This is a genomic window from Sinorhizobium sp. FG01 (assembly GCF_002531875.1).
GTDB lineage: Bacteria > Pseudomonadota > Alphaproteobacteria > Rhizobiales > Rhizobiaceae > Sinorhizobium > Sinorhizobium fredii_C.
Map to the genome: position 1 here is coordinate 339,470 of NZ_NWTB01000004.1, position 214,749 is coordinate 554,218.

Annotated in this window: 198 protein-coding genes, 2 other RNA genes, 3 pseudogenes and 2 riboswitches (1 of these 205 running past the window's edge); of the genes and pseudogenes, 111 read left to right on the forward strand and 92 right to left on the reverse strand. The window is 63.2% G+C overall.

The window, feature by feature from the left end:
- A protein-coding gene (gene nuoG, locus CO656_RS07095; RefSeq protein WP_097525278.1) for an NADH-quinone oxidoreductase subunit NuoG crosses the window boundary here: on the forward strand, positions 1–2,235 show its 3' portion. It extends 336 nt beyond the left edge of the window; only the last 2,235 of its 2,571 coding nucleotides appear in the window; its start codon lies beyond the left edge, outside the window; its stop codon occupies positions 2,233–2,235.
- 31 nt (positions 2,236–2,266) lie between these two features.
- Here the strand turns inward: nuoG and CO656_RS07100 are convergent, their stop codons facing one another.
- From CO656_RS07100 to nuoH, 3 genes are read right to left on the reverse strand one after another with little or no spacing between them, the layout of a single operon-like run.
- The gene (locus tag CO656_RS07100; protein WP_037415170.1) at positions 2,267–2,707 is read right to left on the reverse strand and encodes a CBS domain-containing protein; all 441 of its coding nucleotides are present in this window, start codon (positions 2,705–2,707) and stop codon (positions 2,267–2,269) included.
- Positions 2,708–2,752: 45 nt separating this feature from the next.
- Entirely contained in the window at positions 2,753–3,319 is a 567-nt protein-coding gene (locus tag CO656_RS07105) for an NADH-quinone oxidoreductase subunit I (RefSeq protein WP_097525279.1), read from the reverse strand.
- A 32-nt stretch (positions 3,320–3,351) separates the two neighbouring features.
- Positions 3,352–4,338, reverse strand: a complete 987-nt coding sequence (gene nuoH, locus CO656_RS07110; RefSeq protein WP_037415175.1) for an NADH-quinone oxidoreductase subunit NuoH — start codon at positions 4,336–4,338, stop codon at positions 3,352–3,354.
- A gap of 338 nt (positions 4,339–4,676) precedes the next feature.
- On the opposite strand from nuoH, the gene CO656_RS07115 reads away from it, so the two are divergent.
- The 6 genes from CO656_RS07115 to CO656_RS07140 all read left to right on the forward strand — a co-directional run bounded on the left by CO656_RS07115 (position 4,677) and on the right by CO656_RS07140 (position 9,156).
- The gene (locus CO656_RS07115; RefSeq protein ID WP_037387172.1) at positions 4,677–4,883 is read left to right on the forward strand and encodes a CsbD family protein; all 207 of its coding nucleotides are present in this window, start codon (positions 4,677–4,679) and stop codon (positions 4,881–4,883) included.
- A 136-nt stretch (positions 4,884–5,019) separates the two neighbouring features.
- Positions 5,020–5,460, forward strand: coding sequence for a helix-turn-helix domain-containing protein (locus CO656_RS07120; protein ID WP_234819727.1), 441 nt, complete (start codon positions 5,020–5,022; stop codon positions 5,458–5,460).
- A 7-nt stretch (positions 5,461–5,467) separates the two neighbouring features.
- Positions 5,468–7,288, forward strand: coding sequence for an adenylate cyclase (locus CO656_RS07125; protein ID WP_176536492.1), 1,821 nt, complete (start codon positions 5,468–5,470; stop codon positions 7,286–7,288).
- Positions 7,289–7,308: 20 nt separating this feature from the next.
- Positions 7,309–7,539, forward strand: a complete 231-nt coding sequence (locus CO656_RS07130) for a hypothetical protein (protein WP_097525280.1) — start codon at positions 7,309–7,311, stop codon at positions 7,537–7,539.
- Positions 7,540–7,543: 4 nt separating this feature from the next.
- Complete coding sequence (locus tag CO656_RS07135) at positions 7,544–8,734, forward strand: YcaO-like family protein (RefSeq protein ID WP_234819728.1); 1,191 nt, start codon at positions 7,544–7,546, stop codon at positions 8,732–8,734.
- A 188-nt stretch (positions 8,735–8,922) separates the two neighbouring features.
- A complete protein-coding gene (locus tag CO656_RS07140) occupies positions 8,923–9,156 on the forward strand; it encodes a hypothetical protein (protein ID WP_037415184.1) in 234 nt (77 codons plus the stop codon).
- A gap of 116 nt (positions 9,157–9,272) precedes the next feature.
- Here the strand turns inward: CO656_RS07140 and CO656_RS07145 are convergent, their stop codons facing one another.
- Positions 9,273–10,067, reverse strand: coding sequence for a DUF1194 domain-containing protein (locus tag CO656_RS07145; protein WP_037415187.1), 795 nt, complete (start codon positions 10,065–10,067; stop codon positions 9,273–9,275).
- Between the two features lie 265 nt (positions 10,068–10,332).
- Between CO656_RS07145 and CO656_RS07150 the strand changes: the two genes are divergently transcribed.
- On the forward strand, positions 10,333–11,637 hold the full coding sequence (locus CO656_RS07150) for a glucoamylase family protein (RefSeq protein WP_245428514.1): 1,305 nt from the start codon (positions 10,333–10,335) through the stop codon (positions 11,635–11,637).
- An 11-nt stretch (positions 11,638–11,648) separates the two neighbouring features.
- Complete coding sequence (locus CO656_RS07155; protein WP_234819729.1) at positions 11,649–12,485, forward strand: ferric iron reductase; 837 nt, start codon at positions 11,649–11,651, stop codon at positions 12,483–12,485.
- 70 nt (positions 12,486–12,555) lie between these two features.
- On the opposite strand, the gene CO656_RS07160 is transcribed toward CO656_RS07155, so the two are convergent.
- The gene (locus CO656_RS07160; RefSeq protein WP_037415192.1) at positions 12,556–13,341 is read right to left on the reverse strand and encodes a CbtA family protein; all 786 of its coding nucleotides are present in this window, start codon (positions 13,339–13,341) and stop codon (positions 12,556–12,558) included.
- Positions 13,342–13,518: 177 nt separating this feature from the next.
- Positions 13,519–13,695, reverse strand: coding sequence for a CbtB-domain containing protein (locus CO656_RS07165; RefSeq protein WP_014329031.1), 177 nt, complete (start codon positions 13,693–13,695; stop codon positions 13,519–13,521).
- Between the two features lie 39 nt (positions 13,696–13,734).
- Positions 13,735–14,012: riboswitch (cobalamin riboswitch) on the reverse strand.
- Positions 14,013–14,190: 178 nt separating this feature from the next.
- Between CO656_RS07165 and CO656_RS07170 the strand changes: the two genes are divergently transcribed.
- Both CO656_RS07170 and CO656_RS07175 read left to right on the forward strand, forming a co-directional pair.
- Complete coding sequence (locus CO656_RS07170) at positions 14,191–14,670, forward strand: anthrone oxygenase family protein (RefSeq protein ID WP_097525282.1); 480 nt, start codon at positions 14,191–14,193, stop codon at positions 14,668–14,670.
- Positions 14,671–14,708: 38 nt separating this feature from the next.
- Positions 14,709–15,058, forward strand: a pseudogene (locus CO656_RS07175) (glyoxalase superfamily protein).
- 26 nt (positions 15,059–15,084) lie between these two features.
- On the opposite strand, the gene CO656_RS07180 reads toward CO656_RS07175, so the two are convergent.
- A complete protein-coding gene (locus tag CO656_RS07180) occupies positions 15,085–16,368 on the reverse strand; it encodes a cystathionine gamma-synthase family protein (protein ID WP_037415202.1) in 1,284 nt (427 codons plus the stop codon).
- A 127-nt stretch (positions 16,369–16,495) separates the two neighbouring features.
- On the opposite strand from CO656_RS07180, the gene CO656_RS07185 reads away from it, so the two are divergent.
- Both CO656_RS07185 and CO656_RS07190 read left to right on the forward strand, forming a co-directional pair.
- Positions 16,496–16,954, forward strand: a complete 459-nt coding sequence (locus CO656_RS07185) for an Lrp/AsnC family transcriptional regulator (RefSeq protein WP_097525283.1) — start codon at positions 16,496–16,498, stop codon at positions 16,952–16,954.
- Positions 16,955–17,080: 126 nt separating this feature from the next.
- Positions 17,081–18,772 (forward strand): alpha/beta-hydrolase family protein, encoded by a 1,692-nt coding sequence (locus CO656_RS07190; protein ID WP_097525284.1) that lies wholly within the window; start codon positions 17,081–17,083, stop codon positions 18,770–18,772.
- A 6-nt stretch (positions 18,773–18,778) separates the two neighbouring features.
- Here CO656_RS07190 and CO656_RS07195 read toward each other — a convergent pair whose 3' ends face one another.
- Positions 18,779–19,639: a LysR family transcriptional regulator gene (locus CO656_RS07195; protein ID WP_037415210.1), complete on the reverse strand. Its 861-nt coding sequence runs from the start codon at positions 19,637–19,639 to the stop codon at positions 18,779–18,781.
- A gap of 126 nt (positions 19,640–19,765) precedes the next feature.
- Here CO656_RS07195 and CO656_RS07200 point away from each other — a divergent pair, with 126 nt between their 5' ends.
- The 3 genes from CO656_RS07200 (at position 19,766) to CO656_RS07210 (ending at position 26,386) form a co-directional block, all read left to right on the forward strand.
- Positions 19,766–22,213, forward strand: coding sequence for an FAD-dependent oxidoreductase (locus tag CO656_RS07200; protein WP_097525285.1), 2,448 nt, complete (start codon positions 19,766–19,768; stop codon positions 22,211–22,213).
- Positions 22,210–24,657 carry an FAD-dependent oxidoreductase gene (locus tag CO656_RS07205; RefSeq protein ID WP_097525286.1) on the forward strand — a complete coding sequence of 816 codons (2,448 nt, stop codon included), beginning with the start codon at positions 22,210–22,212 and terminating at the stop codon, positions 24,655–24,657. The genes CO656_RS07200 and CO656_RS07205 overlap by 4 nt, the downstream gene beginning before the upstream one ends.
- Positions 24,658–24,841: 184 nt before the next feature.
- The gene (locus CO656_RS07210; protein WP_176536493.1) at positions 24,842–26,386 is read left to right on the forward strand and encodes a trimethylamine methyltransferase family protein; all 1,545 of its coding nucleotides are present in this window, start codon (positions 24,842–24,844) and stop codon (positions 26,384–26,386) included.
- A gap of 7 nt (positions 26,387–26,393) precedes the next feature.
- Here CO656_RS07210 and CO656_RS07215 read toward each other — a convergent pair whose 3' ends face one another.
- Positions 26,394–26,837 carry an Lrp/AsnC family transcriptional regulator gene (locus CO656_RS07215; protein WP_234819730.1) on the reverse strand — a complete coding sequence of 148 codons (444 nt, stop codon included), beginning with the start codon at positions 26,835–26,837 and terminating at the stop codon, positions 26,394–26,396.
- A gap of 113 nt (positions 26,838–26,950) precedes the next feature.
- Here CO656_RS07215 and CO656_RS07220 point away from each other — a divergent pair, with 113 nt between their 5' ends.
- A complete protein-coding gene (locus CO656_RS07220) occupies positions 26,951–27,535 on the forward strand; it encodes a cysteine hydrolase family protein (protein WP_097525288.1) in 585 nt (194 codons plus the stop codon).
- Here CO656_RS07220 and CO656_RS07225 read toward each other — a convergent pair whose 3' ends face one another.
- From CO656_RS07225 to CO656_RS07255, 8 genes are all read right to left on the reverse strand, one after another.
- Positions 27,536–28,054 carry a hypothetical protein gene (locus tag CO656_RS07225; RefSeq protein ID WP_097525289.1) on the reverse strand — a complete coding sequence of 173 codons (519 nt, stop codon included), beginning with the start codon at positions 28,052–28,054 and terminating at the stop codon, positions 27,536–27,538. It abuts the gene before it with no gap.
- Between the two features lie 175 nt (positions 28,055–28,229).
- Positions 28,230–28,382, reverse strand: coding sequence for a hypothetical protein (locus CO656_RS30175; protein WP_157213155.1), 153 nt, complete (start codon positions 28,380–28,382; stop codon positions 28,230–28,232).
- 356 nt (positions 28,383–28,738) lie between these two features.
- Positions 28,739–30,166, reverse strand: coding sequence for a gamma-aminobutyraldehyde dehydrogenase (locus CO656_RS07230; RefSeq protein ID WP_097525290.1), 1,428 nt, complete (start codon positions 30,164–30,166; stop codon positions 28,739–28,741).
- Between the two features lie 25 nt (positions 30,167–30,191).
- Positions 30,192–31,007: an ABC transporter permease gene (locus tag CO656_RS07235; protein WP_097525291.1), complete on the reverse strand. Its 816-nt coding sequence runs from the start codon at positions 31,005–31,007 to the stop codon at positions 30,192–30,194.
- Positions 30,997–31,947, reverse strand: a complete 951-nt coding sequence (locus CO656_RS07240) for an ABC transporter permease (RefSeq protein WP_037415239.1) — start codon at positions 31,945–31,947, stop codon at positions 30,997–30,999. Before CO656_RS07240 ends, CO656_RS07235 begins: the two co-directional genes overlap by 11 nt.
- Positions 31,944–32,942, reverse strand: coding sequence for an ABC transporter ATP-binding protein (locus CO656_RS07245; protein ID WP_037415242.1), 999 nt, complete (start codon positions 32,940–32,942; stop codon positions 31,944–31,946). The genes CO656_RS07240 and CO656_RS07245 overlap by 4 nt, the downstream gene beginning before the upstream one ends.
- A gap of 201 nt (positions 32,943–33,143) precedes the next feature.
- A complete protein-coding gene (locus CO656_RS07250) occupies positions 33,144–34,304 on the reverse strand; it encodes an ABC transporter substrate-binding protein (protein WP_097525292.1) in 1,161 nt (386 codons plus the stop codon).
- A gap of 121 nt (positions 34,305–34,425) precedes the next feature.
- Positions 34,426–35,334, reverse strand: a complete 909-nt coding sequence (locus tag CO656_RS07255; protein ID WP_037415247.1) for a LysR family transcriptional regulator — start codon at positions 35,332–35,334, stop codon at positions 34,426–34,428.
- 120 nt (positions 35,335–35,454) lie between these two features.
- On the opposite strand from CO656_RS07255, the gene CO656_RS07260 reads away from it, so the two are divergent.
- Together CO656_RS07260 and CO656_RS07265 are read left to right on the forward strand one after the other, a co-directional pair.
- The gene (locus tag CO656_RS07260; protein ID WP_097525293.1) at positions 35,455–36,390 is read left to right on the forward strand and encodes an alpha/beta hydrolase; all 936 of its coding nucleotides are present in this window, start codon (positions 35,455–35,457) and stop codon (positions 36,388–36,390) included.
- Positions 36,387–36,800, forward strand: a complete 414-nt coding sequence (locus tag CO656_RS07265) for an ACT domain-containing protein (protein ID WP_097525294.1) — start codon at positions 36,387–36,389, stop codon at positions 36,798–36,800. Before CO656_RS07260 ends, CO656_RS07265 begins: the two co-directional genes overlap by 4 nt.
- 175 nt (positions 36,801–36,975) lie before the next feature.
- Here the strand turns inward: CO656_RS07265 and CO656_RS07270 are convergent, their stop codons facing one another.
- The 10 genes from CO656_RS07270 to CO656_RS07320 form a co-directional block, all read right to left on the reverse strand.
- Entirely contained in the window at positions 36,976–38,973 is a 1,998-nt protein-coding gene (locus tag CO656_RS07270) for a CocE/NonD family hydrolase (protein ID WP_097525295.1), read from the reverse strand.
- A gap of 86 nt (positions 38,974–39,059) precedes the next feature.
- Positions 39,060–40,691: an ABC transporter ATP-binding protein gene (locus CO656_RS07275; RefSeq protein WP_097525296.1), complete on the reverse strand. Its 1,632-nt coding sequence runs from the start codon at positions 40,689–40,691 to the stop codon at positions 39,060–39,062.
- Positions 40,684–41,511 carry an ABC transporter permease gene (locus CO656_RS07280; RefSeq protein ID WP_097525297.1) on the reverse strand — a complete coding sequence of 276 codons (828 nt, stop codon included), beginning with the start codon at positions 41,509–41,511 and terminating at the stop codon, positions 40,684–40,686. The genes CO656_RS07275 and CO656_RS07280 overlap by 8 nt, the downstream gene beginning before the upstream one ends.
- Complete coding sequence (locus CO656_RS07285) at positions 41,508–42,620, reverse strand: ABC transporter permease (RefSeq protein ID WP_037415259.1); 1,113 nt, start codon at positions 42,618–42,620, stop codon at positions 41,508–41,510. The genes CO656_RS07280 and CO656_RS07285 overlap by 4 nt, the downstream gene beginning before the upstream one ends.
- A 2-nt stretch (positions 42,621–42,622) precedes the next feature.
- Positions 42,623–44,212, reverse strand: coding sequence for an ABC transporter substrate-binding protein (locus tag CO656_RS07290; protein WP_037415261.1), 1,590 nt, complete (start codon positions 44,210–44,212; stop codon positions 42,623–42,625).
- 211 nt (positions 44,213–44,423) lie between these two features.
- Positions 44,424–45,206 carry a carnitinyl-CoA dehydratase gene (locus CO656_RS07295; protein ID WP_097525298.1) on the reverse strand — a complete coding sequence of 261 codons (783 nt, stop codon included), beginning with the start codon at positions 45,204–45,206 and terminating at the stop codon, positions 44,424–44,426.
- 5 nt (positions 45,207–45,211) lie between these two features.
- Positions 45,212–47,275 carry an acetate--CoA ligase family protein gene (locus tag CO656_RS07300; RefSeq protein WP_097525299.1) on the reverse strand — a complete coding sequence of 688 codons (2,064 nt, stop codon included), beginning with the start codon at positions 47,273–47,275 and terminating at the stop codon, positions 45,212–45,214.
- A 279-nt stretch (positions 47,276–47,554) separates the two neighbouring features.
- Positions 47,555–48,715 (reverse strand): acyl-CoA dehydrogenase family protein, encoded by a 1,161-nt coding sequence (locus CO656_RS07310; RefSeq protein ID WP_097525300.1) that lies wholly within the window; start codon positions 48,713–48,715, stop codon positions 47,555–47,557.
- A 243-nt stretch (positions 48,716–48,958) separates the two neighbouring features.
- The gene (locus CO656_RS07315; RefSeq protein ID WP_097525301.1) at positions 48,959–50,449 is read right to left on the reverse strand and encodes a carnitine 3-dehydrogenase; all 1,491 of its coding nucleotides are present in this window, start codon (positions 50,447–50,449) and stop codon (positions 48,959–48,961) included.
- A 233-nt stretch (positions 50,450–50,682) separates the two neighbouring features.
- Positions 50,683–51,585 carry a 3-keto-5-aminohexanoate cleavage protein gene (locus CO656_RS07320; RefSeq protein WP_097525302.1) on the reverse strand — a complete coding sequence of 301 codons (903 nt, stop codon included), beginning with the start codon at positions 51,583–51,585 and terminating at the stop codon, positions 50,683–50,685.
- Between the two features lie 109 nt (positions 51,586–51,694).
- On the opposite strand from CO656_RS07320, the gene CO656_RS07325 reads away from it, so the two are divergent.
- Both CO656_RS07325 and CO656_RS07330 read left to right on the forward strand, forming a co-directional pair.
- Positions 51,695–52,666 (forward strand): GlxA family transcriptional regulator, encoded by a 972-nt coding sequence (locus CO656_RS07325; RefSeq protein ID WP_037415280.1) that lies wholly within the window; start codon positions 51,695–51,697, stop codon positions 52,664–52,666.
- Between the two features lie 128 nt (positions 52,667–52,794).
- Positions 52,795–53,121, forward strand: a complete 327-nt coding sequence (locus CO656_RS07330) for a TfoX/Sxy family protein (protein WP_097525303.1) — start codon at positions 52,795–52,797, stop codon at positions 53,119–53,121.
- Between the two features lie 50 nt (positions 53,122–53,171).
- Here CO656_RS07330 and CO656_RS07335 read toward each other — a convergent pair whose 3' ends face one another.
- The 5 genes from CO656_RS07335 to CO656_RS07355 all read right to left on the reverse strand — a co-directional run bounded on the left by CO656_RS07335 (position 53,172) and on the right by CO656_RS07355 (position 58,059).
- Positions 53,172–53,933: an SDR family oxidoreductase gene (locus CO656_RS07335; RefSeq protein ID WP_097525304.1), complete on the reverse strand. Its 762-nt coding sequence runs from the start codon at positions 53,931–53,933 to the stop codon at positions 53,172–53,174.
- Between the two features lie 4 nt (positions 53,934–53,937).
- Positions 53,938–54,756 carry an ABC transporter permease gene (locus CO656_RS07340; RefSeq protein ID WP_037415291.1) on the reverse strand — a complete coding sequence of 273 codons (819 nt, stop codon included), beginning with the start codon at positions 54,754–54,756 and terminating at the stop codon, positions 53,938–53,940.
- Positions 54,756–55,622: an ABC transporter permease gene (locus CO656_RS07345; RefSeq protein ID WP_095678045.1), complete on the reverse strand. Its 867-nt coding sequence runs from the start codon at positions 55,620–55,622 to the stop codon at positions 54,756–54,758. The genes CO656_RS07340 and CO656_RS07345 overlap by 1 nt, the downstream gene beginning before the upstream one ends.
- Positions 55,623–55,769: 147 nt before the next feature.
- Positions 55,770–56,930 carry a spermidine/putrescine ABC transporter substrate-binding protein gene (locus tag CO656_RS07350; protein ID WP_097525305.1) on the reverse strand — a complete coding sequence of 387 codons (1,161 nt, stop codon included), beginning with the start codon at positions 56,928–56,930 and terminating at the stop codon, positions 55,770–55,772.
- A 52-nt stretch (positions 56,931–56,982) separates the two neighbouring features.
- Positions 56,983–58,059: an ABC transporter ATP-binding protein gene (locus CO656_RS07355; RefSeq protein WP_097525306.1), complete on the reverse strand. Its 1,077-nt coding sequence runs from the start codon at positions 58,057–58,059 to the stop codon at positions 56,983–56,985.
- 202 nt (positions 58,060–58,261) lie between these two features.
- On the opposite strand from CO656_RS07355, the gene CO656_RS07360 reads away from it, so the two are divergent.
- Entirely contained in the window at positions 58,262–59,065 is an 804-nt protein-coding gene (locus tag CO656_RS07360; protein ID WP_037415312.1) for a LuxR C-terminal-related transcriptional regulator, read from the forward strand.
- Positions 59,066–59,151: 86 nt separating this feature from the next.
- Here CO656_RS07360 and CO656_RS07365 read toward each other — a convergent pair whose 3' ends face one another.
- The 6 genes from CO656_RS07365 to CO656_RS07390 all read right to left on the reverse strand — a co-directional run bounded on the left by CO656_RS07365 (position 59,152) and on the right by CO656_RS07390 (position 65,069).
- Complete coding sequence (locus CO656_RS07365) at positions 59,152–59,625, reverse strand: 6,7-dimethyl-8-ribityllumazine synthase (protein WP_097525307.1); 474 nt, start codon at positions 59,623–59,625, stop codon at positions 59,152–59,154.
- A gap of 88 nt (positions 59,626–59,713) precedes the next feature.
- A riboswitch (FMN riboswitch) is annotated at positions 59,714–59,977 on the reverse strand.
- Between the two features lie 116 nt (positions 59,978–60,093).
- The gene (locus tag CO656_RS07370; protein WP_037415318.1) at positions 60,094–61,155 is read right to left on the reverse strand and encodes an ABC transporter ATP-binding protein; all 1,062 of its coding nucleotides are present in this window, start codon (positions 61,153–61,155) and stop codon (positions 60,094–60,096) included.
- 4 nt (positions 61,156–61,159) lie between these two features.
- On the reverse strand, positions 61,160–61,948 hold the full coding sequence (locus tag CO656_RS07375) for an ABC transporter permease (protein WP_037415320.1): 789 nt from the start codon (positions 61,946–61,948) through the stop codon (positions 61,160–61,162).
- Positions 61,945–62,826, reverse strand: coding sequence for an ABC transporter permease subunit (locus tag CO656_RS07380; protein ID WP_037415323.1), 882 nt, complete (start codon positions 62,824–62,826; stop codon positions 61,945–61,947). Before CO656_RS07380 ends, CO656_RS07375 begins: the two co-directional genes overlap by 4 nt.
- Before the next feature lie 70 nt (positions 62,827–62,896).
- A complete protein-coding gene (locus CO656_RS07385; protein WP_037415326.1) occupies positions 62,897–64,000 on the reverse strand; it encodes an ABC transporter substrate-binding protein in 1,104 nt (367 codons plus the stop codon).
- A gap of 190 nt (positions 64,001–64,190) precedes the next feature.
- Entirely contained in the window at positions 64,191–65,069 is an 879-nt protein-coding gene (locus CO656_RS07390) for a MurR/RpiR family transcriptional regulator (RefSeq protein ID WP_097525308.1), read from the reverse strand.
- A 170-nt stretch (positions 65,070–65,239) separates the two neighbouring features.
- On the opposite strand from CO656_RS07390, the gene CO656_RS07395 reads away from it, so the two are divergent.
- The 6 genes from CO656_RS07395 (at position 65,240) to CO656_RS07420 (ending at position 72,770) form a co-directional block, all read left to right on the forward strand.
- Positions 65,240–66,013 (forward strand): N-formylglutamate amidohydrolase, encoded by a 774-nt coding sequence (locus tag CO656_RS07395; protein ID WP_037415330.1) that lies wholly within the window; start codon positions 65,240–65,242, stop codon positions 66,011–66,013.
- A gap of 106 nt (positions 66,014–66,119) precedes the next feature.
- The gene (locus tag CO656_RS07400; protein WP_037415333.1) at positions 66,120–67,667 is read left to right on the forward strand and encodes an amino acid permease; all 1,548 of its coding nucleotides are present in this window, start codon (positions 66,120–66,122) and stop codon (positions 67,665–67,667) included.
- Between the two features lie 94 nt (positions 67,668–67,761).
- Positions 67,762–69,126 carry a glutamine synthetase family protein gene (locus CO656_RS07405; protein ID WP_037415336.1) on the forward strand — a complete coding sequence of 455 codons (1,365 nt, stop codon included), beginning with the start codon at positions 67,762–67,764 and terminating at the stop codon, positions 69,124–69,126.
- Positions 69,127–69,324: 198 nt separating this feature from the next.
- Positions 69,325–70,710 carry an aldehyde dehydrogenase family protein gene (locus CO656_RS07410; RefSeq protein ID WP_097525309.1) on the forward strand — a complete coding sequence of 462 codons (1,386 nt, stop codon included), beginning with the start codon at positions 69,325–69,327 and terminating at the stop codon, positions 70,708–70,710.
- Positions 70,707–71,852 (forward strand): iron-containing alcohol dehydrogenase, encoded by a 1,146-nt coding sequence (locus CO656_RS07415; protein ID WP_097525310.1) that lies wholly within the window; start codon positions 70,707–70,709, stop codon positions 71,850–71,852. Before CO656_RS07410 ends, CO656_RS07415 begins: the two co-directional genes overlap by 4 nt.
- Before the next feature lie 201 nt (positions 71,853–72,053).
- Positions 72,054–72,770, forward strand: a complete 717-nt coding sequence (locus tag CO656_RS07420) for a ParA family protein (protein WP_097525311.1) — start codon at positions 72,054–72,056, stop codon at positions 72,768–72,770.
- A 173-nt stretch (positions 72,771–72,943) separates the two neighbouring features.
- Here the strand turns inward: CO656_RS07420 and CO656_RS07425 are convergent, their stop codons facing one another.
- Together CO656_RS07425 and CO656_RS07430 are read right to left on the reverse strand one after the other, a co-directional pair.
- Complete coding sequence (locus tag CO656_RS07425) at positions 72,944–74,233, reverse strand: FAD-binding oxidoreductase (protein ID WP_097525312.1); 1,290 nt, start codon at positions 74,231–74,233, stop codon at positions 72,944–72,946.
- Positions 74,234–74,409: 176 nt separating this feature from the next.
- The gene (locus CO656_RS07430) at positions 74,410–75,855 is read right to left on the reverse strand and encodes a L,D-transpeptidase family protein (RefSeq protein ID WP_097525313.1); all 1,446 of its coding nucleotides are present in this window, start codon (positions 75,853–75,855) and stop codon (positions 74,410–74,412) included.
- Between the two features lie 249 nt (positions 75,856–76,104).
- Here CO656_RS07430 and CO656_RS07435 point away from each other — a divergent pair, with 249 nt between their 5' ends.
- The 3 genes from CO656_RS07435 (at position 76,105) to CO656_RS07445 (ending at position 77,832) form a co-directional block, all read left to right on the forward strand.
- A complete protein-coding gene (locus tag CO656_RS07435; RefSeq protein WP_097525314.1) occupies positions 76,105–76,947 on the forward strand; it encodes a DUF4432 family protein in 843 nt (280 codons plus the stop codon).
- A gap of 72 nt (positions 76,948–77,019) precedes the next feature.
- Entirely contained in the window at positions 77,020–77,358 is a 339-nt protein-coding gene (locus tag CO656_RS07440; RefSeq protein WP_037415359.1) for a TIGR01244 family sulfur transferase, read from the forward strand.
- 267 nt (positions 77,359–77,625) lie between these two features.
- Entirely contained in the window at positions 77,626–77,832 is a 207-nt protein-coding gene (locus CO656_RS07445; protein ID WP_097525315.1) for a hypothetical protein, read from the forward strand.
- Between the two features lie 63 nt (positions 77,833–77,895).
- Here CO656_RS07445 and CO656_RS07450 read toward each other — a convergent pair whose 3' ends face one another.
- Positions 77,896–79,542 carry a thiamine pyrophosphate-binding protein gene (locus tag CO656_RS07450; protein WP_097525316.1) on the reverse strand — a complete coding sequence of 549 codons (1,647 nt, stop codon included), beginning with the start codon at positions 79,540–79,542 and terminating at the stop codon, positions 77,896–77,898.
- A 58-nt stretch (positions 79,543–79,600) separates the two neighbouring features.
- Positions 79,601–80,554, reverse strand: coding sequence for an alpha/beta hydrolase (locus tag CO656_RS07455; protein ID WP_037415370.1), 954 nt, complete (start codon positions 80,552–80,554; stop codon positions 79,601–79,603).
- A 233-nt stretch (positions 80,555–80,787) separates the two neighbouring features.
- On the opposite strand from CO656_RS07455, the gene CO656_RS07460 reads away from it, so the two are divergent.
- The 4 genes from CO656_RS07460 (at position 80,788) to metF (ending at position 85,577) form a co-directional block, all read left to right on the forward strand.
- Entirely contained in the window at positions 80,788–81,561 is a 774-nt protein-coding gene (locus CO656_RS07460; protein WP_037415372.1) for a ribonuclease, read from the forward strand.
- A 119-nt stretch (positions 81,562–81,680) separates the two neighbouring features.
- Positions 81,681–83,330, forward strand: a complete 1,650-nt coding sequence (ettA, locus tag CO656_RS07465) for an energy-dependent translational throttle protein EttA (RefSeq protein WP_097525317.1) — start codon at positions 81,681–81,683, stop codon at positions 83,328–83,330.
- A gap of 292 nt (positions 83,331–83,622) precedes the next feature.
- The gene (locus CO656_RS07470; protein WP_097525318.1) at positions 83,623–84,642 is read left to right on the forward strand and encodes a metalloregulator ArsR/SmtB family transcription factor; all 1,020 of its coding nucleotides are present in this window, start codon (positions 83,623–83,625) and stop codon (positions 84,640–84,642) included.
- 2 nt (positions 84,643–84,644) lie between these two features.
- A complete protein-coding gene (metF, locus tag CO656_RS07475; protein WP_037415385.1) occupies positions 84,645–85,577 on the forward strand; it encodes a methylenetetrahydrofolate reductase [NAD(P)H] in 933 nt (310 codons plus the stop codon).
- A 601-nt stretch (positions 85,578–86,178) separates the two neighbouring features.
- Here the strand turns inward: metF and CO656_RS07480 are convergent.
- The 5 genes from CO656_RS07480 to CO656_RS07500 form a co-directional block, all read right to left on the reverse strand.
- Complete coding sequence (locus CO656_RS07480; protein ID WP_097525319.1) at positions 86,179–87,117, reverse strand: DMT family transporter; 939 nt, start codon at positions 87,115–87,117, stop codon at positions 86,179–86,181.
- Positions 87,118–87,260: 143 nt separating this feature from the next.
- Positions 87,261–88,475: a lytic murein transglycosylase gene (locus tag CO656_RS07485; protein ID WP_097525405.1), complete on the reverse strand. Its 1,215-nt coding sequence runs from the start codon at positions 88,473–88,475 to the stop codon at positions 87,261–87,263.
- A 145-nt stretch (positions 88,476–88,620) separates the two neighbouring features.
- The gene (locus CO656_RS07490; RefSeq protein WP_037415391.1) at positions 88,621–89,400 is read right to left on the reverse strand and encodes a glycoside hydrolase family 25 protein; all 780 of its coding nucleotides are present in this window, start codon (positions 89,398–89,400) and stop codon (positions 88,621–88,623) included.
- A gap of 153 nt (positions 89,401–89,553) precedes the next feature.
- Positions 89,554–90,231 carry a class I SAM-dependent methyltransferase gene (locus CO656_RS07495; RefSeq protein WP_097525320.1) on the reverse strand — a complete coding sequence of 226 codons (678 nt, stop codon included), beginning with the start codon at positions 90,229–90,231 and terminating at the stop codon, positions 89,554–89,556.
- Positions 90,228–91,478 carry a DUF3419 family protein gene (locus tag CO656_RS07500; RefSeq protein ID WP_097525321.1) on the reverse strand — a complete coding sequence of 417 codons (1,251 nt, stop codon included), beginning with the start codon at positions 91,476–91,478 and terminating at the stop codon, positions 90,228–90,230. Before CO656_RS07500 ends, CO656_RS07495 begins: the two co-directional genes overlap by 4 nt.
- Before the next feature lie 209 nt (positions 91,479–91,687).
- Between CO656_RS07500 and CO656_RS07505 the strand changes: the two genes are divergently transcribed.
- Positions 91,688–93,052: a serine hydrolase gene (locus CO656_RS07505; RefSeq protein WP_097525322.1), complete on the forward strand. Its 1,365-nt coding sequence runs from the start codon at positions 91,688–91,690 to the stop codon at positions 93,050–93,052.
- 51 nt (positions 93,053–93,103) lie between these two features.
- On the opposite strand, the gene CO656_RS07510 is transcribed toward CO656_RS07505, so the two are convergent.
- From CO656_RS07510 to CO656_RS07520, 3 genes are all read right to left on the reverse strand, one after another.
- Positions 93,104–94,123: a lytic transglycosylase domain-containing protein gene (locus tag CO656_RS07510; protein ID WP_097525323.1), complete on the reverse strand. Its 1,020-nt coding sequence runs from the start codon at positions 94,121–94,123 to the stop codon at positions 93,104–93,106.
- A 115-nt stretch (positions 94,124–94,238) separates the two neighbouring features.
- Complete coding sequence (locus CO656_RS07515; RefSeq protein WP_097525324.1) at positions 94,239–94,874, reverse strand: LysE family translocator; 636 nt, start codon at positions 94,872–94,874, stop codon at positions 94,239–94,241.
- Between the two features lie 101 nt (positions 94,875–94,975).
- Positions 94,976–96,190 (reverse strand): pyrophosphate--fructose-6-phosphate 1-phosphotransferase, encoded by a 1,215-nt coding sequence (locus CO656_RS07520; protein WP_097525325.1) that lies wholly within the window; start codon positions 96,188–96,190, stop codon positions 94,976–94,978.
- Positions 96,191–96,508: 318 nt separating this feature from the next.
- On the opposite strand from CO656_RS07520, the gene CO656_RS07525 reads away from it, so the two are divergent.
- The 25 genes from CO656_RS07525 to ligA all read left to right on the forward strand — a co-directional run bounded on the left by CO656_RS07525 (position 96,509) and on the right by ligA (position 126,899).
- On the forward strand, positions 96,509–97,216 hold the full coding sequence (locus CO656_RS07525) for a DnaJ family molecular chaperone (protein ID WP_037415427.1): 708 nt from the start codon (positions 96,509–96,511) through the stop codon (positions 97,214–97,216).
- Positions 97,213–97,977 carry an N-acetylmuramoyl-L-alanine amidase gene (locus tag CO656_RS07530; RefSeq protein ID WP_097525326.1) on the forward strand — a complete coding sequence of 255 codons (765 nt, stop codon included), beginning with the start codon at positions 97,213–97,215 and terminating at the stop codon, positions 97,975–97,977. The genes CO656_RS07525 and CO656_RS07530 overlap by 4 nt, the downstream gene beginning before the upstream one ends.
- Positions 97,978–98,203: 226 nt before the next feature.
- The gene (locus CO656_RS07535) at positions 98,204–98,737 is read left to right on the forward strand and encodes a lytic transglycosylase domain-containing protein (RefSeq protein ID WP_037415434.1); all 534 of its coding nucleotides are present in this window, start codon (positions 98,204–98,206) and stop codon (positions 98,735–98,737) included.
- 177 nt (positions 98,738–98,914) lie between these two features.
- Positions 98,915–100,102, forward strand: a complete 1,188-nt coding sequence (locus CO656_RS07540) for an FAD-binding oxidoreductase (RefSeq protein ID WP_097525327.1) — start codon at positions 98,915–98,917, stop codon at positions 100,100–100,102.
- A gap of 74 nt (positions 100,103–100,176) precedes the next feature.
- Positions 100,177–100,574: RNase P RNA component class A (rnpB, locus tag CO656_RS07545), an RNA gene on the forward strand.
- A gap of 384 nt (positions 100,575–100,958) precedes the next feature.
- Entirely contained in the window at positions 100,959–101,399 is a 441-nt protein-coding gene (gene mraZ / locus CO656_RS07550) for a division/cell wall cluster transcriptional repressor MraZ (protein WP_037415440.1), read from the forward strand.
- Between the two features lie 14 nt (positions 101,400–101,413).
- Positions 101,414–102,439 carry a 16S rRNA (cytosine(1402)-N(4))-methyltransferase RsmH gene (rsmH, locus tag CO656_RS07555; protein WP_097525328.1) on the forward strand — a complete coding sequence of 342 codons (1,026 nt, stop codon included), beginning with the start codon at positions 101,414–101,416 and terminating at the stop codon, positions 102,437–102,439.
- Between the two features lie 6 nt (positions 102,440–102,445).
- A complete protein-coding gene (locus CO656_RS07560; RefSeq protein ID WP_037415446.1) occupies positions 102,446–102,847 on the forward strand; it encodes a hypothetical protein in 402 nt (133 codons plus the stop codon).
- Positions 102,847–104,595 (forward strand): penicillin-binding protein 2, encoded by a 1,749-nt coding sequence (locus tag CO656_RS07565; RefSeq protein ID WP_097525329.1) that lies wholly within the window; start codon positions 102,847–102,849, stop codon positions 104,593–104,595. The genes CO656_RS07560 and CO656_RS07565 overlap by 1 nt, the downstream gene beginning before the upstream one ends.
- A 64-nt stretch (positions 104,596–104,659) precedes the next feature.
- Positions 104,660–106,117 carry a UDP-N-acetylmuramoyl-L-alanyl-D-glutamate--2,6-diaminopimelate ligase gene (locus CO656_RS07570; protein WP_097525406.1) on the forward strand — a complete coding sequence of 486 codons (1,458 nt, stop codon included), beginning with the start codon at positions 104,660–104,662 and terminating at the stop codon, positions 106,115–106,117.
- A 1-nt stretch (position 106,118) separates the two neighbouring features.
- Positions 106,119–107,552 carry a UDP-N-acetylmuramoylalanyl-D-glutamyl-2,6-diaminopimelate--D-alanyl-D-alanine ligase gene (locus tag CO656_RS07575; RefSeq protein WP_037415452.1) on the forward strand — a complete coding sequence of 478 codons (1,434 nt, stop codon included), beginning with the start codon at positions 106,119–106,121 and terminating at the stop codon, positions 107,550–107,552.
- 139 nt (positions 107,553–107,691) lie between these two features.
- Positions 107,692–108,792 carry a phospho-N-acetylmuramoyl-pentapeptide-transferase gene (gene mraY, locus CO656_RS07580; RefSeq protein WP_037415455.1) on the forward strand — a complete coding sequence of 367 codons (1,101 nt, stop codon included), beginning with the start codon at positions 107,692–107,694 and terminating at the stop codon, positions 108,790–108,792.
- 5 nt (positions 108,793–108,797) lie between these two features.
- Positions 108,798–110,189, forward strand: a complete 1,392-nt coding sequence (gene murD / locus CO656_RS07585; protein WP_097525330.1) for a UDP-N-acetylmuramoyl-L-alanine--D-glutamate ligase — start codon at positions 108,798–108,800, stop codon at positions 110,187–110,189.
- A gap of 75 nt (positions 110,190–110,264) precedes the next feature.
- Positions 110,265–111,419 (forward strand): putative lipid II flippase FtsW, encoded by a 1,155-nt coding sequence (gene ftsW, locus CO656_RS07590; protein ID WP_037415461.1) that lies wholly within the window; start codon positions 110,265–110,267, stop codon positions 111,417–111,419.
- A 3-nt stretch (positions 111,420–111,422) separates the two neighbouring features.
- Positions 111,423–112,544 carry an undecaprenyldiphospho-muramoylpentapeptide beta-N-acetylglucosaminyltransferase gene (gene murG / locus CO656_RS07595; RefSeq protein ID WP_097525331.1) on the forward strand — a complete coding sequence of 374 codons (1,122 nt, stop codon included), beginning with the start codon at positions 111,423–111,425 and terminating at the stop codon, positions 112,542–112,544.
- On the forward strand, positions 112,541–113,950 hold the full coding sequence (gene murC, locus CO656_RS07600) for a UDP-N-acetylmuramate--L-alanine ligase (protein WP_097525332.1): 1,410 nt from the start codon (positions 112,541–112,543) through the stop codon (positions 113,948–113,950). The genes murG and murC overlap by 4 nt, the downstream gene beginning before the upstream one ends.
- A 3-nt stretch (positions 113,951–113,953) precedes the next feature.
- Positions 113,954–114,928, forward strand: a complete 975-nt coding sequence (murB, locus tag CO656_RS07605; RefSeq protein WP_097525333.1) for a UDP-N-acetylmuramate dehydrogenase — start codon at positions 113,954–113,956, stop codon at positions 114,926–114,928.
- Between the two features lie 332 nt (positions 114,929–115,260).
- Positions 115,261–116,187, forward strand: coding sequence for a D-alanine--D-alanine ligase (locus CO656_RS07615; protein ID WP_097525334.1), 927 nt, complete (start codon positions 115,261–115,263; stop codon positions 116,185–116,187).
- On the forward strand, positions 116,175–117,104 hold the full coding sequence (gene ftsQ, locus CO656_RS07620) for a cell division protein FtsQ (protein WP_037415489.1): 930 nt from the start codon (positions 116,175–116,177) through the stop codon (positions 117,102–117,104). Before CO656_RS07615 ends, ftsQ begins: the two co-directional genes overlap by 13 nt.
- The gene (ftsA, locus tag CO656_RS07625; protein WP_097525335.1) at positions 117,101–118,429 is read left to right on the forward strand and encodes a cell division protein FtsA; all 1,329 of its coding nucleotides are present in this window, start codon (positions 117,101–117,103) and stop codon (positions 118,427–118,429) included. The genes ftsQ and ftsA overlap by 4 nt, the downstream gene beginning before the upstream one ends.
- Before the next feature lie 100 nt (positions 118,430–118,529).
- A complete protein-coding gene (ftsZ, locus tag CO656_RS07630) occupies positions 118,530–120,308 on the forward strand; it encodes a cell division protein FtsZ (protein ID WP_097525336.1) in 1,779 nt (592 codons plus the stop codon).
- Positions 120,309–120,644: 336 nt separating this feature from the next.
- The gene (lpxC, locus tag CO656_RS07635; RefSeq protein ID WP_097525337.1) at positions 120,645–121,598 is read left to right on the forward strand and encodes a UDP-3-O-acyl-N-acetylglucosamine deacetylase; all 954 of its coding nucleotides are present in this window, start codon (positions 120,645–120,647) and stop codon (positions 121,596–121,598) included.
- Between the two features lie 337 nt (positions 121,599–121,935).
- On the forward strand, positions 121,936–122,802 hold the full coding sequence (locus CO656_RS07640) for an outer membrane protein assembly factor BamD (RefSeq protein ID WP_037415497.1): 867 nt from the start codon (positions 121,936–121,938) through the stop codon (positions 122,800–122,802).
- Between the two features lie 34 nt (positions 122,803–122,836).
- Complete coding sequence (gene recN / locus CO656_RS07645; protein ID WP_097525338.1) at positions 122,837–124,510, forward strand: DNA repair protein RecN; 1,674 nt, start codon at positions 122,837–122,839, stop codon at positions 124,508–124,510.
- A 235-nt stretch (positions 124,511–124,745) separates the two neighbouring features.
- A complete protein-coding gene (ligA, locus tag CO656_RS07650; protein WP_097525339.1) occupies positions 124,746–126,899 on the forward strand; it encodes an NAD-dependent DNA ligase LigA in 2,154 nt (717 codons plus the stop codon).
- A gap of 102 nt (positions 126,900–127,001) precedes the next feature.
- Here the strand turns inward: ligA and CO656_RS07655 are convergent, their stop codons facing one another.
- Entirely contained in the window at positions 127,002–127,406 is a 405-nt protein-coding gene (locus CO656_RS07655) for a VOC family protein (RefSeq protein ID WP_037386935.1), read from the reverse strand.
- 286 nt (positions 127,407–127,692) lie between these two features.
- Here CO656_RS07655 and panC point away from each other — a divergent pair, with 286 nt between their 5' ends.
- From panC to CO656_RS07680, 5 genes are all read left to right on the forward strand, one after another.
- Positions 127,693–128,568 carry a pantoate--beta-alanine ligase gene (gene panC / locus CO656_RS07660; protein WP_037415506.1) on the forward strand — a complete coding sequence of 292 codons (876 nt, stop codon included), beginning with the start codon at positions 127,693–127,695 and terminating at the stop codon, positions 128,566–128,568.
- A 1-nt stretch (position 128,569) separates the two neighbouring features.
- Positions 128,570–129,391: a 3-methyl-2-oxobutanoate hydroxymethyltransferase gene (panB, locus tag CO656_RS07665; protein ID WP_037415510.1), complete on the forward strand. Its 822-nt coding sequence runs from the start codon at positions 128,570–128,572 to the stop codon at positions 129,389–129,391.
- Between the two features lie 329 nt (positions 129,392–129,720).
- Complete coding sequence (locus tag CO656_RS07670) at positions 129,721–130,437, forward strand: AzlC family ABC transporter permease (protein WP_097525340.1); 717 nt, start codon at positions 129,721–129,723, stop codon at positions 130,435–130,437.
- Between the two features lie 3 nt (positions 130,438–130,440).
- Positions 130,441–130,749, forward strand: coding sequence for an AzlD family protein (locus CO656_RS07675; RefSeq protein WP_037415515.1), 309 nt, complete (start codon positions 130,441–130,443; stop codon positions 130,747–130,749).
- Between the two features lie 118 nt (positions 130,750–130,867).
- Positions 130,868–131,107 carry a hypothetical protein gene (locus CO656_RS07680; protein WP_037415517.1) on the forward strand — a complete coding sequence of 80 codons (240 nt, stop codon included), beginning with the start codon at positions 130,868–130,870 and terminating at the stop codon, positions 131,105–131,107.
- A gap of 236 nt (positions 131,108–131,343) precedes the next feature.
- On the opposite strand, the gene CO656_RS07685 is transcribed toward CO656_RS07680, so the two are convergent.
- The 4 genes from CO656_RS07685 to CO656_RS30180 all read right to left on the reverse strand — a co-directional run bounded on the left by CO656_RS07685 (position 131,344) and on the right by CO656_RS30180 (position 135,597).
- On the reverse strand, positions 131,344–133,179 hold the full coding sequence (locus CO656_RS07685) for an aminopeptidase P family protein (RefSeq protein WP_097525341.1): 1,836 nt from the start codon (positions 133,177–133,179) through the stop codon (positions 131,344–131,346).
- A 507-nt stretch (positions 133,180–133,686) separates the two neighbouring features.
- A complete protein-coding gene (locus tag CO656_RS07690) occupies positions 133,687–134,562 on the reverse strand; it encodes a 50S ribosomal protein L11 methyltransferase (protein ID WP_037415522.1) in 876 nt (291 codons plus the stop codon).
- 129 nt (positions 134,563–134,691) lie between these two features.
- Positions 134,692–135,291, reverse strand: a complete 600-nt coding sequence (locus tag CO656_RS07695) for an SCO family protein (protein WP_097525407.1) — start codon at positions 135,289–135,291, stop codon at positions 134,692–134,694.
- 147 nt (positions 135,292–135,438) lie between these two features.
- The gene (locus CO656_RS30180; protein ID WP_097525342.1) at positions 135,439–135,597 is read right to left on the reverse strand and encodes a hypothetical protein; all 159 of its coding nucleotides are present in this window, start codon (positions 135,595–135,597) and stop codon (positions 135,439–135,441) included.
- A 246-nt stretch (positions 135,598–135,843) separates the two neighbouring features.
- Between CO656_RS30180 and CO656_RS07705 the strand changes: the two genes are divergently transcribed.
- The 4 genes from CO656_RS07705 (at position 135,844) to CO656_RS07720 (ending at position 139,604) form a co-directional block, all read left to right on the forward strand.
- Positions 135,844–137,919: a methyl-accepting chemotaxis protein gene (locus tag CO656_RS07705; protein ID WP_097525343.1), complete on the forward strand. Its 2,076-nt coding sequence runs from the start codon at positions 135,844–135,846 to the stop codon at positions 137,917–137,919.
- Positions 137,920–137,921: 2 nt separating this feature from the next.
- Positions 137,922–138,386, forward strand: a complete 465-nt coding sequence (locus CO656_RS07710) for a chemotaxis protein CheW (protein WP_037415530.1) — start codon at positions 137,922–137,924, stop codon at positions 138,384–138,386.
- 246 nt (positions 138,387–138,632) lie between these two features.
- Positions 138,633–139,007: a hypothetical protein gene (locus CO656_RS07715; protein ID WP_097525344.1), complete on the forward strand. Its 375-nt coding sequence runs from the start codon at positions 138,633–138,635 to the stop codon at positions 139,005–139,007.
- Positions 139,008–139,301: 294 nt separating this feature from the next.
- On the forward strand, positions 139,302–139,604 hold the full coding sequence (locus CO656_RS07720) for a hypothetical protein (RefSeq protein ID WP_037415569.1): 303 nt from the start codon (positions 139,302–139,304) through the stop codon (positions 139,602–139,604).
- Between the two features lie 67 nt (positions 139,605–139,671).
- Here CO656_RS07720 and CO656_RS07725 read toward each other — a convergent pair whose 3' ends face one another.
- Together CO656_RS07725 and CO656_RS07730 are read right to left on the reverse strand one after the other, a co-directional pair.
- On the reverse strand, positions 139,672–140,169 hold the full coding sequence (locus CO656_RS07725; RefSeq protein ID WP_097525345.1) for a CreA family protein: 498 nt from the start codon (positions 140,167–140,169) through the stop codon (positions 139,672–139,674).
- A 78-nt stretch (positions 140,170–140,247) separates the two neighbouring features.
- Positions 140,248–141,486, reverse strand: a complete 1,239-nt coding sequence (locus CO656_RS07730) for a GGDEF domain-containing protein (protein WP_179864721.1) — start codon at positions 141,484–141,486, stop codon at positions 140,248–140,250.
- A 282-nt stretch (positions 141,487–141,768) separates the two neighbouring features.
- Between CO656_RS07730 and CO656_RS07735 the strand changes: the two genes are divergently transcribed.
- The gene (locus CO656_RS07735) at positions 141,769–142,461 is read left to right on the forward strand and encodes a phosphoribosyltransferase family protein (protein WP_097525347.1); all 693 of its coding nucleotides are present in this window, start codon (positions 141,769–141,771) and stop codon (positions 142,459–142,461) included.
- Positions 142,462–142,548: 87 nt separating this feature from the next.
- Positions 142,549–143,010, forward strand: coding sequence for a GNAT family N-acetyltransferase (locus CO656_RS07740; RefSeq protein ID WP_037415551.1), 462 nt, complete (start codon positions 142,549–142,551; stop codon positions 143,008–143,010).
- Between the two features lie 9 nt (positions 143,011–143,019).
- Here the strand turns inward: CO656_RS07740 and CO656_RS07745 are convergent, their stop codons facing one another.
- From CO656_RS07745 to CO656_RS07755, 3 genes are all read right to left on the reverse strand, one after another.
- Complete coding sequence (locus tag CO656_RS07745) at positions 143,020–145,593, reverse strand: UvrD-helicase domain-containing protein (protein WP_097525348.1); 2,574 nt, start codon at positions 145,591–145,593, stop codon at positions 143,020–143,022.
- 127 nt (positions 145,594–145,720) lie between these two features.
- Complete coding sequence (locus CO656_RS07750) at positions 145,721–146,131, reverse strand: carboxymuconolactone decarboxylase family protein (RefSeq protein ID WP_037415560.1); 411 nt, start codon at positions 146,129–146,131, stop codon at positions 145,721–145,723.
- Positions 146,132–146,150: 19 nt separating this feature from the next.
- Positions 146,151–146,972 (reverse strand): cyclase family protein, encoded by an 822-nt coding sequence (locus CO656_RS07755; RefSeq protein WP_097525349.1) that lies wholly within the window; start codon positions 146,970–146,972, stop codon positions 146,151–146,153.
- A gap of 257 nt (positions 146,973–147,229) precedes the next feature.
- On the opposite strand from CO656_RS07755, the gene CO656_RS07760 reads away from it, so the two are divergent.
- Entirely contained in the window at positions 147,230–148,420 is a 1,191-nt protein-coding gene (locus tag CO656_RS07760; RefSeq protein WP_097525350.1) for an efflux RND transporter periplasmic adaptor subunit, read from the forward strand.
- Positions 148,417–151,545, forward strand: a complete 3,129-nt coding sequence (locus CO656_RS07765) for an efflux RND transporter permease subunit (RefSeq protein ID WP_097525351.1) — start codon at positions 148,417–148,419, stop codon at positions 151,543–151,545. The genes CO656_RS07760 and CO656_RS07765 overlap by 4 nt, the downstream gene beginning before the upstream one ends.
- Before the next feature lie 122 nt (positions 151,546–151,667).
- Here the strand turns inward: CO656_RS07765 and CO656_RS07770 are convergent, their stop codons facing one another.
- The 8 genes from CO656_RS07770 to CO656_RS07805 form a co-directional block, all read right to left on the reverse strand.
- Positions 151,668–152,372 (reverse strand): GntR family transcriptional regulator, encoded by a 705-nt coding sequence (locus tag CO656_RS07770; protein ID WP_037415590.1) that lies wholly within the window; start codon positions 152,370–152,372, stop codon positions 151,668–151,670.
- Positions 152,373–152,622: 250 nt separating this feature from the next.
- Positions 152,623–153,372: an aspartate/glutamate racemase family protein gene (locus tag CO656_RS07775; protein WP_097525352.1), complete on the reverse strand. Its 750-nt coding sequence runs from the start codon at positions 153,370–153,372 to the stop codon at positions 152,623–152,625.
- Between the two features lie 11 nt (positions 153,373–153,383).
- Positions 153,384–154,106 (reverse strand): ABC transporter ATP-binding protein, encoded by a 723-nt coding sequence (locus CO656_RS07780; protein ID WP_037415597.1) that lies wholly within the window; start codon positions 154,104–154,106, stop codon positions 153,384–153,386.
- A 3-nt stretch (positions 154,107–154,109) separates the two neighbouring features.
- Positions 154,110–154,889: an ABC transporter ATP-binding protein gene (locus CO656_RS07785; RefSeq protein ID WP_037415600.1), complete on the reverse strand. Its 780-nt coding sequence runs from the start codon at positions 154,887–154,889 to the stop codon at positions 154,110–154,112.
- Between the two features lie 2 nt (positions 154,890–154,891).
- Positions 154,892–155,878, reverse strand: coding sequence for a branched-chain amino acid ABC transporter permease (locus CO656_RS07790; protein ID WP_097525353.1), 987 nt, complete (start codon positions 155,876–155,878; stop codon positions 154,892–154,894).
- Between the two features lie 4 nt (positions 155,879–155,882).
- Entirely contained in the window at positions 155,883–156,749 is an 867-nt protein-coding gene (locus CO656_RS07795; RefSeq protein WP_037415602.1) for a branched-chain amino acid ABC transporter permease, read from the reverse strand.
- Positions 156,750–156,845: 96 nt separating this feature from the next.
- Positions 156,846–158,045 (reverse strand): ABC transporter substrate-binding protein, encoded by a 1,200-nt coding sequence (locus CO656_RS07800; RefSeq protein WP_097525354.1) that lies wholly within the window; start codon positions 158,043–158,045, stop codon positions 156,846–156,848.
- A gap of 231 nt (positions 158,046–158,276) precedes the next feature.
- Positions 158,277–158,711, reverse strand: coding sequence for a DUF1772 domain-containing protein (locus CO656_RS07805; RefSeq protein WP_097525355.1), 435 nt, complete (start codon positions 158,709–158,711; stop codon positions 158,277–158,279).
- Between the two features lie 476 nt (positions 158,712–159,187).
- Between CO656_RS07805 and CO656_RS07810 the strand changes: the two genes are divergently transcribed.
- The gene (locus CO656_RS07810) at positions 159,188–160,594 is read left to right on the forward strand and encodes an FAD-linked oxidase C-terminal domain-containing protein (RefSeq protein ID WP_097525356.1); all 1,407 of its coding nucleotides are present in this window, start codon (positions 159,188–159,190) and stop codon (positions 160,592–160,594) included.
- A gap of 64 nt (positions 160,595–160,658) precedes the next feature.
- On the forward strand, positions 160,659–164,402 hold the full coding sequence (locus CO656_RS07815; protein ID WP_037415614.1) for an AsmA-like C-terminal region-containing protein: 3,744 nt from the start codon (positions 160,659–160,661) through the stop codon (positions 164,400–164,402).
- Between the two features lie 32 nt (positions 164,403–164,434).
- Here the strand turns inward: CO656_RS07815 and CO656_RS07820 are convergent, their stop codons facing one another.
- The 4 genes from CO656_RS07820 to ssrA all read right to left on the reverse strand — a co-directional run bounded on the left by CO656_RS07820 (position 164,435) and on the right by ssrA (position 166,062).
- Positions 164,435–164,665, reverse strand: a complete 231-nt coding sequence (locus tag CO656_RS07820; RefSeq protein ID WP_097525357.1) for a ribbon-helix-helix domain-containing protein — start codon at positions 164,663–164,665, stop codon at positions 164,435–164,437.
- Positions 164,666–164,758: 93 nt separating this feature from the next.
- Positions 164,759–164,980: a DUF4169 family protein gene (locus CO656_RS07825; RefSeq protein WP_037415619.1), complete on the reverse strand. Its 222-nt coding sequence runs from the start codon at positions 164,978–164,980 to the stop codon at positions 164,759–164,761.
- Positions 164,981–164,995: 15 nt separating this feature from the next.
- Positions 164,996–165,505 carry an SspB family protein gene (locus CO656_RS07830; RefSeq protein ID WP_037415622.1) on the reverse strand — a complete coding sequence of 170 codons (510 nt, stop codon included), beginning with the start codon at positions 165,503–165,505 and terminating at the stop codon, positions 164,996–164,998.
- Between the two features lie 200 nt (positions 165,506–165,705).
- Positions 165,706–166,062: a transfer-messenger RNA gene (gene ssrA, locus CO656_RS07835) on the reverse strand.
- Between the two features lie 148 nt (positions 166,063–166,210).
- On the opposite strand from ssrA, the pseudogene CO656_RS07840 reads away from it, so the two are divergent.
- The 4 genes and pseudogenes from CO656_RS07840 (at position 166,211) to CO656_RS07855 (ending at position 167,502) form a co-directional block, all read left to right on the forward strand.
- A pseudogene (locus CO656_RS07840) lies at positions 166,211–166,512 on the forward strand (DUF2853 family protein).
- A 243-nt stretch (positions 166,513–166,755) separates the two neighbouring features.
- Positions 166,756–166,962: a hypothetical protein gene (locus tag CO656_RS07845; protein WP_097525358.1), complete on the forward strand. Its 207-nt coding sequence runs from the start codon at positions 166,756–166,758 to the stop codon at positions 166,960–166,962.
- Positions 166,963–166,981: 19 nt separating this feature from the next.
- On the forward strand, positions 166,982–167,224 hold the full coding sequence (locus CO656_RS07850; protein ID WP_037415629.1) for a hypothetical protein: 243 nt from the start codon (positions 166,982–166,984) through the stop codon (positions 167,222–167,224).
- Between the two features lie 59 nt (positions 167,225–167,283).
- Entirely contained in the window at positions 167,284–167,502 is a 219-nt protein-coding gene (locus tag CO656_RS07855; protein ID WP_037415662.1) for a hypothetical protein, read from the forward strand.
- Positions 167,503–167,514: 12 nt separating this feature from the next.
- Here the strand turns inward: CO656_RS07855 and CO656_RS07860 are convergent, their stop codons facing one another.
- Positions 167,515–167,937: a gamma-glutamylcyclotransferase family protein gene (locus tag CO656_RS07860; RefSeq protein ID WP_179864722.1), complete on the reverse strand. Its 423-nt coding sequence runs from the start codon at positions 167,935–167,937 to the stop codon at positions 167,515–167,517.
- 191 nt (positions 167,938–168,128) lie between these two features.
- On the opposite strand from CO656_RS07860, the gene CO656_RS07865 reads away from it, so the two are divergent.
- The 8 genes from CO656_RS07865 to CO656_RS07900 all read left to right on the forward strand — a co-directional run bounded on the left by CO656_RS07865 (position 168,129) and on the right by CO656_RS07900 (position 174,655).
- On the forward strand, positions 168,129–168,923 hold the full coding sequence (locus CO656_RS07865; protein ID WP_037415665.1) for a thymidylate synthase: 795 nt from the start codon (positions 168,129–168,131) through the stop codon (positions 168,921–168,923).
- Positions 168,924–168,999: 76 nt separating this feature from the next.
- Positions 169,000–169,605: a glutathione S-transferase gene (locus CO656_RS07870; RefSeq protein ID WP_037415642.1), complete on the forward strand. Its 606-nt coding sequence runs from the start codon at positions 169,000–169,002 to the stop codon at positions 169,603–169,605.
- Positions 169,598–170,137, forward strand: a complete 540-nt coding sequence (locus tag CO656_RS07875) for a dihydrofolate reductase (RefSeq protein ID WP_097525360.1) — start codon at positions 169,598–169,600, stop codon at positions 170,135–170,137. The genes CO656_RS07870 and CO656_RS07875 overlap by 8 nt, the downstream gene beginning before the upstream one ends.
- A gap of 203 nt (positions 170,138–170,340) precedes the next feature.
- The gene (gene hflK / locus CO656_RS07880) at positions 170,341–171,423 is read left to right on the forward strand and encodes an FtsH protease activity modulator HflK (RefSeq protein WP_037415648.1); all 1,083 of its coding nucleotides are present in this window, start codon (positions 170,341–170,343) and stop codon (positions 171,421–171,423) included.
- Positions 171,420–172,352 carry a protease modulator HflC gene (locus CO656_RS07885; protein WP_037415651.1) on the forward strand — a complete coding sequence of 311 codons (933 nt, stop codon included), beginning with the start codon at positions 171,420–171,422 and terminating at the stop codon, positions 172,350–172,352. Before hflK ends, CO656_RS07885 begins: the two co-directional genes overlap by 4 nt.
- A gap of 7 nt (positions 172,353–172,359) precedes the next feature.
- Positions 172,360–172,545, forward strand: coding sequence for a DUF2065 domain-containing protein (locus tag CO656_RS07890; RefSeq protein WP_012708553.1), 186 nt, complete (start codon positions 172,360–172,362; stop codon positions 172,543–172,545).
- A gap of 6 nt (positions 172,546–172,551) precedes the next feature.
- The gene (locus tag CO656_RS07895; RefSeq protein WP_037415654.1) at positions 172,552–172,938 is read left to right on the forward strand and encodes an ACT domain-containing protein; all 387 of its coding nucleotides are present in this window, start codon (positions 172,552–172,554) and stop codon (positions 172,936–172,938) included.
- 208 nt (positions 172,939–173,146) lie between these two features.
- Entirely contained in the window at positions 173,147–174,655 is a 1,509-nt protein-coding gene (locus CO656_RS07900; protein ID WP_037415667.1) for a Do family serine endopeptidase, read from the forward strand.
- A 41-nt stretch (positions 174,656–174,696) separates the two neighbouring features.
- On the opposite strand, the gene CO656_RS07905 is transcribed toward CO656_RS07900, so the two are convergent.
- Together CO656_RS07905 and serB are read right to left on the reverse strand one after the other, a co-directional pair.
- Positions 174,697–175,269 carry a GNAT family N-acetyltransferase gene (locus tag CO656_RS07905; protein WP_097525361.1) on the reverse strand — a complete coding sequence of 191 codons (573 nt, stop codon included), beginning with the start codon at positions 175,267–175,269 and terminating at the stop codon, positions 174,697–174,699.
- On the reverse strand, positions 175,266–176,153 hold the full coding sequence (gene serB / locus CO656_RS07910) for a phosphoserine phosphatase SerB (RefSeq protein ID WP_097525362.1): 888 nt from the start codon (positions 176,151–176,153) through the stop codon (positions 175,266–175,268). The genes CO656_RS07905 and serB overlap by 4 nt, the downstream gene beginning before the upstream one ends.
- Between serB and miaA the strand changes: the two genes are divergently transcribed.
- On the forward strand, positions 176,152–177,063 hold the full coding sequence (miaA, locus tag CO656_RS07915; protein WP_097525363.1) for a tRNA (adenosine(37)-N6)-dimethylallyltransferase MiaA: 912 nt from the start codon (positions 176,152–176,154) through the stop codon (positions 177,061–177,063). The genes serB and miaA overlap by 2 nt on opposite strands.
- 11 nt (positions 177,064–177,074) lie before the next feature.
- Here miaA and CO656_RS31385 read toward each other — a convergent pair whose 3' ends face one another.
- Complete coding sequence (locus tag CO656_RS31385; RefSeq protein ID WP_179864729.1) at positions 177,075–177,506, reverse strand: nuclear transport factor 2 family protein; 432 nt, start codon at positions 177,504–177,506, stop codon at positions 177,075–177,077.
- 454 nt (positions 177,507–177,960) lie between these two features.
- Positions 177,961–179,931, reverse strand: coding sequence for an ATP-binding protein (locus tag CO656_RS07925; RefSeq protein WP_172900186.1), 1,971 nt, complete (start codon positions 179,929–179,931; stop codon positions 177,961–177,963).
- 267 nt (positions 179,932–180,198) lie between these two features.
- Between CO656_RS07925 and CO656_RS31225 the strand changes: the two genes are divergently transcribed.
- From CO656_RS31225 to ilvN, 3 genes are all read left to right on the forward strand, one after another.
- A complete protein-coding gene (locus CO656_RS31225; protein ID WP_097525365.1) occupies positions 180,199–181,539 on the forward strand; it encodes an Ig-like domain-containing protein in 1,341 nt (446 codons plus the stop codon).
- A 242-nt stretch (positions 181,540–181,781) separates the two neighbouring features.
- Entirely contained in the window at positions 181,782–183,560 is a 1,779-nt protein-coding gene (locus tag CO656_RS07935) for an acetolactate synthase 3 large subunit (RefSeq protein ID WP_097525366.1), read from the forward strand.
- Positions 183,561–183,583: 23 nt separating this feature from the next.
- On the forward strand, positions 183,584–184,156 hold the full coding sequence (ilvN, locus tag CO656_RS07940) for an acetolactate synthase small subunit (protein WP_012708543.1): 573 nt from the start codon (positions 183,584–183,586) through the stop codon (positions 184,154–184,156).
- Between the two features lie 211 nt (positions 184,157–184,367).
- Here ilvN and CO656_RS07945 read toward each other — a convergent pair whose 3' ends face one another.
- On the reverse strand, positions 184,368–185,213 hold the full coding sequence (locus CO656_RS07945) for an aldo/keto reductase (protein WP_097525367.1): 846 nt from the start codon (positions 185,211–185,213) through the stop codon (positions 184,368–184,370).
- Between the two features lie 478 nt (positions 185,214–185,691).
- On the opposite strand from CO656_RS07945, the gene CO656_RS07950 reads away from it, so the two are divergent.
- The 4 genes from CO656_RS07950 (at position 185,692) to CO656_RS07965 (ending at position 188,029) form a co-directional block, all read left to right on the forward strand.
- A complete protein-coding gene (locus tag CO656_RS07950) occupies positions 185,692–186,285 on the forward strand; it encodes a LysE family translocator (protein WP_097525368.1) in 594 nt (197 codons plus the stop codon).
- A 79-nt stretch (positions 186,286–186,364) separates the two neighbouring features.
- Positions 186,365–187,009, forward strand: a complete 645-nt coding sequence (nthA, locus tag CO656_RS07955; RefSeq protein ID WP_097525369.1) for a nitrile hydratase subunit alpha — start codon at positions 186,365–186,367, stop codon at positions 187,007–187,009.
- Entirely contained in the window at positions 187,006–187,665 is a 660-nt protein-coding gene (gene nthB, locus CO656_RS07960) for a nitrile hydratase subunit beta (RefSeq protein ID WP_097525370.1), read from the forward strand. The genes nthA and nthB overlap by 4 nt, the downstream gene beginning before the upstream one ends.
- Positions 187,652–188,029 carry a nitrile hydratase accessory protein gene (locus CO656_RS07965; RefSeq protein ID WP_097525371.1) on the forward strand — a complete coding sequence of 126 codons (378 nt, stop codon included), beginning with the start codon at positions 187,652–187,654 and terminating at the stop codon, positions 188,027–188,029. The genes nthB and CO656_RS07965 overlap by 14 nt, the downstream gene beginning before the upstream one ends.
- A 9-nt stretch (positions 188,030–188,038) precedes the next feature.
- Here CO656_RS07965 and CO656_RS07970 read toward each other — a convergent pair whose 3' ends face one another.
- From CO656_RS07970 to CO656_RS07985, 4 genes are all read right to left on the reverse strand, one after another.
- Positions 188,039–188,851, reverse strand: coding sequence for an anti-sigma factor (locus tag CO656_RS07970; protein ID WP_037415713.1), 813 nt, complete (start codon positions 188,849–188,851; stop codon positions 188,039–188,041).
- Positions 188,848–189,396, reverse strand: a complete 549-nt coding sequence (locus CO656_RS07975; protein WP_037386789.1) for an RNA polymerase sigma factor — start codon at positions 189,394–189,396, stop codon at positions 188,848–188,850. Before CO656_RS07975 ends, CO656_RS07970 begins: the two co-directional genes overlap by 4 nt.
- The gene (locus CO656_RS07980; RefSeq protein ID WP_097525372.1) at positions 189,380–189,754 is read right to left on the reverse strand and encodes a hypothetical protein; all 375 of its coding nucleotides are present in this window, start codon (positions 189,752–189,754) and stop codon (positions 189,380–189,382) included. The genes CO656_RS07975 and CO656_RS07980 overlap by 17 nt, the downstream gene beginning before the upstream one ends.
- A gap of 140 nt (positions 189,755–189,894) precedes the next feature.
- The gene (locus CO656_RS07985) at positions 189,895–190,983 is read right to left on the reverse strand and encodes an AbrB family transcriptional regulator (protein ID WP_097525373.1); all 1,089 of its coding nucleotides are present in this window, start codon (positions 190,981–190,983) and stop codon (positions 189,895–189,897) included.
- A 145-nt stretch (positions 190,984–191,128) separates the two neighbouring features.
- Between CO656_RS07985 and CO656_RS31230 the strand changes: the two genes are divergently transcribed.
- The 8 genes from CO656_RS31230 (at position 191,129) to CO656_RS08020 (ending at position 200,357) form a co-directional block, all read left to right on the forward strand.
- Positions 191,129–191,260, forward strand: a complete 132-nt coding sequence (locus CO656_RS31230; RefSeq protein WP_272938890.1) for a hypothetical protein — start codon at positions 191,129–191,131, stop codon at positions 191,258–191,260.
- 11 nt (positions 191,261–191,271) lie between these two features.
- On the forward strand, positions 191,272–192,399 hold the full coding sequence (locus CO656_RS07990; RefSeq protein ID WP_097525374.1) for an ATP-dependent RecD-like DNA helicase: 1,128 nt from the start codon (positions 191,272–191,274) through the stop codon (positions 192,397–192,399).
- A 36-nt stretch (positions 192,400–192,435) separates the two neighbouring features.
- Entirely contained in the window at positions 192,436–193,068 is a 633-nt protein-coding gene (locus CO656_RS07995; RefSeq protein WP_097525375.1) for a LysE family translocator, read from the forward strand.
- A 279-nt stretch (positions 193,069–193,347) separates the two neighbouring features.
- Positions 193,348–196,422, forward strand: coding sequence for an AAA family ATPase (locus CO656_RS08000; RefSeq protein WP_097525376.1), 3,075 nt, complete (start codon positions 193,348–193,350; stop codon positions 196,420–196,422).
- Positions 196,406–197,617: a YcaO-like family protein gene (locus CO656_RS08005; RefSeq protein ID WP_234819731.1), complete on the forward strand. Its 1,212-nt coding sequence runs from the start codon at positions 196,406–196,408 to the stop codon at positions 197,615–197,617. Before CO656_RS08000 ends, CO656_RS08005 begins: the two co-directional genes overlap by 17 nt.
- 4 nt (positions 197,618–197,621) lie before the next feature.
- Positions 197,622–198,428 (forward strand): TfuA-like protein, encoded by an 807-nt coding sequence (locus tag CO656_RS08010; RefSeq protein ID WP_097525377.1) that lies wholly within the window; start codon positions 197,622–197,624, stop codon positions 198,426–198,428.
- A gap of 36 nt (positions 198,429–198,464) precedes the next feature.
- Entirely contained in the window at positions 198,465–199,649 is a 1,185-nt protein-coding gene (locus CO656_RS08015) for a hypothetical protein (protein ID WP_097525378.1), read from the forward strand.
- Positions 199,650–199,670: 21 nt separating this feature from the next.
- The gene (locus CO656_RS08020; protein ID WP_037415736.1) at positions 199,671–200,357 is read left to right on the forward strand and encodes a hypothetical protein; all 687 of its coding nucleotides are present in this window, start codon (positions 199,671–199,673) and stop codon (positions 200,355–200,357) included.
- Positions 200,358–200,412: 55 nt separating this feature from the next.
- Here CO656_RS08020 and CO656_RS08025 read toward each other — a convergent pair whose 3' ends face one another.
- The 5 genes from CO656_RS08025 to CO656_RS08045 all read right to left on the reverse strand — a co-directional run bounded on the left by CO656_RS08025 (position 200,413) and on the right by CO656_RS08045 (position 204,549).
- The gene (locus CO656_RS08025; RefSeq protein WP_037415758.1) at positions 200,413–200,766 is read right to left on the reverse strand and encodes an EF-hand domain-containing protein; all 354 of its coding nucleotides are present in this window, start codon (positions 200,764–200,766) and stop codon (positions 200,413–200,415) included.
- A 114-nt stretch (positions 200,767–200,880) separates the two neighbouring features.
- Entirely contained in the window at positions 200,881–201,126 is a 246-nt protein-coding gene (locus CO656_RS08030; protein ID WP_037415739.1) for a glycine zipper 2TM domain-containing protein, read from the reverse strand.
- Positions 201,127–201,401: 275 nt separating this feature from the next.
- A complete protein-coding gene (locus CO656_RS08035; RefSeq protein ID WP_097525379.1) occupies positions 201,402–202,076 on the reverse strand; it encodes a MerR family transcriptional regulator in 675 nt (224 codons plus the stop codon).
- 339 nt (positions 202,077–202,415) lie between these two features.
- Complete coding sequence (locus CO656_RS08040; RefSeq protein WP_097525380.1) at positions 202,416–203,519, reverse strand: hypothetical protein; 1,104 nt, start codon at positions 203,517–203,519, stop codon at positions 202,416–202,418.
- Positions 203,520–203,832: 313 nt separating this feature from the next.
- Complete coding sequence (locus CO656_RS08045) at positions 203,833–204,549, reverse strand: DUF899 family protein (RefSeq protein WP_097525381.1); 717 nt, start codon at positions 204,547–204,549, stop codon at positions 203,833–203,835.
- 183 nt (positions 204,550–204,732) lie between these two features.
- On the opposite strand from CO656_RS08045, the gene CO656_RS08050 reads away from it, so the two are divergent.
- The 3 genes from CO656_RS08050 to CO656_RS08060 all read left to right on the forward strand — a co-directional run bounded on the left by CO656_RS08050 (position 204,733) and on the right by CO656_RS08060 (position 207,623).
- Positions 204,733–205,485 carry a pyridoxine 5'-phosphate synthase gene (locus tag CO656_RS08050; protein WP_095677970.1) on the forward strand — a complete coding sequence of 251 codons (753 nt, stop codon included), beginning with the start codon at positions 204,733–204,735 and terminating at the stop codon, positions 205,483–205,485.
- Between the two features lie 121 nt (positions 205,486–205,606).
- On the forward strand, positions 205,607–207,004 hold the full coding sequence (locus CO656_RS08055; protein ID WP_179864725.1) for a PLP-dependent aminotransferase family protein: 1,398 nt from the start codon (positions 205,607–205,609) through the stop codon (positions 207,002–207,004).
- Between the two features lie 193 nt (positions 207,005–207,197).
- On the forward strand, positions 207,198–207,623 hold the full coding sequence (locus CO656_RS08060) for a DUF983 domain-containing protein (protein ID WP_097525409.1): 426 nt from the start codon (positions 207,198–207,200) through the stop codon (positions 207,621–207,623).
- Between the two features lie 4 nt (positions 207,624–207,627).
- Here the strand turns inward: CO656_RS08060 and CO656_RS08065 are convergent, their stop codons facing one another.
- Positions 207,628–208,239: a 2-hydroxychromene-2-carboxylate isomerase gene (locus CO656_RS08065; protein ID WP_097525383.1), complete on the reverse strand. Its 612-nt coding sequence runs from the start codon at positions 208,237–208,239 to the stop codon at positions 207,628–207,630.
- A 150-nt stretch (positions 208,240–208,389) separates the two neighbouring features.
- Positions 208,390–209,277 carry an SDR family oxidoreductase gene (locus tag CO656_RS08070; protein ID WP_097525384.1) on the reverse strand — a complete coding sequence of 296 codons (888 nt, stop codon included), beginning with the start codon at positions 209,275–209,277 and terminating at the stop codon, positions 208,390–208,392.
- A 144-nt stretch (positions 209,278–209,421) separates the two neighbouring features.
- On the opposite strand from CO656_RS08070, the gene CO656_RS08075 reads away from it, so the two are divergent.
- Positions 209,422–209,826, forward strand: coding sequence for a helix-turn-helix domain-containing protein (locus tag CO656_RS08075; RefSeq protein WP_037415781.1), 405 nt, complete (start codon positions 209,422–209,424; stop codon positions 209,824–209,826).
- A gap of 13 nt (positions 209,827–209,839) precedes the next feature.
- On the opposite strand, the gene CO656_RS08080 is transcribed toward CO656_RS08075, so the two are convergent.
- Complete coding sequence (locus CO656_RS08080) at positions 209,840–210,559, reverse strand: aspartate/glutamate racemase family protein (RefSeq protein WP_097525385.1); 720 nt, start codon at positions 210,557–210,559, stop codon at positions 209,840–209,842.
- Positions 210,560–210,780: 221 nt separating this feature from the next.
- On the opposite strand from CO656_RS08080, the gene CO656_RS08085 reads away from it, so the two are divergent.
- From CO656_RS08085 to CO656_RS08095, 3 genes are all read left to right on the forward strand, one after another.
- Entirely contained in the window at positions 210,781–211,245 is a 465-nt protein-coding gene (locus CO656_RS08085; RefSeq protein ID WP_014765064.1) for an Lrp/AsnC family transcriptional regulator, read from the forward strand.
- Positions 211,246–211,321: 76 nt separating this feature from the next.
- Positions 211,322–212,590: an NAD(P)/FAD-dependent oxidoreductase gene (locus CO656_RS08090; RefSeq protein ID WP_097525386.1), complete on the forward strand. Its 1,269-nt coding sequence runs from the start codon at positions 211,322–211,324 to the stop codon at positions 212,588–212,590.
- A 63-nt stretch (positions 212,591–212,653) separates the two neighbouring features.
- Positions 212,654–213,556 (forward strand): aminoglycoside phosphotransferase family protein, encoded by a 903-nt coding sequence (locus CO656_RS08095; RefSeq protein ID WP_097525387.1) that lies wholly within the window; start codon positions 212,654–212,656, stop codon positions 213,554–213,556.
- Between the two features lie 5 nt (positions 213,557–213,561).
- On the opposite strand, the gene CO656_RS08100 is transcribed toward CO656_RS08095, so the two are convergent.
- Positions 213,562–214,272, reverse strand: coding sequence for a thermonuclease family protein (locus CO656_RS08100; protein WP_037415798.1), 711 nt, complete (start codon positions 214,270–214,272; stop codon positions 213,562–213,564).
- Positions 214,273–214,488: 216 nt separating this feature from the next.
- Positions 214,489–214,749 (reverse strand): annotated as a pseudogene (locus CO656_RS29635) (hypothetical protein); the annotation flags it as partial.

Consider the following 214,749-nt stretch of genomic DNA (forward strand, 5'->3'; position numbering starts at 1 on the left):
GTGATGGACTACGGGCCCCGCAGAAGCGAGTTCCGCGATCCCAAGCGCGTCTTTCACTCCCGGGACATTCGCCTCAGCCCGGTGATCATCATGAACGTCAACCGCTGCATCCAGTGCCAGCGCTGCGTGCGGATCTGCGAGGAAGTGGTTGGCGCGGTCGCCCTGGGCACCGTCGAAAAAGGCATGGATACTGCCGTCACCGGCTTTGAGGGCAGCCTCGCGAGTTGCGACCAGTGCGGCAATTGCGTCGAAGTCTGTCCGGTCGGCGCGCTGATGAGCTTCCCCTACCGCTACAAGGCGCGCCCGTGGGACCTGGCCGAGACCGATACGGTCTGCCCGCATTGCGGTACGGGCTGCCAGCTCACCGTTGGCGCGAGAAAGGGCGAGTTTATGCGGGTCCGCTCGAAGGAAGAGCACGGGGTGAACCGCGAAACGCTCTGCGTGCGGGGACGTTTCGGCCTTGACTTCGTCGAGAGCCGAGACCGGATCAGGCGACCGATGATCCGTCGTGATGGCGCCCTGGTGCCGGTTTCATGGAGTGAGGCCGGTGACTACCTGCGCCTACGCCTGTCGGCCGTCGAGAACAAGGCAGCGGGCGGGCTCGCCTCTGCGCGCCTGCCCAATGAGGTGCTCTACCAGTTCCAGAAGCTGATGCGGACGGTATTCCGGACCAACAACATCGACTGCTCGGCGCGCTGGTCCGCCCCCTTCGATGCGCTCGGCCCGCTGCTGGCAAGCTTCTACACGCGTGCCTCCCTGCACGAAGTGATCGGCAAGGACTGTGTGCTGGTGATCGGCGGCAACGTAACGGAGGAAAACCCGGTTACCGAATACCTGCTGCGCGATGCGGCGAGGCGGCGGCAGGCCGGATTGCTCATGCTCTCGGCGCGGCCCTCCCGTCTCGACGCCGATGCCCGGGCGGTGCTTCGCGTGCCGCCGGGCGGAGAAGCGGCGAGCCTTGCGGCAGTGGTGGCAGGACTCCTGCCGAGCGAGGCCTTTGCGGACATCGGCGCCACGACGGTCGGTGAAGGGCCGGACCGTTTTGTTGCCGCTCTCAAGGAAGTCCGCAGCGTCAGCGTGCTTGTCAGCGTCGGCCTCCTCAGATCATCCGAAGCGCGCGCGACGCTGCAGCAAGTCAACAACCTGCTGCAGGCTCTCCGCCTGCTCGGTAAGGACGTGGCGATGCAGTTTCTCTTCGACAGGGCCAATCAGCTGGGCGCCTGGGACATGGGGGTTCTGCCGGAGAGTCTGCCGGGACTTTCGGCCATCGACGACGATGTTGCGCGTGCAGCTCTCGGGCGGGCCTGGGGCGCCGAGATTCCGTCTGCACCGAGCGCGAGTTTCGACGCCATGCTGGAACTCTGCGATATCGGGCGAATGGGTGCGCTCTATATCGTCGGAAGCGATCCCGTGATGACCTATCCCGATCGAAGGATCGCGCAGATGGCGCTTGGCGCCGCCGATTTTTTGATCGTGCAGGACGCGTTTCTCACGGATACGGCCGGCGTTGCCGATGTGGTGCTGCCCGCTGCAAGTTATGGAGAGGAAGCGGGCACTTTTACCAACAACGAGGGCCGGATCCAGAAGCTGCGCAAGTTCCGCGAACCCGCCTTCGACGCCCGGGGCAATCTGGAGATATTCGACTTCGTCGCGCAGCTCTGTGATCATGCGCTGCAGCCATCGTCGCAAGGCGAGATTTTCGACGAGATTGCCCGGCTTGTCCCAGCCTATCACGGATTGACGCAGGACGGGCTTGGTTCCGATGGCGCGTTCACAAGTGCGATTCCGACGCCACCGTCAGGCGTGTTCTTCGCGGCGCCGCCGAGACCGAAGGTCGACGACGGGCTGATGCTGATGACTGGCGATTGCCTGTTCCACAATGGATACCATTCCGAGCGCTCGGAGATCCTGAATACGGTCGCGGATGACCCCTATGTCGAGTTGAGCGAGCAGGATGCCGTGCGACTCGGCCTTTCGGATGGCGATCAGGTCGTCGTGCGATCCGCCCGGGGCGAATTGACCGCGAAGCTCAAGGTCAACAGGCGCTTTCCGCGCGGCCTCGTCTTTGTTCCCGAGAACTACCGGGCCCTGCGCCTCAACAGTCTGATGCAGCGGGGTGAGTATCCTTGTCCGGTGGAGGTTCAAAGGGCGCCTGCGCCATTCGAGATCGGTCCCCATTCCGAACCCGCGATGAGCGCTGGGGATCTCGGCCAAGGCATTGCCGGCTCGCCCTGACCCCGTTTCTCACCCGCAGTCAATGATCTCTTTAGTGATAGTGGGTTCCGCTAATATAGTCGTACAGATCCTGCTCGGTGCGCTGCGCTTCGTCGAGCCTGTGCTTGACCACGTCGCCGATGCTGACCACGCCGACGACGTCGTCTCCCTCCATGACCAGCACGTGGCGGGTGCGCCGCTGCGTCATGATCGCCATTACAAAGGGCAGCAGATCCTCAGTCGAACAGATCGCCACGCTGCGGTTCATGATGTCGGCGACAGGCATCATGGTCGCCTCGCCGCCGTACTCGGCCATGGCATTGCAGCAATCTCGTTCCGAGAGCGTTCCGAGGAACTCCCCCGGCGACTGACTGACGACCACGAAGCCGATATTGTTATCGCGAAACAGCCGCAGGACTTCCACCATAGGTTGATCAGGGGTGACCGCGATCACTCCGACGCCTTTGTTTTTCACGATTTCGCCGACAAACATCTGAGCCTCCTTTCCAAGCACGTCGGTTTGGCAACGAGCGCGCTTTCACCGTCTCCGGATATTTCGCCACCAGTTGTAGCCCTGCGGCTCGTTCGTCTCGACCAGCACGTCTTTTTCCGTGTTCAGGCGCGCGGCGACCACGCCGCCGCCGGTCGCCGCCTTGCCGGGCTTGGCGAGCAGGTCGTCGCGTCCGATCACCAAATCGCGCGAGGAAAAACTCGAGAATTCATACTGTTGGCCGAGCGCGATTGCATCCGCCGGGCAGGCGTCCTCGCACAGGCCGCAGAACAGGCAGCGGGCAGTGTCGATCTCGAACTTGATCGGGCGCCGGTTGCCCTTCTCATCTTCGTAAGGAACGACCTCGATGCAGTAGCAGGGACAGATCCGCGCGCAGAGCTCGCAGGCCACGCACTTGATCTCGCCCTCTTCGTCACGCTTCAGGAAATGGTGGCCGCGATAACGCGAATAGGGCAGCCATTTCTCCTTATCCGGATACTGCATGGTCACGGTCTTGGAGAACATGTAGCCGAAGGTCAGCCCCAGACCCTTCGCCAGGTCGGCAAAGAACGTCCAGCCGATCCATGTTCCGATCATGTCCTGTGCGCGCGACATCGCCGCCCCGCTATGGAGCCGCCAGGGCCCCTCTAAGAGAAAGCAATCCCAGTAATAATTATGTTCGCCATCGACAAAGGAAGCAAGACTTTCCATCCGATCGCCATCAGCTGGTCGTAGCGGTAGCGGGGGAAAGTAAAGCGGAACCACATGAACAGATAGACGAAGAAAGCGACCTTGAGCGCGAACCAGAGGAGCGGCGGCAACGGGATCAGCACGCCGTTCCAGCCGCCGAAGAACAGGATCACCGTCAGGACCGACACCAAAAGCATGATGACGTATTCGCTGACCATGAAGAAGGCGAAACGGATGCCGCTATATTCGGTATGAAAGCCCGCCCCGAGATCGCCTTCCGCTTCCGCCAGGTCGAAGGGGATACGCTGAGCTTCAGCGAGCCCGGCGACGAAGAAGACGAAGAAGCCGATCGGCTGGTAAACGATGTTCCAGACATCGGCCTGGGCCCGCACGATTTCGAGCAGGCTCATGGATTGCGCCAGCATGACGACGCCGATCACCGCAAAGCCCATCGGGATTTCGTAGCTGATCATCTGCGCGCAGGTCCTGAGGCTGCCGAGGACCGCGTATTTGCTGTTCGCCGCCCAGCCGCCGATGATGACGCCATAGACCTCAAGGCCGATCACCGCGAAGACGAAGAGCAGCGCCACGTTCATGTTGGATACGTAGAGGGTGATTTCGTTGCCGAGCACCGAAACGCTCTCCCCGAAGGGGATCGCGACGAACACGACAAAGGGCGGGGCGAGCGCCAGGATCGGCGCCAGCTTGAACAGGAAGCGGTCGGCCTCGGTGGGGATGTGGTCTTCCTTGGTGAGGAGCTTGATGCCGTCCGCCACCGGCTGCAGCAGTCCGTGCCAGCCCACGCGCATCGGCCCCATTCGCTGCTGGATGTGCCCGGCAATCTTCCGCTCTACCCAGGTCAGTGGCAGGGGCAACAGCAAGAGGATCGCAATCAGCAGCGCGACCTTGAAGACGATCAAGCCAAGGGCAACGACAAGCTCCATGATCCGCAGCTACTTATCCAACAGTTGAAACACGCGACCGGACTTTCCCCTTGACTATACACTAGCCTCGCGTCGTCTGTCTCTGAGCTGGTGGGTGTACTGGCTCTTCGATGGGAGTAATGCGGAGGTCGACCCAACGACATGACGCCGGGGCCGAGGCGGCTGCCCACCCGGAGGAGGCCCGGGACTGGATGGGCGACTTCGACTTGGACCTCCGTACTTGTCCGGTAAATGCATGGAAATGCGGATTCGTTCCGCCTTCCTCCAAGCGGAAATGAACCATTGCCGCCGTCATGAGTTTTCCTGACAGGACTGTCACAAGCCAGGAGGAAAACGGCATGGATTGGAATCGAGTCGAAGGTAACTGGAAACAGGTGAAGGGCAAGATCAAGGAGCAGTGGGGCAAATTGACCGACGATGATCTTGACCAGATCAACGGCAACATGGATCAGCTGGAGGGCAAGATTCAGGAGCGGTACGGCATCGAAAAGGACCGTGTGCATCGGGATCTCGATGATTGGTACAATCGACAAACCTGGAACTGACCCCCAAAACTAGCCCCGCTTCGTGCGGGGTTTTCTTTGCGTCGGAGGAGGCACGTTCCGGTGCTGCACTGCGGTGAGGGCGTGCAGTGCATCCAAAACGCAAACGAGAACCTTGTGCATCACGCGAAGCCCCGAGTTGCATCGCTTCCGCTTTTCAAGCATCCTTGAAAATAAGCAGCTCAGCCAGCTCGCGCGGAGGCGAAAAGTGCCCGATCAGGCCAATGCAGTTGACGCTTTCGTCGGCCAACGTATCCGAATGCGCCGCGAGGGATTGAGAATGGACGAGAAGAATTTCGGCGCGGCGCTCGGTGTGTCGGTAGCGCAAGTCCGAAGCTACGAACAGGGGACAGGCCGCGTGTGCGCGACCCAGTTGCTGACGATGGCGGACGTTCTGCAGGTGCATTTTTCTTTTTTCTTCGAGGATGCGCTGGGGGCGACGGATGGCGGGGTGCCGAAGACGGTTGGAGGGAAGGACGTGAGCACATCGATGGTTTTCCGATCGCGGATCGTCAGGCGGTGGCGTATTATCCGGCCCGGTCTCTGGGGCGGCAGGACCTTGGTTCTATCGGTCGGTTGAGGTGGTCTTGACGGGGGCTGGCTATCACCTCAGGACCTTCGGCGAATTGCGGCTGAGCGATGCGGCCGGCGGCGCTGTCGCGTGTCCCGAGCGCGGCCTGTTGATCCTCGCCTATCTCTCGGCGTCCGGGCAAAAAGTCGCGACCCGCGACAAGCTCGCGACCATGGTCTGGCCGGACAGGGAAAAAAGCGTCGCGTTCAAGAACCTGCGCTCGACCTTGTGGCGCATGCAACACCTGGTGACGCCCGCCGGTGCGGTTCTGTCTGCCACGGAGACGGAGGTGGCGTTGGGGCCGATCTCCTGCGATGTCTCCGGCTTCGAGGAGTTAGACGGCTCCGAAGAGAGCTTCCGCAACGGCCTTTCGCTCTGGCGCGATACGTTCCTGTCTTCGGCGGATCTGCCGCCCGGACGCTACGCGGACTGGGCGATGGAAAAGCGACGCAGCTTCACGGAGGTACTGCGGAGCGCACTCATCGATGTGGAACGACGGTCCGCGGACCGGCCGACGTTGCGCGCCGCCTGTGCGCATCTGCTGGAGCTCGACCCCTCGGATGGAGCCGTTCGCGAGATCCTCCAGCGCGTAAGCCACGGTCAGTTTCTAAGTATCAGAACTCCGAGCGCAGCAACTTTGCAGCAAGCCGAATTCTCTGAATGGGGGACGCAAGCGGGTGGGTCGGAAACCGTGCGCTTGCCGCGTGTCGCGCTGCTTCCGCCGGCCGCCTTCGGTAGCGATCCGATGCTTCATGCGGTCAGCGTGGCGGTGATCGAGGACATAACGATCGGGCTCTGTTCGCTGAGGTCGATGACGGTCGTCGCACCCTATACCGCCGAGCGCATCCGAGAAGCGGCGGACAAGGCGGCGTTTCTCGAGCGGCACGGCGTCACCTACGCGCTCGATTGCCGCATGTCGGACCAGGGGCTCTTCACGCAGCTCATTTTCCTGCCCACCGACCAGATCGTCTGGGCCGATCGCTTTCCAATCTCGCCCGCGGGCCTCGTCAAGCAGCGGCAGGATATCGCTTACCATGTTGCCCGGGCGGTGACAGAGCAGGTGGAGACGAGACAGGCAGACCACTTCGATTTCGTGACGCATCCGGAGGCTTACTATGCCTATCTCGGGGGATTGCGACATCTTTCCGGACTCGGCCTCCCAGATGTTCGCAGGGCGCGCCGCGATTTCCGCGAGGCATTGAAGTATAGGCAGGACTTTGCACCGGCGCTGAGCGGCATTGCCCGAACCTACGTCAATGAATGGCTTCTAACCGCCCGCGGCGACAATGAGCTCCTTTCGACAGCGGAGCGCCATGTGAAGGACGCCATTGCGAGCAACGATCATCTCCCTGCGGCTCACCGCGAAGCAGGGGTCGTAAAACTCTACCAAGGCGATCTGGACGAAAGCCTTGATTCCCTCGACCGGGCAGAGCAGTTGAGCCCGCACTATGCCGACGTTCTTTACAGCCACGCGGATACGCTGGTCCACGTCGCGCGTCCGGCCGAAGCTCTTGACAAGCTCGGTAAGGCGCTGGCGCTCAATCCACTAGCACCGGATGCCTATCTGTGGAGTGCCGCGGGTGCCAGCTATTTCCTAGGACAGTACGAGGACTGCATCGGTTTCGTTCAAAGGATGAAGGACAAGACGCCGGCTGACAGAATCGTCGCTGCAAGTTGGGCGATGCTTGGCGACCGAAAGAAGGCGCGGCAGCACAGGATGCGGGCTTTGAAGGCAAACCCGTCTTTCGACTTGGACAAATGGTTGGCCGTCGTTCCGATGAAGGAGCAATGGCAGAAAGATCTTTATCGAGAAGGGCTGAAGAAGGCGGGTTTTTAACAGGGGCTTAAGGGGGAAATATGGCCAAAGTCGTTGTGATCGGGATTCCGGGGGAGTCGGGCCTTTGGGTGGCAGATCTTGGAAACCGAACAGTCACGCCGCTTAACTCGGTGACGGGCGATCTAGCGGTCGTGAACGGGTTCCGAAAGCCGGGCGCCGTCATCGCCAAGAATGTCGATCTCGCGGTCGCCGTATCGTCAGTCGATGATGTCTTTGCGGGCCACTTTGACGGCGACCGAACCGGATATTGACCGTTTGGCGAACCCTGGGGATGGCTATTCCGACAGGGTATGCACGCCGGACGAAACTTTTCATCGCGTTCGACCCTGTCTCGCCGCCTTCGGCGTGACGAGGGTCGCCCGGCACACGGGGCTCGACAAGATCGGGATCCCGGTCTGGTGCGCCTATACGCCGAACTCGCAGTCGATCGTCGTCGCGCAGGGCAAGGGGCGGACGGATGCGGAGGCGCGTGCATCCGCGGTCATGGAGGCGCTTGAGCGGGCAGTCGCCGGCGAGCCGGACGTCGAGGTGGTCGTGGAGACGCCCGACAATCTGCGTGCCTCCGGCCGGGCGTACGATAGCCTCGGCGCGCTGATCGCGGCGGGGTGGGACGATATCCCCCCGGACGAGGCGATCGAATGGGCCGGCGGCACCGATCTGATCTCCGGCCACGAGGTCCTCGTCCCGCTCGAAGCGGTGCTTCTCGATCGCACGAGGCCTTCGCGTTTCTGGATGTCGTCGGATGGGCTGGCATCGGGCAACACCATGCCGGAGGCAATCCTGCATGGCTTGCTCGAGCGGGTCGAGCGTGACGCGCATGTCTTGTGGCGCGTCTCCGGCGAGGAGGCCCGCCACCGGGCATGCGTGGCCCCGGAGGATCTTGACGACCCGGCCCTCGACGCGCTCATCGGCCGCATCGAGGCGGCGGAGCTCGAGTTGCGGCTTTTCGACATCACCAGCGACACCGGCATTCCGTGCTTGCTGGCGCTGCTCGGCCCGCGCGGCACGGCGACTGCCGGAAATCTCCGCTTCGTCGAGGTCACGAGCGGTTGCGGCGCGCATCCGTCCGCCGTCCGGGCTGCGATCCGCGCGGTGACGGAGGCAGCGCAGTCGCGGCTCACCTATATCGGCGGCGCTCGCGACGACGTTTACCCCGAGACCTTCAGCCGGCCCTTGCCGGAGTCGACGCGGCGCGCCTTTCTCGCAACGCCGCGGCCGATGACGACACCGGTCGCCCACACGGTCACGCCTGTCGAGGAATTGCTAAGCTACACGATCTCCTGTGTGAAGAAGGCGGGTGTGCGGTCTGTCATCGCGGTCACGCTCTCTCGTGACGATCTGCCCTTCGCTGTCGTCAAAGTGCTCGTGCCGGACCTTGAGAGTCCCGACGGCGAGCGGGCGCGCCGCTTCGGGTCGCGTGCGCTGTCGAGGGCGATTTCGTCGTGAGGCGGTGCGGCCGCGCCCGGAGCTTCCTGTGCCAAATGGAACTGCAAGAGGCAGGCGAGCGCGCGTAAAATACCCCGGCGCGGATTGGCGAAACTGTCGCGTAACACCACTGAAGGGTGTGCAACGCTCGTGCAACGCGCGCGAACGGGAAATTCCTTTATAGTCCCTTCGCGAGGGTAGTACAGGCTATGGGGGTTCGGATGACTAACTCTATTTCGGCAGCGGCGGACCATGAAGCGGAACTTGCGAGCATTGCCAGAATGCTGGCCCATATCCGCGACAGCGCCCGCGCCTTGGACGCGCAGGCGCTGGAATATTGCATCGACATGGCGCTTCAGGCTGTCACCAGCGAACTGCGCGATCGGCGTGAGTTCGCAGCCGCAGGAGCCGATTTCGCGGGCGGCGTTCGCCTGCTGCAGTGAGCGCCCCGGGCTGTGCTTATAGCGCCGGTCATATTTTCGCGCCCCAATCCTTGTGCTTGTCACAGGGATCCAGCAGCGCCGCCTCCGCGGCGCGGCAGAGTCTTTCAGCCAAAGGCTTACCGGTCGAGTTCCGGATAGACCCTGTCGAGAAAGCCTGGCCGTAGCTTTTCACCGATCATGCAATCCGTTGCCGTCTCGGTCGCAGCGAAGCTGAGCCTAAGGGGAGGCGCCACCCCGCTCACCTCGAGGATCAGCTTCTGACGGATGGCGATTGCGAAATCCTCTGCCTCGTGCACCGGAAGAACGAAGGAGCCGGGCCCGCCGATCACGCATTCCGCATAATACTGATCGAGCGGACCGGTCGACACGGACGGGCGGATCAGGATCGAGAGACCGTTGATGACAATGCCTCGCGCAACCGCGTCGTTGCGGGCAGGGGCGACGGGCGGCCCGGTATTGTTGGGGCCATCGCCGGAAATGTCGATGACGCGGCGCACGCCCGAAAAGGCATTGGTATCGATCAGACTCGTGCCGAAGATGATCGCGTTCGAAATCGAGGTGCCGCGCCGCGTTCCGATCGGCCGGGCCTCGAGCTTGGCCGCGAAGGCTTCGGCATCCTCGGCACCTTCGATCACCTGCCACGTGACGACAGAAGCCTCGTTCACCATGCCCGCCCATTCGAAATAGCCGATGGCAATGCGGCCGAGATATCCCCCCTTTACCGCGTTGATGAAATCCGGATGCCTAAGCGCCTGCACATAGCCGGAACGCTGCACCCGCGCTTCCTCCATGTCCATCGAGCCGGACATGTCGACAGCGAGAACCAGCTCCACATCGACATTCGGGGGCGTGGCGGCCGTCTGCATCGGGCTGCCACTGAGCGCCATGATCAATGCCAGCATGCTCAACATCGCATCCGCCAATCGTCATGATCTACAGTCGGACTTCCGAGCCCGCGTCTCAAAACCGTCGAGCTTCAAAACAGAATGTACCACAGGATTGCAAATCGGCGACTGTCCCGGTCGGCCGCGATCTCAATATTATTTGATTGGCGTCTGAGAGAGGGAAGCGGCTCGAACGGTCACTTTGAAAAAAGGGGCCAATTCGCATCTTCCAACGCTGTCGCCGGCGCCGCTTGCACCCAATCTGGCCATGATCGTCCAACAGAACCTCGCCATGCTTCATTTCCCGCCGGAGAACATCGCCCTCGCCGATCGGCTGCAACGCGCCGCCTTTGAGTATTTCCTTGATTACACCGATGCGCGAACGGGGCTCGTCGCCGACACCTCGCGGGCGGGGTCGCCATCGAGTATCGCGGCCACCGGCTTCGGACTGTCCTGCTATCCGGTCGCCGTCGAGCGCGGTTGGATGCGGCGGGGGGATGCAGGTCACCGCGTACTCACGACCTTGCGCTTTCTTGATGGCAGCCGGCAGGGGAGCGATAGGCTCGCAACGGGATACCGCGGCTTCTACTTTCATTTTCTGGACATGCGAACGGGCGAGCGCGCCTGGAACAGCGAACTCTCGACCATCGACACGGCGCTGCTTCTGGCCGGCGCACTGACGGCCGCGGCCTATTTCTCGGGGCCAGATCCGAACGAAACGGAAATCCGCAGTCTTGCAGCGCGACTATATGAGCGGGCGGATTGGGCCTGGGCGCTCAACCGCGGCGATACTCTGACGATGGGCTGGAGGCCGCCGGGGCGTTTCCTGAAGCACCGTTGGCGCGGCTATAGCGAGGCGCTGCTCCTCTATGTCCTGGCGCTAGGCTCCACTAGCCTACCCATTGCGCCGGAGAACTACGGCGCCTATTCGGTGGCACATGAATGGCTGACGATTGGCGGGATGTCGCACCTGCACGCGGGCGCGTTGTTCATCCACCTCTTTCCCCATGCCTGGATCGACTTCCGAGGCATAGGCGATACGGGAATGCGGGCGGCAAGCAGCGACTATTTCGCGAACAGCTGCCGAGCGATCGCGCTTCAGCGGGCGCATGCGGAAGAGAATCCTCATGGCTTTTCCGGCTATTGCCGCAACCTCTGGGGCTTCAGCGCCTGCCATGCGCCGAAGGGCTGGATGCGGCTGCGTGACGGCCGGCGGCAGAGGCTTCTGGGCTATGCGGCACGAGGCGCTCCGTTCGGCGCCGATGACGGGACCCTGGTCCCTTGGGCTCCGCTTGCCGGACTGCCCTTCGCACCGGACGACTGCCTGGATAGCCTTTCGCATCTGCTCGCGCATTATCCGGCACTGCTTCGCGACGGCCGCCTTCCCGGCGGCTTCAATCCGAGCCTGCCGGGCGCAGGGCGCGAGGGCTGGGTCGACGACAGGATTGTCGGGCTTGACCAGGGGCTGTCCGTCATGATGATCGAGAACTGGAGAAGCGGCCTCATCTGGGAACTGACGCGCAGTATCCCGGACTTCAGCCGGGGGCTGAAAAGGGCTGGATTCGAAGGGGGCTGGCTGACACCCGGCGCGGCTTGATGGGACGGAGCATGGGGCAGGGGCATCGGCAGCGGGAAAGCAGAGCGGTCATGGAGGCGGCTGCCGCGATCGAATGGCTGGCGGCCTCCATTCCGGAGGTCGCCTGTTCGGTCGCGACCTCTGACGCACATTTCCAATCGCCAGACGCTTTCTGGTCGAAGCCGGCAAACCTCGAGACCTGCCTGGCCTATCAGGACCGTTTCGCGTCCGGCATGGACGATAAGATTCGAGCGGCGCACCTGGTCGCCTTCTACAGCCATCAGCTGAGCCTTGCGGCGGGCGCGATCTATCTTGTGAGCGGCCTTGTTCCGGTGGTCGCGGGCCTGCGTTTCGAAACCTATTTGCGTGCCCGCGACGGGAGGTCGCTTGTGGCCGGCCGCTTTCATTTCCTCGTCGACCTTCCGCGGAGCGAGAGTGAGATCGAGCCGGACGAGCCGACTCGACGCTTTCACGATGCCTTCGTTGCGCATCTGAAGCCGGTGATCGCGCTGCTGAAACGCCGCTGCGGCCTGTCAGCGCGCGCGCAATGGCGGTTGGCCGCGGACAGTCTCGCCGGCGCTTTCCTGGAGATCGGGCGGCGGCGGCAACGGGAGGACAGGGCGACGGGGCAGGCGCTGGCGATCGTCAAAAAGGCCCACTCGCCGCTTGCCTCGCGGCAGCTTCACTACGAAAAGATCGAAGCGGCCTCCGGCAGTGGGGGAGAGCTTCGCTCCAGGACCTACCGGATCCGCGGCGGCTGTTGCCTTTTCTATCGTGCCGAGGGCGGCAGCTTCTGCGACACCTGCGTGCTGCTCGAGCCCGAGCTTCGACGAGAGATGCTGCGGGCCCACCTGCTCGATAGCAAATGAGACCCTTGCCTTCTCCCCGCGTGCTGCCCGCAGGCGGGGAGAGGACAAGCGGCGAAGGCGCGGGGGCCGGTTAGTGCGCCCGGAGAAACCGGTCGTTGATGAAACCGGAGACGATGCCGAGCACCAGCCAGAAGGCGAGCGTCGTCGCAAGCGCGGCGACGGCGAACTCGGCGCCGAGCACAGCCGGCACGTTGCTGGAAATGTCGAGCGGCTGCGGCGCACCATAAAGATGGGGAGCGGCGACTAGGACGAGACCCGCGAGCTTGGCGACGATTTCCGGGCGGAGTGCCAGCAGATAGAGTCCCACGGCCGAGAGTAGCACCGTCGCCCCCCACCAGAGCTGCCGGTCGCCAAGCTCGGCCGCCGGAAAGCCCGGCAGTTCCGGCGGCAGGCCTACGGCCGGAAGCAGGTGCACGGCGAGCCAGCCGAAGGCGCCCCAGAGCGCGCCATTGGCAAGCGTGATCGGGTAGCCGATCATCAGGCTGATGCCTGCAAGCAGCAACGAGAAGCCGGCGCCGGTGACCAGATTGGCGGCAAGCGTGCCGGAAAAGCGGCTCATGCCGAACATGATGCCGCCTTCCTCGTGTTCTTCGCCCTCATGGGCATAGGCGGGGGTGACCGGCGAAAGTGCTGCGAGCATCTCGCCTAACATCTGGGATCCTTTCAGCGACGAATGCTGCTGATGATCCGTGGCCGGCTGCTCGCCGGCGGGCTGCCCGGTTGCAGCCGGCGCTTCGCCCTCGAATTCTTCCGCATGCAGGATAAGCGGCGTGACCCGCAATTCCTGGGCGCCGGTCATGAAGACGCCGGCGATCAGCCCGGCCACGACCGCGGCCAGAAGTGTCTTGACGATCATTGTCGATTTTCCTCAGCGGGCGTGGCCGCCTTGCGGTAAGCCGGCCCGATTCCATCGACGCAAGCCGGCGCTTGAAGGCGCGGGCGCGTGCCAGACGCACGACGCGCGCTCCGAGCACCGGAGGGTCGATTGTTGTATCGTTTGGTGTGGAACGCGGCAGGCGCTCCATGACTTCGCTTAGTGGCAGGGGAAGCCGTAGGAATGGCGCGTGTCGTGTGCCGTGTCGTGCAGCACGGCCGAATTCGCCAGGCCGGCACCGAAAACGAGGAAGCCACCGATCATGAGGGCGATGATGCCCGCGGTCAGACGGTCGCTGAGGGAGAGCGGAATGCTCGAAACTGTAGACGTAGCCATGACAACCTCCGTGATGGCAATGGGATATTCCCCTTGGGCACTATGCCCGTATCGCTTGGCAGGTTTCCTGGCTCGCAGCGTCAGGTGCCCAGGCTAGCCTAGTCACCAAGGATTTGCCTCGCCTTCCCAGAACCGAACCGCCCTCTCGCGGCTGTTCCAGTGGCTTCTTCCGGATTGCTCCGGAACGGCAAATTCACGCTGCTCTACAGTCGCGGGGTCGGCAGTGATTGAGATGCCCAGCTTGGGTCCATCCGTCACATTCCCGTTTACTCCCGAAACACGTTCGCATTCCGGGAACCAACCGATCAGCGATGATTAGGTGTGGCCGCCAATGATGTCAATCGCGCCGCGGTGGAAAGTGGAGGAGAGGGTTGCGCGCATTTCGCGTTGCCCGCCACATGGGGAACAACTCCTGATGACTATATCGCATTGGTCGGTTATCTCTTGGGCAGCGCGTGCGGCCGCAGGCCGCACGATCGACCCGGGGTCCGTGCGATGCTTGCCCTTGTTCCTGCCCTGTCCTTTGCCGCCGTCATCGGATCCGGACTTATGGCCGGGCTCTTCTTCGTCTTTTCCGTCTGCATCATGCAGGCGCTGCGGCGATTGCCGGCGGAGCAGGGCGTTGCTGCCATGAACGCGATCAACGTCGTGATCCAGAATCCGTTGTTCTTCGCCGCCTTCATGGGCACGGCGCTGCTCGGCGTGATCCTCATAGCTGCCGCTTTCATCTGGGGCGGGGAGGGGAGCTATCTCCTGGCGGCGGGCGGACTCGTCTACCTCGCCGGCACATTCGCGGTGACGATGGTCTTTAACGTTCCGCTCAACAACGCGCTGGCGAATGCCACTTCGGTCGAGGCCGCCACCGAAGTCTGGCAGCAGCGCTACTTGACCGATTGGGTCTGGTGGAACCATGTCCGCACGATCGCTTCGATAGCTTCGCTCGCCCTTTTCACGCTTGGCTTTCAACGCGGCTGAAGCCTAGGAAAGAGGACGATGAAACTGGGGAGGATCCAATGGCAGTCCGACGCATCGTGCCCAATCTTCAAGTATCCGATCCGCAACGCGCGCGCAGTTTCTATACGGATCTGCTTGGCCTCAACGTGGTGATGGATCACGGCTGGCTGGTCACCTTTGCGGCGGAAGGCGGATCGGCAATGCCGCAGGTCAGCTTTGCCATTGAAGGCGGATCGGGAACGCCGGTGCCGGCGCTCTCGATCGAGGTGGACGATGTCGACGAAGTCTATCGGCGCGCGAAGGCGGCCGGCATCGAAATCGTCTATGACATCACTGACGAACCCTGGGGTGTGCGACGCTCTTCGTGCGCGATCCGTTCGGCAACGTAGTCAATATTCTGACGCATTGATCGGGGGACGGCCCCCGCTCAATGGATCAGACGGTCGTCAGAGCGTTCGCGACGTCGGCGACGAGGTCGTCCGGGTGCTCGATGCCGATCGACAGGCGGATAGTCGATTCGAGCACGCCGATCCGGCGCCGCACCTCGATCGGCACGCCCGAATGAGTCATCGCCGCCGGGTGGCTCGCAAGCGATTCCGTGCCCCCGAGGCTGACGGCGAGCTTGAAGATCTGCAGGGCGTTCAAGAAACGGAAGGCTGCCTCCTGGCCGCCGGCGATGTCGAAGGAGAAGGTCGAGCCGGCGCCGGTGCATTGCGCGGCAAAGGTCCGCCCGACCGGCGAGGCTTCGTCGTGGAAGGGCAGATAGTGGATCCCTTCGACCTTCGGGTGGTCGCGCAGGAACTCGGCGACGATCCGGGCATTCTCGTTCGCCTTCTCCATCCGGACCGACAGCGTTTCGAGCGACCGGCCGAGCATCCAGCAGGAATGCGGGTCGAGCTGCGTGCCGATCGAGCCGCGCAGCGCCTTCACCTGTTTGATCAGCGCCTTCGAGCCGAGCACGGCGCCGGCGATCAGGTCGGAGTGGCCGCCGACATACTTGGTGAGCGAATAGAGCGACAGGTCCGCGCCGTGGTCGATCGGGTGCTGGAAGACCGGGCCGAGCAGGGTGTTGTCGCAGGCGACGATCGGCCTTTGCCCCTGTCTTTCGCCGATCTTTTCGGCAATGCGGCGGATCATCGCGACGTCGACGAGGCTGTTGGTGGGATTGGCCGGCGTTTCGACGAGGACCGCGGCGACCCGGCCCCTGCTCATGGCCTCCTCGGCGGCGGCGCTGACGGCCGCTTCATCGACGCCGTCGGCAAAGCCGACTGCGTGGATGCCGAGATTGAGAAAGGTCTTGGCGAGCAGCGTCTCGGTGCCGCCGTATAGCGGCTGTGAATGCAGGATTGCGTCGCCGGGCCGCACGAAGGCAAGCAGGGTCGTGGCGATTGCCGACATGCCGGAGGAGAAGAGCGCGCCGGCCTCGGCGCGTTCGTATATGGCAAGCCGATCCTCGACGATCTCGCTGTTCGGGTGATTGAAACGGGAATAGACGAGCCCGGCACCGACGCCCGCCGGCGGTTCGCGCCGTCCCGAGACGAAATCGAAGAAGTCGCGGCCTTCCTCGGCGGAGTGGAACACGAAGGTGGAAGTCAGGAACACCGGGGGCTTGACGGCGCCTTCCGAGAGCTCGGGATCGTAACCGTAGTTCAGCATCAGCGTCTCGGGATGCAGTTTGTGGTTGCCGATATGGGTCTTCGACGGATGCGGCGCGGTCATGGTTTCTCTCCCTGGGCGCTAGCGGACTCCACTATCCGCCAATTTATATCAAACGCCCGGGCTGATCCTTGCTATTTGCGATCACTTCGTTTTGATGAGCGCAAGTTTTTGCCGAGGTTACAGCAAGATGACGCAGAAAATTGCCGACGAGATGGATCGCCGCATCCTGAAGGAACTGGTCGCCGATGCCCGGATCACCAACAACGAACTGGCCGAGCGCGTCGGCCTTTCTGCGTCTCCCTGCCTCAGGCGGATCAGGCGTCTGGAGGAAACCGGCGTCATCCGCGGCTATACGGCGCTCGTCGATCCGGTCATCGAAGGCTGGACGATGACGGCGATCGCCACGGTCCGCCTCAGCCGCCAGCACGAGGACGAGATCGTCATGTTCGAAGAGGCGATCCGCGACTGGGACGAGGTGCTCGAATGCCACCTCGTCACCGGCTCGCGCGACTACGTGCTGAAGGTGATGAGTTCCGGCCTCGATCACTATGAGCGCTTCATCAAGGAGAAGATCGCCCGGCTGAAATGCGTCGCCTCGATCGAGACGAGCTTCGTGATGAACACGATCAAGGAAAGGAGGATCTAGCGCGTGACTGCCGCTCATCGTCGGGTTGTGCCGATTGACTGTGCGGGAGCGGAAGGCGACATTGCCGCAATGCGTCGCTTGGCTATCGGGCGACAAAGTGACAATGCCGCAGCGTGGAGGCCCGCCATGGAACACCTTCAACAGACGGACCTGTCGACGGCGACGCGGCCTGCCCCGCGCTATCTGGCAAACCTCTTGCGGTCCTTTTCGACGAGCGGCCTGCTTGTCGGCGTGATCTTTTTCGCGGTCTCGTTGACCCCGAGCCTCATTCCTCATCCCTATCTGATTCAGGCGGTGATTTCCGGCGCTTCGCTCGCCGCCGGCTACGCAATCGGGACATTCCTGCGCTGGCTCTGGTCCTTTTTCGAACTGCCCGAGCCAACGACGCGGCGGGCGCGCACGCTGAAGATCGCTGCCGCCATCGTCTGCATAGCGGCAGCTGCCGTGTTTCTCTGGCAGGCAGCCGGGTGGCAAAATACCGTCCGTGGCATCATGGGGCTTGAGCCCATCGAAAGCGCCGAGCCCATCAAACTCGGCCTCATAGCCTCCATGGTGTTCGCCGCTCTCATCTTCCTGGCACGGCTCTTCCGGTTCACCTTCAGCGTTCTTTCTCGCTGGCTGCAAGTTTTCCTGACGCGACCGATCGCCAACGCCCTTGGTGGGCTGGTCGCCCTCGCGCTCTTTTGGTCGCTGGCAAATGGCGTGATCTTCGAGTTCGCGCTTCGTGCCGCCGACAGTTCGTTCCAGCAGCTCGATGCGCTGATCGATCCCGACGTCGCGCCCCCGACCGATCCCGCCAAGACCGGCAGCGACGCGTCGCTGGTGCGCTGGGACGAGCTTGGGCGGCAGGGGCGGCAGTTTGTCGCCTCGGGGCCGACAGGCGCCCAGATCGGCGACTTCTACGACGGCGCGGCGTCAAACCCCGTGCGCGTCTATGTCGGGCTGAACTCCGCCGACACGGCGCCGGAAAGAGCGAAGCTGGCTTTGGAAGAACTGAAGCGCGCCGGAGGCTTCGAGCGCAAGTCGCTGATCGTCGTCGTTCCGACGGGCACCGGCTGGATCGATCCGGCAGCGCTCGATCCGCTCGAATATCTGCTGCATGGTGACGTTGCGAGCGTCGCGGTGCAATATTCCTACCTCACGAGTTGGCTGTCGCTGCTCGTCGAGCCGGGCTATGGCGCCGATGCGGCGAACGCGCTCTTCGACGAGGTCTACCGCTACTGGACCACGCTGCCGAAGGACCGGCGCCCCAAGCTCTATCTGCATGGATTGAGTCTCGGGGCAATGAATTCACAAGGGTCTGTCGATCTCTTCGATGTCATCAGCGACCCGTTCCAGGGTGCGCTCTGGAGCGGCCCGCCGTTTCAGAGCGGGCTGTGGCGCTCGGTAACGGCGGACCGCGTCGCCGGTTCGCCCGCCTGGCTTCCGCGCTACCGGGACAGTTCCATCATCCGCTTCACCAACCAGGAGAACGCGCTCGATATTCCCGGTGCGCACTGGGGCGCGATGCGGATCGTCTATCTGCAATATGCCAGCGATCCGGTGACCTTCTTCGATCCGCACGCCTTGTACCGCGAGCCGGACTGGATGAAGGCGCCGCGCGGGCCGGATGTTTCTCCGGCCTTGAATTGGTTTCCCGTCGTCACCGGCCTGCAGCTCCTCGCCGACATGGCTTTGGCCACGACCTCGACGATCGGTTACGGCCACGTCTACGCGCCGGAACATTATATCGACGCCTGGGTGGCGGTGACCGATCCGCAAGGGGTGACGGGAGAGGATGTCGCGCGGTTGAAGGCGGAGTTCAAGGGCAGGTTCTGATCTGCATTACGGCGTCGCCGAATTGGCGAGCAGCCCTTCCATCGCGCCGATGATCTTGCGGTGCTGGTGCGCGTGGCGGGTGCGAAGGCTCGTTGCCGCGTAGATGGCCTGCGGGATGACCGGCGCATCGGCGACCACGACCGCGGCCCCGTCGTTGGAAAGCCGCTCGGCTGTGGCGATTGTCAGATAGGCGGCGCCCCCGAGAGTGCGCAGCAGCCCGGTGATCGCCATGCTCTGCCCGGCGGCGAGCGAGGCAGCCGAGAGGTGCGGCAGCGCCAGCCGATGGGCACGGTCGAAGGCGGGCGAATAGCTGGAGCGGATATAGGTCTCGGGCTTCACGCCGGCCAGGTCGCCGGCCTCGGTGCTGACCAGCACGTAATGCAGTTCGCCGATCCGTTCGTAATGAAGGTCAGGCAAATAATGCGGTGTAAAGAGAAGCGCCAGGTCGAGTTCCCCGGCGGCAAGATCGCGATTCATCTGGTTCGAGTAATCCGCCTCCATATAGATTTCCGTTGCAGGCAATTCGCGCCGGATGGCCGCCACCCATTGGCCGGCAAATGCTTCCGCGAGATCGTGCTGGATGCCGAGCCGCATCGAGCGCTCCAAGGCGCCGGCGCTCGCGACTGCGCGCGTTGCCTCATGCCATTGATTCTGCAGGGCCTTCGCATAGTCGAGAAAGCGCAGGCCCGAGGCGGTCGGGACCGTGCCGCCCTTGTTGCGGGTAAAGAGCTTGCGGCTGAACTGGGCCTCGAGCGCCTTGATGCGGTGGGAAACCGTCGACTGGGTGATGTTCAGCCGCTCGGCGGTGCGGTTGAAATTCCGCGTCTCCATCAGATCCAGAAAGGTTTCGATCAGATCGACTTGCATCTTGGGGCTGCTCCTCACGCATGCTGCAATCAATCTAATCGAAAATGTCAATTAATAAAGCCGATTCTCCCTGCTTGATGGCCTCGGACTCCTCGTCAAATATCCCGTCAAAAGAGGGAATTACGCATGTCGAATTTGCCGTCTCACGCGCGTGTCGTCATTATAGGCGGAGGAGCGGTCGGCGCGTCCTCGCTCTACCATTTGGCCAGGGCGGGCTGGACCGATTGCGTGCTGCTGGAGAAGAACGAGCTCACCGCCGGCTCGACCTGGCATGCGGCCGGAAATGTTCCGACCTTCTCCTCCTCCTGGTCGATCATGAACATGCAGCGCTATTCGGCGTCGCTCTATCGCGAGCTTGGGCAGCTGATCGACTACCCGATGAACTACCACGTCACCGGGTCGATCCGTCTCGGTCATTCGAAGGAGCGGTTGCAGGAATTCAAGCGCGTCGTCGGCATGGGGCGCTACCAGGGCATGGACCTCGACATCCTGACGCCCGACGAGATGCGCAGCCGCTATCCCTTCCTCGAGACCCACCAACTGACGGGGGCGCTCTACGATCCCTATGACGGTGATATCGACCCGGCGCAGCTTACCCAGGCGCTGGCCAAGGGTGCGCGCGACATGGGCGCAAGAATCATCCGCTTCTGCCCGGTCGTGGCGGCACGGCGCGAGAACGATGAATGGGTGATCACCACGCCGCAAGGAGAAATCCGCTGCGAATATGTGGTGAACGCTGCCGGCTACTACGCGCGCGAGGTCGGCAAGATGTTCGGCCGCAACGTGCCTATGATGGTGATGAGCCATCAGTACATCCTCTTCGACGAGATCCCGGAACTTGCCGCCTGGTCGAAGGAGGCCGGGCGCAAGCTGCCGCTGCTCCGCGACGTCGACTCCTCCTACTATCTCCGGCAGGAGAAATTCGGCATGAATCTAGGGCCTTACGAGCGGAATTGCCGTGCCCACTGGACGGCGCCCGACGATCCGATGCCGGAGGATTTTTCCTTCCAGCTCTTCCCGGACGATCTGGAAAGGTTGGAATGGTATCTGAACGATGCGGTCGAGCGAGTGCCGATCCTCGGGACCGCCGGGCTTTCCCGGGTGATCAACGGACCGATCCCCTATGCGCCGGACGGAAATCCGCTGATCGGGCCCATGCCGGGCGTGCCGAACGCCTTCGAGGCCTGCGTCTTCACCTTCGGCATCTGCCAGGCGGGCGGCGCCGGCAAGGTGCTGGCCGAATGGGTGACGGAGGGCCAGACGGAATGGGACATGTGGTCCTGCGATCCGCGGCGCTACACCGACTATACCGATCAAGACTATTGCATCGCCAAGGGCAAGGAGATCTACGGCCATGAATACGCGATGCATTTCCCCAAACACTACTGGCCGGCCGGGCGTAACAAGAAGCTGTCGCCTATCCACGACCGCATCGCCGCGCTTGGCGCGCAGTTCAAGCCCTATAACGGCTGGGAGCGGGCCATGTGGTACGCGAAGCCCGGCGACGATATCTCCGACGCGGCGACGCAGACCTGGGGCCGCGAGGGCCCCTGGGCGAAGCGCATCGAGGAGGAGTGTTTGGCGGTGCGCGATGCTGCGGGTATTCTCGACCTGCCGGGTTTCTCGCGCTTTCGGCTGAAAGGTGAGGGTGCCCGCAAGTGGCTGTCCGAGCTCATCACCGGCCGCGTGCCGAAACCGGGGCGCATCGGCCTTGCCTATTTCGCCGATGAGAAGGGCCGCATCATCACGGAAATGTCGGTGATGGCGATCGAGGAGGATTTCTTCTTCCTGATCACCGCGGCGACGGCGCAGTGGCATGATTTCGAGTGGCTGCAGAAGCACCGTTCGGCCGATGCCGCCTTCGCGCTTGACGATGTGACCGCGAATTTCTCCTGCCAGATCCTCACCGGTCCGAAATCGCGCGACATCCTTGCCGAGGTTTCCGGTGCCGACCTTTCGAAGGGATGGCTGACGCATCAGACGGCTGAGATCGCCGGGCGCTATTGCCAACTCGTGCGAGTCTCCTTTGCCGGCGAGCTCGGCTGGGAAATCCACACCAAGGTCGAGGACACCGCAGCGATCTTCAATGCCGTCTGGGAGGCCGGCCAGAAACACGGCTTCAAGCCCTTCGGCATGGAGGCGCTCGACAGCCTACGCATCGAAAAGGGCTACCGCGCCTGGAAGGGCGACCTTTCGACCGACTACACCGTCCTTCAGGGCGGGCTCGAACGCTTCGTCGACTGGTCGAAGCCGAGCTTCAAGGGCAAGGCGGCGCTCGAGCGCGAGAAGCAGCGGGGTGCCATCAAGCGCTTCGTCACGCTGACGGTCGAGGCCAGCGAGTGCGATGCGCCCTATATGTCGACGCTCTGGTCGGGCGGCGAAGTGGTCGGCGAGACCACTTCCGGAAACTGGGGCTATCGCGTCAGCAAATCGATCGCGCTCGGCATGCTGCGTGCCGATCTAGCCGCGCCCGGCCAGGAAATCGAGGTCGAGATTTTCGGAGAGCGTTTCAAGGCAATCGTTCAGCCGGATCAGCCGCTCTGGGATCCCTCGAATGAAAGACTGAAAGCATGACGAAGCCCATCCCTGAAAAGGCCCGCGTGGTCATAATCGGCGGCGGCGTTTCCGGCTGTTCGGTCGCCTATCACCTGTCGAAGCTCGGCTGGACGGACGTCGTGCTGCTCGAACGCAAGCAGCTGACCTCGGGCACAACCTGGCACGCAGCCGGGCTGATCGGCCAGCTTCGCGCCTCGCAAAACATGACGCGGCTCGCGAAATATTCGGCCGACCTTTACGTCAAGCTGGAGGCAGAAACGGGCATCGCCACCGGCATGCGCCAGAACGGCTCTATCACCGTGGCGCTCACCGATGAGCGCAAGGAAGAAATCTACCGCCAGGCTTCGCTCGCCCGCGCCTTCGACGTCGATGTTCGCGAGATCACGTCCAGAGAGGTGAAGGAGATGTATCCTCACCTCAACGTTTCCGACGTCAAGGCGGCGGTGCACCTTCCGCTCGACGGGCAGTGCGACCCAGCCAACATCGCCATGGCGCTGGCCAAAGGCGCGCGGCAGCACGGCGCGACGATCATCGAAGGCGTGAAGGTCACGTCGGTGACGACGAAGGATGGCCGTGTGACCGGCGTCACCTGCGAGCAGAACGGCGAGAGCTTCACGATCGAGACGGAAACTGTCGTCAACTGCGGCGGAATGTGGGGCAGGGAACTGGCCCGCCAATTGGGCGTCACCGTTCCGCTGCACGCCTGCGAGCATTTCTACATCGTCACCGAGGCCATTCCGGGCCTCGCTCGCCTGCCGGTCCTGCGCGTCCCGGACGAGTGCACCTATTACAAGGAGGACGCCGGCAAGATGCTGGTCGGTGCCTTCGAGCTCAAGGCAAAGCCCTGGGGCATGGACGGCATCCGCGAGGACTTCTGCTTCGACCAGTTGCCGGAGGATTTCGACCATTTTGCCCCTATCCTCGAAATGGCCGTCAACCGGATGCCGATGCTGGAGACCGCGGGCATTCACACCTTCTTCAACGGTCCGGAGAGCTTTACGCCCGACGACCGCTACTATCTCGGCGAGGCGCCGGAGCTTAAAGGCTATTGGGTGGCCGCGGGCTACAACTCGATCGGCATCGTTTCGTCCGGCGGCGCCGGCATGGCGCTGGCGCAATGGATGAACGACGGCGAGCCGCCCTTTGATCTCTGGGAGGTCGATATCCGCCGCGCCCAGCCATTCCAGAAAAACCGCGCCTATCTCAAGGAGCGGGTGTCGGAGACGCTCGGGCTGCTCTATGCCGATCACTTCCCCTATCGGCAGATGGCGACGGCGCGCGGTGTCCGCCGCTCGCCGCTGCACGAGCATCTGAAGGCGCGCGGCGCCGTCTTCGGCGAGGTTGCCGGATGGGAGCGCGCCAATTGGTTTGCGAAAGACGGCCAGGAGCGCGAGTATCGCTATTCCTGGAAACGGCAGAACTGGTTCGATAACCAGCGGGCCGAGCATCTCGCCGTCCGCAATGGAGTCGGTCTCTTCGACATGACGTCGTTCGGCAAGATCCGGGTGGAGGGCCGTGATGCGCTTTCGTTCCTGCAGCGCCTCTGCGCCAATGAGCTGAATGTCGAAGCCGGTCGCATCATCTACACGCAGATGCTCAACGCCCGCGGCGGCATCGAGAGCGACCTGACCGTCACCGGGCTTTCGGAAACCGCCTTCTTGCTCGTCGTACCGGGCGCGACGCTGCAGCGCGATCTCGCCTGGCTGCGCAGGCATCTTCGCGACGAGTTCGTGGTTATTACCGATGTGACGGCTGCCGAAAGCGTGCTCTGTATCATGGGGCCGAAAGCGCGCGAACTGATGCAGAAGGTGAGCCCGAACGATTTCTCCAATCAGGCGCATCCTTTCGGAACGGCGCGCGAGATCGAGATCGGCATGGGCCTCGCCCGCGCCCACCGCGTCACCTATGTCGGCGAGCTTGGCTGGGAGCTCTACGTGTCGACCGATCAGGCGGCCCATGCCTTCGAGGCGTTGGAGGCCGCGGGGCAAGATGTCGGCCTTAAGCTCTGTGGCCTTCACACGCTCGACAGCTGCCGCATCGAGAAGGCGTTCCGTCATTTCGGCCATGACATCACCGACGAGGATCATGTGCTCGAAGCCGGTCTCGGCTTTGCCGTGAAGGCCGACAAGGGCGAATTCATCGGCCGTGAGGCGGTGCTTGCCAAGCAGGAGAAGGGCCTATCCCGCCGGCTGGTGCAATTCCGGCTCGCCGATCCGGAGCCGCTTCTCTTCCACAACGAAGCGATCGTTCGCGATGGCGAGATTGCCGGGACGATCACGTCCGGCAATTACGGCCACCACCTCGGCGGCGCGGTCGGCCTTGGTTACGTGCCCTGTAGCGGCGAGAGCGCCGCGGATGTGCTGGCGTCCAATTACGAGATCGAGATCGCTGGAACGCGGGTGAAAGCCGAGGCGTCGCTGAAGCCGATGTACGATCCGAAGGCGGAGCGGGTGCGGATGTAAGCGGCTTACTGCTAGATCAGGCGAAAAAGGATGGCCCCTCATCCGCCTGCCGGCACCTTCTCCCCGTCGTGACGGGGAGAAGGGACAAGCCGCGACGCCTCACCCTCACCCTCTCCCCGCGTGCGGGGAGAGGGTGAGGGTGAGGCGCAACGAGTAAGACGACGAACGCCATTGGGAGATGATGATGGCTGACGAATGCGCAGTTGCGGTTTCGAGACGGTCCGGCGGACGGGCGGCGCGTGTGGCGCTGCGCTCGTCACCGCTTGCGGAAAACATCCGACCGGTGCGCCCGGGTCTTTCCGGCGGCCAGTACAAACCGCTGACCGAGGCGGGTGTGAAGCGCATTCATGAGGCGGCGCTCGATGCGCTGGAGCAGATCGGCCTGGCCAATGCGCCGAAATCCGGCATCGAGATCATGACCGGCGCCGGCGCCATTCTCGGCGACGACGGGCGCATCCGCTTCCCGCGTGCGCTGGTCGAGGACATGCTGGCGATTGCCGCGCGTGACATTACGCTATACGCCCGCGATCCGAAGCAGGATCTCGAGCTCACCGGCACGCGTGTCTATTACGGCACGGCCGGGGCGGCGGTGCACGTTGTCGATGTCGAAAAGCGCGAATATCGCGAGTCGACCACCAAGGACCTCTTGAACGCCGCCCAACTCGTCCATCATCTCGACAATGTGCACTTCTTCCAGCGCGCCATGGTCTGCCGGGACATTCCCGACAATTTCCTGATGGACATCAACACGCTCTATGCCTGCTGCGCCGGCACCACCAAGCATGTCGGTACCAGCTTTTCCGATCCGTCGCATGTGGAGGGCTGCTTCGATCTGATCCACATGATCGCCGGCGGAGAGGACAAGTGGCGCGCGCGGCCCTTTGTCTCGAATTCCAACTGCTTCGTCGTGCCGCCGATGAAATTTGCGGAAGAGAGCTGCACCACGATGGAGAAGTGCATCCGCGGCGGCATGCCCATCCTACTGCTTTCGGCCGGGCAGGCGGGGGCAACCGCGCCGGCACCGCTCGCAACCGCGATCGTCCAGGCGGTCGCCGAATGCCTGGCGGGCGTCGTCTATGTCAATGCAATGTCGCCCGGTCATCCGGCCGTCTTCGGAACCTGGCCGTTCGTTTCAGACTTGAGAACGGGTGCGATGTCCGGCGGCTCCGGCGAGCAGGCGCTGCTGACGGCCGGCTGCGCCCAGATGCACCAGTTCTATCGCTTGCCGGGCGGCGCCGCCGCCGGCATTGCGGATGCGAAGCTTCCCGACATGCAGGCTGGCTGGGAACAGGCGATCTCCAACGTCATGGCGGGGCTCTCGGGCCTCAATATGGTCTATGAAGCGGTCGGCATGCATGCTTCGCTGCTCGGCTTCTGCCTGGAATCGCTGGTCCTCGGCGACGATCTGCTCGGCCAGGTGCAGCGCTGCATCCGCGGCATAGATGTGACCGAGGATTCCGTCTCGCTCGACACCATGCGTTCCGTCTGCCTCGACGGCCCAGGCCACTATCTCGGTCATTCCCAGACGCTGGGGCTGATGCAGACGGAGTACATCTATCCGGCGGTGGCCGACCGAACGAGCCCGAAGGAATGGGTGGAGATCGGCCGACCGGATCTCGTCGCCCGCGCCATCGAGAGGAAGAATCGCATTCTCGGCGAGGCCGCGCCGTCCGTCATTGCGCCCGAAATTGACCGTGCCATCCGCGAAAAATTCAGGATCTATTGCTGAAGAAGGCTCAGCCGCGCCGGTCGAAGTGCGTCCTGAGCGTCACATGTGTCTGGACGGTTGCGACACCCGGAATGATGGCGATCCGCCGCCGGATCATGTCGAGGTCATCGTTCGAATCGCATTCGACGAGCAGCATCAGGTCCGTCGCGCCGGCAAGTGACCAGCAACTGACGACGTGCGGCATGCCCGAAAGGTGCGGCACGACATGGTCGCAATTCTTACCGGGATGGAAGGCGACGGCAACAAGTGCGCGCACCATCGGGGCCTTCTGCTCTGCGCCGAGCCGGATCGTATAGGCGGCGATGGCGCCCCTGGTTTCAAGCCGGCGCAGCCGTTCATGCGTCGCACTGCGCGAAAGGCCGGCATGACGGGCAAGCGCCACCAGGCTCTGGCGAGAATCCTTGTGCAATGCCGCAAGCAGCAGGCGATCCTTCTCATCAAGTTCGGTCAATTCGTCGTCCTCGGCCGCCTGTGCCGGACAAATGTCCGGCGGGACGGCATCATGCCCAATGAAACCGCACGATAAGGCAGTTAGCGTCTCCGGACAACGAAGGAGCCGATCTCATGAACAGCTTGAAACTGCCGGAAAATGCCGTCCTGATCCCGATCGACATGCAGCGCGCCTTTGATGCGGCGCCCTGGCCGCCGCGCTGGAATGGACGCGTCGATGAAAACGGGCTGACAGTTCTCGCCGCCTGGCGCGCGGCGAAGCGGCCGATCATTCATGTGCGGCACGACAGCATCAAGGAAGGCTCGACGTTGCATCCAGAGCAGCCGGGCAACGCCTTTCGCCCAGGCTTCGGCCCGATGGGAGGGGAAAGCCTCGTCACCAAGAGCGTCAACGCGGCCTTCATCGGCACGGATCTCGATCTGAGGCTCAGGCGCCTTGGAGCCGATACCGTCGTGATGTTCGGCATCTCGACCGACATGTGTGTCTCGACCTCGGTGCGGGTCGCTGCCAATCTCGGCTATCGCGTGTTCCTCGTCGAAGACGCTTGCGATTGTTTCGATGTGGCGGATGGCGCGGGCGGCGTGATTGCGGCGCGGGAAATCCACCGTGCGCATGTGGCGACACTCAGGGCCGAGTTTGCCGACGTCGTGACGACTGGCGAATTGCTGAGCGCGCTCGGAGCTATAAAGGCGGCGTGATCATCGCGCCGTAGCACTCTTCGCCTCCACGATCCGATAGCTCCATCTGGGTGCCTTTGGGATCTCGTCCGGGCGGAAGGGAAAGGTGAGAAACGTCTCGAAGGGGCGGGTCTCGCCGCCGGGCACGCGCACCAGCACCAGCGCCGTGTCGTCGCCGACCCGCCTGCAGGCGCCTGCCGAGCAATCCTCGAGCGTGACCGTCAGGCGGAAATATTCCAGCGTGATTGCCGAGGTGTTTCTGGCCGTCCCATGCAGTCGATAGCTGCGCTCCGACTGGTTTCGCTCGAAGGCGAGGTTCTCGAGGACGATGTCTGAAGGAACGATCCCGGCCGGGGGCGGGGAGGGGGCGGGTGCAGCCGGTTCGGGTGTGCTTTCACTCAGCCAGATCAGAAAGGCGGCGGCAAGCCCCACGGCGACCGCAATGGAGAGGACGGGCTCTACCCAACTCCGAAAGCGGCCATAGCGGGCCGCGAGATACACGATCACCAGGCCCAGGAGTAACGCAATCACCCACAGCATAAAGACCCTCCTACAGCGGCGGCCGTCCACCAGGACGCGCAAGGGGTCGCTGTAGCGCTTTGAATTACTGCATGCTTTTTCCGCTAAATCGAATCCGATTTACATACTGTTCGAGCAAAGCTGGCATTGCCGCCCCGACCGAGCGGGGAAATCGCTACGACGCGCCTGCGTTCGTTCATTTCTTCAGGCTGATCCAGTAGGCCCCGTCGAAGGGAACAGCCGCAAAGCGCATCTTTTCGTTGCACCAGGCATGCGGACCGGCAAAGGCCGCCGACAGGCCCTTCGCCCCCGCGGCCTCCGGCATGCTGATGGAGCTGCCCGTCGTCACGGCGTCACCCGTCGTGGCGCCGTGAGCTTATCCATTGGGCGCTCGATGTCGCGCTTTTAGAAGCAGCGGTGGTTGGCTTGGCTGGGCATTGCAACTGCAGCCTTCTGGACAGTGAGCTTGTAAGATGAGCTATTCACTCATGATTATTGCGCGCGCAACAGGATTTTGTGAGAATCCACTCATGTTTTTGCGTTTGTGGGAAATGTGCAACAACACGCTGCGCGGGTGGCAAAGACGCTACCGCAGGGTACGGGCAATTAGCCGATCGGGGAAAACGCCCGCCGCCGGAGAGTGGCGACGGGCGGCGAGCATTTTCATCTGGTCTTGCTTGCCTACGACACGGGCGACAAGCGGCCTTATCCGTGGTTGATCATGATATGCCGAACGGCGGTGTAGTCCTCCAGCGCGTAAACCGACATGTCCTTGCCATAGCCTGACTGCTTGACGCCTCCATGCGGCATCTCGTTGGTCAGCATGAAATGCGTGTTGATCCAGGTGCAGCCATATTGCAGGCGGGAGGCGGCCCTCATCGCCTTGCTGATATCCTTCGTCCAGACGGAGGAGGCGAGGCCGTAATCGCTGTCGTTTGCCCAGGCGACGACATCGTCCGTGCCGGAGAAACGGGTGACCGACACGACCGGACCAAAAACCTCGCGGCGAACGATCTCGTCCTCCTGGGTGGCACCGGCGACGACCGTCGGCTGAAAGAAGAAACCGTCGTCGCTGCCCGTGCCGCCGCCGGTGGTGATCTCGATATGCTTCTGGTCTGATGCCCGCTCGACGAAGCTCGCGACGCGATCGCGTTGCCGCTTGGAGATCAGCGGTCCGATCTCGTTCTCGGTATCGTCGGCAAGGTTGTAGCGGATGGTCGATACGGCAGATGTCAGATCGGCGACGAGCTTGTCGTAGATACCGGCCTCCGCATAGATACGGCAGGCGGCGGTGCAGTCCTGGCCGGCATTGTAATAGCCGAAGGTGCGGATGCCGTTCACGACCGCTTCCAGATCGGCGTCGTCATAGACGATGACCGGCGCCTTGCCGCCGAGTTCGAGATGGGTGCGCTTGACCGTCTTGGCGGCGGCGGTGAGCACCTTCTTGCCGGTGGCGATATCGCCGGTGATCGACACCATCGAGATCTTGGGATGGTTGATCAGCGCATTGCCGACCGTCTCGCCGCGGCCAGCGATGACATTGACGACACCCTCGGGAAGAATATCGGCCAGCAGCCGCGCAAGCTTCAGCGCCGTCAGCGGCGTCTGTTCCGACGGCTTGAAGACGACGGTGTTGCCACCGCCGATTGCCGGCGCCAACTTCCAGGCCATCATCATCAGCGGATAGTTCCAGGGGGCGATCGAGCCGACGATGCCGATTGGGTCGCGGCGGATCATCGAGGTATGGCCCGGAAGATATTCACCCGCCGTGGGCGCGTGCAGGTTGCGAACCGCGCCCGCGAAGAATCGCCAGCAATCGATGATCGCCGGTAGTTCGTCATTCTTCACCGCGTTGATCGGCTTGCCGCAGTTCAAGGCTTCGAGTGCTGCGAAGTCGTCGGCGTTCCTCTCGATCGCGTCGGCGATCTTCAGCAGATGGTTCGAGCGTTCCGCAGGCGTCGTCTGCGACCAGGTAACGAAGGCGCGTTCGGCCGCGTCGACGGCGGCGTCGATCTGCGCATGGGAGGCTTCGGCGAGGTCGATGATCCTGGCGCCCGTCCGCGGGTTCAGGATGTGCTCCTCGGCCTCGGTCCCGGCTTCGAAACGAGATCCGATCAGGAGTTGGGTGTCCATGTCTGTTCTCCCTTTATGTTCGATATTATTTGCCGGCGCCGGCGATCTGGTCGCCGTCGCGGGTGAGGTAATAGGCGCCGAGGATCGGCAGGAAGGTGACGATGACGACGATCATCGCGACGACGTTGGTCACCGGCCGCTGGCGCGGGCGGATCAGCTCTTCGAGCATCCAGATCGGCAGGGTTGATTGCTGGCCGGCGGTGAAGGTCGTCACGATCACCTCGTCGAAGGAAAGCGCGAAGGCGAGCATGCCGCCGGCAAGCAGCGCCGTGCCGATGTTCGGCAGGATCACGTAGCGGAACGTCTGGAAGCCGTCGGCGCCGAGATCCATCGAGGCCTCGATCAGCGAGCCGGAAATCCGCCGCAAGCGGGCGATCGCGTTGTTGTAAACGACGACGATGCAGAAGGTGGCGTGGCCGAGCACGATCGTCCAGAACGAGAACGGGATGTCCGCGATCGAGAAGGCCGAGCGCAGCGCAATGCCGGTGATGATGCCGGGAAGCGCGATCGGCAGGATGACCAGCAGCGACACGGTTTCGCGGCCGAAGAAGCGCGTCTGGCTGACCGCGGCGGCGCAAAGGGTGCCGAGGACGAGTGCCGCGGCGGTGGCGACCGCGGCGACCTTGACGGAGAGGGTGAGAGCCGCCCAGACATCCGGCCGGTTCCAGGCGACGGCAAACCATTGCGTCGTCAGCCCCGGCGGCGGGAACTGATAGGTCTTTTCTTCCGTCGTGAAGGCATAGAGGAAGATCAGCAGGATCGGCAGGTGCATGAAGGCAAGGCCGGCGGCTGCGGCAATCTTCAGGCCAAGGGGCGCGCGATTCATCTTCTCAGAGCGCATCGAAGGCCCCCATGCGTCTGGCCATCCAGAGATAGGCGCCCATGATGACGATCGGCACGACCGTGAAGGCGGCGGCGAGGGGGATGTTGCCGGCCGTGCCCTGCTGGGCGTAGACCGCCTGGCCGATGAAGAGCCGCGACGAACCGACGATCTGCGGGATGATGTAGTCGCCGAGAGTCAGCGAGAAGGTGAAGATGGAGCCGGCGACTATGCCTGGCAGTGCCAGCGGAAAGAGCACATGGCGGAAAGTCTGCGCCGGCGTACCGCCGAGGTCGGACGAGGCTTCGACTAGGTTGGCCGGCACGCGCTCCAGCGCCGCCTGGATCGGCAGGATCATGAAAGGCATCCAGACATAGACGAAGACGATGAAGGTGCCCGTGTAACTGACCGACAGCGAATTGCCGCCGACGACCGGCAGCGAAAGCCAGGCATCGAGCAGCCAGAGAAGGTTCAGCTTCTCGAAAAACCAGGTGAGGATACCTTCTTTCGCAAGGATCAGCTTCCAGGCGTAGACCTTGACGAGATAGCTCGACCAGAGCGGCAGCATGACCGCCAGATAGAAAAGCGCCTTCCATTTGCCGCGCGCGTAGCGGGCCGCATAATAGGCGATTGGAAAAGCGATGAACGCCGAGACGAGCGTCACCAGTGCCGCCATCGAAACGGTGCGCAGGATGATGTCGAGATTGGCTTCGCTGAACAGCTGCCGGTAGGTCGCAAGCGTGAACTCGTAATTGATGAGTCCGGAAAACTCGTCGATCGAGAAGAAGCTCTGGAGAAGCAGCGCGAAAAGCGAGCCGAGATAGCCGATGCCGAGCCACAGCAAAGGCGGCCCGAGCAGCACCGTCAGGAGCAGAGGCGGGTGCCGCCAGAAGAAGTCCGAGAGACGGCCGGTTGTGCTGCGGCGCTCCGGAAGGACGAAGCTTTCGGCAACAATCGTCATGCGTCCTCCATCGGGTGAAGGTCGCGGGCGGCGAAGCTGATCGTGACCGGGCTGCCCATCGCGGGCACGCTCTGCGCCGCGGGACTGGCGACGGCAATGCGGTTGCCGTCGACATCGACGACAATCCGGTTGGTCGCGCCGAGAAAGCTGCGGCCGGCGACGATGCCGGAGAGGCTGAGGGCGCCGTCCGCCGCCGGCGCGAGCGCAACCGACTCCGGCCGAAGGCTCGCGAAGGAGGATTTCAGACCGAGCCTCTGGCAGAGCTTGGCAGAGAGCACGTTCGACGAGCCGACGAAATCGGCGACGAAGCGGGTCTTCGGCTGGTTGTAGACCTCTTCCGGCCGCCCGAGCTGCTGGATCCGGCCTTCGTTGAAGACGGCGATCCGATCGGCCATCGACAATGCCTCGCCCTGGTCGTGGGTGACGAAGACGAAGGTGATGCCGAGCGATTTCTGCAGGCTCTTCAACTCCTCCTGCATCTGCTCGCGCAGCTTCAGATCGAGCGCGCCGAGCGGCTCGTCGAGAAGCAGCACCTTGGGGTTGTTGACGAGGGCGCGGGCGAGTGCCACCCGCTGGCGCTGGCCTCCGGAAAGCTGACCGGACCGGCGCGCGCCGTAGCCGGGCAGCTTGACCATGGCGAGCGCATCTTCCGCGGCTTTGCGTCTTTCCTCGCGGCCGACTCCTTTGACCATCAGCCCGTAGGCGACGTTGTCGAGAATCGAGAGATGCGGGAAGAGGGCATAGTCCTGGAAGACGGTATTGACGCTGCGGCGGTAGGGCGGCACGCCCTCGGCGGTTTCGCCGAAGATCTCGATATGGCCCGTCTTCGGCTGCTCGAAGCCGGCCATCAGTCTCAGGCAGGTCGTCTTGCCCGAGCCGGAGGGCCCGAGCATCGCGAAGAATTCGCCCTCGGCGATCGAGAGGTTGACGCAATCGACGGCGCGCACCGCACCAAAATGGCGGGAAACATTGTCGAAGAGAACGGCGGTGGTCATGGAAATGCTCCGGGATTCTGGCCCCTCATCCCGCTGCCGCGACCTTCTCCCCCGCGAGCGGGGAGAAGGGACCTGCGGTCGGTGCGGCATGCAGGATCGACTCCCTCCCCCTTGTGGGGAGAGTTGGGGAGGGGACTTTGAGACGAACCTCTCCCGGCCCTTTGGGCCACCCTCCCCACAAGGGGGAGGGAAAGCGGCGGTTTACCGGCCGCCGATCACGCCGATATAGTCGGACACCCAGCGGTGATAGGGCACGCATTCGCTCTGGCTTGCGCACCTGGCCACGGGCGTCTTCCAGAACTTGACCTTCTCAAAGTCGTTGTAGCCGTTGGTGGCGCAGCCCTCGTCGGTCAGGAGCTCGTTGCCCTTGCAGGCGGCGCCAACGGAGGGGTTGGCGCCGAACCAGGCGGACACGTCGCCCTGGACCTTCGGCGAGAGCGTGTGCTCCATCCACATATAGGCGCAGTTCGGATGCTCGCTCTCGGCATGCAGCATGGTCGTATCCGCCCAGCCGGTTACTCCTTCTTCCGGAATGACCGAGGAGATCGGCAGCTTCTCGGCCTGCATCAGGTTGACCTGGAACGGCCAGGAGCCGGACGCGACCACGCCTTCGTTCTTGAAGTCGTCTATCTGGATCATCGCATCGTGCCAATAGCGGCCGACTAGCGTGCGCTGCACGCGAAGCAGGTCGAGGGCCGCCTTGTACTGGTCCTCATTGAGCTCATAGGGATCCTTGATGCCGAGCTCCGGCTTGTGGGCCATCAAGTAGTTGGCCGCGTCGGCGACGTGGATCGGACCGTCATAGGCCTGGATGCGGCCCTTGTTGGACTTGCCGTCAGGCAGCGTCATCTCCTCGAAGACGACATTCCAGCTTTTCGGCGGCTGACCCTTGAAGGCTTCCGTGTTGTACATCAGCACGTTCGGGCCCCAGACATAGGGCGTGCCGTAATGGACGTCGTTGACCGTGTGCCAGGGCGCGTTCTGCATGCGCTCGTCGATGGTCTTCCAGCTCGGAATGAGGCTGGTATTGATCGGCTGGACGCGCTTGCCGGCCACCAGCCGAAGCGAGGCGTCGCCGGAGGCGGTGACGAGGTCAAAGCCGCCCTCGTTCATCAGCGCCACCATTTCGTCGGAAGTGGCGGCGGTCTTGACGCTGACCTTGCAGCCGGTCTTCTTCTCGAATTCGGTGACCCAGTCGAAGTTCTTGTCGGTCTCGCCGCGCTCGATATAGCCGGGCCAGGCTACGATAGAGAGCTCGCCCTCACCCTGGCCGAGCTCCTTTTGCGGCTCCAGGGCAAGTGCCGGGGCAACGAGGCCGAGCGTAAGGGTAAGCGCCGTGCAGGATTTCAACATCTGCTTCATTGAAGTCTCCCCAGTTATGCCGCGTCCGCGGCCTTGTTCCCTGGGATGAAGCGTGCCTCTATTTCTCCGTATTCGCAAATTCATTAATCAGAATGGCGTTATCGGTTTTCCCGATATCAATTCACCGTGGACGGGCACTGCGAAGGGCTTCGGCGATGCCGACGAAATCGCGCGCCGATTGCGGCAGGCTTGACCCTTTGCGCCACACCATGCCGACCTGCACGACCGGCAAGGCGCCGGAAACGTCGCGGCTCTCGATACGGTCTCCTTCGAGCGACCAGGGGCGATAGACGAGGTCCGGCAAAAGCGCGATGCCGGCGCCGGTGGCGACCAGGCTTCTGACCGCCTCGACCGAGCGGGTGCGGAAGGCGACATGCGGCCGGGCGCCGAGCGCCGTCAGCAGCTTGCCGGTGTTTTCCTCGATTTCGTCGACCGTCAGCATGATCAGCGGCTCCCTGGCGATATCCTCGACCGAGATGATGTCGGCGCTGACGAGCGGATGGCCGATCGGCAGCCAGAGCCGGTAAGGCGAGGTTTCGAGGATTTCCGCCTGCAGCGCCATCCGGTCGCGCAGGTTGGAGATCACCATCACGGCGACATCCAGCTCGCCGCCGACCAGCAGGTGCTCGAGATAGGAGCCGTTGTCCTCGATGGCACTCACCTCGACTCCGGGGCAGGCGCGGCGATAGCGGGCCAGCAGGTCGGAGAGCACGTAGCCGGCGACGAGCGAGGTGACGCCGAGATTAAGCCTGCCGCCGCGCTCCTCGCGGCTATCGGAGAAGCTGCGCCGCGCATCGGACACATCGGCGAGAATCTTCGTCGCATGACGGAGGAACTGGTGACCGTTATGGGTGATCGACAGGCCGCGCGGATGCCGGTCGAAGAGCTCGACGCCAAGATCTGTCTCCAACTCCTTGATCGCTTCGGTGATCGATGACTGCGAGATCGACAGGTTCTGCGCTGCGCGGGTGACCGTGCCCTGTTCGGCGACAGCGACGAAATATTGCAATTGCCTGAGTGTGAATGCCATGAGCGAATTAACACCGGGCGACAAGCGGATGGCAAGCCGGCCGATGCAGCGCCACGATTTGGCGCAGCTGGTCGTGCGTGGCGGCAGGCCGGTGCTAAGGTGGGCTCAAGGGAGCGCAGGATGGATTCGAGACGATCAAGACCGATGCCGACGGAGCGCGAAATCCTGGCATTCCACGAGCGCTGTGAGGCGTTCTACCCGGCCGATGCCGTGACCGCTTCGATCTCACAACAGCGACAATGGTACGACGCTCTGTGTGCGGAGTTCGACGCGCCGTCGCCGGAGGGGCTGACAAGGCGCGATGCGCTTGTAGCCAGGCGGATTCCGATCCGGCACTATCGGCCGGCGGAGGTCGCGACCGCGGTGCGCGTGCTCTATATCCATGGTGGCGGCTTTGTCGTCGGCTCGCTCGAGAGCCATGATGCGATCTGTGCCGAGCTTGCGCATGGAGTGCGGGCTGAGCTGATTTCGGTGGACTATCGGCTCGCGCCGGAGCATGTCTGGCCGGCGGCTTTCGATGACTGTTCCGCCGTGCTCGAAAGCCTGCTTGCCGATGGTCGGCCGCTCGTCGCTGTCGGCGACAGCGCCGGCGGCAATCTGGTTGCGGGCATCGTGCTCAAGGCGAGGGCCAGAGGGCTATCCGGCATTATCGGCCAGGCGCTGGTCTATCCCGGCCTCGGCGGCGATCTCGTTAGCGGTTCCTATGCCGAGATGGCGGAGGCGCCGGGCCTGTCGACGACCGACGTGGCCTATTATCGCGAGGTACTGAAGGCCCCGGCCGACGATGTGTTCGCCTACCCGTTGAAAGCGGCCGAACTGTTCGATCTGCCGCCCACCTATATCACCGGGGCGCACTTCGATCCCTTGCGGGACGATGCGCGAGGCTATGCGGTGCGCCTTGCGCAGGCAGGCGTGGACGTCACCTATCGCGAAGAGCCGCAGATGATCCATGCCTGGCTCCGGGCACGGCACATGAGTCCAGGCGCCCGCGAAGGGTTTGACCATCTGGTTCGTGGTGTGGCACGGCTGGTTGGGGCCCCTCTGAGGCAACCATGAGCGGAGACACCGATCTGCGGCACCTGCTCGGCGGGATGAACCCGATCCTGGGCGAAGGCGAGTATGTCTACTGCACGGTCGAGGGCGATGCCGCGTTCTGGTTTGCCCTTGAACCGATCGGCACCTTCCGCGAGGTGGAGGGGTTGACGCTGATACTCGAACGCTCGAAGGCCGATGCGGCCAGACTTTCCTACGGCCCGGTGCTGCGACAGATAACGCTCAGCGTTCATTCCGCACTTGAGGCGGTGGGTTTGACGGCGGCTGTTTCAGCGGCACTCACTCGGGCCGGCATCAGTGCCAATGTCGTGGCCGCGTATTATCACGACCACATCTTCGTGCCGGCGGCGGATGCGGAGCGGGCGCTGGAGGCGTTGCAGGAATTGAGCCGCGAGACCAACGGAATTCAGTGACTTTGCCCCTCACCCGAGCCCGGTCGCGACGGGGGAGGAGACACCGTCGCGGGCGCCGCACTTTCCATCTTCACAGGCGCGGAATGGTGGTCGAGCGATCTGCGAGTCCCTTCTCTTCGCGTGCGGGGAGAAAGTCGCGGCAGCAGGATGATGGCCGCATGCGCTCAGCGGTCCCTTACATGAAATCCCGCTTAATCCGCTTCTCGAAGATCTTCTCGAAGATCTTCTCTTCGCCCTCGAAAGCCTCGACCTTGGCCGATGTGACCCACTCGCTTTCCGTGCAGCCGAGCCGGGAGGTCGAAACGGTCTTCAGCGACTGCTCGCCGCGCCTGGCGATGCAGGTCCAGGTCGAGAGGCCCGTCATCGAATGCGGATCACTGGGGGCGATCGACCAAACCTCGTCGCGGATGTCACGCGTGGCGTTGCCGGTATCGGGGTGTTCGACGAGGCCGGTATCTTCGTAGATCCGATTATGCGTTACACCCTTGGCCATATCGCGCTCGACGCTGCGGCGGGTTTGCGCCGGCGAATGCTCGATATAGGTGGGTAGAGGGTTGGGATTGGTCGGCTGCGGCACGACGATCTCGCGGTGCTCGCCGAGGAGCGGCAGCGACAGCGAGAGGCTCGCGGTATCGATCGTCAGGCCGGGATCGGTGGGCGGCGGCAGGATCATCGGCCAGTAGGATGTCGAGAGCGACAGGCGGATGCGATGACCCGCGCGAAAGCGATAGCCGCAGGCATCGAGCACCAGCGTGATGCGTGTCTTGTGGTTCTTTTGCATCGGCATCGGCTTTGCGTTGCCGTTGCGGTGGGCCAGGTTGAGGACGCCGAAGGCGACGCGGGTTGCCGTGCCGTCCGGATGAATGTCGACGAGACGGGCGACAAGATTGGCCGTCTCCGCGCTGCAGGCGACCTCCAGAGTGAGGGCCGGTTCTCCGAGGTAGTCCTCCGCTTCGAGCAGGGGATGGCTATCGAAGGTGAGGGAACCCGCATCGTCGATACGCTGGTCGCCGGCCATCTCGGCATCCGGCTTCAAGGTGAAATATTCGCCGGCGGCCGTGCCGGTATCGAGCGGCGAGCGGAGATAGATGTCGCCGATCCCCTTCTTGGCAGCGGCCCCGGTCACGAGGCTGCCGTCGCTCGATACCGTGAAGCTGCGCGCGTCGGGGGTGTTCCAGACGTCCTTGGCAATCCAGCGGCCGGGATCTTCGTTGCGTCTCAGCGCCGGCTTCGGGCCATCGAGAATATAGGCGCGGATCTGCGGTAGCCTTTCGGCACCGTTTCTCTCATCGCGCAGCCAGCGGTTCCACCAGCGGATCGCCTCGCTGTGAAAATCCGCCCGCGGCTTCGGCCAGGCGAAATGCGGGTATTTGTGAACCCATGGTCCGATCAGCGCCTTGGCCCTGTCGCCGAGCCCCTCGGTCGCCTTGATCGGCGTATTGCGGTAGCCGTCGGCCCAGCCGGCGATCACGAGAGCGGGCACCGGGAAGCCTTCGAAATCCTCGGCTATGGAGCCGTGGCGCCAAAAATCGTCGCGGCGCTGGTGCTCGAGCCATTCCTCCAGGAAGAAGGGCTCGTTCTCCAGCCGCTCCAGCCACATTTCCTTCCAGCGCTCGCCGACGAGCTCCGGATCGGGCGAGCGCGACTGGTAGGCGAGCATGGTCGCGGCCCAGGAAAGCTGCGCCGAAAGATGGCAGCCGTTCTTGTAGTGGATGTCGTCATTGTAGCGGTCGACGGTCGAGGCGATCGAGATGACGGCCTTGAGCGCCGGCGGTTTCAGAGCGGCCACCTGCAGGCAGTTGAAGCCGCCCCAGGAGATGCCCATCATGCCGACCTTGCCGTTTGACCAGGGCTGCGTCGCGATCCATTCGATGATCTCGCAGCCGTCGGAGAGTTCGCGCGGCGTATATTCGCCGTCGATCACCCCTTCGGATTCGCCGCAGCCGCGGATGTCGACGCGAACGCCGGCAATGCCGGCCGCGGCGAAGACCGGATAGGTGGATTCGTCGCGGGCGCAGGTGCCGTCGCGCTTGCGATAGGGCAGGTATTCGAGCACCGCCGGGACCGGATTCTGCTCGGTTCCCTCCGGCATCCAGATGCGCGCCGCCAGCCGGGTCCCGTCCTTGAGGGTGATCCATTCGTTTTCGATGACGGTGAAGTTGCGATCGGACACGTTTATATTCTCCCGATTTTCTGCGCGTGAGCGATCTACAGCGGATCGGAGTGAGTGTGCGGGACGGAGGCGCCCCGCTCTCCGGGTCAATTCCCCGCACTCTCCATGCGTCTGGTCTTAAGCACCCGTTCGAGCCAGCCGATTTCCATTTCCGGCACCGACTTCAGGAGGAGGTCGGTGTAGTCGTCGAAGGGCGCCGAGAGCACCTTCGACTTCGGCCCGAAGCGCACCAGCCGGCCGCGATGCATCACGGCCATGCTGTCGGCGATCGCCCGGACGATGGCGATGTCGTGGGTGATAAACAGATAGGAAACAGCGGTTTCCTCCTGAAGCTTCATAAGCAGATTCAGGATGCCTTCGGCGACCAGCGGGTCGAGCGCCGAGGTCGGCTCGTCGCAGAGGATGAGCTCCGGCCTGGCGGCGAGCGCCCGGGCAATCGCGACGCGTTGCTTCTGGCCACCGGAGAGTTCGGCCGGGTAGCGATCGAGGAAGCGTGAGCCCATCTCGATCTGATCGAGCAGTTCCTCGACGCGCTCGGTCTTCTTCGCACCGTGCATGCCGAAATAGAAGGAGAGCGGCCGGCCGACGATGTCGCGCACCGTCTGGCGCGGATTCATGGCCGTGTCCGCCATCTGGTAGATCATCTGGATACGGCGCAGTTCCTCGTTCCTGCGGCCCTTCAGCGCCTTCGGCAGTTCCTTGCCGTCGAAGGTGATGCGGCCCTCCGTCGGCGGCAACAGCCCGGTGATGACGCGGGCGAGGGTGGATTTGCCTGAGCCGGATTCGCCGACGATCGCCAGCGTCTGGCCCTTCGACAGGTGCATCGAGACGTCGTGCAGCACCTTAAAGCCGTTGCCGTAAGCGGCATGGACATGCTCGATCTTGAGCAGCGTGCCGGTCTGGTCCGGAGCTTCGTCGCGTTTTGCCTGCCGGACGCTGACGAGCGCTCTCGTATAGTCCTCCTTCGGCGCCTCGATCACCTGCTTGGTCGTGCCGTATTCGACGGTCTTGCCGTGGCGGAGCACCATGATGTCGTCGGAGATTTGGGCGACCACGGCGAGATCGTGGGTGATATAGAGCGCCGCCGTATGGGTCTCTTCGATGGCGTGCTTGATCGCCGCGAGAACGTCGATCTGGGTCGTCACGTCGAGCGCCGTCGTCGGCTCGTCGAAGACGATCAGTTCCGGATTGGGGCAGAGGGCCATGGCGGTCATGGCGCGCTGCAATTGTCCGCCCGACACCTGATGCGGGTAGCGCTCGCCGAAACTCTCGGGATTGGGAAGTCCCAGCACCCGGAAGAGATAGAGTGCGCGTTTCTTCGCGTCCTCTTTCGACATGATGCCGTGGCGGAGCGACGCCTCGATCACCTGGTCGCCGAGCTTGTGCGCCGGGTTGAAGGCAGCCGCGGCGGATTGGGCGACATAGCAGACATGGCATCCGCGAACCGAATTGATGCCGCTGCGGTCGAGCTTCAGGATATCGCGGCCATTGAGCAGCACCTCGCCGCCGGTGATCCGCACGCCGCCGCGGCCATAGGCAAGCGCCGAAAGGCCGATCGTCGATTTGCCGGCGCCGGACTCTCCGATGAGGCCCAGCACCTTGCCCTTTTCGAGATTGAAGGAGACGCCCTCGACGAGCGTCACCACCTTCGGCGGCTCGCCCGGCGGATAGCTTGTCGCCTCGATCTTCAGGTTCTTGACGGAAAGCAGATCAGGCATCGCCGCGCCCTCCTTTCAGGCTAGAGGTGCGCTTCATCAGCCAGTCGACGACGAGATTGACGCAGATGGCGAGCGTTGCGATCGCGGCGCCCGGCACGAGAGCGGCCGAGATGCCGAAGATGATCCCGTCCTTGTTGTCCTTGACCATGCCGCCCCAGTCGGCAGCCGGCGGCTGAATGCCGAGACCCAGGAAGGAGAGGGTGGAGAGGAACAGGATCGAGAAGGCGAAGCGCAGGCCGAATTCGGCCAAGAGCGGCGACAGCGTGTTCGGCAGGATTTCCCGGAAGATGATCCACAGCGAGCCCTCCCCGCGAAGCCTGGCCGCCTCGACGAATTCCATCACCGCGACGTCGAGAGCGACGGCGCGGCCGATGCGGAAGACGCGGGTGGAATCGAGCACCGCCATTACCAGGATCAGGATCCAGAGATGCTGCGGCAGGACCGCGAGCACGACGAGGGCGAAGATCAGCGTCGGGACTGCCATCATCAGGTCGTTGAAGCGCGAGAACAGCTGGTCGACGAAGCCGCCGGTGACGGCCGCCGTGAAGCTCAGGATCATGCCGAGTGCGAAGGAGATCAGGGTCGCCGTCAGCGCCACAAAGATGGTGGTGCGGGCGCCATAGATCAGACGCGACAGCAGGTCGCGTCCGAGATTGTCGGTGCCGAGCAGGAAATCGCCGCCGGCCGGCATCCAGATCTCGCCGACAACGTCGCGTTCGCCGAAGGGGGCAAGAATGGGGGCAAAGAGCGCGCAGACAATTGCCAGCGCAATGCCGGCGATGCCGATCCAGGCGCTGATGGGGATAGATCTGAAATTCATCGCGGGTGCCTCAGTCTCGGGTTGGCGAGAATGGCGAGGATGTCGGCCGCCATGTTGAGGAAGATGTAGAAGGCCGCGAAGATCAGCCCGCAGGCCTGCACGACGGGCATGTCGCGCACCGTCACCGCGTCCACCATGTACTGCCCCATGCCGGGATAGACGAAGACGACCTCGACGACGACGACGCCGACGACCAGATAGGCGAGGTTCAGCGCGATGACGTTGATGACCGGTGCCACGGCGTTGGGGGCCGCATGGCGGGCGATGATGCGGAAAGTGCCGAGACCCTTGAGCTCGGCGGTCTCGACATAGGCCGAGGACATGACGTTGAGGATCGCCGCCCGCGTCATGCGCATCATGTGGGCGAGAACGACGAGCACGAGGGTTGCGACGGGCAGGGCGATCGCCGAGAGCCGTTCGCTGAAGGTCATGCTGTCATAGACCGTCGCCGGGAATGTGGCGACCCCCAGTTGGACCGCGAAGAACATGATCAGCAGATAGCCGATGAAGAATTCCGGCAGCGATATCGCCGCCAGCGATATCACATTGATGATCTTGTCCGGCAGTCGATTGCGGAACTGCACCGCGAGCATGCCGAGACCGACGGCGAGCGGCACGGAGATGAGAGCCGCGAAAAAGGCGAGGAAGAGCGAATTGCCGAGCCTATTGCCGATCTGCTCGCTGACCGAATTCTTGCTCGCCCAGGAGGTGCCGAAATCGCCCTTCACCGCGCCGCCGAGCCAGTTCAGATAGCGCTCGCTCCAGGGCCGGTCGAGGCCGAGATCCTTGCGGATGTTCTCGACGGCCTGCGGCGTCGCCGACTGGCCGAGATAGGTGGTGGCGAAATCGCCGGGCAGCGCCTCGATGCCGCCGAAAATCATCAGCGACACGGCAAAAAGCAGGCCGACGCTGAGGCCGAGGCGCTGAAGGATCAGCGCCGCGAGAGGGCGGCGAAACACGAAACGCCGCCAGAACGATCCACCGATCTCGCCCGTGGCGGCGGCGGGGTTGGGCTTTGCTGGCACTCCGGAAAGATCGGCGGAGCGCGGGACTGTTTCACCCGCGACCCCATCGGTCAGGACCGGACCAGTGATCGGTCCGCTCTCCATGGTCAGGCGTCCAGCCAGACCCGGGTTGCGACATAGCCGTTCGACATGTCGTTGCCGATGTCGTGGACGTAGCCCTTCACCTGTTTAGTCGATGCGTTCACGAAATCGTTGAACATCGGCAGGATAACGCCACCTTCGTCCCGCACCATCATCGCTAGGGTACGATACATGTCCTTGCGCTTTGCCTCGTCCAGTTCGGAACGCGCTTCGAGCAGGAGCTTGTCGAAGTCCTCACGCTGGAAGCGGGTGTCGTTCCAGTCGGCGTTCGACAGATAAGCCGTCGAATACATCTGATCCTGGGTCGGACGGCCGCCCCAATACGACGTGCAGAACGGTTGGGCGTTCCAGACATTGGTCCAGTAGCCGTCGCCCGGCTCGCGCTTGACCTCGATCTCGATGCCGGCCTTCTTGGCACTCTCCTGGTAGAGGACCGCCGCATCCACCGCGCCTGGGAAGGCGACGTCGGAGGTGCGCAGCAATACCGGCCCGCTGTGGCCGGACTTCTTGTAATGGAAGGCTGCCTTGTCCGGATCATAGACGCGCTGCTCGATACCCTCCGGGAAGAGCGCATAGGTGTCGTTGATCGGGAAGTCGTTGCCGATCTTGCCGTAACCGCCGAGGATGCGCTGGACCATGGTCTCGCGGTCCATGGCCAGCTTCAGCGCCATCCGAAGGTCGTTGTTGTCGAACGGCGCGGTGTTGCAATGCATGATGAAAACGTAATGGCCGCGGCCGGACGTGTTGAGGATTTCGACGGTCGGCGCGCGCTTCAAGAGGTTGACTGTCTTCGGATCGACGCGGTTGATGAAATGCACCTGACCCGAGGAGAGCGCCGCGATGCGTGCAGTCGCATCGTTCATGGCGATCAGTTCGATCGAATCCACATAACCTCTGTCCGTACGCCAGTCGTCCTGGTTCCTTTCGAAAGTGGCGCGCACGCCCGGTTCGAAGCTGGCGACTTTATAGGGGCCGGTGCCGATCATGGCGTCGGGGTTGTCCATGCCGCCGTTCGGTTGGATGACGAGGTGATAATCCGAAAGCAGCAGCGGCAGGTCGGCGTTGCCTTCCGTCAGCGTCAGCACGAGCTTGCCGCCGTCGGCCTTGATTTCCTTGATGGATTTCATCACGCCAAGGGCGCCCGACTCCGACTTATCGTCCGTGTGTCGCTGCAGCGTCTTGACGACGTCCTCTACCGTCAGTTCCTTGCCATCATGGAATTTGACGCCCTTGCGGATCGTGAAGGTCCAAGTGGCCGCGTCGGCGGAAGGCTCCCAGGACTCGGCAAGCGCCGGTACGGCCGCGCCGGTCGTCGGATGGCTCTCCACCAGCAGGTCGCCCCAGGTCCGAACGACGACGAACAGAAATTGCGAGAGTGCCTTTGCCGGGTCTTTCGAATCGGTTGCGGCCGCGCCTTCGAGACCGAGTTTCAGATGGCCGCCGCGCTTCGGCTCTTGCGCCGCGGCACTCGCCGCAAACAGCGTGTTGGCCGTCGATGCGGCAATGCCGAGGGCGGCAGCGCGCCCGAGAAATTCGCGGCGGTTCATTTTGCCCAGCATGATCTGTCGTGTCAGATAATCCTTGTAATCGCTCATTCCCCTGTTCCCTTTCGTTGCCGGCATTCGCCGTTCATTGTGGTTGGTAGAGACTGCGTATCGCCATCGTGAGATGGCCCAAGGCACTGTTCCGCTTGATGTCCTTCCTCCGTCCTCCCTCACCTGGGGGCGCTATGGGCTTCAACCATAAGGCTATCCTCTCGGCCGAAGCTTGTAACGTCCTAAATCATCATTTCCTTCCGCCGGTAAGCTATCGCCCCTTCCAGATGGGATCGCGCTTTTCGGAGAAGGCGCGCGCGCCCTCCAGTTGGTCCTCGCTGGAATAGAGCACGTCGACCGTCTTGAGCTGGCGACGGGTGATCTTGTTCATCGTGGTCTGGAAGTCGCGGCCCTCGGCTTCGCGCACGACCTCCTTGATTGCCGCATAGACGAGCGGCGGGCCGCTCTCGAGAAGGCGCGCCAGTTCCCAGGCACGCTCCATCAGCCGGCCTGCGGGCAGGATCTCGTTGACGAAGCCCCAGCGATGGGCCTCCGCGGCCTCGAGCCAGCGCCCGGTCAGGAGCATGTCCATGGCAATGTGGTAGGGGATACGCTTCGGCAGCTTGATCGAGGCGGCGTCGGCAACGGTGCCCGAGCGGATCTCCGGCAGCGCGAAGGTCGCGTGTTCGGCGGCGAGGATGAGGTCGGTCGAAAGGGCGATCTCCAACCCGCCGCCGCAGCAGATGCCGTTGACGGCGGCAATGATCGGCTTGTTGAGGTCGCGAAGCTCCTGCATGCCGCCGAACCCGCCGACACCATAGTCGCCGTCGACCGGATCGCCGTCCGCCGCCGCCTTCAGGTCCCAGCCGGGACAGAAGAATTTTTCGCCGGCGCCGGTGACGACAGCGACCCGGAGCGTCGGATCGTCGCGGAAATCGCGGAAGATCTCACCCATCAGCCGGCTGGTCTTCAGGTCGATGGCATTCGCCTTCGGCCGGTCGATCGTGACTTCGAGAATGCCACCTTCGCGGCGGGTGAGGATCGGTCCGGTCATAGGCGTCATTTCCTCCGGCGGATCAAGGCATCGGCGGCGACAACACCATGGCCGTCCGGCAATACCATAATAGGATTGATATCGAGTTCTTCGAGTTTGGAAGCGTTTGCAACGACATAGGATGCCGCGGCTGCGACAGTCCTTGTCAGCGCTGCGACATCGCCCTTCGGACCGCCGCGGTAGCCGTCGAGCAGTTTCCTGACCTTCAGGCCGTCGATCGCTGCTTCGATCATCTCTTCGGTGGCGGGTAGCGTCACGATCGCGGAATCATCGAGCATTTCCACGAGAATGCCGCCGGCGCCAATGGTCAGCACCGGACCGGCCACGGGATCGCGCATAGCGCCGATGATCACTTCGGCGACCGGCTTGGCGATCATTTTCTCCACCAGATAGCCGGAGGCGACCGAGGCCATCCCTTCCGCGGCGGCGACGACCTCTTCCCTTTTTGCGAGATTGAGCCTGACGGCACCGGCTTCGGTCTTGTGGGCAACACCGAGGCCCTTGAGCGCGACCGGGAAGCCAAGGGTTTCGGCGACTTCCGCCGCTTCTTTAGGCGTCCGGGCGGTCTTGCCGTTCGGGACCGACACGCCGGCCGCGGCGAGCTCCGCCTTCGCTTCGGCCTCCGTCAACGTCTCGGGATCTCCGCCGCCCATTGCCATCTTGACGAGCGGCGGTGGCGCCGGATTTGCCCAGACGTTGCCGATCGCGGCGGCCGTTTCGGCCGCCGCGAGGGCCTCGTCCAAGCCGAAGAAGGGCACGACGCCGGCTGCCATCAGGGAGAGAGCCGTTTCTTCCGGCATGTTCTCGCCGAGGCTGGTGACGATGCCGGCGACGGCGCCCGTCGCATTGGCGGAGTCGATGACCGCATCGCAGGTCGTTACCCAGTCGGCGGCATCGCAGCGGTCGAGGCGGGGGAAATCGAGCACGACCAGGTTCAGCGCGTAGCCGCCCTGCATCATGGCGGTGAAGGCGGCGGTCTGCTTTTCGCGGTTGCCCCAGACGAAGGTGTGGTAGTCGAGCGGATTGGCGATCGTCACCATCTCGCCGAGGCTTTCCCTGAGCGGCTGGCGCTGCTCCTCCTTGAGCGGTCGGAAGTTCACCCTGCGCCGGACGCCGGCATCCGCCATCAGCGACGCTTCGCCGCCGGAGCAGCTCATCGACGAAATGTCGGCGCTGGGGAGGGTACCGTGGAGATGCAGGAGCTTCAATGTTTCGAGCAGCTCCGGCAGGGTATCGACGCGGCCGATGCCGAGGCGGGCAAGCAACGCCGAAGAGACGCGGTCGTTACCGGCAAGCGAAGCGGTGTGGGAGACCGTTGCCAGACGAGCGGCCTCCGACTTGCCGACCTTCAGCGTCACGACCGGCTTACGAAGTTCGCGGGCGCGGTGTGCGAGCCTTTCCAAGGCCTCGATGCTGTCGAAGCCTTCGATATGCAGCCCGACGGCGGTGACGCGCGGATCCTCGAGAACGGCGCAGGCGATGTCCGAAAGGCCGGTCTGCGCCTGGTTGCCGGCGGTCATCACATAGGCGAGCGGCAGGCCGCGCTTCTGCATCGAGATGTTGCAGGCGATGTTCGAGGATTGGGTAAGGATCGCGACGCCGCGTTCGACGCGGAGCATGCCGTGCTGATCCGGCCAGAGCAGCGCGCCGTCCAACATGTTGATGAAGCCGTAACAATTGGGTCCGACGATCGGCATGTCGCCGGCCGCCGCGACCAGCGCCTCCTGGAGGTCGTTGCCATCGGCAAGTTCGCTCGCCGCCTCGCGGAAACCGGAGGCGTAGCAGACGGCGCCACCGGCGCCACGCGCCGCGAGATCGCGGATGATCTCTATGGTGAGCGCCCGGTTGACGCCGACGAAGGAAGCATCCGGCGCTTCCGGCAGGTCGGCGACGGAGCGGTAGCAGCGGCGGCCGAGGATTTCATCCTCGCGCGGATGGACCGGCCAGATCTTGCCGGCGAAGCCCATCCTGTCGCATTGCGCGATGACGCGCCGCGCTTCCTTGCCGCCGAAGACGGCGATGGATTGCGGGCGGATGAGGCGGTCGAGAGAGCGGGGAGAGGTGGTCATGCGGCGCCCTCGTTGAACGCCTCAAGGGTGCGCGATCCGCGGAATACCCCCCTCTGCCCTGCCGGGCATCTCCCCCGCAAGGGGGGAGATTGGACGGCGCAATGTTTTCGCGAGTCAGTGGCCGTCGAGGAGTGCTTAAAGACTATCAATGGGCGGCGGGTCGCCCAGACGGTTGTCTGAAAAAGAAACGGGGTGGTCGCGTCTTGCCGATCTCCCCCCTTGTGGGGGAGATGCCCGGCAGGGCAGAGGGGGGTGACTTGCGGAAAGACGACCATTCCCTCACGCCCCCAGCGGCCGCAGCAGATCGCGGCTGATAATGTGCCGCTGAATTTCGGATGTGCCGTCCCAGATGCGCTCGACGCGGGCGTCGCGCCAGAAGCGGGCGAGCGGCAGGTCATCCATCAGGCCCATGCCGCCATAGATCTGGATCGCCTCGTCGGTGACGCGGGCAAGCATTTCCGTCGCAAAAACCTTGGCGGAAGCGATTTCGCGGTTCGACGGCAGGCCCTGGTCGAGACGCCAGGCGGCAGACAAAGTCAGTAGGTCCGCGGCATCGATCTCGGTTATCATGTCGGCGAGCTTAAAGGAGACGCCCTGATTGGCGCCGATCGGCTTGCCGAACTGCTTGCGCTCGGCGGCGTAGGAGAGCGCGTAGTCGAAGGCGCGGCGGGCCCGGCCGACGGAGGTGGCGGCAACCGTCAGACGGGTGGCATAGAGCCAGTCATTGGCGAGATCGAAGCCCTTGTGGAGTTCGCCGAGAATCTGGGAGGAGGGCAGCCGGCAGTCGTCGAAAGTGAGGATGCAGTTCTTGTAGCCGCGATGTGAAACGGAATTGTAACCGTCGCGGATTTCGAAACCGGGCGTGCCGCGGTCGACGAGGAAGCAGGTGATCTTCTTCTTCGGCCCGCGCGGCGTCTGCTCCTCGCCGGTGGCGATGAAGACGATGACAAAATCAGCGATGTCGGCATGGCTGATGAAGTGCTTGGTGCCATTCACGATCCAGTCGTCGCCGTCCTGCCGGGCGAAGCATTTCATGCCGCGCACATCGGAGCCCGCATCCGGCTCGGTCATCGCAAGCGCATCGAACTTGTCGCCGCACACGGCGGGCAGCAGATAGCGCTCGCGCTGTTCCTCGTTGCAGGCCATCAGGATGCCGGAGGGGCGGCCAAAGAAGACGGTAAGGCCCATCGAGCCGCGGCCGAGCTCGCGCTCGACGAGCGTGAAGGTGAGGTGATCAAGACCGGCGCCGCCGACCTCTTCGGGAAAATTGCAGGCGAAGAAGCCGAGCTCCTTGCATTTGCGGGCGATCTCCTGGCCGAGCTCGCGCGGTACGGTGCCGGTACGCTCGACCTCGTTTTCATGCGGATAGATCTCGGTCTCGACGAAGCCGCGGACCGTGTCGACGATCATCTGCTGTTCTTCGGTCAGTGCGAAATTCATTGTTCTCCCTCGTCATTTTAGTCCGCCTGTCATCCGGCCGATCTCCCCATCGATCCGCAGGCTTCCCGGGTGCGGCTTTGCCCCTCACCCTAACCCTCTCCCGCATGCGGGGAGAGGGGACTTTGGCTACCAGCCTCCTCCGCCAGCAAACAGCAGGCCGTTGCGGCATGTCCCTTCTCCCCGTCAGAACGGGGAGAAGGTGCCGGCAGGCGGATGAGGGGCAATCGTCCGCTCTCATCACCTTTACCGCTTCTGCCCCACATGCCGCCCGGCTCCCCCCGGCACCTCAAGCCTCGCATGCCCTTCCGCGATCGGCTTCAGCTTCGCCAGCACATCGGCCGGCGCCGGCGCCGACTTGCCGGCCTTGGCATCGACATGCAGCATTATCTGCTCGGCGGTGGCGATCACGTCGTCCGAGGCGGCATCGTGGATCCGCGTGAAGAAGTGGATGCGCTTTTCGTCGGAGGCGAGAATTTGCAGGGTCGTATAGAGCGCCTGGCCAAGCTTCGCCTCACCGAGATGGCGGATATGGGTCTCCACCGTGTAGTAGCTGTGGCCGGCCTCGACATAGGCGAAGTCGACGCCGATCAATCGCAGCAGCGCATCCGACGTATCGCCGAAGAGCTGCAGATAGCGGTGCTCGGTCATGTGGCCGTTATAGTCGACCCAGGCGGCGTTGACCTTGGTTTCGACGAGGCGCAGCGGGCCGGAGGCGTCATAAGACTTCGATTGATTGCCGCCCTTTGCCCAGAGGCGCGCCTCGAAATCGGCGAGCAGCTTTCCGGCACCCCAGCCTTCACCGCCATTGCCGGCTTTCAGCGCCTGCATGATGCCAACGAGGTTTTCGTCGCGGATGCGTTCCAGTTCGCGGATTGAGCGGCCGGCGGCCTGGGCGTCGGACTGCGCGCCGATCTTCTCGACCAGCGCGTCGTCGAGATCGACGACATCAGTGAACTTTGTCCAGGGCCATTTGAGGCAGGGGCCGAACTGGGCGAGGAAGTGGCGCATGCCGGCTTCGCCGCCGGCGATGCGATAGGTCTCGAAGAGACCCATCTGCGCCCAGCGCATGCCGAAGGAATAGCGCATGACATTATCGAGCGTCTCGGTATCGCAGATGTCGTCCTGGATCAGCCAGAGCGCTTCGCGCCAGAGCGCTTCGAGCAGGCGGTCGCCGACGAAGGCCTCGATCTCCTTGGCGATGACGACGCCCTTCATGCCGATCTCGGCGACGGCTTCCTCGGCGCGCCTGATCGTCTCGGGGGATGTCTTCCTGCCGCCGACGAGCTCGACCAGTGGCAGCAGGTAGACCGGGTTATAAGGGTGGGCGACGAACATGCGCTCGGGATGCTTCATCTCGGCCTGGAGGTCGGACGGCAGCAGGCCCGAGGTCGACGAGCCGATCAACGCGTCGGGGCGGGCGGCTGCGTCGATCTCGGTGATGACGCCGCGCTTCAGCGGCAGCCGTTCGGGCACGCTTTCCTGAATCCAGTCAACATCGTGGACGGCTTCCTCAATGCTCTTGCAGAAGGTGAGATTGCCGCGCGGCGGCAGCGGCGCCATGGTTAGCATGCCATAGGCGCGCTCTGCATTGGCCATGACCTCGCCGATGATGCGCTCGGCTTCCGGATGCGGATCGAAAATGTTGACGTCGATGCCGGCGAGCGCGAAACGCGCCGCCCAGGCCCCGCCGATGACGCCGCCGCCAACGCAGGCGGCCTTGGTGATGATGGTCATTGCCTCTCCATCCAAATCGTTCCGTGGGAGCCCCCCGCCCGGCCCTTTGGGCCACCCTCCCCACAAGGGGGAGGGATGGGTGGCTCCGGATCCTCTGCGGCCCTCTCTCCGGCGACTAACCGCGGCGGGGGCCGGCCTTCTTGCGAACATCTCCGCGGAAACATGCGCTTCGTTCGGAGTTCGGCGCCGACGCATGTCGAGCCCTCCCCTTGTGGGGAGGGTTGGGAGGGGTCTTATCTCTTCGTCAGCTTCAGCTTCTCGCGAACCTCCTTGGGCCCGATGATCTTCGCCCCCATGCCCTCGATCACCGACACCGCCTTTTCGACGAGCTGGCCGTTGGTCGCGAGCTGGCCCTTGCCGACATAGAGGTTGTCCTCCAGTCCGACGCGGACATTGCCGCCGGCAAGGATCGCCGCCGCCGGATATGCGAGCGCGTTGCGGCCGATCGAGAAGGTCGAGAAGGTCCAGTTCGCCGGCACGTTGTTGACCATCGCCATGAAGGTGTTGAGGTCGTCGGGTGCGCCCCAGGGAATGCCCATGCAGAGCTGGATCAGCACCGGATCCTCGATCAGACCTTCCTCGACGAGCTGTTTGGCGAACCAGAGATGGCCGGTGTCGAAGGCCTCGATCTCGGGACGCACGCCGAGTGCGGTCATCTGGCGCGCCATCTCGCGCAGCATAGACGGCGTGTTGGTCATCACGTAGTCGCCGAGCGAGAAGTTCATCGTGCCGCAGTCGAGCGTGCAGATCTCCGGCAGACATTCGGCGACATGGGCGACGCGCTCGGTGGCGCCGGCCATGTCGGTGCCTTTCTCGTTGAGCGGGAGAGGGCTTTCGACATTGCCGAAGATCAGGTCTCCGCCCATGCCGGCGGTCAGGTTGAGAACGACGTCGATATCGGCGGAGCGAATGCGGTCGGTCACTTCCCTGTAGAGGTCGAGGCGGCGGGCCGGCGCGCCGGTCTCCGGGTCGCGGACATGGCAATGGACGATCGCGGCACCCGCCTTGGCCGCTTCGACTGCCGCTTCGGCGATCTGTTTCGGCGTGATCGGAACATGGCTGGATTTCGAAACGGTGTCTCCGGAGCCGGTGACGGCGCAGGTGACGAAAACCTCGCGGTTCATGCTGAGCGGCATGGCTGTCTCCCTTTTCGTTGGACCCATTACGAGCCAGAAACGGCGAGGCTGCTTTCCAAAAGTGGAACGATCCTATACATTCTCGGAGACAGCCGGGGGAAGTTTCGCGATGGACGGCAGTGTTTCGCAGGCGCAGCATATCGATTTGCTGATCCTGCCGGAGACCAATCTCATTCTGGTCGCCTCGGTTATCGAGCCGCTGCGCGCCGCCAACCGCATCGCCGGGCGAACGCTCTACAGCTGGACAATGTTCAGCCCGGACGGCGAGGCGATCGAGACGAAAAGCGGCATCCCGATTCCGGTGTCCGGCCCCTTCCGGCCGCAACGCGAAACGGCGCCGCTCTTCGTGCTGTCGAGCTACAACTGGCGGCGCAGCGCTACCTCACAGCTCAAGATGCTGCTGTCGCAGACGGCCCGGCACCGGGAGGCGATGGCCGGCATCGAATCCGGCTCCTGGCTTTTGGCGGAGACGAGCCTGCTCGACGATTTTTCCGCCACGACCCACTGGGAAGACTTCGAGGATTTCGCCAGCGCCTATCCGCAGGTCACGATGGTTCGCGAGCGCTTCGTCATCGATGGCAAGCGCATCACCACCGGCGGCTCGCTGCCCACGCTCGACCTGATGTTGGAATTGATCCGCCGCGCGCACGGCTATTCGCTGGCGCTCGAAGTCTCGCGTCTCTTCATCTACGAGCAGGAGCGCACGCGCGGCGACCTCTTACAGGTGCCGGCAATCGGCAATATGCGCATCCTTGACGCGCGGGTCGGTGCGGCGGTCAAGCTGATGGAGGAGACGGTCGAGGCGCCGTTGACGCTTGCACGGCTCGCGCGCCGGGTCGGCGTCAGCGCCCGCCACCTGCAGGACCTCTTCAAGGACACCATGGGCGTGGCGCCGCACGAACACTATCTGGCGCTGCGGCTCAATGCGGCGCGCCGCAAGGTGATCGAGACGCGGATGGAGTTCGCCGACATCGCGGCAATTTCCGGCTTCAACTCGTCGTCGTCGTTTTCGCGAAGCTATCGCGCACACTATCGCGAGAGCCCGAGCGAGACACGCCGGCGGCTGAAGCTCAAGAGTTGATTGAATCACTTCAAAGGGCGATTCAGCAGGGGCGTTTTGATGAATCGAATCAGCGATCTATCGCCGGCTCGTGGGAAGGTGATTCAGGTACGCGCCGCCCTGCGGCACAAGAAGGAGGAAGACGACCCATGCGCGACACGGGACTGGAGGAATTGGTAAGGCAAGAACTCGGCGACCGGCCGGGGCTTTCCGAGAAACCGATGTTCGGCGGCCTGGCTTTTCTCGTGAACGGCAATCTCGTCTGCGGCGCACGCGATGACGGGATGCTGGTGCGGCTCGGCAAGGGCAGTGATGACTGGGCGCTGGCGCTGCCCGGCGTCGCCCAGATGGTGATGGGCGAGCGGAGGATGCATGGATGGGTGCGTGCCGGCGCCGAGGCCTATGGCGACGACGCGCTGCGCAAGCGCCTGCTCGATGCGGCGCTCGGCTACGTGCTCTCGCTGCCACCGAAGTGAAAGCTCGCGCAGTTTCTTCTCATCTGCTACCGGAGCAGGATGCCAGTAGCTCAGACGACTGTCTCGCCGCCGTCGACCACAAGGACCTGGCCGGTCATATAAGAGGAACGGTCGGAGACAAGGAAGAGGATCGCTTCGGCGATCTCGTCGACGCTTGCCCACCGTCCGAGCGGCACCTTCTCGCGGATATAGGCCTCGATTGCCTTCCGACCGCCCATCTGCTTGATGAAAGGTTCGTTGAACGGCGTGTCGACCCAGCCGGGGCAGAGTGCGTTTATTCGCACCCCATGTTTCGCGTAGTCGCCGGCCATCTGCCGCGTCATGGCGATGACGGCGTGCTTTGTCGTGGTGTAGGCGATCATCTCACGGTCGTAGAGGACGCCGGAAGAGGATGAGGTGTTGACGATCACGCCGCGCCCCGCCGCCCTCATCGACGGCACGACGAGGCGAGCCGCCATGAAGTGCGCGCGAACGTTCAGGTTCCACGAGCGATCGAAACCCGCCACCTCGACATGTTCCAGGTCGCCGGCCACCTGGGCGCCGGCATGGTTGTGCAGAATATCGATGCGGCCATGCCGTCGAAGGATGTCGGCAATGCCGTTCGACAGCGCTCCGTCGTCGGTGACGTCGATCGCTAGAGGTTCGGCGCTGCCGCCCTTGGCGGCGATCGATGTCACGGTCTCTTCCGAAGCCTTCGCGCTACGGTCGACGACCACCACATGGGCGCCTTCGCGCGCCATGATGGCGGCACCCGCCTGACCGATTCCGGAGCCGCCGCCGGTCACGATCGCGATCCGGTCTTTCAGGATCATGGTTTCACTCCCCGGATTTGCTTTTCGTCTCGCGCATCAGCACGCGCGCAGTCAGGATCAGGAGAAGCGACGCGACGAGAACCAAGGTTGCGATCGCATTGATCTCCGGCGTCACGCCGCGACGGATCGAGGCGAAGACATAGATAGGCAAGGTGGTCTTCGAGCCTGCGACGAAGAAGGCGATGATGAAATCGTCGAAGGAGAAGGTGAAGGCGAGCAGGAAGCCGGCAAGAATCGAGGGAAGGATCTGCGGCAGCACAATCAGTCGGAAGGTGGTGAGCGGCGTCGCGTAGAGATCGCTGGACGCCTCGACGATGTCACGGCCGAGACTGGCGATCCGCGCCTTCACGATCATGGCGACGAGTGCCATCGAGAACAGCCCATGGGCGGCGATGATAGAGCCGTAGCCAAGACCGAGTTGTGGCGGGTGATCGCCCGGCCAGATCGTCGCGAGCGCTGGATTCACGAAGGAGAAGACGGCGACCAGCGCCACGAGCGTGGCGATTCCGATGACGACACCCGGAACGACGATGGCAGCGGCGAAGAGGGCATCGAAGAAGGCTCGCATGCGCGGCCCGAGGCGCTCCATGCCAAGCGCCGCCATGGTCCCGAAGACCGCCGCAAGCGCAGCGCTCGTGAAGGCGATCATCAGGCTGTTCTGCAGTGCTGAAACCAGGAAGGTGTTGCTGAGAGCCTTGCCGTACCAGGCAGCGGAGAAGCCGGTGAACTCGCTCGCATTGCGCCCCGCATTGAAGGAGAACAGAACGACGAGCGCGATCGGCGCATAGAGGAAGAGATAGACGGAGGAGACGAGGGCACGCATCAGACGAGATCCACCTGTCTTGTTCCGGCGACCTTCCAGGCGATGCGCATCGCCACCATGAGCACGACGACGACGACGGCAACCAGCGTGACGGCGATCGCCGAGCCGAAGGGCCAGTTGCGTGATTGCAGGAAGAGATCGACCAGCGCGTTGCCGATGAAGAAGACCTTGCCGCCGCCGAGAAGCTGGGGGATCAGATATTCGCCGAGGAGCAGGATCGTCACCAGCGCGATGCCGGTCATGACGCCCGGGAGCGATAGCGGCAGGGTGACGCCGAGGAAGCTGGAAACCGGCTTGGCGCCAAGATCGGCGGAAGCCTCAAGAAGCCGCCGGTCGAGTTTCTCGAGGCTCACATAGATCGGCATGATCATCAGCGGCAGGTAGCCGTAGACGATACCGAGCAGCACGGCGCCGGGCGTGTTGAGCATGCGCACGTCCTCGATGCCGATCATCGCGAGCAGATTGGGAATGCCGCGCGAGCCGAGGATGTACATCCAGGCATAGGTGCGCACCAGAAGGCTCGTCCAGAACGGCACGACGACCAGCGATACGAGGATCAGGCGATAGCGAGGGTTTGCCCTGACGGCGAGGTAGTAGGCGACAGGATAGGCCACCAGAAGGCAGAGCAGAGCGCCGGCTGGCGCAAGCATCAGCGTGTTCCAGAAGGCTGCGGCGCGCGTCGGCAGGTTTGCGAACTGGGCGAAGGTGAAAGCCGCCTGATAGCCGCCTTCCGGCGCCCGCTCGCCGAAAGCGAAGACGAGCATGGCGATGAAGGGGAGAACGAGAAAGACACAAAGCCACGCCGCCGCCGGCGCTACCAGCGCCGCCGTCACCAGGTTCCTCTTCGTGTTCTTTGCCGCACGCATGGTCAGTCCGTTGAAACGTGTATTGAACTGGGCCCTCATCCAGCCCGCCGGCCACCTTCTCCCCTTCGAACGGGGAGAGGGAACCCGCGGCGCCCGTCCCCTCTCTCGCTGGCGGGGAAGGCTAGGGTGAGGGGCGAACTTTCGACCTCACGCCGACTTGAAGCGGGCCATCAGTTCGGCGCGACCGGGATCTGTCAGCGTCACCGCGGCGCCGAATTCGAGCGGCGTCAGCGCCGCCTCGTCCGGATAGACGATCTTGTTCGACGTCACCTCCGGTGGCAGCAACTTCAAGACGCGGCTGTCGGTCGTCGGCGCGCCGTTGGCGATGTGCTCCTTGACGGCGTTTTCGGGCATCATCAGATAGTTGAGCAGCGCATAGCCGGCGGGCTTGTTGGCCGCACTCTTCGGGATCGCGTAGAAATCCGACCAGATTTCGCCGCCATCCTTGCCGAGCACGAATTGGATTTCCGGCATGTCGCGGTTGAGCTGGGCGCCGTCATTGGTCCAGCACATTGTCATCCAGGCGTCCGTCGCCCGCATCGCCGGCTGGTAGTCGCTGTTGATCGCGTAGAGATGCGGCTTGACCTTGATCAGCAGCTCCTCGGCCTTGGCGAGTTCCTCCGGCTTGATTGAGTTAAAGGAAAATCCAAGCGAGACGAGTGCGTTGCCGATGGTGGTGAGCTGGTAGTCATGCACCATGGCGCGACCGTCGGCCTCGGCCATCGCCACCTCGAAGAACTCCTTCCAGCTCGTAACCGGCTTTTTGATCTTGTCGCTGTTCACGGCAATGCCGGTCGTGCCCCAGTTCTTCGGCACCGCATAGGTCTTGCCGTCGATGACGCCTTCATTGGTGAAGCGGGCGTTTTCCGTCGAGGCGTCGTAGTTCGGGAGCTTCGACAGGTCGAGCTCATCGATGAGGCCGAGCTTTGCATAGGTCGAAATCGTGTAATTGGTCGGGACGAAGAGGTCCCAACCGGTGCCGCCTGCCTGCAGCTTCGCAAGCATTTCCTCGTTCGAGCCGAAAACGTTGACTTCTACGGCGACGCCAGTCGCGGCCCTGAAGGCTTCGAAGGTGGCGGGATCATGATAGTTCGGCCAGGTCGCGAGCGACATCTGCGTGCCGAGGTCTTCGGCAAAAGCCGTCGCGGTGAAGAGGCCGGGCGCGCGCGCCAGGACGGCAGTGGCAAGCCCGAGGCCGGTGACGCAGAGAAAATGGCGGCGGGTCACCGAACCGCGTTTCAGGCGCATCAGCTCGTCCGCAAGCTTTTCCGCGGTGATCGGGGCATTCTCTCTGTACCACTTGGTCATGATGCTGTTCCCTTGTCGTTGACATGCATTTGATGGCAGAGCGTCGGCCCGTTCAGGCCGGAAAGACATGCATTGCGTTGGGATCGAAGCGGAGTCCGATCCTTTCTCCAGGTTCTGCGAGGTCGGACTCATCCAGGCTGCGGCGGTCGGCGGTCACCAGAAAATCGCCAAGCCCGTCAACCTCGACGGAGTATTCGACCGATGAGCCGAGGAAGATGCGGTGGGTCACCGTGCCATGCAGCGTGGCGGTATCGTCACGCACAAGGCTTATCGATTCCGGACGGAGCGCCACCATGGCCGCACCCGCGGTTCCATTGGCACGCGCGGGCTTTGCCAAACCGACGCCATTTGCCAGCCGCACCGCATTCGCGCCGGGCTCGACCGTCGCTTCGATGCGATTGGTCTTGCCGACGAAATCGGCGACGAAAAGATTCGCCGGGCGATCGTAGATTTCCTGCGGCGGCCCGATCTGGACCACTCGCCCGGCATTCATAACGCAGACGAGATCGCTCATCGACAGCGCTTCTTCCTGGTCGTGCGTGACGAGCATGAAGGTGATGCCGAGCTCGCGCTGGAGGCTCTGGAGTTCGATCTGCATCGCTGTGCGCAGCTTCTTGTCGAGCGCGGCAAGAGGCTCATCGAGGAGCAACACCTTCGGCTTGTTGACGATGGCGCGGGCAAGCGCCACGCGCTGTTGCTGTCCGCCCGACATCTCGTGAATGCGGCGCTTGCCGAAGCCGGCAAGACGGACCATCTCCAGCGCCTCCCGGGCGCGGCGGCTGATTTCGGCCGCCGCAATGCGCGGGCGCATTTGCTTCAGCCCGTAAGCGACGTTCTGCTCGACATCAAGATGGGGGAACAGCGCGTATTGCTGGAAGACCATATTGACCGGGCGCCGATAGGCCGGCACGCCGTTCATAGGCTGGCCACCGATATAGACCATCCCCGCGCTTGGCTGTTCGAAGCCGCCGATCATTCGCAGGCAGGTGGTCTTGCCGCAGCCGGACGGGCCGAGCAGCGCGACGAAAGCCCCCTTGGGCACCCCGAGGCTGATATCCGACACCGCCGTCACGCTGCCATAGCGTTTGGCGACCGAACGGAATTCGATGTCGTTTGAATCGGATGTCACGTCTGTTCCCTGCGGCGCTATTATAGGAATCGGACGCGGTCCTTGCGCCTCCTGTTCCCACCGTCATTGCTGACAGCCTAGTCACCGGAAGCCGAGTCGGTATATACCCCGAGAGAGGTATTCCCGCCGGAATTTGCTTGTGAAAGGAGTATACCCTGGTTAAGCCGTCCAAGTGGCAGCGCAGGGGACTGGGGAGGGCGGTTTGGGCGTCGACTTCGAGAAGCTTTTCCAGGCCCTGGCGCCGTTGATGAATGGTTCGGCGATGGGCGACGAGGCCGTCGGCACTGCGTTCCGCCGGCTGATGTCGAGCCTGATAGCCTTCGACTATGTCGTCGTCTTCGCCTATCGTGGCAAGGAGCGTCCGCTTGATCTCTACAGTACTTTCGATGCCAAGGACCATGTGCTCTTCGTGAGCCTCTACCAGGCGGGCCCATACCTGCTCGATCCCTTCTATCATGCCGCCTGTGCGCCCCGACCTGGCGTGTGGCGGATGCGGGAGTTGGCGCCCGATCGCTTTTTCTCCAGCGAATATTACCGCACCTATTATGTGCAGACCGGGCTTGCGGAGGAGGTGGGTTTCTTCGTTCCGATCAGCGAACAGGTCACCGTCGTGCTATCGCTGATGCGGCGGGAGGCGACCGGCCCTTTCGGCGCCGCCGAGTTTGCCCTGCTCAAGAGGGCCGAGCCCTTGGTGGCCGCACTCGCTCGCCATCATTGGGCCGACCTCGACCACCGATTCGACGCGGCGCTCGCGAAAACCGGCCGCAGCCGCCGCAAGGCTTTGCATCCGCCCGCGGACGGGGTCTGGCAACATCTCAACCTCACCGATCGAGAAGCGGCAATCATCGAACTGGTCCTGCAGGGGCATTCATCGGAGTCGATCGGATTAAGGCTCGGCATCTCGACCGGCACCGTCAAAGTCCATCGTCGCAACGTTTATCGCAAGCTCGGAATTTCCTCGCAAACGCAGCTGCTGTCGCTCTACATCAAGAACCTCGGCCACTGACACCTGTCGGTAGCCGCATTATTGGCGAGGCAAAAAAGGGCGCGCCAGCCGGCTGCGCCCTCTCCTTTGCGTCGATTTGTAGTCCGTCAGGCGTTGACCAGCGCCAACTTGGCGCGCGCGTCGAGAATTTGTGCGCAGGCATTCGCAGCTTCTTCGCCCTTGACGACGAAATGGTCGCGGAAGAAGGCGATCAGCGGCTCGCTTTCCTGGAAGTTGTGCGGCGTCAACACTGCGGAGAGCACCGGCACGTCCGTGTCGAGCTGGACGCGCATCATGCCGTCCAGCACGATTCCGGCGACGAAGTCGTGGCGATAGATGCCGCCGTTGACGACGAAGGCGGTGCCGAGGATCGCCGAGTAGCGTCCGGTCTTGGCGAGCTTCTGCGTATGCAGCGGAATTTCCAGCGCTCCCGGCACGCCGAAGATCTCGACGTCGGCCGCGTTGCCGCCGAGCTTCGACCACTGGGCGACGAAGGCGTCGACGCACTGGTCGACGATGTCGGCGTGCCAGCGGGCACGGACGATCGCGATCTTGGTGGAGGGGTGGGAAAGAATGGTCATGGTCTCAAGCCTTTCAGGGTTGGCGTTTGTTCCAATGATCCCGTCGGGCGAACATGCATGCACGACAACCCCGCGAAGGGTTCGCACTGCTTGCTCTCTTCCATCCGGACTGTGACCGTCGGCTCCGGAATCTGACCGGATCTGCTGACCTTCAGACACTGCACAGTTCCTTAAATCGAGATCGATTTAAGGACAGAATCATGCAGCAACTCAAAGTGCTACAGCGACCTTTGCGCGTCCATGGACGCGCGGAGCTGCATTGCCTGAAGCGCTCGCGGGCTTCGATCATCAGACCGCTGGTCCGCCGATCGCTACCGCCGGTGGGGAATTTCACCCCGCCCTGAGAACGCGTGCGACTATATACGGAGAGCAGCGCCCGTCAAACGCAGGCTCCGACGAAAATGCGAGAAATCACGACAGATTTTTCCGGGAAAGATCGAGGCCGGAACGAAATCGTTCCGGCCATCACTACTCGCGGATGACCAACAGGTCCTTGGCGGCGAAGCGCAGGCTGACATTCTCGCCGGCAACAGGCGGTGTAATGCCCGGATCGTTGAACATGTCGAACGAGATGACATCATCGCCAACCCGCAGCTTGGTGCGGATGACCGAGCCGAGGAAGCTCGTCGAGACGACTTCGCCGGGCAGCGCGGTATCGCCTTTGGAGCCCTCGGCGATCGAACCCGCCTCCGGCCGAAGCGCCAGCGAAATGCTGTCCCCGCCCTTGAGGCCGGCAATCGGCTCTTTCAGGGCAATCCGCTGCCCGCCGATGGTGACCGCACCGGTGGCGGGATCGGCGACCTTGCCCTCGATGATATTGAGCGTTCCGACGAAGGAAGCGACGAAGCGGGTCGCCGGCGTGTTGTAGATCTCGAACGGGGTGCCGATCTGGTCGGCGCGGCCGGCATTCATCACCACGATCCGGTCGGAGATCGACAGCGCCTCCTCCTGGTCGTGGGTGACGAACACCGTGGTGATGCCGAGCTGCTGCTGGATCTGCCGGATCTCTTCGCGCAGCGAGATGCGAATCTTCGCATCGAGCGCCGAGAGCGGCTCGTCGAGCAGCAGCACTTGCGGCTTCACGGCAAGCGCGCGGGCGAGCGCCACACGCTGCTGCTGGCCGCCGGACAGTTGATAGGGGAAGCGGTCCGCCAGGTGCTCGAGCTTGATGAGCCCGAGCATCTGCTTCACCCGGATATCGATGTCCGTTTTGGTGGCGCCGGCGACCTTCAGGCCGAAGGCGACATTGTCATGGACGTTCATGTTGGGAAACAGCGCATAGGCCTGGAAGACCATGCCGATATTGCGCTGGTTCGGCTTCAGAGCGCCCTGGTCCTGGCCGTTGATGACGATCGAGCCGCCGGACGGCGTCTCGAAACCGGCGATCATGCGCAGGATCGTGGTCTTGCCGCAGCCGGACGGGCCGAGGAAGGAGACGAACTCGCCCTTTTCGATGCCCATGTTGAAATTATGAACGACCTGAACCGGGCCGAAGGATTTCTGAATATTGGTCAGTGTCAGGAAAGCCATGTGATCAAGCCTTGGGCGAAGCGGATTTCTGGAAGCGGGAGACGAGCTGGATCAGCCCCATGCTCAGCCACGTGATTGCGAAAGCGATGACGGCGAGCGCCGAAGGCTCATAGGCCTTATTGGCGCCGACGAGCTGCAGATAGGGACCGAAAGCCGGGCGGTTGAGCAGCGCCGCCATGGTGAATTCGCCCATGACGATGGCGAAGGTGATGAAGGCGCCGGAAAGCACGCCGCTCATCACATTCGGGAAGATGCAGCGGAAAAGGATCGTCGGCCATTTGGCGCCGAGGCTTTCGGCGGCCTCCGTCAAAGTCCTGACGTCGATCGCCCGCATCGCCGTGTCGACGGCGCGGTACATGTAGGGAAGCGACAGGGTCATGTAGGAGAACATCAACAGCGCGTTGGTGCCGGAGGTCGAACCGGTGAGCGGCAGGATCGACGAGGAATTGTAGAGCCTCAGATAGCCGAAGACGATAACGATAGCCGGAATGACGAGCGGCAGCAGCGTGACGAACTCGACGATCGGCCGCACCTGCGGCAGGCGTAGCCGCACCCAGTACGCCGTCGGCACGACGAGCAGCATGCCGAAGACGATCGTCAGTACGGCCATCAGCATCGAATAGCCGAAGGTCTCGCGAAACTGGATGTCGGAGAAAACCGACTGGTAGGCGTCGAAGGAATAGGCGCCGCGTCGCATGCGCAGCGAGAACTCCAGCGTGCCGAGCAGCGGAATGATGAAATAGCTGGCTCCGATGGCGATGGCGATCCAGGCGCCGAGGCGTTGTGCTTTCATTTCTGCCACCGTTCGGCGCGCATGCGCAGCCAGATATAGAGAATGTTGGAAATGCCGGTGATGACGATCATGCCGAGGGCGAGCGCATAGCCGAGATTGGGGTTGTGCAACACGTCGCCGCGGATCTGCGCGTAGAGCAGGATCGGCACGATGTTGAGCGAACTGCCGGTCAGCGCGTAAGCCGTGGCGATGGCGCCGAAGGCATTGGCGAAGAGCAGGAGAGTCGTGCCGAGCAGGCTCGGCCAGAGGATCGGCAGCGCCACCATGCGCCAATATTGCCAGGTGGAGGCGCCGAGGATTTCGGCCGCCTCGCGCCACTCTTTCTTGAGGCCGTCCAGCGCCGGGGTGAGGATCAGCACCATCAGCGGGATCTGGAAATACATATAGGTGATGGTGAGGCCGAAGAAGCTCAGGAGATTGAAACCGGTTCCGTAAAGATTGAAGCCGAACCAGTCGCGCAAAAAGACGGTGACGAGCCCGGTGCGGCCGAGCGTCGAAAGAAACGCGAAAGCGAGCGGCACGCCCGCGAAATTGGAGGCGACGCCGGAGAAGGTCAGCAGGCCGGAGCGGATCCAGTTCGGAACTCCGCCGAGCACGACCGCCCAGGCGAGGAAGAAGCCGATCAGCGCGCCGCCGAGCGAGGAGGCGACCGACACGCGGATCGAGATCCAGTAGGCGCTCATGATCGTCGGCGTGAAGAGATCGGCGAGATTCTTGAAGGTGAAGGTTCCTTCGGGCGTCAGAAAGGCGCCGGTGACGAGGTAGAGCGTCGGAACGATCAGGAACATCAGCGCAAAAATCGCGAACGGGGCTATCCCGAGCCAATCGATGACCGCTCGTTTGTTGATCAGGGGTGCGGTTGCTGTTGTCGTGGTCATGAAGGCTTCGATGTTCCTCAGTCAAATGAAACAGCCTCCCCGCCGATCGAGCGGGGAGGCATGGCAATGATTACTGAACGTTGGCGCCGACCACGCTGTCCCACTTGGTGGTGATCGCTTCCTTGCCCTTGGCCTGTTCCTCGAGCGTTGGGAATACGGCCTTTTCATAGGCAGCTGCCGGCGGCAGCTTGTCCAGCATTTCCTGCGGGATCTTGCCGTTCTTGGCGAGATCGTTGAAGCGGATCGGGTGGCAATAGCCCTTCAGCCAACCGAGCTGGCCTTCGTCCGAGTAGAGATATTCCATCCACAGCTTGGCGGCGTTCGGATGCGGGGCGAAGGCCGAGATCGCCTGCACATAGACGCCGGCGACGACGCCCGAGGCCGGAACGACGACTTCGACCGGCGGGTTGCCGTTCAGGCTGTCGCGCCAGGAGAGACCGTTATAGTCCCAGGCGATGATGATCGGGGTCGAGCCCTGTGCGAGCGAAGCGGACTTGCCGATGACCGGAACGAAATTGCCGGCCTTGTTGACTTCCGCGAAGAAGGCGAGGCCTGCTTCACCGGCCTTGGCCGCATCCTTTTCGCCAGCGGCGAGACCAGCGGCGTAGACGGCCTGCACGGCCTGGTTCGAGGCGCGCGGGTCGCCGGCGAGAGCGACCGCGTTCGCGTAGTCCGACTTTTTGAGGTCGGCCCAGTCCTTCGGCACTTCCTTGACGATATCGGTGTTCACGACGAAGGAGAGAACACCGTAATAGTCGCCGTACCAGAACCCTTCCGGATCCTTGGCGCTATCCGGGATCGTATCCCAGGTCGAGACCTTGTAGGGCTGGATCAGGCCTTCGGCCTTGGCAGAGGGGCCGAAGGACAGGCCGACGTCGATCACGTCGGGTGCCTGCGGGCCGGTATTGCCCTTGTTGGCCTTGATGGCTTCGATCTCGTCGCCGGAACCGGCGTCGGGGTTCAGCTCGTTGACCTCGATCCCGTACTTCGCCTTGAAACCGGCGATGAGATCGCCATAACCGCACCAGGTGTGCGGCAGCGCAATGGTGGTGAGCGTGCCTTCCTTCTTGGCGGCGGCGATGAGCTCTTCGCTCGGCTCGGCAGCGGCCACGGCCGTGGTTGCCAGCAGGATGGCGGTCGAGAGCGAGAGCAGGCGTTGAGTCTTTGAAATCACTGGCGTTCTCCTTATCGGTTTTCAGTCAATTTCGGCGATGCTGTTAAAGCGGCGCGATGAAACTTGTGTGACAGGCATTTTCCCGTTTGCGGCGAGAACGCCGCCCCGGGAGGTGGTGTTCCAAGCGGCGCACGGCGCGCCTTGCACCCCCATTTCTTCCTCCGGACATTCAGTCTTCGACCGGTACCTCCTAACCTGGCTTGCGAAAGATGCGGGTCGAATCGAAGAGCCCTTCGAGCGTCCTCATCCGGTCCCTGGTTTCGTCCCAATTCGAGCTCTGCACCGCTTCGATCAGCGCCTCGACGAGGAACAGCAGCATGACCGAACTATCCCAGGCCGAGGGGACTTCGATCTGAGCGCGGAAGACCTTGGAAGCCGACTTGGCGACGGGCGAACCCCATTGGTCGGTGAAAAGGATGATCTCGACGCCGCGGTTGCGGGCGGAGCGGGCGAGGGTCTCCATTTCCTGTTCATAGCGACGGATGTCGAACAGGATCAGAACGTCGCCCTGTTTCATATCGAGCACGTAGTGCGGCCACGAGCTCGGATTGGCGGCAATCTGGGTGACGCCCGTGCGGATGACCTGGAGATGGGTGAAGAGGTAATCGGCCGTCGAGCGGGTGATGCGGCCGCCGACAAGATAGAGGTTGCGCTTGCGGTCGGCGATGAGGGCGGCCGCCTGGTCGAATTCGGCCGGCTCCAGCTGGGACAGTGTCTGGCGCATATTGCCCATGATGGCATCGGCAAAGCGGTTGAGGATGTGGGTGCCCGGTGCGCTGGCCGCCCAGCGATCGTGCTTGGCTATCGGATTGGAGATCGTCGCCTCCAGCTCCTGGTGGAGCCTCGCCTGGAAATCGGGAAAGCCGCGAAAACCGAGCTTCTGCACCATGCGCGCCACGGTCGGCGTGGAAACGCCGGCGTTCTCGGCGACCGTCGTGATCGAGCCGAGGCCGGAAACCGGATAGTTGTCGAGAAGTGTCTCCGCCAAACGTTTCTCGGCGCGCGTCAGCACCGCGAAATGCGCGTTGATCACATCCGACACCGTCATGGATGCCGTGTTGCCGTTCAATGTCGTGCCCCTCAGCCGGTCTTTGCCAGCTTGAAGGAAATTAAACATCGCGGGCGTAACCGAAGTCAATGGGAAACTGAAAAGATCGTTTCAAATTTTGATTGACACCCGTCGATTCGTGAAGAATTCTTTTCAGCAACATCGTCTGACGAGGCAAAGGGGAGCCGGTTTTGACGGGGCTTTTGACCCAGGCAGAGGGCGGTCCGGTCGCCATCGAGAGTGCCGATGCGAAGGGAGATTTTCTCTTCGTCTGCGAACACGCGTCGAGCCGTCTGCCCGAGCGCCTCGGAACGCTCGGCCTTTCCGAGGAAGCGCTCGCCAGCCACATCGCCTGGGATCCGGGAGCGCTGGCGGTTTCCAAGCTCCTTGCGGGGAAGGTGGATGGTACGCTCATCTATCAGCGTTTTTCACGCCTCGTCTATGACTGCAACAGACCGCCGGAGTCCGACGCCGCAACGCCGGTCGTCAGCGAGGTCTACGAGGTTCCGGGAAACCGGGTGATGTCGGCGTCGGAGCGCCAGGCGCGCGTCGACGAGATCTATCAGCCGTTCCGCGACGCGGTGTCCGCGTTCATCGCCGGTCGCAAGGCGGCGGGGCGGCTTCCGATTCTCGTCACCATGCACAGCTTTACGCCGGTCTATTTCGGCAAACGCCGCAGCGTCGAGATCGGCATCCTGCACGATGCCGACGGCCGGCTCGCCGACCGCATGCTGGCGGTCGCGACGAGCGGGGAGGTTGCATACGACATCCGTCGCAACGAGCCCTACGGGCCGACTGACGGCGTAACCCATAGCTTGATAGAATACGGCGTCCGTTACGGGCTGCCGAACGTTATGATCGAGATCAGGAACGATCTCATTCGCACCGAAGCCGGCCAGAGGGTCATGGCCGACTATCTGGAAGGGCTGCTCGCAAAAAGCGTAGCCGCCCTTCCGAAACAATAAAAGACCCAGGGGAGCGGCAAAGCCGCGGTCCTGTTCCGGTGCCGGAACAGGTGGTGACGTGACCTTTCGCAATGGCGCGCCGGGTCAGGAGAAACAGGGGAAAGAGATGTCAGACTATACCGAAACCGATAAGAAGCAGGATATGCACATCCTGCATTCGATGGGCTATGCCCAGGAACTCGAGCGGCGAATGAGCCAGTTCTCGAATTTCGCCGTATCCTTCTCGATCATCTGCATTCTGTCGGGGGGCATCAATTCGCTGGCGCAGGCGACCGCAGGTGCGGGCGGAGCGGCGATCGGCATCGGCTGGCCGCTCGGATGCTTCATCTCTCTGGTCTTTGCCGTGGCTATGGCGCAGATCAGCTCGGCCTATCCAACCGCCGGCGGCCTCTATCATTGGGGATCGATCCTCGGGAACCGCTTCACCGGCTGGCTCACGGCCTGGTTCAACCTCCTCGGCCTGGTGACCGTTCTCGGGGCCATCAACGTCGGCACCTATTACTTCTTCATGGGCTCATTCGGGACACCCTATTTCGGCCTGGAAGATACGACGACGACCCGCATCGTGTTCCTGGCGATCATCACCGGCGGGCAGGCGCTGGTGAACCACATGGGAATCGGCCTAACCGCGAAGCTCACCGACTTTTCCGGCTATCTGATCTTCGCCACCGCGATCCTGCTGGCGATCGTCTGCCTCGCGGCGGCCGACAGCTATGAGATCGGCAGGCTGTTCACCTTCTCGAATTATTCCGGCGAGGCGGGCGGCAATGTCTGGCCTGAGACCTCCGGAACCTGGGTGTTCCTGCTCGGCCTGCTGCTGCCGATCTACACGATCACCGGCTATGACGCTTCGGCGCATACGTCGGAGGAGACCGTCAAGGCGGCGGAATCGGTGCCGCGCGGCATGGTCTCCTCCGTGCTTTGGTCGGCGCTCTTCGGCTATATCATGCTATGCGCCTTCGTGCTGATGATCCCGAACATGGACGAAGCCGCCAAGCAGGGCTGGAACGTGTTCTTCTGGGCAATGGACGCGCAGGTCCATCCGCTCATCAAGGACATTCTCTACCTTGCCATCTTCGTCAGCCAGTGGCTGTGCGGCCTGGCGACGGTGACCTCGGTTTCGCGCATGATCTTCGCCTTCTCGCGTGATGGCGGTCTACCTGCCTCAAAGGCACTCTCGAAGGTAAGCCCCACCTATCGCTCGCCGGTTGCTGCGATCTGGACGGGCTCGATCCTTTCGGTGCTGTTCGTCTGGGGTTCGTCGCTCGTCTCGATCGGCGAAACGCCGGTCTATACGATCGTCGTCTCCTGCACGGTCATCTTCCTGTTCTTCTCCTTCGCAATCCCGATCACGCTCGGCCTGTTCGCCTGGGGAACGTCGAAGTGGGACAAGATGGGGCCGTGGAATCTCGGCGAAGGGATATTCAAGCTGTTCGCCATCCTGTCGATCATCGCCATGGTCCTGATCTTCGTGCTCGGCATTCAGCCGCCAAACGACTGGGCGCTCTACATCACCGTCGGCTTCCTCGTCGTCACCGGCATCATCTGGTTCGGTTTCGAGAGCCGCCGCTTCCGCGGGCCGCCGATCGGTGACGAGGTCGCGCGCCGCCAGGCGGAGATCGCTGCCGCCGAGAAGGCCGTCGGCGAAGTCTGAGAAGATGGAAAGAGGGCGGAGATCGCGCTTGCGATCTCCGCTTCGTATTAGCGGCTATGGGAACGGCCGCGCCGAAACATGGGATTGTACTTTCATGAGCTACTCGTTCGAGGAACTGAAAGAGGATGTCGCCAACGGGCGTATCGACACGGTGCTCGCCTGCCAGGTGGACATGCAAGGCCGCCTAATGGGCAAGCGTTTTCACGCCCAATATTTCGTCGATAGTGCTTGGAAGGAAACGCATAGCTGCAACTACCTGCTGGCGACCGACATCGAAATGGAAACCGTGCCCGGCTACAAGGCGACGAGCTGGGAGAAGGGCTACGGCGACTACACGATGAAGCCGGATCTTGCGACGCTTCGGCGCATCCCCTGGCTGGAAGGCACGGCGCTGGTTCTCTGCGACGTGCTCGATCATCATACGCATGAGGAAGTGCCGCATTCGCCGCGTGCCATCCTCAAGAGGCAGATCGCACGGCTCGAGGCCATGGGCCTCAAGGCCTTCATGGCGAGCGAGCTCGAATTCTTCCTGTTCGATCAGTCCTACGAGGATGCGCGGCTTTCCGGATACCGCGACCTGCATCTCGCCAGCGGCTACAACGAGGACTACCACATCTTCCAGACGACCAAGGAAGAGGATGTGATGCGGGCGATCCGCAACGGCCTTCAGGGTGCGGACATTCCGGTCGAGAATTCCAAGGGCGAAGCATCCGCCGGCCAGGAGGAAATCAACGTGCGCTATGCCGATGCGCTGACCATGGCCGACCGGCACGCCATCATCAAGAATGGCTGCAAAGAAATTGCCTGGTCTCGGGGCAAGGCGATCACCTTCCTCGCCAAGTGGAACTATTCCGCCGCCGGCTCGTCGTCGCATGTCCACCAGTCTCTGTGGAGCGTCGACGGCAAGACGCCGCTGTTCTACGATAAGGAGGGGCAATACGGCATGTCCGAGCTGATGCGGCAGTACGTGGCCGGATTGCTCGCCCATGCGAGCGAGATCACTTATTTCCTGGCGCCCTACATCAATTCCTACAAGCGCTTCATGGCCGGCACCTTCGCGCCCACAAAGGCGATCTGGAGCAAGGACAACCGCACCGCCGGCTATCGCCTGTGCGGCGAAGATACCAAGGCGATCCGCATCGAATGCCGCGTCGGCGGCTCCGACCTCAACCCCTATCTCGCCTTCGCCGCCTTGGTCGCGGCCGGCATATCCGGCATCGAGAACAAGATGCAACTGGAGGCGCCCTTCGTCGGCGATGCCTATCAGGGCAAGGAGGTGCGCGAAATTCCGCATACGCTCAGGGCGGCAACCGAAGCGCTGACGGGTTCGAAAATGCTGCGGGAAGCGTTCGGCGAAGAGGTCATCGACCACTATGCCCGTGCGGCGCGGTGGGAGCAGGAGGAATATGACCGGCGGGTGACGGATTGGGAGGTCGCGCGCGGATTCGAGAGGGCGTAGGGAATCCCCTCCGTACGAGGGTCTACCCCCACAAGGGGGAGGGGCTTCGCGGCGGCACCGTGTTGCCCACCCCGGCGTTTTCGCGAGTTGCGACGCTTCAGGCCAGCGAGGCGAGGGTGCGGCAGTGTAGTCCCTCCCCCTTGTGGGGAGGGGTTGGGGAGGGGTCATTATTTTGAAAGCAGAAACAGGAAAACGATCATGACGATGATCAGATGCATTTCGCCGGTGAATGGCGAGGTCTTTGCCGAGCGGCCCGCACTGCCGCTGGAGCTCGCCAGACAGGCGGTGGCGCACGCGCGGCTCGCGCAGAAGAGCTGGGCGAAGCGGCCGCTCGACGAGCGCGTCAAATTGGTGCTCGCCGGTGTGGCCCGACTCAACGAGATGGTCGACGACGTGGTGCCCGAACTTGCCTGGCAGATGGGCCGTCCGGTCCGCTACGGCGGCGAGTTCAAGGGTTTCAACGAGCGCTCGAATTACGTGGCCTCCATCGCCGCAGATGCGCTGAGGCCGCTTGTCGTCGAGGAGAGCGACCGCTTCGAGCGGCGCATCGAGCGCGAGCCGCATGGCGTCGTCTTCGTTATCGCGCCCTGGAACTATCCCTACATGACGGCGATCAATACGGTGGCGCCGGCGCTGATGGCCGGCAACACGGTGATCCTCAAGCATGCCAGCCAGACGATCCTCGTCGGCGAGCGCATGGTGCGCGCCTTCGTCGAGGCGGGCGTGCCGGCGGATGTCTTCCAGAACCTTTTCCTCGACCACGACACGACCGCGGCGCTGATTGCCGCGAAAAGCTTCGATTTCATCAACTTCACCGGCTCGGTCGAAGGCGGGCGCTCGATCGAGCGCGCGGCGGCCGGCACCTTCACCGGGCTCGGCCTGGAGCTTGGCGGCAAGGATCCCGGCTACGTGATGAAGGACGCCGATCTCGATGCGGCTGTCGATACGCTGATGGACGGCGCCACCTACAATTCCGGCCAGTGCTGCTGCGGAATCGAGCGCATCTACGTGCATGAGTCGCTCTACGATGCCTTCGTCGAGAAGTCGGTTGCCTGGGTCTCCAACTACAAGCTCGGCAACCCGCTCGATCCGGAAACGACGCTCGGACCCATGGCCAACAAGCGCTTTGCCGCGACCGTTCGCAACCAGATCGCCGACGCCGTGTCGAAGGGCGCCAAGGCGCTGATCGATCCGAAGCTTTTTCCTGAGGACGACGGCGGCGCCTATCTCGCGCCGCAGATACTCGTCGATGTCGATCACTCGATGGAGTTCATGCGCGAGGAGACCTTCGGTCCAGCCGTCGGCATCATGAAGGTGAAGAACGATGCCGAGGCGATCGAACTGATGAACGACAGTCAGTATGGTCTCACCGTCTCGCTCTGGACCAGGGACGCCGAGCGCGCCGCCCGCATCGGCCGGGAGCTCGAAACCGGCACGGTCTTCATGAACCGCGCCGACTATCTCGATCCGGCACTCTGCTGGACCGGGGTCAAGGAGACGGGCCGCGGCGGCTCGCTTTCGGTCCTCGGCTTCCACAATCTCACCCGTCCGAAATCCTTTCATCTGAAGAAAGTCACAGCATGACGATCACCGCCAACTGGAGCTATCCGACCGCCGTCAAGTTCGGCGCCGGCCGGATCAAGGAGCTTGCCGACCATTGCAAGGCCGTCGGCATGAAGAGGCCGCTGCTGATCACCGACCGCGGTCTGGCGCGGATGGCGATCACGCAGGGTGCGCTGGATATCCTGGAAGCCGGCGGTCTCGGGCGTGCCATCTTCGCCGATGTCGACCCGAATCCGAACGACGTCAATCTCGAGGCGGGGATCAGGGCCTTCAAGGATGGCGGCCATGACGGTGTCGTTGCCTTCGGCGGCGGCTCGGGCCTCGACCTCGGCAAATGCGTCGCCTTCATGGTCGGTCAGACGCGGCCGGTCTGGGACTTCGAGGACGTCGGCGACTGGTGGACGCGCGCCAGCGTCGAAGGCATTGCGCCGATCATCGCCGTGCCTACAACGGCGGGAACCGGCTCGGAAGTCGGGCGCGCCAGCGTCATCACCAATTCGGCGAGCCATGTGAAGAAGGTGATCTTCCACCCGAAGTTCCTGCCGGCCGTGACGATCTGCGACCCGGAACTGACGGTCGGCATGCCGAAGGTGATCACGGCAGGCACCGGCATGGACGCCTTTGCCCATTGCCTGGAGGCCTATTCATCGCCCTTCTATCATCCGATGTCTGCCGGCATCGCGCTCGAAGGCATGCGGCTCGTCAAGGAATACCTGCCGCGCGCCTACAAGGACGGCACGGATATCGAGGCGCGCGCCAACATGATGAGCGCGGCGGCAATGGGCGCAGTCGCCTTCCAGAAGGGGCTTGGTGCGATCCACTCGCTCTCGCACCCGGTCGGCGCCATCTACAACACCCATCATGGGATGACCAATGCGGTGGTGATGCCGCCGGTGCTGCGCTTCAATCGGCCGGCAATCGAGGAGAAGATCGCGCGGGCTGCGGCCTATCTCGGCATCGCCGGCGGGTTTGACGGCTTCTATGACTATGTGCTGCAACTGCGCGAAGAACTCGGCGTGCCGGACAAGCTCTTCGCGCTCGGCGTCGGCACTGACCGAATAGGCGAGATGGCGGAAATGGCGATCGTAGACCCGACCGCCAGCGGCAATCCGGTGAAACTGACGCTCGACGCCGCGAAGAAGCTCTTTGCCGAGTGCATCTGAGCCATCGCGTTAATTTTGCCAAGGCCCAGGGAAGCGTTGATTTCCCGGGCTTTTTTGTTGGGAAGCCGCAAGCCGTCGGCTGCGCCGGTTAATCTTTGCCAGCCAAAGTTTCCATTTTGTTAACCATCTTCTGAAAGGTTCTGTTAACCGAACCTGCACCCGAGCCCAGCGACGGGGGCACTGAGAGAATGAGGTGACAAGATGGCGGTCATTACTTTGGCCAACGCAAAGGGCGGCGCCGGCAAGACGACGGCTGCCCTGATCCTGGCGACGGAACTGGCCCGGCAGGGCAACCGCGTGGTGATCCTGGATGCGGATCCGCAGCGATGGATCACCAGCTGGTCGGAAGCCTCCGGTCACATCGCCAATCTCGAGGTGATCTCGCACATTACGCCCGCCTCGTTGTCCTGCCATATCCGCGAACTGAAAGACGAGGCCGATTACATCGTGGTCGATCTCGCCGGTGCCAGGGACGCGATCGTCGCGCTGGCACTCGGGCTTTCAGATCAGGTGCTGATCCCGGTGCAGGGCTGTGCCATGGACGCGCGCGGCGCAGTCCAGATCCTGGAGCTCATTCGCCAGATCGAACAGAAGGCCAGGGTGTGCATCAACCACTCGGTGGTCCTGACGCGCGTCAATTCCCTGGTGACGACGCGGGCGCTGCAGGCGATCAAGGCGATGCTCGCCTCGCGCGGCGTTTCTGTCCTCGACACGCCGATTATCGAACGCGCCGCCTATCGGGAGATCTTCGAACTGGGCGGCACCTTGGAGACCATGGACCCAAACCGCGTCAGCAATCTCGACAAAGCGCGCGAAAACGCGTTCGCGCTCGCCAGCGAGGTGCAAAGCCTGCTGCCGGTAACGCCACGCCGTGCCCTTATGTCTCGCTTGCGCTCGGCCCTGCCTCGCGCGGCCTGAAGCGGGCGGCCCCTATTGCCTCCCAAGGCCGGCCGGAACTGGCCTACAGCGCCGCGCGTCTTATCAGACGCGCAAAGGTCGTTGTAGCACTTAGAATTGCTGCATGTCTTTGTCCTTGAATCGAGGTCGATTCAAGGAGAGATGCAGTAGGCCGTTCCGGTCGAAATCTTCCGTCAGAACCGCCTGTCGATGAAATGCTTGGCCTGGGCGCCGGCATGATAGAAGGCGGATTTGAGGTTCCGCCAGGGATCCGGCGTGATCGGGGTCTCGGCGAGCGGGATCGCCGAGACGTCGCCCGTGACATGCCGGGCAAGGGCGCGGCCGAAGACCGTGCCGGGGGCGATGCCGCGGCCGTTGTAACCGCTGACGGAAACGACATTCGGCGCCAACGCGTGCATGACCGGCAGGTGATTGGTCGTCATGCCGATCCGGCCGTCCCACCAATATTCGAAGCGGAAATCGCCGATATAGGGGAAGAGCTTGCGCACCGAGCGCGCCGCGAAGGCGCGATGCGTCCCCGCGGCCATGGCGTCGAGGCGGCCGATCGAGCCGAAGATCAGCCGGTTCTGCCGATCCATGCGGAACGACGTCATGACGAGGCCCGTGTCCCAGGCGCCCTGGCGCTCGGGGAGGATGCGGCCCGCGACATCGTCAGGCAGCGGATTGGTCGCGAATTGAAAATAGGGAAGGACCGTGAGTTCCTGCGTCTGTGTCCTCCATGGCGCGCCGTTCACGAGCGCGCCATAGGCCTCGGTGGCGACGATGACATGCCGGGCCGTCAGCGTGCCGCGGCCGGCCGAAAGCTTCCAGGCGTCGCCGCTGCGCTCGGCGGCAACCAGCGGCGTTTCCGTGAAGATCTGGGCACCTGCCTTCAGCGCCGCCCGAGCCAGGCCGCGCGCATAGGCGAGAGGCTGGATCGTGCCGGCCCGCCGGTCGAGCAATGCGCCAGTAAATCCTTCGGCGCCTGAAAGCATCTTGGCCTTTTCCGCCGAAAGCGCTTCGACCGGGGCGCCCAGCTTCTGCCATTGCGCCTCGCGCGCGGTGATCTCCTTGAGCCCCTCGGGTCCGACCGCCATGTGCAGCGTTCCGTTGCGGACCGCTTCGCAAGCGATGCCATGACGCTCGACGAGGTCATAGACAAGCGAGGGGCCGTTCCCGAGCTCGCTCAACAGGCGGCCGCCGGCCTCCGCGCCGAGCGTGGCAATGAGGTCGTCCGGCTTCACCCACATGCCGGCATTGACCAGGCCTACATTGCGGCCGGAACCGCCGAAGCCGATCATGCGCGCCTCGATCACAACGGCCTTGACGCCCATTTCGGCGAGGTGAAGGGCGGCCGAGAGCCCGGTAAAGCCTCCGCCGATAATGGCCACATCTGCAGCCATGTCACCGCTGAGGCGGCCTGTGTCGGGTGCGGCTGGAGCCGTTGCATGCCAGAGGTTGGGAAGAGGGCGCTCCGTCGCCATTGCGGGCCATTCCTTTGCGGTAATCGAGGGATTCCTTTGCCTTTGATAGAACCAACGGGGCAAAGTTCTTCATGACAATGTTTCATTAAGTCATGAAGACCAACAATGCCGGGCAAAGTGAAAGAGGCGGGCGACCCCTCGCGCGGCTCCGCCTCACCTGTGGTGGGGGCGAACTCTTAATAAGGAGTCAAAACATCTGCTGAGTCGGCTGAAATCGGCGCCCCCGGCTCGTCGACGAATTCCACAGTCACACCAGGGCTCACCATCTTTCCAAGTTCGGTCGCGTCCCAGTTGGTCAGGCGGATACAGCCGTGGCTCTGGGTCTTGCCGATCTTCGAAGGATCGGGCGTGCCGTGAATGCCGTAGGTCGGCCTCGAAAGCGCTATCCAGACGGTGCCCACCGGGCCGTTCGGTCCCGGCTGCAGCGTCAGGATCTTGTTGTTGGCGCCCTGCTGGAAGTTGATCTTCGGATTGTAAGTGTAACCCGGATTGAAGGCGATCCGCTCGACCGAGACCGTGCCCGACGGTGAAGGCGTATCAGCCGAACCGATGGTGGCGGGGTAGGCGGCGATGAGCTTGCCGGCATCGTCATAGGCGAAGACCTGCTTGCGCCCCTTGTCGGCGATGATCCGTGCCACCTTTCCGGACTTGTTCGCTCCGGGATTGATGACCTTGATCGTCGTGCCAGGGATGGAGAAGTCGACGCCCGGGTTGAGTTCGCGCAGGTAGTTCTCGTCCATATGGAATTTCTCGCCCAGCATCTCGGCCGTGGAGGTGAAGGAGAGATGCGGGAGCTGCGCCTTGTGGGCATAGTCTTCCGGGATCGCGGCGACATAGGGCCCGGCTGCGTCGGCAGCGGTGATCGTGTAAGTGGTGATAGGCAGGCCGCCATTGAAGCGCAGCCGCTCGAGAATGTCCTCGGTATTGTTCGGGTCGAGCTTTTCGCCGGTCGCCTGCTGAAAGGCCTCTATCGCCTTGGTGACGTTGGAGCCCATCTTGCCGTCGATGACGCCCGGCGAGAAGCCTTCGCGGTCGAGGAAGACCTGGAGGGCGGTGATTTCGGCCCGCGATTTGCCCTTCATCTCGATCGCCGGCGGCATCGGCTGGCCGAGTGGATCCTGATACTGCGGATCGTAGGCGGCCTGTTCTTCGCCAAGGCTCGGAAGGCTGTTCGGCAGTTCCTCGCGTTCGACCGGGGCGGGCGTCGCGTCGCGATAGTTGGGAACGGTGCCGGTGTATTCACCGGGCTCTGAATAGCCATAGCCGCGCTCCCGCTCGTTGGAATACCCGTCATCGCCGTATTGTCGGCGGCGCACGCCGTAGCCGTCATTCGGGACGACGGTGGCGACGATATTTCCCCAGGGATCCACGAGCACCGTACGGCCGCGGCGGTCGCGCATCGCCTGGACCTCGTCCGGTCCGGGCATGTAGTCGAGAATATCGCCCTCGGGAGTGACCAGCATCACATCGCCGCCGCCCCAATAGCCGCCATAGCCATCCTGGGCGCGGGCGGGCACGAGCTCCACTGCGAGAAGGCCGAGTGCGGCGAGAAGCGAAAGGCCGGTGCGGGTCGCTGACAAGTTGGAACCTATTTTCATGGTGGCTGCTTTGCGGCGGTACATACCGATTCCGACGTTAATGTGAAAAAAATGAATTCATCATGAACGATCCCTTAAAATCTAGTTAGGCGAGCTTCCGAGCGGTTGCAACACGGGAACTCTGTCACAGGACGGGAATGCCCTCCAATCGCGTTGAATTTATAACGTTTTTCCTCGCGGAAGGTTCAATCCAAAAGACCGGCCACTTCAGTGGGGCGACTGCGCTATCATACCCTCACGATTCGTGATTCTGAGTGCGGCCGGGAGGCGAGAATGGGGACCATCTTGAGCGCCGACAATGGCCTGGAGAGCCATCTCCTGTTCGACCGTTCCTCGGCGCTCGATATCGCCGCTTTCGTCACAGAGGGCACAGATCTGTCGCCGGGAGAGGCGATCCCCTCCGACGGCGACCCGCGGATCGACCGGGCTCTGGCCGGCTTCCTGTTCACCTGCGGTCCCGACCATATCCGCCATCCGGAGCCGATCGCGGGAGGTGACGATCAGGTATGCTACCCACTGCACGGGTCGCTTGCCGGTACGCCGGTCAGCCGGACGGAGATGTCCGCCGATGGTTCGCGCTGCTCGGCGGTTACGGAAGTCGATCTTGCCTGCGGCGGCAGAGCGGCGGTCGAGCGCGTTTGGCAGGTCCACGGGAATGGGCATGGGGTGGTGCTCAAGGACCGTGTCGTCAATATCGGCGCCTCCGCCTTCGCGCCGATGATGATGTACCACATGAATATCGGCGGCCGGCTGCTTGGTGATGAAACGCGGATCGACAGTGCCTCGGTGGAGGGCGGGTCAATTGCCTGGCGGTTCGGGGAAGGCGAGAGCGCGCATTTCTGCCGGACCGCAGTCGCCGGCGAAGACCGCTGGGCGGAGGTTACGCTGTCCGCTCTGCCCGGGCTTCAAGGGCGCGCCTTAAATGTGCAATTCCTGGCCGACACGCTGCCTTTCCTGCAGATGTGGCGCTGCCAACGCGGCGGTGCGAATGTCCTCAGCATCGAGCCCGCGTCGCACCGAATTGCCAAGCGGGTGGAACTCTCGGCCGCCGGCGAGCTTGATCTGCTTAAGCCCGGACAGTCACGCGACTACGCGCTTACCTTCGGCGTCGTCTGAGATCGCTTCGCGATTGACGCCGCCGGGCCTGCGGCCTACACCAAGGCAACGCAGTCTTGAGGAAGCGACATCATGGACATTCGCCAGATCAACGATGAATACTCGGTCTCCGGTCAGATCACGGTCGAGGACCTCGACGAGATCAAGGCGCTCGGTTTCAAGTCCATCGTCTGCCACCGTCCGGATTTCGAGGCTCCCGACCAGCCGACCTTCGACGCGATTGCCGCGCGTGCCCAGGAACTCGGGCTGGACATCGCCCATATCCCGGTCGGCCCGATGGGCGTGACCGCCGATGCGGTGACCCGCATGGTCGACGCGCTCGACGAATTCGAGCGCCCGATGCTTGGCTATTGCCGCTCCGGCGCCCGCTCGACGGCCGTCTACCAGCAGACGCAACATATTCGCAGCTAGACCCGCGATCGTGCGTTCGGCGGCAAAGGTCGGACGGGCGAACGACCGCTTTTCACTGTTTCCAGCCGGTATTCGGTGCTATATTGGATTTGTTCGATCGAGGGTGCCGGCGCCCTTTGAAGATCGTTCGCTTGGAGCGCGCTTGGCCCAAACAAGCGCGCTTTCGCGTTTCTGACGCCGTTCCTGCTGGCCGCGAAATTGTTAGACATCGCCGTCTCGTCGGGCGCGCGAGGGTCTCGGCGGACAGCTTTAAAGAGGCGACCGGCCATGGATCCGTTCAATAGTTTCAGAGACTATCCGATTCTTCCCGGCCACGTGGCGATCCTCGAAGGCGTTTGGCACCGCGCGCTGGAAGAGCGAAACCTGTCGATCGGCAGCGAGGAGGCCGACCAACTCGCCAGGAAGATTGCCAAGCTTTATCAGGCCGGCGTGAAAGTGCCGGACCAGCTTTGGGAAATGATTCGGACGGTTTGAAAGCGCAAGGACTTGCCGACGCCCGCTCCCGGCCGGGCTCTCATTCAGGCGCCGTCTTTTCCCTCAGCCCTTGCGTATTTCGCTCAGCGTCCGTGCCGGCGTGATCGCCTCCGGGTCGAGCTTGATCTCGATGATCGCCGGCTTGCGGCTGGCACGCGCTCTGAGAAATGCATTGGCAAACTCTTCCGTCCGCTCGACCGTCTCGCCATGGCCGCCATAGGCGCGGGCAAGCGCCGCAAAATCCGGATTTGTCAAATCCGTGGCGCTGACGCGGCCGGGATATTCCCGCTCCTGATGCATGCGGATGGTGCCGTAGATGCCGTTGTTGATGACCAGCACGATAATCGGCAGGGCGTAACGAACCGCCGTGGCGAATTCCTGCCCATGCATCAGGAAACAGCCGTCGCCGGCAAAGCAGATGACCTCACGGTTTGGGTGAAGGCGTTTCGCCGCGACCGCCGCCGGCAGGCCGTAGCCCATCGAGCCTGAGGCGGGCGCGGCTTGCGTGCCGTAGCGGCGGAAGCGGTGAAAGCGGTGCAGCCAGGTGGCGTAGTTGCCGGCGCCGTTGGTGAAGATTGCGTCCGGCGCCGTGTTCGCCTCGATCCAGTTCATGATCGGTCCCATCCGCACGTCGTCCGGCCCGGTCTCCGGCGGCGTCGACCATCTGAGATAAGTCTCGTGCATGGCGGCCGTGCGCGGCGCCCAGCCAGGCGTTCCGGTGGGCTCAATCCCCGCTAGCGCGGCTACAAAGTCGCGCGGGCTCGCGGCGATCGCCAGATCCGGCCTATAGACGCGGCCGAGTTCCGACGGATCCGGATGGACATGCACCAGTCTCTGCTTCGGATAGGGGACATCGAGGAGGGTATAAGAGGAGGAGGGCATTTCCGAGAAGCGACCGCCCAGAAGCAGGACGAGATCCGCTTCCTTGATTTCCTTTGCCAACGCCGGGTTGACGCCGATGCCGACGTCGCCGGCATAGCTGGGATGCAGGTGATCGAAGAGCATTTGGCGCCGGAAGGAGCAGCCGACCGGCAGATGCCAGCGTTCGGCGAATTGCTCAAAATCGGCAACGCTTTCCGCGGACCAGCGGGTGCCGCCGAGAATGGCAATTGGGCGCTTCGCTTCCGTGAGGAGATCGGCGAGCCGAGCGATCTGGCTCGGTCCCGGATGGCTTTCGACCGGCTGGTAAGGGCGGGCGGCCGGAGCTTCCGTTCGCTCCGTCAGCATGTCTTCCGGCAGTGTCAGAACCACCGGTCCGGGACGGCCGGAGGTCGCGACGGCAAAGGCGCGGGTGACGAATTCAGCAATCCGCGCCGGATCGTCGATCTCGCCCACCCATTTGGCGACCTCGGTGAGGGCGCGGCGGTATTCGATCTCCTGGAAGGCCTCGCGTTCGCGGGCGTCACGCTGCACCTGGCCGATGAAGAGGATCATCGGGATCGAATCCTGGCGGGCGACGTGAAGCCCGGCGGAGGCATTGGTGGCGCCGGGGCCGCGCGTGACCATGCAGATGCCGGGCTCGCCGGTCAGCCGCCCCCAGGCATCCGCCATCATCGCCGCACCGCCTTCCTGGCGGCAGACGACGACGTCGATGTCGGTGTCGTGGAGCGCATCCAAAACGGCCAGGTAGCTTTCGCCCGGCACGCAGGAGATGCGCTCGACGCCGTTTGCGATGAGCGCCTCGACCACCAGTTGCCCGCCCGTCTTCATGTCAGCACCTCCCAATGCTATCGTCCGTTTCGATCAGATCGCCGGCTTGCGGGATCTGTCATGTTGTTTCGTCTATGCGGTTCCTCACCCCGACGGCTTTCAGGCACCAGCGGGCGAAATCTTCCGTCGCGGTTTCGCGGCCGATTTCGTTGAGCGTCTCGTGGCGCATTCCCTCATATATCGTGATCGTCACGTCGGCCATGCCGCGCGCCTTCATGCGTCGGCCGAGCCAGTCGACGACGTCGCCGTTCAAGGTTGAGGGGTCGGCGCTGCCGCCGACCAGCTGGACCGGCAGCGTCGCCGGCAAGCGGGCGAGCCGGTCGGACCGCGCACCGGCAAAGGCAAGTTCGAAGACGTCGATCCAGAGTGAGACGCTGGTCTCGAAGCCGCAGAGCGGATCGGCGATATACTTTGCAACTTCGTCCTCGTCGCGCGACAGCCAGTCGAATTCGGTCTTCCGAGCGGCAATGGCTTTGCTCCAGGCGCCGAAGGTGAGTTGCGAAAGCAGCGGGCTCGGGACGTCCGAGCCCTTCAGCATTCGTTCGATCGCGAGGATCAGTTGGCCGCCGCGGCCGGCGGGACCGGGGCGAAAATTGGAGTTCCAGACGGCGAGCGCGTCATAAAGTTCCGGATCGGTCTCGGCAGCGTTCAGGGCGATCAGCCCACCCATCGAGTGGCCGAACAGCACGACCGGCAGCCCGGGATGGTTGGCGGCGGCCATCTGCCGCACGGCGCGCAGATCGGCAATCACCTTTTCGGAGCCACCGCGCTTAGAGAAGAGACCGAGCTGCGCATCGGCCGCGCGGCTCTCGCCGTGGCCGCGATGATCGTGTGCGTAGACATGGAAGCCATGCTGGGCCATGGCTTCGGCAAAGCGGGCGTAGCGGCCGGAATGTTCGGCAAGCCCATGGCTGACCAGCAATATGCCTCGCGGCGCATCGGAAGCCGTCCGATGGCGCCATGCGAGCGTCGCACCCGTCGGGCTTTGAAGTGTCCTTACCTGCCCGAACATGCCTCACTCCCAATCAAATGCAATAGCCGCAGAGCAGCTATTGCGATGGAGGCTGATCCACCATCCGCCCAACACTCCACGCGATATCAAATCGATTTGGCGGTCAAAGGCAATCGCTGCTTGTTGCTTCTTGCGCATGAGATCAGAACCGATTCGAAGAGACATATTGGGGGTTGCAACTTTCCCGCTTTTGTTGTTAGTTTGTTCTTGTTTTGTTTTTACTGGAGGCCGTTATGGCAGTGCGAGCTATCGTACAGGTGGTAAGAGTTGCAGCGCTTGCTCTTGGGTTGGGGATGTCGTCTCTGGCCGCCGCAGAGGAATCGCCGGGTGAAGAGATGAAGACGGTACCGGATGGGGCAAGGACGGAATATGTGCTGGCGGTCAGTTGGCAGCCCGGTTTTTGCGAGACGCGGCCGACGCGCAAGGAATGCGTCGACCAGACCTCGGACCGGTTCGATGCGACGCATTTCTCGCTCCACGGCCTTTGGCCCTTGAAGAAGAGCTATTGCGGCGTGGAGACGGAACTGAAGGCGCAAGACCGCAAGGGGGAGTGGCTCGAGCTGCCGAAACTCGCCATGGCAGACGAGACCGCCGCGCGTCTCATCGTCGCCATGCCGGGGGTGAAATCCGGTCTCGACCGGCACCAATGGCTGCGAAGCGGCACCTGCCAGGCCGACAACGCCGACGACTATTTCACGCTCCAGCTTCGTCTTCTCGACGAGCTGAACGCATCGGCGGTGCGTGCCCTGTTTGCCGACAGGATCGGTTCGGAGATTGGCGAAAAGCAGATCAAGGCGGCCTTCGAACAGAGTTTCGGAGCAGGGGCCGGTGATCGGGTGCGCATGCGCTGCCAGACCGTCGAGGGCCGCAGCGTAATCACCGGTCTCACCATTGGGCTTTCCGGCGATCTCTCGGGCCAAGCGGGTCTCGCGGGCCTCATAAAGGCGGCCGGGCCGACCGAGTTCAAATGCGCCAAGGGGATCGCCGACGCCGCCGGGCGGGGCTGAACTGGAAGGCTTATCGCAGCAAGGGAACGGCGCGGGCAGGGCCCTTTGGCGATTGCCCCGCCACCATAATTCGCCTACATAGCGGGCAAATTTCCCCTTCCGATGCGGAGCATTCCTTTATGGCACGTCAGTTTATCTACCACATGGCCGGGCTCAACAAGGCCTATGGCAACAAGAAGGTCCTGGAGAACATCCATCTGTCGTTCTATCCGGACGCTAAGATCGGCATTCTCGGCCCCAACGGCGCCGGCAAGTCCACGGTTCTGCGGATCATGGCCGGGCTCGACCACGAATATACCGGCGAGGCCTGGGTCGCCGAAGGCGCGACCGTCGGCTACCTGCCGCAGGAGCCGCAGCTCGATGCGCAGAAGAACGTGCTCGAGAACGTCATGGAAGGCGTGGCCGCGAAGAAGGCGATCATCGACCGCTACAACGAGCTGATGATGAACTATTCCGACGAGACGGCGGAAGAGGGCGCCAAGCTTCAGGACATCATCGATAGTCAGAACCTCTGGGATCTCGACAGCCAAGTCGAAATGGCGATGGACGCGCTCCGCTGCCCGCCGGGCGACGCCGAGGTCACCAATCTGTCCGGCGGCGAGAAGCGCCGCGTGGCACTCTGCAAGCTGCTCTTGTCGCAGCCGGACCTGCTGCTTCTCGACGAACCGACCAACCATCTCGACGCCGAGACGATCGCCTGGCTCGAAAAGCACCTGCGCGAATATCCGGGCGCCGTGCTGATGATCACCCACGACCGCTACTTCCTCGACAACGTCACCGGCTGGATTCTCGAGCTCGATCGTGGCCGCGGCATTCCCTATGAAGGCAACTATTCCGCCTATCTGCAGGCAAAGGCCAAGCGTATGGCCCAGGAAGGGCGTGAAGAGGCGACCCGCCAGAAGGCCATCAGCCGCGAGCAGGAGTGGATCGCCTCGAGCCCGAAGGCCCGACAGGCGAAGTCGAAGGCGCGTATCCGCGCCTATGACGAGTTGGTAAAGGCGGCGGCCGACAGGCGTCCGGGCGACGCCCAGATCATCATTCCGGTCGGCGAGCGGCTCGGCCAGGTGGTCATCGAAGCGGAGAACATCTCCAAGGGCTATGACGACCAGTTGCTGATCGAGGGCCTGAGCTTCAAGCTGCCGCCGGGCGGCATCGTCGGCGTCATCGGCCCGAACGGCGCCGGTAAGACGACGCTGTTCCGGATGATCACCGGCCAGGAGCAGCCCGAAGAGGGCGCGATCCGCATCGGCGACAGCGTGCAGCTCGGCTATGTCGACCAGAGCCGCGACGCGCTCGACGGCAACAAGACGGTGTGGGAGGAAATCTCCGGCGGCAACGACGTCATCAGGCTCGGCAAGCACGAGGTCAATTCGCGGGCCTATTGCTCGTCCTTCAATTTTAAGGGCGGTGACCAGCAGCAGAAGGTCGGCACGCTTTCCGGCGGCCAGCGCAACCGCGTGCACCTCGCCAAGATGCTCAAGGCCGGCGGCAACGTCATCCTGCTCGACGAGCCGACCAACGACCTCGACACCGAGACGCTTGCCGCACTCGAGGATGCGCTCGAAAACTTCGCCGGCTGCGCGGTGATCATCAGCCACGACCGCATGTTCCTCGATCGCCTGGCGACCCATATCCTCGCCTTCGAGGGCGACAGCCATGTCGAATGGTTCGAAGGCAACTTCGAGGATTACGAGAAGGACAAGATCCGCCGGCTCGGTCCCGACTCGGTCAACCCGACGCGGGTGACGTACAAACGCCTGACGCGGTAATCAACCACTCGGGGGCGCCGCACACGCCGTCGGATGTCCCGGTGTGCTTCGGCGCATTTGCCGCGCGGATGTGGCAACTTGTGCGACGGGACGGGAGCCGCGCTTGAGCAGCCCCGCCGCTCCTGTCCGCGGCTGCCGCGTCCAACTCGTAACATCGCTGCGCGGGCGGATCGTAAGGTCTGCCCGCTTTCATGTCTGGGAAGCGTCATCTCCTTGCCTTTCCGCGCAAATCCCGCTTGCGCGCCGTCTTCAAATCACATAAACATATCTTTATGTGTTGATGAGGATCGCGATGACGAACCGTGGAACGCTTGGCTTGGATGCCTTGGTCGACGTCCTGAAGGCGGCGGGCGAGCCGACGCGCATGCGTCTTCTGGCGCTGCTTGCGGCCGGCGACCTGACCGTGACCGATCTTACCGAAATTCTCGGCCAGTCGCAGCCTCGCATTTCCCGGCACCTGAAACTGCTTGCGGAAGTGGCGCTGATCGATCGCTACCAGGAGGGCGCCTGGGCCTATTTCCGTCTACGGCAGGAGGGCGGGCGGGTCGCGCTTGTCCGCGAGCTTCTCGCGGCGTCGGCACCGGACGATGCGATCCTTGCCAGAGATTCCATTCGGCTTGCGACCCTGAAGAAGGCGCGCGCCGAGAAGGCCCAGGCCTATTTCAGCCGCAACGCTGCCGAGTGGGACGAGCTGAGGCGCCTGCATGTCAGCGAAGGCGACGTCGAGGCAGCCTTGAAGACGATGGTCGGCGACGAACCGGTCGACAGCCTGCTCGATCTCGGAACCGGCACGGGCCGCATCCTGCAGCTCTTCGAGGGGCTCTACCGGCGCGGTATCGGCGTCGACGCCAGCCGTGACATGCTGGCGGTGGCACGTTCCAATCTCGACCGGGCCGGCATCACCAAGGCTTCGATCCGCCACGGCGACATCTTCAACCTGCCGCTGGACGGCCAGTCCTTCGACCTCGTGACGATCCATCAGGTGCTCCACTTCCTCGAAGATCCGGAGGCGGCGATCGCCGAGGCGGCGCGCATGCTCGTGCCCGGAGGGCGGCTCGTGATCATCGATTTTGCCCCGCACGGCCTCGAATATCTGCGCAACGAGCACGCTCACGCCCGCCTTGGCTTTGCCCATCAGACGATGGCCGATTGGCTGCAGAAGGCCGGACTGACACTCGAGAAGACGACGGATCTTGCCCCGGAAGGCGGGGAAGAGGGGAAACTGACGGTCACGATCTGGCTGGCGCGCGACGAGCGGGCTGCCGATGTGGCCGATATGCCGCGACAGCGCCTACAGGCGGGGGGAATTTGAGAATGAACGCACGGACGCTTTATCCCGCGGAGCGCGGCAATCTCAGACTTTCCTTCGAATACTTTCCGCCGAAGAACGAAGAGATGGAAATCCAGCTCTTCCAGACCATATCGGATCTCTCGGTCTTCGCGCCGGCATTTCAGACGGTGACCTACGGAGCCGGCGGCTCGACCAAGGCGCGTTCGTTGACCACGGTCAAGCGGATGATTGGGGAGATGGGGCTGAACAACACGGCGGCCCACCTGACCTGCGTCGGCGCGCCGAAAGCCGAAGTCGATGCGGTCATCGACGAGTTCGTCGCCTGTGGCGTCCGGCATTTCGTAGCGCTGAGGGGTGATCCGCAAGGCGGTATCGGCAGCGCCTACGAGCCCTTTCCGGGCGGATATGAAAGCTCGGCGTCGCTCGTCAAGGCGCTTCGTGCCCGCGGCGATTTCGAGATTTCCGTCTCCGCCTATCCGGAAAAGCACCCGGAGAGCGCTGATGTCGCGGCCGATATCGACATGCTGAAGCGCAAGGTCGACAGCGGCGCCACGCGCGCGATCACCCAGTTCTTCTTCGACAATGACGATTTCGAACGATATCTCGAGCGGGTGCGGCGCGCCGGCGTGCAGATCCCGGTCGTCCCGGGCATACTGCCGATCAACAATCTGACGCAGGTCATCCGTTTCGCCGGACTTTGCGGCTCGAAGGTACCGGAGGCGATCATCTCGCGGCTTGCTCATCTCGACGACCAGCCGGAGGAGCGGTTCAAGGAGGCGAGCCATATCGCTGCCGAACAGATCGTCGATTTGGCGCGTCGGGGTCTACGCGACTTCCACCTTTATACGATGAACCGGTCGCCGCTCATCGCGGCCGTCTGTGAACTGGTCGGCTATCGGCGCCGACCGGTCAGGCCCGCCGCCGCACCCTCCTATCCGGCGGTCGCTACGGCTTAGCGCATCGGCGCGAAAATCGGAATGGATTTTCGGAAAGCACGATGCGTAGATTCAAAGTGTTACAGCGTCCTTCGCGCGTCTGAAAAGACGCGCGGCGCTGTAGGCCTGAATCCGACTCCAAGAGAAGCGAAAGCCCATGAACGGTTCGTCGTTCATGGGCTTTTCTGATGTCGCAGCTCTGGCCGGGTGCTCTCGGAGCGGCCTTCGTTACCTCTTCTGCTGAAAATTGGAGTTTCCGGAAATTTAAGTCCCTCGGTTTGGACTTTCAGCGGCCTTTCGTCAGACGAAGAGCATAACCGCCACGAATGCGAACGCTGCACTGATCATGAGGACATTCAACGAATGTGTAAGTCCCATAGGATCCTCCCTGCGTTGACGGGTAAAACATAGGGCCAAAAAGCGGCGCATAAAAGCGAAACTTGTGCTGCAGCGCGAAAACCGTGTATCCCAGCTCCGATATTCACAGCCCTAAGTGTCTGAATGGTTTTATGAATCAAATGCCACATTATTTTCACAATTGCTGCCGGAAGGTTAATGTGAACGCTTGTAACGGTCTGTGAAGCGTCTCAAAGCCGTACCCGGCAGCTGTTTTTGATTCCCCTCAGGTCGACGAGCGCGGCCGCAACATGCGCCCATCGAGGACGGCGAGGCCCGCCGCGATCAGCGCCATCCCGGCGAGGTCGGTGACCTGCAGCGTCTCGCCAAGGAAGAGATAGCCGAGAAGAATCGCGCTTGGCGGCACGAGAAGCGTGACCAGCGACGTGTTGGTGGCACCGGCCTCCGCCATGATGCGGAAGAACAGAATATAGGCATAGGCGGTCGAGACGAGCGCCAGGCCGAGGATCGCCAGCACGGCGGAGAGCGGCGGCATCGGGAGGATCCATGGGGTGTCCACGAAGGCGGCGACCGGCAGCATGACGATGGTCGAGGCCGTCAGTTGTCCGGCGGCCGTCACCGGCGGCGCCAGATTGCGAAAGCGCTTGCCGTAGGTGGCGGACAGGCCATAGCTCACGGCCGCGAGAACCGGCAGGACGAGGGCCCAGAGCGGTACGTCCCCCGCGTCCCCGAAAAGGCCTGCTAACGCGCTCGGGCCGATGAGCACCACGGTGCCGGCGAGCCCGAGCAGACAGCCGCTGATCTTGGCCGCGGTCAAGCGCTCGTCTTCCGTTGCGACATTGGCAATGAGCACCGTCCAGACGGGCGTCGTCGCGTTCAGAATGGCGGCCAGCCCGGCACCGATATGGGTCTGGCCGAGAAAGATGAAAGCATGCGGAATGGCGTTGTTGACGAGGCCCATGACCAGAAATTCCCGCCAGCGTCCAACGAGCGCCGGGTAGAGGCCATGATTGCCGCGCAAGTAGATGTGCAGGGCGATCGCGGCGAGGCTGAGGCGCAGCAGCACGAGCGTGAAGGGCGGGACATGGGCAACCGCCACGCGGGCGAAAAAGAAAGACCCGCCCCAGATCAGGCCGAGCAGCATCAGCAGCAGCCAAAGCCGCAGGGTCATGTGGGTGGTGGCGGTTCTGCCGGATGATAGCATTTGGGCCCTGCTGCGATCGAAGCCGGATTGGATTCGCCGGGCGTATCCAATCCAGCAATTTTCGATTGCGCAAGCGATAATGCGAAGAAGCGGGCGTTGCCACCCGCTTCTTGCGAAATTGCTCAGGGGTTTCGATATTGGCGTCAGAGGGCCTGGAGCAGATCCGGCGTCGCCCAACCGTCGGCCGGCAGGCCGAGTTTCAGCTGCTCCTTCTGCAGGGCCGTGCGTGTGCCCGAGCCGAGAATACCGTCGATCTTGCCGACGTCGTGGCCGAGCGCCTGCAGCTTCGTCTGCAGTGCCTTCATCTCCGCATCGCCGAGGCCCGGTTCCGGATTGCCGGCCTGGTAGGGCGGGGCGCCGGCGAGGCGGGTGGCGAAATAGGCGGCCGACGTCGTATAGATGAACGACTGGTTCCATTCGAGATAGATCTTGAAGTTCGGGTAGGTCAGGAAGGCTACGCCCTTTCGCCCCTGGGGCAGCACCAGCGAGGCCTCAAGCGACCCATGCGAGGTATTGCCGTCGCGCGGAGTGACGCCAAGAGCGAACCAGTCGCCCGCCGTCATGCCCGCCTGCAGGCCCGTCTTTTCCCAGGGCAGTTCATCCGGCACGCTGACTTCCTGGATCCAGGGCTGTCCCGCGGTGAAGCCGAGGCTCTGGATAAACTTCGCCGCGGTCAGAATTGAATCCGGCGCGCTCTTCTTCAGATTTACGTGCCCATCGCCGTCGCCATCGATGCCATAGGCGATGATGTCCTCCGGCAGCATCTGCACCTGACCGATCTCGCCGGCCCAGGCGCCCGTGGTCACCGCCGGGTCGAGATCGCCGTGCTGGACCATTTCGATGGCGGCAAGGAGCTGCGGCCGGAACATTTCCGGCCGGCGGCAGTCATGCGCCAGCGTCACCAGCGCATTGCGTGTGTTGAAATCGCCCTGAACGGCGCCGAAATCGGTTTCCATCGCCCAGAACGCCGTGATCACCGGCGCCGGCACGCCGAACTCACTCTCCGCGCGGGCGAAGACGTCGGCATATTCCTTCATCTTCTGGGCGCCGATGTCGAGCCGCGCCTTGCTGACGGTGCGCTTGGAAAACTCGGTGAAGGTCTGCTTGAACACGCCCTGGGCGCGGTCGCGACTCAATACCTTCTGGTCGATGGCCGCCCCGGCGAGCGCCCGGTCCGCGACATCGGCGGGGATGCCCTTGCCGATCGCCTCGGCCTTGACGCCCTCCAGAAAGGCAGCGAGATCGCCGCCGCAGGCAACGGGGGTCTGCGGTTGGGGCTGCGTCTGAGCCAGCGCCGAGGTGCTGGAGAGGGCGAGCAGGCCAAGGGTGAGGAACGCGTTGCGAGCATTGCCAATCATCATAATTCCTTTCGAGGGCCGCGTGGCCTGGCGCGGCCGTCGGGCTTGCGAAATTGCGCAGATCAATATGCCGGTGCTTTCTCAGAGCATTATGACCGAATGAAGAAATCGGTCCGCCAGGCGTCGGTGCGGGCGGCATTCTCGCCTATTGCGAAACCGCCGCCACCCATTTCTTCCAATTCTTGGCGGAGCCCGCGAAGGCGTTGATGTCGGTATGGCCTTCGATGCCCGGAATGACTCCGGTGCTGGTGTATTGCCAGAAGGCCCAGCGTCGGTCGACGTAAATGTCCTTGGGGTGCTTGGCGACGGAACGCACCCAGAAGTGATAGTCGTTGAAGGCGCCGACGAGATTGTCGCGGTGGAAATCGACGGAGGTGTAGATGATCGGCCGCTTGCCGTAATGCGCTTCCAAGCGGTCCATGAACCGCTTCATCTCGGAGCGCACGGTGTCCGGCGACGGGCGGTAGCGGCAGGTCTTCGATTCGCCGTTCCACTCGACATCGAGAACCGGCGGCAGATGGACAGCGCTCCTCGGTACATTGGCGATGAACCAGTCGGCCTGCGCGTCCGCGCTCGAGCAGAAATAGTAGAAATGGTAGGGGGCATAGGCGAGCCCGGCGGCGCGCGCGCGCGGCCAATATTCGTGGAAGCGCGAATCGACGCGGTCCTTGCCCTCGGTTGCCTTGATGAAGGCGAAGGAAACGCCGGAGTTCTTGACCCTCATCCAGTCGATGTCGCCGTTCCATTTGGAAACGTCGATGCCGTGGACGCTGTGATGGTGCGGTGTGCGATCGCCGAAATCCTGCGGATCGGTGTCCTGGAAGCGCGGCGGTATGGAGGCCGTGCGCACGAGGTCGTAGTCGGTGGACGTGCAGGCGGAGAGAATGGTGGCGATGGGCAGCAAAGCCAGGAGGAGCCGGCGCATGAGGGTTCCGTTTGCAGACGAACGACGATCCTGCCTCACGCGATGGTTTCCATGATGGTGATGTCCCCAGGGAGGCTTGACCTCCTTTTCACCATAACATCGTAAAATTTGAGTTAGCTCAAGCGGCAATTGTATTGCTGTCGCGCTGGCCGATCACGGAGCCTGCACGTCCGCCGGACGGCGGTAGACAGCGATCCATGCATAGCCTCTGCCGATCGTCCTGAGCTCCAGTGCGGCGCCGTCCCGCTCGGCCCTGGCGCGCATGACGTCGAACAGCGATTCGCGTGGCGTGACGTGAAAGCGCTTCAGCCAGCCCTGGAGGAGGCGGCGGAAGCCGCCCGGCCATCCCTCCTGCTGGCCGAAATCGGCGACATGCAGCGAGCCGCCCGGATGGAGGGCGTCGATCGCCGCGTCGACCGCCTTCTGCCAGTCGGGAATCATCGACAGCGCATAGGAGATGACGATTCGGTCAAAGCCCGCCTCACCGAAAGAGGCGGCAGTGAAGTTCGTCGCGTCGGCTATGCGCAGGTTTGCATCCGGCCGTCCGTGGCGCCGAAGCTTCGCCTTGGCGGTTGCGAGCATCTCGGCGGAGATGTCGAGACCGAAAAGGCGTGCCGTTGGATAGAGATCGCCGATCATCGCCAGGTTACGCCCGGTGCCGCAGCCGATCTCGAGCACCGAACCGCCCGGCGGCGCGTCCAGTTCGCGGATCAGCGTGTCGCGGCCGAAGAGGTAATATTTCCTGGTAAAATCATAGATGTAGCGCTGGTAGCGGTACATCCGGTCCATGAGCCGGGCATGGCTGTTGCCAACGGACGGCGGGCCGCTCATGCTCTCTTCCGGTAAATGTGGAAGCCACCATAGATGGCCGAACGGTCCTCGGCACCGAGCTTCGACGAAGTCTCCGCATCGTAGTGCCACTGGTCGAGCAGGGCTTCGGAGAGACGTCCCGGCAGGATGCTCGCTTCTGCAGCGGTGCGGAAGATCACCACGGCGCCCGGCGCGGCGGTGCGGGTGATTTCGCTCCAGAGGTCGTTCAGCTGCCGGTCGGCCATCCAGTCCTGCGCATCGAGGAGCACATAGCGATCGACGGAAGAGGCCGGCTTGCGGCCGAGCAAATCGGTGAAGCTCTCGTGATGGACCGTGACCCGGTCCGTGTGGTTGCGGATAGTTTCGTAATTGGATGTCTGCAGATAGGGCGGCAACTCGCCCTCGTGCGGGAGCGGATAGCGCCGGCCGAAAGCCTGCCAGGCGAAGTAGTTCTCGCGCAGCGGAAAGTGGCACGTCAGCTTTTCGAGACGATGGCGCAGCACTTGGGCCAGCGATTTCTCCTGGCTGAGGCTGGCGAGTTCGTCGAACTGCTGCGGCGGGATGCCGAGGCCGAAAAGCGAACTCTTGCGGCCGGTGATCCAGCGGATGATCGGCCGGTCGAAGAGCGGTGCGAGCTTGTCGTCGAAGAATTGCCGCTGCTCGCGCATGGAGCGTGCCTCGACGAAATCCGCGGGATTGACGCCGTGGAGCCGCGCCAGAAGGTGGCTGACGGCGATGAAGCGGCCGAGAAGGCCGGTGCGATAGATATTGCGGCCGAAGACGCCGATGCGGCGGCGACCCGCCATGTCGCGGCCGTTCCAGTAGGTGCGAGTGGCTTGATCGAGCTTGGGCGCTATGAAGAGATCGAAGGCCTGGATGTTCGAACGCGTGCCGGCACTGCCCAGGAACCGTACGACATCCTTGTGACTCGGCAGGTGACGGAGGGCGGCAAGCTTCAGCCGGTTCAAGGCGATATGGTGGGGATTGAGGTCGACCACGTCGATGTGCGCCGGGCCGGCGGACAGATAGGTCAGCATGTTGCAGCCGCCGGAGCCGATAGTCACGATATGGTGGCCGGGCTCGATCTGCATTGCTTCCATGTCGACAATCGGATCTTCCCAGATCTGGGGGTAGACGAGGCCGGAGAAGAGCAGCCCGAACACGCGCTCCGACAGTCCGGCGAGGGAAAGGGCCCGGTGCTGGAGAAGCGCGCTCTTCAGCTTGGCGTTCCTTCCGCCAAAGCCGGCATCGTGGGCGAGTTCTGTCATTTGCCTGCCATCCAGTTGAAACTGAGGCGCTTCTAGAGCGACTCGACTACACTTTGATGACGGGGTTCCCACAGGCCGGCGGCACTCCGCCGAGACCTCTAAGAGCGAAAGGCGGCCGGAACGGGCGTTCTTCAACAGAGTTCCCCATCATGGTAAATCCACTTTTCCTTTCCCTGAAAACCTGATCTCCTGTGGCCCAGGAGGCGGCTATGAAGGGTTTATTGCGGAAATCCGGTGCCTTGTTAATTGCGATAGCCGCGGCGGCCGCCGGCTGGTTGGCCCTCTTTCCACCGGAACTGCTCAAGGTCGGGGACGGCTATGCCGCCAAAATCGTCTGTTCCAACGTCTTCCTGGCGGGACGAGACCCGCAGGCGGTGCTCGCCGAAGACGTGCAGGCGCCCGGTCATCCGTTGCTCAAGTTCGTCAGCGTGTCGGTCGACCGCGATCAGCATGCGGTGACGGCAAGGATCTTCGGCTTCGCGGCCCCGGCACGGGCTGTCTATCGCCCGGGACTTGGCTGCACGGTAACCGGGGAGGGGACCATGCAGGCGCTGGCCGCGCCGGCGCTCGATAACGCCACTGGGGCTGCCGCGGCTGCAAAGAGCCCGGACCTTGCCTGGCCCGTCGGCAACAAGGCGGAGATCGACCCGGCATTCCAGAAATTGGCAGAAGATCCCGAATTGGCCGGTTCAGGCATGCGGGCCGTCCTTGTCGTCAAGGATGGGCATCTCGTCGGCGAAGCGTATGGCCAGGGTTTCGACCGCGAGACGCGTCTGCTTGGCTGGTCGATGACGAAATCGGTCACCGCGGCACTGGTCGGCATGCGTATCGCCGAAGGGCGCATGGATCTGGAGAAGGCCAACCTTCTGCCGGAATGGAGCGGGGATGAACGAGCGCGGATCAAGCTTGCCGATCTCCTGGCGATGCAGAGCGGGCTTGCCTTCAACGAGGATTACGGCGACGTCACCGATGTCACGCGGATGCTCTTTCTCGAAAGCGACATGGCCGGGTTCGCCGCTTCGAAGCCGCTCGAAGCGGCACCGGGTGCCCGGTTCAACTATTCGACCGGAACGACGAACGTCCTGTCGCGCCTGTGGATGCAGACTTTCGACAGCCCCGCTCAGGCGCTCGCCTATCCCCGCCGGGTGCTGTTCGAGCCGCTTGGGATGACCAGCGCCGTCATGGAGACGGATGCGCAGGGCACTTTCGTCGGCTCCTCATACATGTACGCCACGGCGCAGGATTGGGCGCGGTTTGCCCAATTTCTGCTGGATGATGGCCGTTGGCAGGGCAGAGCCCTGCTGCCCGAGGGATTTGTGAAGTTCATGCGAATCCCGACTGCCGCATCCGGTGGCGACTACGGCGCCGGCCAGATCTGGCTTATCGAGAACGGCACGCGCGCCGGAACGGGTAATTTCCCGCCCGACACGTTCTGGATGCTCGGGCATGACGGGCAATCGATCATGCTCGTTCCGTCGCTCCGACTCGCTGTCGTTCGGCTTGGTCTCACCCCCGGAGGCGGCGGTTATGATGTACGGAAGCTGCAAACCGCGGTGATTGCTGCGCTCGATTGAGCGCGGCGCCGATCAGCAATGTCATAGGCTGGGAGGGACGGAAGCGGCCCGTTACTGCATGTCCAGCATGTCGAGCATGCCCTTGCGCTTGGCGTGGTAATAATAGCCGCTGGCATAGAGCTTCACCGCGCCGTCGTGCTGGTTGTCGGCGACCATCCAGGCACCACGCAGATACTTGGTCGCATATTTGAGGTTGGTTTCCGCGTCGAAGAGGCCCTCGGGCGGGCCTTCATAGCCGAGGCCCCGCGCGGTATTGTACCGGATCTGCATCAGGCCGTAATTGCCCCTGCTGTAGGCGTGCGGATTGTAGTTGCTCTCGCGCTTGACGACCCGATGCACGAGTTCCAGGGGAAGGCCGTTGAGCTCGGCGTAATGCTTGATCAGTCGGTCGAGTTCCGGCTTGGAACTGGTCGGGGCTTTCGTCAGCTTCAACGAATCGGGGATGACGCTCGCAACCGCGCCGACCGCCGAGCCGATGACGCCGGTCTTGGGCCGCTCCGTCGGAACGATCATGCGCTTGGCCACCAGGGTTTCAAGGCCGACCGGCTCCCCGGTGTCGAAATCCGACTCCCATGAGGCGGCAATCGTGAGAGAGGACGTCGCGGGCGCCTGGGCGCTTTTTTCAACGGCCGGCGTAGCCGCGGCAGCCGGGAGAGTGGCCGATGCGGGCGTTGCCATCGCCGCGTCGAAGGCCTGGCCCGGCTTGGCGGTGGGCATCGCAACCGCCTGGGGAGCCGCGAAGGCGAGCGTCGCATCCGTCGCCGGCGTCATGCTGGGCTGAGCGGCGGAGGCGGCAGCGATCGAGCCTTGCGGAGCTGGTGCCACGTCCGCCGGTGCCGAGGCCGTCTGCGTGTTCAGCGCGGCGGAGGTGCTCGACGCCACGCCGATTGGCGCCGGCAGAGCGTAAGCCGTCATTTCCGTTCCGGGCTTCGCAATGGGGGTAACCGTTTGCACGGCCGTCAGTTCTTCGAGAGAGGTGTGCTCGACCGTGGAGCAACCCGAAGCAATTGCCGATGTTAGCGCGATGGCGGTAAATGCCTGTTTCGGAAGGGAAATACGGATCTTCGCCATGCGGTCACTTTCGTGCTTCTGGGCCCCGTAGCCCCTGCAAATCAGCAGCTGCCAACCGCTGCGCTTGAATCTTCCTTAACCTATGCCGCCGGTTGCGGCAAGCGCGGGGCGAATGTCACGCCGTTGCACGCTTCAGGCTGAGCGAAAGTAGCCCGGCGCCGATGAGCAAAGAGCCGCCGGCGCGGTTCACGACCCGCCGGACGCTGGGCTTGCGAATCGCGCCTCCCGCGGCGGAGGCAAAAAACCCATAGAGCAGCGCGTTGGCGGCGGCGAGGGCGAGGAATGTCGCTTCGAAGATCGCCATCTGCGCAAGAAGTGGCCGCGAGAGGTCAAGGAACTGCGGCAGGAAGGCGACAAAGAAGATGATGCTTTTCGGGTTGAGCGCGGTCACGGCATAGGCGTGGAGGAATACCCGCAGCGGCCGTTGCGTTGCGGGCGCTTCACCGTCATTCGCGCCGCTGACACCCAGAGGGGTCTTCCAGAGCTTGATTCCGAGCCAGACGAGATAGGCGGCGCCGATCCATTTGAGGATCGTGAAAATCGTCGCCGAGGCGGCGAGCAACGCGCCCAGTCCAAGCATGGAGGCGGTCATCGCCGTGAAATCGCCAAGCGCCACGCCTGCGACGGTTGCGCCTGCTGCCTTGCGCCCGCGACTGATCGCATAGGAGATCACGAGCAGGATAGTCGGGCCGGGAATGGCGAGCAACACGGCCGAGGCGGCGACGAAGGCAAACCAGTGTTCGAAAGACATGAAAGAGCTCCGCGTTTGAACGGCGTCCAGCCGAGAAATCGGAGGGAGCCATTCAAACGCGGGGCCGTCAACTGCTATTGAGCGTGCGAAAGAAGCTCAGATCAGTCCGCTGCCTGCCACTTCTGGCCGATCGCATCCATGACGTCGCCGAACCACTTGGCGGACGTATCGAAATGCTTGCCGCCCTTGATGCGGGGGAACTCGATGGTGCGCAGCCTGCCGCCCTGGTCCTCATCGTGGCCGGTGACGCCGGAGACCTTGTTGAGTGCGCTCTCCACCGCAAGGTCGACCATGCTCTGGATTAGCCGCAGGTCGTCGCCGTTCGCCGGTGCGGAGCGGGCGTAATAGCCGGACTTCTGGACCATCGAGCGCTCGGCGCCGAGCAGGGCGGCGAACTGTTTCGAGAACCAGTTGCCGACATTGATCGTGTCGATCTTCACATGGCCGAAGGCATCGCGCTTGATCGTTTCGCCGGCGGCTTCGCGCTCGGCGACGATTGCGTCGAGGCAGGCACCTTCGCTGACGAACAGGGTAACATAGCCGTTCCGGTCCATGGTCTGGCGCAGGCGTTCGGCTTCGGCTTCGAGGTCGAACTTCACCTCGGGCAAATAGAGGCCGTCGATGTTCTTCAGTTGCTCGTTCATCATGAAGCCGTCGACATAGTCCTTGCCGGCGGCCAGCTGAATGTAAGCGCGCGCTGTCGCTGCCGTCAGCCAGCCGCAGTGGCGGCCCATTACCTCGTGGACCACGAGCGTGCGCGGCGCAGCGCTCTGCTCGTTGCTGACATTGTCGAAGAAGCGTGCGCCGTATTCGGCGGCCGTCCAGGCGCCGAGGGTCTGGCGGATCGGCACCACATCGTTGTCGACGGTCTTCGGCAGGCCGACGACGGTCAGGTCATAGCCGTTGGCGCCGAGATACGCGGCCAGGTCGGCAGCGGTCGTGTTGGTGTCGTCGCCGCCGATCGTGTGCAGGATGCTGATGCCATCGGCAGCCAATCTTTCGGCCGCGACGCGAAGCGGGTTTTCGCCTTCCTTCACTAGGCCGCGCTTGACGCAATCGGCCGTATTGGTGAGCTTCACGCGGCTGTTGCCGATCGGCGATCCGCCGTGGCGGTGAAGAATATGCGCCCGCTCGCGCATTTCCTTGGTGATCTCGATGCGGTCGGCGAGAAGCAGGCCCTGATAGCCCGAACGGTAGGCCACGAGTTCGTAGTCGGGGGCGATATCCGTATAGCGTTCGATGAGCCCGCCGACAGCGGATGAAAGACAGGGTGCGAGCCCGCCCGCCGTCAGCATTGCGACTTTCTTCTTGGCCATGTTTCCTCCTCGGATTCGGCATCAGGCGATCGTTCGAAAGATCGACCGCCCTGTCACTATTGCGCAGGTCAAAGACCGGGAAGGTGGTCTAACGCAATTCCGATGGAAATAAAATGACAGGACTGTGGATGTCTGAAAAGGGCGGCATCAGCGCGGCAAAACGCAGGATCAGTGCAATTCACTTGAGATTCACGGCGAGCTGATTTATTGAGGGGCCATCACAATTCCGTCATCGGTGACGTTTGGCACAGACGGCCGCTTGCAATATGCCACCACATCGGGCCATGCTCGGTCGTGGATAGGGGAAAAATCGCGCTTATGTCATTCTGGGACAGCCTGCTGAAGATCGTAACGGCCACCGGCAATGCGCTCGCCGGTGTGGTCGAGGCGGTCCGTACACTTTTCGAAGGGGATCCGGAGACACGCCGCAAAGTGGCTTTCTCGGTGGCGATGATCGCCTTGTCTGCGAAGATGGCGAAGGCTGACGGCATCGTCAACGAAGCCGAAGTCGCGGCTTTTCGGGATATCTTCAAGTTTCCTGCGGACCAGGCGAAGAACGTCGCTCGGCTCTACAACCTCGCACGCCAGGATGTGGCGGGCTATGAGGCCTATGCGGAGAAGATGGCGTCGCTCTGCTCGTCCTGCGAGCGCAACTGCCCAATTCTCGAGGACATCGTCGACGGGCTCTTCCATATCGCGAAGTCGGACGGCGCTGTGCACGACAAGGAACTCGCCTATCTGATGCGGGTTGCGGAAATCTTCAACATGGACGAGGCGCAGTTCGAACGCATCATGGCGCGCCATGTCCATGGCGACGACCGCGATCCGTATCAGGTTCTCGGTGTTTCGCCGAAGGACGATTTCTCCGACATCCGCCGGCGCTATCGGGTGCTCGTCTCCGAGAATCACCCGGACATGCTGGTGGCGCGCGGCGTGCCGGAGGAATTTCATGCGATAGCCAATGACCGCATGGCCGCGTTGAACGCAGCCTACGAGGCGATCGAGAGAGAACGCCGCGCCGCATGACCGCCAGCACCTGCGACTTTCCGGGGGCCCGCTTCGTATCGTCACCTAATCATGGCGAACGGGCCGGCGGGCGCCGGCCGGACATGATCGTGCTGCACTATACCGGCATGGAAACGGCGCTCTCGGCGCTCGACTGGCTCTGTCGCGAGGAAAGTCAGGTTTCCAGCCACTATTTCGTTCACGAGGACGGCCGCATCGATCAGCTCGTGCCGGAGGAGCGCCGCGCCTGGCATGCCGGCAAGAGCTTCTGGAAAGGCGAGACGGACATCAATTCCTGCTCGATCGGCGTCGAGATCGCCAATGCAGGCCATCCGGCGGGACTGCCGGACTTCCCTGAAGCGCAGATCGACGCGGTCGCCGAATTATGTCGGGACTGTGGCGAACGCTGGCAAATCGCACCCGAAAGGGTGCTCGCACATAGCGACGTGGCCCCGATTCGCAAGGTCGATCCGGGAGAAAATTTTCCCTGGATTGGGCTATTTCGCCGCGGGGTTGGTCACTGGGTTGAACCGGCGCCTGTTGGGGGCGGGCGCTTTTTTCAGCGCGGCGACCGCGGACAGCCGGTCGAAGCCCTCCAGTCGATGCTGTCCCTCTACGGCTACAACATTGAAGTTACTGGAGATTTCTGCGAACGGACGGAAGGCGTGGTGGCCGCTTTCCAGCGGCATTTTCGCCAATCGCGGGTAGACGGCATCGCCGACATTTCCACCATTGATACGCTTCACCGGTTGCTCTCGGAACTACCGAATTTCGGTGCCTAGGCGGCGATTTTCGAGCGCGCTGATTTAGCGGCCTCGATGCTTTGCTGCGCGATTTTTTCGCGTTTGCCACATGTTTACCATGTTAGGCCCTTCATTTCCGGTCCATCAACGCAGGAGATGCGGCGTTTAAGTCCCGTGCTCCTGTCAAGGAAAACGATCAGGAAATCGGTCGTGACGGTGGGGTGCGCCGTCCGGCCAGTTCCCCAGACCGGAGACTTCAAACTACATGAGAATAGCGTTTGTTGCTGCGGCGGCGGCATGCTTTGGCATGTTCGTTGCCGGGATGGGTACGTCGTATGCAGGGGGTGTCGACAAGACCATCAAGACTTCCGCAATCCCCTCGGTGACGAGAACCACAGGCTATCCGGCTCCCCAATTCGACCTGACGCGCGGATCGCAATACACGATCCTCATCCAGAGCTACGCCAAGCAGTATGGCGTTCCCGTCGATCTCGCCCATGCGATCGTCCAGGTCGAAAGCAATTTCGATGCGAGTGCGCGGGGCAGCGCGGGTGAAGTTGGTCTCATGCAGATCAAGCCGGCCACGGCGCGCATGATGGGCTATTCCGGTTCGACCAAGGGCCTCTACGATCCGGCCACCAATATCAAGTTCGGCATGCTGTATCTGGCGAAGGCCCAGGAGCTTTCGGATGGGACGACCTGCGGAACCATCCTCAAATACAATGCCGGCCATGGCGCCAAGCGCATGAACCCGGTGTCCAAGCGCTATTGCGGCAAGGTCAAGAGCATCCTGAATTGACGCGAGGCACGAGCCGCCACTCCGCGAGCAGCGGTTGACGATCGATCCTTGGACCATTCGCTGATCCAGGGGGCAGCCGGATAGGTATCGCGTTCCGGCGAAATAATTCTTAGAGAGAGCTCGGTGCCATTGCCCGGGTGGCATGCTATTCCCGCAGCGAAGCGTCGAGGGATATTCATGTCGGAAAGCTTTGATTTCGTTGTCGTCGGCAAGGGCATGATGGGGGCCGCGGCGGCGCGCCACCTGAGCCTGGCAGGGGCCCGTGTCGCACTTGTCGGGCCGGACGAGCCGGAAGACCGGGTGAACCACCGGGGCGTTTTCGCCAGCCACTACGACAATGCCCGAATCACCCGCACGATCGACAACGATCCCGTTTGGGCGCGTCTCGCCCGCCGCTCGATCGAGCGCTACCGGCAAATCGCCGAGACAAGCGGGATTGAATTCTACCACGAGGTCGGCTGCCTGATTGCCGCACCGGCGCCGGGCGGCGATTTCGACTATATCGAGAGAGTTGCGCTTGCACGGGACGGACTCGGTGTCGAAGCACCCTTGATCGTCGGCGAGCAGCTCGCCGAGCGCTTTCCATGGTTCGACTTCCCACGGCACTATGCCGGCATTCATGAGGCGCGCGGCGCCGGCTATATCAATCCTCGCGCCTTGGTTCGTGCGCAGACGGTTGCGGCAGAGAGACTGGGTGCGCGGGTGATCCGCTCCGAAGTCGTTGCCGTCGACGCGGGGACCGGTTCGGTCGAGGTTTCGACCATCGACGGACACAGGCTTCGCGGCGGGCGAGTCCTCGTCGCTGCCGGCGGTTTTTCGCTCTCCGAAGCGCTGCTGCCGAGGCCACTCGACTTGACGGTGAAGGCCCGTACCGTGCTTTTTTCCGAGGTCGGCGCCTACGATCTCGCCCGATTCGGCGGCATGCCGTCGCTGATCTCTGCGGCCTCCGACCAGCACCAAAGCTATTATCTGTTGCCGCCGGTTGCCTACGCCGACGGCAAACACTACATCAAGATCGGCGGTGACCCGATCGATAGGGTCCTTGCCCACGAGGCTTCGGTTCGCGAATGGTTTCGCGGCAGCGCGAGCGCCGAGGCGGCAGCGCATATGCGTGGCTTGCTTGCCGGTGTGATGCCGGGCTTCGAGCCGAAATCGACGCATTTTTCGCCATGCGTCACCACGTTCACGCGGCACGGCTATCCTTATATCGGCTTTGCCGGCGACCGGATCGCCGTTCTCACCGGCGGCAACGGCCAGGCGGCGAAGAGTTCCGACGAGATCGGGCGGCTCGGGACGGTGCTGGCGCTGAACGGCCGCCTTGATGCCGGTGAGTACGAGACCGATTTTGCCGTCGCTTATCGATAGGCGGATGAGCATGTCGAGGTGAGGGCGCCGATTTTTTGTAGCGCTTCTCGCTCCGGTCGGTTAATGAGCCTCTGCCAGTTGGCCGGGCAGCCGCGCCTCGCAGGTGCCGAAAGGCCGCGGGGTGAGGAAAGTCCGGGCTCCACGGAAACACGGTGCCGGATAACGTCCGGCGGGGGCGACCCCAGGGAAAGTGCCACAGAAAGCAAACCGCTCCGCCTGCGGAGTAAGGGTGAAAGGGTGGGGTAAGAGCCCACCGCGGACATGGCGACATGGACGGCACGGTAAACCCCACCGGGAGCAAGACCGAATAGGGATGACACGGGCGCGCGAGCGCCCAGCCGGTTTCCAGGCCCGTCATCCGGGTGGGTTGCACGAGGCTGTGCGCAAGCGCAGTCCCAGATGAATGGCTGCCACGTTTCGCCTCTTCGGAGGTGGAGCCATACAGAACCCGGCTTACAGGCCAACTGGCGATTCTTCTCTGAATCAAATTGGCGGATGATTCCGGCGGAAGAGCCACGCCCTCAACGTGGCTGGAAAGGTGCCTATTTGCGCGATTCCAAAGCCGTTAGGGGTGCGATCGTAACCCTTCGTTAAACTTAACAACCTATCAATATTTGATCATCCGCGAGGCTGTTTCCAGGCTTCTCCCATTGACGCCCATATGGTCCCATGTTATCCCATAATGGTACTGCGCAAGGGCCGCGTCGTGGCCCATCATCTCGAAATTCCAGGGTGCCTTCCTCGGGAGGTTCAGGCGGACATGCTCGTGTCCGGCGGGGGTCTTTTGTGCGCGCAGGCGAGTGTTCTTTCGGGCCGATGACCAGGGTCCGTCAGTCGGGGGCGGCCGTTTCGCGTCATGAACCGCTTCTTGTCACATGCTACGAACCGGATCGATGCGAAGGGGCGGGTTTCCGTGCCTTCGTCGTTTCGCGCCGTGCTTACGGAGGCGGGCGCGAGGGAGTTATACTGCTTCCAGGACTTCGTCTTTCCGGCGATCAGCGTCGGCGGGCCGGAGCTTCTGGACCGGTTCGAGAGGCAGATGGCCTCCGAGGATCCGTTCTCGGATGCGGCCAACCAGATGTCGCTCCTCGTTCATGGGGGCGGCGTCTTCGTGAAGCTCGACCCGGAGGGTCGGTTGATGGTGACGGATTTCATCCGCGACTTCACCGGCATTTCGACCGACGTGACTTTCGTGGGGCGTGGCGATCATTTTCAGCTCTGGGAGCCGCAGGCGTTTGCGAGGGCGCAGGCGGAGGCCCGGGAAGGGCGCAAGCAACGGGGGCTGCGTCCGGAATAGAGGGGAGAGGCGGAATGGTGACGGATCAAGGCGGCAGAGCTTCTGAAGCCGACGGCGGACCGGTTCGTCACATTCCCGTCATGCTCGCCGAGGTCGTTGCGGCTCTCGATCCGGCGCCCGGCAAGGTCGTTCTCGATGGCACCTTCGGTGCCGGCGGCTACACGTCTGCGATCCTCGATGCCGGTGCCGAAGTGATCGCTCTCGACCGGGACCCGACGGCAATCGCTGCAGGGCAGCCGATGGTCGTCGCTGCCCGCGGAAGACTCAAGCTCATCAATTCCCGTTTTTCCGAGTTGGCGGACCATACGCCGGACGGCGGGCTCGACGGCGTCGTGCTCGACATCGGCGTTTCGTCCATGCAGATCGATGAGGCGGAGCGCGGCTTCTCCTTCCAGAAGCAGGGGCCGCTCGACATGCGCATGTCGGCAAGCGGCGTGACGGCTGCCGATGTGGTCAATCGGGCCAAGGTCTCCGATCTGATCCGCATCTTCGGCTTCCTGGGCGAGGAGAAGCAGGCGGGCCGAATCGCGCGTGCGATCGAGAAACGCCGTGCCGAGCAGCCTTTCGAGACCACCCGCGACCTTGCCGGCCTCATCGAGATCGTCACGCCCCGAAAGGCCAAGGACAAGATCCATCCGGCAACGCGCGTCTTCCAGGCGCTGCGGATTTTCGTCAACGACGAACTCGGCGAACTCGCCAATGCGCTCTTTGCTGCGGAGCGGGTGCTGAAGCCCGGGGGGCGGCTCGTCGTCGTCACCTTTCATTCTCTCGAAGACAGGGTCGTCAAGACCTTTTTCCAGGACCGCTCGGGCAAGGCCGGCGGCTCGCGTCACCTTCCGCTGGTCGCGGCACGGGACGCAACCTTCACGCCAGTCGGCAAGCCTATGATTGCGGCGAGCGAGGAAGAAGCGTCCCGCAATCCGCGCGCCCGGTCGGCGAAACTCAGGGCCGGTATCCGTACAGAGGCTCCGTCGCCGGGAAACGATCTGTCCATTTTCAACCTGCCGGAGCTGGCGAGCCTTGCCAGACTAGGGGGCTAAGAAACGATGCTCAGAACGCTGGATATCGTGCTGATTGTCATCATGACGGGGGCCGCCACGGTCACCTACACGATCAAGCACCAGGCCGAGAACAAGCTCGAGGAGGTCCGCAGGCTCGACGCCGCGATCAAGCTCGAGGAGGACACGATCGACCTGCTCAAAGCCGACTGGGCGCTCCTCACCCAGCCGAACCGGCTGGAGCGGCTCGTCGGCGCCTTCGCGGCCGACCTGCAACTCGTGCCGACGCCCTCGACGCAACTCGCTAGGCCCGAGGAACTGCCGATGCTGAAGGCGGATGTGCCGCCGCCGGAGGAAGGCAAGGATAAGAAGGGCAAAGTCAAGACGGACGACGGCATCGCCGCCGTCATCAATGCCGATAACATCGCAACAGGGTCGGTGGCGCGCTGATGTCGTTTCTCTCCCGTATCATGGTGCTGAAGAGCAAGGCGCATTTCTCTGCCGGCGGCAACAACCGCCCTGCGGAGGCGAGCGTCAACGTCACGTTTCAAGGGACGCGCAAGAAGAGCGCCAGTCAGGCGAAGAGCCGCGTTGCGATCGTCATCGCAAGCTTCGGCATCGCCTATGCGGTGATCGGAGGCCGGCTAGTGCAATACGGCATGGCGCAGCCGGAGACGGTTTCCTCGATCGGTCGCGCCGACAACCTCATGGCGTCGCGCCCCGACATTCTCGACCGCAACGGCGAGATCCTCGCGACCGACATCCGCACCGTCTCGCTCTATGCCGAGCCGCACAAGATCGTCGATGCGGACGAGGCGGTTGAGCGTCTGGCCACGGTTCTGCCCGACCTCAACGCCCGGGAGATCTACAACAAGCTCAAGTCGAACTCGCGTTTCCAGTGGCTGCGCCGGCAATTGACGCCGAAGCAGCAGAGCGAAATCCTGGCGCTCGGCATTCCGGGAATCGGCTTCCGCCCCGAGAAACGCCGCTTCTATCCCGGCGGGCCGACAGCCGCCCATATCCTTGGCCACGTGAATATCGACAACCGCGGCGTCGCCGGCATGGAGCGCTACATCGACAGCCAGGGGCTTGCCGACCTCGCGGCGATCGGCATGACCAGCGATGCGAAGCTCGAGCCGGTCAAGCTGTCGATCGACGTGCGCGTCCAGAACATCGTACGCGACGTCATCGCTTCCGGCATGAAGAACTATGAGGCGATCGCCGCCGGCGCCGTCGTCATGGACGTCCATACCGGCGAGGTGCTGGCGATGGCGTCGGTGCCGGACTACGACCCCAACAAGCCGGCCGAAGGCGCCGAAGAGGGCTGGATGAACCGCATGTCGAACGGCACGTTCGAGATGGGCTCCACCTTCAAGACCTTCACCATCGCCATGGGCCTCGATTCCGGCAAGGTGACGCTCAACGACAGCTTCGACGCGACGGCGCCGATCCGCATCGGCGGCTTCACCATCAAGGACTTCCACGGCAAGCGGCGGGTTCTGACCGTTCCGGAAATCTTCCAGTATTCGTCGAACATCGGCACGGCGAAGATCGCCGACCTCGTCGGCATACCCGGGCACAAGGAATTCCTCACCCGCCTCGGCCTGCTTTCCAAGCTGCCGACGGAACTGCCCGAGGTCAAATCGCCGTCCCAGCCGCGCGAATGGAAGAAGATCAACTCGATCACCATCTCCTTCGGCCACGGCGTCTCGACCACGCCGCTGCAGACTGCGGTCGCCGGTGCAGCACTCGTGAACGGCGGCAAGCTGATACCGCCGACCTTCCTGCCGCGCACGGAAGAGCAGGCGAACGAGCTTGCGACCGCGGTCGTCAAGAAAAGCACCAGCGAAGACATGCGGTTCCTGCTTCGCTGGAACGGCATTGCCGGTTCTGGCAAGCGAGCGCTCGTGCCGGGCTTCAACGTCGGCGGCAAGACCGGCACGGCCGACAAGGTGGTCAATGGCCGTTATTCGAACGACCTGAACTTCAACGCCTTTCTGGCGGCCTTTCCGATCGACGATCCGAAATATATTGTGCTGACCTTCATCGACGCGCCGAAGACCGGCGAAGGTGGCGGGCGCACCGCCGGCTCCAACGCGGCGCCTATGGTGCGCGACATCATCAGCCGCTCGGCGCCGCTCCTCGGCGTCGAACCGAAATTCGGAGAAGACGGTTCTGCCTTGCTTGTGTCTTATTGACCGTGAAATGAGAATGCGGGCGATTCGTCATAGCGGATCGGTATCGAAGTGAGACATGCAGTTCATGAAGATCAAGGACCTGGCGGGAGCAGATTTCCCGGAACTCTCGGCGCAATTGAACGGTGATTCCGCGAATGCGGAAATCTCCGGCCTCACGGCCGACAGCCGGCAGGTCAAACCCGGCGATCTTTTCGTGGCTGTCGCCGGGACAAAGGCGAACGGCGCCGCCTATATCGCCGATGCGATCGCGCGCGGCGCTGCGGCTATCGTGGCTGCCGATTCCCACCCGGACGCGCGTGCGCCGGTGTTCCTGCTTTCAGATCCGCGTCGCTTCCTCGCCAAGGCGGCCGCCGCCTTTTACGGGCGTCAGCCGGCGACGATGGTGGCGGTGACCGGGACCGCTGGCAAGACGTCCGTCGCCTCCTTCACGCGGCAGATCTGGGCACATTCCGGGCTTTCGGCGGCGATGATCGGCACCACCGGGGTCACGGCGCCGGGCCGCAACGATTACGGCTCCCTCACCACTCCGGATCCGGTATCGCTGCACAAGCTGCTCGCCGAACTCGCCGACGAGGGCGTCACCCACGCGGCGATGGAGGCTTCCAGCCACGGTCTCGACCAGAGCCGGCTCGATGGCGTCCGATTGGCCGCTGCCGCCTTCACCAATCTCGGCCGCGATCACATGGACTACCATCCGACCGTCGAGCACTACATGGCCTCGAAGATGCGCCTCTTTGGCGCGCTTCTGCCGAAGGGCGCGCCAGCGGTGATCTTCGCCGACGACCAGTGGTCGGCCGAGGCGATCACTGCTGCCAGCAAGGCCGGACACGATGTGCGCACCGTCGGCCGCAACGGCGACTTCATCAGCTTGAAGAGGGTCGAGCACTTCCGCCACAAGCAGTCGGCCGAGGTGCATGTCGGGGACGACATATTCGAAATCCACGTGCCGCTCGCCGGCGATTTCCAAGTGGCCAATGCGCTTGTCGCGGCGGGCCTTGCCATGTCCACGGGGATCGAAGCGAAAGCAGCCTTCTCGGCGCTCGATAAACTGCAGGGCGCCTCCGGCCGGCTGGAACTGGTCGGGCAGACAAAGGACGGCGCGCTCGCCTATGTGGACTATGCCCACAAGCCCGACGCGCTCGAAAACGTGCTGGAATCGGTGCGCCCGTTCACCACCGGCCGGGTGATCGTCGTCTTCGGCTGCGGCGGCGACCGCGACAAGGGCAAGCGGCCGATCATGGGTGAAGTTGCAACGCGGCTAGCCGATGTCGTGCTCGTCACCGACGACAATCCCCGATCGGAAATCCCCGAAGTGATCCGCTCGGAGATCATGGCCGGTGCCAGGGGGGCCACCGAAATCGCCGATCGCGCCGACGCGATCCGGACTGCCGTCGGCATGCTGAAGGCCGGCGATACGCTGATCGTTGCCGGCAAGGGACATGAGGAGGGGCAGACGATCGGCTCCGTGACGCTGCCGTTCTCCGATCATGCGGAAATACGCAAGGCGTTGGGAGGGCTTTGACTTGAGCTGGCTCTGGACAAGCAGCGACCTGCTGGCCGCCATGAACGGCCGCCCGGTCGGCAACCTGCCCGAAGGGATCATCGGCATCTCGATCGACAGCCGCACGATTGAAAAGGGCGAGGCTTTTTTCGCCATCCGGGGCGATCGCGTCGACGGCCATGACTATGCCGGCATCGCGCTTGCCAACGGAGCCTCCCTGCTCGTCGTCAGCGAAGGAAAGCTTCCCGCACTCGGGCGATTGATCGCGCCGATGATCGTCGTCGACGACGTCCTGGAGGCGATGATCCGCCTCGGCTGCGCTGCGCGCGACCGGAGTGCCGCAAAGGTCATCGCGGTCACCGGCTCGGTCGGCAAGACGACGACGAAGGAGATGCTGAGGCATGTCCTGTCGCCGCTCGGGCGCGTCCACGCTTCCGTCGCCTCCTTCAACAATCATTGGGGTGTGCCGCTGACATTGGCGCGCATGCCGGAGACGACCGATTTCGGCATCTTCGAGATCGGCATGAACCATCCGGGCGAGATCCGGCCGCTGTCCGCCATGGTGCGCCCGCATGTGGCCGTCGTCACCAGCATCGCCGCCGCTCATCTCGGCAATTTTGCGAGCCTCGACGAGATCGCCGCGGCGAAGGCGGAGATCTTCGAAGGTGTGGTCAAGGGTGGGCATGCGGTCATCAACCGCGACAGTCCGCAGTTCGAGCTTCTTGAACGGGCTGCCGCGGCGGCGGGCATCAGCCATATCCATTCCTTCGGCGCCAATCCCAAATCGGAATATCGGCTGATCGAGTTCGCCGGCGGCGCCGATCGATCCGTGCTATGGGCCGGCATCGGCGGCAGGACGCTGGAGGTGACGATCGGGGCTCCGGGACGGCACATTGCCGAGAATGCCCTCGCGGTGATTGCCGCCGCACAGCTTGCGGGCGCGGATATCGACCGCGTCCTTGCCTCGCTCGCTACCATGCAGCCGGAAAAGGGCAGGGGCTTGCGGCACCGTCTGAAGATCGGCGGGGGTCACCTGACACTGATCGACGAAAGCTACAATGCCAACCCGGCATCAATGCGGGCGGCGATCGCCCTGTTGCGCGACGCCGAGCCGCCGGCCGGCGGGCGCCGTATCGCAATTCTCGGCGACATGCTCGAGATGGGGGAGCATGCTGCCGCCGTACATGCCGCCCTTGCAGACCCGATCGTTGAAGCGGGCATAACCGATGTCTGGCTCGCCGGCCCCGACATGGCGCATCTGCGCGACGCGCTGCCGGTCGAGGTTGCGGTTGTCCACCGCGAGGCGATCGGCGATCTCACCTCCTACGCGCTCGGCGCGGTTGCTGCCGGTGACGTGGTGATGGTCAAATCGTCGAAGGGCACCGGTTGCGCCAAGATCGTTCAGGCTCTTCTCGATGCATATCCCGAAGAGACGGCCGAAGCGGGGCAAGTATAGAGGGCAGCGCCACCAAGGCTGGTGGATAAGGCCCGGGCCAGGGGAATTGGCCTAACATGGACAAGTGCAAGTGGATATCGTTCATCAGATGATTCTGTTGGGCGATGTCCGATTCTAAACCTTTGGGGAAAGGTCCCTTATGCTCATCTGGCTCGTGGAACTGGCGGACCACTTTCAATTCTTCAATCTCTTCCGCTACATCACCTTCCGCACGGGTGCAGCTCTCTTCACCTCCGCCCTGATCGTCTTTCTGTTCGGTCCGGCGATCATCTCGTCGCTGCGCATCCGCCAGGGCAAGGGCCAGCCGATCCGCGCCGACGGGCCGCAGACGCATTTCAAGAAGGCTGGCACGCCGACCATGGGCGGGCTGATGATCCTCGCCGGCATTGTCGGCTCGGCGCTGCTCTGGGCTGATCTTTCGAGCATCTATGTCGTGTCGACGCTGTTGGTAACCCTCGGCTTCGGCGCCATCGGCTTCTACGACGACTATCTCAAGGTCACCAAGCAGTCGGACAAGGGCTTCTCCGGCAAGGCACGCCTTGGCATCGAATTCGTCATCGCCGCCATCGCGGTCTTCTTCATGATGCAGGCGGCGCTGTCTGCCGGCAGCGCTGGCTCGACCTTCGGTTCGTCGGTGACCTTTCCGTTCTTCAAGGACCTGATGCTCAATCTCGGCTATTTCTTCGTGCTGTTCGGCGGTTTCGTCATCGTCGGGGCGGGCAATGCCGTGAACCTGACCGACGGACTCGATGGTCTCGCCATCGGGCCGGTGATGATCGCCTCGGCGGCCTTCGGGCTGATCGCCTATCTCGCCGGCAACGCGGTCTTCGCCAACTACCTGCAGATCCATTTCGTGCCGGGCACCGGCGAACTCGCGGTGATCCTCGGCGCAGTGATCGGCGCCGGACTCGGCTTCCTCTGGTTCAATGCGCCGCCGGCGGCGATTTTCATGGGCGACACGGGATCGCTTGCGCTCGGCGGCCTGATCGGCACCGTTGCCGTCGCCACCAAGCATGAGATCGTCATGATCATCATCGGCGGCCTCTTCGTCATCGAAACGCTGTCGGTCATCATCCAGGTCTTCTGGTTCAAACGCACCGGCCGTCGCGTCTTCCTGATGGCGCCGATCCACCATCACTTCGAGAAAAAGGGATGGACGGAGAGCCAGGTGGTGATCCGCTTCTGGATCGTTGCGGTCATCCTGGCGATGGTCGGCCTCTCGACCCTCAAGCTGCGGTAATCGAGATGATACCGGTCACCACATTCAAGGGCAGGAAGGTCGCACTCTTCGGCCTCGGCGGTTCGGGTCTGGCGACAGCTGAGGCGCTGGTTGCGGGCGGGGCGGTGGTCACCGCCTGGGACGACAATCCGGAGAGCGTCGCGAAGGCCGACGCCGCTGGCCTCGCGACGGCGGACTTGCGCCACGTCGACTGGACTGCCTTTGCAGCCTTCGTCCTCTCGCCCGGCGTGCCGCTCACTCACCCGAAGCCGCATTGGGCGGTCGATCTTGCGCATCAGGCCGGCGTCGAGATCATCGGCGATGTCGAGCTTCTCGTGCGCGAGCGCCGCGCCCATGCCCCCGAATGCCCCTTCATTGCCATCACAGGTACGAACGGCAAATCGACGACGACGGCGCTGATCGCCCACATCCTCAAGACCAGCGGGCGGGACACGCAACTCGGCGGCAACATCGGCACGGCCGTGCTGACGCTCGATCCGCCGAAAGCGGGTCGTTTCTATGTGGTCGAATGCTCGTCCTACCAGATCGACCTGGCGCCGACGCTCGACCCCACGGCCGGCATTCTCCTCAACCTGACGCCGGACCATTTGGACCGGCACGGTACGATGCAGCACTATGCCGACATCAAGGAACGCTTGGTGGCGGGAAGCGGTACCGCCGTCGTCGGCGTCGACGACAGCTTCTCCAGCCTGATCGGGGACCGCGTGGAGCGGGCGGGAACCAGGGTCGTGCGCATCTCGCGCCGTCATGTGCTGGCGGACGGGATCTATGCCGAGGGATCGTCGCTCATGCGGGCCGAGGGCGGATCGTCGTCGCTCTTTAGCGATCTCGCCGGCATCCAGACGCTGAGAGGCGGGCACAATGCCCAGAATGCGGCGGCGGCCGTTGCCGCCTGCCTTGCCGTCGGCGTCAGCGAAGATGAGATCATCAACGGGCTCAAGAGTTTTCCGGGCCTCAAGCACCGAATGCAGCCGGTCGCCAAAAAGGACGAGATCGTCTTCGTCAATGACAGCAAGGCGACCAATGCCGATGCGGCTGCCCCCGCGCTTTCGAGCTACGAGCGGATCTATTGGATTGCCGGCGGCCTGCCAAAGGAAGGCGGCATCGCCTCGCTGACGCCGTTCTTTCCGAAGATCGTCAAGGCCTATCTGATCGGCGAGGCGGCGCCCGCCTTCGCGGCTACGCTCGGTGAGGCGGTGCCCTACGAGATTTCCGGCACCTTGGAAAAGGCGGTCGCGCACGCGGCGGCGGATGCGGCGCGGGATCGCCAGGGTCCTGCCGCGGTGATGCTTTCCCCGGCTTGCGCAAGTTTCGACCAGTACAAGAATTTCGAAGTGCGGGGCGATGCCTTCGTCGGCCATGTGGCGGCCCTCGAAGGCGTGACCATGCTCATCTGATGCGTGAGTCCTGGACGCGCGGCGGAGCGGGATTCGGAAGTTGGCGTATAGTGCGCCGGAAAAGGGGACAGACAGATGGTAAGCCGAGCCGAACGTGGCCCTGTGGCCGACTGGTTCTGGACGATAGACAGGTTCTTCCTGGCGACCTTCATCCTCCTGATGGGCGTCGGCTTCATGCTTTCCTTCGCCGCAAGCCCTCCGGTCGCCGAGCGGCTCGGGCTCGACAGCTTCCACTTCGTCAAGCGTCACGCGGTCTTCCTCCTGCCGTCGCTCGTGGTGATGGTGGGCATATCCTTTCTGTCGCCGCGGCAAGTCAGGCGCGCGGCGATCATCCTGCTCGCCGCATCGCTCGGCATGATGGTTCTCGTTCTCTTCGTCGGCGAGGAGGTCAAGGGGTCGCTCCGCTGGATCTCGATCGCCGGCATTTCGATCCAGCCGTCCGAGTTCATGAAACCTGCCTTCGTCGTCGTCTGCGCCTGGCTATTCGCCGAGCACGCCAAGCAGCCGGAGATCCCCGGCAACCTGTTGTCGATCCTGCTCTTCGGCATCGTCGGCGCGTTGCTCGTCGCCCAGCCGGACCTCGGCCAGACCATCCTTACCGCCGCGGTATGGGGCGGCATGTTCTTCATGGCCGGCATGCCTTGGCTCTGGATCATCGTGCTGGCCGGGGCGGCCGCGGGCGGCTTCTTCGTCGCCTATACGATGCTGCCGCACGTCGCCGGACGTATCGACCGCTTCATGACCGGCGAGGGTGACACGTTCCAGGTGGATACGGCGCGCGACGCCATCATCCGCGGCGACTGGTTCGGCCGCGGCCCGGGCGAGGGCATCGTCAAGCGCATCATTCCCGATAGCCACACCGACTTCGTCTTCTCGGTGGCCGCAGAAGAGTTCGGCATCGTATTCTGCATGGTGATCGTGCTGATCTTCGCCTTCCTGGTCATGCGCGGCCTTAATCACGCCTTCCGGGAGCGCAACGATTTCAACCGTTTTGCCGTCGCTGGCCTGGTGCTGCAGATCGGCATTCAGTCGATGATCAACATCGGCGTGAACCTCGAATTGCTGCCGGCCAAGGGCATGACCCTGCCGCTGATTTCCTATGGCGGCTCGTCGATGGTGGCGATCTGCGTGACCGCCGGCTTTGTCCTGGCACTCACCCGTCATCGGCCGGAGAAACGTGCGGTCGAGCGCAGCCTCTTTCGATCCGGCGTCGGCGTGCCGGCGGAGTAAGACATGGACAAGGGCATCATTTTTCTTGCCGCCGGAGGGACCGGCGGACACCTCTTTCCCGCCGAGGCGCTTGCGCACGAACTGAAGGCGTCCGGCTATGCGGTGCATCTCGTAACCGATAGCCGTGCCGAGCGCTATGCCGGAAAGTTCCCGGCCGACGAGGTGCATGTCGTGCCCTCCGCCACGATCGGGTCGAAGAACCCGATCAAGCTGGCGCAATCGGTCTGGAAACTTTGGACCGGCCTGCGCGCCGCGCGTCGCCTGATTGCCCGTTACAGGCCCACGGCGGTGATCGGCTTTGGCGGCTACCCCACGGTGCCGCCGCTCCTCGCTGCCACCGGCATGGGGGTTCCGTCGCTCATTCACGAGCAGAATGCAGTGATGGGGCGGGTCAACAGGATGCTGGCTTCGCGGGTGCAAGCAATTGCCGGCGGCTTTCTTCCCGAGAGCGCCGGAAGCTTCGCGGCAAAGACCGTGGCGACCGGAAATCCGGTCCGCCCTGCCGTATTGGAGGCGGCCGGCGTACCCTATCGGGCGCCGGACGGTGGCCCGTTCCATCTCGTCGTCTTCGGCGGCAGCCAGGGCGCACAATTCTTCTCGAAGGCAGTGCCGCAGGCCGTTTGCCGTCTCGACGACGCTCAGCGCCAGCGGCTCAAGGTGACGCAGCAGGCGCGGCCGGAAGATAGGGAAGGCGTCATTGCCGCTTACGACAAGCTTGGGATACCGGCCGAGGTCTCGCCCTTCTTCAACGACATGGCCGCCCGCATCGCTTCGGCGCATCTGGTTATCTGCCGCTCCGGGGCCTCGACGGTATCCGAGGTCTCTGTGATCGGCCGCCCGGCCATCCTCGTTCCCTATCCTTACGCGCTCGATCACGACCAGGCGGCGAATGCCGCAGCACTTGCCGACAAGGGCGGGGCCCGTGTCATCGCCCAGGCGGAGCTCAGCGCCGAACGGCTCGCCGGCATTCTTGCCGACGCCATGAACACCCCCGAAGCGCTGGCGCAGATGGCGGCGAACGCTCGCGAAACCGGCAAACCGGATGCCGCGCGCTTGCTTGCATCCCTGGTAGAGGCTATTGCCAGCGGCTCGACAGTCGCCAAGTTCAAGGAAGCACGCTCATGAAAATGCCGAAGACGATCGGCCTCGTACATTTCATTGGGATCGGCGGCATCGGCATGAGCGGCATCGCCGAGGTGCTGCACAATCTCGGTCACCGGGTCCAGGGCTCCGACCAGTCGGACAGCGCCAATGTGCAGCGCCTGCGCGAAAAGGGCATCAAGATCTCGGTCGGCCACAAGGCCGAAAATCTCGGCGACGCCGAGGTGGTGGTCGTCTCGACGGCGATCAAGAAGGACAATCCCGAACTGATTGCAGCGCGCGAAAAATTCCTTCCGGTGGTACGCCGCGCCGAGATGCTGGCCGAACTGATGCGCTTCCGCAATGCGATCGCCATCGGCGGCACGCACGGCAAGACGACGACGACGTCGATGGTGGCGGCGCTGCTCGACGCCGGCGGCCTCGATCCGACGGTCATCAATGGCGGCATCATCAATGCCTATGGCACCAATGCCCGCATGGGCGCCGGCGAGTGGATGGTCGTCGAGGCGGACGAATCCGACGGCACCTTCCTCAAGCTCCCGGCCGATATAGCCATCGTCACCAACATAGACCCGGAGCACCTCGATCATTACGGCAATTTCGACGCCGTGCGCGCGGCCTTCCGCCAGTTCGTCGAAAACGTGCCCTTCTATGGGTTCGGCGTTCTCTGCCTCGATCATCCGGAAGTCCAGTCCATGGTCGGCAAGATCGAGGACCGCAAGGTCGTGACCTATGGCGAGAATCCGCAGGCCGACGTGCGCTACCACAATATCCGCATGGACGGCGCGACCTCTGTCTTTGATGTCGAGATTCGCCGGCGCCGCACCGGCCAGGTGATAAAGCTCAACGACCTGCGCCTGCCGATGCCCGGCCGGCACAACGTTTCGAACGCCACGGCCGCAGTCGCCGTCGCGCAGCGTCTCGGCATTGCGCCGGAGGCGATCGCCAAGGGACTCGCCTCCTTCGGCGGCGTGAAGCGCCGCTTCACGCTCACCGGCGAATGGAACGGCGCGCACATTTTCGACGACTACGGCCACCATCCGGTCGAGATCAAGGCTGTCCTGAGAGCGGCGCGCGAGGCCTGCCAGGGGCGGATCGTCGCCGTTCACCAGCCGCACCGCTATTCGCGCCTGTCGAGCCTGTTCGAGGATTTCTCCGCCTGCTTCAACGATGCGGATACTATCCTGATCGCGCCGGTCTATGCGGCAGGCGAGGACGCGATCGACGGCGTGAATTCCGAAGCGCTCGTCAACAGCATCAAGGCCGCCGGCCATCGCGATGCCCGCTACCTCGCCGGCCCGGAAGCGCTCGCCCCGGTCGTCTCGAAGATTGCGCAGCCGGGCGACTTTGTGGTTCTCTTGGGGGCTGGCAGCATCACCTATTGGGCCGCGGCGCTTCCCAAGGAACTCGCGGAAATTTCAGGAAGTTGAAGCATGAAGCAGGTTAACGGTCAGAAACTCCTGGACGCGCTCGGAAGCGGCGTCAGTGCAATCCGCGGCCGCCTCACGCCCGATGCCCCGATGGACCGGGTGACCTGGTTTCGCGCCGGCGGGCTTGCCGAGCTCATGTTCCAGCCGCACGACACCGACGATCTCGTCGCCTTCCTGAAGCTCGTGCCACAGGAAGTGCCGGTGATGGTGATCGGCGTCGGCTCGAACCTGCTGGTGCGCGACGGAGGCATCCCGGGCGTGGTCATTCGCCTCTCCGCCAAGGGCTTCGGCGATCTGGAGATCGTCGGCGAGAACCGCATCAAGGCGGGGGCGATCTGCCCGGACAAGAACATCGCGGCTATGGCGCTCGACCACGGCATCGGCGGCTTCTACTTCTACTACGGCATTCCGGGCTCGATCGGCGGGGCGCTGAGGATGAATGCCGGCGCCAATGGCGGCGAAACGCGGGAGCGCGTCGTCGAGGTCCACGCGGTCGACCGCAAGGGCGACAGGCACGTCTTGAGCAATGCTGACATGGGCTATGCCTATCGGTATGCTGCCGCCGCCAAGGATCTGATCTTCACGCATGCGATCTTCGAAGGCTTTCCGGAGGACAAGGCGAAGATCCGCCACGACATGGATGCGGTCCGCCAGCATCGCGAGACGGTGCAGCCGATTCGCGAGAAGACCGGCGGCTCCACCTTCAAGAACCCGGAAGGCCATTCGGCCTGGAAGCTGATCGACGAGGCCGGTGGCCGCGGCATGATGATCGGCGGCGCCCAGATGTCGCCGCTCCACTGCAACTTCATGATCAATACGGGTCAGGCGAGCGGCTACGAGCTCGAATATCTCGGCGAGACCGTGAGGGCGCAAGTGATGGAGAATTCCGGTATCAAGCTCGAATGGGAGATCAAGCGGATCGGCAATTTCATGCCGGGCTACGAGATCAAGGAATTCCTCGGCCGCGCCACGGCCTGAGACGAGAAGAACGGAATGAACACGAGCCGCGACGGGAAACCGCCGCGGCTTTTTTCTTGTTTCTCGAACCTTCGACACAAGGCTCGCCGGACTTGCGGACCATTTCTCGTGCCCGCCTTACAAAGCGCCGATTCAGCGTGGAAGCCCTGTGTATGGTCGATTCTGGCCCGCGGCGTCTGCGGTCGCTGCAAGAAGAGTTAACCAAAGTAAACGATTCATTAACCATAATGTCGTTGTAGTGGCCCGACGCGGAGATCTCGCGACTCGGGGCTGATGGAAACAGCCAGACGCAAGCAAGCTTTGCGATAGTGGCGTACTGTTTGGGGGTCTGAATGAGCGGCAGGCATGTTGCTGTCCTGATGGGCGGATTTTCCTCGGAGAGGCCGGTGAGCCTGTCTTCCGGGGCGGCTTGCGCGGATGCCTTGGAGGCCGAGGGTTACTGCGTCACCCGCGTCGATGTCGGGCGTGAGGTCGCCGCCGTGCTCGCCGATTTGCGTCCCGACGTCGTCTTCAACGCCTTGCATGGACCCTTCGGCGAAGACGGGACCATCCAGGGCATTCTGGAATATCTCGAGATTCCCTATACCCATTCGGGCGTGCTTGCCTCGGCGCTCGCCATGGACAAGGCGCAGGCGAAGCACGTCGCTAAGGCCGCCGGAATTCCGGTTGCCGACGCCCTGATCATGGACCGGCGCGACTTCGGCAGCGTCCATCCGACGAAGCCGCCCTATGTGGTGAAGCCGGTCCGGGAAGGGTCGAGCTTCGGCGTGGTCATCGTCAAGGAAGACCAGTCGCATCCGCCGCAGGTCATTACCTCCAGCGAATGGCGCTACGGCGACCGCGTGATGGTTGAGCGCTATATTGCCGGACGCGAACTCACCTGCGGCGTTATGGGCGACGTGGCGCTCGGCGTTACCGAGATCATCCCGCAGGGGCATGCCTTCTACGACTATGATTCGAAATACGTAAAAGGTGGTTCGAGGCACGTTATTCCGGCGCAGATTTCACCAAATATTTACCAAAAAATACAATCCTTGGCGGTGAAGGCGCATCAGGCGATCGGTTGCCGCGGCGTCAGCCGATCCGACTTCCGTTTCGATGATCGTGGAGATGGCGAGGGCGAGTTGATCTGGCTGGAGATCAACACGCAGCCCGGCATGACCCCGACCTCCCTGGTTCCCGAAATGGCGCAGCATGCGGGCCTTCAGTTTGGTGAGTTTCTAAAGTGGATGGTGGAGGACGCATCGTGCTTGCGTTGAGGGGCAAAAGGGGCAGAAGGGTTCGTCACCCGCTCGGCGTCGCCGCCGAGGGTGATGATGCTTTCGTATTGCCGCGGCCGCTGCGCAAGGGCGTCCGCTTCCTGGTCAGCCTCGGCGCAGGCCGCGTCCGCTTTCCCGCCCATACCGGCACCATCTCCGCCGCCGCTTTCCTTCTGGCGACCGGCCTCTACGGCATGTCCCTCGGCGGCCACACGCAGAACTTCGCACAGGCCTCGACGACGGCTGCCGGCTTTGCCATCGAAGACGTCCGGGTCTCCGGCAACGAGCAGACCTCCGAGATCGACATTCTCCAGCAGCTCGGTCTCGACGGGACCACGTCTTTGGTCGCGCTCGATATCGGCGAGGCACGCCGCCTGATCGGCGAGTTGCCCTGGGTGGAGAGCGTGACCGTGCGCAAGATCTATCCGGCAACCATCGAGGTGAACCTGAAGGAGCGCCAGGCCTTCGGCATTTGGCAGCACGGTTCGGATCTGTCGCTCATCGAGCGCAGCGGCAGCGTGATCGCGCCTTTGCGCGACAACAAGTTTGCCGAGCTGCCGCTCTTCGTCGGGCGCGATGCCGAGACGGCGGCCGCTGCCTTCTACGACGAGTTTTCCCGCTGGCCGGAGTTCCGCTCGCGCGTCAAGGCTTTCGTGCGGGTCGCCGGACGGCGCTGGGACTTGCGCCTCGACAACGGCATCGTCGTCAAGCTTCCAGAGAAGGATGTCGCCCGGGCGATGCGGGTTCTGGCCGAGATGGAAGAAGGTCATCAGCTTCTGGAGCGCGATATCGCTGCCGTCGATCTGAGGCTTGAGGACCGCACGACCGTACAACTCACACCGGAAGCGGTTGCGCGCCGCGAAGTGGCGCTGAAGGCGAGGGAGAAGATGCTGAAGGCCCAGGAGAAGCGGATATGAGTCTATTCGGTTCCGCCAGTTTCGGCCTGCCGCGCCTGAAGCCGCTTTCCTCGAAGCGGTCGCATGTCGTTTCGGTGCTCGATGTCGGTTCGACCAAGGTCGTCTGCATGATCGGCCGGCTGACGCCGCGCGCCGAGAGCCAGATCCTGCCGGGCCGCACCCACAATATCGAGATCATCGGTATCGGCCACCAGAAGTCGCGCGGCGTCAAGAATGGGGTGATCGCCGACCTGGACGCGGCGGAAAGCGTCGTGCGGCTCGCCGTCGACGCCGCCGAGCGGATGGCCGGGCTGACGATCGACAGCCTGATCGTCAACGTGTCGGCCGGCCGGCTGCAGAGCGACGTCTATACGGCGACAATCGATCTCGGCGGCCAGGAAGTCGACGCGAACGACCTCAAGAAGGTGCTTGCCGCTGCCGGCCAGCAGTCGCTCAGGAGCGACCGGGCCATCCTGCATTCGCTGCCGACCGGCTTCTCGCTCGATGGAGAGCGCGGCATCCGCGACCCGTTGGCGATGTTCGGCGACGTCCTCGGCGTCGACATGCATGTGCTGACCGTCGAACGGGCGGCGCTGAAGAATCTCGAGCTTTGCGTCAATCGCGCCCATTTGTCGGTCGAAGGCATCGTCGCTACGCCCTATGCCAGCGGTCTCGCCGCGCTCGTCGACGACGAGGTCGAGCTCGGCTGTGCGGCGATCGATATGGGTGGCGGCACGACGACGATCTCCGTCTTCGCCGAAGGCAAGCTGGTGCATTCGGATGCCGTCAGCCTCGGCGGCCATCATGTGACGACCGATCTGGCGCGCGGGCTTTCGACGCGAATCGAGGATGCGGAGCGTCTGAAAGTCGTGCACGGTTCGGCGCTTCCGAACAGCGCCGACGAGCGCGACATCGTCTCGGTTCCGCCGATCGGCGAGGACGACCGTGACCAGCCGACCCATGTGCCGCGCGCGCTTGTCTCGCGCATAGTCCGGGCCCGCATCGAGGAAACGCTTGAACTCATCCGTGATCGCATCCAGCGCTCCGGCTTCAGCCCGATCGTCGGCAAGCGGATCGTGCTGACCGGCGGCGCCAGCCAGTTGACCGGCCTGCCGGAAGCAGCGCGGCGGATCCTGGCGCGCAACGTCCGCATCGGCCGGCCGCTCGGCGTCTCCGGCCTGCCGGCGGCCGCCAAGGGCCCCGCATTCTCCACGGCCGTCGGGCTGATGATCTATCCGCAGGTCGCCGATCTCGAGACGCATGCCAGCCAGGGCGGCATGTTCTCCTTCGGCGGCGGCAACAGCCGGATCGCCCGCATGGGCCAGTGGTTGAAAGAGAGTTTCTGAGTTTCACCGGCGCGGGTCTGGCGCCGGGCAAGACGGGTTTTGAGTTTTAAGGATTTGGCCGGCTCGGCAAGGCGGCCAGAAAAAGAGAAGGAACGGTACTATGGCCATCAACTTGCAAAAGCCGGACATTACCGAGCTGAAGCCCCGCATCACGGTCTTCGGCGTCGGCGGCGGCGGCGGCAACGCCGTCAACAACATGATCACCGCGGGCCTGCAGGGCGTCGATTTTGTCGTCGCCAACACGGACGCGCAGGCGCTCACCATGACCAAGGCCGAACGGATCATCCAGATGGGTGTCGCCGTCACCGAGGGTCTCGGCGCCGGCTCGCAGCCGGAAGTCGGCCGCGCCGCTGCGGAAGAGTGCATCGATGAAATCATCGATCACCTGCAGGGCACGCATATGTGCTTCGTGACCGCCGGCATGGGCGGCGGCACCGGCACGGGCGCTGCCCCGATCGTGGCCCAGGCCGCTCGCAACAAGGGCATCCTGACCGTCGGCGTCGTAACCAAGCCCTTCCACTTCGAAGGCGGGCGCCGCATGCGCATCGCCGATCAGGGCATTGCCGATCTGCAGAAGTCGGTCGACACGCTGATCGTCATCCCGAACCAGAATCTCTTCCGGATCGCCAACGACAAGACGACCTTCGCGGACGCCTTCGCCATGGCCGACCAGGTTCTCTATTCGGGCGTTGCCTGCATCACCGACCTCATGGTCAAGGAAGGCCTCATCAACCTCGACTTCGCCGACGTCCGCTCGGTGATGCGCGAAATGGGCCGCGCCATGATGGGAACCGGCGAGGCATCCGGCGAAGGCCGCGCCATGGCCGCTGCGGAAGCGGCGATCGCCAACCCGCTGCTCGACGAAACTTCGATGAAGGGCGCGCAAGGTCTGCTGATCTCGATCACCGGCGGCCGCGACCTCACCCTCTTCGAGGTGGACGAGGCGGCAACGCGCATCCGCGAGGAAGTGGATCCGGACGCCAACATCATTCTCGGCGCCACCTTCGACGAAGACCTCGAAGGCCTGATCCGGGTTTCGGTGGTCGCAACCGGTATCGACCGTGGAGCCGCAGAGGTGCCCGGCCGCTCCGCCGACTTTCGTCCGGTAGCGCCGAAGCCGATCGTCCGCCCGTCGACCGCCGTTCCCGCCCCGCAGCAGCCCGTCCTGCAGCAGCCGGTTCAGCAACAGCCGGTCCAGCAGATCGCGCCGCAGCCGGTCCAACAGCCGGTTCAGCAGGTCGATCAGATCGCACTTGCGATCCGCGAGGCCGAAATGGAGCGTGAACTCGACATTGCAACCCGGGCACAGGTCGCTGCACCGGCTTCGCAGGTCCAGGAAGAGGCCTTTCGCCCGCAGAGCAAGCTCTTTGCCGGCGCCGCTCCGGTGGAAGCCGCTCCCGTAGCCCGCGCGCCGCAGCCGATGCCGCGGCCCGTCGAAGCGCCGATCCAGGCTCAGGTTCAGCCGCAGGTGCAACCGCAGCCGGTCCGCCAGGAGCCGGCGCCGGTCGTCCGCCAGCATGCCGAGCCGGTGCGTATGCCGAAGGTCGAGGACTTTCCGCCCGTCGTGAAGGCCGAGATCGACCATCGCGCACAACCCACTGCGGCGCTTCAGGAAGAGCGTGGTCCGATGGGCCTCCTCAACCGGATCACCAGCTCGCTCGGACTGCGCGAGCGCGAGAGCCAGAATGTCTCGTCCGATATGACCTCGGCAGCGCCGAGCGCCGCTTCCCAGCAGCGCCGCCCGCTGTCGCCGGAGGCGAGCCTTTATGCTCCGCGTCGCGGCCAGCTCGACGATCAGGGCCGCGCCACGCCGCAGATGCGCTCGCACGAGGACGATCAACTCGAGATTCCGGCGTTCCTGCGCCGTCAATCTAACTGATTTCCAACGCGTTCCTTCACCTTGCCGGTGCCCGGGCGAAAGCCCGGGCATTTTCACTTTGTCAGGCATTTTCAATGGGTTGTTCGTTCGATTGCACGCATATGAATTGCGTAACAAAGCGAAACGAACAGTGATTTGGAATGGTGCCTCAGAACTCTTATTTTCAGCATCGGATAGGGACGCACGCGATTCGATCGAACGCTGTCAGTTCAAACGTGGCTTCGGCTGACAGCCGTCGGGTCACGACTGGTAGGTCTGTGCTGAAAGTCGCCCGCGTGCCGCAAGAGTTTGGCTCCGGCCAATTGTCCGGCCTAATTGATTGAAAGTGACGAGAGAATGGGAATCGAACTGCTCGGGTTTCAGACGACGATCGCAAGCCCGATAACCCTCAAGGGAATTGGCGTTCACTCCGGCGCCGAGGTGGAAATCACCTTCCATCCGGCTGAGGCGGATGCCGGCATCGTCTTCCAGCGGGTTCTCGCCGGCGGACGGGTGAGCGAGTTCAGAGCCGTTTCGTCGCAGGTCGGCAATACCGATCTTTGCACCGTGCTCGGACTTTCGCCAGCAACATCGATCGCCACCATCGAGCATGTCATGGCGGCGATCTATGCGCTTGGCCTCGACAACCTGCTGATCGAAGTCAATGGCGCGGAAATGCCGATCATGGACGGCAGTTCGGAGCCTTTCATCGACGCCATCGAGCAGACGGGGATCCGCGCGCTTGCGGTGAAGCGCCGCTATATCCGTATTCTCAAGCCGGTTCGCATCGAATCGGGCGCTTCCTGGTCGGAGTTCACTCCCTATGACGGCATGCGCTTCGAAGTCGAGATCGATTTCGATTGCCCGCTGATCGGCCGTCAGTCCTGGAAGGGCGACATGACGCCGGCCGTCTTCAAGCGGGAACTGTCGCGGGCGCGGACCTTCGGCTTCATGCGCGACGTCGAGCGGCTGTGGGCTGCCGGCTTTGCGCTGGGCTCGTCGCTCGAAAACTCGGTGGTGATTTCGGACGACGACACGATCGTCAATGTCGAGGGCCTTCGTTACGCGGACGAGTTCGTCCGCCACAAGGCGCTCGACGCGGTGGGCGACCTTTCGCTCGCCGGCGCACCGTTCCTCGGCTGCTATCGTTCCTATCGCGGCGGCCACAAGATGAACGCCAATGCGCTGAAAGCCCTCCTGAGCGACCCGACCGCCTATGAGGTCGTGGAAACCGCATCCCAGCGCCAGCGCACGCGCTCCCGCGAATTGGTCGCGGTTGCCGCTCCGGGTTTTGCGCCCTGGTCGGCATAAAGAAACACAGTTCATTTTTCTCCAGTCGCCGGCCGAAAGGCCGGCGTTTTTCATGGTGGCTAGAGTAAAGCGCGGCGAAATGCGGTGGAAAAATGAAGAACATCGCGCGGATATCCGACGAATGTCACAAATTTGCATGAATCGCCGCTCATGACGTTGCGGTCTTGAGGCAACTTGCTCTAAAACGCGCAAGTCTGGCGGATGCCAACCGCTACTGCATGTCTCCTTAAATCGAGCTCGAGCTAAGGAGCAAAGACATGCAGCAATCTAGAGTGCTACAGCGACCTTTGCGCGTGTGATAAGACGCGCGGCGGTGTAAGTGAAACGGGAATATCCGATGGTCCTTGCAGTTTCTGTTGACATGAGAAAATCAGCGCGCGTCGTCGCCGTCGTCCTTGCGGCAGTCGCCGGCTCGAGCCTGATCACCGCCTGCCAGAACGATCCGGATATCGACATCACCAAGCTGACCGCGGAGACTGATCCGCCGGAAGTGCTCTACAATCAGGGCCTCGCCAATTTGAATGCCGGCAAGACGACGGAAGCGGGACGCAAGTTCGAGGCGATCGACCGGCAGCATCCGTTCTCCGAATATGCCCGCAAGGCACTGGTGATGAATGCCTTCGTCGCCTACCGCAACGGCCAGTACCAGGACGCGATCAACTCCACGAGCCGGTACCTCAATCTCTATCCGCAGTCCGAAGACGCGGCCTATGCGCAATATATCCAGGGCCTCGCCTATACGAAGCAGATCCCCTCGGTGACGCAGGACCAGAAGCCTGCCCAGAAGGCGATCGATGCGATGCAGGTGGTCGTCGACAAATATCCCGATTCGGAATACGTCGATGACGCGCAGGCAAAAATCCGCTTTGCCCGCGACCAGCTCGCCGGCAAGGAGATGCAGGTCGGGCGCTATTACCTCGAGCGTAAGGAATATCTTGCCGCGATTTCCCGTTTCCGCGTCGTCGTCGAGCAATATCCGAACACAAACCAGGTCGAGGAAGCGCTGGCGCGTCTCGTCGAGGCCTATTTCTCCATGGGCGTGACCGCGGAGGCACAGACGGCGGCGGCGGTTCTCGGGCATAACTACCCGGACAGCCAGTGGTACGCCGATTCCTACAAGCTGCTGCAGTCGGGCGGTCTCGAACCGCGCGAAAGCGGCACGTCCTGGATCGCGCGCGCGGGCAAGAAACTCATCGGCGCCTGATAACCTCGGCGCTCCAACGAAGATATGACACCGGATGCTCGCCCAGCTCTCGATCCGCGATATCGTCCTGATCGAACGGCTTGACCTCAGCTTCGACGCGGGGCTCTCGGTGCTGACCGGCGAAACCGGCGCGGGCAAATCCATCCTTCTCGACAGCCTGTCGCTGGCGCTCGGCGGCCGCGGCGATGGTTCGCTGGTGCGCCACGGCGAGGACAAGGGGCAGGTGACTGCCGTCTTCGACGTGCCGCCCGGCCATGCGGCGCGGCTTCTGCTGCACGAAAACGGCATCGACGACGACGGCGACCTGATCTTCCGCCGGGTGCAGTCGGCGGACGGCCGTACCAAGGCCTATATCAACGACCAGCCGGTAAGCGTGCAGCTGATGCGCCAGGCCGGCCAGGTGCTCGTCGAAATACACGGCCAGCACGATGATCGGGCGCTTGTCGACATCGACGCGCACCGCGCGCTGCTCGACGCCTTCGGCGGCACCACCGAGGCGGCGGAAGAGGTGGGCGCGCTCTATCGCGGCTGGCGGGACGCCGAGCGGGGGCTGAAGAAGCACCGCGAGCGCGTCGAAGCGGCAGCGCGCGAGGCGGATTATCTGCGCTCCTCCGTCGAGGAACTCGAGGCACTGGCGCCCCGGGACGGCCAGGAAGAGGAACTCGCCGAAAGCCGGGCGCGCATGATGAAGGTCGAGCGGATCGCCGGCGACATCAGCGAAGCGTCCGAATTCCTGAACGGCAATGCGTCGCCGGTGCCGCTAATCGCCTCGCTGGTGCGACGGCTCGAGCGCAAGAGCCACGAGGCGCCGGGCCTGCTGGAAGAGACGGTCGAGCTTCTGGACGGGGCGCTGAACCAGCTTTCCGACGCGCAGATGGCGGTCGAGCGGGCGCTGCGCAACACTGAGTTCGATCCGAAGGAATTGGAGCGCGTCGAGGAGCGGCTCTTCGCCCTGCGTGCCGCCAGCCGCAAATATTCGGTTCCGGTCACCGAACTGCCGGCGCTTGCCGTCCGGATGATCGCCGATCTCGCCGATCTCGACGCCGGCGAGGAGAAGCTGAAGCAGCTCGAAAAGCAGTTGGCCGAGGCGAGGGCGGCCTTCGATGCCGCGGCCCGGTCGCTATCGGAAAAGCGTCACAATACGGCCAGCGCGCTCTCGGCAGCGGTGATGGCAGAACTGCCGGCGCTGAAGCTCGAGCGCGCCCGCTTCATGGTCGAGGTCGCCACGGACCCCAATTCACCCTCGGCCGAGGGCATCGACATCATCGAGTTCCATGTGCAGACGAACCCCGGCACGCGGCCGGGACCGATCATGAAGGTCGCCTCGGGCGGCGAGCTTTCTCGCTTCCTCCTGGCGCTGAAGGTGGCGCTTGCCGATCGCGGCTCGGCGCCGACGCTCGTCTTCGACGAAATCGACACCGGCGTCGGAGGTGCAGTGGCGGATGCCATCGGCCAGCGGCTGAAGCGGCTTTCGAAAACCGTCCAGGTGCTTTCCGTCACCCATGCGCCGCAGGTTGCGGCGCGCGCCGCAACGCATCTGCTGATCTCCAAAGGTCCATCGGCGCAGAAGGCCGAAATGATCGCCACCCGCGTCGCGCGCATGGACGACGAAGCCCGCACCGAAGAAATCGCCCGCATGCTCGCCGGCGCCTCGATCACCGAGGAGGCGAGGGCGGCGGCGGCGCGGTTGCTGGCGGGCGGCGGCTGAACGCGCCACGTTCTTTGCTGTAGGTTGCTCAACAGCACCGCGTGCAATCACACACTACACGACAGCAGTCTATTGGGGCTTGGTCGGTTGCTGTACGGCAGGGCCCCTCCTCGGGCGGAAAAGCATCCGCCAAGCCTCTGAAGCACTTTGAAACGCTGAATTATTCTGTCCTCAAATCGATTCCGATTTAAAGAATCATGCAGTAAAAACGACTCCCAATCCGGAGTCGCCATCCATGCTGAACGAGAACAAGCCCGTCGAGCAACTGACCGAAAGCGAAGCGGCGGAGGAACTTGCCTTCCTCGCGGCTGAACTCGCCCGCCACGATGCGCTCTATCACGGGCAGGATGCGCCGGAGATCTCGGACGCGGATTACGACGCGCTGAAGCGTCGAAATGATCTGATCGAGCAGCGCTTTCCGGCGCTGGTCCGCGAGGATAGTCCCTCGAAGAAGGTCGGCGCGGCGCCTTCGCTGACCTTCCAGGCGGTCGTCCATGCCCGGCCGATGCTCTCGCTCGACAACACCTTTTCCGACGAGGATGCGCGCGATTTCGTAGCCGGCATCTACCGCTTCCTGGGCAAGCTCCCCGACCATTCCATCGCCTTCACCGCCGAGCCGAAGATCGACGGGCTCTCCATGTCGCTGCGCTACGAGAACCGCCGGCTGGTCACGGCAGCGACGCGCGGCGACGGCACGACGGGAGAGAACGTCACCGCCAATATCCGCACGATCCGCATGATCCCCCAGGCCTTGCCGGCCGATGCGCCGGACGTCGTCGAGGTCCGCGGCGAGATCTATATGGCGAAATCCGATTTTGCCGCTCTCAATGCCGAAATGGCGGCCCAGGGCAGGCCGCTCTACGTCAATCCACGCAACACGGCGTCCGGATCGCTGCGCCAGCTCGACGCGAAGGTGACGGCGAGCCGCAAGCTGCGCTTCTTCGCCTATGCCTGGGGCGAGATGTCGGCAATGCCCGCGGATACGCAGTTCGGCATGGTCGAGACCTTCAAGGCCTGGGGCTTCCCGGTCAATCCGCTGATGCAGCGGTTCTCCTCCGCCGACGAATTGCTGGAGCACTATCACTATATCGAGCGCGAGCGGCCGGATCTCGATTATGATATCGACGGCGTTGTCTACAAGGTCGATCGTCTCGACCTGCAGGCACGGCTCGGCTTCCGCTCACGGAGCCCGCGCTGGGCGACGGCGCACAAGTTCCCGGCCGAACAGGCCTTCACGCGGCTCAAGGGGATCGACATCCAGGTCGGCCGGACCGGCGCATTGACCCCGGTCGCGCGGCTGGAGCCGGTCACCGTCGGAGGCGTCGTCGTCACCAATGCGACGCTCCACAACGAGGACTATATCCGCGGCCTCGGCAACAGCGGTGAGCCGATCCGCGAGGGGCGCGACATCCGCATCGGCGACATGGTGATCGTCCAGCGGGCAGGCGACGTCATCCCGCAGATCGTCGACGTGGTGATGGATGAGCGGGCAGAGGGGGCGGAGCCCTACAGGTTTCCGACCACATGCCCGGTCTGCGGCAGCCATGCCGTGCGCGATATCAACGAGAAGACCGGCAAGGTGGACGCCGTGCGCCGCTGCACCGGCGGCTTCGTCTGCCGGGCGCAGGCGGTCGAGCACCTGAAGCACTTCGTCTCGCGCCACGCTTTCGATATCGAGGGGCTGGGATCGAAACAGATCGAATTCTTCTTCGAAAGCGAGGATCCGACGCTGTCGATCCGGACCGCGCCCGACATCTTCACGCTGGAGCGCCGTCAGGCGGCGTCGCTCACTAAGCTCGAAAACATAGAAGGTTTCGGCAAGGTCAGCGTTCGCAAGCTCTATGAGGCGATCAACGCCCGTTGTTCGATCGCCCTGCATCGCTTCATCTACTCGCTCGGCATCCGCCATGTCGGCGAGACGACCGCCAAGCTGCTCGCGCGCTCTTACGGAACTTACGAGCACTTCGGCGCCGCAATGGTGGAGGCGGGCAGCCTCGCCGGGGATGCCTGGAATGAGCTCAACAGCATTGAGGGCATTGGCGAAGTCGTCGCGCGTGCCATCGTCGAGTTCTACAAGGAGCCGCGCAACCTGAAAGTCGTTGCCGATCTTCTCGAAGAGGTGACGCCGGAGAGCGCGGAAACACGGGTGGCGACGGACAGCCCGGTCGCCGGCAAGACCGTGGTCTTCACCGGTTCGCTCGAAAAGATGACCCGCGACGAGGCGAAGGCGAAGGCCGAAAGCCTTGGCGCTAAGGTGGCGGGTTCCGTCTCGAAGAAGACCGACATCGTGGTGGCCGGTCCCGGCGCCGGCTCGAAGCTCGATAAGGCCCACGAGCTCGGCGTCCAGACGATGGACGAGGACGAGTGGCTGGCATTGATCGGCGGGTAATGCGGAGCGGGCGCCGCCTCTCACTCCTCATTCCTGTGCTTGTCACAGGAATCCAGCCGCACCGCGTCGGCGGTGCGGAGAGGGTCTCTTGCACCCTGTCGATCAGGCGGGCTGCTCGGCCGACATATCCATCCACATGAATTCCCAGACATGGCCGTCGAGGTCCTGGAAGCTCACGCCATACATCGAGCCGTAGTCGATCGCCGGCTTCCAGGGCTTGCCGCCGGCGGCGATCGCCTTGTCGAACATCTCGTCGCATTCGGCCCGGCTGCCGGCGGAAAGCGCGGTGATGACCTCCGTGGCGCGCGCGGTGTCGCTGATCTCGCCGACAATAAAGCTACGGAATTTCGGCTCGGTCAGAAGCATGGCGAAGATATTGTCGTCGATGACCATGCAGGCGGCCGTATCATCGGAGAATTGCTCGTTGAATGTGAAGCCGAGGGAGGAGAAGAAGGACCGCGAGGCTTTCAGGTCCTTGACGGGGAGGTTAACGAAAATCATGCGCATGGAAGCGTTCCTCGTGATGATGTTGACGGGCCAAGGACGAAGGCGGACGTCTTCTGCCGACAGGTAGGAAAGAGATTTATCTGGCGCCGGGAAAACGGCTTTCAAGGGCTGGCTTACCTCCGTCCGCGGTAACGGGCGCACACCAATTCCATTTGTATTTTTGCGCTGCACAAGATAGACCTTGCAGCCAAAATTTGTGCAATTGCCTTTTCGCGGGGCTGGCTTCTCGCCATATCAGCGAAGCGGGGCGCGTCTTTCCCGCCCCGGCGGATTGGAGGGTCCGGAGATGAAGACGATAGCGACTATCGCCGAGCTGCGCGCAGCCCTTGCCGAGCACCGGCGCGGCGGCAAGACGATCGGGCTGGTGCCCACCATGGGCTATCTTCATGTCGGCCATATGGAGCTCGTGCGCCGCGCCCGCAGCGAGAACGACGTGGTCGTCGCCAGCATCTTCGTCAACCCGCTGCAGTTCGGTCCGCACGAAGATCTCGCGAAATATCCGCGCGATCTCGCTCGCGATCAGGAGATGCTCGAGGAAGGCGGCGTCGATTTCCTCTTCGCGCCGGGTGTTGCCGACATGTATCCGCAGCCGATGGAGACGATCGTCGACCTGCCGAAGCTCGGCTCCGAGCTCGAAGGCTCGGTGCGGCCCGGGCACTTCGCCGGCGTCGCGACGGTGGTCACCAAGCTCTTCAATATCGTCCAGCCGGATCGCGCCTATTTCGGCGAGAAGGATTTTCAGCAGTTGCAGATTATCCGTCGCATGGTCGCGGATCTCGCTCAGCCCGTCACCGTTGTCGGCGTGCCGACAGTCCGGGAAGCCGATGGGCTCGCCTGTTCGTCCCGCAATGTCTACCTGACTGCCGATGAACGCCGGGCGGCGGCGGTCGTGCCGAAAGCGCTCGACGAGGCCGAGCAGCTGATCGCGAGCGGCGTCACCGATCCGGCCGTTGTCGAGAAGGGCGTCACCGATTTCCTGTCGAGCGAGCCGTTGGCATGCCCCGAGGTGGTGGCGCTACGCGATCCCGAGACGCTCGAGCCGGTCGGCGAGATCGGCGACAAGCCGGTGCTGCTCCTGCTTTTCGTCCGCTTCGGCGCGACCAAGCTGCTCGACAATCGCGTCATCGCTCCGAAATCCGCCCGTTTTGCAAAGGTTGCCTGACATGAGCGTCCAGACCACGAAACGGCGGCTCAGCCCCGCCAGTATCGAAGCCTTGAAGGGCGAACGTCCGATCGTCAGCCTCACAGCCTATACGACGCCGATCGCGCGGCTTCTCGACCCGCATGTCGATTTCCTGCTCGTCGGCGATTCGCTCGGCATGGTGCTCTACGGCCTCGACACGACCGTCGGCGTAACCCTCGACATGATGATTGCTCATGGCCAGGCGGTGATGCGCGGCTCGGAGCGGGCCTGCATCGTCGTCGACCTGCCCTTCGGCTCCTATCAGGAATCGAAGGAGCAGGCCTTCCGCAGCGCCGCGCGGGTGCTCAAGGAAACGGGCTGCAGCGCCGTGAAGCTCGAGGGCGGCGCGGAAATGGCCGAGACGGTCGATTTCCTCGTCAGCCGCGGCATTCCGGTGCTCGGCCATGTGGGACTGATGCCTCAGCTGGTTAACACCACCGGCGGCTACCGCTCGGTGGGGCGGAACGAGAAGGAAGTGGCGAAGATCCGCCGCGACGCCAAGGCGATCGACGACGCCGGCGCCTTTGCCATCGTCGTCGAAGGCACGGTCGAGCCGGTCGCGCGCGAGATTACCGCGACATTGCGCTCGCCGACCATCGGCATTGGCGCGTCCCCGGCTTGCGACGGCCAGATCCTCGTCTCGGACGACATGCTCGGCATCTTCAACGATTTCAAGCCGCGCTTCGTCAAGCATTTCGCCGAGCTCGCCCCGGCGATCTCCAAGGCAGCGGAAGACTATGCCAATGAGGTGAAGGCGCGCTCCTTCCCGGGGATCGAGCATACGTTCCAGGCGAAGCGTTAAGCGCCACGGCAATCGCAATCTCTGCCCCTCGGCCCGCAAACGGGGAAAGGGGACTTAAGAGAGCACGGCTTTAGCCTTCTCCCCGCCAGAAACCGGGAGAAGGTCGCGGCAGCGGGATGAGGGGGCAGAATCGCGTGACAGGACGATCCGTCCCTAAGGGCGGGCGCCCTTCACTGCCGGAAACCAGCAGGGGCCTCCTGACCAATCATCATAAAATTCAATCTGTGCATCAGTGTAATTGAATTGTAGCGGCTTCCCCGAGGGCCTATCTGTCCCGCACGAAGAGCTTGCGAGTGCCGCTCGCGCCGGGCTCCGACCGGAGGAAATCCATGGACAGAGACGAGTTCCGCGAGGGGCTGCGCGGCGGCTTCCCGATCATGATGGCGGCATCGCCTTTCGGCGCCTTGTTCGGGGCGCTCGCCGTCGACAACGGCTTTACGATCGCCGATGCGGTGTTCATGAGCGCCATGGTCTATGCCGGTGCCAGCCAGATGGTCGGCATCGAGCTGTTCGGCAACAATGTCCAGCCTTGGCTGGTGGTGCTGTCGGTCTTCGCCGTCAACTTCCGGCACGTGCTCTATTCGGCCTCGATCGCCAGGCACATCCGCCACTTCACGCTGGTTCAGAAGTTCTTCGCCTTCTTCCTGCTGATCGATCCCCAATATGCGGAAAGCGAGAGGCGGGCCGAGTGCGGGCTTCCGGTCAGCTTTTCCTGGTATCTCGGCTTCGGCCTGATCATCTATTTCCCCTGGCTCATCACCACGGCAATGGGCGCTGTTTTCGGACAGTTGATCGGCGATCCCAGGGTCATCGGCATCGACGTGCTCTTGCCGATCTATTTCCTGGGGCTGGTTCTCGGTTTCCGCAAGCGCGACCGCTTCCTGCCCGTTGTCGCGGCGAGCGCGGTCGCCTCGGTTGCGGCCATGCACTTCGTCGGTTCGCCCTGGCATGTGAGCATCGGCGCGCTTGCCGGCGTAGTGCTTGCCGCGTGCTTGCCGCAGGATCGGCAGCCAAGGGAAATGGCTGCAATCGAAAGGGAGGCCTGAGCCGTGGATGCCCAGCACCTCAACCTGCTCTACCTGATCATCGCCGCGGCGGTCGCCACGTTTGCCACGCGGGTCGGCGGCTATGTGTTGATCACGCAGTTGAAGCACATCCCCCCACGCCTCGAGGCGGCGCTGAACGCTGTTCCGGCGGCCGTGCTGACGACGCTCGTGGCACCCGCTTTCGTCTATGGCGGCTTCGACGTGGCCGCTTCGATGTTCGTCGCCTTCGCCGCGGGGCTCCGCTTCTCGACGCTGCGGATGCTGCTCGTCGGCTGGGTCGTGGTGATGGCGATCCGCCACGTGATCCTGTAGTCGTGGGCTCGCAGCATCCTTTTGGTTGCGCGACGGTGCATTGGCGCCGGCACCGTCATGGATTATCATTCATCCAATGCCGGAGAGGCATGAGCCCTCCGGCCGTGGAGGAGCGACAATGATTACCAGGATCACGTTTGCCCTTATGCTGGCCCTCGCGCCTATGGCCGCCTTCGCCAACCAGTGCCCTTCAATGATGGCCGCAATCGACGCCGCCATTCCGAACGCCTCGCTTTCCGAGGCTGACATGGCCAAGGTCAAGGAGCTGCGCGCGCAGGGCGAGCAATTGCACCAGTCCGGCGATCATGCCGGTTCGGAAGCAGCCCTCGGCGAAGCAAAGAAAATGCTCGGGATCTGAGGGAGAAGCCGGTCTCGTTCCGGCTTTTCAGCTTCCGCCCCAGGCTTGCCGAGGCGGAAAATTCGGAGATTTGCCGGCAATCCAGTAAAATTCTCGGGTTACACGCGAGCGCCGGGGTGCATATAACGGCGTTGTTGGTTGAGACATCAAACCTCCCAACGGAGGCCCGGCTGCCCCCTGTAGCCCCAGCCCACGCCGCCGGGCCTCCCTACCGACCTCTCACCTACACAGCTGACTCAACGTGAAACGGCTTCCGTTGCGGCCTTCAGCCACTGGCGCGTTTCCTCGCCGGCAATGAGCGGCATCAGCTTCTCCCGCGTCTCCGCATGATAATCGTTCAGCCAGGCAAGTTCCTCGTCGCTCAAGAGGGCCGGCAGCACGAGCCGCCGATCGATCGGGCAATAGGTCAGCGTGTCGAAGCCGAGCATCGGCAGATCGCCGCCGGCGATCTGCGCGGCTTCACGCACGACGACAAGATTTTCGATGCGAATGCCAAAGGCGCCGGGGCGGTAGTAGCCGGGCTCGTTGGAAAGGATCATGCCGGGCAGGAGTTCCTGGGTGGCAAGCCGGGCGATCCGCTGCGGGCCCTCGTGAACCGAGAGGTAGGAGCCGACTCCATGGCCGGTGCCGTGCGCATAGTCGGCACCCGCCTTCCAGAGCGCGATGCGGGCGAGGGGGTCGAGATCGACACCGCGGGACCCCTTGGGAAACCGCGCCGTGCTGATTGCGATCATGCCTTTCAGCACCAGGGTGAAGAAACGCTTCTGCTCCTCCGGCACGCTGCCGATCGCGACGGTGCGCGTGATGTCGGTCGTGCCGTTTATATATTGCGCACCCGAGTCGATCAGGAACATGGTTCCTGCCTCGATCGGCCGGTCGGTGTCGGTGGTGACGCGGTAGTGCATGATCGCGGCGTGCGAGCCGGCGCCGGCAATCGTATCGAAGGAAATGTCCTTTAGCGGGTTCTGCATGCGCTCGCCGACAGCGGCCCGAACCGCCTCCAATTTCTTGGTCGCGCCGATTTCCGTAAGGCTGCCGGGCTCCGTTCCGGCGAGCCAGGCGAGGAATTCGACCATCGCCGCTCCGTCCTGCAGGTGCGCGCGCAGCGATCCGGCGATCTCTGCAGCGTTCTTGCGGGCGCGGGGCAGGCGGGCGGGATCGATGGCCTCGATGATGACACCGCCCCTCGAACGGATCAGTTCGCCAATGGCGAAGGGAGCGAGATCCGGATCGATCATGATCGCGGCGCCGCTCGCGGCGAGCGATGCAAGCCGATCGCCAAAATCGCCGGGCGGCAGCATATCCGCAAGCTGGGTCAGATAGGCTTCCTGTTCGATCCCCGTCTTGCGCTTGTCGAGAAAGACCTCGGCGCGACCGTTCGCATGAATGACGGCGCGGGCCAGCGGATGCGGCGTGTGCGGAACGTCGCTGCCGCGGATGTTGAACGTCCAGGCGACGGAGGAGGGGTCGGTCAATATCACCGCGGCTGCCTCGGCTTTTTCCACCGTCGCGGCGATCGCGGCGATCTTGTCCTTGGCCAATTGGCCCGCATGCTCGATCGGCTGGATCGTCACGCCGCCGAGGGGAGCCGCGGGCCTGTCGGTCCAGAGCCGGTCGAGCGGATTGTGGTCGAGGAAGACGAGCGCGCCGCCGATTGCCGCAAGCGCCTTTTCGAGCCGGCGGACCTCCGCCGCGGTATGCAGCCAGGGATCGATGCCGAGACGGAACCCCTTCGGCGCATGCGCCTCCAGCCAGACATGCGGCGGCTCTCCAACGAGGTCGCCGCCGGTAAAGACGCTGCCGTCGACCTGCTCCTTTAGTTGGGTCACGTAACGTCCGTCGACGAAAACGACTGCCTCACGCTGCGTGACAAGGGCGACGCCTGCCGATCCGGTAAAGCCGGTCAGCCAGGACAGCCGCTCGGATGAGACCGGCACATATTCGCCCTGAAATTCGTCGGCACGCGGCACAAGGAAGCCGTCAATGCCGAGCGGCGCGAAAGCGGCACGCAGCGCGGTGGCCCGCTCCTTGCCGAACTGGGGCGTGGAGGTGACGTCGAAGGACTGAAACATGACAATTTCCAATTGGGTTTGGCGGAGAGCCGCAGGGAAGGTGGTGCCATGTTAGCGGAAAGGGCGCTTCGGGGGAAAGAGGCGACATTCTGCCATGCGCGACGACCGCGCACCGCCTCACTCCATTTGTCATACATATGCGCTGCCCGCATGGCTCCCATGCGCCAGTGTATCTTTCTCTATTGAAATAATGGGGTATAAGGGCGCCAACGAACACGGACGAAGGTCCGGCAGTTCAAAAGACTGCAGTTCCGAGATAATTGGTCATCTGTTCTCCTCCTCCCTCAAGGTGGCCAATTTCGGAACGGTAGAGCCCGCTTGAGCGCTCCTCCTCCTCAAGCTCGCGGGCATGGTCGGTCAAAAGCCGGCCAGCGGGCGATGCTCCGGCATCGCCTTTGTTTCGAAAAGGCCGCCCTCCATGAAGGATTGGGCGGCCTTTTCATTTTGGGCTGCCGAGCGGCAGGAAAGATGAGGCGCCGCCCGGAGCGGCGCTTTGCACGGCCAAACCTATTTCGTCAGGTGGATCGTCACCCAGCCGTTTCTCCAGATCGTCCGAACATGCCTGAGCCGCTGGCCATTATAGGCGGCGAGCACCTTCCAGCGCTGTTCGGCAAGAATGCCGGAAAGGATGACCGAGCCGCCGGGGGCAAGATTCGCGACGAGCTCGGGTGCCATCTTCATCAGCGGCCGCGCCAGGATATTGGCAATGATGAGATCGAAGGGGGCATGGGCGCCGAAGGCGGTCGAATGAAATCCGGGCGCGGTCGCGAAGGTCAGGCCGGCGACGACGCCGTTGCGGCGGGCATTCTCGGTTGCGACGCGGGTAGCAATCGGATCGATATCGGTTGCGAGCCCCGGTACATGCAGGAGCTTCCAGGCGGCAATCGCCAGCACGCCGCTTCCGGTGCCGAGGTCGAGGACGTTGCGAATGCAACGTGAGTGGGCCACGGAGGCGAGCATTTCCAGGCAGCCAGCGGTCGTCCCGTGATGGCCCGTACCGAAGGCCTGCCCGGCATCGATCTCGATGGCGATCTCGCCGGTCTTCACCTTGTCGCGATCATGCGAGCCGTGGACGACGAAACGGCCGGCGCGCACCGGTGCGAGGCCTTCCAGCGACTTGGCGATCCAGTCGATCTCCGGCAGCACCTCGCGCTCGATCGGAAGATGAGAGAATTCGGCGGCGAGCGCATCGGCAAGGCGCGATCCGACGCTCTCCTCTTCGTGCGCCATCATGTAGACGGAGGCTTCCCAGACGTCGCGCTTCTCGTCGATTTCCATCGTCGCAACGGCGTAACCCTCGTCTTCGAAGATCATGCTGATGACGTCGAGAACGGCTGCCGCCTGCTTCTCGGTGGTGGTGACGAAAAGACGTATCTCGCTCAAGGTTTTTCCCTTCGGCTGCCCCAACGGCCTTTGCGCGCTTCGATCGGGCGCGCGGGCCGCCGCTAACATGATTGGCGCATAAACGCAAAGCGCCGGATGACCGGCGCTTTCGAGGCTATGCAACTGCCCTCAACCCCTTACGAGGTTTTCGAGCTTCTTGACCGCGGTTTCGGGGTTTTCGCCATAGGAGATCGTGCCGCTGAACTTTCCGTCGGCATCGATCAGGAAGACCGAAGCGGTGTGGTCCATGGTGTAGTCGCCATCAGGCTTCGCTTCGTCAACCGGCACCTTCTTGAAGTAGACCCGATAGCCTTTGGCCATTTCGAGCACCTTGTCCGGCGGGCCGGAGATGCCGGTGATGCGCTTCGACACGTTGGAGACGTACTGGCCGAGGATCTCCGGCGTATCGCGTTCCGGATCGACCGTGATGAAATAGGCCTGCAGCCTCTTGCCTTCCGGATCGACCTTTTCAAGCCAGCCATTCAATTCGAACAGTGTGGTCGGGCAGACTTCCGGGCAATGCGTGAAGCCGAAGAAGAGGGCGGTCGGCTTGCCGGCGAACGCCTTCTCGGTGATCGGCTGGCCGTTCTGGGCCACCAGCGTGAAGGGCACGCCGAAGGGGCCGGCCGACGCCTGTTGTTTCGGCTGGGTCATGTCGTAAGTGAGCCAGCCCAGGAGGGCCACCATGACGAGGATGGCTGCCCAAAGGGCGATGCGGATTGACTTCATCATTGCCACCGGCCTGTTGCGGCCGATTGCCGGCCGTCGATGAACATGGAGGCTTTGATAGCGCTTCGTCGCAACCGGCGCAAAGGCCCAATTGCCGCAGGCGTTTCGCTCCCGTTTTGAGGGCTTACTTGCTCCGCTTGCGCTTTCCTAGAAGCACCAGGAAACGCCCGTTTCGGCGAGCGCGAGGAAAATATCCGCGCCATGGGCGAGCCAGCCCTGGAATGCGAAGAGGCAGACTAGCGCGAACCCCCCGGTGAGAAGGGTCAGCACGAGGGGAGAAAGGGATCTGTTCGTATCCGTGCGCATGAGACGATCATAGCATCACAAAACGGCAAGAAAAGAGGCCGTCCCATCCGGCTTCTTCGAGGCAGTGGGAACGGTGTATTAGCGATTGTTTAAGGTCTCTTTGACACTATCGGCTGACGCGGAGGAGTGCCACCACTTCGACATGACATGAGGTCATCCGGTTGATCGAGCCCGGCTATCCGCATCGATCGCAACGGAGGACCGCGCTCGCGTCGGGCAGGTCCATTGCCACGGACTGCCAGTCAAATGACCACGTCTCCTTCCGAAACCCGCACCCTCTCTGTCAGCCAGCGGCTGGCGACGCTCGCAGCAGCGGCCTTTCTCGGTTTCGGCTGCGTGCTTGGGGTCGGCTTTTACCAAAACAGTCGCTCTGAAGCCGCGCTCGAGAAGGCGATCATCGCTGAGAAAGGCATGAAAACCGCCGAGGATATGCGGTTTGCCAGTATCGAACTGGTACTCATTGCGATGGATACGATCATCGACCGCGAGGAGGGCAGGATCCAGCCGGAGCGGGCGACGCAGATCAAGGAGTCGCTCGCCCTGCTCGACGCGAAGATGCCCGATCTCGAAGCCTTGGCGCGGCTGCTTGGCAAATCCGGGCAGCTCGCGGGTTTCGGATCCGACCTCGCCGCACTCCGCCAGGCGATTGAAGTAGATTTGAAGAGGCTGGTGGAGGACGGCGCGCCGGCGGAGGAATTCGGCCGCCTGGACGATGCGATCGACGGCGGCGGCGAACGCATGAATGCCCTCCTGACTGAAATCACCGACGCTGCGGCCCATCTTGCCACGGCGCGTACCGAGGAAGCGCGCGTCGCTTCGAGCGACGCGCTCCTATTGCAATCCTTTGTGGGCATCCTAGCCATGGCCGGCATGCTGGGGTTGATCTGGTTCCACGGGAACGCGCTTCGCCGGGGTATCCTCGGGCTACGAGACAGCATGCAGCGCATCCACTCCGGCGATCTGACGTCGGCCGTCGCCGCCCTGGACCGCAGCGACGAAATCGGCGAGATGGCCCGCTCGGTCGATCTGTTCCGGACCGCAGCAATGGAAAAGCGCTCGCTCGAACAGCATGCCGCCGCAAGCCGCAACGAGATGGAAAGGGACCGCGAAAACCAGGCTGCCGAGCGCGAGCAGGTGGTCGGCCGCATCAAGGCGGCGGTGGACGCTCTCGGCCGGGCGCTCAATCAACTTGCCGAAGGCAATCTCGCAGTATCGATCCGCGAGCCGTTCGAGGAGGGACTCGACACGCTCCGGCGTGACTTCAACAACACGGTCGACCGGCTGAGCCATGTTCTTGGCAATGTGAAGGAGAACGTGATCTCGATCGACGCCAACGGCCGGCAGATGCGCAGTGCCGCCGACGATCTGGCGCGGCGGACGGAAAGGCAGGCGGCATCGCTCGAGCAGACATCGGCGGCTCTCGAAGAGATCACGGTCACCGTCAAGACGGCGACCGACCGCGCCGAAGAGGCAAGCCGCATGGTCGGCGAGACGCGCGTCAATGCCGAGGAATCGGGTCGCATCGTCGGCGAGGCGATCTCCGCCATGGCCCGGATCGAGGGCGCATCCAACGAGATCGGCAAGATCATCAACGTCATCGACGAGATCGCCTTCCAGACGAACCTCTTGGCGCTTAATGCCGGCGTCGAGGCAGCGCGGGCCGGCGACGCCGGCAAGGGCTTTGCGGTCGTGGCTCAGGAGGTCCGCGAGCTCGCGCAACGGGCGGCGGGTGCTGCGAAGGACATCAAGGCGCTGGTCACGCGCTCGGGTACCGAGGTCGAAACCGGCGTCAAGCTGGTTCAGGCGACCGGCGATGCCCTTGGCCGCATCGGTACAAATGTCGCACGCATCAACGAACACATGAGCTCCATCGTACAGGCGGCGCGCGAGCAGTCGACCGGACTCCACGAGATAAATACCGCGGTCGGCCAGCTCGATCAGATGACGCAGCAGAATGCCGCGATGGTCGAACAGACCAATGCGGCGAGCCACACGCTCGCCCAGGATGCCGAGAAGCTCAGCGAGCTCCTGAGCCAGTTCCGCAACGGGCAGGTCAGCGAAACGACGATGCGGGCCGCTGCTCCGGCGGCGGCGCCGTCCATCAAGACTAGCGCGGCAGGCTCGAGCATGCAGGCCGGTGCACGCAAGGCAGTGGCCGCCAAACCCGTTGCTCTCCATCAGCCGGCAGCTGCCCAGGCATCCACCCGTCCGGCTCCATCTCCCGCCAAGGCCCTGATGGGCAAGCTGGCGGGCGCTTTCGGCAACACATCGGCCGCCGTACCCTCCGTCACGGCCTCCGGTGACAATTGGGAAGAATTCTGATCATGAGCAACGCAATCAAGCAGTCCGGCGCCTATCTCGAAATCGTCTCCTTCCACCTCGGGGACCAGGAATTCTGCATCGACATCATGGCGATCCGCGAGATTCGCGGCTGGGCACCGGTGACACCGATGCCGCATACGCCGCCCTACGTGCTCGGCCTCATCAACCTGCGCGGCGCGGTGATCCCCGTCATCGACATGGCATGCCGGCTCGGCATGAAGATGACCGAGCCCTCGGAGCGCTCGGCGATCATCGTCACCGATATCAACGGCAAGCTCGTCGGCCTCCTGGTCGAGCAGGTTTCGGACATGATGACGATCCGCAGCGAAGACCTGCAGCCGGCGCCGGAAATCATTCCGGAGGCCCAGCGTGCCTTCTGCCGCGGCATCGTCGCGCTCGAGAAATCGATGGTGTGCTTCCTCAACCTCGATACGGTCATTGCCGACGAGCTGGCCCAGGCCGCATAGGCCCGGATGCTCGTAGAGACACATGCAGGGGCCCGCGAGAGCGGGCCTTTTGCGTTACGGCGGGGCGTCGGTAGATCCGGCGAGGGGCAAAGGTGCAGCTAGCTGGTCGGGAGGCAGTGACGCTCGCGTGCAGGAACACCTGCACGGCATCCGAGTTATGAAGGTGCAGCGTCGGTGAGGAGATCTTATACTGTTAGTCGCAGCGTCCGTTGAAGTCGGATGCTGAAACGGACAAGGAGCAATGCCATGAGAGTTTCTCCAAGAGCTTCATTCGCCGCATTTGTCCTCTCGTTCGCGCTTGCCGGAGCCGCCGCACCGTCCTTTGCGAACGGCTTCTACCAGGGCATCGACCCGCATCATCCGCCGGGAACGCAGAACAGAGGGTCGGTATACGTCCCGATGGTGGAGAGCCCGTATTACGTCGATCGCGGCGTCTATGTTGATCCAGCGCCGACCGGCAGCATCTACGTCGACCCCGCACCCCTGTATGTCGAGCCGGTGCCGATGGGCATCTACGGCGGATCGCCCTCTCAAGTCCGCGAGCGCTACGAGAACGAGTACCAGGGCGGCGGTCAGGGCGACTACTACCAGGGTATCATCCCACCGGCTCCTGTTCCCTGAGCGACAGGAGCCCGGCAAGCCCGCCGGCCGGCCGAGCGAGGTGAGCGCCGGCGCGGCTTTTCCGGCCGTGGACAGGATCTCGCGCCATCGAGGCCCGCCACTGCGTCAAGTTAAAGTTGCTTCATCTCCATCACGGTTGCAGGAGCAATCGTGACGAAACATTGACTGTGCGGAGGAAGCCAAGGCAGCGAAAGGTGTTATGCTGGTAACAGCAGCATTCGTTAGGAGGCCGTATGCTGCCATGTTGCATCCGTCAGGAGGCGAGGATGCTGAATGGAGATAGGAGCTAAGGTCATGAGATTTTCTCTAAAAACATCATTCGCCGCATTCGTCCTCTCGTCCGCGCTTGCCGGTGTTGCCGCACCAGCCTTCGCGGATAGCTATTACCAGGGCATAGACCCGCATAACCCTCCGGGGACGCAGAACAATACGCGCGTGCTGATGCCGCGTAGCACCACGCCGTCGAACGTCGACGTCATGCCCACGGGCAGCATCGACGGACAGCGCGTTACGCCCATCGGTGGCACCACCTACAGGGAAAGATACGAGTCGGGTGAGGGCCAATACTATCGCGGCATCTTTCCGCCGACGCCCTGATGTCCTGAGCAATCGGGCCCAGAAGGGGCCAGCTTGCATACTGCCGCCGCAATTGCGGCGGCAGTGCTTATTGGGGACGGCCCTTTTCCCAAGTGACGGTCTGGCCGAAGAGCGGAACGGTGGTGATCGACATCTTGGCCGACCCGTCGGTCAATTGGCGCGAATGGGCGAGATAGATCAAAGTGTCGTTCGCCTTGTCGTAGATGCGGGTCACGAGCAGATCCTTCCAGATAAGCGACAGGCCGGACCGGAAGACTTCCTCTCCCTCGTTCGACAGATCGATATCGCCGATGCTGATCGGACCTGTCTGGCGGCAGGCGATCGAGTTGTTCGAGGGATCCTCGAACCAGTTGCCGTTCTTCAGGCGGTCGATGACGCTGCGATCGAAATAGGTGACGTGGCAGGTGACGCCGTTGACCTTCGGATCGCGAACGGCATCGATCTTGATATCGTTGCCGAGCCAGTCGACGCCGACTTTGCCCACTGTCTCGGCGCGAGCAGGGGGCGCGGCCGTGGCGGTCAATGCCAGAGCGGCGAGGAGCAGGGTGCGGGTGCGGCGAGACATGGGATCCTCCAACGAGCAGCACCGTTCACATAGGTGGCGGCGCGGGCGATGCAAGATGTCGCGTAGCCGCTGCTGCGCTCATGCGCTGTGGCGCATATGATCCTGGTGAGGGACGTCGGCCTGTCGCAGCTGCGCCGCGGCGGCTGCAAGCACCCGGGCGCTGGCAACGATATGGCGAGGCCTGGCGATCGAGCAGCGATCACGGCCATCGGCCTTGGAATCGTAAAGTGCCAGATCCGCGCGGATCATGACGTCCATGATCGTGTCGCCGGCTGCCGCTGCGGCGATGCCGATGCTGACCGTCAGGCGGATGCGCTGATGCGCCCGACCAACCGGCGTGTCGCGCACGGCGCGGCAGATCGCTTCGGCGACTGCTGCAGCCTGCTCTTCCGAATGGTCCGGCAGCACGATGCCGAATTCCTCGCCACCAATCCGCCCGAAGATACCGCGCCCGTCGAGGAAAGCGGACACGGTCTTGACGAAATGGGCGAGCGCCATGTCGCCGCAGGCGTGACCGTATTGGTCGTTGATCTGCTTGAAATAGTCGAGGTCGAGCTGGAGGAAGGCCGCCGGACGATGATCGGCAAGACAATGGGCGATCGTTTTCTCGCCGTCTTCGATGAGCGCCCTGCGCGACAGTGCGCCCGTCAGGGGGTCACGTGCGAGCATCGTCTTGAGACCAACGATGACGCGATTCTCGATCGTCAGGATAACCGCGACGAAAAGAGTGGGGAGGAAGAATATCTGCAGAAAGGCAAGGGAGAATTCGAAGACTACCGATGAAGGGGAGGCCGAGAGTTCAGGGGAGGTCTCGGGCGCGGATCGGACAGCGTGAACGAGCCCGGCAAAGGCGACCGTCAGAAGGCCGGGGACGCCGGCGCGCAAAGCCGGCTTGTCGTTCGCCCATTCATCAACGGCCGGGAGGCCGATGACGACAAGCAGAGCCGCGCCGCAGCCGGCGATAACGATCATGCGCGCGCCGAAGCTGTCCTCGCTGCCCGCATCGACGAGAAGGCCCGCCGCCGCAGCAACAAATGCCATCGTAGCACAGAAGCCGATTGAGGCGGATTGGTCGTCGAGTCGGCGAAAACCGAGAAAGAGCGCGAAAAGGGCAAAGATCAGCACCGCATGGCCGGGCATTGCGGCGAGCGGAAACCCGAACGACGTCGCCGCCATCAGCAGCGCCGTTGCAATCGCCGATAGTGAGCAGGCGATCGCGAATTCCCGGACGCCGGCCTTTTCGGAGCTTCGCAGTCGTAGAAGGGCGGGCAGTAGGGCAAAAAGCGAAATGACCGATATGGCAGGGAAAATGCTCATTTCGAAACGGCCTGTCGTGCTAAAATGAAGCGGATGGCTTTCGGGGCAGCGGTATGCGTGAACAAATTCGTAGCGGCGCCGTGTTAACGAAGGCCGGCCAAATTCGCTGCAATTTGAGCGTTTGGTCTTTCTCGCACTGGTTGCGACAAGAATCTTCACCCGCGCCATCCAGTCGGATACGGGAGCACACGGTTCTCGGACGATTCATCCAACCTAAGGGGCCGATACCTCTCATGATATGCATCGGTTCAACCTGTCAGACGATGCTCCGGAGCGTGCTCCATGTCGGATGAGAGACCTTGCTTCGCAGACCGGATCGACGCGGGGCGAAGGCTCGCTGCTGCCATCGCAAGCGAGGGCATTGCCGAGCCCCTGGTGATGGCGCTGCCACGCGGCGGCGTGCCGGTTGCCTTCGAGGTGGCGACGGTCCTCGGTGCTCCGCTCGAACTGCTGATCGTACGGAAGATCGGCGCTCCCGGACAGGCCGAGTTCGGCCTCGGCGCGCTCGTCGATGGCGACGAACCGCAACTGGTGCTCAACGCCGAGGTCATGCGCCTGGTCAAACCCTCACAGGAATATATCGATGCCGAGGTGTCGCGTCAGCGCCTGGAACTGGAGCGCCGCCGCGAACTTTACCTCGGCGACCGGCCGCGCATTTCTCCGGCAAGGCGCAAGGTCATCCTCGTCGACGACGGGATTGCCACCGGCGGCACGGTGAGGGCCGCCGTCCAGGCGCTCCGGAAGGCGGGCGCTGCGGCACTTGTCGTGGCCGTCCCGGTGGCTCCGCCGAGTGCAATCGCCGGCCTTCGCCGTCAAGTGGACCGGGTCGTCTGCCTCGCAACGCCTCATCCCTTTCATGCGGTCAGCATCTATTACGACGATTTCGAGCAAACCACCGACGCCGAGGTGATCGCGCTGATGCGGCGCGCGAAAGGAGAAAGCGCAGCAAGGGCCCCTTCGGATGAAAATCAGTGATCGACGGCATGCGGCTGCCAGATAGACCTTGCCGAAATCAAGGGTTATGCTGGCGCCCCCGCAACGGCCTTTCCGGTGGGTTCGACGATGAGTGAAAACCTTTCCATCCGCCCGGTCGTCCGGGGCGACTACGACCAGTGGCTGCTGCTCTGGGAGGGCTACAACGCCTTTTACGGACGTTCGGGCGAAGCCGCACTCGCTCCCGACATCACCCATATGACCTGGTCGCGCTTCTTCGATGCCTATGAACCGATGCATGCCCTGGTTGCCGAGAACAAGGGCCGGTTGGTCGGGCTCACCCACTTCATCTTTCACCGCACCACCACGGCAATCCAGCCGAACTGCTATCTCCAGGACCTCTTCATCAACGAGGCAGCCCGCGGCAGAGGGGTCGGCGAGGCGCTGATCAACGGGGTCTTCGAAGCAGCGCGACGCGCCGGCACCTCGCGGGTCTACTGGCTGACCCACGAGACCAACCTCAAGGCGATGCGGCTCTACGACAAGGTGGCGGAGAAGTCGGGCTTCGTGATGTATCGGATGGTGATCTGAGGGGGCGCGTCACACTCTTTCCACAAACCCCTCCAGCACGCGCTTCTGTCCGGCGCGGTCGAAATCGATCGTCAGCTTGTTGCCTTCGACCGCGGCAATGTTGCCGTTGCCGAATTTCAGATGGAAGACGCGGTCGCCGACGCTGAAGCGGGACGGTTCCGCAGTCGTCGACTTGGCGACGAGCTCGCCCTCGATGGTGCGGGTGCGGGGACCTGACTCGCCGTAGCCGATGCGTTCGACGGCATGGCCGGAGCGGCTGCCCCAATTGTCGCGGGTGGCGTCCGAGCGGTGCTGCTGGGCGCGCTTCCAGCCGGGCGTCTGGTAGCTGTTCTCGAAGGGATCGGCCTTGTCGAAGCGGGATTGGCCATAGCCGCCGCGATTGTAGCCGCCATAGGAGACGTCCTGCTCGGCGACCTCGACATGGTCGACCGGCAGTTCGTCGAGGAAGCGCGACGGCATCGTCGACTGCCAGAGGCCGTGAATGCGGCGGTTCGAGACGAACCAGATGTGACAGCGGCGCTTGGCGCGGGTGATCCCGACATAGGCGAGGCGGCGTTCCTCTTCGAGCCCGGCGCGGCCGCCCTCGTCGAGTGCCCGCTGATGCGGAAAGAGACCTTCCTCCCAGCCCGGCAGGAAGACGGTGTCGAATTCCAGGCCCTTGGCCGAGTGCAGCGTCATGATCGACACGGCATCCATGTCCTCGTTCTGCTCGGCATCCATGACGAGCGCGACATGCTCCAGGAAGCCGCGCATTGATTCGAAGGCCTCCATCGAGCGGATGAGTTCCTTGAGGTTTTCAAGCCGCCCCGGCGCTTCGGCCGACTTGTCCGCCTGCCACATCGCCGTATAGCCACTCTCATCCAAGATCTGTTCGGCAAGCTCCGTGTGCGGCGTCGTTTCGAGCAAGGTCTGCCAGCGGCGGAAATCGGTGACGACGTCGAACAGCGCCTTGCGCGCCTTCGGCTTCAACTCGTCGGTCTCGATGATCTCGGTTGCGGCGGCGAGCATCGGAATGTCGCGGGCGCGGGCATAGTCGTGCAGGGTTCGAACGGTGGTGTCGCCGAGGCCTCGTTTCGGCGTGTTGACGATGCGCTCGAAGGCGAGATCGTCGGCCGGCTGGCAGACGAGGCGGAAATATGCCATGGCGTCGCGGATTTCGAGCCGCTCGTAGAAGCGCGGGCCGCCGATGACGCGATAATTGAGGCCGAGGGTGACGAAGCGGTCTTCGAACTCGCGCATCTGGAAGGAGGCGCGCACCAGGATCGCAATGTCGTTCAGATTGTGCTTCTGGCGCTGGAGCTGTTCGATCTCCTCGCCGACGGCGCGGGCTTCCTCTTCGGAATCCCAGGCGGCGTGCACATGCACCTTCTCGTCGTCCGGGTGGCTGCGTTCGGTGAAGAGTGTCTTGCCGAGCCGGCCCTCATTGTGGGCGATCAGATGCGCGGCGGTGCCGAGGATATGCTCGGTCGAGCGGTAGTTGCGCTCGAGCTTGATGACCTTGGCGCCCGGGAAGTCCTTCTCAAAACGGAGGATATTGTCGACCTCGGCGCCGCGCCAGCCGTATATCGACTGGTCGTCGTCGCCGACGCAGCAGATGTTTATCTGCTGCTGTTTGTTTGCGCTCACGCTGTCGCCGCCTGCGCGGCTGCGCTCCGCGGGGGCGGACGAAACGTCGTCCGGCCAGCCTTGGCTGGCTCGGGCTTCGCCCGCAGGCGTTTCTCTCACGACGGCCTTGCCGCTCTGCGGCCGCTGCGCCAAGAGCCGCAGCCACATATATTGCGCCGTGTTGGTATCCTGGTACTCGTCGACGAGGATATAGCGGAACTTGTCGTGATAATCCTTGAGCACGTCCGGATTGGCGCGGAACATGCGGATCGGGTGCAGCAGCAGGTCGCCGAAGTCGCAGGCGTTTAGCGTCACCAGGCGGTTCTGGTAGGCGGCGTAGAGCTCGCGGCCCTTGCCGTTCGCGAAGGCGCGGGCGTCGCCCTCGGGGATATGCGCCGGATCGAGGCCCTTGTTCTTCCAGGTGTCGATCATGGCGGCGAATTGCTTGGCCGGCCAACGCTTGTCGTCCAGCCCTTCGGCCTGGATAAGCTGCTTGATCAGCCGCACGACGTCGTCGGTGTCGAGGATGGTGAAATCGGATCTCAGCCCCACGAGTTCGGCATGGCGGCGCAAGAGCTTGACACCGATCGAGTGGAAGGTGCCGAGCCAGGGCATGCCTTCGACCGCATGGCCGACGAGCACGCCGATGCGCTCCTTCATCTCGCGCGCCGCCTTGTTGGTGAAGGTCACGGCGAGGATCTGCGAGGGATAGGCGCGGCCGGTCGACAGGATATGGGCGATGCGGGTGGTCAGCACGCGCGTCTTGCCGGTGCCGGCGCCGGCAAGCACGAGCACCGGGCCCTCCAGCGTTTCGACGGCTTCGCGCTGTTCCGAGTTGAGACCGGAGAGATAGTCCGGCCGTTGCGCCTTGTCGCGGGCAGCCATGGCGCGCGCCGCGATGCCGCCGGCGGCAGGGGCGGGTTTGCGCGGCGCCGGCTCCTCGTCGAAGAAGGGGATGTCGTCGAAACCTTTGCTCATGCGGCCCAATGTAGTGATTCGGGACCGAAAGGCCAGAAAGGATGTTCTTCTTTTATTCCGGAGTCTCGTCGGATTTCTGCAAACCTGTGGAAAGACAGGCGTTTTCAGCGCTGGTGTTTCGATGTCGCTATCGTTCGGCCGTGGCGTCGAAGGCCGGATCGACCGGGACCTGCAGCGCGGTCGCCAGCTGGTTGGTCTTGGCGGCAAGCGAAATGACGCGCAGCAGATCGGCATGCTCGGCTTCGCTCATCCCCTTTGCCTTGGCGGCGGCGGTGTGCGAGTGGATGCAATAGCCGCAGCCATTGCTGACGGAAACTGCGATGTACAGCATCTCCTTGACCAGCGGATCGAGCGCCGAGGGCGTCGCCATCACCGCCTTGACCTCCGCCCAGGTGCGTTCCAGCAGGTCCGGATCGAAGGCGAGCCACAGCCACATATTGTTGATGAAGTCCGATTTCCGCGTGGCGCGGATGTCGTCGAAAACCGCCTTGACGCGCAGGTTCGATTCGGGGTCGGACGGCGGCGCAACGGTGCTCATGATGCTTCCTTCCGAGGTTCTAAACGAGGGCGAAAACGCGCGCCGGCCCGCCGGTGCCGCCGCGGTGCTTCGGCGCGCCGAGGACGAGCGTTGCGCCCTTGGCCGGTAGCTTGTCGAGATTGGCGGCGGCTTCCAGCCCCCAGCGACCCTCCGGCAGCCAGGCGCGGTGGATGGCGAAGTCAGGAGATATGCCGTGATCGAGCGAGAGCGTGTCGACGGCAATGCCGGCAGCCTTCGTTTCCTGGAGCAGAAACTTGGCTGCGTCGACATGGAAGCCGGGGAAGTGCAGCTTGCCCTCGGCGTCGGCGTTGCGGAACTTCTCCGTGCCGAGATGGGCCGCCCAACCGGAAAGCATGGCGACGCAGGCATTCTCCGGAACATCGCCATTGGCGGCGATCCACGCCTTGATGTCCTCGGGTGTGACCTGCGCGTCCGGGTCGGCTGCCGCCCTCTCGCGAATGTCGACGATGCAGAGCGGCACGAGGAGTTTTTCGACCGGCAGTTCCGCGACCGAGAGGCCGTCGGCGGAGAAATGCAGCGGCGCATCGACATGGGTGCCGGTATGTTCGTTCACCCGGAGCTCGAACAGGTTGAACGTATGTTCGGCAAAGTTGAACTTCTGCTCGCGGAAGAACTGCTGCTGGCCGAAGAAGGTCGGAAACTCCTCATGGAGTTCATGGGTGAGGTTGGTGACGCTCGTATGGCCGGTGGCAAGCGCCGGCGGCGCGACCCCCATGCCGGCGGCCGCGGCGCCCGCCGATGCGACAGCGGCGGCGCGGAAGAAGCTGCGCCGCGACAACATTTGCTGCTTTACCGATTCGATCACGCATGCATCGCACATGTGCTTTCTCCCCCCTTTTTCAACGTCCGGTTTCATGAGGCAGAATAGCCGAGCCGCGGCGGCTGTAAACAGCGATCGACGAGCGCCGGCATGCGGGGGCGCCATGATGCGGACAACAAATTCTGCTTTCATTACAAATGCGTAATGATGGCGTTCCGAGATTGCCCGAAGGCGCGCAAACAATGATACTTGCGGCAACTCGGAACGTTCCGCCGGTACGCGCCGCGCTGGAGCGCGTATCTTATTCGGAGACATGCATGCGCTTTTTGAAGCAACTGGCGGTCAGCCTCCTCGTACTCGTCGTCGGGGGAGCCGCCTGGGTGCGCTTTGCCCCCGGAGCGGGTGAAACGCTGGGGGCGATTGGTGTTTCGCATCCGCTGATCGATGCGCTCTCCGGATCTGCGGGCGGCGAGGGAGCCGGTGGCCCCCGCAACGGCGGGCGCGGAGAAGGTGGGCGCGGCTTCTCGGACGCGGCGCTCGTGGTCGTCAGGCCGGCTGAGAGCGCGATCGTCAACAATAGGCTGAACGCCATCGGCAATGGCGAAGCAATCCGCTCGGTGACCGTGACGCCCGCTTCCACGGGTAATCTGACGGAAATCCTGGTAAAATCCGGCGACAGGATCGAGGAGGGCCAGGTGATCGCGCGGCTCGACAGCGACGAGCAGATGATTGCCGCCGAGCAGGCCCGGCTGACGCGCGACAGCGCCCGGGAAAAGGTCGAGCGCTATCGCAATCTCGGAACGGCCCGCGCGGTTACCGCGGTCGAGATCCGCGACGCCGAGATCGCCATGCAGGCCGCCGAACTGGCGCTGAGGACGGCTGAGCTCGATCTCAAGCGGCGCGACGTCGTGGCGCCTTCGAAGGGCATCGTCGGCATCATCACCGTCAATGTCGGCGACTACGTCACCACGTCGACGCCGATCGCCGTCGTCGATGACCGGTCGCAGATCCTGGTCGATTTCTGGGTGCCGGAACGCTTCGCCAGCAAGATTTCCGTGGGGCAGCCGGTCACCGCGAATGCGGTGGCGCAACCCGGCCGCCAGCTCACCGGCGCCATTCATGCGATCGACAACCGCCTCGATCAGGCAAGCCGCACGCTCCGGGTGCGGGCGCGGATCGAAAATCCGGACGACATGCTGCGTGCCGGCATGTCCTTCTCGGTCACGATGGCCTTTGACGGCGATCGCTATCCGACCGTCGACCCGCTGTCTATCCAGTGGAGCTCGGAAGGCTCCTATATCTGGCGCGTCAGCGGCGACAAGAGCCAGCGCGTGCCGATCAAGATCATCCAGCGCAATCCCGACAAGGTGCTGGTCGAGGCGCAGATCGCCGAGGGTGACCGCATCGTCACCGAGGGTGTGCAGCGGCTTCGCGACGGCGGCGCGGTGCGCATAGCCGGCGAGGCAAGCCCCGAACGCGAGCAGAAGGTGGCGGGGGACGCGCAATGAACATCGGCATTGGCGGTCACCCCGGCGGGCAGGGCGGCAAGACCGGCTTCACCGCGCTCTTTATCCGCCGGCCGATTTTCGCACTCGTCGTCAACATGCTGATCGTGGTCGCGGGGCTTGCCGCCTGGAACGGCATCGAGATCCGCGAGCTGCCGCAGGTCGACCAGCCGGTCATATCGGTGACGACTGAGTTCGAGGGCGCCTCGCCCGAGACCATCGATCGCGAGGTGACATCGGTCATCGAAGGGGCGGTGTCGCGCGTCCAGGGCATCAAGGGCATTTCCTCGTCGTCGTCCTTCGGCCGCAGCCGCGTGACGCTTGAATTTTCCGACACGACCGACATCGGCCAGGCGGCGAACGACATTCGCGATGCGCTCGGCCGGATCAGCGGCCAGCTGCCGGACGACGTGGAAGAGCCGCGCATCGTCAAGGCCGATTCCGACAGCCAGCCGATCATGCGCCTGGCGCTGACCTCCGACACCATGTCGATGGAGGACATGACGCTGCTGGTCGAGAACGAGATTAGCGACCGGCTGGCGGCCGTCGAGGGCGTTGCCGATGTCACCGTCTATGGCGACCAGGAGAAGATCTTCCGCATCGACCTCAACCAGGCGAAGCTCGCCGGGCGCGGCGTCACCGTCGCCAATTTGCGCGAGGCGCTGGCGAATGCTTCCTACGACGTCCCGGCCGGCTCGCTGACGAGCGCCAGCCAGGAGATCTCGGTCCGGGCGACTGCGGACCTGCAGACGCCCGAGCAGTTCGAGAACCTGATCCTCGGCAGCAATGTCCGGCTGCGCGACGTGGCGACGGTGACGCTCGGCCCGGACACCGGGAGTTCGGCGTTGCGCTCCAATGGCCGCCAGGGCATCGGTCTCGGCATCATCCGCCAGGCGCAGTCGAACACCGTCGATATTTCCGAAGGCGTGCGCAAGGTGGTCGATACGATCTCCTCGGACATCCTGCCGGCGGGCACCGAGCTCAAGATCACCAGCGACGATGCGGTGTTCATCAATGGCGCAATCCATGAGGTGGAGATCGCGCTGGTCGTCGCCGTCTTCATCGTCACGCTCGTCATCTATCTATTCCTGCTCGACTGGCGCGCGACGCTGATCCCGACGATCAGCATGCCGATTGCGCTTGTCGGAACGGTGGCGGCGATCTATCTCGCCGGCTTCTCGATCAACATCCTGACGCTGCTTGCGATCGTGCTGGCGACCGGGCTTGTCGTCGACGACGCGATCGTGGTGCTGGAGAACATCGTGCGCCGCCGAGCGGAAGGCCTGGGTCCACGCGCGGCCGCCGTGCATGGAACGCTCGAGGTCTTCTTCGCCGTCCTGGCGACCACTGCGACGCTGGCGGCCGTCTTCGTGCCGCTCTCGTTCCTGCCGGGGCAGACAGGCGGGCTTTTCCGCGAATTCGGCTTCGTGCTCGCTTTCTCGATCCTGCTGTCCTCCTTCGTTTCGCTGACGCTTTGCCCGATGCTCGCCTCGCGCATGCTGACCAGCGAGGCGCATGCGCATCAAGGCCCGATGGCGCGCTTCGGCCAGCGTGCCGCCGGCTTCTACCGCGTGACGCTCCGCGCCTGCCTCAATGCGCCGCTCGTCGTCTTCACGGTCGCCGCCTTCTTCACAGTTGCCGGGGCGGCGGCGTTCATGACGCTGAAATCGGAGCTGACGCCGAACGAGGACCGGTCGCAGGTGATGCTCCGGATCAACGCGCCGCAAGGCGTCTCGCTCGAATATACGCAGGCCCAGATGCGCCGGATCGAGGAGGGGCTGCAGCCGCTCGTCAAATCCGGCGAAGTCACCAATGTGTTTTCGATTTCCGGCCAGGGCGGTTCGGCGAATAGCGGCTTCATGGTGCTGACGCTCGCCTCCTGGGAGCAGCGTGAGCGGTCCCAGCAGCAGATCGTCGCGGATATCAACAAGGTGACCGCCAAGGTTCCCTCGGTCCGCGCCTTCGCCATACAGCCCAACAGCCTCGGTATTCGGGGAGCCGGCAGCGGCCTCCAGGTGGCGCTGGTCGGCAACGACTATACGAAGCTCGGCGATGCTGCGGCGAAACTGGTGCGGGCCATGGAAGATACCGGCCGCTTCGAGAACGTGCGGCTGAACTACGAGGCGAATCAGGCGCAATTGTCTGTGACCATCGACCGCGAGCGCGCCTCCGACCTCGGCGTCGACATCAGTGCGCTTTCCTGGGCGATGCAGGCAATGCTCGACGGCAGCAGCGTCGTCGACATCTTTGTCGAGGGAGAGGCCTATCCGGTCAAGCTGCTCTCCTCCACCACGCCGCTCAACGATCCCACCGACCTGCAGAACATCTTCGTCAAGGCCGGCGACGGCCGGATCGTGCCGATGTCGTCGATCGCGACGATCGAGGAGAAGGCCGTGGCGCCCCAGCTTGCACGCGAATCGCAGCTCCGCGCCGTCTCGCTGTCGGCCGGCCTGAAATCCGACCTCGCACTCGGCGAGGCACTGACGATGGTGGAAGACATGGCCGAGCCGCTGCTGCCGCCGGGGTCGCGTGTCATGCCGCTCGCTGAAGCCGCGACGCTCGACGAGAACGCCAGCGGCCTCTTCATCACCTTCGGCTTCGCGATCGTCATTATCTTCCTGGTGTTGGCGGCGCAGTTCGAAAGCTTCGTCAGCGGCATCATCATCATGTCGACGGTGCCGCTCGGCCTCGCCTGCGCCGTCTTCGCGATGATCATGACCGGCAATACTCTGAACATCTACAGCCAGATCGGTCTCGTCATGCTGGTCGGCATCATGGCGAAGAACGGCATCCTGATCGTCGAGTTCGCCAACCAGCTGCGTGACCGCGGCCAGGACGTGCGCAGCGCCATCGAGAACGCCGCCAATATCCGTCTGAGGCCGGTGATGATGACGATGATCGCCACGATCGTCGGCGCCGTGCCCCTGGTGCTCGCGAGCGGGGCAGGGGCTGAAGCGCGCATCGCACTCGGCTGGGTGCTCGTCGGCGGCCTTGGACTTGCGGTGATCGTGACCTTGTATCTGACCCCGGTCGCCTATCTCGTCATCGCCCGCTTCACCAGTCCGCACGCGGACGAGGAGCGCAAGCTGCACGAGGAAATGGATGCGGCGGCGGCGTTCAAAGGGTGAGGGGCCGGTCTACTGCATGTCTCCTTAAATCGACCTCGATTTAAGGACAACGACATGCAGCAACTCAAAGTGCTACAGCGACCTTTGCGCGTCTGATAAGACGCGCGGCGCTGTAGGAGATCTCAGCGGAGGATGTCGGCGAGATGTTCCGGTTTCCGGCCGGTGCGCTTGAGCTCGAGGCCGGACAGCAGATCGTGTAGATGGTCTTTCATCAGTTGCGCGGCCCTATCTGAATCACGTGCCTCGATGGCGTCGACCAGCGCATGATGCGCGTGGCTCTCGCAGGTTGTATCCCGACGCTTCCAATAAAGCGCGATGATCAGTGAGGAGTGCGACACAAGATCGCGCACGAAGCCGGTCAGGACGGCTTGATCGGCGATCTCGGCAACGCCGACATGGAACATGGCGGACAGCATGATGGCATCGCTGTCGCGCCCGGCGTCAAGCGCCTCGTGCTCTCTTTCGAGATGGCCACGCAGCAAGGTTACGTCCTCGGCCCTTGCGACCTGTGCGGCGAGCGCGGCTACGCGGGGCTCGATCAGTGCGCGGGCCTCGAATACTTCGCGTGCCTCCTTTGGCGAAGGTTGCGCGACGAAGGCACCCCTATTTGGCTCCAGCCGCACCAGCCAGTCATGGGCGAGGGCCTGAAGTGCGGCGCGGATGACGGTTCGGCTTACTGAATAGATCGAGGCGAGTTCATCCTCCGGCAGTTTTGTGCCCGGCGTCAGCCGATGGCTGACGATTGCATCCCTCAGACCATGATAGATCGGTGACCAGCGCGCCGCCGGTTTCTTGCGATCTTTTTCGGGCCTGAGGGTCGTCAACATTTCATCGTCTCTGGCGAGCTTGCGTCATGCGGTGCGCGCTGACCAATACGTCCGCGCTTCGACTCGAAGCTCATGAATTCTCATAGGGCGTGCTCATCGGTCAATCCAACCAATCGGACAGCCCCGGAGGACGTCGCGCTTTGGAGCGCCGGTCGAGTTCCTGCCTGCTGCGTGATTCCCTAACATCGGAATCGATTTAAGGACAAAATCGTGCAGCAATCTCAAAATGCTACAGCGACCTTTTGCGCGTCTAACTAGACTTGCTGCGCTGTAGTGGCGGAGACCACGGCGCGTAACGCCCCGAGAATCGTTTCGCGCGCGGTTCGGCGTAGCCGCCGATCTTCGACGTCCTGAGACCAAGAGCCGAGACTGTTTCTGCGAGCCGGACCGCGCAGGCGACCCCGTCGAGCACCGGCACACCGTGCTCGATCGAGAGAGCGTGAGCGAGATCCGCCATCCCCGCGCAACCAAGCACGATTGCTTCGGCCTTGTCCTCGGCGACGGCACGCGCAATTTCGGCGGAAATCTTGTGGCGCGCGTCCGAGCCCGGTAGCTCGAGATCGAGCACCGCCACATCCGAGGCGCGGACCTTGGCGCAGCGGGACGAGAGACCGTATTTCAGCAGATTGTGTTCGATCGCCGGCACCGAACGTGCAAGCGTGGTCACGACGCTGAACTTGCCGGCAATGAGGGTGGCGAGGTGGAAGGCCGCTTCGCCGATCCCGATGACGGGTGCTTCGGTGGCGCAGCGTGCCGCGTCGAGCCCCGTGTCATCGAAACAGGCGATCACATAGGCATCCATCGTACCTGCCTTCGCCATTTCCGCGATGATGCCTGGCACCGAGAAGACCTCGTCGAAGTAGCCCTCGATGCTCGGCGGGCCGTCCTTGGGATTGACAGCAACGACCTCCGTTGCCGGCGACGCCGCAGCTTGTGCCGCCTTGCCGATCTTGTCGGTCATCGACGTGGTCGTATTGGGGTTTATCACGAGTATGCGCATGATTGAGCTGCCTAGAATTCACCGCCGAGATAGAGATGCTTGACCCGTTCGTCGGTTAGCAATTCAGGGGAATTGCCGCTGAGCGCGACCTTGCCGGTCGTCAATGCATAGGCGCGCTGCGAGATCCTCAGCGCCATGCGCGAGTTCTGCTCGACCAGCAGCACACTGACCTTTTCGTCGCGATTGATCGCCACGATTGACCGGGCAATGTCCTGCACCAGCTTCGGAGCGACACCGAGCGACGGCTCGTCGAGCAGGAGCAGACGCGGCCGGGCCATTAGCGCTCGGCCGATGACCAGCATCTGCTGCTCGCCGCCGCTCATCGTCCCGGCCTGCTGCGAATATCGCTCCTTGAGACGCGGGAAACGCGTCAGCACCATATCGATGCTCTGCTGAATCTCGGCCTTGTCGCTGCGGGTGAAGGCGCCCATCAGCAGATTGTCGCGCACGGTCATGAAAGGAAAGACGCGGCGCGCCTCGGGCACCATCGAGATGCCCATCCGGACGATCTCGTCCGGTGCGACACCGTCGATGCGCTTCCCGTGATAGCGGATCTCGCCCTTGCGGATTTTCCGCAAGCCGGTGATGGCGCGCAGGATGGACGACTTGCCTGCGCCATTGGCTCCGATCAGCGCAACGGTCTCGCCCTCTTGAACCTCAATGGTGACGCCTTTCAGCGCATAGACGTGGTCGTAGTAGAGTTCGACGTCATCGAATTTGAGCAGCGGCTCCATGGACTACATTCCGATCGATTCGTCTTCGGCACCGAGATAAGCCTCGATGACCTTGGGGTTCTGCTGGATTTCGGCCGGGGTGCCCTCGGCGATTTTCTGGCCGAAGTTGAGCACGACAATACGGTCGGAAATATTCATGACGGCCGGCATGTCGTGCTCGACGAGGAGCACCGTAACGCCGCGTTCACGCAGCTTGCGGACGATTTCGACAGCGCGGCGGGTCTCGTCGTGGTTCATGCCAGCGAAAGGTTCATCGAGGAGCATGATGGCGGGGTCGGTGGCAAGCGCGATCGCAATGCCGAGTGCACGCAGATGACCGTGCGGCAGGGTGCTGGCAATCTCGCTGCGCATCGCGTCCAGTCCGAGGAACACAAGGATTTCGTCCGCCGAGGCACCGAAGGCCTCGAGATCGCGCCGCGCCGCAGCGCTCCCGAAGTAGAAACCGGCAAGACTGGCGCGCGAACGCAGATGATGGGCGGTCACGACGTTGTCGCGGACCGTCATGTCCTTGAATATCGTCGTTTCCTGGAACGTCCGCACGACGCCCTTGCGGGCAGTGATGTGCGGCGCGAGACCGGAGATGCGCTCGCGATTGAAGCGGACTTCGCCGTGCGTCGGTCGGAGGAAGGATGAGATCAGCTTGAACAGTGTCGACTTGCCGGCGCCGTTCGGCCCGATCACCGAGAGGATCTCGCGCTCACGGACGGTGAAGGATACGTCGTTGACCGCGACGAGGCCGCCGAAACGTTTGGTAAGCCCGACAACTTCCAGGATGTCCGGCATCGCTAGAGGCTCCTTTTGCGCGGGAGTGCCAGGCTGAGGAGGCCGTTGGGGAGGACCAGCATCAGCACGATCAGCACTGCGGAGAAGATCAGGAGCTGGAATTCCCCGGTCTGGAACAGCAGATCCCAGCCGAAATAGAGCACGAACGTACCGAGCATCGGCCCGAGCACGTAGCCGAGCCCGCCGAGGAAGCAGTTCAGCATGAAGTTGACCGAGTCGGCGACGGTGAAGCTCGACGGATAGATCGATTGGGAGATCGAGGCGAACATCGCTCCGCCGACCCCGCCGAGGAAGGAGGAAAGCGCATAGGCGATGACGCGGAGATAGGCGATGTTGACGCCGATCGACGAAGCGAGTTCCTCGTTCTGCTGCAGTGACTGGCAGAGTTGTCCGATGCGGGAATGAGCGAGCCGGTAGAGGCCGAGAAAGCAGAGCGCCATCAAAAGCACCGCAACGATATAGAAGGCCAGACGGGGATTGGCCAGTGTGGCAAAATCCGGAACGAGCGTTAGGCCGAAAAAGCTAATGCCGGTCGGCAGCGGAATGCTGACGATGCCACTGGCACCATTGGTAATCGGCAGTGCAAGGGCGAGAAGGCGGGCAACCTCGGTCAATACCAGCGACACCATCGCGAAATAGACGCCGCGCAGCCGCAGGATGGGCAGGCCGATCAGCACGCTCGCGACGGCGCAGAAGAGACCCGCCAATGGCAGTGTCAGCCAGAAGGACATGCCATAATTCATCACCAGGATGGCGGAGACATAGCCGCCCATCAACGCATATGCGCCCTGGCCGATATTGATGCGGCCAATATAGAAGGTGATCCACACGCCCGCGCTGATGATGCTGAGCAGCGCCACCGATGTCAGCGTATAGTAGAGGTCGCTTCGTCCCGTGGCGTTGATCAGCAGCGGCACTGCGACAAGCAGGACGAGCAGGAAAAGGACTGCCGAGGCGATCTTGAAGGTGGGAGCCGAAGTCTTGCGCATGCGATCAACCCCACGGTTTTCCCATCAGCCCGTGCGGACGGATGCTTAGGAAGATCATCAGCAGAGCAAAGATGACGAGGTAGGTGATGTCGCCATATTCGCGCAGCACGGTCAGGCCCACCGATTCCATCATGCCAAGGATGAAGCCGCCCGCAATCGCGCCGCCGACGACCCCGGCGCCGCCGATCATCACCATAAGGAAGGCTTTGATGGAGATCGGCCCGCCTATACCGGAATTCACTCCGGTGATGCTGACGAGCAATCCCCCGACGACGCCCGCAAGCATCGCCCCGAGCGCGAAGCCGATCATTGAGTAGCGCTCGACCTTGACGCCCATCAACTGTGCCGCAACGCGGTCCTGCGCCAGCGCCCGCATGGCGCGGCCGGGCTTGCTGTATTGCATGAAGAGCATGAAGGCGGCGATCATCAGGATGGCGATCACGCCGACGGCAATGCGGTCGTAGGGCAGGATTACCCTGTCGGAGACGAAGACGCCGCTGATGATCTTCGGCACGCCTCGCTGCTTCTCGCCGAACAGGAGCAGCATGACGGCATCAAGGAAGAATGCCGTCGCCGCGGCCAGCAGCATCGTGCTCTCCTCGCGCTTGCTGCGGCGGACCACCGGCCGGAAGAGGAACTTTTCCATGAGTGCGCCGATGATCGCCAGCGTCACGCCCGAGCAGATCAGCGCCACGACGAATGGCAGCTTGAGCTGGCCATAGATCGTGTAGGTCACGAAGCCGCCCAGCACATACATCTGCCCGTGCGCGAAATTGAGCACGTTCATCAGGGCGAAGATCAGCGTCAGCCCCAACGCGATCAGCGCATACTGGGCGCCGAGATAGAGTCCGTTGGCAATTACCTGTTCCATGCGGCGAATCGGCCCCTGTCGAGCTTGGCGGTGCGAAGCGCTTTGAGTTTGCCGGGGGGCGCGAGCCGCGCCCTCGGCCTCTCCGGTCTGCGAGCGTCAGTCCACTTCGCCGACGAACAGGGTCTGGAATTGGCCGTCCTTGAACTCGGTCACCACCATCGGAACGGAGAGCTGTCGTTTCTGGCCGAAGGAGGTAGCGCCGACATATTTCAGTGTGCTGTCCTTGGCGTAGGGATTGGGCGCCGAGAAGGTGTCCATGGTCTTCTTGAACTCTTCGACGTCATCGATCGCCTTGGGGTTCGCCTTCAGCGTCTCGATAATGTACTCGAGCGCGTAGACCTTGGTGTTCGACTCGTCATTGTATTCGCCGAACTTCTTGGTGTAGCGATCGATGAACTCCTCCATCACCGGCGTGCGGATTTCCGGCGTCGACGCGCCACCGACGGAAATGAAACCATTGGCAAGTTCGCCAGCGCCCTCTTGCAGGACGGTGGCGTCCTGCGCAGTTTCCGCCGAGATCAGGCCCTCGTAACCGAGTTCGCGGGCCGCGCGGATCAGGAGCGGCGCATTTGCCGGTGCGACACCCGAGAGCACGAGGAGGTCCGGCTTCAGTTGCACGATCGGTGTCAGCACGGGCGTGAAGTCGCGGGTGTCGTTCTGGTAGGTGTCTTTCTCCGCGACCACCTCGAGCCCGAGTTCCTTGGCCGCGGCAACGCCGCTGTCGCGCTGGCTGAGCGGATCGGATTCGTTGGCCGCGATAAAGGCAACCTTCTTCACGCCCTTGTTTTCTTTCAGATATTTGTAGATGGCCGGTCCCGACTGATAGTTGGCGACCATTCCGAGCACGGCATTCGAAGCCGGAGGCGTATAGAGGGCTTTCGGGAAGGCATAGGGGAAATAGATGATCCCCTTGGATTCCGCCACCGGGCGGACGGCGGCAGCGCCGTCATCTACATTCGGCCCGACCACGTAGTGGATACCTTCCTGGGCCATTTTTTCCATGCCGGCGATGGCCCGCTTCGGGTCCTTCTGGTCGTCGAAGGTGACGATGTTGATGTTGTAGGTATCTTCGCCGATCTTCACGCCACCCGTTTCGTTGAGCCAGTCGGCCCGCGTCTGCATCGAGCGGACGTTCGATGTGCCCCAAGCTGCGGCGGGACCGCTGGTCACACCGACGAAACCGATTTTGAGCTCCTTGTTCTCGGCCTGCGCGGAAAACGCTCCTCCCGCCACGATAGCCAGAAGTGAAACGGCGCCAAGCGCCAGCGATTTCAATGTCGAGCGTCTGTTGATCATCTCACTCCCCATTTTTTCATCCGGCGCGATGTGGCTGCGGATGTGTTAGGGAAAGCCTAAAGTACATTATTGTCAACATTGCTCTGCGATTTTGTATACAAAACTCGAGATCCCACAGGGGATGACAGCCGGCAGCGGGTTACATCTTGTGTCGAAGTAGGGGCGCCTCGCCCGGCCGGTTGCAGCCGAGATCGCCAAGCTTGATCAAGGCGTTAGCAGAAATCGTCTAGCTCACATCCGGTCAGCGGCTGCAGCAAGATAGATTGCCGTTGCAACCGCGCCGAGAGCGCTGCGACCGGCATGGAATTTGCCCCAGCGCATGATGAGCTCGCGCGTCTCCTCGCTCGCCTGGTCCGGGGGCGTCGTCTCCAGACGGTTGTTGATCGGCATGATCAGCATCAGCGTATAGGGCCAGTTCAGGATAATGACGGCGGCGCCGAGGCCCCAAAGGGGGTTGCCGCTCTGCCACCAGGCGGCAGCGCCGAGGAGACCGGATATGATCGCCAGAGAGGCCTGCATCTCGAAGCCGCGGCGATAGGCTGGACCCCACTCTGCCAGTGCGGCGCGGTGGTCGAGGCGAAGCCGGGCCGGCTGTTCTGCAATGTTGATGTAAATGGCGGCGCCGAAGAACACGGATGCCGTAATCAAAGCGAGCAGGCCGAACATCAGACGCTCTCCCGTTTTCAGACATGATACCCGAAGGGCTCGCAAACAAAAGCTGCATTATAGGCTGATGGCCGTCCTCCATTGCGCGCTTCCGCGAGGCGTGCGAGGTTTGTGACAAGCCGGTATCAGCGGCGGTGATTTGGGATGCGCGCGCCGCAAGGGATCGCGTAACTTCTGGACAAACCGATTCCGATTTGCACAGTAGCGCCTTGAAATGAAAGCGCTTCGCCATCGACGTTCTGCCTTGGCCCGTTGGAGGTCGATCGAGCGTCCTTGGCGGACGGTCAGGGCAAAGCGTTCACCGAACGGCTGGAGCGCAGCGCGATCCGATGCGAAGCGGACTGCCCGGCGGCTTTCCGCAGTTGGTGACTGTATAACTCCTTAATTCGGCGTCGAATTGAGGATAGATTGTGCGGGCGTTAAAGAACGTTGCGGCGGCTGCCTTTCGGCATGTACGTCGCAGGAGGGAAGATGTCGTGGCGTTGAAGGCGATCAGGGCGGGGTCGAGGAACGAAAGCGGCATCGCCGCAGCCAAGACGCTCCTCGGCGGACGGTTCGGTGATCGGTTTCAGACGGGAGAGGCCATCCGGTCCCAGCACGCCAACACGACGACCTACATCCCGGCACAGCTTCCGGACGCGGTCGTTTTTCCCGAAAGTGCATCCGAAGTTCGCGAGATCGTCGAGATCGCATCGGCGCATTGCGTGCCGCTCATTGCCTTCGGCGCCGGCTCTTCACTCGAGGGCCATGTGAATGCGCCGCATGGCGGCATATCGGTCGACATGATGCGGATGAACCGCATCCTTGCCGTCAATGCCGAGGACCTCGACTGCACGGTCGAGCCGGGCGTGACGCGCGAGGAATTGAACGCCTATCTGCGCGATACAGGCCTCTTCTTCCCGATCGACCCGGGCGCGAATGCCTCGATCGGTGGCATGACCTCGACGCGGGCGTCCGGCACCAATGCGGTGCGCTACGGCACCATGAGAGAGAACGTGCTTGCGGTCACCGCGGTCGTCGCCGGGGGACGAGAGGTCAGAACCGCACACCGGGCCCGCAAGTCCTCGGCCGGCTATGATCTGACGCGGCTTTTCGTCGGGGCGGAAGGGACCCTCGGCATCCTCACCTCGATCACGCTGCGCCTGCAGGGCATCCCGGAGGTGATATCGGGCGGCGTCTGCGCGTTCCCGACGATTGCCGACGCCTGCAACGCTGTCATCCTGACAATTCAGTCGGGCATTCCCGTAGCCCGCATCGAACTCCTCGACGCCGTGCAGATGCGGGCCTGCAACGCCTATTCCGGTCTGGACTATGGAGAAATGCCGACGCTCTTCGTCGAATTTCACGGCAGCACCGAGAGCGTCGAGCTGCAATCGCGCCAGTTCGCCGAAATAGCGTCGGAATTTGGTTCTACAGGATTTGTCTGGACCACCAACCCAGAAGAGCGGGCGCGCCTGTGGCGGGCGCGGCACAATGCCTACTGGGCGCAGAAGAGCCTGAAGCCCGGCGCCGCCATCCTGGCGACCGATGTCTGCGTACCGATTTCGCGGCTTGCCGATTGCGTCGCCGCGACACATGAGGATATCGCCGCACATGGGCTGATCGCCCCGATCGTCGGCCATGCGGGCGACGGCAATTTCCACGTCGGTGTGCTGTTCGACGACAAGGACCCAGCCGACGTGGCGCGGGTCGAGGCTTTCGTCGAACGGCTGAATAGCCGTGCACTGTCGATGGATGGTACTTGTACGGGAGAGCATGGCATCGGTCAGGGCAAGATGCCGTTCCTGGAAGCGGAGCTCGGCGGAACGATCGATCTGATGCGGCAGATCAAGCGTTCGCTCGATCCGGACAACATCTTCAACCCGGGCAAGATCTTCACGTGATCCCGGCGGATCGGATGAAACTCGCAAAGTGGGGCGCGAACGGAACAGATGGGAATGTGACACGGTGCTGGCGCGAATTTTCGTAATCACTGGCGGCCTGTTGGTTGTCGCGCTTTTTGCGGCGCTGATCGCACCGTTGTTCGTAAACTGGACCGATTTCCGCACCGATTTCGAGCGCGAGGCGAGCCGGATCATGGGCAAGCCGGTCGTCGTGCACGGCAGCGTCGATGCGCGGCTCATCCCCTTCCCGACGGTGACCCTCAACGACGTGCGCGTCGGCGCTGAAGGCGGCGGGGAGCCGCTGATCCAGGTCGCCCAGTTCTCGATGAGCGCAGAGCTCGCACCCTTCTTAAGCGGCGAGGCGCTGATCTTCGACATGCGCCTCGACCGGCCGCGGGCAAAACTGCGGCTGCAGCCGGACGGGACGCTCGATTGGGCGCGCGGCCCGCGCGCGGCGATCCCTGCGAACACCGTCGTGCTGGAAAACGTCGAGATCGTGGACGGCGAGATCGAATTCGTCGACGAGCAGACCGGGCGTACGCGCCGAGTGAGCGATCTTTCCGCCGACGTGTCGGCCCGTTCGCTGGCCGGTCCCTGGAAAGTCGAGGGCCGTGCCGCGCTCGATGGCGAAGCGGGCAGCTTCTCCTTCGTGAGCAATGCGGTGGACGAGGAAGGAGCGCTCAGCCTTCGCGCCCGGCTGACGCCGGACGCGCGCCCCTTCGGCGTCGAGCTCGACGGCGAGCTCAAGGTCGTCGATTTCAGGCCGGTCTATGCGGGCCGCTTCACGCTGACGGAGAATCGGCCGGCCGAGGAGGGAAGAACCGGCCGGGCGCTGCGCATCAATGGCGAGTTCCAGCTCACCAATGAGAGCATCCGCGTGCCGGAATATCATTTCGAGGTCGGTCCGCCGGACGATCCTTATGTCGTCACCGGCGAGGCAACGCTCGATACCGGCAAGGATCAGAAGTTCCTGTTGATCGCCGACGGGCAGCAGATCGACGTCAGTCGGATCGGCAATTCCGGCCGGGGCGGCAAGACCGGTCGCGACCCGGCAGTTTCCCTGCGACAGCGGGTCGAAACGATGATGGCGATTGCCGCCAACATCCCCATCCCGCAGGTGCCGGGCCGTGCGAGCCTGAAGCTTCCGGCGATCGTCATCGGCGATACCACCGTGCGCGACATACGTCTCGACGTCAGACCTGACGGCGCCGGCTGGATCGTCGACAACGCGGTGGCGCTGTTGCCCGGCCGCACGCAGCTGGAGGCCAAGGGACGGCTGAACCTCATGGGGCAGCGCGCCTTTCGCGGCGACATCGTCGTCGCCTCCAATCAACCGTCGGGGCTCGCCAATTGGCTCGCCGGATCGGTCGATCCCGCCATTCGCAAGCTTAAGACGGCGGGTTTTGCCGCGACCGTCAACCTCACCGACACGCTGCAGCAATTCGAGAAGCTCGAAGTGGCGGCCGGCCCAGCGACCCTCAAGGGAAGGCTGGAGCGCCAGTCCTTTGCCGAGCAGCAGCCGACGCTGTCGCTGCAGCTCAAGGGAAACCGCATCGACCTCGAGGCGCTGCAGGCGCTGGCCGGCCTCGTTGCCGGAGATGCTTCGACCGCAACCCTGCTCAATCACGCCATCGCTGCCGAACTGTCCGCCGAGACGTTTTCCGCTTTCGGCGAGGAGGCGCGCGACGTGCAGGCCGTCCTAACGCTCAAGAATGGCCAGTTGCAGGCCGAGCGGGTGGCAATCGGCAACCTTTCCGGCGCCCAACTCGCCTTTTCCGGCCGCGTGAGCGGCGGTTTCGAGAAGCCGGTGATTTCGGCGAAGATGAAGCTTGCCGCCGAAGAGCTGACGCCGTTTTTGGAACTTGTCGGGCGGCACACGATCACCCACCCGGCCCTGGCGCGGCTGATCAGGGCCGGACCCTATTATTCCGCCGCTGCCCTCGACATGACCTTGACGGCGGGCAGCAAGGAGGGCAACGCGCCCTTCACCTTTGGGGTGATCGGCACCGCCAATGGCGGCAAGATTGCCGCCAGCTATCAGGCGCCGGACGTTGCCCAGGCCCTTGCCGGAAAAGGCATATTGCTGGAGGCGACGCTCGAGAACCCGCAGACCCCGGTTCTTCTCGGCCAGGCCGGGCTCGATCCGCTGCCGTTCGATGCGGACGCCAACGGCATTCTCGCAGTCAAGCTGCAGAGCACGGAGGGTTCTGAGGCGAACGGCTCGCTGACCTTCACGACCGAGAAGACGCAGATCGCCGCCAAGGGGACGGTCGACCTTTCGAGGGATCACTATCTCGAGGGTCAGGGCAAGCTGACGCTGCAGACGGAGGATTTCGAGCCCTATCTGCTGCTGCAGGGCATTGCCTTGCCGCAGATGGGCAGCGGGCTGCCCGTGAAGCTGACCGCCGACATCGCAGTCGACCCTGAGAAGGTCGCGCTTTCAGCCATCGAAGGCAGCGCCGACCGGAACGGGTTTGCCGGTAGTCTGACGCTCGACCGCAAGGCGCCCGGCACGGCGCGCGGCGAACTGGCGCTCGATACGATCGACCTTGCCTGGCTCGGCGAAGGGATTCTTGGACAGGTCCACGACCCATCGGCCGGTGGATTGTCGGTGGCGCCCCTCGCGCAGCCCGCCTGGACGGGGCTCGACGTCGCTCTCGACCTCACGGCAAAGCGCTTTTGGCCGGGTGTCTATGGGGAGATTACCAGCTTCCGCGGCAAGCTTGAATGGAAGGGCGATGAACTTGCCTTGAGCGAGGCGGCGGGCGACTGGTTGGGAGGTAAGCTCGTGGGACGGCTGCAAGTCGGCAACGCAAACGGCTCGGGTTTCCTGCGCTCGCGGTTCGACCTGACGGGCGGCGATCTCGCTGCGGCGGGATGGGCGCGGCAGAACGGTCCCGTTGCGACCGGCCGGTTCGACCTTTCCGTCGCGATGGAAGCGTCCGGTGCGACGCCGAAGGCGATGGCAAGTTCGGTCAGCGGCTCGGGCTCGGCGACGTTCAATGGCGTTACGCTCAACGGCATCAACACGGCGGCGCTGCCGCAACTGATGGCGGCGGCCGATGCGATGAAGACCGAGATTTCGCCGGACGCCGTGCGCAAAGCCGCTGAAGAGCTGCTCTTCAATGGCCAATCGGTCGTCGGTACCGTCAAGGCGCCCTTCAGCATCGCCGGCGGAACCGTCAGGGCACAGAACGTCACGGCCGCGGACGGCAATGCTGCCTTCTCCGGCGAAGTCTCCTTCGATCTCCCGGCCGAACGGATAAGCGGTGCGGTCGATCTCACCTTCCGGCCGGGTGAAGAGGCGCTTGCCGGCGCTGAGCCGCGCGTGCGCTTCGGCTATGCGGGACTGCTTGCGGCTCCCGGCGTCAGCGTCGACGTTACCGACCTCGCCAATTTCCTGTCGCTTCGCGCTTACGAAAAGGAGCGTCGGCGGGTGGAAACGCTGCAGGCGAACGTTCTTGAAAAACAGCGCCTGCGCCGAGAGGTGGCGCTTTACAGGGCGCGGGCCGCCGAGCGCGAAGTCCAGCGGCGGCGGGCGATCATCGAGGAGCGCCGGCGCCAGGCGGCCGCGGCCGAAGCGGCGCGGATGAAGGCCGAGGCGATGGCTCGGGCAGCCGAAGCTCGTCGGGCGGCCGAAGAGGAGCGCCAGCGCTTGCGCCAACTTCCGCGGCCGCCAGCGCAGCCTCAAGGTGCTCCGGTCCAAGACGTTCAGCGGAATGCGCCGCCGCCCGCCGGCGAGAACGCCGGCCCGCCGGCGGGGCAGGGGCTGAACTTCGACATGCTGCCCGACATCACCGTGCGGTAGATCAAGAAGTCAGGAAAATGAGGTTGAGCGGCTCAAAGAGATTCCGCGGCCTTTGCCTGGGCTTTTATCCAGGCAAGCACGTATAGCCGCAGCGCCGAGGAGAGGTTTACTTCCCGATTGCGCCCGTCGTCGATCTCCGCGATCAAACGCGCGAGCGGCATGTCGCGGCTCTTGGCGATCGACTTCAGCTCCTGCCAGAAGGGATCCTCAAGCGTGAAACTGGTGCGGTGTCCGTGCAGCGTCGCCGAATGCTTGGCGATCATCCCTGGCCTCACAAGTCGATTCAACGGGTTGGCAATCCGATTCCGGAATCGTTTCCAAGTCCTTGTGGGGGAATCGTTTTTTTAGAGGGCGGCTCAGGCCTCGTCCCCATCGGCAACGGGCCGATCTGGCGATGCCGAGCCTTCCAGTCGGCCCTGATCGAGCGTCTTGGTCGCCTTTTCGTTCAGGGCCGTCGTGAGGGATTTTTCCGTTTTCGTTCGGCCGAAAGAGATCCGATTCTGTTCGGCCTGCGTCTCCCGCCCGGCGCGGGCCTGTCGCTTGCGGAACTGACGCAGGTTGACGACCTCGCCGCTCATGCCACGCTCCGGCGGTCAGTTCTTCTTGCGGAAAGAATCGAGCGAGACGACCGAACCGCCGCCGCCCTTCGGGCCGTCGCCCGCCGGGCTCTTCTGCTCAGCGTCATCGGCCTCGTTGACCGGGTAAGCGGTAATCTCCGCCGATTCCGACTCGTCCTCCTCGCCGGCCGCGACATCGAACTCGAGTTCGAAATTCACCGACGGATCGTAGAAACCGCGAACAGCATTGAAGGGGATGACCAGCTTTTCCGGCGTATCGGAGAAGGAGAGGCCGATTTCAAAGCCGGTCTCGGAAACTTTCAGGTCCCAGAATTGATGTTGGACGACGATCGTCATCTGTTCCGGGTACTTCGCCTTGAGATGTTGCGAGATGCGTACGCCGGGAGCCCCCGTCAGGAAAGTGATGAAGAAATGGTGGTCACCGGGGAGATGGCCGGTAGCGGCGACTTCGGCCAGCACCTTGCGGATGACGCCGCGAAGCGCGTCCTGCGCCAGAATGTCGTAGCGGATGTGGTCCTGGCCCATATGATCCCCGTCTTTCTTCAAATTCACTTTACCGCATGATGGCTCGGATCGAAATCGCGTTTCATACAGCAATTCAATGCCCTATTCGGGGCGGTCGGCGTCAGGCCGTACGTGCCTGGCCATGTTTCGTCTCATTGCCCGTCCAAATCGGACGAGTCAATTAACAAGGCATCTATAGCCGATTTCAGCACGGGGGAGAAGGTGAAGGCTTCTGTTGCCAGGTGCCTTCGGACCCCGCCTTACGGTGCTACCCGGAAGGACTTGATTTGAAGTGCCGCACCGCCGTTAGGCAGCGAGACGTGCTTCAGCATAGTTGTCGTTTGCAACTATAAGTTTAGCCCGATAACGGTGGTACAATGCCGAGCAAAAAGTCGATCTTTACGCCCTTGTCGATCCTATTTCGCCCCCATCAAAAGCCGGTGCAGCGACCGGTTTTTGGTGGAGGCGCCGGGTACCGCCCCCGGGTCCAATGGGTTTATTGCATCGCCCGTTTATTGCCATAGCCGCCCGGAGACGGCTTCTGTCATATAGGTCTTTCAAGCAGCCAAGAAAAGGGGTGAGGAAAGGAAATCAGACGGATAAGTCTCGGGCCTGCGCCTGCCTCCAAAACGCTTGATGTGCTCGAAGAGCGTGCAAAACTTTCCTTGCTGCACGCAGTTCGCGAAGAGTGCCCATTCAGCCAACAAACGTCAGATGGCGGGAAGCATGAACGACTATCCCGCAGACGTACAGAAATACGACAGCAGTGCCGATGTGGCCGTCGCGAACAAAATCGTGCGTCGCCTCGGGATCGCACTTCGAAATCGTGATTCGGCGCTCGTCTCGGCCTCCGATCCCCTGGAGCGGGTCAAAGAGAGGTGGTGCGAGAAGAAGCTCGGCGTCGGCGGGTCGGAGGCAGATGCGGCGATCGCCGCGGCTGCAAAGGCCATGCCGAGGACCGTTCCAAGTCCCGCGTCACCTTCTACTACCTCGTCGCGAAGGAACTCGGCAAACTGCAGACGCTCTGATCGGAGAGGCAGGGGATGGCGGATCCGTCACCATCCCCTTACCTCGGTCGACGCCTTCGGCTCTCCCCCATCCATCTCCATCCTTCCCCAGGCATCGTCGTCCAGCGCTCTCGTCCAGACGTTGCGGGCTTGGCCTGCAATCGTCCTCCATTCTCGGAACATTCGCTGCCGGGCCCGGTTAAGACATCAGGCCGGCGATGCCCGCTGGCGCGGCAAGATCGGCAGGAAGGGAAGGGCACCCCGATGACAACCTCCAAACAACCGAGAACACAACGACCGAGCGACAAGGACCTCAAGCGGGATCCCGGCATCGGTCAGTCCAAGGGCATTCGCGGACCGTCGGACCACGAAAGCCTCAAGCGAAACAACACGATCGAAGGCGATGTGGCGAATGACCCGACGCCGCAAGGCGGTGCCAATCCGGGCCATCGCGGCCGAACGAACAAATGAGCCATCAGGAGATCCGATCATGGTCGGCAGGAAGACGCACGAACAGCAGCAACGGATAATTCAGGGCCGCGAGAAAACATCGAATGCCGGCAAGGACTTCGATGCCGAAGCGGAGCTCAACCGATCGGATGCTCTGCGCAGGGCGGAGCGGAAGGGGCAGAAGCTCGACACGGCGCATGCGGATGCCCGCGAGGAGAACGATCGCAGCATTCTGAGAGGCGAGAACCAGGAAAGCCGGCACCACAAGGACACCGGGCGGTAGATCGCCTCATTTCGGCAATTCTATAGCCTCGCGAAAGCTGAGCGGCAAAGGAGATGGCAATGGCCAACGCCAGTCGTAAGAACATCGGAAAGCCAGACAAGGGAAAGGGCTCCGGCAGCGGTGCCCGCACCACTATGAAAGACGGAATGGTCGGCGAGAGCGACGTATTGTCCAACCGCGACAAGGCACAGCACTCTCAAGCGAGGGGGCTTGACCAGAACGCGACGAAGACAGAGCAATACCAGGACCACGCCGGAAATCGGCGACCTGCGAAATAGAAGGTTAGGGCACTACATTCCGCGGCGCCAGGGCGGCACGAAGCGCCTGTCTTCATAGGATCGCAGATATCCGGTGTGGACGGGCGCGGCGAGAAACCTTGCCTTGAAGTAGGCGAAAGCCTCGCAACGGCAGCCGTGCCGCCTCGGCACCACGCGAATACGCCGCCGGAAATTACCGGGCTTGCCGATCGACTCCATGCGGTCGAGTCGTTCGAGCGTAGCGGGGTCAATCGCATAGAGTTCGCCGCTGACACGCAAGCCGCTGCCGGGCTCATGGAACATCATCGGCGCGAACCACGGTCCAGCGACAAGCATCGGATAGTTCGCTGCGGTGCCATAGGGCCCGAAATAGGCGGCATGCGCCAGGCCGCGCCGATGCAGCGGAAAGCCTTTCTTCAAGGTGCCGAAAATGAAAACGAACTGAGGTCTTTCCATCAAGCGATGGCTCCGATGCGGTGCCCCCTCCAACGTTCAAGATCACCGGCTGTTCCGGGCTCCGCGCGTTCCGCATGCGATAGAAGCGCCAAATCGCGGGAAAACGTCGCCGCGCCAGTGGTTCCCCCATGGCTTACACCTTGGCTTCGTCCTATTTTCAAGGCACGAACGAATCGGCGGTGCGAAGGACCATGCGGCAGTATCTAGAGCTTCTCGACCACGTGATGAGCAACGGAACCGACCGGGGCGACCGGACAGGCACCGGCACGCGTTCCGTCTTCGGCTATCAGATGCGCTTCGATCTCGCCGAAGGCTTTCCGGTGCTGACCACCAAGAAGCTGCATCTGCGTTCAATCATCCACGAGCTCCTGTGGTTCCTGAAGGGCGAGACGAATATCGCCTACCTCAAGGAAAACGGCGTCAGCATCTGGGACGAATGGGCCGATGAAAGCGGCGAACTCGGGCCTGTCTATGGCTACCAGTGGCGGTCCTGGCCGGCGCCCGCCGGCGGCCACATCGACCAGATCGCCGGGCTGATCGAGGGCCTGAAGACCAATCCGAATTCGCGCCGGCACATCGTCTCGGCCTGGAACCCGGCGCTCGTCGACGAAATGGCGCTGCCGCCGTGCCATTGCCTCTTCCAGTTCTACGTCTCGGACGGCAAGCTCTCGTGCCAGCTTTATCAGCGTTCCGCCGACATCTTCCTGGGCGTGCCGTTCAACATCGCGTCCTATGCGCTGCTGACGATGATGGTGGCGCAGGTGACCGGGCTGAAGCCGGGCGACTTCGTGCACACCCTCGGCGACGCGCATATCTACCATAACCACTTCGAGCAGGCGCGGCTGCAACTGACGCGGACGCCGAAGGCGCTGCCGAGGATGGAGATCAATCCGGCGGTCAAGGACATTTTCTCCTTCAAGTTCGAGGACTTTACGCTCTTCGGCTACGAAGCCTATTCACATATAAAGGCGCCCGTCGCGGTCTGAACGCGAATGTACTGGAGTATCGGGCGGCCAGTCACCCGGTGACGCTCAAAAATGCCGGCGAGGACGGGAGGTTCTGATGCTGACATTGATCCATGCACCCTTGTCGCGCTCGTCGCGGATCATCTGGCTGCTCGAGGAGCTCGGCGCCGAATACGAGATTCGCTACGTCAATATTCGCCGCTGGGATGGGTCCGGCGGCCCGGACGAGAACAATCCGCATCCGCACAAGCAGGTGCCGGCGCTGCTGCACGACGGAACGCTCGTCTGGGAGTCGGCCGCCGTCGTGCAATATCTGACCGATCTCTATCCCGACTCAAGCCTCGGTCGGCCGCCCGGCCACCCGGACCGCGGCGCCTATCTTTCCTGGCTTGCCTATTATGCCGGGGTGATCGAGCCGACGGCGCTTGCCCATATTTCCGGCGTGACAGTCAGCAACCCGATGCTGGCGCGCCTCTACACCGAGATGTGCGCGCATGTCATCGATGTCTTGACGCGCCAGCCCTATCTCATAGGCGACAGGATGAGTGCGGCCGACCTGCTGCTCGCAAGCGCGCTCCAATGGATGCGCAAGATCCTGCCGGAAAGCGACGTGATCGACCGTTACATCCACGCCGTGACCGACCGGCCGGCGCTGCTGCGCGCCCGCGAAATCGACAGCAAACCGAGTGGTTTCCATGACTGATGCAAGACCGGAGCCGAAAATCGTCATCGTCGTCGCGGTTGCGACCAACGGTGTGATCGGGCGCGAGGGCGACCTGCCGTGGCGGCTTTCGACGGACCTCAAGCGGTTCAAGGCGCTGACGATCGGCAAGCCGGTTATCATGGGGCGAAAGACCTGGGCGTCGCTCGGCCGCCCGCTGCCAAGCCGGCCGAACATCGTCATCAGCCGCGACCTGAACTTTACGGCCCCGGGAGCCGAGGTCGCCTCTTCGCTCCAGGAGGCGCTCGACAAGGCGCGAGCGCATGCGGCGGAGCTCGGTGCCGACGAGATCTGCATCATCGGCGGCGGGGAGATCTACCGGCAGTCGATCGACCTTGCCGACGTGCTGCACGTGACCGAAGTGCAGGCCGAGGTGGAGGGCGATACGCGCTTTCCGCCGATCGACCCCCAAATTTTCGAGAAGGTCTTCGAGGAGGATCTGCCGCGCGGTGAGAAGGACAGCCATGCGATGCATTTTGTCACGTGGCGTCGCCGCGAAACGCTGCCAAAATAGTCGAAGCCGACCGGTGGCGAATACTCGCTTCGTTCCTTTCCGATCGCGTCGAGAAGCCGTCAACTATTTTTAGCACTTTACGGTGAACTCGCCCGTATCGCGTTGAAAGCAATGCACATGATACCTATAACGGGATCACGTCGTGACCGGCCGCATGTCTGCGGGGCGTCCAGCGAGAGAATTTTCTTTGAAGAGAGGTTTTGATGCCCTGGAGCAATCAGAATGGCGGCGGCGGCCCATGGGGCGGCGGCGGCAATCAAGGGCCATGGGGTCAGGGAAACAGACCGCGCGGAGGCCGGGGCGGCCCGCCGGATCTGGAAGAGATCATCCGTCGCGGCCAGGATCAGCTGAAGAACGTCGTTCCGGGCGGCTTCAACGGTGGCATCTTCGTCATCGTCGGCCTGCTGATCGTCGGCTTCCTGCTGCTGAATTCGATCTACACCGTCCAGCCGGATGAACGCGGCGTCGAGATGCGCTTCGGAAAGCCGAAGGAAGAAATCTCCATGCCCGGCCTGCATTACCATTTCTGGCCGCTCGAAACCGTCGAGATCGTCAAGGTGACGGAGCAGCAGCTGAATATCGGCAGCCGTGTTGGCGCCCAGTCGAGCGCCGGGCTGATGCTGTCCGGCGATCAGAATATCGTCAACGTGCAATTCTCGGTACTGTTCTCGGTCACCGATCCGAAGTCCTATCTCTTCAACGTCGAAAACCCGGCCGACACGCTGCAGCAGGTGGCCGAGAGCGCCATGCGCGAGGTCGTCGGCCGGCGCCCGGCCCAGGACATCTTCCGCGACAACCGTCAGGCGATCGCCGCCGACGTCAAGAACACCATCCAGGCCACCATGGACACCTATGGCGCCGGCATTTCGGTGAACACGGTCGCGATCGAGGATGCGGCGCCGCCGCGCGAAGTGGCTGACGCCTTCGACGAGGTGCAGCGCGCCGAGCAGGATGAGGACCGTTTCGTCGAGGAAGCCAACCAATATGCCAACCAGGTGCTCGGCAAGGCGCGCGGCCAGGGAGCCCAGATCCGGGAAGAGGCGGCCGCCTACAAGGACCGCGTCGTCAAGGAAGCCCAGGGTGAGGCGCAGCGCTTCATTTCGGTCTATGACGCCTATTCCAAGGCACCGGAGGTCACCCGCAGACGGCTTTACCTCGAAACCATGCAGGATGTTCTCGGCAAGTCGAAAAAGGTCATTCTCGACGAGAAGAACGGCCAGGGCGTGCTGCCCTATCTGCCGCTCAACGAAATCGGCAGGCCCGCGCAGTCGGGAGGTACCCAATGATAAACAATCGCAGTTCCATCATCCTCATCGTCCTCGCGGCGCTGCTGGTCGTCGTCTACTCGTCGGTGTTCGTCGTCAATGAGCGCCAGCAGGCGATCGTCGTCCGCTTCGGTGAAATCCGCGACGTGAAGACCGAGCCCGGGCTTTATTTCAAGCTGCCTTTCGCCTTCATGGATGCCGACCGTGTACAATATGTCGAGGACCAGGCGCTCCGCTTCGACCTCGACAATATCCGCGTGCAGGTTTCCGGCGGCAAGTTCTACGAGGTGGACGCCTTCGTGGTCTACAGGATCGCCGATCCCCGCCGCTTCCGTGAAACGGTGTCCGGCGACCGCGAATCTGCAGAAGCGCGTCTTCGCACGCGTCTCGACGCGTCGCTGCGCCGCGTCTACGGCCTGAGGGGCTTCGAGGCGGCGCTTTCGGACGAGCGCGCGTCGATGATGCGCGAGGTTCGCGCCGATCTGCGGGGAGACGCGGAATCGCTCGGACTCAACATCGAGGACGTCCGCATCCGCCGGACGGACCTGACGCAGGAAGTCTCGCAGCAGACCTTCGACCGCATGAAGGCGGAGCGCCTGGCCGAGGCCGAACTGATCCGCGCCCGCGGCAACGAAGAGGGCCAGCGCCGTCGCGCTATTGCCGATCGCCAGGTGGTCGAGATCGTCGCCGAAGCCCAGCGCGATTCGGAAATCCTTCGAGGCGAGGGCGAAGCCGAGCGGACGGGCATCTTCGCAGACGCTTTCCAACGCGACCCCGGTTTCTTCGAATTCTATCGCTCGATGGCGGCCTATACTCAGTCGATCGGAAATCCGGACACAACCGTCGTACTGTCGCCGCACTCCGAATTCTTCCGTTATTTCAACAGCGCGGACGGGGCGGCGGCGCCGCTTTCGCCGACCGTACCGGCAGCGCCTGCGACCGGAGATTGAGCGGACGATGTCCGATCTTTTGACCGGGTTTGCATTTTTCCTGATCATCGAGGGGCTGGTGTACGCACTGGCCCCTTTGGTTCTTGTGGAATTGGCGAAGCGTTTGCCGTATGTCCCGGAGCATCAGCTGCGCCTCGCCGGGCTCACATCGGTGGCGGTTGGCGTCGGACTTGTTTGGTTGCTTCGAGGGTAGTGCGAAATGCCACATACACTGCTGATCCGGTTGGTCGATGCCGAATATGCGATTACCCGCCTGACTATCGGGTCCGCTATTCCGGAGTGGCTGCCCGGGCCAGGGTTTTGGACCGTTTCGAGTTCGCGCGAGGAGATGACGCTCGTCTGCCGTGCCGCCCGTGTCCCTTCGAGCGTCCAGAGCTCGCTTGGCTGGCGCTGCCTCCGCATCGAACAGCATTTCAGCTTCGATGTGCCGGGGGTCCTGTCTTCCGTGCTCCGCCCGCTTTCGGCGGCCGGTGTCGGCGTCTTCGCCAATTCGACCTTCAGCACCGACTATGTCTTCGTTGCCGGTTCCGATCTCGAAAAGGCGGTACAGGCGCTGAAGGAGCACGGCCACGAAATCACCAGCTGATCCGCCGAAGATCAGGAAATCGTGTCTGGACGCTCCGGAAAACCGCCGTATCTTCAACAGAAGATCGTTTGCTGCGCGAAGCAGCCGCGGCAACGCCTTGCGGCAGTGGTATAATTCGCCGAAACGAATGGGAAGGGATCACGTGGTGATCGCGGACGAGCGGAGTCCGTGAACCGTGTGGCGCAACGGAATACAGGAGCACAGCGACTTGTCGAAACGACCCAAGATCTTCCGCGGCCTGGTGTTGGCGGCTGCGACGGCACTGCTCTTTTCCAATACGGCTCTTGCCGAAACGGCGCTGCCGCGGCCGGCGGCCGGGCCGCCCTCGGTCGCCGATCTCGCCGAAAGCCTGCTCGATGCCGTGGTCAACATCTCCATCTCGCAGAACGTCAAGGCCGACGATGACAATGCGCCGATGCCGCAGGTGCCGGAGGGTTCGCCGCATCAGGAATTCTTCGACGAATTCTTCAAAGGGCAGGGCGGCGAGGGCGGGCGCCCGCGGACGGTCAACTCGCTTGGCTCCGGCTTCATCATCGATCCGTCCGGCTATATCGTCACCAACAATCACGTCATCCAAGATGCCGACGATATCGAGATCAATCTCTCCGACGGCACCCGGCTGAAGGCGAAGCTGGTCGGCAACGATACCAAGACCGATCTGGCGGTGCTGAAAGTCGAGCCGAAGAAGCCGCTAAAGGCGGTGTCCTTCGGCGATTCACGAAAGATCAGGATCGGCGATTGGGTCATGGTCGTCGGCAACCCCTTCGGCCTCGGCGTGTCCGTCTCCGTCGGCGTGGTTTCGGCGCGCGGCCGCAATATCAATGCCGGACCCTATGATAGCTTCATCCAGACCGATGCCGCCATCAACCGCGGCAATTCCGGCGGGCCGCTGTTCAACATGCAGGGCGAGGTGATCGGTATCAACACCGCGATCCTGTCGCAGACCGGCATGTCGGTCGGCATCGGCTTTGCGGTGCCGACCGAGCTTGCGATGAACGTCGTCAACCAGCTCAAGGAGTTCGGCGAGACGCGGCGCGGCTGGCTCGGCGTGCGCATTCAGCCGGTCACCGACGATATCGCCGAGAGCCTGAAGATGGACGCGCCGCAAGGAGCGCTGGTTTCCGGCATCATCGAGGGAGGCCCGATTACCAAGGGCGAGATCAAGGCGGGCGACATCATCATCCGCTTCGACGGAACGGCGATCGGCGAAATGCGCGATCTCATGCGTGCCGTCGGCGAAAGCCCGGTCGGCAAGGCCGTCGAGGTCGTCATCATCCGGGACGGCAAGGAGCAGACGGTGCGCGTGACGCTTGGTCGACTCGAGGATGGCGAACACCTGGCGGCCGCCGGAGCTGGCGGGGAACTGAAAAAAGAGAGCGCCAAGCCGAGCAAGCCGCCGGCCGCCACGTTGCCGGCGACGGACGTCGTCCTTGGCATGAAGCTCGCGGTGCTCGACGCCGATCGCCGCAAGAGCTTTGGCATCGCCGAGAATGTCAGCGGCGTCGTCGTGACCGAGGTCCAGCCGAACTCGCCCGCCGCCGAGCGCCGCGTCGAGGCGGGCGACGTCATTGTCGAGGTCGGTCAGGAGGCAATGGACTCGCCGGAAGACGTCACCTCCCGCGTCGGCGAACTGAAGGCCGACGGCCGCCGCAACGCATTGCTGATGATCGCCAGCAAGACCGGCGAGCTGCGTTTCGTGACGGTGCGGATGGAGTAGCGAGGCCCAGTCTTCGAGCTTGCCGGAGAGGGCGCGGGAAATCAGTTCGGTGTCTTTGCGCCCAGCCTCCATTCGTCCGCTGTGATCGTGTAAAGCACGTGGCGCTTCAGATGCTGATGCGTCTCGGGCACGCCCGGATGATCGAAGTCGCGAGATGGGTCCGGCCGCATGCCGATGCGCCTCATCACGGCGATCGACCGCGCGTTCGTCGCCACCGCGAAGGAGGCGATTTCGCCGAGGTTCCTTTCACCGAAACCGAGGTCTACAAGCGCCAGCGCTGCCTCGGTGACGTAGCCTTTGCGCCAATAGGAAACGGCAAGGCGCCAGCCGATTTCGACTGTGCCGTCGGGCAGATGCGGCTCAAGATGGGTGCGGGCCAGCCCGCAGAAGCCGATCGGCACGTCGCCGTCGCGCAGCGCAAGCGCGAAGAAGCCGAAGCCCGTCTCGGCGATGGTGCCGGCATTGCGGTCGAACAGCGCATCGGCCGCCGCCCGGTCACGTCGAAACGGAAAAAATTCCATCACCTTCGGATCGCTGTTGATCTCGGCGAAGAGATCGCGATCGCTCTCGCGCCAGTTGCGGATGATGAGGCGCTCGGTCTTGCCGATGATCACGTCACAAAATCCGTCTTGCGATAGCCCTGGAGATAGAGGAGGGCGGAGAGATCGCCATGATCGATCCGGATCTTCGCCTGTTCGGCAACGACCGCCTTGGCGTGCAGCGCCACGCCGCTGCCGGCAAGCTGCAGCATGCCGAGATCGTTGGCGCCGTCGCCGACGGCGATCGCGTCCGCCGTCGAGATGCCGAGCCGTTCCGTGATGTCGATCAGCGCGTCGACCTTGGCCTGCTTGCCGAGGATCGGCCGGGCGACCTCGCCGGTCAGTGCTCCGTTCTCTTCCAGAAGCTCGTTGGCACGGTTTTCATCGAAGCCGAGCTTTTCGGCGATCGGACCGGTAAAAACGGTGAAGCCGCCGGAAACGAGCGCCGTATAGTGGCCCTTTGCCTTCATGGTGGCGATCAGCTCGCGTCCGCCGGGCGTCAGTGTGATGCGCCTGGCGATCACTTCGGCAATGACCGTGGCGGGCAAGCCTTTCAGGAGCGCCACGCGTTCGATCAGCGCCGGTTCGAAGGCGATCTCGCCGTTCATGGCGCGGGCAGTTATCGCGGCAACCTTTTCCTTCAGCCCGACTTCCGCGGCGAGTTCGTCGATGCATTCCTGGCCAATCATGGTTGAATCCATGTCGGCGATGAGAAATTTCTTTCGGCGCGTCTCGGCATCCTGCACGGCGACGTCGACGGCGGCTCCATCCATCGTGTCCCGCAGCCGCGCTTCGGCTTCAATTGGATCCGTGCCGTCCTTTAGCGCAAGGTCGCAGGCAACGCCATCGGCCAGCCAGTAAAGCCCTGATGCCTCAACGGCTGCGGCCGCCGCCTCAGCCAGCGCGGGGGTGAGAACGGGATTTGACGGATTGGCGATAAGCGTGGCAACGAGAGCCATGATGAAAAACCTTGAACGAGATCTGGACGCGATCCTGATAACCGGGCCGACCGCCAGCGGCAAGTCCGCGCTTGCGGTGGCGCTGGCGAAGCGGCACGGCGGCGTGGTGGTCAATGCCGACAGCATGCAGGTCTACGATACCTTGAAAGTGCTGACCGCGCGTCCCGACGAGCCCGAGATGGGCGGCATCGCGCATTTTCTCTACGGCCATGTGCCGGCCGGGCGTCTCTACTCCACCGGCGCCTGGCTGCGGGACGCCGAGGTCTTGGTCGAGAGACTGCGCGGCGAGGGCAGGTTGCCCGTTTTCGTCGGCGGCACGGGCCTCTATTTCAAGGCGCTGACCGGTGGGCTGGCGGACATGCCCGACATTCCGCCGGCGATCCGGCAGCGGCTGCGACAGCGGCTGACGGTCGAAGGGGCTGCCGCACTCCACGCCGAGCTCGAGCGCAGCGACAGGCAGGCGGCGGCACAATTGCGGCCTGAAGACGGCCAACGGATCGTCCGCGCACTCGAGGTCGTCGAGGCGACCGGCAAGCCGATTCGTCACTATCAGCAGATGCGCGGCCCGGTGATTGTCGATCCGGACCGAGCCCGGAAAATCGTCGTACTGCCCGAACGGTCGCTTCTTCACAGCCGGATCGATCGGCGCTTCGAGGCGATGCTCGCTAGCGGCGCGGTCGAGGAGGTGCAGGCGCTCCTGGCGCTGAAGCTTTCGCCGGACATGCCGGTGATGAAAGCAATCGGCGTGCAGCAGATCGCCGCGATGCTGAGGGGCGAGATGAGGGAGGCGGAGGTGATCTCCACGGGCGCGGCGGCGACCCGGCAATATGCCAAGCGCCAGATGACCTGGTTCCGCAACCAGCTCGATGACAGCTGGCAGCGGATCGCGCAGCCAGACGAAGTTCTCTAGGCGCGTTTCGCTCAGCCGATGCCGTGTTCCCGGAGCACGGCCTCTTCGTCGCCGCTCACCCAGCCGAAGATCTTCGGCTCTCCATTGCGCAGCTGGACAAGATAGTGGACCTCGAAATCGATGACTACATCGGGCCGCCCATCGGCCTCATAGACGGACCGCCAGTCGACGCGGACGAGCGAATGCAGCGGGTCGATCGGCGTTGTCTTGAGGTCGCGGATCTTCAGCTCCTTCGTGCCGATTTCCCTGTAGCGGGCGTAACCCTTTTCCATCGACGCTTTGAGGCTCTGGTCGTTCTTCCCCGCCATGACGCCCGCCGGTGAGGCGGCGATGAAATCGGATGCGAAGGCGAAGGTCGTCTCGGCTACGTCCATTTCCCTGGCGAGCACGCGGTTTGCCATGCTCTCGTAGCGATTGAAAAAGCTACGAAGGATTTCATCCATTGCGTTCTCCTGTCGCGGCGCCGTGCCCGGTTGGTTTGCCGAGGGATCGATCGGCGCCTGCTGGTGCTGAACCAGCCGCCACGCCTTCCCGGTTCGTGCATAGGTCGAGGTGCAATAGGCCGCATAGGGGGCATCGGAGTCGCGTCGGGCGTCGACCCTGTAGGCCAATACGAGGACGCTGTCATTCGGCCGAGCGCTCCTCCGCTCCGTCATCTCCACGTCCAGCCAGCGCGCCGCGCCATCGAGAGCCCGGATGATTTCCACCCCGCCGAGGATGCCCACCGGAGCAAAGGCCATCAGGCATTCGTCGTCGAGCAGTTGCTGGTACGCGCCGGCACCTTCGAGCCACAGTCCGCGTTCCCGTTGCCAGGCCTCTCGCTCGTCCATTGCAGCCTCCCGTCCTGTTGCTGCGCGTTCTATGGCAACAACGTCGGAGGTCGCGATCCGATCCCTGCTATTTGCGGATGATGCTTCCGAGAGGGCGCTTCAGCAGGCTCTCGCGCAGCGATCCCGAGGTTGCGGAGGCCGAGAAGCCGCGCTCCGGCACTGCCGGCGTGTTCAGCATTCGCGCGGCGTCTTTTTCCGCCTGCCCGGAGAGGATCTGGTCGCGGATCTGGTTGAAGCGTTCAAGCTGCGGATTGGTCGGCTCGGACCCGCGCGGCAACATTTCGGGCCGATAGGATTCAAGCGCGGACGTGGAGAAATCGTCGCGCAGATCCATCGGCTCGACTTCGTCGGGCGCATCGCCGGTACGATCCTCATAGGGAACCGCCAGGTTGCTTTGGGCGGCAAGATAGCTTTGCTGAAAGCTCGAAATGTCCGGCCCGTTCATGGCGCGCATGCGGCTGACGATCGAACGAAGGTCGACGACCGGCGGCTGATCCTCGTCGACCTTGTCGATGATGCCGTGGGCGCGGGGAAGCCTCGCCTCTTCGACCCGGCCGAAGCGCATGCGCATCGGCACTGCCACGGCCTCGCCGAATGCGATCGCCTCACCGTTGCCGATCGAGGAAATGAAGCTGGTGGTCGACATCGACGAATTGGAAATCGCCGAGCGGATGATTTCCTGGTCCCGGTCGTTGGCGAGCCGCATGGCAAAGACCGTCGAGCATTGCGACAGGATCGTCGGATCGAGCTCGCCCGGGCGCTGCGTGATGATGCCGAGCGACACGCCGTATTTGCGGCCCTCCTTGGCAATCCGGGCGATCGCCTGGCGCGTCGGCAGGAACCCGAGCGTCGGATCGGCGGGCACGTAGCGGTGCGCCTCTTCGCAGACCACCAGCATATGGATGCCGCCATTGCTCCAGAGGCCGATTTCGAACGCCATGCGGCAGAGCACCGAGGCGACCGAATTGACGACCTCGGACGGAATGCCGGCGAGTTCGAAGGTGGCGATCGGCTTGCCTTCGCCCGGTATACGGAAGATCTTGGCGATCGTGTCCTGGATCGTGTCGGTGATCGTGTTCGACGAGAACATGAAGTGATAGCGCGGATCGTTGATCGCCGAGACGATCTTCACCTTCAGCGAGCGCAGATGCGGCTTGTCGTTGCGGCCCTCGAGCCGGCCGATGCGCTCGTCGATCATCGCCAGCAGATCGGCGATGCGGTAGGGGACCGGCGTGTCCGCGGTGATCGAGCTTTTTTCGGTCTGACGGCGCATTAGGCCGGACTCGCCGCCCTTGAAGGCCTTCTTGGCATCCGGGATCACATCGCGCAGGATATCGAGCTCTTCGGGCACGGGCGGCCGACCGCGAAAGAGGACTTCCGCGAATTCCTCGAGGCGGAAGAGCCAGAACGGCAGGTCGAGCGTATCGGTCTCGATGACCACCGCACTCTCCGGAAAGGCGGCCGCGAACTCGTTGTGAGGATCGAGAATCAGGACGCGTAGCTTCGGATCGGCGGCAATCGCCTTGTTGAGCAGCAGTGTGACGGCCGTAGACTTGCCAACGCCGGTCGTGCCGACGATGGCGAAATGCTTCGCCAGCATCGAGGGCACATGGATGGTGGCATCGAGGCTTTCGTCCTGCGTCAGCTTGCCGATGACGCAACTGTCCGCCTGCCGGGAATCATAGATCCGCGCAAGATCGGCTGCACGGATCCGGTGCGCGATGGCGCCGAGATAGGGATAGCGGCTGATACCGGCTGAGAACTCTTCCTGTCCGTCGGGGCGCTTGAAGACTTCGCCCATCAATTCGACCTCGATGCGGAAGGTGTTGTTGGTCTCCTCGCTCCATTCTTCGGCCGCGGTCTGCATGGAGCAGACCAGAGCGACGATCCGGTTTGTGCCGACTGAGATCGAAATCAGCCGACCGACCGACCAGAGTTCGGTGAGGGAGGTCTCGCCCCCCTCGGCCACGGCTGCGATGGTTGCGCGCGAGCCGTTGCACGCGACGACCCGCCCGAGGAAACGGTTCCCCGGCTTCATGCCGTCGCGGCGGTCCTGTTCTCCGGCGCTGATCGGAGCTTGAGTTTCACTGTTGAGCAAGACACACCTCGGCTAATAGCGTTCCAGAATAACGAAACGATTTTAATAAGTGGTTGCGCACTATGGGGCGCCCTTCAGGTTCAAACGGCTCACAATGAACTTCGCTCGCATCCCTAAGCATTGAGGGATGTAGCCACGAATGGCTCGTGTTATCCACGGAATGGACCGGGCAGCCATTCATTTCTCCGCGTCGACGAGGGGGAAGCCATGCCGAGCTTGAGCAATGGGAGCGAGTTGACCGTCTGGGAGGACCTCGACAATCAAAGCCCTGATGCGGTCCTCTTCACGATAACGGCATCGAATGGGGATGTTCTCGGCCCCGTCGGCGCACGCGCGGATTACCCTTTCGGTTCGATTGAAGTGGCTTCGATCGACGTGTTCGACGGGTTCTTCACGATCACGACTTTCACCCATGACGGCAGGACCAAGGTCGCAACGACGATAGAGACCCTCGTCTTCGACAACGAGGGCAGTTACATTCGCAGCTTGTCTGATCAGGCCGCTTATCTTTCGGCCCAGATCGTGTCAGTGACCGCGGAGAGTCCCGACGACATCACGGTGACCTGGATCGGCGCAAATCAATACTTTGGCGGCGAAAACACGCAATACGGCCAACACCAGATCATCCTGCGGGATGGCGCGCTGCACCTGGACAGCTTCGTCAACCATGTCCCCGTAGCGACCGATATGAACTTCACGCTTCTCCCTGGCCAGTCCCTCGACGACGTGGCCTTTAGTGCGGCGGACGCCGATTTCGATCTGCTGGCCTTCATCGTCGTGGAGGGGCCGGCCCATGGCACGCTGGAACAGGAGACGCGCTACGAAAGCGGCTACTATCCATTCCCCCAGGGTGAATACGGGGGCAGCCTTCACTTTCATCAGGATTTCCTCAGTGGAAACCTGTTCGACTACACTCCCGAGGCGGGTTTTCTCGGGACCGACAGGTTCACCATCTACGTCACCGATGGTCAGGGAAACAGCAATCTGGCGACCATCACCATAACGGTCACTCCGCCCGCGCAATCGATCATACTGACAGATGCCGCCGAGAAGATCAGCTATCAGGCATACGATCACCCTGTGCTGGTCGTCGCCGCGGGCGGCAACGACCGGATCGCGGGTAGCCGGTTCGACGATACACTCGAGGACATGGCGGGCAATGACCGGCTGAATGGCGGCGCGGGCAACGACATCCTCAGCGGCGGCGTCGGTCGCGACAAGCTGATCGGGGGGGAGGGAGCCGATACCTTCCTGTTCGACGTTGCCCCGGACACGGCAAGCTGCGACCGCGTCCTCGACTTCTGCGCGGCCGATGACCTGTTCAGGCTGGACGCTGCTGTATTTGCGGCGCTCTCGGTAGGCACGCTGGACAGTGAGACCTTGGCTTTTGGCAAGGCTGCGTCCGACGAGGACGACCGGATCGTATATGACCAAGCTCGTGGGGAGCTATTTTACGATGCGGATGGCACCGGCGGCGCAGATGCCGTTCGGTTCGCCATCGTGAGCCGTGGCACTTCGCTCGCCGCAGAGGATTTCCTTGTGTTCTAAGGGTCCGGTCCGGGAAGGACGTCCGTTAAATCGGCGTTGACGGGTCACGGTTTTCTGTTTATCAAATCGACCCATGAAAAATTTCGCGGTTATTCTTGTGGTGGGACGGCGCATGGGCAGGATGGTGTAACCATCCGGCGGTAGCCACCCATGCGCTGAACGAGGCTCCTGATGGGGCCTTTTTTTATGTCCTCAAACAAGGTAATCACCCCAAGCCTTACAAAAGGGACGGAAGCAGGCCAATGAGCGGAACTGAAAACCAGATGACAGGGGCGGAGATCGTTCTCCAGGCCCTGAAGGACAATGGTGTCGAACACATCTTCGGCTACCCGGGCGGCGCCGTGCTTCCGATCTACGACGAAATTTTCCAGCAGGAAGAGATCCAGCACATTCTCGTCCGCCATGAGCAGGGCGCCGGCCACATGGCCGAGGGCTATGCCCGCTCCACCGGCAAGGTCGGCGTCATGCTGGTCACCTCCGGTCCCGGCGCCACCAATGCGGTCACGCCGCTCCAGGACGCGCTGATGGATTCGATCCCGCTCGTCTGCATCTCCGGCCAGGTTCCGACCCCGTTGATCGGCTCGGATGCCTTCCAGGAATGCGACACGGTCGGCATCACGAGGCCTTGCACCAAGCACAACTGGCTGGTCAAGGACGTCAACGATCTTGCCCGCATCATCCATGAGGCGTTCCGCATCGCCCAGTCCGGTCGTCCGGGTCCGGTCGTCGTCGACATCCCGAAGGACATCCAGTTCGCGACCGGCACCTACACGCCGCCTTCCGCCGTGCCGACGCAGAAGAGCTACCAGCCGAAGACCCAAGGGGACCTCAAGAAGATCGAGGAAGCGGTCGCGCTGATGAAGTCGGCGCGCCAACCGGTCATCTATTCCGGCGGCGGCGTCATCAACTCCGGGTTGGAGGCGGCGCATTTCCTGCGCGAGCTCGTCGACCTCACCGGCTTTCCGATCACCTCGACGCTGATGGGCCTCGGCGCCTATCCGGCCTCCGGCAAGAACTGGCTCGGCATGCTCGGCATGCACGGCACCTACGAGGCCAACATGGCGATGCATGACTGCGACGTCATGATCTGCATCGGCGCCCGATTCGACGACCGCATCACCGGCCGCCTCAACGCCTTTTCGCCGAACTCCAAGAAGATCCATATCGATATCGATCCGTCCTCGATCAACAAGAACGTACGGGTCGACGTTCCGATCGTCGGCGATGTCGGCAACGTCCTCGAAGACATGGTCCGGCTGTGGCACGCGGCGGCAAAGACGGTCGACAAGGCACGGCTGAACGATTGGTGGGGGTCGATCGCCAAGTGGCGGGCGCGCAATTCGCTTGCCTATACGCCGAGCGACGATGTCATCATGCCGCAATATGCGATCCAGCGGCTCTATGAGCTCACCAAGGACCGCGACACCTATATCACCACCGAGGTCGGCCAGCACCAGATGTGGGCGGCGCAGTTCTTCGGCTTCGAGCAGCCGAACCGCTGGATGACGTCGGGCGGCCTCGGCACCATGGGCTACGGCTTCCCGGCCGCTGTCGGCGTCCAGGTGGCGCATCCGCAAAGCCTCGTCATCGACATCGCCGGCGATGCATCCATCCAGATGTGCATCCAGGAAATGTCCTGCGCGGTCCAGTACGGGCTGCCGGTCAAGATCTTCATCCTCAACAACCAGTACATGGGCATGGTCCGCCAATGGCAGCAACTGCTGCACGGCAACCGGCTGTCGCATTCCTATACGGAAGCGATGCCCGACTTCGTCAAGCTGGCCGAAGCCTATGGCGGCGTCGGCATCCGTTGCGAGAAGCCCGGCGAACTGGACGACGCGATCCGCCGCATGATCGACACGTCGGCGCCGGTGATCTTCGACTGCCGCGTCGCCAACCTCGCCAACTGCTTCCCGATGATCCCGTCCGGCAAGGCGCATAACGAAATGCTGCTTCCCGACGAGGCGACGGACGAGGCGGTTGCCAATGCCATCGATGCCAAGGGCCGCCAGCTCGTCTGAGGATAAGGATTAGGAACAAGAGAATGAGCGCACATCTTCAACCGACGGGCTCCGCCTATTTCATCGCCAAGGAGACGGAGCTTGCGGAGACGCACACGCTCTCCGTCCTCGTCGACAACGAGCCGGGCGTGCTGGCCCGCGTCATCGGCCTCTTTTCCGGCCGCGGCTACAACATCGAAAGCCTGACGGTCTCCGAGACCGAGCACGAGGCGCATCTGTCGCGCATCACCATCGTCACGCGCGGCACGCCGCACGTGCTGGAGCAGATCAAGAACCAGCTCGAGCGGCTCGTGCCGGTGCACCGCGTCGTCGACCTCACCGTGCGCGCCGCAGGGCTTGGCCACGACCGGCCGGTCGAGCGCGAGCTGGCGCTCGTCAAGGTGCACGGTTCGGGCGAGCACCGGGTGGAGGCGCTGAGACTTGCCGATGCCTTCCGCGCTTCGGTCATCGACGCCAATATCGATCACTTCGTCTTCGAGATCACCGGCAAGCCTTCGAAGATCGAGCAATTCATCGCAATCATGAAGCCGCTCGGTCTGATCGAGGTCTGCCGCACGGGCATTGCCGCAATGAACCGCGGCCCGCAGGGGATGTGAGGATTGCGCACCTTTGGTGCGCGCCCCGCCCCAACCCCTCCCCACAGGTGGGAGGGGCTTGGCGCCCGCGGCGCGCTCCTGCAATTTCAGTCGCTTTGTGCTCGCTGCAAAGGCCAGGAATTAATTACCGCAGAGGGCGCGGCAGGTTAAGCCCCTCCCACCTGTGGGGAGGGGCATTCTTCCTTTTGGGCAGGGCTATCTTCCTGTGTTCTCAAATCACCTCCAGCCGCATCTTCCGTCTTGGCGGCGGGAAGATGCGATCGAGTTCGGCGAGGTTTTCCGCCGTCAGGTGAATATCCATGGCGTCGCGGTTTTCGCGAGCGCGCTCGGCAGAGCCGGTCTTCGGTATGGAGATCACGCCGGCGCGGGTCTTTAGGAAGGCGAGAGCGACCTGAGCGGGGGTCGCCTGGTGCGCCTTGGCGATATGAACGAGGTCCGCATCGTGGAGCAGGCGCCCTTCGTCGAGCGGCGAATAGGCCATGATCGGCACGCTGCGGTCGCGGCACCAGGGCAGGAGGTCGTATTCGATGCCGCGGCGGCCAAGGTTATAGAGCACCTGGTTTGCCGCGACGCTGCCGCCGCCCGGGACCGATATCAATTCCTCCATGTCGTCGAAATCGAAGTTCGAAACGCCCCAGGCGACGATCTTGCCGTCCCGCTTCAACTCCTCGAAAGCGGCGAGGGTTTCGGCGAGCGGATAGCCGCCGCGCCAATGCAGCAGATAGAGATCGACGCGGTCGGTGCCGAGATGGCGGAGGCTACGCTCGCAGGCGGCAATGGTGCCCGACCGGCTGGCATTGGAGGGCAGCACCTTGCTGACGATGAAGGCTTCGTCGCGACGGCCGCGGACCGCCTCGCCCACAATCCGCTCGGAGCCGCCGTTCCCGTACATTTCGGCCGTGTCGATAAGCGTCATGCCGAGATCAAGCCCAATCTGGAGGCTGCGGATTTCGTCGGCAGCCGTGGTGCGGTTCTCGCCCATCCGCCAAGTTCCCTGACCGAGGACCGGAACCTTGCGCCCATCCGGGAACGTGGTGGTCGGGATAGGATCGTGCATGACATGCGCCCTCGCTCGCTTCTGACGATGACAAAATGGCACCCGGGCGGAAAAAGTCCATGATCTGCGGGCAACAGGAGACCTGATTGAAAATTTCGTCCAATGCCTTGCGAGACCACATTGTCTCACTACAGGCGGCTCATCGATGTTGATCGGCGACGTTCTTTATTGCGCCAAGGCACGATGTCGCTGGGTCCTCCCGAGTTTGGTTGCCTTTCGGAGACGCAAGGCGGGCCATTTCGGTGCGGGACATTCGTTCAACAGATGTCATCTCCCTGCCTTTGACCACGGATGTACTGGCATCGGCAGGTCGAGATGATGAGGAAGGTCGGGTTTTCACCCGGCTTTTCTTCCGGTTTTGTAACCATGACAAGATTTGACTGGTCTTTGGATTTAGGTCAGCTAGCCTGACCTAAATTTCCAAAATGCGGAACGTCGCTGCCGACGACCGTCTCGAACAATGCCTTGGGAGAAATGCATGCAAGCCGATACGCTTCTGGCGTTGTTCCTGTTCGCCTTCACGACATCGATCACGCCCGGCCCGAACAATATGATGCTGTTTGCCTCGGGCGTGAATTTCGGCTTCGCCCGTACGATCCCGCATATGCTCGGGATCGGTAGCGGCTTCTTCCTGCTGTTGATTGCGGTTGGCCTGGGCCTTGGCGCGCTGCTTCACTCCGTGCCGCTTCTCTACACCGGGCTGAAGTTCGCCGGTGGCGCCTATCTCGTCTGGATTGCATGGAAGATCGGATCCTCGCGCCCGCTTGGCGAGGGCAAGTCAGGGGCTGCGCCTTTGACTTTTCTCCAGGCTGCCGCCTTTCAATGGGTCAATCCGAAAGCCTGGGTGATGGCTGTCTCGGCCATGGCCACTTATACCAGTGGCGAACGCTATCTCGCGAGCGTGCTCGTCGTCGGCCTCGTCTTCGCGCTCGTCAACGTGCCGAGCGTCTCGACCTGGGCAGGCTTCGGCTCGGCGCTGAGGCAATGGCTCTCCGAGCCGGCGCGGCTCAAATGGTTCAACATCACCATGGCCGTGCTGCTCGTCGTCAGCCTCTGGCCGATGCTAAAGTAGAGTAACTCTTGAAATATCGATTCCGATTCCCGCCCTGATGCATTAGAAATGGCCGGGTTTCCGGCGGAGGAGGCACGGAATGTCCGAGCATCATCGTGGCCAGGACGGCGATCACGGCCATCACCATCACGACAATCATTTCACCGATGTGGAAGCGCGGGTGAAGGCGCTGGAAACGGTGCTGACGGAGAAGGGACTGATCGACCCGGCGGCAATCGATGCGATCGTCGACACCTACGAGACGAAGGTCGGTCCGAGGAACGGTGCGCGCGTCGTTGCCAGGGCCTGGAGCGATGCGGAGTTTGCGGACTGGCTGAAGCGCGATGCAACGGCGGCGATCGCCAGTCTCGGCTTCACCGGCCGGCAGGGCGAACACATGCGCGCCGTCTTCAACACGCCCGACACCCACAATCTCATCGTCTGCACGCTCTGCTCCTGCTATCCCTGGGCCGTGCTCGGCCTGCCGCCCGTCTGGTACAAGGCGCCACCCTATCGCTCGCGCGCCGTCATCGATCCGCGCGGCGTGCTCGCCGAATTCGGGCTGGAGCTGCCGATCGACAAGAAGATCCGCGTCTGGGATTCGACCGCGGAGCTGCGTTATCTCGTGGTGCCGGAGCGGCCCGACGGCACCGAAGACTTCAGCGAGGAGGCGCTCGCCGATCTCGTCACGCGCGACTCGATGATCGGCACCGGGCTCGCCCTTTCACCGCAGGCCAAGCCATGAACGGGCCTCACGACCTTGGCGGCCAGCATGGCCTTGGGCCGATCGCGCCGGAAAAGGACGAGCCCTATTTCCATGCGGAATGGGAAGAGCGCGCACTCGGGATCACGCTCTCTTGCGGAGCCTTCGGCGCCTGGACGATCGACGAGAGCCGGCATGCGCGCGAAAGCCTGCCCCCCGCCACTTATCTCGCGGCAAGCTATTACGAGATCTGGACTCGTGCGCTGGAAACGCTCCTGAAGCGCCACGGCTTCGTGACCCAAGCGGAGCTCGATGCCGGCCATATGCACGAGAAGGGGCGGGAGCCGAAGCGGGTGCTCAAGGCCGATATGGTGGCGGGCGTGCTCGCCAGAGGCGGGCCTTGCGACCGGCCGGTCGATACGAAGCCGCGTTTCGGCGTCGGCGACCGTGTCCGTACGAAGAACTTCCATCCGGAAACCCACACGCGCCTGCCGCGCTACGCCCGTTCCAAAGTCGGCGTGGTGGAAGCGGTGCAGGGCAGTTTTGTCTTTCCGGACGACAACGCCCACGGCAAGGGCGAGAACCCCCAGTGGGTCTACACGGTCGTCTTTGATGGCGGGGAGATCTGGGGTGAGGGCGGCGATCCTTCATTGACCGTCTCGATCGATGCCTGGGAGAGCTATCTTGAGTCCGTGTAGCACCACCTCTCCACTGGTCGCCTCTGCCGAACTGCCGAAATCGGCGGACGGCGATCCAGTCTTTGCCGAGCCCTGGCAGGCTGCCGCCTTCGCCATGACCGTCCGGCTCCATGAACAGGGCGTGTTTTCCTGGAGCGAATGGGCCGAGGCGCTTTCGACCGAACTCCACAAGCCCGGCCGGAAGCCGGACGGCAGCGATTACTTTGATTGCTGGGTGGCGGCCCTCAGCCACCTGGTCGAGAAGCTTTCCATCACCTCTGGCCCGGAGTTGGAGGCGCTCGTCAGAAGCTGGCAGCGTGCTGCCGAAGGGACGCCTCATGGCAACCCTATCATCCTGGAGAACGATCCGCTGCGACGAGGATGAGTCCGTGGCCTATGAGCCTTCGGACCCCTCGAACTGGCGGTAACACGCGTCGGCGACCCGCTGCAGGAGGCTGCGCGGCACCTCGCCGGTAACCGCGTAGCCGATCTCGCCGTCAATCCAGTAGAAAGTTTCGAGATCGCCCTGGCTCGCGATGCGGAAGCTCGTCTCGCGATTGTCGCTGTTGCGGCCGAGAAGTACGGTGAGCCGCTGGCGGGAGCCGTCCTCATACATCAGCAGGGCGCCCGCCGTGCCGTTGACGGGGATCAGCCGGCCGCCTACGAGCGAAAATCCGAAAGCCGACAGATCCGGAATCTTCAACCCGTAATCGAGCCGCTTGCCGAGCCAGGTGGCGAGATGCGCCTCCTGGTCGGCGCCGACCTCGACCGGATGGCGCACCTCGCTCGCATAGACGAGAAAAGCGGATTGCGCCTGGCGCGGAAGGCTGTCGGTGCTCTCGGCCGCCGCGGGCAACCGATCCCCGGAGACGATCGCAGGGGCGTAGAACCCGGTCAGGGCACCGGCGGCGAAGATCAGGAGACCGGCGGCGATCCGCAGGAGGACGGGCGCAGGGGCCGAGGCAACGCCGTGCCCCCGGCCTCGACGGGCCGAGACCAGCGCCCGATCGCCTTCATGGTCACGGGCATAGGATGCGAAATGGTGCTGGAGCGCAGCCGCCTGGGCCTGCCATTCGCGGACTTCCTGAGCGCGATCCGGGTGCCTTTCGAGCCAGGCTTCGATGCGCCTGCGCTCCGGCTCGCTCAGCTGGCCATCGACATAGGCATGCAGTTCGTCTTCGGAGACGGTGTTGAATTCGTCCGTCATTTCGGTCTCCGCAGGGCGATCACGTTGTCGTCCTTCATCGCTTCGGCGAGCTGGCGGCGCGCGCGCGACAGGCGCGACATCACCGTGCCGATCGGGATAGCCATCATCTCCGCCACATCCTGATAGCGGTAGCCTTCGATCACCACGAGCATCAGCACGGAGCGGTTGTCGACCGACAGCCGCTCCAGCGCGCGCTCGAGCCGCCGGCTTTGCAGGGGGTCGGCATTCTGGTCTTCGGCGACGAGGCCAAGAGCCTCCTCATATTCGACCTCGGGATGCAAGGCGCGATGGCGGTGACGGTTGCGGTAGAGGTTCGTCATGATGGTGAAGGCCCAGGCGCGCAGGTTCACGCCTCGCCATTGCTGCCGGCGCGCCAGCACCTTTTCGACGCAGTCCTGGAGAAGGTCCTCGCCGTCCGTGTCGGATCGGGCGAGGCTACGTGAATAGCGCCTGAGCGCCGGCATGAGGGTGAGGACGTCTTCCTCGAAAGCGTCGGGTGCGGAAGCATCCGCACCTGCTTCCGAATCGTCACGGCCGTGCGACATCCCATTCGCCCTTCACACCGTCACCGGTGATATCGCCCATTTTCTTGTCCTTTACCCAGAAGTAGAGCGGCATGCCGTCCTTTGCCCATTGCTTGCTGCCGTCCTTGCGTTCGACGATCGAATAGGCGCCTTCTGCCATCCCGTCGCCTTCCACCATGAAGGGCGGCCAGTTCTTTGCGCATTGATCATAGCAGGTGGAGACGCCCTTCTGATCATCCTTGTAGGTGTAGAGCGTCATGCCGTTTGCCGCGGCAAGCACCGGACCTTTTTCGCTCTCAACCGTTTTGACGGGCGGTGCCGCGAAAGCGGAAGCGCTGGTGACGAGGCAAATGGTGATGGTCAAGGGGATCGTTCTCATTGCGGGGCTCCTTCCTAGAACCGTTCCAAGCGGGTTCATGGATGAGACACGGCGGGCCAAGAATTTATTCCCTAGGCGCTCGTGCTGGTTGCAAATGACGGGAAGGTGCTTCGCGTTTGCGTTGGGGTGCCGTGACGGCGTCAGGCCCGGTCGGCGACGAAGCGGGCAAGAGCCGGGCCGATCAGCGTGATGATCAGCAGGCGGGCCGTCTGCAGCGCCATGACAAAGGGAAGGTCGACATCGCTCGAGGCGGCGATCACGGCAATGGAATCGAGGCCACCGGGGCTGGTGGCGAGATAGGCTGTCAACGGATCGATGCCGACCGCCTTGGTGAGGAGCAGTGCGAGCAAACCGGAAGAGGCCATCAGCACGAGGATGGAGACGACCGTCGGCACGAAGGCCCGGCGCGCATGCGCGATGATGCTGCGGGTAAAGCCCAGCCCGATGTTCCAGCCGAGCAGCGCGAAGGAGAGCGCCAGCAGCCATTGCGGCAATTCGATCGTCAGCATGCCGGAGACATTGAGAGCCGAGCCGATCGCGAAGGGGACGAGGAAAGCGCCGGCCGGCACGCGCAGCAGCTTGCCGAGGAAGCCGCCGACGATGCCGACGGCGAGCGTCGCAAGGAAGGGCAGGGCAGCGACCGGCGCAAACCAATGGGTTGCCGTCTCGGCCTCCGTGCCGCTGACCCAGAGATGCGCGACCATCGTCGCGGCGCCGGCGACGCAGACGACCCGCAAATATTGCATGAAGGCGACGAGGCGGGCATCGGCGCCATAGGCGTCGGCCATCAGCAGCATGGTCGAGGCCGCACCGGCCGAGGACCCCCAGATCGCCGTCGTTCCAGGCAGGATGCGCATCCGCGTGATCGTCCAGCCGCACAGCGTGCTGACGCCGATCACCGACAGGATGACGGCGAGGAAGAGCGGCCAATTGCTGGAGAAGGTGGCGAACAGATCGGGCCGCATCGAGCCGGCGATCATCATCGCCAGGACGAACTGGACGCAGAAAACGAACTGGCGGGGCAGGCGGATCGTGCCGCCATTCATGCCGACAAGCGCGCCGGCCACCATGGGGCCCATGAGAAGCCCGGCCGGAATGCCCGCCATTTCGAAGAGAGCAGCAAGCAGCAGGGAAAGCACGCCCAGCAGGCACCATTGCCAGATGCGCGGCAAGCGACCAAGCCGGCTGCTTTCGGGGGTCATCGGCGTTGCGGGCTGTTCCGGCTTCAACGGCATTCTCCGGCGAGGACGGCCGCTCGTGCACACAGTATGCAGCCGCCCTGTTGTTAGCAGCATCGCGCGAGCCGTTTCAAGTGCCGTGGCAAGAAACTGCCACAGGCGATCTTGATCCAGACAGGGCTTCGGCGCGCAGCGCATGAAAGTGATTGACGGTGCTCCCGCCGCAGAAGATTTCGCGCTGAAGCCGCTCGACGGCATTGTGACCGCCGAAGCATCCACACCGACGCCAGACAGAAATCCGGGCTTGCGCCTGGCCACCGAATCCTGACACTGCAGGTCATGCAATTCGCTCCGCAACAGGACGAGGCCCTGAAGGCCGTTTCGCGTTGGCTGAAGGAAGGCCGCTCGCCGCTCTTCCGGCTGTTCGGCTATGCCGGCACCGGCAAGACGACGCTGGCACGGCATTTCGCGGAGCACGTCGACGGCGAGGTGCTCTTTGCGGCCTTCACCGGCAAGGCCGCGCAGGTGCTGCGTTCCAAGGGCGCCAGCAATGCCAAGACCATTCATTCGCTGATCTACCGGCCTCGTGGCGAGGAGGAGGTCGCGGACGAGGAGACCGGCAAGACCTCGATCGCGCCGATGTTCGCCATCAACCGCCAGAGCCCGGTCGCCAAGGCGGCGCTGATCATCATCGACGAATGCTCGATGGTCGACGAGGCGCTCGGCAAGGACCTGATGAGCTTCGGCACGCCAATCCTGGTGCTCGGCGATCCGGGTCAGTTGCCGCCCGTGTCGGGCGGCGGCTATTTCACCAATCACGAGCCGGACTATCTGCTGACCGATATCCACCGCCAGGCGCGCGACAACCCGATCATCCAGCTCGCCATGCATGTTCGCGAGGGCAAGGAGATCATGCAGGGCGACTACGGCACGGCACAGATCATCTCCAAGAGCGAGGTCACCCAGCCGCTGGTGCTGGAAGCCGACCAGGTGCTTGTCGGCACCAACCGGACGCGGCGGCGCTACAACCAACGTCTGCGCGAGCTGAAGGGTTTTTCGAGCGAGTATCCTCAATCGGGCGACAAGCTCGTCTGCCTGAGGAACGATCCTGCCAAAGGCCTGCTCAACGGTTCTCTCTGGCAGGTGATGAGCTCGTCGAAAGAGACGGTGAAGCCGGGGATCAACCTGATGATCCGTCCCGAAGAGGATGACATGGACCGCGGCGCGGCGAAGATCAAGCTCTTGAAAGCGGCCTTCGAAGAGGTCGAGGGCGAGATTCCCTGGTCCACCCGCAAGCGCTACGACGAGTTCGACTATGGCTATGCGCTGACCGTGCACAAGGCACAGGGTTCGCAATGGGACAATGTCGTGCTCTTCGACGAGAGCTGGGCCTTCCGCGATACGCGCGAACGCTGGCTCTACACGGCAATCACCCGCGCGGCGGAGCGGCTGACGATCGTCAGGTAATCGTTCTGCGAAGAGTTGCCTCCAAAGGAGCCGCTAATGCCGTCGACCGGTTTGCTGATCACCTTTCTCGTCACCACCGCCGTATTCGCCTATGTGCCGGGACCGGCCATGCTCTACGCGGCCGCCCAGACGATGGCGCGCGGCCGCTGGTCCGGTGTGATGGCGACGCTCGGCATTCACATCGGCGGCTATGTGCACGTCGCTGCGGCTGCTGCAGGGCTTTCGGCCCTCTTTCATGCCGTGCCCACACTTTATCTGACCGTCAAGCTGGCCGGTGCCGCCTATCTGATCTGGATGGGTGTTTCGCTCTTCCGTGCCAAGGCTCAAGGCGATGTGGTATTGCCGGGGGTGCAGGCGAAATCGGGCCGGCGTGCCCTTTTCGAGAGCGTCACAATCGAGGTTCTCAATCCGAAGACCGCGATCTTCTTCGTTTCCTTCCTGCCGCAGTTCATCGACACGTCAGCCACACTTCCCGTATGGGTGCAATTCGTCGTCCTCGGGTCGATCGTCAACCTGATGTTCTCGTCGGCGGACATCCTCTGCGTCATGCTCGCCAGCGTGCTCGTATCGAGGCTCAGGCATTCAAGTCGCACCCAGCGTCTGGTTCAGCGCGTTGGCGGCGCCACGCTCGTCGGATTGGGCGCCCATCTCGCCCTGCAGAAGAACTGACAGAATGGCCGCTTTCGTCATACGGCCGCGATCGCTTTTGATCTCAACATGCCATCGTGCGGGCTCAAATAGAGAGATCGGATCGTTGCAACTCTGCGCCGATTGACATAGACCGGTTTCGGTGAGCAGCCTTGGCTACGCCAAGTGGGGAGCGTGACGCATGGTCTGCAGCACGCCTCTCGAGCCAGATATTTCAGAAATTGCAAGAACCAGCTTATTTGTCTTGAACATGCGCGTATAGTCTTCGGGGGCGCGCTGCCGAACGCGGGGTGGTGGTGCATGCTGCGCGAAAACCGGACCAATACACCACGAAAAGGAGTCAGTCGCACGGCGCGCGCCGGCGGTTCGTCGGCACACGGCAGCGAGCGCCATATCGTTACCGCCCTTTGCTACGACCTCGTAGGGTCGACCGATCTCCTGCATGTCATGGACATCGAGGATTATCAGGATCTGATGTCCGCCTTCCAGCGGTCGAGCAGGCAGTCGATCGCCGCGCATTCCGGAGTGATGCAGCACGAGGCGGGCGATGGCGGCGTGGCGCTGTTTCCGATCGATCTCGATGCCAAGGACGCGGCTTCGCTCGCCATCCGGGCGGGGCTCGACATCGTCGACGCCTGCAAGCGCGTCGGCCGAGAGTGGGGACGGGATGATCTTCGCGTCCGCGTCGGCATCGCCACGTCCGCGGCGCTCATCCGCGACATGGAGCGCGAGAGCTGGCTGCAGGAGCCCGTCACCGGAGCGGCACTCGCCATGGCCGCTCGTCTGCAAGTCATCGCCGAGCCCAACAGCGTCCTGGTCTCGGAGGAGACACGAAACCTGGCAGGGCGATCGCACGCCTTCGTTTTTCAGGGCAGTAAGCCGCTCAAGGGCTTTTCAACGCCCGAGAAAGTGTGGCGGGCGCTCGGACACAAGATGGAGGTCGATCGCTTCCATGCGTACGGGCGACTGGGCGGTCCGTTCATCAACCGCGAGAGCGAGCTTAATACGATCGCTCGTACCTGGGACGGCGTTCTTGCCGGGCGGGGCGCAAGCCTGCTCATCGAGGGCGACGCCGGCATCGGCAAGTCCCGCCTTTTGCGGGAGATCCGCAGGAGAACGCGGGATCGGCGCTCGAAGCTGTTTTTCTTCCAGTGCCTCCCCGGGGGATTGCGCTCGACGCTGCATCCCCTGCTGCACAGCTTTCCCGGGTCGACGACGAGAAACGGCCAGATGGGCGTCACGGCATCCGATGTGGCGACATTGTTCGAGCGCAACGGCATCGAGGACAAGGAGGCGATCGAGGTCTTCGCCTATCTGCTCGGAGCAGAGGGACGAAACCAGCTTCTGGCGAATGACAACCCCAAAGCGATCCGTGAAAAGGCGCACCGGGCGCTTTTGCGGACGCTGGAAGCGGTCTCGCGAAGCGGCCCTGTGGTCGTCGCCGTTGAGGACATCCATTGGATAGACCCGACTTCGCGCGATCTGCTCGGCGAAGCAGCCCGGCTCATCGGTCAATTCCCGATCTTTCTCATCTTGACGTCGCGCCGCGGTGCACCGGTCGAGTGGCTGGATACGGCAAACCCGCTGCGGCTGTCGTTGCGGCCGCTCGACAGCGACGAAACGCGGCTGGCGATCAGGGCGAAGTGGCCTGAGCATCGGCTGGCGAGGCTGCCGGAGCTCTTCGAAGTGGCGGAACGGATATCCGGCGGCGTCCCGCTTTTCATCGAGGAAATCTGCCAATGGGCATCCCAAAGTGCCGAAGCGGATGAGGCGAGCCTGTCGGAGACCATGAAGCCGGTCCATCTATCCGCATTCGAATCCATACTCGACGCACGGCTGCAGCATCTGGGGCCGGCCCGGGAAGTGGCGCGTGCGGCGGCCGCCGCCGGCACGCAGGTGACCCTGCCCCTGCTGCGCGTGCTTCTGCCCGATTTCAGCAAGAAGGCGATCGCAAGTGCGGCCGATATGCTGTGCGAGACCGGCTTCCTGACGCGTGTACGCGCGCCAGGAAGCATTGCATACGGCTTTCGCCACGTGCTGATCCAGGAGACGATCTACAACGCGCTGCTGCGCAAACAGCGGCAGGTGCTGCACCGGCGGCTCTTCGGCGCCGTCAACCAGAACCGCGGCATGGCCGCCTGGATCGACACCGGCGCACTGGCCGAACATGCCGAACGGGCCGGGCTCATCGAGAATGCGGTCGAACTGCTCATCGCGGCCGGGAAGGAGAGCTCGAGCCGCTCGGCAATGATCGAGGCGCGCCAGTATCTGGAACATGCGCTGGCGCTCTGCAGCGAATTGGGTGAGGAGAGCGCCGTCGAGACTTTGCAGCTGGCGGCGTTGACGGCACTGGGGCCGATTCTCACGGGGCTGGTGGGGCTGAACTCGCCTCCCGCGCGCAAGCTCTACGAAGACGGCGTGGAAATCGCCCGCCGGCAGCCGATGGAGGAGCAGTCCAAGTGGTTCCCGATCTACTGGGGCTGGTGGTTCACCGGGTCGGACTTCCGCATCATGCACGACCGGGCGCTCGAAGTGCAGTCCATGCTGGCGAAGGTGGACGACCCCGAGATCCAACTGCAGGTGAACCACTGCATCTGGGCGATCGACTTCAACCTCGGCCGGCACCGCGAAACCCAGGAGGCGATCAAGGCCGGCCTGGCGCTCTATGACGAGCGAACGGCGAGGAAGAGCCGGACGGAATTCGGTGGGCACGACGCGAAGGTCTGCGGGCTTGGGCAAATGGCGCTTTCCCTGTGGCTGACCGGGCAAACCAAGGCGTCGGATGCGGCGCTCTCCAGGATGATCGCTTTTGTCGACCGCATAGCCCATGCGCCGAGCAAGGCGCATTCGCTCGATACGGAAGCCGTATCGGCGTTTTACCGGGACGATTTCGATCGCCTCATCGAGGTTTCGGCGCGGATGGCGGAATTTGCCAGGAAGCACGACATGCAGTCGCTGTCCGGCCTGTCGCAACTCTTCAGGGGCTGGGCCGAGGCTCATCGGGGAAATCTTGCGAGTGGTCACAGCGTCTTCCGGGAGGGCCTGTCGCTTCTCAGGACGTTGGGGGCGGTCGCCGACCTGCCGATCTATCTCTATATGCATGCCACCTTGGTGGGGCTCGCCGGCAGGCTCGGGGACGCGATCGACATCGTGAACGAGGCGATCCAAAAGGCCGAGGAAACCGGTCACGCCTATTGGCTGGCGGAGCTTCACCGCTGCCGTACGGTACTCGGCGCACAGGCTGGAGTGCCTCGCGATGCGCTCGCGGCAGACCTTCGATCGGCCGTTGAAATTGCCGAAAGTCAGGGGGCGACAACGCTTGTCAGGCGCGCCCGACGATCGATGCAGGAGCTGGGTCTTGTCGCGGGGCGCTGATCGAGCCAGCCTGAATAGGGATCTGGCCGATTTTTATGCCTCGTTAGTTTCATGCCCGCGCGCCGCCCTTTCCGTTCACTCCACTCCTGACGAAACCAAACGACGGTTCCAGGCACTTCTGCCGCTTTGCAGGAGAGCTCGAATAACGCGGATCGGCGACCTGACGGGGCTGGACCGGCTGGGGCTCCCCGTGGTGCAAGCCGTTCGTCCGGCGGCTCTATCGGAAGTCACCTCTCTGGGGCGAGGCTTCACGACAACTGAAGCGTCGGTGGGAGCAATCATGGAATCGCTGGAGCGCTATTATGCCGAAGCCATTCCGCCGGAACGCATCTTTCTCGCAACGGCCGAGGAACTCGAAATTGCCAACGGCCTGTTTGATACTCTTGTCGTGGCCGGCTCGGAAGATTGGCGGAGCAGGACCATAGCTTGGACGATGGGCGTCGATGTCGCCACGGGGCACGCGCTGCCCGTTCCCTTAGAGCTGGTCCACACCTGTTACACGGAACCGCCGCCGGTCCACGACGGCTGGTTCGTGCGCACGACAACGGGTCTGGCCTGCCATGTGGACGCCCACAGTGCCTATCTGCATGGCTTGTTCGAATGTATCGAGCGCGACGCCATGGCCCGCGCTTTCGCCACACACGGGTTTTTCGACCGGATGCGCATCGCCGCGACGGGGCTCGGCGCTGGGGTCGATCGGGTCTGTTCCGTTGCAGGATCCTGCGGCATAGCCGTCGCCCTGTGGCAGGCCCCTTCTCCGACGGGCCTTGCGGTCATCTGGTGCCAGACGATCGAGACGGGTTCTGGCGAGCCGATTCTCGCCCTGCCGACGGAAGGCTATGCCGCAGGTCCGAGCGTCGAAGCAGCCGGCGTAAGCGCCATGCTCGAAGCGCTGGCGGCGAGGGCGGGGGCGATCTCCGGGGCTCGCGATGATCAGACGAGAGCACACTACAAGCGGAGCACCGAGGAGGTAGTAGCGAGAGCCCGCCAGCTGATTCTCGCCGAGGTTTCGGCAGGGCCGATGCATGGGGCGTCTTCGTCGACGGCGGCTGATGCTGGCTCCCTGCTGAGCAGCGTTCTCGCGGCCGGCCTCGGCCCAGTCGTCGCCGTTCCGGTGGGGCATGATCGCGAAGCGGGTGTCCAGTGCGTGAGGACGGTCCTTGCCCGCGCCCATCCCTTCTCTGTTGTCAGGTGAGCAGATGCCAGATGCGGGATGCGACGGTCCGATTCTGGTGTTTCTCGGTCCGACCCTGCGGCTTGACGAGGCCCGTGCGGTGCTCGATGCCATCTATCTGCAGCCCGCCGCCCAAGGTGATATTCTACTGGCCGCCCATGCTTTCAGGCCCCGTGCCATGGTCCTGATCGACGGCCGGTTCGAAGACCGGCCCGCCGTCAGGCACAAGGAAATCCTCTGGGCGATGGCCCAGGGAATTGTCATGGTCGGAGGCGCCAGCATGGGGGCGCTCAGAGCAGCGGAACTCGGCGATTTCGGCATGATCGGCGTCGGCCTGATCTACAGGTGGTATCGGCGATGGGCTCTTTCTTCCCGAATGGAGGTTTGCGTCTCGCCCCCCGCCCTGGCCCCGGACGACGCCGTGGCGGTGCATTCGGGGCCGGCTGAGCTCGGCTTCCTGCAACTGACCGACGCGCTCGTCGATCTGCAGCGCACCTTTTCCACGCTGATGCGCCGCAGGGTCATCAGTGCCGCCGAACGGGCGCAGCTCACAACAATGGCGCGAAACATGAACTTTCGCGACCGGACGCTAGCGGCGGTTTTGGGTGCCGCGGGATGGACGGACAGTCGCATTCAAGAGATACGGCAGAAAGCGGTGCGTCAGAAGAGAGAAGACGCTTTGCTGGCACTTCACAGGGCGCCGCGCCTTGTGCGAGAGGCACGGATGGCAGATGGCCAGAATGCTTGGGCCGCGACGAACACCTTCATTCGGGACCTGGAAGCTGGCGGCATTGACTCCAAATTAGTGAACACTTATAAATTGAATCCCTGATTGCCGGCTTTCACCGATCGAGGGGGCAATTGTGCGATGCATCCGCTTCGGAACGAGGCCCTCGAGTCTGGCGAGGCGCGTCTAGGTACGCGCTTCTGGATCTTCCCCCAGCCTCCTTTCCTCCCGGGTTACGAGCAACCGGATCGAGTTTGGCTGCCGATTTTGAGGGACGAGATCGGAGCGGGGCCAAGTGACGCGACGATGTATGTCATCGATCCGCTCTCCGAAAAGCAACCCTACGGCTTCGATCGCCTGCCGCCCTTCGACGGGCCGCGGCGCGCAGCACCGAAGCCGGGGCCGGACCGTCATTTTGACAATGTATCGCCGAGCTCACGTGAATTCCTGGCCGTGCACGCCTATGCCTGTGTGCACTTCGTTCTCGACATATGGCAGAGCTATCTCGGCCGGCCGGTTCGATGGTTCTTCGAGCAGACCTTTCCGCGTCTCGAGATCGTTGCCTTTGTGAATTGGGACAACGCACAGGCGGGTTACGGCTTCCTGGAATTGGGGTGCTCGGATACCGACGGAGTGCGACGGCCGTATGCGTTGAATTTCGATACGATCGCCCACGAAGTCGGACATCTGATCCTTCTGTCCGAAACCGGCGTGCCGACGATAGTCTCGCCCGAAGCTGACTTCTTTCCCTTTTCGGAGGCGTTTTCCGACGCTGTCTCGCTGATCTCGTTCCTCCATTTCGGCTCTGCCATTGACCGGCTGTTGCGACGAACGAGGGGCAATCTTCTCTTATACAACGAGCTCAACCGCTTTGCGGAAACCAGTCCCGAGACCCAGGTGCGGCTCGCCACCAATTTTCGCCGCATGTCGGAGGTGACCCGGGAAGTCCACGACCGCGCGCTCCCCTTCGTCGGCGCCATTTTCGATACGATCGTCGAGCTATATCATCGCGAACTGGTTGCCCGGGATTGCGCCGACAGCAGGCTTCTCGACCTCGACCTTCGCGCGTTGAGTCAGCGGGATTTCGATGCGTTCCGCGCAGCAACGGCCGAAGCCTTTCGGGTGAAGCCGTTGATCTTCGAGCTCGCTTTGGCCGCCGCGCGTGACACGGTCGGACAGGCGCTCGCCTCTTCATTGCGGACGCTCGATCCCACGACGATGCGTCTGGATCAGGCGGCAACAGCCGTCATTGCCGCTGCCCCTGGAGCGGCCGCGGAGGTGTTGGAAGCAAATTTCGCATGGCGCGAGATTATCGGTCGAAGGTGAGGCCAGGAAAAGGAGAGGAACATGAGCGATTGTTGCAATCATCCCGGCGTCGGCAACCAGGCGAAAGGCCTCGAGGCTCCACAATATGACGCTTACAATCCGAGCGAAGTGCGTCTTTATGGCCGCCCGGCTGTCTCTCTATCGATATTTACGCCCGAGGAAATCGGAAATATCGACCTCACTCTCGAAGAGGAACTGAGAGGTCGTGAGATAAATAGCGAAGATAAGAAACTTATCTCCGGCATCATCAGGCGTGTTGCCCAAAAGAAACTCATTGACCTGTTTCAGCAGCAGATAGTTTTGGCTTTAGTTGATGAGAACCAGGCGGAAGTCCTAAAGCTTACCGTCGAGATAAACATCCCGTCGCGAAATTTTCGCGGAGACGACAGTAAATACATAAAGAGCATTGGCGTGATTTATGGCTACGCCTATGAGGGACATTGCTACAAGCTGCCGAAGCCGCAGATCATGTATCTGCCCGCGGAGCCGAGAGAAATCATTGGTGGCGATTGTGGATGCGACTGCGGATATGTCCCGGAACTTGGCTACGCCGTTTGGCAGATTGACAAGCTCGAACGTGTCATTGCTCTCGACGTTCGCTCCGATGATGTAAAGACGCTGGTTCTCGACGAGAACATGCCTGGCAGCCGTTCGCCAATGGCCTATGCACAAACCATGGCGCTGGCGCCGGCCCGACACCGCGATTGAGGCATAGGACGGTACGTCCCCGGTCCATGGGAGCTGTCAGGCGGCGTTCGAGCCGCTATTCCAGGTTGCCGTCGCCGCTGCGGTCGGCTGCCTGGAAATCGGCCATGACCCTGTTCAGGAATTCGGTCTGGCTCACCCTGCCGTCGCCGTTCTTGTCGGTGGCGGCAAATTGCTGGGCGGTGAGTGCCTGCGCCACCTCGTCGGAGCGCAGGCTGCCGTCCTTGTTCTTGTCCAGGCTTGCGAAGGCCATCGTCATGAACGCCTGGTATTCGGAGCGGTCAACCGCTCCGTTTCGGTCACGGTCGAGGCGATCCATCTGACCCTGGTTCATTGCCGCCGACTGAGCCTGTGCGGGCGACACGAGCTGGCAAAGCGCGAGCGCCGTGGAAAGAGCGAGTCTTGGCAGCATGGCGACCTTCCGCTTCAGCATCTTGCGGCACGGCGGAATCGCCTGACGTCGCACAAATGCGGCAAAAACAAACAATAGAACTGGCGCCGGGAATGTAAGCGAGCGCATTCCGCTTTAATAGGCGCAGGTCAGGGCGTTGCCTGCCGCGCTGCCGAGCGTGGCACCGCCGCCGACGGCCCAGAGCTGGCCGGTGCCCGAACCGATGGTCGCGCCGACCACGCCGCCGACGATCGCGCCGCCGACGGTCCCGGCAATACAGCCGAATTCGCCGACGCCTCCCCTCTGGGATGTCGCAGCGGACTGGCACCCGGATAAGGCGAGGGCGCCAAAGACAATCAAAGTTACAGTAGGCTTGCTCATCTTCTCCTCCAAAATATTCGTCCGAATGCAATACGAATCGGCGGAGGCGCCAAACTTGGCGTCGGATGCAAATAAGCTTCTGAGTATGTCTCCCGAACTACGAGAGGCTCTTGTGTTCGATCAGAAGCAGCTCATTGACGAAACATGCAGTCTGTCGACGCAGCCGTCCGGAACTGCGCGCAAATACTACCGCCACGGACGGGTGATGACAACTCTTTGTGGACTGCGGCCTTTCGGAGGGCGGGTCCTGGTGGAGCGGAATCGTGCCGACGGTGCTATTCCGACGCGATCATGCCGGCGAGCACGGCCTTCGCGATCGCCTGGAAGCGATTTTGCGCATCGAATTTGCGGATAATGCCGGACTCGAGCGCGAGAGCCGCGGTGATATCCATCTCCATCAGTTGCGCGATGCGGGCGGCGGCGTGCCCCTCCGCCATCAGGCCGAGGCATTCGCTCTCGATCGGCGACAGGTGGACGCCCCCGCATGCCGGATCAGCGGACCCGCCGGAGCCGTTTTCGAGCAGCTCGGCGATGCGTTGCATCTGCCGGCGCAGGATCGATTGCTGGGCCGCAAGCTCGCGCCGGCGCGAGCGAAGCGCCGTCTCGAAGATTTGGTTGGCCTCGGACTGGCTTCCGGCCGCGTCCAGCGCCGCCATTAGGTCCTGGATCCCGGCAACCGGCATGGCGATTTCCCGGCATGCGTTGATCACGGCCATGCGGCGGATATGGCTCTCGCCATAGACCCGCATCGGGCCCAGGCGTGCGGCGTTCAGCAGTCCCTTCTCTTCGTAGAAGTGCAAGGTGCGGTGCGTCACGCCGAAAGCCTCTGCCATTTCGGCAATGGCAAGCCGATCGTTCGAGCCTCTATAGGGGATAGGCAGCTTCGGCAGAAAGCCGCCGGTGCGAGGCGCCATGCCTGCCTCGGCATTCTTCCAAGAATCCTGTGGCATTTTCGCGCCCCCCGTTTCCGCGCCGTGACGAATGCGATCCGCCAATCGCACTGGCCACTACCGGCTGCCTCTCGGGGCACATCGTGCGCGCGGCACGACTTACTACAGACCAATGTGCTTGCCCTTCACCGGCCCGGCGCTTTGGAGGCGCGGGGGCCGCAGTGGTGGGCGGGAGCTTCTTCGCGCGCTCCTCGAACGCGCAATGCCCCAACGAGCAACCAGGCATTTATTTTCTAATGCACGAATTCACGGTAGGCGCGAATCGTCGAAATGAACAGCCCCAATGTTGCGGGTAAAATCTTGGCGTGGTTGCGGGCAATTATAGTCCGATCGAGCTGTTCAGTGGCTGAAAAGCTCATTCTGTTTCTTCGAGGAGAGGATGAAGAGCGGTTCATCGCCTTTGAGCGGGGCAAGTTCCTGCTGGCATGTCCAGGCCTCCTGAAAGGCCTCGCGCGTCAGGAGCTTCTTGTAGCGCGCCGTCGTCACCATGCATCGCATCAATGTACTCTGCAGCCCCTCGGTGGCGGCGTGGGCGTAGATCTCGCCATTGAGAGCGAAAAACTGCGCTGCGAGCGAGGTGGTCTTGTAGAGGATGTCCGATTCATTGGCGAGCTGTTGCGCGCCGATGAACTCCTGGCGGAGCGGCACGCGCTCGCCATTGTGCGAAAGCGTGAGCCGAAGGCCGGGCTCGGGACTGTCGTGCCAGTCGACTTTGACGGAGAAGGCGAGCGCCGAATCCATGGAACCGGCCGGATGTGAAGTGCCCGCAACCTCTGCCGCGGCAAGGGTCCTGTGACGCAGCGCGGCTGCGCGCAACAGCGCGGCGAAATGTTCTGCGGTGCCATGCTCCCCGTCGATGACGAAACTTACCGACGGAAGTCCCCGGACGGCGGCCATCGGGCCGTTTGCGAGCTTGGCTTCTGCACCGAAGTCGAGCGCGACGTTCGGTGACGGCAGCGGCGTGAACAAAAGAAGCGGAAGCACCGTCAGCACAGCCCAGGGGGAGGAGAAGGGCGAGGGCTGCCATGCGGGGCGGCGCCTGGAAAGGCGATCTCGGGCATTCGTGGCCGGCTCCTCAAGGCGTTCCGCCGCAGGTTCACGCAGCCGGCGGTACTCCGGCACGTAGGTTCCCTTCGGAATGCTGATCTGCCATTCCTCGCCGGCCCCTTCGGCGTCATAGAAGCCTTTCAGCAATTTGCGCAGCTTTCCGGCGTGAACGCGCACGAGCGGATCGCTATCGGCATCGAAAGCCTGGCTGCGTCCGAAGACGTCGACCGCGATCGAATAGCCTTTCAATTGCCCGGCCTCGCCGGCGATCTCCTTCTCGACGACATAGGTGAGGAAGGCACGGAGCCGCTCGGAGCGCTGAAAGCTCTTGCTGTCGAGAATCCGGCCGAGCGCGGAGCGGATCGCCGCGTCGCAGGGCCTTTCGGCTGGCGTCATCAATTGCTCCGGAAGAAGCCGTGTCGAATGAAAAGCGGGCAACAATACCCTGATTCGGAATTTAAACCGAAAGAACGATGGTTGTCAGGTTTAGTAATACGAAATTGAGGCTTTTCTGAACGGCCGAGGCCGCGTACCTCTCGCGAAGGCGCGAGCGGCGCGGCCGGATGTCCGGATTAAATCGGTCCGCCGTATGCTACTGCATGTGTCCTTAAATCGAACTCGATTTAAGGACACAGACATGCAGCAACTCAAAGTGCTACAGCGACCTTTGCGCGTCTGATAAGACGCGCGGCGCTGCAGAGTGTGCAAGTTAACCGCGCTCAGCGCCGCGATATTCAAGCTTCGGATACCAATCGGCGCCGCGGCCTTCGGGCGTCGTGTCGAGCAGGTGCCACAACGGATCGGGGTCGGGTGCATCGCGCGGGTCCTGGCCAGGATCGGCCATTTCGCCGCTCATCTCGCCGCTCCAGAAATGCCGGATCGTACCGTCCCGGCGGGTGAAGACCGTGTAGCCGGGGACGTCCGCGTCCTCGGCGCTGACATAATCGCGGGTAAAGCTCCCCTCGCTATCGGAATAGACCTTCAGCTGGGTCCAGCCGCGCGCCTTCTTGGCCTCGAGGAGCCGCTCGATCGGTGATCGGGCGACCATCGCCAGAGCGATGCGTTGTTCGATGTCCGGCACTTTTCCCTCCCAGGCGGCCATGAGTGAGGTGCACATGGGGCAGGGCTTTTCGCGCTTCGGGCCGAACATGTAGCTGTAGATGATGAGCGTGTCCTTGTCCCCGAAGAGGTCGTCGAGCGTCACAGGACCGTTCTCACTTTCGAAAACGTAGGTCCGTGGCACTTCGCCACCCGGCGGCAGTTGCCGGCGTTGCGCGGCGACGCGTTCGATATGGCGGCGGAGTTCGATTTCCTCGGCGAGCAAAGCGTTGCGTGCCCGACGATACTCCGCACTCTCGTTCGGGAAGCGGGCGCGGTTCCTTGCGGCGAGTTCCTTTGCCGGGACGAGCGGGGCCTGCGTCGTCATGGTGCTCTCCTCCTTGAATGCTGCGATTGATAACGTTGATATCAACATATTTACGCGGTGTCAAAACTTCGCGACGAAGCCGTGCAAAGGCCGTTTCCGGTCTTGCAAAATCTGCGGTAGAACTGCGACGATCGGTTTGGTCGCCGACACCCGCCTTCCAGCTGTCGCTTTGAAAGTTTCAATATGCCCGCAAAGCTCTCCGTGAATCTCAATGCCATCGCCATGCTGCGCAACCGGCGCGATCTTCCATGGCCCTCCGTGACCGGGCTCGGCCGGATCGCGCTTCAGGCGGGGGCGAGCGGACTGACCGTGCATCCGCGTCCCGACCAGCGGCACATCCGCTTTTCCGACCTGCAGCCGATCCGCGACCTGATCGACGACGAATTCGCGGGCGCGGAGTTCAACATGGAAGGCTATCCCAACGAGGAGTTCCTGCAACTCGTCGAGCGACACGAACCGGAACAGGTGACGCTGGTGCCTGATGATCCCGCGCAGGCGACTTCCGACCACGGCTGGGACTTTCGCGAGAACCAGGCTCTGCTCGGCAAGGTCGTCGGGCGTCTCAAGAAGAAGGGCTTCCGCGTGTCGCTGTTTGCCGATGGGGATCCGGACGCCGAAGCGCTGAAAATCGCCAAGGAGACCGGGGCGGACCGCATCGAACTCTATACAGGCCCCTACGGCGGCTGCCACGACGATCCGGAGAAGGCCGAGCGGATCGCCGGCGAGCTCGGCCGCACGGCCGCGATCGCAATCGATCTCGGCCTCGCCGTCAATGCGGGGCACGACCTGACCGTCGCCAACCTGCCGCGGCTCGCCAAGCATATCCCGGCGCTTGCCGAGGTCTCGATCGGCCACGGCCTGACGGCCGACGCGCTGCAATACGGCATGGCCGAGACCGTGCGCCGCTTCCGCCGCGCCTGCGGGGAAGCCCTGTAAGCGGTCCACCGCATCGTAACGAGTTCGAGGCCCGCGGATTTATCCGCTTGGGTGCCGGTAACCGCGTGCTTGCCCAACAAGCGCTTCCATGCAATATCCATACATTACGACGGAGGTTTGCATGGGTGGAAACCGCGAGGGCCTTTCATGGGTGCCGGTGCTCGGCAAGGCCCGGGGGCCGCTCTACCTCGACATCGCCGACCAGATCGCTGCCGACAGCGCGGCGGGGCGGCTGGCGGCCGGGACACGCTTGCCGCCGCAGCGGGCGCTCGCGGCCGCCCTTGGCATCGATTTCACGACGGTGAGCCGCGCCTATAACGAGGCAAGGCGTCGCGGTTTGATCGAAGGCCGCGTGGGGCAAGGGACCTATATGCGGGCGCGGCCGAGAGGCACAGGCCGTTCGTCTCCGGGCGGACTCGTCGACATGAGCATGAACCTGCCGCCGCTTTTCGATGGTCCGGCGCTTGCGGAACGAATGTGGCGCGATATCGCCGACGTGCAGCACGAGCAGGGTGTCGCTCTGCTGATGCGCTATCAACCCGTCGGTGGTGCCCGGGAAGACCGGGCGGCGGGGACGGCTTGGCTGAAGCCGCGGCTCGGCGAGGTGTCGCCGGAGCGGGTGCTGGTTTGCCCCGGGGCGCAAGGCGCGCTGCTTGCCGTCCTTGGCCTACTGGTGGCGAAGGGCGACATGATCTGTGCCGAGGCGCTCACCTATCCAGGTCTTCGTTCCGTGGCGGCCTATCTCGGCATCGAGGTTCTGGGCGTTGACATGGACGAAGAGGGCCTCGTACCGGAGGCCTTCGAGGCCGTGTGCCGCGAGCAGCGGCCCAAGGCTCTCTATTGCAATCCGACACTGCACAATCCAACAACCGCTACGCTGCCGTTGAAAAGGCGCGAGGCGATCGTCGCCATTGCGCGCAGACACGGCGTCGCCATCGTCGAGGACGACGCCTATGGGGCATTGCCCGCAACGCCGGTGCCGCCGCTTGCGGCGCTCGCACCCGACCTCGTCTATCATGTGGCGGGGCTTGCCAAATGTCTCTCGCCGGCCCTGCGGATCGCCTATCTGGTCGTGCCGAATCCGATAGCGGCCGGTCGCCTGGAGAGCGCCATCCGGGCGACGGCCGGAATGGCCTCGCCGCTTTCTGCGGCGGTTGCTACGCGTTGGATCGAGGAGGGGACGGCGAAAGCGGTGCTGTCCGCCATACGAAGCGAGGCGGGGCGGCGCCAGAAGATGGTTTCCGTCAGCCTGCCGGGCGCCGATGTTCTCAACGACCGCGAGGGCTTTCATCTGTGGCTGAAATTGCCGCCCCATTGGAGCCGCGGCGAGTTTGCCGCCCGGCTCAGGACGGCGGGTATCGGTATCGTTGCGAGTGATGCCTTCGCGCTTTCGGAGCCACCGGAGGCGGTGCGTCTCGGCCTTGGCGCGCCGGAGACGCAGGCTGATCTGCAGCGAAGCCTCGACGTCATTTCCGAACTTCTCGCACAATCGCCCGCGGCGCTCAATCTCGTTGTCTGAGGACGCACTGCGTTTTTCTCGTGGCGTGCCTTTCGTCGCAAGCGGGCCGAATTGTCGCAGATGCGGATGCATACAATACCAGGAGTGTATGCTATGTATGCTCATGAGGGAGGCCTGTGGCAGTGCTGTGGAACGTCGGTCTCCATTCGCGGTTTGCCCACGCGCCCGAAGAGAATCTTGGAAAGGAAGAATGATGTCTTCAACCAATGAGTGGCCGCCCCTGTCGCCGCTCCATACGGGCCTCCGTGGCCGCTGCCCGCGCTGCGGGCAGGGGCATCTGTTCCAGGGATTTTTGAAGCTCCGGCCAGAATGCGAGGTCTGCGGCCTCGACTATTCCTTCGCCGACCCTGCCGACGGCCCCGCCTTCTTCGTCATTTGCTTTGCCTGCGTGCCGAGCGTGTTTCTCGGCGTCTGTCTGGAAGTGCAATACAGTGCGCCGCTTTGGGTGCATCTGCTCGTCACCGGGCCCTTCATGCTGTTGACCTGTATTCCGCCGCTAAGGCCGCTGAAAGGCTGGCTGGTCGCCAGCCAGTTCTTCTACAAGGCCGAAGAGGGCAAGCTGGTGCGCAAGCCAATTGCAACGCCCTCTGATGCGAAGGAAGGGCAGCGGGCGGCTTAAGCGTTCACCCCGGATTCCCCTGGTCCAGATTGTGCTGCCATTCGATGGCGTCTTCCAGCCGATCGTGACCCCAAAACAGCTCGCCATCCGCCACGAAGGAGGGCGTACCGAAGATGCCGATCTCCTTCGCCTCCTGAGTGGCGGCGTCTAGCGCCTCGGCGGCCGCCCGTGTGCTCGCCTCCTCCAGCACGCGAGCAGGGTCTTGCCCCGCTTCCTTGATGCTCGCCGAGAGGTTTGGCTCGCTCCCGGCCGGCTCGCGGTTGACGAACCAGCGCCGGTAGGCGGCGATGGCATAGGCGGGGCACCAGCCTTCCTGGGCGGCGAGCACCGCCACGCGGTTTGCCGCTGCGAGGTCGGCGAGCGGATAGGGGATCGGAAATCGCAGCGGCAAACCGAACTTAGCGGCCCGCCGTTCGATGTCGCGCCACATATAGGCTGCCTTGAGCGGTTTGCCGGCGAAGGGGCCGTCATTCGCCTCGGCCTGGATTTCGGAAACGTCGAAGGGCCTCCAGCGAACCTCGACGCCGGCTTTTTCGGCGACTTCTGATAGCCGCATCACTGCGAGAAATGTGTAGGGGCTTCCTATCGAGAACCAGAAGTCGACCGGCGCCGTCATCGTCCTTACTCCCAATCCAAACCGGACCTCATGATAATGCCGCGCTGCGGCGAGGGGGTGGCGGATGCGGGCTTCGAGCAAAGACTGACGACGGGCTGGGCATGGAGGGCCCGGCTCGGGACGCCGGGCCGATCGCCATCGCGGCGATTGCTACTGAACGAGCGCAGCCTTGTTTGCTGCGAGAAAGGCCGGCAGCCCGACCGGGGTTCTGCCGGTCAAGATGGCGACGTCATCGGTCACCAGGTCGAAATGACCTTCGCGCGTATTGGTGTCGAAGGAGACGAGGATCGGCACGAAGAAGTCCGGCAGCCCGGCTCCCTTGAGCCCGCCCGCCAGAGCCTCGTCGGAAATCTGGACGACCTCGAGCGGCTTGCCGGTGGCTTCGGCGACGAGGCCGGCGATCTCTGCGGTCGTCATCGCCTCTGTTCCGGTTAGCGTATAAATGCGGCTTTCCGTCGAAGCTGCTTCCAGCGCGGCGGCAGCGGCCTTGGCGAGATCGTCGCGCGCCACATGCGAGATCCGGCCTTCACCCGCCGACGAGAACCATTGGCCCGTCTGAAGCGCATGCGGCAGCGCCAGGAACAGGTTTTCCATGTACCAGGCATTGCGCAGGATCGTATAGGGAATGCCGCTTGCCTTGATGGCGTTTTCGGTGCCGAGATGGTCGGCGGCAAAGGGAATGACCGAGGTTTCAGGGTTGGGCATGGACGTGTAGAGGATGTGCTTGACGCCTGCCTTCCTGGCGGCTTCGACGGCGGCGAGATGCTGCTTCAGCCGCTTGCCCGGCTCGTCAAGCGTGTCGGTCGAGATGATGAGGATCCGGTCGCCGCCGGCAAAGGCCTTTTCGAGTGAGGCCGGGTCGTCGAAATTGGCGGCGCGGGTCTCTACGCCCTTGGCGGCGTAATCGGCGAGCTTGGCGGTATCGCGGCTGGTGGCGATGATGTCGGCGGGCTTCGTCTTGCCGGAGGCGAGAAGCGCATCGAGGACGAGTTTGCCGAGCTGACCTGCAGCGCCGGTTACGAGCAATCTCTGGGACATGATCTTCCTTTCACTTTGCTTTCCAGCTCCGCAATGCCTCGACCGGCCGCTGGTCTCTTTTTGAGAGTTGCTCTTATCCCGTAATCTGCTAAGAGCTGTAAAGGAGGCAGTTTTTTCTGCGAAGGTTACGGAAAGGGTACCGCCATGAACAAGGCGACCGGCAAGGTGAAGGGGAAGCGCGTCGCCCTAGTCGGCGGCGTGCCGCTCGACATCGACGACTGCCCGGTGCGGGATGTGATGGACAATATCGGCGGCAAATGGAATTCGCTGATGATCCTGTCGCTCGCCGACGGCCCGCTGCGCTTTTCGCAACTGCGCCGGCTGATCCCGGACATTTCCCAGCGGATGCTGACGCAGACGCTGCGCGATCTACAGCGTGACGGCTATTTGAGCCGCACCGTCTATCCGACACAGCCGCCGAGCGTGGAATACGGCCTCACCGATCTCGGCCGATCGTTTCTGACGATATTAAGGCCGTTCGTCGACTGGTCACTCGAAAATCACGAGGCGATCCGCAACGCGCGGGCGGAGTATGACGCCGCCATCTAGGCGGCACCGAGGCTCAGGCGGCGCGGCTCACATTCCGCGAGTTCAGCGAGAACTCGACGGCGGCTGCGGCGTGGATGGCTGTGGAATCGAAGCCGGGCAAGGGCAGGTTTGCCGGATCGAGTATCAGGCAGATCTCGGTGCAGCCGAGGATGACGGCGTCGGCGCCATCCGCCTTTGCCTTCTCGATCAGCGCCACCAGCGCTTGACGCGACGTGTCCAGCACCTTGCCAGCGCAGAGTTCGTCGAAAATCACTCCGTGGGTCAGCGTACGTCCGTCTGCATCCGGCACGACCACGTCGATGCCGTGCGCCTTCATCCGCTCGGCATAGAAGCCGTGCTCCATCGTGTAGCGGGTGGCGAGCAGCAGCGGCCGGCGACTCCCGGCGGCCTTGAGACGAAGTGCGGTCTCGTCGATGATGTTGATCAGCGGGATCTCGACGGAAGCGGCAACCGCGTCGGCGATCAGGTGCATGGTGTTGGTGCAGATCAGCACGCAGTCGGCTCCGCCGGATTGAAGTGCGCGCGCGACCTCGGACAGGCGCCGGGCGGCCTCGTCCCAGCGGCCGGCCTTCTGCAGGTCGACGATTTTCTGGAAGTCGACGGAATGGAGCAGCACCTCGGCCGAATGCAACGCGCCCAGCCGCTCGCGAACCGCCTCGTTGACCATCCGGTAATAGACCGCCGAACTTTCGAAGCTCATGCCGCCGATGAGGCCGATCTTGCGCATTTCCATCAACTCGCTCCCTTTTTGCATCCAATTGCTGGAACTGAAGCCGAAAGGGCGCGTTGCCACTTTCCTATCTCGATCCAGCCGTAAGATTATGGCGCGACTCGGGTTGGATTTGTTTGCTTTGAGGGCTATCTAAAAGAGAATCATCAATAGGTTTTTGCGTCATTTCTTCAGTTCATGCAAGATTCAGGCGTCGTTGTGGCATAGAGTGAGGAGTAAAGGGCGTGCTGGATGAGAGGGACCGAAAGCTGCTCACGCTTCTGCAGGAAGATGCGAGCGTTGCGATGGGCGATCTCGCCGAGCGGGTAAACCTTTCCTTGTCCGCTTGCTCGCGCCGCATTCAGCGGCTGGAAGAGGCCGGCTATGTGTCCAGGCGCATCGTCGTTCTCGATCGCGAGAAGATGGGCGTGCCCACGACGGTCTTCGCGCTCATCAAGACTGCGCATCACTCCGATGAGTGGATTGAGACGTTCCGGCGCGCAATCAGCGACATTCCCGAAATCGTCGAGGCGCACCGGTTGACCGGCAACTACGATTACATCGTCAAGGTTGTCCTGCCGCGGGTCGAGCAATATGACATGGTCTACAAGCAGATCGTCCGAAAGGTGGAGCTTTTCGACGTTACCGCCTCGATCTCCATGGAAGTGCTGAAAAGCGGCACGGCGGTTCCGGTCCGTTACGCTGAGTAGGATGCTGCGGCGCGGGCATGGCGTGTCGGAAGCGCCGGTGTAATTTTGGATTTACCCAGCGAACGAGGCAGCGACGATGCAGGAAAGACATCACGTGGTGGTCGTGGGCGGCGGCTTCGGCGGGTTGCAACTGGTGCATGACCTCAAGGGCGCGCCGGTCCGCATCACGCTCATCGATCGGCGCAACCACCATCTCTTTCAGCCGCTGCTCTACCAGGTCGCGACCACCATTCTTGCGACCTCCGAGATTGCCTGGCCGATCCGTCATCTCTACCGCGATCGACCGGAGGTTACGACCCTGCTCGGCGAGGTGCAGGGCATCGACAGGGCGGCGAGGGCCGTGCGGCTGTCGAGCGGCCAGGCCATCCACTACGACACGCTGGTGCTCGCGACCGGCGCGACCCACGCCTATTTCGGCCATGACGAATGGGCCGCGGTCGCACCCGGGCTGAAGACGCTCGAGGATGCGACGACCATTCGCCGACGCGTGCTGCTCGCATTCGAGCAGGCGGAAGTCGAGGACGACCCTGCGAGGCGCGATGCACTGTTGACCTTCACGATCATCGGTGCCGGTCCGACAGGCGTGGAACTTGCCGGTATCATTGCCGAAATGGCGCACCGAACCTTGCCGGACGAGTTCCGCCGCATCGATACGCGTCAGGCCCGCGTGGTCCTCGTCGAGGCGGGGCCGCGCATCCTGCCGGCCTTCGCGGAAGAGCTTTCCGCCTATGCTATGGCCGCACTCGCGAAGCTCGGCGTCGAGGTGCGCACCGGAACGCCGGTGACGGACTGTACGGCGGACGGGGTCAAGATCGGCGACAGTTTCGTGCCAAGCTGCACGCTCGTCTGGGCGGCGGGCGTTCAGGCGTCTCCAGCCGCCCAGTGGCTCGGGATCGAGGCGGATCGTGCGGGCCGGGCGATGGTTGATCCTGACCTCACCGCACCGGGCAACGCGGACGCCTTCGTGATCGGCGACACCGCCGCGGTCAAGCAGGAGAATGGTATGCCGGTGCCGGGCATTGCGCCCGCTGCCAAGCAGCAGGGCGCCTATGTGGCCCGGGTGATCCGCGCCCGTCTCACCGACCGGCCTTCTCCGGGCCCTTTCCGCTACCGCCACCAGGGAAGCCTAGCCACGATCGGCAAGCGGGCCGCAATCATCGACTTCGGCAGGATAAAGCTCAAAGGCGGCCTTGCCTGGTGGATCTGGGGCATCGCTCACATCTACTTCCTGATCGGCACCCGCAGCCGTTTCGCCGTGGCCTGGAGCTGGTTGTGGATCTATCTGAGCGGTCAGCACAGCGCGCGCCTGATTACGCAAAAGGAAACGATGCGCGGGGAGGGATAGCCTTGGGTTGCAAATCGATCGCTGCCAATGCAACCTGACTGCCCGACGTAACAACGAGTGCCGATGGTCAACGCCTCCGAAAGCATCGAAATCGACAGCTCCCTTGTCAGGCGGCTGATCGCGGCTCAGTTTCCGCAGTGGGCGGACCTGCCGGTGCGACCGGTCCGGCATGGCGGCTGGGACAACCGGACCTTTCATCTTGGCGATGATCTCTCCGTTCGTCTGCCGAGTGCCGCGTCCTATGCGCTGCAGGTCGAGAAGGAACAGCGCTGGCTGCCGCAGCTGGCAGCGCACCTGCCGCTGCCGATTCCGGCGCCCGTCGCGATGGGGCGGCCGGGCGAAGGTTATCCCTGGCCTTGGTCCGTCTATCGATGGCGCTATGGCGAGATCGCCACGCATGCTCCGATCGCCGATCTGCCGGCCTTCGCGGCGACGCTCGGCGAATTTCTCGTCGCCCTGCAGCGGATCGACGCCGATGGAGGGCCGTCACCGGGGCAGCACAATTTCTTCCGGGGCGGTCCGCTGACCGTCTACGACCACGAAACGCGCTGGGCTCTCGATGCACTTGAAGGTCAAATCGACACAAATGCGGCGCGCTCTGTCTGGGAGGCGGCGCTTGCCGCCAGCTGGACGGGAAACCCGGTCTGGTTCCATGGCGATGTCAGTTCCGGCAACCTGCTCGTCGAAGGCGGCTGTCTCACCGCCGTCATCGATTTCGGCACGTCCGGCGTCGGCGATCCCGCCTGCGATCTCTCGATTGCCTGGACGATGTTCAGCGGCGATAGCCGCGAGGCGTTTCGTGCGGCACTTCCTCTCGACCGGGGAACCTGGGCGCGCGGCCGCGGCTGGACCCTGTGGAAGGCCATGATCGTTGCAGCCGAGATGCCGGGCACCGATCGTCTCGAAGTCGAAAAGTCGCGGCGCGTGATTGCCGAAGTGCTCGCCGATCACCTGCGGTATGGTTGATGGGTTCAGCCGGAGGCGCGCGGAGCCTGGCCGCACCAGCTTGCCGGCCGGCTGGTGCGCTTTCTCACCAGCCCCTCGGAAAGGAGGAGGTCTCCCAGCGACCTGCCGCCTCTCATGACGACGCGGGGCTTGCCCGCCTCCTCGTCGGCGAATCCGCCCGATGAAGCGACCAGTGTGAATTCCCCGGCGTTCAGTACTTCACGCAGTCGTGCCTTGGCATAGGAACCGCGCGACCGCTCCGCGTCGCACTTCGCGAGCTTCGTCTCGGGCGCGTCGATATCGGCGATAAGAATTCTTTCTCCGTTGAAGAGGAAAGTGTCGCCGTCGATCACGCAGTTATCGTGGCGAATGCCGCAGAAGAAAAAAGTGTTGCTTCCCGTTTGAACGGAGGCGAGTTGCGCCGGCGGCTGCTGCATCGGCCTGCCGACCGGTGCCGGTGGGACCAATGCCGATTTTGTCGCGACGGTGCCCGCATGCTCCTTCGGACGCGGGGCGATAACGGTCGTCTTTGATCTCTTCTCGGGCGCCTTCTCCGACTTGGAGAGGAACGCGGTCATTTCGCTTTGGTCCAGCCAGTCCCGGAGTTGTTCGCGGTTATCATAGCCAATAATGCCCCCGACAAGAACCGTAGCGGCGAGATACCAGGGCATCATACCGCCCCGGCTGCCTTTCGAGCGTGTGCTGCGTTTCCGTCGCGGGGATTTTGCCTTGGCCATCCGATTCGGTCCTCGATTGCGCGGGCATTATCCTGGCGAGGAGTTGCTGAAAGGTTTTCGCGGAGGTCGGGCGGCCTTCGTTTCTGACTTTCCTCAGCAACAAGGGGCGGGCTCCGCCGGAACCCGCCCCTTGTCGATCGTATGTCTCGGTAGCTGCGCTCTACCGGAGGCGAGCGTTGCACGACTTTGATGCGATCGCGCATTAACCGCAATGCGTTAGCGGGTGACGTCGCTTTTACCGGAATTGCCCGGGGTCCCGTCGCCACCGCCGTTCCCATTTCCATTGTTGCCGCCGCCACCGGAGCCACCGCTGCCGCCGCCGCCGGAGCCGCCACCGCCGCTGGAGCCACCGCTGCCGCCAGAGCCGCCACCGCCGCCGCTGCCGCCGGAACCGCCGCCACCGCCACTGGAGCCACCGCCGCCACTGGAGCCACCGCCGCCGGAGCCGCCGCTACCACCGGAGCCACCGCCACCGCC

Excerpts from the sequence above, each read along its gene's own strand:
- murC (WP_097525332.1), top strand. The coding sequence starts at position 112,541 with ATGAAAATGCCGAAGACGATCGGCCTCGTACATTTCATTGGGATCGGC.
- CO656_RS07320 (WP_097525302.1), bottom strand. The coding sequence starts at position 51,585 with ATGCCGCTCAGCATGAACCGCGAGGTTTTCGTCACCTGCGCCGTCACC.
- CO656_RS07710 (WP_037415530.1), top strand. The coding sequence starts at position 137,922 with ATGAGCAACGCAATCAAGCAGTCCGGCGCCTATCTCGAAATCGTCTCC.
- CO656_RS08000 (WP_097525376.1), top strand. The coding sequence starts at position 193,348 with ATGCTGCGCGAAAACCGGACCAATACACCACGAAAAGGAGTCAGTCGC.
- CO656_RS07725 (WP_097525345.1), bottom strand. The coding sequence starts at position 140,169 with ATGTCTCGCCGCACCCGCACCCTGCTCCTCGCCGCTCTGGCATTGACC.
- CO656_RS08070 (WP_097525384.1), bottom strand. The coding sequence starts at position 209,277 with ATGTCCCAGAGATTGCTCGTAACCGGCGCTGCAGGTCAGCTCGGCAAA.
- ettA (WP_097525317.1), top strand. The coding sequence starts at position 81,681 with ATGGCACGTCAGTTTATCTACCACATGGCCGGGCTCAACAAGGCCTAT.
- CO656_RS07165 (WP_014329031.1), bottom strand. The coding sequence starts at position 13,695 with ATGGCTACGTCTACAGTTTCGAGCATTCCGCTCTCCCTCAGCGACCGT.
- CO656_RS07485 (WP_097525405.1), bottom strand. The coding sequence starts at position 88,475 with ATGATTGGCAATGCTCGCAACGCGTTCCTCACCCTTGGCCTGCTCGCC.
- CO656_RS07820 (WP_097525357.1), bottom strand. The coding sequence starts at position 164,665 with ATGATCGCCAAGCATTCGGCGACGCTGCACGGACACCGCACCAGTTTC.
- CO656_RS07980 (WP_097525372.1), bottom strand. The coding sequence starts at position 189,754 with ATGAGAACGATCCCCTTGACCATCACCATTTGCCTCGTCACCAGCGCT.
- CO656_RS07325 (WP_037415280.1), top strand. The coding sequence starts at position 51,695 with ATGGACGGCAGTGTTTCGCAGGCGCAGCATATCGATTTGCTGATCCTG.
- CO656_RS07970 (WP_037415713.1), bottom strand. The coding sequence starts at position 188,851 with ATGACGGACGAATTCAACACCGTCTCCGAAGACGAACTGCATGCCTAT.
- CO656_RS07720 (WP_037415569.1), top strand. The coding sequence starts at position 139,302 with ATGAGATTTTCTCTAAAAACATCATTCGCCGCATTCGTCCTCTCGTCC.
- CO656_RS07105 (WP_097525279.1), bottom strand. The coding sequence starts at position 3,319 with ATGTCGCGCGCACAGGACATGATCGGAACATGGATCGGCTGGACGTTC.
- CO656_RS07795 (WP_037415602.1), bottom strand. The coding sequence starts at position 156,749 with ATGGAACAGGTAATTGCCAACGGACTCTATCTCGGCGCCCAGTATGCG.
- nthB (WP_097525370.1), top strand. The coding sequence starts at position 187,006 with ATGAACGGGCCTCACGACCTTGGCGGCCAGCATGGCCTTGGGCCGATC.
- CO656_RS07410 (WP_097525309.1), top strand. The coding sequence starts at position 69,325 with ATGACGATGATCAGATGCATTTCGCCGGTGAATGGCGAGGTCTTTGCC.
- CO656_RS07405 (WP_037415336.1), top strand. The coding sequence starts at position 67,762 with ATGAGCTACTCGTTCGAGGAACTGAAAGAGGATGTCGCCAACGGGCGT.
- CO656_RS07570 (WP_097525406.1), top strand. The coding sequence starts at position 104,660 with ATGAAGATCAAGGACCTGGCGGGAGCAGATTTCCCGGAACTCTCGGCG.
- mraZ (WP_037415440.1), top strand. The coding sequence starts at position 100,959 with ATGAACCGCTTCTTGTCACATGCTACGAACCGGATCGATGCGAAGGGG.
- CO656_RS07850 (WP_037415629.1), top strand. The coding sequence starts at position 166,982 with ATGGTCGGCAGGAAGACGCACGAACAGCAGCAACGGATAATTCAGGGC.
- CO656_RS07295 (WP_097525298.1), bottom strand. The coding sequence starts at position 45,206 with ATGACCGGACCGATCCTCACCCGCCGCGAAGGTGGCATTCTCGAAGTC.
- serB (WP_097525362.1), bottom strand. The coding sequence starts at position 176,153 with ATGGCTCTCGTTGCCACGCTTATCGCCAATCCGTCAAATCCCGTTCTC.
- CO656_RS07535 (WP_037415434.1), top strand. The coding sequence starts at position 98,204 with ATGAGAATAGCGTTTGTTGCTGCGGCGGCGGCATGCTTTGGCATGTTC.
- CO656_RS07760 (WP_097525350.1), top strand. The coding sequence starts at position 147,230 with ATGCGCTTTTTGAAGCAACTGGCGGTCAGCCTCCTCGTACTCGTCGTC.
- CO656_RS31225 (WP_097525365.1), top strand. The coding sequence starts at position 180,199 with ATGCCGAGCTTGAGCAATGGGAGCGAGTTGACCGTCTGGGAGGACCTC.
- CO656_RS07130 (WP_097525280.1), top strand. The coding sequence starts at position 7,309 with ATGGCCAAAGTCGTTGTGATCGGGATTCCGGGGGAGTCGGGCCTTTGG.
- CO656_RS07740 (WP_037415551.1), top strand. The coding sequence starts at position 142,549 with ATGAGTGAAAACCTTTCCATCCGCCCGGTCGTCCGGGGCGACTACGAC.
- CO656_RS07100 (WP_037415170.1), bottom strand. The coding sequence starts at position 2,707 with ATGTTTGTCGGCGAAATCGTGAAAAACAAAGGCGTCGGAGTGATCGCG.
- CO656_RS07785 (WP_037415600.1), bottom strand. The coding sequence starts at position 154,889 with ATGCCGGACATCCTGGAAGTTGTCGGGCTTACCAAACGTTTCGGCGGC.
- CO656_RS07680 (WP_037415517.1), top strand. The coding sequence starts at position 130,868 with ATGATTACCAGGATCACGTTTGCCCTTATGCTGGCCCTCGCGCCTATG.
- CO656_RS07560 (WP_037415446.1), top strand. The coding sequence starts at position 102,446 with ATGCTCAGAACGCTGGATATCGTGCTGATTGTCATCATGACGGGGGCC.
- CO656_RS07950 (WP_097525368.1), top strand. The coding sequence starts at position 185,692 with ATGCAAGCCGATACGCTTCTGGCGTTGTTCCTGTTCGCCTTCACGACA.
- CO656_RS07825 (WP_037415619.1), bottom strand. The coding sequence starts at position 164,980 with ATGAGCGGCGAGGTCGTCAACCTGCGTCAGTTCCGCAAGCGACAGGCC.
- CO656_RS07260 (WP_097525293.1), top strand. The coding sequence starts at position 35,455 with ATGGATTCGAGACGATCAAGACCGATGCCGACGGAGCGCGAAATCCTG.
- CO656_RS07250 (WP_097525292.1), bottom strand. The coding sequence starts at position 34,304 with ATGAAGCAGATGTTGAAATCCTGCACGGCGCTTACCCTTACGCTCGGC.
- CO656_RS07330 (WP_097525303.1), top strand. The coding sequence starts at position 52,795 with ATGCGCGACACGGGACTGGAGGAATTGGTAAGGCAAGAACTCGGCGAC.
- CO656_RS07505 (WP_097525322.1), top strand. The coding sequence starts at position 91,688 with ATGAAGGGTTTATTGCGGAAATCCGGTGCCTTGTTAATTGCGATAGCC.
- CO656_RS07800 (WP_097525354.1), bottom strand. The coding sequence starts at position 158,045 with ATGATCAACAGACGCTCGACATTGAAATCGCTGGCGCTTGGCGCCGTT.
- CO656_RS07890 (WP_012708553.1), top strand. The coding sequence starts at position 172,360 with ATGTCCGATCTTTTGACCGGGTTTGCATTTTTCCTGATCATCGAGGGG.
- CO656_RS07190 (WP_097525284.1), top strand. The coding sequence starts at position 17,081 with ATGGAACACCTTCAACAGACGGACCTGTCGACGGCGACGCGGCCTGCC.
- CO656_RS07775 (WP_097525352.1), bottom strand. The coding sequence starts at position 153,372 with ATGCGCATACTCGTGATAAACCCCAATACGACCACGTCGATGACCGAC.
- CO656_RS08055 (WP_179864725.1), top strand. The coding sequence starts at position 205,607 with ATGGGTGGAAACCGCGAGGGCCTTTCATGGGTGCCGGTGCTCGGCAAG.
- CO656_RS07255 (WP_037415247.1), bottom strand. The coding sequence starts at position 35,334 with ATGGCATTCACACTCAGGCAATTGCAATATTTCGTCGCTGTCGCCGAA.
- nuoH (WP_037415175.1), bottom strand. The coding sequence starts at position 4,338 with ATGGAGCTTGTCGTTGCCCTTGGCTTGATCGTCTTCAAGGTCGCGCTG.
- CO656_RS07885 (WP_037415651.1), top strand. The coding sequence starts at position 171,420 with ATGATAAACAATCGCAGTTCCATCATCCTCATCGTCCTCGCGGCGCTG.
- CO656_RS07640 (WP_037415497.1), top strand. The coding sequence starts at position 121,936 with ATGGTCCTTGCAGTTTCTGTTGACATGAGAAAATCAGCGCGCGTCGTC.
- ligA (WP_097525339.1), top strand. The coding sequence starts at position 124,746 with ATGCTGAACGAGAACAAGCCCGTCGAGCAACTGACCGAAAGCGAAGCG.
- CO656_RS07945 (WP_097525367.1), bottom strand. The coding sequence starts at position 185,213 with ATGCACGATCCTATCCCGACCACCACGTTCCCGGATGGGCGCAAGGTT.
- CO656_RS07195 (WP_037415210.1), bottom strand. The coding sequence starts at position 19,639 with ATGCAAGTCGATCTGATCGAAACCTTTCTGGATCTGATGGAGACGCGG.
- panB (WP_037415510.1), top strand. The coding sequence starts at position 128,570 with ATGAGCGTCCAGACCACGAAACGGCGGCTCAGCCCCGCCAGTATCGAA.
- CO656_RS07895 (WP_037415654.1), top strand. The coding sequence starts at position 172,552 with ATGCCACATACACTGCTGATCCGGTTGGTCGATGCCGAATATGCGATT.
- CO656_RS07995 (WP_097525375.1), top strand. The coding sequence starts at position 192,436 with ATGCCGTCGACCGGTTTGCTGATCACCTTTCTCGTCACCACCGCCGTA.
- ftsW (WP_037415461.1), top strand. The coding sequence starts at position 110,265 with ATGGTAAGCCGAGCCGAACGTGGCCCTGTGGCCGACTGGTTCTGGACG.
- nthA (WP_097525369.1), top strand. The coding sequence starts at position 186,365 with ATGTCCGAGCATCATCGTGGCCAGGACGGCGATCACGGCCATCACCAT.
- CO656_RS07420 (WP_097525311.1), top strand. The coding sequence starts at position 72,054 with ATGGCGGTCATTACTTTGGCCAACGCAAAGGGCGGCGCCGGCAAGACG.
- CO656_RS07115 (WP_037387172.1), top strand. The coding sequence starts at position 4,677 with ATGGATTGGAATCGAGTCGAAGGTAACTGGAAACAGGTGAAGGGCAAG.
- CO656_RS07730 (WP_179864721.1), bottom strand. The coding sequence starts at position 141,486 with ATGAGCATTTTCCCTGCCATATCGGTCATTTCGCTTTTTGCCCTACTG.
- CO656_RS07205 (WP_097525286.1), top strand. The coding sequence starts at position 22,210 with ATGACGAAGCCCATCCCTGAAAAGGCCCGCGTGGTCATAATCGGCGGC.
- CO656_RS07415 (WP_097525310.1), top strand. The coding sequence starts at position 70,707 with ATGACGATCACCGCCAACTGGAGCTATCCGACCGCCGTCAAGTTCGGC.
- miaA (WP_097525363.1), top strand. The coding sequence starts at position 176,152 with ATGATGAAAAACCTTGAACGAGATCTGGACGCGATCCTGATAACCGGG.
- CO656_RS07875 (WP_097525360.1), top strand. The coding sequence starts at position 169,598 with ATGACTGATGCAAGACCGGAGCCGAAAATCGTCATCGTCGTCGCGGTT.
- CO656_RS07670 (WP_097525340.1), top strand. The coding sequence starts at position 129,721 with ATGGACAGAGACGAGTTCCGCGAGGGGCTGCGCGGCGGCTTCCCGATC.
- CO656_RS07145 (WP_037415187.1), bottom strand. The coding sequence starts at position 10,067 with ATGTTGAGCATGCTGGCATTGATCATGGCGCTCAGTGGCAGCCCGATG.
- CO656_RS07830 (WP_037415622.1), bottom strand. The coding sequence starts at position 165,505 with ATGGGCCAGGACCACATCCGCTACGACATTCTGGCGCAGGACGCGCTT.
- CO656_RS07285 (WP_037415259.1), bottom strand. The coding sequence starts at position 42,620 with ATGGAGAGCGGACCGATCACTGGTCCGGTCCTGACCGATGGGGTCGCG.
- lpxC (WP_097525337.1), top strand. The coding sequence starts at position 120,645 with ATGGGAATCGAACTGCTCGGGTTTCAGACGACGATCGCAAGCCCGATA.
- CO656_RS07500 (WP_097525321.1), bottom strand. The coding sequence starts at position 91,478 with ATGACAGAACTCGCCCACGATGCCGGCTTTGGCGGAAGGAACGCCAAG.
- hflK (WP_037415648.1), top strand. The coding sequence starts at position 170,341 with ATGCCCTGGAGCAATCAGAATGGCGGCGGCGGCCCATGGGGCGGCGGC.
- murD (WP_097525330.1), top strand. The coding sequence starts at position 108,798 with ATGATACCGGTCACCACATTCAAGGGCAGGAAGGTCGCACTCTTCGGC.
- CO656_RS07300 (WP_097525299.1), bottom strand. The coding sequence starts at position 47,275 with ATGACCACCTCTCCCCGCTCTCTCGACCGCCTCATCCGCCCGCAATCC.
- CO656_RS07865 (WP_037415665.1), top strand. The coding sequence starts at position 168,129 with ATGCGGCAGTATCTAGAGCTTCTCGACCACGTGATGAGCAACGGAACC.
- CO656_RS08100 (WP_037415798.1), bottom strand. The coding sequence starts at position 214,272 with ATGGCCAAGGCAAAATCCCCGCGACGGAAACGCAGCACACGCTCGAAA.
- CO656_RS08015 (WP_097525378.1), top strand. The coding sequence starts at position 198,465 with ATGCATCCGCTTCGGAACGAGGCCCTCGAGTCTGGCGAGGCGCGTCTA.
- CO656_RS07230 (WP_097525290.1), bottom strand. The coding sequence starts at position 30,166 with ATGGACACCCAACTCCTGATCGGATCTCGTTTCGAAGCCGGGACCGAG.
- CO656_RS07180 (WP_037415202.1), bottom strand. The coding sequence starts at position 16,368 with ATGACCGCGCCGCATCCGTCGAAGACCCATATCGGCAACCACAAACTG.
- CO656_RS07695 (WP_097525407.1), bottom strand. The coding sequence starts at position 135,291 with ATGAAGTCAATCCGCATCGCCCTTTGGGCAGCCATCCTCGTCATGGTG.
- CO656_RS07155 (WP_234819729.1), top strand. The coding sequence starts at position 11,649 with ATGGGGCAGGGGCATCGGCAGCGGGAAAGCAGAGCGGTCATGGAGGCG.
- CO656_RS07525 (WP_037415427.1), top strand. The coding sequence starts at position 96,509 with ATGTCATTCTGGGACAGCCTGCTGAAGATCGTAACGGCCACCGGCAAT.
- CO656_RS07860 (WP_179864722.1), bottom strand. The coding sequence starts at position 167,937 with ATGGAAAGACCTCAGTTCGTTTTCATTTTCGGCACCTTGAAGAAAGGC.
- ilvN (WP_012708543.1), top strand. The coding sequence starts at position 183,584 with ATGAGCGCACATCTTCAACCGACGGGCTCCGCCTATTTCATCGCCAAG.
- CO656_RS07310 (WP_097525300.1), bottom strand. The coding sequence starts at position 48,715 with ATGAATTTCGCACTGACCGAAGAACAGCAGATGATCGTCGACACGGTC.
- CO656_RS07315 (WP_097525301.1), bottom strand. The coding sequence starts at position 50,449 with ATGACCATCATCACCAAGGCCGCCTGCGTTGGCGGCGGCGTCATCGGC.
- CO656_RS07520 (WP_097525325.1), bottom strand. The coding sequence starts at position 96,190 with ATGGCCAAGAAGAAAGTCGCAATGCTGACGGCGGGCGGGCTCGCACCC.
- CO656_RS07565 (WP_097525329.1), top strand. The coding sequence starts at position 102,847 with ATGTCGTTTCTCTCCCGTATCATGGTGCTGAAGAGCAAGGCGCATTTC.
- CO656_RS07185 (WP_097525283.1), top strand. The coding sequence starts at position 16,496 with ATGACGCAGAAAATTGCCGACGAGATGGATCGCCGCATCCTGAAGGAA.
- CO656_RS07770 (WP_037415590.1), bottom strand. The coding sequence starts at position 152,372 with ATGTTGACGACCCTCAGGCCCGAAAAAGATCGCAAGAAACCGGCGGCG.
- CO656_RS07530 (WP_097525326.1), top strand. The coding sequence starts at position 97,213 with ATGACCGCCAGCACCTGCGACTTTCCGGGGGCCCGCTTCGTATCGTCA.
- CO656_RS08030 (WP_037415739.1), bottom strand. The coding sequence starts at position 201,126 with ATGAGCAAGCCTACTGTAACTTTGATTGTCTTTGGCGCCCTCGCCTTA.
- CO656_RS07685 (WP_097525341.1), bottom strand. The coding sequence starts at position 133,179 with ATGTTTCAGTCCTTCGACGTCACCTCCACGCCCCAGTTCGGCAAGGAG.
- CO656_RS07365 (WP_097525307.1), bottom strand. The coding sequence starts at position 59,625 with ATGACCATTCTTTCCCACCCCTCCACCAAGATCGCGATCGTCCGTGCC.
- CO656_RS07805 (WP_097525355.1), bottom strand. The coding sequence starts at position 158,711 with ATGTTCGGCCTGCTCGCTTTGATTACGGCATCCGTGTTCTTCGGCGCC.
- CO656_RS07345 (WP_095678045.1), bottom strand. The coding sequence starts at position 55,622 with ATGCGTGCGGCAAAGAACACGAAGAGGAACCTGGTGACGGCGGCGCTG.
- CO656_RS07235 (WP_097525291.1), bottom strand. The coding sequence starts at position 31,007 with ATGCGCTCTGAGAAGATGAATCGCGCGCCCCTTGGCCTGAAGATTGCC.
- CO656_RS07450 (WP_097525316.1), bottom strand. The coding sequence starts at position 79,542 with ATGAAGACGGGCGGGCAACTGGTGGTCGAGGCGCTCATCGCAAACGGC.
- ftsA (WP_097525335.1), top strand. The coding sequence starts at position 117,101 with ATGAGTCTATTCGGTTCCGCCAGTTTCGGCCTGCCGCGCCTGAAGCCG.
- CO656_RS07350 (WP_097525305.1), bottom strand. The coding sequence starts at position 56,930 with ATGACCAAGTGGTACAGAGAGAATGCCCCGATCACCGCGGAAAAGCTT.
- CO656_RS07335 (WP_097525304.1), bottom strand. The coding sequence starts at position 53,933 with ATGATCCTGAAAGACCGGATCGCGATCGTGACCGGCGGCGGCTCCGGA.
- CO656_RS07715 (WP_097525344.1), top strand. The coding sequence starts at position 138,633 with ATGAGAGTTTCTCCAAGAGCTTCATTCGCCGCATTTGTCCTCTCGTTC.
- CO656_RS07275 (WP_097525296.1), bottom strand. The coding sequence starts at position 40,691 with ATGCCTGATCTGCTTTCCGTCAAGAACCTGAAGATCGAGGCGACAAGC.
- CO656_RS07790 (WP_097525353.1), bottom strand. The coding sequence starts at position 155,878 with ATGCGCAAGACTTCGGCTCCCACCTTCAAGATCGCCTCGGCAGTCCTT.
- CO656_RS07210 (WP_176536493.1), top strand. The coding sequence starts at position 24,842 with ATGGCTGACGAATGCGCAGTTGCGGTTTCGAGACGGTCCGGCGGACGG.
- CO656_RS30180 (WP_097525342.1), bottom strand. The coding sequence starts at position 135,597 with ATGCGCACGGATACGAACAGATCCCTTTCTCCCCTCGTGCTGACCCTT.
- CO656_RS31385 (WP_179864729.1), bottom strand. The coding sequence starts at position 177,506 with ATGGATGAAATCCTTCGTAGCTTTTTCAATCGCTACGAGAGCATGGCA.
- murB (WP_097525333.1), top strand. The coding sequence starts at position 113,954 with ATGAAGCAGGTTAACGGTCAGAAACTCCTGGACGCGCTCGGAAGCGGC.
- CO656_RS08035 (WP_097525379.1), bottom strand. The coding sequence starts at position 202,076 with ATGCCACAGGATTCTTGGAAGAATGCCGAGGCAGGCATGGCGCCTCGC.
- CO656_RS07290 (WP_037415261.1), bottom strand. The coding sequence starts at position 44,212 with ATGAGCGATTACAAGGATTATCTGACACGACAGATCATGCTGGGCAAA.
- CO656_RS07855 (WP_037415662.1), top strand. The coding sequence starts at position 167,284 with ATGGCCAACGCCAGTCGTAAGAACATCGGAAAGCCAGACAAGGGAAAG.
- CO656_RS07170 (WP_097525282.1), top strand. The coding sequence starts at position 14,191 with ATGCTTGCCCTTGTTCCTGCCCTGTCCTTTGCCGCCGTCATCGGATCC.
- CO656_RS07150 (WP_245428514.1), top strand. The coding sequence starts at position 10,333 with ATGCTTCATTTCCCGCCGGAGAACATCGCCCTCGCCGATCGGCTGCAA.
- ftsZ (WP_097525336.1), top strand. The coding sequence starts at position 118,530 with ATGGCCATCAACTTGCAAAAGCCGGACATTACCGAGCTGAAGCCCCGC.
- CO656_RS07845 (WP_097525358.1), top strand. The coding sequence starts at position 166,756 with ATGACAACCTCCAAACAACCGAGAACACAACGACCGAGCGACAAGGAC.
- CO656_RS07515 (WP_097525324.1), bottom strand. The coding sequence starts at position 94,874 with ATGTCTTTCGAACACTGGTTTGCCTTCGTCGCCGCCTCGGCCGTGTTG.
- CO656_RS07745 (WP_097525348.1), bottom strand. The coding sequence starts at position 145,593 with ATGAGCAAAGGTTTCGACGACATCCCCTTCTTCGACGAGGAGCCGGCG.
- CO656_RS08060 (WP_097525409.1), top strand. The coding sequence starts at position 207,198 with ATGTCTTCAACCAATGAGTGGCCGCCCCTGTCGCCGCTCCATACGGGC.
- CO656_RS08050 (WP_095677970.1), top strand. The coding sequence starts at position 204,733 with ATGCCCGCAAAGCTCTCCGTGAATCTCAATGCCATCGCCATGCTGCGC.
- CO656_RS07935 (WP_097525366.1), top strand. The coding sequence starts at position 181,782 with ATGAGCGGAACTGAAAACCAGATGACAGGGGCGGAGATCGTTCTCCAG.
- CO656_RS07160 (WP_037415192.1), bottom strand. The coding sequence starts at position 13,341 with ATGATCGTCAAGACACTTCTGGCCGCGGTCGTGGCCGGGCTGATCGCC.
- murG (WP_097525331.1), top strand. The coding sequence starts at position 111,423 with ATGGACAAGGGCATCATTTTTCTTGCCGCCGGAGGGACCGGCGGACAC.
- CO656_RS07490 (WP_037415391.1), bottom strand. The coding sequence starts at position 89,400 with ATGCGCCGGCTCCTCCTGGCTTTGCTGCCCATCGCCACCATTCTCTCC.
- CO656_RS08020 (WP_037415736.1), top strand. The coding sequence starts at position 199,671 with ATGAGCGATTGTTGCAATCATCCCGGCGTCGGCAACCAGGCGAAAGGC.
- CO656_RS07380 (WP_037415323.1), bottom strand. The coding sequence starts at position 62,826 with ATGACCACGACAACAGCAACCGCACCCCTGATCAACAAACGAGCGGTC.
- CO656_RS07705 (WP_097525343.1), top strand. The coding sequence starts at position 135,844 with ATGACCACGTCTCCTTCCGAAACCCGCACCCTCTCTGTCAGCCAGCGG.
- CO656_RS07540 (WP_097525327.1), top strand. The coding sequence starts at position 98,915 with ATGTCGGAAAGCTTTGATTTCGTTGTCGTCGGCAAGGGCATGATGGGG.
- CO656_RS31230 (WP_272938890.1), top strand. The coding sequence starts at position 191,129 with ATGAAAGTGATTGACGGTGCTCCCGCCGCAGAAGATTTCGCGCTGAAG.
- CO656_RS08010 (WP_097525377.1), top strand. The coding sequence starts at position 197,622 with ATGCCAGATGCGGGATGCGACGGTCCGATTCTGGTGTTTCTCGGTCCG.
- CO656_RS07765 (WP_097525351.1), top strand. The coding sequence starts at position 148,417 with ATGAACATCGGCATTGGCGGTCACCCCGGCGGGCAGGGCGGCAAGACC.
- rsmH (WP_097525328.1), top strand. The coding sequence starts at position 101,414 with ATGGTGACGGATCAAGGCGGCAGAGCTTCTGAAGCCGACGGCGGACCG.
- CO656_RS07975 (WP_037386789.1), bottom strand. The coding sequence starts at position 189,396 with ATGTCGCACGGCCGTGACGATTCGGAAGCAGGTGCGGATGCTTCCGCA.
- CO656_RS07370 (WP_037415318.1), bottom strand. The coding sequence starts at position 61,155 with ATGGCTTTCCTGACACTGACCAATATTCAGAAATCCTTCGGCCCGGTT.
- CO656_RS08065 (WP_097525383.1), bottom strand. The coding sequence starts at position 208,239 with ATGACGGCGCCGGTCGACTTCTGGTTCTCGATAGGAAGCCCCTACACA.
- recN (WP_097525338.1), top strand. The coding sequence starts at position 122,837 with ATGCTCGCCCAGCTCTCGATCCGCGATATCGTCCTGATCGAACGGCTT.
- CO656_RS07225 (WP_097525289.1), bottom strand. The coding sequence starts at position 28,054 with ATGCTGTGGGTGATTGCGTTACTCCTGGGCCTGGTGATCGTGTATCTC.
- CO656_RS08075 (WP_037415781.1), top strand. The coding sequence starts at position 209,422 with ATGAACAAGGCGACCGGCAAGGTGAAGGGGAAGCGCGTCGCCCTAGTC.
- CO656_RS07240 (WP_037415239.1), bottom strand. The coding sequence starts at position 31,947 with ATGACGATTGTTGCCGAAAGCTTCGTCCTTCCGGAGCGCCGCAGCACA.
- CO656_RS07245 (WP_037415242.1), bottom strand. The coding sequence starts at position 32,942 with ATGACCACCGCCGTTCTCTTCGACAATGTTTCCCGCCATTTTGGTGCG.
- CO656_RS07735 (WP_097525347.1), top strand. The coding sequence starts at position 141,769 with ATGTCGGATGAGAGACCTTGCTTCGCAGACCGGATCGACGCGGGGCGA.
- CO656_RS07780 (WP_037415597.1), bottom strand. The coding sequence starts at position 154,106 with ATGGAGCCGCTGCTCAAATTCGATGACGTCGAACTCTACTACGACCAC.
- CO656_RS07445 (WP_097525315.1), top strand. The coding sequence starts at position 77,626 with ATGGATCCGTTCAATAGTTTCAGAGACTATCCGATTCTTCCCGGCCAC.
- CO656_RS07375 (WP_037415320.1), bottom strand. The coding sequence starts at position 61,948 with ATGAAAGCACAACGCCTCGGCGCCTGGATCGCCATCGCCATCGGAGCC.
- CO656_RS07140 (WP_037415184.1), top strand. The coding sequence starts at position 8,923 with ATGGGGGTTCGGATGACTAACTCTATTTCGGCAGCGGCGGACCATGAA.
- CO656_RS07200 (WP_097525285.1), top strand. The coding sequence starts at position 19,766 with ATGTCGAATTTGCCGTCTCACGCGCGTGTCGTCATTATAGGCGGAGGA.
- CO656_RS07265 (WP_097525294.1), top strand. The coding sequence starts at position 36,387 with ATGAGCGGAGACACCGATCTGCGGCACCTGCTCGGCGGGATGAACCCG.
- CO656_RS07655 (WP_037386935.1), bottom strand. The coding sequence starts at position 127,406 with ATGCGCATGATTTTCGTTAACCTCCCCGTCAAGGACCTGAAAGCCTCG.
- CO656_RS07990 (WP_097525374.1), top strand. The coding sequence starts at position 191,272 with ATGCAATTCGCTCCGCAACAGGACGAGGCCCTGAAGGCCGTTTCGCGT.
- CO656_RS07455 (WP_037415370.1), bottom strand. The coding sequence starts at position 80,554 with ATGTTCGGGCAGGTAAGGACACTTCAAAGCCCGACGGGTGCGACGCTC.
- CO656_RS07615 (WP_097525334.1), top strand. The coding sequence starts at position 115,261 with ATGAGCGGCAGGCATGTTGCTGTCCTGATGGGCGGATTTTCCTCGGAG.
- metF (WP_037415385.1), top strand. The coding sequence starts at position 84,645 with ATGAACGCACGGACGCTTTATCCCGCGGAGCGCGGCAATCTCAGACTT.
- CO656_RS08045 (WP_097525381.1), bottom strand. The coding sequence starts at position 204,549 with ATGACGACGCAGGCCCCGCTCGTCCCGGCAAAGGAACTCGCCGCAAGG.
- CO656_RS07460 (WP_037415372.1), top strand. The coding sequence starts at position 80,788 with ATGGCAGTGCGAGCTATCGTACAGGTGGTAAGAGTTGCAGCGCTTGCT.
- CO656_RS07220 (WP_097525288.1), top strand. The coding sequence starts at position 26,951 with ATGAACAGCTTGAAACTGCCGGAAAATGCCGTCCTGATCCCGATCGAC.
- CO656_RS07755 (WP_097525349.1), bottom strand. The coding sequence starts at position 146,972 with ATGTGCGATGCATGCGTGATCGAATCGGTAAAGCAGCAAATGTTGTCG.
- CO656_RS07400 (WP_037415333.1), top strand. The coding sequence starts at position 66,120 with ATGTCAGACTATACCGAAACCGATAAGAAGCAGGATATGCACATCCTG.
- CO656_RS07435 (WP_097525314.1), top strand. The coding sequence starts at position 76,105 with ATGGGGACCATCTTGAGCGCCGACAATGGCCTGGAGAGCCATCTCCTG.
- CO656_RS07440 (WP_037415359.1), top strand. The coding sequence starts at position 77,020 with ATGGACATTCGCCAGATCAACGATGAATACTCGGTCTCCGGTCAGATC.
- CO656_RS08080 (WP_097525385.1), bottom strand. The coding sequence starts at position 210,559 with ATGGAAATGCGCAAGATCGGCCTCATCGGCGGCATGAGCTTCGAAAGT.
- CO656_RS07925 (WP_172900186.1), bottom strand. The coding sequence starts at position 179,931 with ATGAAGCCGGGGAACCGTTTCCTCGGGCGGGTCGTCGCGTGCAACGGC.
- CO656_RS07430 (WP_097525313.1), bottom strand. The coding sequence starts at position 75,855 with ATGTACCGCCGCAAAGCAGCCACCATGAAAATAGGTTCCAACTTGTCA.
- CO656_RS08090 (WP_097525386.1), top strand. The coding sequence starts at position 211,322 with ATGCAGGAAAGACATCACGTGGTGGTCGTGGGCGGCGGCTTCGGCGGG.
- CO656_RS08040 (WP_097525380.1), bottom strand. The coding sequence starts at position 203,519 with ATGACGCCAGCCGAAAGGCCCTGCGACGCGGCGATCCGCTCCGCGCTC.
- CO656_RS07340 (WP_037415291.1), bottom strand. The coding sequence starts at position 54,756 with ATGCGTGCCCTCGTCTCCTCCGTCTATCTCTTCCTCTATGCGCCGATC.
- CO656_RS07495 (WP_097525320.1), bottom strand. The coding sequence starts at position 90,231 with ATGAGCGGCCCGCCGTCCGTTGGCAACAGCCATGCCCGGCTCATGGAC.
- CO656_RS07470 (WP_097525318.1), top strand. The coding sequence starts at position 83,623 with ATGACGAACCGTGGAACGCTTGGCTTGGATGCCTTGGTCGACGTCCTG.
- CO656_RS07510 (WP_097525323.1), bottom strand. The coding sequence starts at position 94,123 with ATGGCGAAGATCCGTATTTCCCTTCCGAAACAGGCATTTACCGCCATC.
- CO656_RS08025 (WP_037415758.1), bottom strand. The coding sequence starts at position 200,766 with ATGCTGCCAAGACTCGCTCTTTCCACGGCGCTCGCGCTTTGCCAGCTC.
- CO656_RS07480 (WP_097525319.1), bottom strand. The coding sequence starts at position 87,117 with ATGCTATCATCCGGCAGAACCGCCACCACCCACATGACCCTGCGGCTT.
- panC (WP_037415506.1), top strand. The coding sequence starts at position 127,693 with ATGAAGACGATAGCGACTATCGCCGAGCTGCGCGCAGCCCTTGCCGAG.
- CO656_RS07750 (WP_037415560.1), bottom strand. The coding sequence starts at position 146,131 with ATGAGCACCGTTGCGCCGCCGTCCGACCCCGAATCGAACCTGCGCGTC.
- CO656_RS07425 (WP_097525312.1), bottom strand. The coding sequence starts at position 74,233 with ATGGCGACGGAGCGCCCTCTTCCCAACCTCTGGCATGCAACGGCTCCA.
- CO656_RS07280 (WP_097525297.1), bottom strand. The coding sequence starts at position 41,511 with ATGAATTTCAGATCTATCCCCATCAGCGCCTGGATCGGCATCGCCGGC.
- CO656_RS08095 (WP_097525387.1), top strand. The coding sequence starts at position 212,654 with ATGGTCAACGCCTCCGAAAGCATCGAAATCGACAGCTCCCTTGTCAGG.
- CO656_RS07870 (WP_037415642.1), top strand. The coding sequence starts at position 169,000 with ATGCTGACATTGATCCATGCACCCTTGTCGCGCTCGTCGCGGATCATC.
- mraY (WP_037415455.1), top strand. The coding sequence starts at position 107,692 with ATGCTCATCTGGCTCGTGGAACTGGCGGACCACTTTCAATTCTTCAAT.